Consider the following 183,103-nt stretch of genomic DNA (forward strand, 5'->3'; position numbering starts at 1 on the left):
CAGCATGGCGTCGCTAGGGTTCCCGCTTTGGGCATGCTGCCAGGCGATCCGACCCAGCCCTATTGTGAGCGGGAGGAGGACAGCCCCACCTCTACCAAAGCCGCGCATCTCGTCTATGGCGACGCGGCGCTCACCGGAATGTTTGAAGCCTATGCCCGCCTCGGCGGCAAAGAGGAGGTGCGCGATGCTCAGACTCGCCTGGAACGCCGCTAGGCTCGGCTGGCCCGTTGTCCGCGACCTGCCCCGGCGGGCCGCCGAAGCCTTGGGACAAGCGGGTCCCGATCAGCCATCCATGCCGGAACGGTTATGGAAAGCGATGGCTATAGTGTCGGCTATTGCCTTGTTCGTCTGGTGGGCGCTGCCTCAGCTGATCTGGGTCAGCAGCCCCTCGATCAACGCCTATGCTGTCCGTAAATCGCCTGGGACCATCGCCCGGCATGATCTGGTGATGTTCGAACTACGCCATCCCCTCGCCGGGCCGGTACCGGTCAATGTCACCAAATATGCGTTATGCCTGCCCGGTGACCATCTTGCGTCCTTCACCATGCGGTCCGATCGCTTTTCCGGACGCATAGAGGCTGCCTTCTTCTGCAACGGCAACCTCTTGGGTGTCAGCAAAGCCTATGGGAGGAACGGCCAGCGACTGGACTATTTTCGATGGAAAAGCGGGCCGATCCCTGAAGGCCGGGCCTATATTGGCTCATCCTACAAGGACGGGTTCGACAGCCGTTATTTCGGCCTGGTCCCGATCGCAAAACTGGTGCGGATGGAGCGGGTGCTGTGAAGCGCGCGGTTTCCCTATTCGTGGCGGCGGGCATACTTGCCCTCGTCCCGAAGGCCGCGCGAAGTGCGGATGCACCGCCGCCGTCAACGAAGGTCCGCCAGGGCTATTGGTGGTACGAGGCACCGCCGGCGCCCAAGGCGCAAGCGGACGAGATGGAGGATGCGCCGCTCGTTAAACCCGTCATCCCGCCGATGGCCGAGCTTGCCCGATGGACCCCACCGAGAATCCGCAAACTCATCGAGTCTCAGCGCGACTATGCCGCGACCGTGCTGACCGTGGACGCAATATCGGACTTCTGGCGGCTGCAGGATTTCGCCCGGCGCAAGGCCAGGGCTTTTGCCGGCCTCACCCAGATTGCGATGCTCACCCATCCCGAGCTCAATGCCAAGTCGGCCAATCCCATGGTCGGCGATGCGCGCGCCGCGCTGGGTGCCCAGAAGGAGGCAGTTCGCCGGGCCTATCTACGCGGACAGGCAAGGCAATATGCCCTCGTCATGTTCAGCCGGGAGAGTTGCGGCTACTGCCGGGTGCAATGGCCGATCGTTCAGCGGTTTCAGGAGGATTATGGCTGGCAGGTGATCCGGCAGGATCTTGACGCCCATCCCGAACTTGGATCGCGGTTCGGCGTCGACGTGACGCCGACGACGATGGTGATCCGGCGCGACAGCGCACAGCGCATGGTGATTGCAAGCGGCGTCGAGGCTTATCCGAACCTCTCGCAAATGACCTATCAGGCAGTCAGGCTGCTCAATGGCGATATCCGACCCGAACAGTTCATGACGGGCGCTGGCGAAGAAGGCGGCTTTTTCGATGCCCTGGCCAATGGGCCCGTCGCTGCATCCAGTCTGGCGCCGGATGGCCAAAGGTCGAGCATCACCATCGGGGGCGACGAGCGATGAGGGCAAGCAGTAGCCTCAGGCGATCGACTATGGCGGTCATGGCCGGGCTTTGCGCGCTTGGTCCGGGCATCGCGATGGCTGCCGAGGCAGGCAGGGACCTGGCGCGTCGGGCAGCGATACATCCTGTTGCAAGCGTGCCTGACCTGCAGGCCTGGATCGCACGCATACCGGCAACAAAGGATTTCCCGCCTGACCTCGCCCAGACACTGCGCGGTAGTTCCAGCCTGTTCCTGATCGAGATGAGCACGGCACCAGGCTGCATTCCCTGTGCCGACCTCTGGGCGCGGCTCGCCCGGTTTCGCACGCGCTATGGATGGCGGGTGCACACGATCACCACTCAGAGCGCGCTTTTGCGGTCGGGGCGACTGGGGCTTCCCTGGGTTGGTCACCCGGTGGCCTGGGTACGCCCGATTGATGATGAGGACCGTACTGTGCCCATAGCGATCGGCACCGATCTCGATGCCAATCTGGCTCGCAATGCCTATCTGGCCGCCAAAATACTGACAGGCGTCAGGCCGTCCGTGGGCGTGCGGGCGATGTCGAAATTTTCAGGCATTGTTGGAGCAAGCAGGCCAGCAGAGGCACCCCGGTGATGAACTGTGCAGGCGCTCTTCGATCATGCGCGCGCGCGCAGCATCTGGCCGGCAGTTTCAAGCGGCATCACCATGATGTCCGCAGAAAGGGGGTAGGTCTCGCTGCCAGGATAGATGACGATCTGGCGTTGGGGCCTCAGATCCTGGCACGCGTGATGAAAGCCGCGTTCGACCTTGGGCGAAAGGCTACGCTTTACCTCATAGACCCACAAATCGCCCCCTGGCAGCGTGATCAGAAGATCGATCTCTGCGCCGGCGGCGGTGCGATAGAAATTGGCGAGACTGCCTTCAGGCGCCGCTGCGATCAGACTTTCTATAACAAAGCCCTCCCAGCTACCGCCAGCTACGGGATGCCCAAGAACCGCCTCTTCGTCGCCAAGGCCAAGCAAGGCATGGACCAGGCCGCTGTCGCGTACATAGATGCGCGGCGATTTGACGAGCCGCTTGGCGGTGTTGCTGTGCCAGGGCTCCAGCCTGCGAACGAGCAGCAGATCAACCAGCAGGTCGAGATAGTTGGCAATTGTCTTGGAGTCGAGACCGAGGCCTCGTGCAAAGTCCGAAGCGTTCATCAGGCCAGATTGCTGATGGGCCAGCATCGTCCAGAAGCGCCGCAATGTTTCGGCGGCTATTCTGGGACCGAGCATGGGCACATCCCGCTCGAGATAGGTGCGGATGAAGTCCTGCCGCCAGCGCAGACTGGAGCGGTCGCTGGCCCCAAGAAAGCTGTCAGGGAAACCGCCTCGTACCCACAGCCTGTTCATCGCTTGCGCGTCTACCTCAAGGGCATCGAGCCCCCCCATTTCAAAATAGCTGACACGACCGGCCAGACTTTCTCCCGACTGCGCCAGGAGATCGATCGATGCCGATCCCAGAAGCAGGAAGCGGCCGGATGTAAGGCCTGCGCGTCTGCCACTATCGATCAATCCCCGCAGGATCTGGAAAAGCCCCGGCAGGCGATGCACTTCATCAAGGATCACCAGCTTGTCCTGATGCCCCGAGAGATAAAGCTCAGGCTCGCTCAGCTTCGCACGATCCGCGTCGGATTCCAGATCGAGATAGAGCGAAGGGGTCGTCTTGCCGATCTCGAGCGCCAGCGTGGTTTTACCCACCTGACGCGGTCCCAGCAGCGCCACTGCTGGTGTCGTAGCCAGACGTTCGATCAAATCTGTTGCGATATGCCGTTCAATCATCCTTGCATTATTGGAATATATTTCCAAATTTACAAGGTTAAAATGCACACTCTGCGGACCTGGCGGACCGATGAAACTCCCATTTTCTCTAGAAGAGGTCTACCGCCATGCAACGTCTGCGTCACCATGCCCTGTCTGCCGGGATTGCCACGCTTGCGACATGTAGCGTCAGTTCACCGGCGCAGGCGCAAGGTTGGGCGGAAAGCTGGTTCGACAATGTCACCTATACGAGTCCCGGAAGCTTTGAGGATCAGACCCGCGGCTATGTGACGGCCGGCGGCATGTCGGGCCGGGTCGATGTCCATAACGACTATCTGATGAGCCTTACAGTCCCTAAGGTAAAGGCGGGGTGCGGCGGTATCGACATGTTTCTGGGCGGCATGTCGTTTCTCGACCCGGACTATATGGTGCAAAAGCTCGAGAGCATCCTCCAGGCCGCCCCTGCCGTTGCATTCCAATATCTGCTCGAGACGCTCGACGAGAAGATGGGGAATATCATCTCGAAGATGGAGGCGGCAACCAACTTCCTCAATTCCATCCAGGTCAATGACTGCCGGCTTGCCAACCGCATGGTACAGATTGGCAAGGGCGACGACAATATGTCGGGGATCATCGAGGAGATGACGGGCTATCGCTCGGTCAAACAGGGCTTTGCCAAAAGCTACCAGCAAAGCCGGGAGAAAATCGAGGCGAACGCCAACAACCCGACCGAGGATCTCAAGGACGCATTGGCCAACTGCCCGGCGGAAGTGACGGACATCTTCCGCACCGGCTCGCTCTTGTCCCACGCGGCCGCCCGGGTCGGCGCCAGCAGCTGGGCGAGCGTCATGCGCGCGCGGGTCGGCGACGTCTATATGCGCTGGGACGCGAACGACAAGGTGCCGCTCTTCTCCGCGATCCCGGCCTGCCCGGCGCAAGACAGCGAGTCCCCTGACGATTTCCTCTCCGGTAAGGTCCAGAAGCGCGCACTTAACATGCCTTCGACTGCGGACGATTGCTCGGCCGACGGGACCAAGGGTGCACTGGCGCTGTCGCGCGAACGGCTCGAGGCCATTGCGGGAAAGATCAAGACCAAGGCTGCCTTGTCGGACGAGGAACGTCAGTTCGTCGCCAATGTGCGCACCCTCCCTGTCTACCGCATGCTCGAATGGGGCGTGCGCCAGGGCGTAGTCGGCTCGGTGATCGCCGACACCGATGAGCTCGTCGCCCTAACCCTTGCCTATCAGATGCTGAACGACCTCACCCGCACGATCGACTTCGCGCTCACCAATGCCGAGCGCGGCACAAGCGCGGCGGGCGCTGCCGATGGAGCCAGCGCCAATATCTGCCAGACCCGTATCCTCACCAAGGGAATCGAGCAGTTGCGTGACCTGCGCGAGGAGGTGCTGCGGCAGCGCGCGCAGATGCGCCAATCCTATCTGGCGGCGCTAAACCAGGCGAACCTGTCGGCCAACTATGCCGGGCTCCTGCGCCAGCGCGATCTCGATGCCCGCAATGCCGCCGGCGTAGCCGCCACCCGCAATCGCTGAATGGGGAGCCGTTAGATGCGCCCGATGCTTCAAACTGCCCTTCGCCCCGCCCTTGCCAACCCGATCGCCTGGACCGGCGCGACGTTGAGCCTCCTCCTACCCTCCCCTGCCCTGGCCCTCGAGGCGAGCTACCATAGCTATGACGGCTTTGAGGAAACGGTGGACGCCTTTCGGCTCGTGTCGATGATATTTGCCGATCCCCGGTACGAAACCTTGGTACTGATCATGGCGGTTGCAGGGATCGCGCTGGGCGCCGTGCTCGCGAGCATTCGTGGCCAGGGCATGGGGCTCGTCGCCTTCGGCTTCCAGATTCTGATGGGCGTCGGGCTGTTCGTCGGGTTCGTGGCGACCACCGGCACGGTCCATGTCTATGACCGGGTTCGCAACGCCTATCAGCCGGTCGGCGACGTCCCCAATCTCCTCGTCCTCGTCGCGGGCACCACGAACCTTATCGAACGCGCGCTTGCCGAGACGATCGACGACAATGTGCTCGATCCCAATGCCAAGCTGGAGTTCGGCGCAGGCGGCCATGCCTTCAATCTCTTCTTCAACGCCGCGGCGCCCCGTGGGCCTATGACCGACACCTTCTTCGACGCGACGGTGAAGGACTATGTGCGCCAATGTTATCCGGTCGCGCGCGTATCCCCTGCCTATGGGGTGGATGACGACATGCTGTTCCGGACGGCTACCGATCTGCCTGCGGCCTTTGCGGCGATGGCGGGTCCGGCCACTTTCTCGACCGTCTACACGCCCACCGACAAGGGCGGCGTGACCATGAGCTGCGCCGACGCCTGGGACCATATTTCAACACGCCTGGCCGAGCCGACCCTGTTCGACGGCTATGTCCACCAGGCCTGCATCCGTACCGGGTTCGACGTCGACAATGCCGGACAGCTCGCCCGCTGCCGCAGTCAGCTGGGGGAAATGGGCCAGATGATGATGGGGACGCCGCTGTCGCTCCAAGCCTTCATGACTAACGTCATGCTGGGCACGAGCGTCGGCGATGTGCTGTTCGAGGACTCCCCGGCATCGGCTGCGCGTGTCATGGCGAACCGCGCGGTGATCTCCAACGGGCTTGCGACCATGTCGGCGGCCAATGAATGGATGCCCACGATCCGCGCGACGATATTCGGGATCATGCTGTTCATGGTGCCGGTCGCGCTCTTGTTCGTGCTCACGCCAATCAATCTGCGTGTCCTCTCCTATGCGCTGGGGCTCTTCGTGTTTGTGGCGCTGTGGGGCGTGATCGATGCGGGCATCTATCAGCTGACCCTTGGCCGGGCGATGGACGTCCTGGCCGAGATGCGTGCCAACCATGTCGCGGCCAATGCCTGGATGCTTGCTCCCTCCTCGGCCATGAAAGCGCTGGCCATCTTCGGCACGTTTCGGACGGCAGCGGCTGGCCTGGCGGGCGCGTTCGTATTCACGGTATTTCGCTTCTCGGGCAACATGTTCAGTTCGCTCACCGGCGCATCGATGGGCGTCCATACCCAGGCGGCTGGTGCTGCAGCGCCGATGGCGACCAGCGACGGCTATGCCTCGGCGCTGGAAGCGCAGGGGTCGGCAATGGGTACGGCGCATCGCAAGGCCGCTGCATCCAGTTTCGGCGATTTTGGCGAGCGGACCTCGTTCGCCGCGTCGCGTTCGTTCGGCGAGTCCAGCACGATCATCGGCGAGGGCAGCCCGGTAACGCCCGGCCAGACTGCGCTTGGCCTGGGCGGTCTCGACGCGCAGCGGGAAATGGGCGCTCTCTCCCCTGCCCTCGCCAAGGGCGATCTGTCCAGCCCCGCGGCGGCGCGCGCGGTTCGCGCGAACGCCACGACGGCCGCCATTCATCAATTTGCCGAAAAGGACGCACTGCGCACCCTGGGCAATCGCTATTTCGGTGAAGGGGAGTCAGGTGAGCAGGCCTTTGCCGCCTTTGCCCAGACGATGGTCCAGTGGAAGGCGTTCGGGGACGAGCGGGCCTATGGCATGATGCATCAGGCGGCTTCCCGTCATTATGAGCGTAGTGGCTACAGCCAGGCCGACGCGCAGCTCAAGGCATCGAGCATCATCGCGGAGGCGTCGAGTGACCCTACCTTCGGCAAGATCATCGCCAACGCCTATGACCAAGAGGCCATGTTGCGCAACGACCTGACCGGGGCGCAGGTGCAGGTGGGCGCGATGGAGGGCCGACGTGATTTTGCGGGCGTTGACGTCTCCGGCATCGAACGCAGCAATGTCGCGACCGAGCAAGCCCATCGTACTGGCACCAACCAGGGCCAGCGCGACGCTTCTGCAATGCTGGGTCTGCCGTTACAGGAAACCAGCCGCCGCATCGGATTCATCAACGCGCTCTCGGGCGAAGCCCGCTCCTCCGCTGTCTCCCAACTCGCCCGCGCGACCGGCCGCAACGAAGCGCAGGTCGAAAAGGCGCTGGCCACCTATTCTGCGGCGACGCAGCTTGGGACGGCGGATGGCGCGACCGCAGAGGCGTCCCGCGAGGGGACCAGCGTCTACGGGCGGACCAGGGAAGCGGCGGGCTATGATTTTGCTGAGCGGTCTGGCAAGCTTGACGCCCAGCGCGAGGTCGGTCCCGACGGTACGCGCAGCGCAGCCCGGATCGGCGAGCAGCGGCGGCAGTCGGAGAATTTCGGGTTTGCCGAGGGCGCGGCAGCTGCCGGGTCGTCGGTGCGTCAGGCCGCGCATCTCGACAGCTTCATCAAGACCCTCAGCCAAACCGCCGGCAATCAGGTCGATATGGCCGAGGGTGGCGCGGAAGGGATTGCCGATCGGGCGCGGAACGATCGTCTTACGCATATTGTCGATGCGGAGCGCCTGACCCGCATGCAGGGCCTCTTGAAGGCTAACGGCATCGCGATGACCAAGCGGCAGATCGCGATGGACCAGAATGGCGACCTCAGCCTCAACCTGTCCCCGCGAACGGCGGCCCAGATGTGGAAGGCTGGCCTCCTGAACGAGAGCCAGTTGGGAGCCGTTGCCAATGGCGGCCGTGCGCGCTTCAGCTTCGCCAACAACGATCTCCTCGTCTCGTCCAGTGCCGGGTTCGAGAAGAGCGCCCGCAACGACACCAGCACGCGCTTTGAGGCCGGAAAGCAAGCTGGTCCCGACACGATCGAGCATTTTCTGGGCGGCGGCGCGGAAGGTCACGCGATGATGGCGAACTGGCTCAAGGGCGGGTTCGAAATGGATCGTCACGGTAATTGGCGGCTGAAACCCCAAGTCGCTGATACCCTGCAGCGCGACGTTCAGGCGGTGATGGCGCAGACCGGATGGACACGATCCCTCAGTCGCAGTGCGTCACACGAGATATCAAATAATATTTCAGTCGGCGCTGAAACTGGGGGAAGCTCAATGTCGCACGGAGACAAGCCAAGCCGATTGATTAATTCGGCAAACCGCTCTGCATCTGGGCGAGCCGGATTTGAGATTTCTGGCAGGACGTCTGACACTGGGAGTGGAACGACCGAAGCGACTTCGAGCATAGACATTCTGAATCATGACGTTCGATCATCGATTGCTAATGCAGAAGTGTCAGCATCCAGGTCGATCAAACCTGAACAAGCCTTCGTGAGTGAGCTGGGCCGTCAAATCTTTGGAAATGACGGGCTTCGAAATCGTTATCTCGGTGACGCCGACGCTGGTCGAGGCGTATTCGATGGAACTGCCCCCATGACGTCGTTCGAGCAGTCGGAGATTCTGAGTAAGGGCAGATTTTCTGGTGATTTCGAGGGCAGTCCGGTAGATGGCGATCCAACCTTTAAACAGCGCTAACGCTTACCTAAACTCCGCTCTGCACGCCGATGTCGCCTACGAGAGTTCATCGGATTGAGCGGGTGCCAGTGCCAACGTGGATTACCTGGATCGGTAGGGTCGTTCCGACGTCGGAACCCAAATGAGCAGGTCTCCAAAAAAAACCTCGTCGTCCGCCGCGACCATCCGCCCGTATTTGTATCTCCAAGCCGCTCGGAAATATCCGAAGCCAAGCCCAATGATGACCAGATAGGGATTGAGAACCGAGACCATGATAAACCACATCGCCCCCTCATGGGCCAGTAGGACGTCACGAGGTACGATCCAGCCCAGGACCAGAGCGAGAAGGATGACAGACCACCAGAGTTTGGCATACCAAGGCCGCCAGAACCAATCTCGGGCTCTGGGGCGCTTGAGCGGCTGAAGGTTAGGTGCGGTGCCTGTCTCGTTCATTGCTTCATACCTCGCGCGGACCATAGCCAAATTCGACTATTCCACACAAAGAGATGCCACCAAATTGGCGCATCCTCCTTGCAAATGATAGCACGGCCGGTAAAGTGATAGCAATCCGATCATGCGTATCAGGAGGCTTTGATGGCATCAGTGACGGTGAGAAATTTGCCTGACGAGGTGCATCGGGCCATCCGCGCGCGCGCAGCGTCCCATGGACGGAGCGCTGAAGCGGAAATTCGCGACATTCTGGAGAAGGCAGTGAAGCCGTCTGACCGCCTCCGGATGGGTGACGCTCTTGCTCAGATCGGTCGGGATGCGGGCTTGACGGACGATGACGCCGATTGGCTTGGTAAAAGGCGTGAACCTGCTGCCCCTCTGAGCTTCGATTGATGATCGTTCTGGACACAAATGTCGTTTCGGAGGCCATGAGACCGTCGGCGGATCCCTCGGTTACCGACTGGCTCAATCGGCAGCCGGCAGAAACACTGTTTCTGACAAGCGTGACCCTCGCTGAACTGCTGTTCGGGATTGCAGCGCTGCCTGAAGGCAAGCGCAAAAATGCGCTTGCCTTTACTTTGGGCGGCCTGCTGGAATTGTTCGGCGACCGCATCTTACCATTTGAGACCAAGGCAGCGCAAAGCTACGCCAACTTGGCCACCCACGCCCGTGCCGCGGGAAAAGGTTTTCCTACCCCAGACGGCTATATCGCCGCCATTGCAGCGGCCACTGGCTTTTCAGTCGCGACCCGCGATACTGCTCCATTCGATGCGGTTGGCGTTGCTGTTATCAATCCTTGGAATTCGCACTGACGGCCTGAAATCATGCGAACAGACATCTCCCACCTCCCTCCCGCCAAGCAGCGCGAACTTGAGCGGGTGGTGCAGATTATCTTCGAGGAGTTCGGGGACGCCAACAATCTTGCCACAGGAAAGCGCAAGGTAGGTCGCATCCAAAAGATCATCCTCTATGGCAGTTATGCGCGGGGCGGATGGGTGGACGAGCCGTATACCGCAAAGGGCTACAAGTCCGACTACGACCTGCTCATCATCGTCAACCAGAAGGACCTCACGGACCGCGTTCAATATTGGGAGAAGACCGACGAGCGGCTGATGCGTGAATTGGCGATCACCAAGATGTTAAAGACCCCGGTAAACTTCATCGTCCACACCTTGCAGGAGGTGAATGACGGCCTTGCCCATGGCCGTTACTTCTTCATGGACATCGCCCGCGAGGGCATCGCCCTCTATCAGGCCGATGAAAGCGAACTCCACCTGCCCAAACCAAAAACATCAGCACAAGCGCTGGAGATGGCGAAGGAATATTTTGACGAGTGGATGCCGAGCGCGTCAGACTTCTACGATGGATTTCGCGACGCGATGGCGCGAGGAAAATTAAAAAAAGCAGCGTTTGATCTCCATCAGTCGGCAGAGCGAATGTATCACACCGCTTTATTGGTCTGCACATTCTACACCCCACACGTCCATAATTTGGGTTTCCTGCGGACGCAGGCCGAGCGTCTTGATTACCGCTTATTTAACGTTTGGCCGCGCGACATGAGGGTTGAGCGAGCAATGTTCGAGAAGCTCAAGGACGCCTATGTAAAGGCGCGCTATTCGAAACATTACACCATCAGCGAGGACGAACTGACGTGGCTGGGCACGCAGGTTGAGGAACTGGGTCGCACCGTCCATATCGTCTGCAGCGAGAAGATTGCCTCACTCGGGTCTAATAGTGCTGGATGACTACCTCGAATGGCAGACGATGGGACAAGTACGAACCCGCTGGCGCGGGATGGGCGGCTGGATCAAAGTGACCTTGACGATCTGGCGTGGTGCCGTGGTTGAGGCCCAAGCGAGGTAGGCAGAACATCGAGACTCCTTTCAACCAAGGAGTCGAACGATGATCAACGCTATTTCTGAAGTTCCTGTTGGATCGCTACGCCAGCGCATGATCGACGATATGAACATGCGCCGATACGCACGCGAGACGCAGCGCAACTATGTCCGCGACGTCGCGCGCCTAGCCACTTATCTCGGCCGGCCTCCCGATACCGCGACGGCGGAAGATCTCCGTCAGTTCCAGATCGATCAGAGAGAAGCGGGACTAGGCGTACCGACGATGAACAGCATCGTCGCTGCCCTGCGCTTCTTTTTCACGCATACGCTCGATCGGCCCGATCTTTCTCGCAAGCTCTATACCGTCAAGCATCCGCGCTCTTTACCCGTCGTCCTCAGTCCCGATGAAGTCGCGCGGCTGCTGGTGTTGACAGCTGGTGTCAACGGGCACCGAAGATTCCACTGCGTGTTTCGGAAAATCCCGGACAGTGATTTCACTAAATCGCGGACAGGCATTTCAGTAAATACGGGACAGTGATTCCGCTAAATCCCGGACAGGGTTTGGGAAGGGGTCGAGGTTAGGCTTTGTGATGCGCCGCTCTGGCATTGTTGCTCCTCATCGTTGCGATGGGAGGGGTCATGCCAAGGCGGAAGCAGACGAGACGAACCGACGTGAAGGACATGCGATCGATCCTCCGGCTGACCTATGAGCAGGGTTTGTCGGTACGGGCTGTGTCAGAACGGCTGAAGCTGAGCAAGACTACGGTATCGACCTATTTGCTTCGTGCACGCGAGGCAGGTCTGACAGGGTGGCCGTTGCCGCCGGGGTGCGATAATGACGCTGCGGTTGAACGCCTAGTCTTCCGGCGAGTGGGCCGGCCTCCGCAGGATCGTAAGGAGCCCGACTGGCCGCTCGTCGCGCGTGAGATCAAGCGCAAGGGCGTGACGCTAGTATTGTTGTGGCAGGAATATCGGGCTGCTCACCCCAATGGCTATGGCTACACATGGTTTTGTGACCGGTTCCTGTCTTTCCAGCGGCGGACCCATGTCAGCTTCCGCAATCGGCATGAGGCGGGGGCTGTCATGCAAACCGATTATGCGGGGCAGACTGTGCCGCTGATCGATCCTGTGACTGGCGTCATCACCCCGGCGCAGATCTTCGTGGCGGTTCTTGGCGCTTCCTCGTTCACCTTTGCGATGGCAAGCCTGAGCCAGCAGCTGCCGGACTGGATCGACGCTCAGTGCCGTGCGCTGAGCTTTATTGACGGCGTTCCGCGCGCGATCGTGTGCGATAATCTCAAGGCAGGCGTTGCCAAGGCCCTTTGGTTCGAGCCTACGCTCAGCGCCACCTTTGCGGCAATGGCCGAACATTACGACACGACGATCCTGCCAACCCGGAGCCGGCGGCCACGCGACAAAGGAAAAGTCGAGGACGCAGTTCTGATCGTAGAGCGCTGGATCCTGGCGCGGCTGCGCAATCGGCGCTTCTTCAGTCTGGCGGATCTCAATGCCGCGATCGCGCAGTTGCTGGTCGATCTCAATGATCGGCCCATGCGGCATATCGGGAAATCCCGCCGCGCGATCTTTGAGGAGATAGAGCGATCGGCATTGTCTGCCCTGCCCACGTCCGTGTTCGAATATGCCGAGTGGAAAAGGGCCAAGGTCCATCCTGATTATCACGTCGAGGCCGACAAGACTTTCTACTCAGTGCCGCATCGGCTGATCGGCCGGCAGGTTGATGTCCGGCTGACGCATCGGGTGGTCGAAATCTTCTTCGACCATATACGGGTCGCCAGTCATATGCGGACATCCCAGCGTCGTGGGCATGTGACGGTCAATGAGCATATGCCCAAGTCCCATCAACGTTATGCGAATATATCCCCGGCAAGCCTGATCGAGCGTGCCAGGAAAACCGGCCCGAACACGGCGATGTTCGTAGAAAGGCTGATGGTCGACAAGCCGCATCCCGAACAGGGGTATCGCTCTGCCATGGGCATCCTCTCCCTGGCGCGACGCTACGAGCATGATCGGCTCGAAGCGGCCTGTGACCGGGCGCTGGTGATCGGCGCCATCACTTACTCTTCCGTCAACGCCATCCTCAAAGCCGGGCTCGACAAAATCCCGCCGGCGGCGGGGCCGCTCAAACCAACACCGGCACACGGCAACATCCGTGGCGGGTCCTATTATCAATAATGAAAGGACGATCTCTTGCTGACACATCCTACCCTTGATCAGATGCATAGCCTGGGGCTTGGCGGTATGGCGGCCGCGTGGCGCGATATTGCTGAACAAGACGCCGCTGGCGATCTTACCCGGGATGAATGGCTCGGGCTCATGCTGGACCGTGAGATCGCTACCCGTGCAGACCGGCGTCTGACCAACCGGCTTGCCACTGCAAAACTCCGCTTTGTCGACGCCTGTATCGAAAATGTCGACTTTACCGCGCACCGTGGCATGGATCGGCGTAATATCCTCTCACTCGCGCAAGGCGCCTGGCTCAATGCCCACGAGAATCTCATCATCACCGGCCAAACCGGTACCGGAAAAACCTGGCTGGGATGTGCGTTCGGGCGGCAAGCGGCCCGCCAGGATCACTCGGTTCTCTACCTGCGTATGCCGCGCCTGTTCGAAGATCTTGCCCTCGCGCGTCTCGATGGTCGCTTCCCGCGCGTGGTTGACAAGCTGGCCCGCGTCCAGCTGCTCATTCTTGATGACTGGGGAACTCACAGCCTCAATGATCAGCAACGCCTCGACCTGCTCGAAATCTTCGAGGAACGTTACCGCCGGAAATCTACATTGATCACCGCCCAGATCCCCGTGGCGGCTTGGTATGACATGATCGGCGAGCCGACCATCGCTGACGCTATCCTCGATCGCATCATCCACAATGCCCACCGCATCACGCTACAAGGCGACAGCATGCGACGACAAAAAGCCCCTTCAGGCTTGACCCAAGAGGCAAATATCGAAATCACTCAACCCTGACAGCAACCAGCATCCACTGCCTACACCAGCTGTCCCGGAATTACTGAAGCGCTTGTCCGGGATTTAGCGAAGCAGCTGTCCGACTTTTGCGAAATGCGCAGATTCCACGAGCCATACAAGCAGATCGATCGATTAAGAAGCGTCGGGGCACCGTCATCCCAATCGATTTTCGTGACTTTGCGAAATATTGTATTTGCGGTATGTCAGTTGAAGATAGTTTAAAAAAGAATGCGATTATTGCCACAGCGTGCAGTTGACCGACACAGGCCGCATCTTCTTCGAGCGCTGCGAGAGGATTGCTCAGGAACGGGACGAGGCGATCGCCCTGATAGGCGAGCAGGGTGAGCCGCAGGGCGATTTACGAGTCACCTGTTCGACGGCCATGGATGAGCGGTTCGTGGCGCCGATCATACGGCGTTTCACGATGCCCCATCCCAAACTCAATATCACCATCGATCTATCGAACCGGATCGTCGATCTCGTCGCGGAAGGCTATGATCTTGCCGTTCGCACTGGACATGTCGCCGATCCCCGTCTGGGTGCTCGGCGGGTCGCTTCGCGCACGCTGTTCACGTGCGCGGCTCCCGGTTACCTCGCGCGCATGCCAAAACCGGAAAAAGTCAGTGATCTTGCTAAACATGAGTGCATCGTTGGCACCAACACGGTCTGGCATTTCAAAAGGGGCGACAAAGCGTTTCACCACAACCCGAAAGGACGATTTCGCTGCAACAGTGGGCACGCGGTGATAGAAGCCTGCATAGCCGACTTTGGAATCTGCCAACTGCCAGACTTCTACATACTTCCCCATCTCAAGCAGGGCATGGTCGAGTTGGTCCTAGAAGATCAACAGCCTGAAGACGAGGCGATCTGGGCCGTCTACCCCCAACGGCGTCATCTTCTCCCCAAGATACGGCAGGTGGTAGAATGCCTTGCGACCGATCTGGCGGCTTCCATGTCATGAACTGCCTCAGCGCTTTGAATCGGAGGTCTCAGATCACTGCCCAGGACCAGCCTGATGCATCCTTTGAATGCTTTAAAGCATCGGTGCGGATCAAGCCGCTTGACGAACAGCCGGCCCAGATAGAACATAAAGAGATCAAGCGAGTCGATGCTGAACCAATGCCCATACCGTTTTCCGCCTCACCTCGGCCTCTGGCCGAGACGCTTGCCGCGCTTCGCGAGGAGGTCGCGGTCCTGCGCACGGCGCATGGGTCGGCGCTAGGGTTTGGGCTGCCGGAAATCGACGAGCGCTCGCCGACCATGGCCTGGATGCCAGCGGACTTCATGAGTTCGCCGCCGCCTCGGCAAGCCTCAGCGACGACGCGGCCGCTACGCTGTTCCTGGCGGGAATGGCTCTTGGCAGAAAATCATGGCTCTTCGCTGGGTCAGACCGCGGTGGTCAACGCACGGCCTTCATGTTGAGCCTCATCGGCACGGCGAAGCTCAACGACATCGATCCCTAGGCCTGGCTCGCCGATGTTCTCACGCAGATCGCAGACATCCCACAGAGCCGTCTCCACGAACTGCTTCCCTGGAACTGGCGCGCCACAGACGATCAACGCCAAGCGGCCTGATCCGCGGTTCTCACCGGATGCATACGTTGCCGGCACGCGTCCATGTCAGATACGACATGACGGTCTTGCCGCCAGACTGGATGGGCGACGCCGTGCTGAGGTGGAGAAGGTCGCCTTCCTGCCTGACGACGCGAGGCTGGGTCTGGCCCAGCCAATTGGGCAAGTACGAAACGAACATGCCGTGTGTCAGCGTCTGATCCTCTTCCTTCACTTGGTCATGAGCGCATCGTCTCCACGCATCATAGACGAACTGCGCACAGGCAACCTTGATATGGCGTTCATGCGTCAGGATGAAGATGCGGCCGATATTCATTTTGAGATTGCCGGTTATCATCACGTCATGGTCTTCCTCCGCGAGGACCATCCTCTCGCTGCAAAAGCGCAATTGGACTACGACGACCTGATTGACGAAATATATGTCTCTGTTGGCCGACGGTCGGCACCGGCTTTACGATCAGCCATTGATGGACTTGTACCGGATTTGCGCCGGTCACCTGAGCGATTAGAGCTCGCAACAGGAGACCGACGAGATGATCAAGCATACAGAAGAGTTCAAGCAGGAGGCGGTGCGGATTGCGCTGACCAGCGGATTGCCTCGCAACCGGGTCGCATCGGATTTGGGGATAGGGAAGTCGACGCTGGGTAAGTGGGTGTCGCAGTATCGGCCCAGTGATCTGGTTTCAGCGCCGCAGGCAGATCTGGCACGTGAGAATGAACGCCTTCGCCTTGAGAACCGTGTGCTGCGGGAGGAGAGGGAAGTACTAAAGAAGGCCACGCAGTTCTTCGCGAGCCAAAGGCCGTGAAGTTCGCTTTTGTGCATAGCTGGCGGCACCAGTGGCCCGTCGAACTGCTCTGCCGTGTCATGCTTGTCAGTGAGCGCGGCTATCGATCCTGGCGCTCGCGACCGATCAGCCAACGTGCGCGCACGGATATGAAAGTGCTGGCACATATCCGGGAACAGTATCGCCTCAGCCTTGGCAGCTATGGTCGTCCGAGGATGACAATGGAACTCAAGGAGGTCGGCCTCGCCGTTGGCGAGCGCCGGGTCGGGCGCCTGATGAAGATCAACGGGATCAAGCCAGTCCGCACGCGCAAGCACAAGGTTACGACGGACAGTCACCATCGCTTGGGTGTCGCGGCAAACTGGTTGGACGGTGATTTTGCCTCCGATGCTCCCAATCGGAAATGGGCGGGCGACATTACTTATATCTGGACGTCGGAGGGCTGGCTCTACCTTGCCGACATTCTCGACCTGCATAGCCGTCGCGTCGTGGGCTGGGCAGTCAGTGACAGAATGAAGAAGGACTTGGCGATCAGAGCGCTGGATATGGCCGTGCGCCTGCGCCAGCCTCCGGAAGGCTGCTTTTTTCATTCGGATCGTGGCAGCCAATATTGTTCTTACGACTATCAGAAAAAGCTGCAGGCCTATGGCCTGCGTCCATCGATGAGCGGCAAGGGAAATTGCTACGACAATGCGTCCGTCGAGACCTTCTTCAAATCCCTGAAGGCCGAACTCATCTGGCGGCAGAGCTGGCCGACGCGGCGTCAGGCAGAAGCCGCCATCTTCCAGTACATCAATGGCTTCTACAACACCCGTCGTCGCCATTCATATCTGGGCGGCATCAGCCCGCTCGCGTTCGAAGCCAAGGTGGCATAGTGAGATAGGTGACCGGCACAAAACCGTTACAAGTCCATTCGATGCGACCTTCCTGGCATGCCCCTCGTCCGAGGCTTCAAGAGACATGAGAACCGCCACTTCATCCGGTCCCGTAGAAAATGTGAGATCGAACGGCGGCACGTCTGCAACTCCGGTTCATGCCTTAAATCATCATGCGTTGATTAAGAATGAGATGCTGGCAGGTCAATGCTACAAGGTGGGAACCCGATGGCATTGCGTCGACGGCATTGACGGCGAGGTTTAGGATGGCGTCTCAAGCTGGGGCGCATCGGCGCAGCTCCGCCACGCACCTGCCGCCATTACCATTTCGATTCGCATCGTCTCGCTCACCGTTCGATAGATTTGCTCGGACATGCTACAGACGAGGCGATTGGGACCAAAAACCTTTTCGAGTGGCTGCTTGCGTGCGAAAGCGAGGAGCCGCGCGGTTAGCATCGCGGCGCGTTGGGCGCGCTCCCGCGCATCGTCGCCGTAGCGGAGTGCCTTGTCGTCGCCCGCTCCGGACCTTCGTCGCCGACGCATGTCGAGCGAACCGATAACGATCGCCAACATGTTGTTGAAGTCATGCGCGAAATCGCCGGTAAGCTGGCCCACCGTTTCCATCTTCTGGATATGGCGCAATTGCGCTTCGACCTGGTCGCGAGCCTCGGCTTCAGCGATGAGCCTGGCATTGGCATCCGCAGATTTCCAAGTCGAGCCGCAGCTTCGCGGATTGCCGCGTATGCGAGTAGGACCACAAGCACCGCGCTCAAGCAAAGAACAAGGCGGGTGATCTGCGTGAAGCGTCCTCGTCATCATTCACGGCGGGATGGGTCCCCAAGACCGGCGATGCTCGGTTGCGACACCTGAGACATGTGATCGACGTCATTCCATGCTGCCTCGGGCTATTTTTACGGACGGCCGCGTATTCGGCCCGAGGCGAGGCACTCAGAAGTGAAAGCTGATACCGCCAGTCACTATCAGCGGATTGATCTTGATCTTCGCATCGGCAGGCACACCGCCGACATTACCGCGGGCCGTCGTATCGAGCACAATCTTCTTGGCGTCGATGAACAGGCCGAAGCGATCATTTATCATGCTTTCCGCCCCTGCCTGGAAGGTAACGCCGACAGGGCTCCTGACGCGCAAGTTTTGGACTGCTCCATCCTTCTCACCGAGCACGATCGTATAGTTTACGCCGGCCCCGATATAGGGGATGAAGCGAGGGCCGAAATCCGTCACGTGATACTGAATGGCTGCCACTGCGGGCCCGTATGTGATCTTGCCAAGCTTGACACCGGCAAGCGGGCCGGCACCGACCAGAGTGGCCGTCGGGGGCGCCCCGACTGTCAGTGAAACCGAGACATTGGGATTGAAATAGTAACCAGCCTCGATCTCGCCGGTGAAGTTGTTTTTGGCGGTCACGCTTGCGCCAGGCACTATCTGGCCACCGAGCCGGATTTTCGCGCCCTCATCATAGATGACCTCGGCTGGGCCGGCCCGAACGAACCAGTGCTTGAACGTTGGCGCATCGCCATCAGCAGCCCGAACCGGGTTCGCAAGCGAGAGACTTGCGGCGACAACCCCGAAAATGGTCAGTTGCTTCTTCATACATCCTCCCTATGGCGCTCGGTTGACGGGCGCTCTTGTGATTGACTTGAAAACCGTCGGCGAGGCTCAGTGGCGCGCGTCCCGCAACGCCTGTATCCCGATTGCAAACAGTGCGATCATGACGAGAACACCGAAGAGATAGGCCGGCGCCAGAGCCAAGAAACCGAAGATGTTCGCCTCGCCAAAACGGTTCGCCGTGAAGTTGAGCCCGCGATTGGGTGCGAAGTTGCCAAAGAAATAGAAGCCGGTGTTCGACCAGCCGTCGAGTACGACGATGAGGCCCCAGATTCGCGCCCATTTAGGCGTGAACGATAGCAGGGGAAGGCAAAAGGCGACGGTGATCACCATAAGACCGTTCAGCACGGGTCCAGTATGCGCGCGCGCCCAACCTTCAGCAGTGCCGGGAAGCTGGAAATCCCAATGAAAGCCGGGGAAGATCGGAATGAAACCGCCGATGAGATACATCCAAAGGCCGAGGCCTCCGACCAGGGCTGCGAAGATCATCAATACGCCATTGCCGATCATCATCTTGCGCAGTGCCGCGCGTTCGCGCTCTACGTCGGGCGCAGCGTCCACCTCACCAGCTGCGGGCTGTGCCGCCAGAGTTGCCATAACATCTCTCCTCATTATTGTTATGCATTGTTATGCATTGTTATGCATTGTTATGCATTGTCATGCGATTAGATCAGGCCGCGTTCGCCATCGGCAGAACGTGGAACCTGCCGCCATGAAAGATGAGCGGTGGATTCTCGTCGAAATAGGCACTTTCGATGATACCGAAGAACACGATATGCGTGCCGGCTTCGACGGCCTGATCGACGCGACATTCCAGGGCTGCGAGGGCGCTTGACAGGATCGGCAAGCCCCGTTCCTCCCCTCGGATCCAGTCGCCGTGGCCGAAGCGCTCATCGCCCTGTAGCCCCCCCCTCCCGGCGAAGACTTCAGCAACAGGCTGATGGTGCTCGGCGAGGAGGTTGACAGCGAAATGACCTGCTTCCTTGATCATCTGACAGGTACCGGTGGCGGTGTTGACGCAGACCAGGATGGTCGGCGGCGCAGCGGAGACGGAACAGACGGCGGTGGCAGTGACGCCGCGACGCTCACCGTTGTGCGCGGTCGACACGATGCTCACGCCCGCAGCCAACCGGGACAGCGCCTGCTTAAACATTTGGTCGGGAACCATCGATTTATCCTCTCACTTCGGTGAGATTGCCCCCCAAAGGGGGCAACCCATCACTTATTCTGCGGCGACAAGTTCCTCGGCATCGTTGGCGGGCGTACCGAGCCGGGCCTGGATCCACGCCTGCACGCGCTCCGGGCTCGAAAAACAGTCCCACTGCTTCTCCGGGAAATTGAAGTTCTCCGTGAACTCGTCGGCCAGTTTCGGATTCTGACTGACAGCCCCAATGAACTGGAGAAGATTGGGATCGAGGGTCGCGAGCGACGAAAGCATGTAGTTGGTCCAGCGCGTGGCGCTCAGCACGCGGTCGCGACGGCGGGCGTCGACCTTTTCCATGAAGCGCTCGTCGAGCACGTCATTGGCGACAATCTCTTCGCCCAGGATGATCGCCGCGTAAGAGGCCATGTTTGCCCCCTGCCCCAGGACCGGGTCGACGACGGCCTGCACATCGCCCAGCGCCACGGCGATCTTGCCGTTCGGCAGCTTGCCATAGCTGTTGCGGACAGTCGGCGTAACGCCACCCTGCAGAATGTCGAGCGGGCCATTGGCCAGATCGAACTCCTCGAGGTCAATGCGCTCGTAGCAGGTTGGATAGTGCTTCTGTAGCTTCTCGAGGAGAAGCGCGATGAAGGCCTTGGGGTCGTCATCATATTTGGTCTTGGCGAGAATTTCGAGATCACCACCGATATGGTTCTCGATCACGAGCGCGTTGACCATGCCGTTGAAGGAGAGTGTCGGGATCTCGATCATCTCGCCGTGCCCGGGGGAGAAATACATCGTCACCGCACGGGTTTCGGGCTCGCGGATGCCTTTGAACAGGCCGACGCAGAGAGCGCGCTGCGGCCGATCGAACGGCGAGTAGGCAGGCTCGTGGGTGAACATTTGCCCAAACGGACCCTTGCCGGTGCAAACCACGAGGAGATCGAATTCGTCGGCAATCGCATCGAGGTCTTCGTGTGCGATCTGCCCATATTCGATGTCGCCGCCACGATCGATGAAGTCCTGCATGAGCTGGGGTTGATAGATGCGGTAATCGACCGCACGACTCGGTGCGACGAGGTCGCCATAGAACTGAAGCGGCTCGGGGGTGCCGATGTAATAATAATGCCCCTTGTAGCCGACATCCGGCCAGTGGTTCACGCCCAGCTTGTCTTCGCGCTCTACGGTCACATGATGGTGCGCCACCGTGTTGAGCAATCGCATGCCGGCATATTCTTCCGGGCGACGATCGGTGAACAGCTTAACCTCGACACCGTTCTTGAGAAGGTGCAAGCCTAGTTTGAGGCCCGCGGTGCCCGCGCCGATAATTCCGATCTTTTTGCTCATGCCATTCATCCTTTCCTGGAGTGAAGCTTTCCTGGGGTGAAGCTTTTCTTTTCTATTTATCGACCGAGCGGTCAGGCGTAAATGACGCAAATCCACTATGATATATGCGAAAGAGAATAAATGACTGATCGCATCGAAGCTTACGCCGCGTTCGCCCGTCTGATGGAATTGGGAAGTTTCTCCGCAGCCGGACGACAGCTCGGAATCTCCCAGTCCACGGTCAGCAAACATGTTGCAGGCCTGGAAAATAGCCTTGGTGTTCAACTGTTTACGAGAACCACACGGCGTATCAGTCCGACACCGGAGGCCTCCCGAATCTACGAACATGTGCAACATATGCTTGATGCCGTTGAGACCGCCCACGCTCTCGTCAAAGGCCAGCAACCCGAGGCCGCCGGACTTTTGCGGCTGGCGTTGCCCGAATCGCTCGGCCGCACCCTCCTCTTCCCTCTGGTGCGCTCGTTCATGGCTGCCCATCCTTTGATCAGCCTCGATGCGGTGCTGAGCGACAATGTTAAGGACATTGTCGCGGAAGGCTTGGAGCTTGCTATTACCACGGCCGCGCCGACGGAAGGATCCTTGATTACCCGAACCATTCGCGTATTTGAATGGGCGGTCGTGGCCTCTCCGGCCTATCTCGCAGCCCACGGCGCGCCTGAGAGCGCGATCGATTTGGAGGCCCATGAGATCGTGCGTTCCACCCGAAACGCAAGCGGCCGTCTGGAGTTCGATTCGGAAAATGGCCGACAGGTCGTGCAACTATCGGGTCGTCTGTGTACCAACAGTGACGAGGCCGCCTATCAGGCTGCGGTGGCGGGCGACGGGATAGCCATTGTACCATCCTGGCTGATCGACGATGACGTCCGCGACAAGAAGATCAGGCGTCTCCTGCCGGATTATTATCTGCCCCCGATAACGGTAACGGTGATCTATCCGCAGACCCGCTTCCTGTCGCGACGTGCACGCAGTTTCATCGACCACATTGCCACCGCGGTCGCGAGCCAGCCCCGCGACCGCGCTCCGGTCCGTCGATCCTTTCCGTCCGTAGCTAGGGGGACCGAGACCAACGGCGGTCAAGCCGACCGCTGATGCTTAGTGCGCGATGCACACGGACTTTACCTCGCTATAGCCGTCCAGCGAATGGATGCCGAAGTCGCGGCCGATCCCGGATTCCTTGTAGCCTCCAAACGGCATATTGGGATCGATCAAGTTGTGGCAATTGACCCAGACCGTGCCGGCCTTGATCCGGGGTACGAGGTCCATCGTTTTCTTGAGATCGTTAGTCCACAACGAGGCCGTCAGGCCCATTTCGGTATCATTGGCAAGGTTGATCGCTTCGTCCTCATCGTCGAAGGGGGTGACGGTGACCAGCGGCCCGAAGACCTCCTGCCGGGATATGGCAAGCTGCGCTCCCGCGCCGACTACAACGGTCGGCCGGACATAGTAGCCAGCGCGGTCGGGACTTTCACCTCCCGCGAGAATCTCGGCGCCATCCTGACGCGCGCGCGCTATATGGTCCAGAATCTTTGCGCGGTGCTGTAATGAAACCACGGGATTGATCTGCGCGGCCGTGTCCAGCCCTGGGCCCATGGTCATACCATCGACCGCGTGGGCAAGAGCCTTGATGAAGGGATCATAGATGGCGCGCGCGACATAGAGCCGCGAGGAGGCCGCGCAGACCTGACCGTTGTTGAAAAAGCCGCCGAGGATTGCACCCTGGACCGCCTGTTCGATGGGCGCGTCGGCAAGGAAGATGGCGGGGTTCTTGCCGCCAAGTTCGAGCGAGGTGCGCAAAAGCCGGTCCGATGCAGATCGCGCGATCGCCTTGCCGGTTGCGGTCGAACCGGTGAACGTGATCTTCGCCACGAGCGGATGATCGACCAGCGCTTTGCCTGCCTTGCCGTCACCGGTGATCACGTTGAGAACACCCGCGGGAAGCCCCGCCTCCTTCGCCAGACTCGCAAGCCGCAAGCTCGTAAGCGGCGTGACTTCCGATGGCTTAAGGACGACGGTGCAGCCAGCTGCAAGCGCCGGCATGATTTTCCACAGCCCGATCATCATCGGGAAGTTCCACGGTGCGATCGCGCCCACGACGCCGATAGGTTCGCGGCGCGTCGAGGCCGTGAAACGTGCACCTGGAATCGCGCCGATCGAGACGTCGAACGTTTCCCCGGTGATCTTCGTCGTGAGGCCAGCGACGTAACGCATGTAAGCCGGTGCGCCACCGACATCGACGAAACGCGAGATGTTGATCGACTTGCCCTGGTTGAGCGTTTCGATCTGCGCCAGTTCCTCCGCATTGGCTTCGACCAGATCGGCAAACTTGAGGAGCAGGCGTTCCCTCTCGGCGGGGGCAATGCCGCTCCAGACGCCGCTCTCGAACGCCTTGTGGGCAGCGCGCACGGCATGATCGACATCGTCGGGCGACGCATTGGCGACGCTCGCGATGGGTTCTCCGGTCGAGGGATCGAAGACGTCAAGTCGTTCGGTACCCTTCGCAGCGCGCCAGTCGCCATCGATGAAGAGCCCGTGATCATGCCCGATGAAGGTGGAGACCGCGCTGAGCGGGGTTACGTAGGATTGCGCCGTTGCCATGTCGTCTCTCCTTAAGCGGCATCTTGTGTTGATTGGCCTCGAGGGTGCATCTCGACGTTGCTGTCATGCGGATCGGCAGATGGCCACCAGCGGCCGAAGGGGCCTTGCGCATAGCCACGAAGCGCCGCGACACCGACATCGCCGGCCTGGTTCAGATGGAAGATCGGTCCTCCGCGGTGGCGAGGGAAGCCATAGCCGTTCACGAAAACCACATCGACGTCGCCTGGCCGCGCCGCGATCCCTTCTTTCACGATCTGCAGTCCTTCGGCGGCAGCCGCAAAGATGCACCGCTCCACGATTTCGTGGGTATCGATGTTTCGAGCTTCGACGCCAAAATTCTCGCGCGCCGCCGCCACGATGTCTGCCACTTCGGGGTTGTCGCCCTCGACCTTCCCGTCACAATAGAGATAAAAACCAGCGCCAGTCTTGCGACCGTGAAATCCACGCGAAACCAGCGTGTCGTGGACGCGGAAAGCAGCAGGCTCATAGGATCCCGGTTCCATGACCATCCGTCCCTTGTGACCGATGTCGATCCCGGAGAGGTCCGCCACGGCAAAGGGTCCCATGGCCATGCCGAAGTCCGTCAAAGCCTTGTCGACCCGCGAGGGTGTCGCGCCTTCGAGCAACAATAGCCCCGCCTCCCGGTTGTAGGCACGCAGCATCCGGTTGCCGATGAAACCGTGGCAAACGCCAGCGACGACCGGTATCTTGCCGGTTCGGCGGGCGAAAGCGAGCGCGGTCGCCAGCACCGCCGGATCGGTTTTGCGCCCGCGCACGATCTCCAGGAGCTTCATGACATTGGCCGGGCTGAAATAATGGAGCCCCACCACCTGGCCGGGTCGGTCGGTTACGGCCGCGATTGCGTCGATGTCGAGATAGGAGGTGTTCGTCGCCAGGATCGCCTCGGGCCGCGCGACGGCGTCAAGACGCCTGAAGATCGAATCCTTGACCTCCATGGTTTCGAAGGCGGCCTCGATAATGAGATCCGCTTGCGCCAACGCCTCATAATCGGTTGCGCCGGTGATATTGGCACGGCGCTCGGCCGCTACCTCGCTGGTCAGTCTTTTTCGCGCGACCCCATCGCCATAGGCTCGCGCGATACGATCGAGCCCGGCGGCAAGCGCCGCTTCATTTTGTTCGATGAGGGTGACCGGAAAGCCTGCGTCCGCCACGCTCATCGCGATCCCCGCGCCCATCGTGCCCGCGCCTATGACGCCGACGCGTGCAACACTGCGCGCGGCCCCGCCCTGTCCTTTCGCGGCTTCCCGTTCCGCAAAGAAGATGTGCCGCAGGGCGGCGGCTTGCGGGCTCGATCGTAATTCAAGAAAACGGGCCCGTTCCTCGGCCACACCGGCATCATAGGGACTTTGTAGCGCCAAACGGATGAGGTCTATGGCGATGCCGGGAGCGAGTGCGCCCCGCGATTTTCTGACCGTGTCCGCCTTCAGGTGGGCGAGCGCTTCAATTGTGGCGGTCGATGTCGCGACATTCCCTTCAGACAGACGTCGCCCGTCGAGCGACTGCCTGGCGACATCTCGAGCCCGCTCCACAGCTTCGATCTCGAGCGGCCTTTCGGCGATCCAGTCGATCAGCCCGATCTGCAGCGCGCTTGTCGCATTGCGCGGCTTACCGGTGGCAACCATGTCTGCGGCGACAAGGGGATCGACAAGACGGGGCAAGCGTTGCGTCCCGCCCGCCCCCGGAATGAGGCCCAGGGTCGTTTCAGGAAGCCCGAGCCTGGCGTCTGCGCTTGCCAGCCGATAGTGGCATGCTAGGGCGACTTCCAGCCCGCCTCCGAGCGCCTGGCCGGCGATCGCCGCAACGACCGGCTTTGTAGAAGCCTCGATCGCCTCGACGACTTCGGGAAGATGTGGCGGCTCGGGCGGCTGGCCGAACTCCCGGATGTCCGCGCCTGCGATGAAGCTCGCGCCGGTACCGATGATGACGACTGCATCGATATCCTCATCGGCCCCGCGCACAATCCCATCGATCAGGCCGCGGCGCTCGACCCTGGACAAGGCATTGACCGGGGGATTGTCGACTCTGAGCAGAAGGATCCTGCCGACGATTTCCTGATGGATGGGCATGGTCCGTTCAATCGCCCAGGGTGTGACCGGTCATGACCGTCAAAATGCCAGGCGCAAAGGCCACCGCGTCGGCGCCAACTGCGACATTTTCATCGCTTTTCATGGCGGTTTTGAAGCTATCCACATCAGCGAAATAAAGCTCAGCCAGGAGAAAATTGCCCTCCTCGCCCATCAATGTGCGGTCAATCCGCGTGACTTCGGTCTTCAACAGCCCCGGTATCTTCTCGACCAACGGCAGATGGACGGAATTATAGTGGGCGAAGAAAGCCGTCTCATCGGCCGGAATTTTATAGAGCGCCATCAGCTTATGCATGGTCCGGATTCTCCTGGGGAAATTACGCCTTGGGCCGCAAGTCGAGCACCCGTGTAGCCTTGCCACCGGATCGCACGAGCGAACCTGCCGGTTGGATATCGACCGCGACCGTGATGCCGATCATGGTCTTGATCCGTTCGGCGAGCCGCTTGCCATCACGCGCGCATTCGTTGTCGCCGATGCCCGCCCGCCCTTCGACAAGCAGTTTCACCTGATCCATCCGGCTCGGGCGCGTGATCTCGATCAGATAATGCGGCGCGAGCGCAGTGCAGCCGAGGATATGTTCCTCAATCTGGGTCGGAAAGACATTCACCCCACGAATGATCATCATGTCGTCCGAGCGGCCAGTGATCTTTGCCATGCGACGCATGGTCCGTGACGTACCCGGTAGTAGTCTGGTCAGATCGCGGGTACGGTAGCGAATGACAGGCATTGCTTCCTTGGTGAGCGAGGTGAACACAAGCTCGCCCTCCTCGCCCTCGGGCACGACCTCGCCGGTCACAGGATCGATGATCTCAGGGTAGAAATGATCTTCCCAGATGGTCGGCCCGTCCTTGGATTCAGCGCATTCCTGCGCCACACCGGGGCCCATGATTTCCGAGAGACCGTAGATGTCGACGGCGCTGATGTTGAATGCCTGTTCGATCTCGGCGCGCATGGCTTCTGTCCACGGTTCTGCGCCGAAGATGCCTGTCGTGAGCGAGGTGGTGGCCGGATCGATGCCCTGTCGCCGGAATTCGTCGAGTATCGACAGCATATAGCTGGGCGTGACCATGATCAGTTCGGGCCGGAAGTCGCCGATCAGTTGGACCTGCTTTTCGGTTTGCCCTCCAGACATCGGAATGACCGCGCATCCGAGCGCCTCTGCACCATAATGGGCACCGAGGCCGCCGGTGAAGAGGCCATAGCCATAGGCGATATGGACCTTCATTCCCGGGCGCCCGCCCGCCGCGTGGATGGATCGTGCGACCACACCTGACCAGGTTTCGATATCCTTCCTGGTATAGCCGACGACGGTGGGCCTTCCGGTAGTTCCCGACGATGCGTGGATGCGCGAAAGTTTCTCTTGCGGGACGGCGAAGAAGCCGAACGGATAGGCGTCTCGCAGATCGGCCTTCGTCGTAAACGGAAAGCGGGCCAGGTCCGCAAGCGTTCGAAGGTCATCCGGGTGTACGCCCGCCGCATCGAACTTCGCACGATAGCGGGGATTGCCTTCATAGGCGTGACGTATGGACCAACGAAGCCGCTCGAGCTGAAGCGCGCGAAGTTCGTCGACCGAAGCTGTCTCAATGGGTTCAAGTGCAAGCGCGGTAGCCATTTTCCTCTCCTCTTTCCCGGCTCTCAGACCGCGTTCATCGTCAGCAGATCATAGGTGGCAACAAGCTCATCGTCCTGGTTGCTGACATCGACATGCCAGCGAACTTCGCCCATTTCCGGTGTCTTGAGGGACTTCGATTTAGCGGTCAGGACCGCCTTCATGCTGTCTCCTGGCTTCAAAGGCTTGACGAAGCGCAGTCCTTCAAGACCGTAATTGGCGAGCACTGGTCCGGGCGCGGGATCGACGAACAGGCCGGCAGCGAACGACAGGATCAGATAGCCATGGGCTACGCGGCCGCCGAAGATCGGACTCTTTGACGCCGCTTCTTCGTCCATATGCGCATAGAATGTGTCGCCGGTGAAGTGTGCGAAATGCTCAATGTCTTCGAGTGTAACGGTCCTTGCCGCGGTACGGATGCCGTAGCCGGGTTCAATTTCCCCGAATGTCAGCCGGAAGGGATGGCGGTCGCCTTCGGCAGTCGGGGCGCCCGGCAACTGCTGATGCACGGCCTTTGACAGTAATGCTGGGCCACCCTGCAGCGCGGTGCGCTGCATATAATGTTTCACGCCGCGGATACCTCCCATTTCCTCGCCGCCGCCAGCGCGGCCCGGCCCGCCATGAATGAGGACCGGCAGTGGCGAGCCATGACCCGTCGACTCCTTGGCGCAGTCGCGGTCGAGGAAGAGGATGCGACCATGCCAGGCGCCGCCTGTGAGGATCACGTCACGCGCAACGTCCGGGTCGTGTGTCACGACCGATAGCGCGAGTGACCCCATGCCGCGGTTCGCGAGCGCAATTGCATCATCGATGCCGTCATAGGGCATTAGCGTCGATACCGGACCGAAGGCCTCGACCTCATGGATTGCCGTCGCCTTCCATGGCGTGTCGGTCCGCAGCAAGATGGGCGACATGAAAGCGCCTCCGCTTAGGCCTTCGCCCGTAAGAGGAACATCGTCCGGGCTTCCGAAGACGATCGGCGCTACCTTTGCGAGCTCGGTGATCCTTGAACGGACGTCCAACAACTGGCTGCGACTGGCAAGTGCTCCCATGCGCACGCTTTCGTCGCGCGGGTCACCGACCTTGATCTTGGCGAGACGGGCCGACAGCGCCTCCTGCGCGGCGTCGATCAGGTTGGCAGGCACGAGCGCGCGGCGAATGGCAGTGCATTTCTGCCCGGCTTTCACCGTCATCTCCTTCGCCACTTCCTTGACGAATAGATCGAACTCGGGCGTGTCGGGCGTCGCATCCGGCCCGAGAATTGACGCATTGAGCGAGTCGCGTTCCGCCGTGAACCGAACCGATTCGCGCGCAATGACCGGATGGTTTTGCAACAGCATGGCTGTGCGAGCAGAGCCGGTGAAGGCCACGACATCCTGGGCAGTCAGATGATCGAAAAGATCTCCCGTCTTGCCCGACACAAGTTGCAGCGCACCTGCCGGCAGCACGCCGGATTCGATCATGATCCGGAAAGCGGCCTCGGCGATGTAGCCGGTTGACTGTGCGGGTTTGACGACGGCCGGCACGCCCGCGAGCAGGGTGGGCCCGAGTTTTTCGAGCATTCCCCAGATCGGAAAATTGAAAGCGTTGATGTGAACGGCGACGCCCTGCAACGACGTGTAGACATGCTGCCCGACAAAGGTGCCGGCACGGCCCAGCAATTCGGTGTCGCCGTCGATCAATAGCCGCTCGTTGGGCAGTTCGCGCCGCCCCTTCGATGCATAGGCGAAGAGCGTCCCCGCTCCGCCCTCAATGTCGATCCAACTGTCCGAACGCGTCGCACCGCTGGGGTAGGAAAGCTCGTAAAGTTCCTCCTTTCGCGCCATCACGGCCTGCGCCAGCGCCTTGAGCATCAACGCGCGCTCGTGAAAGGTCATCGCTCGCAGCGCGGGTCCGCCGGTCGCCCGTGCGAAGCGCAACATCGCGCCGAAATCAATCCCATCACTGCCAATCTCGGCGATGATCTCACCGGTGACCGCCGACGCAACGGCCTCACGGCCGCCCGAACTCGTGTACCAATGTCCTTCGGTGTAACTTTGAACGGCACGAACGGCCATGAGATGAACTCCTTCTTGGCCGTCAACGGCCCGTAAATGCTGGCTTGCGTTTCGCCGAGAAGGCGGCAACGCCCTCTGCATAGTCGGCACTTCGACCGAGCCTGCGCATGAGATCGCGTTCGTTGTCGAGCGCAGCGTCGAGTGACTTCAATGAGGATTCCCGCAAGGCCTGCTTGGTCGCGGCGAGCCCGGAAGTGGGCCCGTTCGCAAAACGCGACGCCAGAGCGGCAGCTTCACCGGCAAGGACGTCATCATCGACACAGCGCCAGATGAGGCCCCAGGCTTCCGCCTGTTCCGCAGGCAAGGGATCACCTGTCAGCGCTAAGCCGAGCGCTCGCGCTTGTCCGATCAAACGTGGCAACACCCATGTCCCGCCGGAATCCGGGATGAGGCCGATATTGGCGAAAGACTGGATAAATTTCGCACTGCGAGCGGCAAGAACGATGTCACAGGCAAGTGCGATATTGGCTCCTGCCCCCGCCGCGACGCCGTTCACAGCACAGATGACCGGCATCGGCAGCGACGTAAGACTGCGGATCAAGGGCGCATAATAGCGCTCCACCGAGTCTCCGAGGTCAACCGGCTCGGCGCCCGGTGCAACCGCACGGTCGCCCAGATCCTGCCCGGCGCAAAACCCCCTACCCGCACCCGTGAGCAAAAGCGCACGGATTGATGAGTCGCCCGCCACGCGACCGAGCGCTTCGGCAACCTCCTCGTGCATCTGTAACGTGAAGCTGTTGAGGCGGTCGGGCCGGTTCAGCGTGAGTCGCGCAACGCCGTCCTGCGCTTCGAAAACTATCGTTTGATATGCCATGCATCCTCCGGCGGACATGCTGCCCTTAATTCGCAGAATGACCGGTCGAACTATTATTGGCAAGTCCTAATCGTGCGGCTAAGGTGGAATGATGTTGAACCACAGAAATCTCTCCCGGTCTCCCAGCGAGCATCTCGCCTGGCGGGTCGCCATTGACCTGCTGTCGAAAGAGGGAACCGGGACCGCGTGGGCCCTGACCCTGGAAGCGGCGGATGCAGGAATGAGCCGCGTGTCGATGCGACTGACGTCGGCAATGACGAACGGCCATGGCACTGCTCATGGCGGGATGATCTTCGCGCTTGCCGACTCGGCATTTGCCTACGCCTGCAACTCCCGCAACGTCGCTGCCGTCGCTCAGAGCTGTGCGATTGCGTTCATAGACGCCGGCCACCCAGGGGAACGGCTGGTGGCGGAAGCACGCGAGTTGGCCGTGCGTGGAAGGACAGGCAGCTACGCAATCACTGTATTTGGCGAGGACGGCCGTGTCGTCGCTACCATGCAAGGCCTGAGCCGATCGCTCGGCAGGCCTGTAATCGAAGGACTTCAATCAGATGCCTGAAGCATTTATCTGTGACGCCGCCCGGACGCCAATCGGACGCTATGGCGGAGCATTGGCGCAAGTGCGCGCGGACGACTTGGCCGCCATTCCAATTCGCGCGCTCAAGGAACGCCATCCCCAGATCGACTGGAACGGCATCGACGATGTCGTGCTCGGCTGTGCCAACCAGGCGGGCGAGGACAATCGCGACGTTGCCAGAATGGCCGCCCTACTTGCCGGCCTTGGCGAGGGCGCCCCCGGCACCACGCTCAATCGACTGTGCGGGTCGGGCCTGGATGCGGTGGCTTACGCCGCCCGCGCGATCCGGTCGGGTGATGCGGATCTGATCGTTGCGGGTGGCGTCGAGAGCATGACGCGCGCTCCGTTCGTGACCGGAAAGGCGCAAAGCGCCTTTGCGCGCGAAGCACAGATATTCGACACGACCATCGGCTGGCGCTTCGTCAACCCACTGATGAAGGCGCAATATGGCGTCGATTCGATGCCGGAGACCGCCCAGAACGTCGCGGACGACTTCCAGATCTCGCGCGAGGATCAGGATCGCTTCGCCGTAGAAAGTCAGGCGCGCGCGGCGCGGGCTCAGGAGAACGGCCGCCTCGCGCGCGAGATCGTGCCCGTCACCATCCCGCAGAAGAAGGGCGATCCGATCGTCGTCGACCGCGACGAGCATCCACGCGCAACCAGCATGGAAGCGCTCGCGAAACTCAGGCCGATCGTTCGCCCTGACGGTAGTGTCACCGCGGGCAATGCCAGCGGCGTTAATGACGGCGCTGCAGCCCTGCTGATCGCATCGCAGGCCAGTGTCGAGAAATATAACCTTAATCCGATCGCGCGGATCGTTGGCATGGCCGTCGCCGGCGTCCCGCCCCGGATCATGGGGATCGGGCCTGCACCGGCTACACAGCGACTTCTCGAGCGGATCGGTGTCGCACTCAAGGACATCGACGTCATCGAGCTCAACGAGGCATTCGCTTCGCAAGGCCTCGCTGTCCTGCGCCAACTCGGCCTTCCCGACAACGCGGACCATGTGAATGCAAATGGCGGTGCGATTGCTCTTGGGCATCCACTGGGCATGTCGGGCGCGCGTCTTGCGCAGTCGGCGGCCATCGAAATGGCGGATAGGGGCGCGCGTTACGCACTATGCACGATGTGCATCGGGGTCGGACAGGGCATCGCCATGCTGCTCGCGCAACCTTGATCGCAGTTATTAGTTGACCGAGCGGTCGATTAATAATATCACCATGTTCGAGGAGATTTTGAGCCATGTACACGACCGAATTGCAAAAGGCCGACCCTGGGGTCCGCAGCGTCGAGCCGGCTGATCTTGTCGCGGCGTTCGAGGCGCGCGTCGCCGCGGACGAATTCATCGAGCCCAAGGACTGGATGCCCGAAGCTTACCGCCGGACGCTGATCCGGCAGATCTCGCAACACGCCCACAGCGAAATCGTCGGCATGCTTCCTGAAGGTAACTGGATCACCCGCGCACCTTCCCTCCGCCGCAAAGCCATCCTCCTCGCCAAGGTGCAGGACGAAGGTGGCCACGGTCTCTATCTCTATTCGGCCGCCGAGACACTCGGGGCGAGCCGCGCCGAGATGATCGATGCACTACATGCGGGCAAAGCCAAGTACAGCACGATCTTCAACTATCCGACCCCGACCTGGGCTGACATCGGCGCGATCGGCTGGCTGGTGGACGGTGCGGCCATCATGAACCAGGTGCCCCTCCAGCGGACCTCCTACGGCCCCTATGCACGGGCCATGGTACGGGTGTGCAAGGAGGAGAGCTTCCACCAGCGCCAGGGATATGAAATCATGATGACGTTGGCGGCCGGCACGTCGGCGCAGCGCCGCATGGCACAGGATGCGCTGGACCGCTGGTGGTGGCCTGCCCTGATGATGTTCGGTCCGCCTGACGACCAGTCGCCCAATTCCGAACAATCGATGCGCTGGCGTATCAAGCGCGACACCAATGATGAGTTGCGCCAGAAATTCGTCGACGCAACCGTGCCGCAGGCGGAATTGCTTGGTCTTACGATCCCGGATCCCGACCTACGCTGGAACGAGGCGCGCGGCGGTTATGATTTCGGCGCCATCGAATGGGAGGAGTTCTTTGCCGTCGTTCGTGGTGAAGGTCCCTGCGCCAGGGAGCGGATCGAGGCACGACGCAAGGCATGGGAAGATGGCGCCTGGGTGCGTGAAGCTGCCGATGCCTATGAAATGAAGCGGCGCCAGCGCCTCGCAGCCTGATTGGAACACGACGATGAGTAATGATTGGCCTCTCTGGGAGGTTTTCGTCCGCGCGCGCGGCGGACTGTCCCACAAGCATGTCGGCTCTGTCCACGCGCCCGACGCCGAACTGGCGCTTCGCCATGCTCGGGACACCTATACCCGCCGCATGGAGGGGGTGAGCATCTGGACAGTACGCTCGGCCGACATCGTTGCGTCCGATCCTGCACAAGCCGGCCCTCTTTTCGCGCCGGCCGAGGACAAGGTCTATCGGCATCCGACCTTCTATGACCTGCCCGACGCCGTGAGGCATATGTGATGGACAATGCTGTGATGGTCCGCGAGGCGCATGTGGCCTATCTGATCGGATTGGGCGACGACGCTCTGATCCTGGGTCAGCGCCTGTCCGAATGGTGCGGACACGCGCCCTCGGTCGAAGTCGATTTGTCGCTTGCCAATCTTGGGCTCGACCTGATTGGCCAGGGGACGCTGCTGCTGGCGCATGCCGCTGAGATCGAAAATGGCGGCCGGGATGCTGACGCCCTCGCCTTTCACCGGGACGAACTCGACTTTCGCAATTGCCTGCTGGTCGAGCAACCCAATGGCGATTTCGCCCGCACAATGGCGCGGCAATTTTTTTTCTCGACGTTCCAGAACCTGCTCTATGGGGCGCTGACGGCATCGTCGGATTCCGAACTTGCAGCAATCGCCGCGAAAGCCGTCAAGGAAACCGAATATCATGCAGGCCTCGCGCGCGAGTGGGTAGTCCGCTTGGGCGATGGCACCGAGGAAAGCCGTCTGCGCATGATCGATGGCCTGGAATGGAATTGGCGGTTCATCGACGAACTGTTCGTCAATGATGCGGTGGACGAAGCGATGATCGAGACTCGCATCGGCATCGACCGCGCCAAACTTCGCGAGCCTTTCGACCTCATCGTCGCGCAATCACTTGCTGAAGCGACGCTGGACCTGCCTGCACAGCACCGGCCTGTCACCGGCGGCCGCCAGGGCAAGCACAGCGAACATCTCGGTCACCTGCTTGCAGTGATGCAGCATATCCCACGCAGTTTTCCCGATGCACGCTGGTGACATCTCTTCGCCCAGCTTCGAGGACCGGGTGCGCGATGTCCTGTGCGATGTGCCCGACCCTGAGATCCCCGCAATCTCTGTGGTCGAGTTGGGAATCGTCAGGGCTATAGAATGCTCACCCCCAACTGTCCTGCTCACCCCGACCTATAGCGGCTGTCCCGCCACTCTTGTGATCGAGCAGGCCGTGCGGCACGCTCTGGATCACGCCGGATTCGGTGAAGTCGGCATCCGGACGGTACTCTCGCCGCCATGGACGACCGATTGGATCAGCGACGCGGGCCGTGAAAAACTCAAGGCTTATGGCATTGCGCCGCCGCCACGCGGCGCTTCGATGTCCTCGCTGCGCAATAGGGAGGCAGCAGCGTGTCCCCGATGCGGATCCGCCGCGACCCATGAAGTCAGCCGTTTCGGATCGACGCCATGCAAGGCGCTCTGGCAGTGCGAAGACTGCCTGGAGCCGTTCGACCGCTTCAAATGTCATTAAGGAGAGACCCTTGTCCGTCGCATTTCACGAACTGACCGTCGCCGAGGTTCGGCGCGAGACCGACGACGCCGTCGCGGTTCGCCTCGCTTTGCCGGAAGACTGCGGCGATGCGTTCGCTTTCAGTCCTGGACAACACCTGACCCTTCGACGCTTGTTCGAAAACGACGATGTACGGCGAAATTATTCGATTTGTGCATCGCCAGACGAAGGCGCGCTATGGGTCGCGATCAAGCAGGTTCCCGGCGGGCAGTTCTCATCCTGGGCGAACAGCGAACTCAAGCAGGGTGACCGCCTGGAGGCAATGTCTCCCCATGGCAGCTTTACCTGGAAATTCACGCCTGCGCGCCGCGCACATTATCTTGGTATTGCGGCGGGCTCGGGCATCACGCCGATCCTGTCACTCATCAAGACGATGCTGGCGCAAGAGCCTGAGAGCCGTTTCACCTTGCTTTATGGCAATCGGCACAGCGGCTCAGTGATGTTTCTGGAGACGCTTTCTGCCCTCAAGAACCGCAATATGGGGCGACTTCAGGTCCATCATTTCCTGAGCGGCGAGGAAGAGGATATCGAACTCTTCAACGGTCGTCTTGAAGCTGAGAAACTAGGTGATATTTTCGAGCGGTTGGTTGATCCCTCGACGATCGAGGCAGCATTTCTGTGCGGACCTGGCGCTATGATGGATGCAGCCCAGGCCGCGCTCCTCGCCAAGGATGTGCCCTCATCCTCCATTTTGGCCGAGCGTTTTACGGCCGACAGGCCCGCTGGCAACGCGGAACAGCGGGCAGCGTTGGAGCGCCAGTCACAGGGTCGCAAGGTCAGCGTCACGCTTGATGGACGCAGGCGCTCGATCAGCTTCGACAGCGCGCGCGGCAGCATCCTGGAAAATGCCCGCGCGGCCGGCATGTCCGCCCCCTATGCCTGTAAAGCAGGTGTCTGCGCGACATGCCGGGCCAAGCTTGTGACCGGAGATGTGCATATGGAGGCGAACTACGGCCTCTCGGCTGACGAAATCGCTCAGGGCTACATCCTTACCTGTCAGGCCATGCCGTTGACCGATGACGTCTCGGTGGACTTCGACGCCTGAGCATCTGCTTGGCCTCGCGCGCGCCCTCTGGCATAGCCGATGAAGAATCTGGCTTTGGAGATATATGCGTGGCGAGGACACAGGCGGCAGACTATGACGACCGGCGCGAAGCGATCGTCGAAATAGCCGCGCGGCTGTACGGTGAAACTGGATTTCTGGGAAGTTCTATCGCAGATCTTGCTAAAGCATCAGGTATCTCGAAGTCGTTATTGTATCATTATTTTTCCTCCAAGGAGGATATACTGTTCGAGATCATGATCGGGCATGTCGAAGCGCTGCGCGCCTCCGCCGATGAGGTTTCTGACCTGCCGGACTCTGCCGATCGTTTAAAGGCCCTGACCCATGGCTTCATGAAGCTCTACGCCAACGCATCCTATCGGCACAAGGTTCTCATCAATGATCTCGACAAGCTACCCGTCGAGCGGAGATCGGCCATCATAGAGGCCGAGCGAAGGCTTCTCGATATTGTTGACGGTATTATTGTCGATCGCGCCACCACACTGGGCAAGAACAAGGGAAAGCGACGAGCTTTGACCATGCTGTATTTTGGCATGATCAATTGGACTCATACCTGGTTTGACCCTGCGGGAGAAATCAATGGAGACCAGCTTGCCGACATGGTCGTCGATCTTTTTCTGAAGGGCCTGCCCAGCTAGGCGGTGTGGGCAGCGACATAGCAGTTAACGCAGCACGAGCGAGCCGCAGCCCTTCCTGGGGTAGGCTTGTCCGACCCGTCGGCGTCTCGATGATATCTCTCGGGGAAAGCAGCAACCTGTTCGGCAAGCTTTCGTGCCGGAGTGGGCCTTGCGCAAACGGATCGTTATCGGCACCGTGCGCTTGCCGCCTCCACCCCAGAGGGCCGGCACCTGTGCAGACGCAGTGGAATCTGACGGAGTGACACCGCAGATGTTTCGACCGCACATAAATATCATACCGATCGACGACATCGGTTGTCCAGTCCCGAGAGGCATCGGGTATTTTGCATCTCGTCTCCGGCAGGCCAATTCAGCCTGTCGATCGTCGAACCACCTTCATCGTGCGAATATTGAGGCCCAGACTCTTTCCCGTGACAGGATCGAGCCATTCCTCCTCGTGGCCCAATCAGCACGGCGGAGGTCAGTTGCATTACAATCTGATCTTCGACCCTTTTGCTTCGGGACAATCCCCAACTCGTGTCACTCCTTCCTCGCATCCGGAAACGGCAGGATCATTTCGGTCTCCCAACTGGAAAGAAGAGCACGCATCCGCAATTGTCTGCACGCAGGCGCAAACGCGCCATCAATAGAAGCGCTAAGCTGAGGGGCGCTCTTTAGCTGATGGACAGGGGACCGAGCGCGCCGTCACCATGATGTTCAGGTCAACGACATGAAGCAGTTTGAGAGGATGCTGGCAATGTCAGCTCAACCAATATTTCTGTTGCTGACGACAGCATGGCCTGTCGGGATCGGGCGCGCAATCTATCCGCAATCGCGTGTTTCACGACAAGGGTCGGTACATCGAGGGTCCTGGCCCGATCAGCAATTGGACTTTGGTGACGTAATTCAGGCACCGCGACAAGCGCCGCCGCATGCCGTGATCGGACTTCGCTCGATAGCGTCATGGAGCCGATATTAGACAAAAATTGATCAAATGGGAGAAGATAGAGTGACCGATATCGTTGCAGCATTGACGCCGTGCCATGGTGGCGCATGGGAAATGGCCTCTGCTGAACTGGACGCGCCTCGGGGCGACGAAGTGCTCATCCGGATTGTGGCGACGGGTGTTTGCCATACGGACATGAGCGTGCGCGCCCAGGATCTCCCCACACCTCTCCCAGCCGTGCTGGGCCATGAGGGCGCTGGCGTGATTGAACAGATCGGGCCGGATGTGACGACGCTGGCGGTTGGCGATCATGTCGTTCTCACCATGACCCATTGCGGCAAATGCTCCAACTGCGTGACTGGACACACCGTCTATTGTGACAATGTCATGCCCCTGAATTTCAGTGGCCGTCGGCTCGATGGCAGCCCAACCATCACCTGTCACGGAGAAGCGATCAGCGGAAGCTTCTTCGGCCAATCGTCCTTTGCAACATATGCCCTCGCCAGTGAACGCAATGCGGTGAAGGTGGTCAAGGACGTCGATCTCACGCTGCTCGGCCCTCTGGGTTGCGGTATCCAGACGGGCGCCGGGACAGTCATCAACGTGCTCCGGCCGGAGGTGGGCAGCTCGATCGCGGTCTTCGGCGCCGGAGCGGTCGGGCTTGCCGCTATCATGGCAGCGTCCGCGGTGGGCTGCACGACGATCATCGCTGTCGACCTGCATGACAATCGGCTTGATCTCGCGAGGCAGGTCGGGGCGAACCATGTGGTGAAAGCCGGAGCTGATACGGTGGAGACCATCCGCGAACTATCGGCGGGGGGCGTCGACTATGCGCTGGATACGACCGCTGTGCCTGCGGTGATCCGTCAGAGCGTCGATGTCCTCAAGATGCGGGGGCGCGCGATGCTGGTTGGGGTGCCAAAACCTGGTGCCGAATTCACTCTTTCGGCCATGGACATGCTCTTCGGCAAGTCGATCGGCGGCGCGCTTGAGGGTGAGGCCACGCCAAAGACCTTCATCCCGCACATGATCGCGCTGTGGAAGCAAGGGAAATTCCCCTTCGACAAGCTGATCCGCTTTTATGAGTTCAACCAGATCAATGAAGCCGTTGCCGATAGCGAAAGCGGCAAGACGCTGAAACCCGTGCTCCGCATCGGCGCGCTGTGATCTCTCCACATCTGCCGAGAACCACCGGCGTGACCGAAAAGGCCCCGAACATGGACTTCAAGAGCCGGCTCGAAACCATCATCAACCGCCAGCGACACTCCTATATCGCCGATGGATTTCCCTCCGCCGCCATCAGGATCGATCGCCTGAGCCGCGCCATAGCGCTCCTTGTGGAAAACAGGGATGCGATTGCCGCCGCCCTGTCAGAGGATTTCGGCCACAGAAGCACGATCCAGACGATCATCGCTGACGTCTTTGCCGCTGTTGGCTCGCTACGGCTCGCAAGTGCTCAAGTCGAACGATGGATGCAACCGGAGTTCTACGAGAGTCTCGCTCACGATGCCGAAGCCCGGGTTGAATATCATCCGCTCGGTGTGGTCGGCATTATCGGCCCCTGGAACTTTCCATATAATCTGGTTTTCTCGCCCCTCGCCGGCATTCTTGCCGCGGGCAACCGCGCTGTCGTAAAGCCCTCGGAATTCACGCCGAAATCGTCCGCGCTGATGGGCGATCTGATCGCCCGCTACTTCGCCCCGGAGGAAGTCGCCGTGATTGAAGGCGGGCCGGAGGAGGGAGAGACATTCTCCGGCGCCAAATGGGATCACCTGATTTTCACCGGGTCAACCACGGTCGGCCGGCACGTCATGCGCGCGGCGGCGGCCAATCTCACGCCTGTGACGCTGGAACTTGGCGGAAAATCCCCAGTGATCCTGACGGACCAGTTCGACATGGCCGAGTCGGCTGCGCGCGTGATGACAGTCAAGACCTACAATGCAGGGCAGATCTGTCTCGCACCGGACCATGTCTATGTCCCGCGCGGTACGGAGCGGGCGTTTGTTGATGCATGCGTAGCTGCCACGCGGACAATGTACCCTGACGGCACGCTCTCGGACGATTATACCGCGATCATCAGCGAACGGCACTTTGCCCGCCTTCAACACATCGTGGAAGATGCCCGACAGAAGGGTGCCGAGGTGGTCGAAGTGCTCGCAACGGCACCCGAGGCCAATGATCGCCGGATGACGCCAACGATATTGGTCGGCGTGAACGATGACATGATGGTGATGCAGGAGGAGATCTTCGGCCCGGTCTTGCCGGTGATAGGCTATGATTCACTCGACGCGGTCATCGCGAAGATCCGCTCCGGCCCCTCCCCCCTCGCGCTCTATTATTTCGGCGAGGACGACGCGACCGCGCGTGAAGTCATCGATGGCACCGCCTCGGGTGGTGTGACGATCAACGACGTTATGGCCCATGTGTTTGCCGAAGGTCTGCCATTTGGCGGGGTCGGCCCTTCCGGTATGGGCGCTTATCACGGCAATGTCGGTTTCCGAACCTTCAGCCACGCACGTTCCATCTATCGACAAAGCAAAGCCACCGAAGCCGTGATGCTGATGCGCGCGCCTTATGGTGAGCAGACCCGCCAGTTTCTGGAGGAGGCACTGCTCAAGGGGCACTGACAACAAGAAAAATCATAGAAGGAGATGAATATTGAAAAGACTATCAATGATCGCGTCTGCACTTGTCCTCAGCTTGGGCTACACTGCAGCCGGCGCGCAAAATGCTGATCCCCATGGTGCCAAGGGGCGTGCCTATGTCCGTGTCAGCGTCGCCCATTTCTTCTTTAACGAAAATGCAAAGATCAAGCTGGGCGGCGCGCCTGTCGCGGGAGGCAACGCGACGGTCGAAGACAACACGCCACCCTCGCTGGAGGTGGGCTATTTCATATTGCCGAACATATCCGTTGCGGCGACCATCGGCTTGCCCCCCAAGACCACGCTCAGGGGCGCGGGCACGTTGAGTTCGGCCGGCGACCTGGGAACGGTGACATACGGCCCTGGGGTCTACACGGTGCGCTATCACCTCAATCCCAATGGTCCGATCAGACCGTATGTCGGCGCCGGAGTAAACTGGACGATCATTTTCGATACGGACGATCGTGCGCTGCAAAACTTCAAAACATCCAATACCGTCGGACCCGCCCTCGTCGCTGGCGTCGAGGTGCCATTCAATCAGCGTTTTAGCCTATTCGGTTCAGTGTCTAAGGCATGGGTATCTACAAATTCGCGTTACAATCTGCCAACACCGGGCGGTTTGGTCCCTGGCACTGCCCGTGTCGCGCTCGACCCGCTCGTCGTGAACGCGGGGCTGCAGGTGAATTTTTAGCAAACCGGTTCTCATGAGACAAAGATCAGCGTCGAACGCAGAGCTGTTCGACGCAAATCTTGCCGCCGCCTCCAAGATACGCTACCGTATGGAAAAGGTGAATCCAGTGGCGTCCGACCTATTTCTGCGTGAGTGCGACAGAATTTTTCCCAACCTCGAGATCGGCATCGCCGATGATGTCGATCTCGCAGGGAACGTCGTTCAGCGCCGCGTCGCCGGAATGGATGCCATTCGTATCGAGAGCCCGGCTCTGCTCGGTCGTGCAAGCCGGAAGCGCTCTACCCGGCTGGAGGCCCGCTGCAAGATCGTCTGGCAGATGGAGGGGAGTTCGGTTTTTACGAACGACCAGCAGCAGGTATGCCTTTCGGCGGGTGACGTACTCCATGTACCGCTGGGCGAAGCTTATTCCCTGGATGTTCTGACGGGCTATCGGGCTGTCATGCTCGTGATACCTGAGCGCCATACGATACTCGCCTCGCTTCCTTCCGGCCGTGACATACGCTTAATAACCGGCAACAGCGCGATGAAAGCCGCCGGCGCCGTTGTGAGCTGCCTTTTCGACGATGATGACCAGGAGAGCTGTGGTCCGCATCTCCTTCAAGCGGCTTTCGATCTGATCCGTGGTTCCCTGTCGAACAGATTGGGGACGATTGCCGAAAGACGTTATGCCCGGCGGGCGCGACATCATATCGAGGCACATCTCGCCGATCGCTACACTCCAAACGATCTTGCCCGCGATATGGGAATGTCTCGCCGTGCACTATATGCCGCCTTGGCAGCGGAAGGAGAAAGTCCCGCCAAGCTCATCCGCCTGGTGCGCCTGGAATCTGCCCGTCGATGTCTGATGGACGACAGTCAACGCGATCTCAGCCTCGGCGAGATCGCGTTGCGCGCAGGCCTCAATGATGGGGCAGCGCTCAGCCGGGCCTTTCGCGCGGAATTCGGGACGACGCCAAGCGCTGTCCGGGACACTGCGGTTTCATTTGCATGAGCATTCGCAGCGAAGCGGAAGGCGTGAGAAAGCGGCAGACTTCGCCAGTCCTCGATCTCACCCTTTGTTCGCAGGCGCTCCGCGCTCAAGCGGAATAACTGCAAGCGTCACGCGGGATATGCAGACCAGACGGCCGGCATCGTCAGTGATGCGAACCGTCCAGACCTGGGTTATCCGCTGACGAGCCTCTGGCCTCGCCGTCGCCGTCACCCAGCCATCGGCAACCGGCCGCATGTGATTGGCGTTTATCTCCATGCCCACCGCGGTTTCACGCGCGGGATCCAGCGTCAGCAGGCCGGCCACAGAGGCTGTCGTTTCAGCCAACACCACGGATGCGCCTCCATGCAGGCGCCCCAAAGGCTGCACCGTGCGTCGATCAACCGGCATGCGGGCTGTGAGCCAGTCTGGCCCAGCCTCGACGAATTCGATTCCAACATGGGAATTTAAGGACCCTTCACCGAAACGGTTGAGCCCGGCAAGATCGACATGCCCCCCATGCCAAATGGAATCGCTCGTCACCCCGCAACCAAATCCGCTCGGGCCGCCTCGATGTCGTGCGGCCAATCGGTGAACCGCGTGAGGTCTGAGCTGGTCAGACGATATTCTTCCACGAGTTCGTCGACCAATTCGGCAACACTCTGAACTGCGCGCGTGCGACCGACCGAATGCCCCGCTCCCCAAATGTTCTTCCAGGCTTTGGAATCACCATGAAGATTAGAGAAGTCGATCTTCTTTTTGATTTCCAGCATATCCGGGGTGAAGCCGGCAGCATTAAGGCTCTCGCGCATCCAGTTCGATGGGATGCCCGTTACCGCTGTGGTCGTAACAATATCACGCATGGTGGCGCGCACCAGCATCTCACGATTGTCGTCCGAAACGAGACTCTCGCGCGTCGCGATGAAGCGCGTACCCATATAGGCAAAATCAGCCCCGATGGTGAGCGCAGCGCGAATTGCGCGAGCCCCGCCGATCGCACCGCCCAGAATCAGAGGACCATCCCAGAAGCTGCGCACCTCCTCTACGAAGGCAAACGGGCTATAGTGGCCGGTATGGCCGCCGGCACCACTCGCCACCAAGATCAATCCGTCGGCCCCCGCATCCACCGCCTTGCGCGCCTGATCAGGCGTAATGACGTCCGAGAACACCGCCCCACCATAGGCATGAACCCGTTCCAGGGGGCGTCCAGGGCTACCCAGGGCGGTGACGACTATGCGCGGCTTATATTCGCAGATCAGGTCCAGTTCGGCATCGAACCGCTCGTAGGTCGGATGCACGATCATATTGATGGCCCACATCCCCTCGCGACCGGCTGCCTTGAGCTCCGACGTGATACGCGGGAGCCAGGCGGCGAGATCCTCGATCGTCCGTGCATTGGGCGCCGGCAAGGCGCCTATGATGCCTGCTTTGCCTGCCGCGATGACAAGATCGGGGCCGGAGATGAGGAACATCGGCGCAGCGAACACAGGAAGGCGAAGTTCGCCATAGAGCGTATCGACGAGAGAGCGGTCAGCCATCGGCCTGAACCATATCCAGCGCCACGTCGACGATCATATCCTCCTGGCCACCGACCATCCGTCGACGACCAAGCTCGACGAGGATGGCGCGCGTATCGACACCATAGTCAGCGCTCGCCTTCTCCGCATGACGCAGGAAGGAGGAATAGACGCCGGCATAGCCAAGGGACAATGTCTCACGATCCACGCGGACAGGCCGATCCTGCAGAGGGCGGACCAGTTCGTCTGCCGCATCCATCAGCTTGTAAAGATCACAGCCGTGCAGCCACCCCTTGCGCTCAGCCGCGGCGATGAACACCTCGAGCGGCGCATTGCCCGCGCCTGCGCCCATGCCGGCCAGGCTCGCATCAATCCTGATCGCGCCCGACTGAACGCCGACAATCGAATTCGCGACACCAAGGCTGAGATTGTGATGCGCATGAATGCCACGCTGAGTTTCGGGCTTGAGCACCCTGTCATACGCTTCGCACCGCGCGCGATAATCGTCCATGTCCATCGCGCCGCCGCTGTCGGTCACATAAACGCAGTGGGCGCCATAATCTTCCATCAGCTTGGCCTGCCGGGCCAGCGCGTCCGGCTCGCTCATATGGCTCATCATGAGGAAGCCCGAAACGTCCATGCCGAGATTGCGGGCTGCCTCGATATGCTGCCTGGAAATGTCGGCCTCGGTGCAGTGCGTCGCGACGCGCACTGAACGCACCCCGAGCTTGTAGGCGTGCTTCAGCTCCTCGATGGTCCCGATCCCAGGGATCAGCAAAGTGGTGAGGACGCTATGCTCGAGCACATCGGCAACTGCCTCGAGCCATTCCCAGTCAGTATGCGCGCCAAAACCATAGTTGAAAGACGAACCATTGAGACCGTCGCCATGGGCGACCTCGATCGCGTCGACTTTCGCCTCGTCAAGGGCCTTGGCGATCTTTTGGACATGGTCGATGCCATATTGATGGCGAATGGCGTGCATGCCGTCGCGCAGCGTGACGTCCTGAATGTAGAGCTTTGTGGTGCACGGATCGAAGCCCATCATGCGGCCTCCTTTTGCAAGCGTCGGGTTGCGATCTTCTCGGCTGTCTTGAGGCCCGCCGACGTCATGATATCAAGATTGCCCGCATAGGCAGGCAGGTAGTGTGCAGCGCCTTCCACCTCTAGATAGACGCTCGTCTTGATCCCCTCGAAACTACCGAGACCGGGAATCTTGACGGGATTGTTGGACCCGAAGCGCTCGAATTGCACTTTCTGTTTGAGGCGATAACCCGGCACATAGGATTGGACCTTCGCAACCATTGCGAGGATCGCAGCTTCGATTTCCGTCTCGTCCGCGCCGGAGGACAGAGTGAAAACGGTATCGCGCATGAGCAGTGGTGGCTCGGCGGGATTGAGGATGATGATCGCTTTGCCCTTGGCAGCACCGCCGACTTCCTCGATACCGCGACTGGTGGTCTCGGTGAACTCGTCGATATTGGCACGCGTCCCGGGGCCCGCGCTCTTCGACGAAATCGATGCGACGATCTCGCCATAATGAACCGTGGCGACCGATGATACCGCAGCAACGATCGGAATCGTCGCTTGCCCCCCACAAGTGACCATATTGACGTTCGAAGCATCGAGATGGGCGTCACCATTGACCACCGGTATGACATAAGGACCAATGGCCGCCGGGGTCAGGTCGATCATGACCTTGCCGGCACCGGTGACGATGTCGCTATGGCGCTTATGGGCTCCCGCCGAAGTTGCGTCAAAAACGACGCCAATTTCAGGCCACACTGGAAGCGCGACCAGGCCGTCGATTCCTTCCGCTGTCGTTGCGACGCCCATCCGAGCGGCTCGCTTGAGACCGTCGGACTCCGGGTCGATTCCGACGAACGCGCCCATTTCAAGGACGTCGGAATTGCGCATGATCTTGATCATCAGGTCGGTACCGATATTGCCCGATCCAATGATTGCTGCCTTCACCTTGGCCATCGTTAATTCCCATACCTGAATGCAACCCTGCCAAGGCCGCCGATTTTCGCTTCCACCCGGTCGCCGGGCTTGAGAGCCACCATGGGGCCAAGTGCCCCGGTCAAGACAATGTCGCCGGCACGAAGCGGATCACCGGCCGCCGCCAATGTGCGGGCGAGCCACGCGGCCGCCTCAAGCGGATGGCCAAGGCAGGCTGCTCCCGCGCCGAGCGAAGCAAGCTGCCCGTTCACTTCGAGCGCCATCCCGCAGGTGTAAAGGTCGAGCCCATCGAGCGGCTTCCTGGTCTCGCCCAGCACGAAAAAGGCGGAAGACCCATTGTCGGCGACCGTATCGGCAAAGCTGATCTTCCAGTCGGCTATGCGGCTGTCGACGATCTCGATGGCCGCAATCGCATGGGCGGTTGCGGCCGCCACGTCAGCGGCCGTCGCATCGGGATGGTCGAAATCCGTGGCGAGCACGATGGCGACTTCGGCTTCGGCCTTTGGCTGCAGGACCTGTTCGGGCGAAAGCAGGCCATCATTGTCGATTGCCATGTCATCGAACAGCACGCCGAAATCCGGCTGATCGACACCCAGTTGCGCTTGCACTGCCTTGGCGGTCAGCCCGACCTTGCGGCCGACGATGCGGCGCCCCTGGTTCGCCCAGAAGCCCGTGTTGATCGCCTGAACGGCGTAAGCGCCGTCCGCATCGGTTGGATCGAGCACATCCCGGAGCGGGTCCAGGGCAGGTCCCGCATAAGCGGCGCGCAACCGCGCCGCCACATCCTCATAATTGCTCACGCGACGGACTCCAGCTTGGCGGGTTTCGGGGGGCGCTGATAGATGTGGCCCCAGGCCGAGTTGGTGTCATGCGTCAGGACATGCCAACTCTCGTCGTCCACCTCGAGACCGCCCCAGCCATATTCGACGTCGAACCCGGACGGGGTCAGCGGATAAAAGCTCAGCATCTCATCGTTCGAATGGCGCCCCAGCGTGAAGGTCAAATGCCTGCCGCCTTTCATGCAACGATCGAGCGCGCGCCCCACATCGTCGATCGTCGTCACCTCGACCATGAGATGCACGATCTTTTTGGGGATGGGGACAGGCGCGAGGGCGAGCGAGTGATGGCGACCGTTGCAGCGCAGGAAACTGATCTCGATCGGGCGCCCGGGCACGACTTCGGTGTTGATATGATCGGACAAACGGAACCCCAGGGTTTCTGTAAAAAATTCCATCATCGTGGCTTTTTGGCGGCATGCGAGCACAAGATGCCCCAGGCCCTGTCGCCCTGTCTTAAAACGCGTTCCGGTCGGGCTGACGAATGGATCATTGGTCTTCTGCAAGGGGCCGAAAAAGGCCTCATGCGCATTGCCCTCAGGATCCGTGAAACGAATCAGCGAATGTACGCGCCGGTCCGCCGCAACCGCGGCGTCTGCACGATCGACCGTAACGCCGACCCCCTCCAGTCGCGCAGCAAGCGCTGCCAAGGCCGCGCCATCCTTCACTTCCCATCCGGCATAGGCCAGATCATCCCGCGGCCCGACATGAAGGCGAATTCGCGTGGCATATTGATCGGTCCGCAGATCGATGGTGCCATCATCGCGCGGCACCCATTGAAGCCCAAGCTCCTCCTTCGCAAAGACGCGCCAGGCCGCCAGATCCGAAACCTCGAGCCCGATATAACCGAGCGCCTCGACTTCGCTGCTCATGCACCGGCCCCCAGGTGACGACGCGAGAGTGCTACGAAGGCGTCGAAGCGCTCGGCCTGGACCCAGTGTCCACAGCGACCGAACATATGGAATTCCGCGTTCGGCATCGCACGTCCCAGGCGCAGCCCCATCTCGACGGGAATGACCTTGTCCTCCCGGCCATGCAGAACGAGCGTTTGATGCTCGATGCCCGAAACCACGCCCTCGGGCATACCCGAAAGGGGGGTATCCCCCTCATCGTTCGGCTTGACGAGGAGCTTGCGCAATCCCTCCTGAGCGCCAGGAATGAGGCTTGCCTGAAAGCGATCCTCGACCAGTTCGTCGGTGATGAACGAGGGATCATAGGGGAAATGCGTCATCGCCGCGCGCATTGCCTCGCGGCTGGGCGTATAATCCCAGCCAGCGCGCAAGCCGGGCGTCATCGTAAACTTGTCGCAAGGTGTGCCCATCAGCACGAGCCGGTCGAACCGGGCGGGATGACGCGCGGCGGCCGCAAGCGCGAGGGAGCCACCGAAGCTATTCCCTACAAGGCTGGCTTTCTCGATCTCGAGCACATCGAGGATCGCGACGAGATGCTTCACCCAAAGCTTGATGTCGTAGGAGAGATCGGGATTGCGCTCGGTGTAACCAAAACCGGCCATATCGGGAGCGACCACACGAAAGTCGGACGCGAGCACGGGCATGACCCGCTTCCAATTGGTCCATGCCGAAACGCCCGGCCCGGAGCCATGAAGAAGCACCACCGGCCGCCCCTCACCCATGTCATGGACATTCGTTTCGAGGCCAAGCGCGGCAACCGATTTTCCGCGTCCAATTTCGGCGATTTCAGACATCACAATCCTCTCATTGCTGCGAACCGTGGTGAACGGGTTGCGCGCGAATGTCAATACGGTAGCGTATGGTTGATGCCTGTTTGTGGCGGCATTTCATAGTTCGATTGACAAATGACGTCTCTCGGCAAGAAGTGCTCTCATGAAGACCACAACAAAAACGCGCAGCACGGAAGCGATACGACTGGACGCTGCGGCCTGGACGGACGCCGCATTGGAACTTCTGGCATCGAACGGCATCGACGGCGTTCGGATCGAACTCCTGGCCAAGCGGCTGGAGGTAACGAAGGGCAGCTTCTACTGGCATTTCAAGGATCGCGATGCCTTGCACCAGGCGATGCTTGAACAATGGCGCAAGAGCGCAACGCTGGCGCTGATCGAGCGCCTGGACCGCGGTGAGGCCTCGCCCGAAGCGAGGCTGCGACGACTTTTGCGCTTGCCCATCATGGGGCAACGCTCGGCGCGGGCAGCCGATGTCGAGCTTGCGGTACGTCTCTGGGGGCGGCGCGAGCCGCGTGCGCAGGCGGCACTTGAAGAGATTGATCAGCTGCGCCTTCGCTATATTTCCGGCCTGATGATGCAGTGCGGCGCCGATGCGCCGGAAGCTGAAGCACGCGCCATTCTCGCTTATTCCTATATGCGGGTCGCAGCGACTCTCGTCGCAACCGAAGCGCGCGAAACGATGGACAGATGCGAGGCACTTCTGATCGGCATCAGGCCGTCTCTTGAACAAGCGTCTTGAGCGGGACATCGGTACAAGCCAGCCGCACGGGGTCGGGACAGATGCGGGCAGTCACCAGGGCCTTGCCCTGCACATAGTCGCGCATGGCATTGACGCAGTCGAGTGCGATGACCCGACCCTTCTTGAGATAGATGGCCGAAAAGCTCCGGTTGGCCGGATCACCCCGGATGATGACATCGTCATATCCGATCGAAAGGCCCACGGTTTGCAATTTAAGGTCGTACTGATTGGACCAGAACCAGGGTACGGCATCGTATGGAATCGGATCGCCCATGATCGAACAAACCGCAACCATCGCCTGATCATGCGCGTTCTGAACCGATTCCAGCCGGATCAAAGCGCCATCGGCATAGGGGTTAGCATGCAGGGCGCAATCGCCGATGGCATAGATGTCCGGCAGGCTCGTCCGGCAATAGGCATCAACTGCCACCCCATTTCCGCCTTCCGCGCCGGCCGCCAAAAGGGCTTCGACCGCCGGAAGGATACCAATGCCTGCAATCACCATATCGGCTGGAATGCGCGTTCCGTCAGACAGCCGCACACCGGTCACGCGGGTCCGCCCTTCCAGGCAGGCGACCACCACGCCCATGCGCAGGTCAACGCCATGACCTCGATGGACTGCCTCGTAGAAGCGGGAAATATCCTCGCCGGCCACACGCGCAAGAACGCGCGGAAGGGCTTCGAGCAAGGTCACCGCCAGCCCCCGCTTGGTCAGCACGGCTGCTGCTTCCAGGCCTATAAATCCGCCACCAATGACCACTATTTGAGGATCGTCAGCCAGCTCGAGCAACATCTTGTCTACATCGGCGCGGGTCCGCACCGAATGGACGCCGCCGAGCGCATTCCCTGGGCAACTGAGACGGCGCGGATTGCCGCCGGCCGCCCAAATCAGCGTGCCATAGCCATGCACCCTGCCGTCAGCCAACATCACGCAGTGCGCGGCTGCATCCACCGCGGTCACCACATGTCCAGGCATCACATCGATCTGCTTTTCGGCCCAGAATGTGGCAGGACGGATGAGGATGCGATCGAACGATTTCTCGCCTGAAAGATATTCCTTCGACAGAGGTGGTCGCTCGTAGGGCAGTTCAGGCTCTCCGTTAAGGAGGCCGATCGTACCGGAAAATCCGCGCTGTCGCAGCGTCACAGCGGCTTGCGCGCCCGCATGGCCCCCGCCGACGATGAGGATATCATGCCTGGAAGGCGCCCCGCAGGATATCATAGCGCGTACGCATCTTCATAAAGACGTTCGACAAGGTCCGCTCGGCGCTCGAGGATACGGCGCTGATTGACATTCCCCTTCTCGGTAATTTCGTCATGATGGGCACTTGGCGGTTCAGCAAGCACCATGAAACGCGCGATTCGGGTGCTCGACCCCATCTGCCGATCATTGTGCCTGCGAAGAATCGCACTTAGCCGTTCACGTATGAGGGGATGTTCGGCAATGGCTTCCGTACCGAACATCGCGCTCATGTCCTCGCCCAGCAGCGCGCGACAGGCTTCCTGGTTCGGAAACAACAGAATTCCGACCTCGCCGCGACCATGCCCTGTAATAACCACATCGGAGATAAGTTTCTCCCCGGCGTTGACGATGGCTAGGCGCAGAGCCCCGACATTGACCCAGGTCCCAGAGGTAAGCTTGAAATTCTCCGCGACGCGACCATCGAACAATATTCCAGCCGATGGGTCATTGGGGTCCGCGAACTTGGCCGCGTCGCCGATCTTGTAGAACCCCTCTTCGTCAAACGCATTGGCCGTGGTCGTGGGATCCCGCCAATAGCCCGGCATGACATTGGGTCCACGCACGCGCAGCTCGTAGCGATCTTCATTCGGCATCATCTTGATCGTCGTGCCGGGCATTGGCGCGCCCAGATTATTGGCATAGGGCTGATCGAAATACAGGATGCTCGAGAAGGGGGCTGTTTCAGTGGAACCCCAGCCAGCGACGATCATCGGCACCCGCCCGACGCTGGCAAGGGCGGCGGCTTCCACCCTCTTCCTCAGGGCCGTAGGCAGCGGTGCACCGCCATTGAAGATGAAGTCCAGATCGCCGAAGAAATGACGGGCGAAGACGGGATCACTTTCCAGAAACGGCAGGAGCGCCTCGAAACCAACCGGCACGTTGTAGAAAAGTGTCGGTCTCCAACGACGCAAAGCGTCTACCGTTTTCGCGATCGATTTGAGCGTCGGTCGACCGTCGTCGATATGCGAATGGCCGCCGAACCAGAGGGTCGTATTGAAGCAGCAATTGCCGCCAAATGTATGGTTCCAGGGCAGCCAATCGACGGAAACGGGCGGACGGTCATTGAGGAATGGCCAGATCGCCGACAACCCCAGCATGTTCGACACCATCATGCGCTGAGTGTTTGCAACCGCCTTGGGATGACCCGTCGATCCGGACGTGAACAAAAGCTTTGCCACCGTGTCGAGACCGACGTCGGCCTCCATGGCATCGACTATTGTATCGCTTATGGGCTGCACGGCATCGATCCAGCCAAGATCCTTGAGCGAGCGCACTTCAAGCCCGGGACGCCCGCTTTCCGCAAGCATGGACACGGCAAGATCGGTGTGGTCCGCGATGACAAGACCAGGATCGATCTCGCCAATGACGCGCAGCAGCTTTGCCCAGGGACGCGCTTCAGGCGCGGCGTAGGTCGGCGAAACGATTGCCACAGGAATGCCGACGCTGGTGGCTGCCAAAACGACCAGCGCATGTTCGATACTGTTCTGCCCAAGGAGCATCAGCGGGCGTTCCAGCGAAAGCGGCATCGCTAGCAATCGCGCGGCAATCCGACGGCGCTCGGCCTCGGCCTGGGCGTAAGTAAGTTCCCGGTCACCCTGGGTCAGAAACAAGGCTTGGGGCTGAATATTTGCCCAATGCGCAAGCCTCTGCGGGATCGTGCCGTTCACGGGCGGCAGGGCGATTCCGTTGCTGAGCAGGATAGAGCCATCGCTACGGCGCTCTGCTTGCACATCGACCGCTGCAACTTTCAAATCACTCGCTATCATAAACTCCCCTCCAACTTTTTTTCAGTCTTCCGGCGCGATCCGTATCGTCAGTCCCGCAAGATCGTCAGCGAACCTTATTTGGCACGCCAGGCGAGATCGTTCGGTACGGTGATCGGAACTATCGAGAAGGTCATTTTCATCGTTGCCGGGCACGCCCGGATCGACATCGCCTTCGACGTAAACGTGGCAGGTCGCGCAACTGCAGCATCCGCCGCAAAGCGCAAGCAGCTCATCATATCCGGCGTCACGGATGACCTCCATGACAGAGAGCCCTGATCCCGCCTCAAGTTGTTGCGCGTTTCCCGCACGATTAATGACTGTAAGTGTCGGCATTTCGGACCTCAAACGGAAATAGTGAGCCCGCCGTCCGACAGAAGCATCGCCCCGGTGACGTACGCGCTCTCCTCGCGGCTTGCGAGCAGGACATAAAGCGATGCATGATCCTCCGGGGTCGATACGCGCCCAAGCAGCATATGGCGTTGCATTTCGGCCATGCGGTCAGCATCCGCATTCATCGCCCGCTCCCCCTGTCCCAGTGCAGCGGGGCCGGAGATGCCGGTGTCCGTCGCGCCGGGAGCAACCCCGTTCACACGAACCTCCGGCGCAAACTCCTTGGCGAGCTGCATGACAAGACCGCGCAAAGCGAACTTCGAGGCAGTGTAGAGCACCCCGCCCCCGCCAGCGAGAAAGCAGGCGTTCGATCCGGTCGCGATGATGCTGCCCCGGCTCATGCGCAAGGCCGCCAGGCTGGCGCGCGCGCCGTGGAGAGCCCCCTTGACGTTGACGCCGAAGATCTCCTCGAACCCCCTGTCGATTTCCGCCGGTTCCTGCTTTTCCAGACGCTTGTGGAAGTCCCACAGGCCAGCGTTGGCGACATAGACGTCAAGCCCCCCCCAGCGCTCCACCACCGCGGCGACTGCACGCTCCGCGGTGGTGAAGTGGGCAACGTCGCCAACGACGACGACCGCGCCCTCGCTTTCGAGCGCGGCAACATCAGAATCGCGGCGAACGACCGCAACGACATGCGCGCCCTCGGCCAGGTAGCGGCGCACGACGGCACGCCCGATACCGGAACCGGCGCCGGTCACGACCGCGCGATATCCTGCAAGGCGCGCCATCAGAAGAAGACAGAGAGATTTTTGGTCAGCAACACCGACTGGGGCAACAAGATCATCCGCCGCACAATCTCGAAACCGCCATTGGGACTGACGCGCAGCAAATCACGACGACGTCCGAACAAAGTGGCTTCGTCATGTTCCGACCGATTGCGGTACTGGACGAAGGCAGAATGAACTTCATACTCACCCGAGACGTCCGTCTCGAACGCCTCGACATTCGTGATGAGATAAACATGGCGAGTTGGGGGATCTTCCGTCCACACCAGATTAGAATGGATTCGCCCGATGCGTACCGCGATGTCCGCCTTCGATTCATCGAACAGTGCCATATTGCCGGGATCCAATTCCGGCCTTGCGTCACGACGGAAGCGATTCTGCCGCAGCGGCATCCAGTAAAACAGATCGTCCGCCAGAAGGGCGTACCAGTCATCATATCGCTCTTCGTCGAGGAGGCGCGCCTCGAGCTTGGCAAATCGCTCGATTTTTGCCAGCAGCGCATCGTCAACGGGAGCGCCCTCCCCCCGCATGGCAAGAAGTTGAGCCGCAGCGGCGCGCGCCTCGCCTTGAGTCAACGTCGGATAGGTCGAATAGTCAGGCTTGCGGTCGAGCACACTGGTCATTCCGCTGCCTCCGACTCCGCTACGGGAACCTCTACCGGAATATCGGCCCAGGTCTCGGCATCCATCATTTGCGCCCAGCGCTTGTAGAACAGCCGCTGGTTGGCATCGGAAAGCTGGCCCGCGCTGACAGAACCGGGGAGACCTTCCTGCTCGACCTCACCGATTGGCGCCATGGCGTAGCACAGCCGCTGGTTTCGCGTCACCCAGCCTGCATTGGCCGTGGTGGAGTGCTCCCAATTCTCGCCGTCGTCCATCTCGAGCAGGCCGGAGGGCGAGAAGGTACGCATCGAGCCGCGCCGGAATCTGTCCTTGATCTCCTCGGGCATGTTCTTCGGGACGAGGGTCCAGGCATGGATTTCCGTCTGCGTCGGCCCCTTGGGCTGGAAGGTGCGGAAGGTGAAATAGCCGGGAAGGAACGAGAAGTTCGGGAAGATGGTTGCAGAAGCGACCGATCCCCACATGTTGGCGCGGAACCGCCCCAAGCGAGCGGTAATAGCATCCTGTCGCGAGCGCATGTACCGCAGCAGTTCGCGATCGCCCATCGTCGCGGCATTGCCGAGGAAGCTGTCGTTGAACTCCCAGCCATGGCCGTTGACGGACACTTGATAGCTGCCGGCATTGTCGACCTTGACGCCGCCATGGCGCCCCAATGTCGGCTCCGAGCCACCAAGATGGGTCCACAGGGCGTGGTAGATATCCCCGACGAAATTGTCGGCCGGAAACTTCCAGTTGCACTTCATCACGGAGCGGGTCGCGCCGCCGGGAAGGAATTCGGTGCCCCCATCTTCCGCGTCCAGCACGGCATCGAGATACCAGCGGAAGTCGCCCAGCCACTCGTCGAGTGAAGGCGCTTCCTCGCAGAAGGTCGCGAAGACGAGACCCTTATAGCTTGCCACACGGGCGCGCTTCAGCCCCCAATCCTCCATCCGGAAGCCGGGGGTGGATTTGTAGAGGCCCATTTTGGGCATCTTCTTGAGCGCACCATCGAGACCGAACGCCCAGCCATGATAGTTGCACGTAAACTGGCGACCTTCTCCGCTATCGGCAAAGCAGACGCGGTTGCCACGGTGCGGGCAGGAATTGAGGAACACGTTGATCGTACCCGCGCCTGCCCTGGCGACGATCACCGAGTCCTCGCCCATATACGTGGTGATGAAGCTGCCGGGCAGCTCGACCTGACTTTCGTGCGCGACGAACAACCATGAGCGCGCAAAAACTCTCTCGAGTTCACGCTCATATATAGCAGGGTCCCAGAAAATACGGCGATCGACGGTTCCGAACGTCCAGTCGACCAAATCGGCGGCTTTGTGCGTCATGATAGGCTCTCCATACCTTACCGTATGGATTCGTATCTAATTTTGCAAGCGCGTTTTTCCAGGCCAACGAACCCCATCGAGCGAATCGTCGCACTCATTCGACCATGCGTATTCGAATGGTTTTCGTACCAATCGAAGGACCGTCGCGGAAAATTTTCGTCATTTTCTCACCAATTACTTTTATTTTCAGGATGTTAGACAAATCTGCAAAATTTGGTCCCCATATTGTAAATTACATACCCTTGAGTATGTTCAGGCAAACAAGCTCGAACAGGGCGATCCAAGGGGAGAGGAATATGAAGACGATCACGTATGCGCTATCGGCAACTTCGCTGATGGCCTTAGCAGCGCCTTGCGTTGCCCAGACGAATGAGAACGCTCCGGATGCGGCCAATCCCCCGTCACAAGCTGACTCTGTGCCGGAACCCGTTGCATCGCTCGGCGACATCATCGTCACCGCGCAAAAGCGATCCGAAAACGTCAACAAGGTCGGTGTTTCGATTACAGCGGTCCAGGGCGACGCGCTCCAACAGCGCGGCGTGGTCGATACCGCAGACCTCATCAAGATCACGCCCGGTTTCAATTTTGTTCAGAGCGCCTATGGCGTACCCGTGCTGACCCTGCGGGGTGTCGGATTCTATGACACGGCGATCGGCGCAGCCTCGGCCGTCAGCGTTTATGTCGATGAAGTCCCGCTACCGCTTTCGATCATGGCGCTAGGCGCCACCCTCGATCTCAATCGCGTCGAGATATTGAAAGGCCCTCAGGGCACGCTTTATGGGCAGAATGCAACGGGTGGCGCGATCAACTACATCTCGGCACGGCCTACAGATAGCTTTCACAGCGGGGCAGATCTCACCTATGGCAGATTCAACCGGGTCGAGTTGAAAGGGTTCGTCAGCGGTCCCATCACCGACACCTTGACCGCCCGTATCGCCGCGCGGTTTGATCGAAATGACGACTGGCAGCGCAGCTACACACGCGATGCAACCAACGGCGAAGGCAACATCTTCTCCGGCCGCGCAATCGTTGACTGGAAGCCGAGTGACCGGCTCCGCTTCAGTTTCATGGTTCACGGATGGCGCGATCGTTCCGAAAGCCAGGCGCCTCAGCTTGCGGCAATTACGGGAGCCGCGTCTCCCGCCGTGTTGCGCACATACCCCCTGCCCCCGCGCGACAATCGCGCCGCCGATTTTGACCCTGACCTTTCATTCAAGCGTAACTCCTGGTTCGCCCAGGTTTCCGGTCGCGCCGACTATGATCTGTCAGACACTGTTACGATCACATCGATTACGGCCTATTCAAAGCTCAAGCGTTTAAGCGCTGTCGATGCAGACGGCACGGCGATCCAGGCCTATGCGCTGATTAACCCGGGCCGCTCGCGAGACTTCTCGCAGGAGTTGCGCCTATCAGGCGATTCCGGGCAACTCCATTATGTCGTTGGCCTAAATTACGCTTGGGAAAGTGTCTTCGACCAGTCGGACCCCCTCGCACGGACCTCGAGCTTTCCCTTTCAAAGGGCGAGTGCGCATTCCGATCAACATATCAATACCTATGCCGCATTTGCGAGCCTCGACTACAAGCTGACCGATACACTGACGCTCCAGGGCGGCGTGAGATATACCGACCAGCATCGGCGTTTCATCGGCTGCACCTATGATTCGGGTGCCGGCGATTTTTCGGCGGTGGTATCCCGTATCGCTACAGCGCGCGCCGGACACCCCATCACGATAGCGCCCGGAGCATGCCTCACGCTCAATGCGAATTTTGAGCCTGCACAGGTCCGCAGCCAGCTGAACGAGGATAATATATCGTGGCGGGGCGGCGTGAACTGGCAAGTGAACCCAACCACCCTGCTGTATGCGAACATCAGCAAGGGCTATAAAAACGGTGCCTTTCCGACGGCTGGAGCAACGTTTGCGCTCCAGCTCACACCCGCCACGCAGGAATCGCTCACCGCCTATGAGGCCGGATTCAAGCTTGGCCTCTTTGACAGGAAGCTGCAACTCAATGGAGCGGTCTTCTACTATGATTACCGCGACAAGCAGTTTCGCGGAAGGATTGTAGATCCCGTGATCGGGCCGCAGAGCGCCCTGATCAATGTCCCCAAGTCACGTGTCGCCGGCGGCGAAATCCAGGCAACGCTGCGACCAATTTCGGGGCTGACGATCAATACCGGCGTCACCTATGTCGGAACCAGGATTCTTGGTGATTTCGTCAATTTCGACGCTCTTGCACAGCAGGTCCGCCTGAGCGGCGAAGCCTTCCCTCTGACGCCCGACTGGCAGGTCACATCGGACATCGACTATCAGTTTTCGGTAAGCGACAGCATGAATGGGTTTGTCGGCGGCGGCGCAACCTACCAGGCTGCCACGAATGGAGGGCTCGGAGAATTGCCCCAGTTTGCGATCGATTCCTACACGCTGATCGACGTGCGGGCAGGCGTCGCGCTGAAAGACGACCGTTGGCGTCTGACCGCCTATGTAAAGAATCTCACCGACAAATTCTATGCCACTCTGGTCAGTCAGCCAGGGCCCGATGCGGCGATCCGGTTCACCGGTCAACCACGAACCTATGGATTGACCCTTTCCTATCGCTATTGATCAACCATATCTGCCTGGAAACAGATGCCAATGCCGCGGCCGCCCGGGACCAAGTCCTAGCTGCGTTCGTCCAATGATGGCAGCGGCAAGGCGCGCGGCGAGGCAATGTAGCTCACCGGTCATGATGAGGATCACGGACCATCGAAATGCAAGAGATCAAGGAGTGATATGGGTTATCTGACAGACATCGGCGCTCTTGGGATCCAAGCGATCGCGCCGCTCCTGACCAGGCCAGCGGGCGAGGTGCGCAAAGAGTTCAGCCTTCCCTGCAACGTCAGCGCGCATCGGGCGAGGACCGATGCCGGTCTCATATCGTTCAAGCTGTATCGCCCGGCCACTCCTCCAGGTCCATTGCCCGTATTCTTGAATATTCATGGCGGCGGCTATGTAATGGGCTGTCCCGATCAGGATGACCATATTTGTCGGTATCTTGCCAATCGGGCCTGCTGTGCCGTGGTCAACATCAACTATGATACCGCACCGCAGGCTCGCTATCCCACCGCGCCCGAACAGTGCTTTAGCCTGGCGCGCTGGCTCTCGCTCAATGGCGATCAGCTCGAGCTCGATGCGGCAAGGCTGGCAGTGGGTGGCCATAGCGCAGGTGGCGCGTTGGCGGCAGGCCTCGCTTTGCGAGCCGCGCAGGATGAAGCTTTTCAGATATTCGGATTGATCGTGGATTATGCGATCCTTGATCTTTCTGCCGATCCTCGGACGAAGCACAGGCGGTTGCCAAGACCGCTGATCACTCCGCTTCTTTCCCGGATTTTCACCGATAGCTACATACCTGACCGTTCACAGCGCCTCGCCCCCTTCGCTTCGCCGCTGCTCGCTACAGATATGACCCTGCTACCGCCAACGCTCGTCATCACGGCGGAATTCGATACATTGCGCGATGAGGGAGACGCATTTGCCGACCGGCTTCGGGATGCGGGAGTATTGTTCGAGCATATGATCGCTCCGGGCGTCGATCATTTCTTCACGCACACCGGACCGGTAGCGCAAGCAAGGCTCGCTCTCGATACGATGGTTCGACTCCTCGATCATGCCTTCCGGGCCTGAAGCTCTTCTCCCCCTCTTCCTGCCGTTCAGTCGTACGCATCCGGTGAGGACCGCGGCTACTGACGGTTTGCTGGGGGATTTGGCATCTTACTTGCCGAGGAAGGCCTCGACGCCTTCTTGAGCGAGCACATCGCGGAATGCAGCATCGGCATCGCGGTCGGTAGGGAATAGATTGTCCCAGACCGTCGAGGTGCCGTGCTCGTTGACGACCTCGAGGGACCAGCCACGTTCGGTGGCGAGCCGCACGATGTTGATGGTCAGCCGTACGCCCGCCTGTTCGATGGACCGGCAGAGAGAGGATTCAATCAGTTCGGGTTGCGGGTCAAATTCCATGCCGTGATGCTATGAGATCACGGCTCCAGCTTCAACGCTGTTGGTTTCCAATTCCATGGGAGCAGATCGCCAAGCCGATTAGCCGGATGACCGGCGATGCGGGCAAGGACGTCGGCGAGCCAAGCCTGGGGATCGAGGTCGTTGAGGCGACAGCTTTGAATGAGTGAAAACATGATGGCGGCGCGCTGACCGCCGCGATCGGAGCCGCAAAATAGCCATGCGTTCCGCCCGAGTGCCACACAGCGAAGCGCCCGTTCCGCTGCGTTGTTCGTGAGGCATACCCTGCCATCGACGAGGAAGCGGGTGAAGGAGTCCCAGCGCCGGAGCATATAGTTGATAGCCTTGGCGAGATCATGGTTACGCGACAGCTTGGCGAGTTGGGCGTTCAACCAGTCGTGCAGTTCGGCGATCAGTGGCGCGCTCAACTCCTGACGGGCGGCAAGCCGCTCCGCTGGTGTCTTGCCGTTGATACCGCGCTCAACGTCGAACAGGGCGTCCAGCTTCTGCACCGCCTCCAGCGCAATCGGATAGATCGGGCCAGTCCGCTCGCCGCGGCTCTTCTTGCGCGCAGCGCCCTCGACGTCAGCAAGTTCGAAGAACTTCCTGCGCGCGTGAGCAAAGCATCCTGCCTCCAGGATGTGGACTTGTAACGGTTTTGTGCCGGTCACCTATCTCATTAATCCACCTTGGCTTCGAACGCGAGTGGGCTGATGCCGCCCAGATATGAATGTCGGCGGCGGGTGTTGTAGAAGCCATTTATGTACTGGAAGATTGCAGCTTTCGCCTGACGCCGGGTTGGCCAGCTTTGCCGCCAGATGAGTTCTGCCTTCAGGGATTTGAAGAATGTCACCGAACATAGCCACTGTGGGGGTGTGACTGCTAGCCAATTCGGCACCATCCCGGTGGACTTCCTTCAATATAAGAAAGGCTGACTCTGTTATCGCTTGCCAACGGGAATGAAGCTGGCTGGTAACACGCGCTCCGAAATCCACGATATCGATAGCTATTTAGCTGTCGTATCGGTTGGTGCTGCGCAAACTAGCCGTGCATAATGTTCGCAAGAAAATTGGCTTCTAACGAGCCACGGCATTCTCAGGGGAGGACTAGACTTGCGCAAGATTCTATTTTGTACGACCACGCTGGCATCAGCGTTGATATTGTCGCCGGGTGCGAATGCGCAGGCGCCGTCTGCGGACAAGATGGCTGATCCTTCGGCAAACGCGCAAGCGGATGGGCAACTCGCTGACGACCAGTCTGCGGTGTCAGGCGGACTAGCGGACATCGTCGTTACGGCGCAGCGCCGGGCTGAAAACCTCCAACGTGCGGCAGTGGCTGTTTCGGCAGTCTCAGGCGACGCCATCGTCAATGCGGGCGTGACCGATACAGCAGCGCTCGGCCGCCTCGTCCCGTCGCTGGTAGTCACACCGACCGGCGGCTCCAGCACCGCATTTTACTTGCGCGGCGTAGGCACGCTACAGGCGAACGCATTCGGCGAGAATCCGATCGCGCTCAATTACGGGGGTGTCTATATCGCTCGTCCGAATGCGACCTCAGGCACTTTTTACGATCTCGAGCGGGTCGAGGTGGTCAAGGGGCCCCAAGGAACGCTCTACGGCCGCAACGCCACTGGCGGTGCAATCAACGTGCTCCCGCAACGTCCCAAACTCGGTGAGTTCGGCGGTAACGTGACCGCAGAGTACGGCAACTATGATTCCAAGCGCTTGTTGGCCGCGATAAACGTGCCGGTGGGTGACATGGGGGCTGTCCGGCTTGCAGGACAGGTCGTGGATCGTGACGGCTATCTGTCGGACGGCTACCAGGACGAGGTCGGCCAGGCTTTGCGCATGTCCGTGCTCGTTGAGCCAAGCAGCCGCTTTTCGGCATTGTTGGTCGCCGATTACTTCCACCTCGGCGGGAAGGGTGTTGGCGGTGTGCTTGCGCCGGGCTCAGCCTTCGGCAATTCCTCCGGCTTTGCCTATCCGGGCTACGCGGCTCCTCGATTGAAAGACCGCATTGGTGGCGCCGATCCGCGTAGTATCGCGGCGCTTTCGCTTTCGCCAGCACCGGCTGGCACTTTCCTTGCAAACGGCTTCGTCGTGCCCCCGCAGGATGACGGTTTCAACGATTCGAGCTTTTATGGCGTCGCGCTCACCGTACAGGCCGATCTTGGCTTTGCCGACTTGACCGTTCTACCCGCCTATCGTCGGACAGAGGTCAACAGCCGTTTTTATACATTTGGCTTCCGCGGCATCGCCGACGAGGATACAGATCAAACATCCCTAGAAGTCCGGCTATCATCCAAGCAGGACCAGCGCTTGCGTTACGTAGTTGGCGCTTATGCCTTTAAGGAGGAGCAGGACGCCGCGAACGCCTTCTACCAAGGGCGGATCTCAAATACCTTGGTCCAGCCACAGCTGGAAACCACGAGCAAGGCCCTGTTCGGCCAGTTTACTTTCGATGTCAGCGATGCGCTTCGTATCGTGGCTGGCGGCCGATACACTGACGAGAAGAAGACGCAGGTGACCCCGGTCCAACTCTATGGTCCTGCTGGGCTGACAGCCTCCGCAATATCGCGTGGTGAACAGAACGAATCCAGGTTTACGTGGAAGGCCGGTATTGAAGTGGATCTAGGCCCCCAGTCGCTTGCCTATGCGAACGTAGCGACCGGGTTCAAGGCTGGCGGCTTCTATGTCGGCAGCGTGGCCAACACCTTCAATCCCGAAAAGCTCACCGCCTATACTATCGGAACCAAAAACCGCTTCCTAGACAACCGCCTGCAGATGAACATTGAAGCCTTTTACTGGGACTACAAAGACCAGCAGATCAGTTTTGTCGGTCCCGTGCAGATCGTGCCGGGCACATATGCCTCGGGCGGCGTCACCGTCAACGCAGGCGATGCGCGTTTCTATGGTGTCGAAGCCGAAATGCAGTACGCGATTGTGCCAGGCGGCATCCTGTCAATAAACGGGTTGTACAACAATACGAAGTACACCTCGTTGAGTTATGTTGCGATTTCGGCCGGCGGCACCCCTCTGCGCAGCGGATGCAGCGTCACGCCAAACACGTCGCTGCCTGTCGCGGCGCCGGCCCGCCTCTTCGGCGTCGATTGCGCCGGAAAATCCGGTCTCAATGCACCGAAATGGAGCGGTACTGTTGCATACGAACATACAATTGAACTGGGGAACGACTACCAATTGATCTTAAATGGCCGCAGCCGCCTCTCGAGCGCTTACTACGTTTCACTCGAATATCTGCCAGAGCAGCGGCAGGGCAGCTACATGCAGAGTGATGCGTCGGTGACTATTCGCGCGCCACTTGGACGCTGGTCATTGACAGGCTTCGTCAACAATATCGAGGGCAATGCTCTCATTGCGGCGTCCGTCTCTCGACCGGTACTGCAGACCGCCTACAATGTGGTTTCGCCCCCGCGGGTTTATGGAGTGCGGGCAAACTTCGAGTTCTGATCGGTTCCCCTGATTCCTACCATCACGGGTTTCCCGAGGCGATGGCGGACAGAACTCATTAACACTGGACTTAGCGGATTGCGGGTTGCCGATTTCGAAAGTTTCGAGCAACCCGCCGTGCCGATCAAGCCGCTGGAGAACGTCATGACTTGGTTGCGTCAGAGCTGGTATCAGATAGGTTGGTCGACGGATCTTGAAGGTGGTCAACGGCTAGCTCGGACCATTTTGGAAGAACCCATAGTTGTATTTCGGTCGGGTGACGGGCAACTGCACGCACTCTTTGATCGCTGCCCGCATCGTTTCGCTCCGCTGTCCCGGGGCACGATCAGCGAACGTGGCATAACCTGCGGCTATCATGGCCTTTCTTTCGGAAAGGACGGCCATTGTCTTGACAACCCGCACGGTCCGATCACGTCGAGAATGCGGGTGCGAGCATATCCGGTGATGGAACGCCATACGGCCATCTGGGTGTGGATGGGTGACGCGGAAAAAGCTGATCCTTCCGCGCTGCCGGATCTCTCATTTATCGATGAAACGCCCGCGGCTGCGCAGATCCACATGTATATGCCGACCAAAGCGAACTACGAGCTGGCGGCAGACAACATTCTCGACCTTAGCCACACGGACTATCTCCACCCGACAAGCTTGGGCGGGATAATGACCGGGAGCAAAGCGAGCATTTGGGAAGAAGGCGATGCCCTCGTCAGCGAATGGCAGGCAACCGCCTGTGATCCGCCGCCTGCTTACAAGCCGATCGTACCGACCGGGAAGGCGGACATCTGGACCCAGGTCAGATGGCATGCCCCCGCGCTCATGGTATTGGGTACGTCAGCCAAACCGACCGGTGTGCCGCGTGAAAGGGCTGACGAAGCCTATACGCTGCACAACATGGTCCCGGAAACGTCCACGACCACACACTATTTCGTGTGCAACACGCGTCGCTTCATGCTGGATAGTGCCGAATTTTCAGAACTGCTGCGAGGTGCCATCACCGGCGCATTTCAGGACGAAGACAAGCCTATGCTGGAGGACCAGCAGCTGCGCATGGGCACGCCGGATCTGTGGGAGCTTGATCCCCTCTTGCTCAAGGTTGACGCCGGGGCTGTCCGGGTCAGACGCAAACTGGCAGCTATGATAGTTGCGGAACAAGGAGAGGGCGGCGCTGGGCCCGTTCTGGAAGAAAAGACCATCCCGGTCTAGCATCGCTGACCAACCGAACAACACGCCCTACTGCTACTTTTCACTACAAAGGAACTGGCCACCCCTGTGATGCTGATGCGATTTCGCCAACCCGCGTTCATTGCTTTCCATCTGCTCTCACGACGCTGCATTGACCGCCCTCCTCATCGACTTTGATGCGGCTATTATAGGGGCAGGTTGCGCTACAAAGAGCTGAGCGACTTATTGCGGCCTTGCGTCACATCCGCGACGCAAAAGGCGGTGCAGGGCTAGGTAAGCCTCACTACTGCTTGGAGAAAGAAGCGAATAATGTCCAACGTGCGGAGCTGTTGACCATAATAGGCCTATGACTGATATGTCTGTCGCACCCGCCCCCGGACGCCGTGAACAACGCAAGCAAGACCGCCGATGCGCTATCCTAGCTGCTGCCCGCAGGTCTTTTCTCGAGGAAGGTTACGCCGCTACATCTATGTCGGGCCTTCTCAAAACACTTGGGGGATCAAAAACGACGATTTGGAGCTATTTCCGTTCCAAGGAGGAACTTTTTGCAGCAGTTGTGGAAGACGCCACCAGAACGTTTCGCGAGGAGGTGAAGGCGGAATTGTCATTGACGGGCGACCTGGAAGACGCGCTGAGCGGTTTTTGTCGAAGCCTAATGACAAAGGTCGTGGCGCCGGAAGCACTCGCCACTTGGCGATTGGTTGTCGCAGAAAGCGCCCGCTTTCCTGAAGTCGGAAAGATTTTTTATGCGTTAGCGGCTCATCCTACCCAAGCCACCCTCAGTAAATTCATAGCCTATCATATTCGAGCCGCCCGATTGCGGGATGAAGACGCTGAGAGAATGGCCAATATGTTGATTAACATGTGCAGCGGGCTACAGAACCGTTGTTTATGGGGTGTGTCAGTGCCCCAGCCTGAAGAAATAAAAGCGGATGCATCAGCCTTTGCCAAATATTTTCTCCTTACATTCTCGACATAGAAAATGGTGAAAGCGCGAACAGCGTTTGATAGCAGGCCCGTTCAGGCCGAATGATCAGATACGCACAGCTACTGTTTCCGTCAGTATATTGTGTCGAAACTGAAAATCGTTTGTGCGGCTCAGTCTTCATCGGCTGCGGCACTAGCAATGATTGCTTTTTGTATTAGTCCCAATATCGCCTGAGCGGGTATCGCGCGTGAAATAACGGTTTGTCCGGAACCTATGATCGGGCGGAGATCATTGCCTCGGCGGAATGCCCCCAGCGCGGCACGGAGGAGAGGAGTCGCATAGTCGAGCGCACCTATTCGCCATACAGGTCGGTGCCGAGGGTCGCGCCCACCGCCGCGGCATCTGGGGCAGCTAGCTCTTCGCTTGGCGACGGCTGATGATCCGGGGCGCGCTCACGGTCGCCGCGGTCAGCGAAGATCTTGTTATCGCAACAGCCTTCCGCGCGACTGAGATGCAAGTTTGCCAGCTGTAGCGCCTACTGGGCAAGAAACATTCGAGCTACGGGGGCAAGACCGTGTCCCGGGTCGCAGGCAAAAAAGGCATTCACCTCGCTCGATGCCGCGTCCCCATGGTTGACAGTGACAGAAGGACTGATTGCGCGCGCAGTGCCTGATCTAAAGCGCGTCTATCGCATACGAAGCGGCATGGCCTGCAACTTCAGCATTGAGGTTCAATCGCCTGCCAAGCTTCGTTCGACCACAGGGATAGTAAGCACGGAGCCATCAGACCCACCGTCCAGACCGCAACCCTCAAACACCTATGTCAACAAATTCATGAGACTAGTGGGTTAGCCGGTAGCTATTTGCAGGGCAGGTAGCAATCTATCAACACTATCAATTTGGGTGACATCTACTCGCATCATATGAGGTGCGTGGGAGAACAGTGCCTTGCAAAACCAAAATATACTCATCGTCGGGGGCGGAATCGGCGGCCTGACTTCGGGGATTGCTCTTTGTCGCTCGGGCCACAAAGTAACGATTATCGAAAAGGATCCAGATTGGTCCGTCTACGGCGTGGGAATCATCCAGCAGGGCAATGCCATTCGTGCGGTAAAGCAATTGGGCATAATCGACGAATATCTTGACGCAGGGTTCGGCTTTGATTTTGTCGAAATATTTACACCGACAGGACGGAAGGTTGCACGCATTCCATCACCCAAGCTAGTCGAGGGCTATCCGGCAAGCGTCGGAATCGGACGGCGAGCATTACATAAAGTTCTTGGTCAGCAGGCACAGGCGGCAGGAGCCAATGTTCGATTGGGTGTTACGGCCGAAGGTCTTGCAGACGACGGAACCCAGGTCACAGTACGCCTCTCGCACGGAGGTTCAGAGCGGTTCGATATAGTGATCGGGGCCGACGGACTATACTCCCGCACCAGGCAACAGACATTTCCCGACGGACCCAAACCGGCGTTCACAGGGCAAGCGGTGTGGCGCTATAACTTTTCGAAACCCCATGAACTTGACTGTCTTCAGGCATATGAAGGCGCGGTAGGTGCTGGGCTTGTTCCTCTATCCTCAGATCTGATGTACATGTTTGTCACCACTCCCGAGCCGGAAAATCCACGGTATCCCGTGGAGGGCCTTGCTGCAACTATGCGAGGCAAGTTGGTCGGCATGCCTGCTGCGATCTCGAAACTGGCGACACAGATAACCGATGATTCTGCTGTGGTTTACAAGCCTCTCGAGACGCTCTTTCTAAGCGGCGACTGGCACAAGGGTCGCACTGTCCTGCTTGGCGATGCTGTTCACGCAACGACGCCGCACTTAGGGCAAGGCGCAGGAATGGCCATTGAGGACAGTCTTGTGCTGGCGGATGAGATCGATCGGGCCAACACGCCCGACGAGGCTTTTGTCGCCTATCGCGCGCGAAGACACGCGCGATGCAAATTTATCGTAGAGACCTCACTTTCGCTCTGCCTCGGACAGATTGGGACTGGTCCGGTCGTCGAGCAGGCAGCAGCCACCAAAGCGATGTTCGAAGTCATCGCACAATCTATTTGATCGAAGGACAGCCGTCATGAGCCGTGTCACCGAAATTCGCTATGTTGGGTACGCCACGCCCGACTTCGACCCCGAGGTCGATTTCTATGCCTCCAAATGGGGCCTCGATCTTGTACCCTCACATGATGGCATGGCCTATTTCAAGGCCAAGGGCGCATTCGAGCACCACGTCGTGCGTTTACGCCGGGCCGACATGAAACGGATTGATGTGATCTCTTTGGCAGCTGACAGTCGGGAGGATGTCGACGCACTGCACACAAAGGTTTCTGTTTCGGGGGCAACAATCATTTCTAAGCCGCAAGACCTTGCATCGCCGGGCGGTGGCTATGGCTTTCGTTTTTTTTCGCCCGACGGCCTACCATTTGAAATTTCGAGCGATGTCACCCCCGGTGCGGCCGTGGCGGTTGCGCGCTGGGACGGCGTCCCCTTGAAAATCAGTCACATTGTTCTGCACTCTCCCGACCACAAGGCCCTCACGCAGTGGTTCATCGACATACTGGGCTTCCGCCTATCAGACTGGATTGGCGATTTCATGAGCTTCCTGCGCTGCAACTCGGCTCACCACCGTATCGCGATCCTCCCTGGACCGGCTTGCCTCAATCATGTTGCCTATGACATGGAGGGCGTTGATGGAATGATGCGCGGCATTCATCGGTTACGGGAAAAAGCTGTCGACATCCGATGGGGTCCTGGACGCCACACCGCAGGCAACAATACTTTCAGCTATTTTGTAACGCCGTCCGGCTTTGCCGTCGAGTATACCTCCGAGCTCGAAGTTGTTGACGAGGCAACCTGGGAACCAAAGGTGCATGCCCCCTCCCCGCTGCTGATGGACCAATGGGGCATCGGTGTGGGGGGCCCGCAAACCATGCCTCATCCTGAAGCCGATAGTGGCCTATTCCAGTCGGCGGAGGCCTGATCCATGGCCCTTTTTGAGCCTTTCCCCAACTATATCTGGAACCTGTCTGTCGCTATTGCGATGGAGTCTGGCGCGCGGGTTGGCGAGATCGTCGACATCATCGCAGCGGCCAAGGATGCAGCAGGGTCAAGCGCCGACAATGGTACTGAAGCGTTCATGAAGGCATGGATGGCCAAGGCCGACACGCTGATTGAACTGGCCATTGAGGACGAAGCTCACGGCCGCATCCTGTCGGCAGGCGTCAAACTTGAGCGGGCTGCACTTTATTTGCTGAACGGTGAGCGTATGCAGGCGCATGGCACTCCGGGACGTACCGAAACCTTCAAGCGCGCTCGAGATTGTTTTGATCGCGGCATGGCACTTTCCAAAGCCAACTGCGCTCGGGTCGAGATCCCTTTGCAAACCGGCACGATGCCAGCTTTATGGACCAGAGCGCCTGGTGACGGCCAAAAGCCAGCAGTCGTCTATTGTAATGGATTAGATAGTTGCAAAGAGCTGCTGTATTGGTCTGGGCTGCCGCAAGCGCTTGCGCAGCGTGGTATCTCTACTCTTTGCGTTGACCAGCCCGGCACAGGGGAGGCCCTGAGACTCCAAAACCTGCTTGCAACGCCCCACAGTGAGCAATGGGCGTCACGGGCGGTCGACTGGCTCGAAACACAAAAGGATATTGATCCTAGCCGCATAGGGATGACAGGAATCTCGCTGGGCGGCCACTATGCGCCGCGCGCCGTTGCTTATGAACCGCGCTTTGCGTCGGGGGCCTGCTGGGGCGCCAATCACAACTGGGCCGAAGTCCAGCAGAAACGCTTGCGCCAGGAAGGTGAAAATCCGGTGCCTCACTACTGGGCGCATGTCATGTGGGTGTTCGGCGCCAGCGATATGGAAGATTTCCATGCAAAGACGGCCGATATGAATCTCAATGGGCATATGGAAAGGATCAAAGTTCCATTCCTGGTCACGCACGGTGCAAATGACCGCCAGATCAGCGTCGAATATGCACATCAAGCTTATGCACAACTTACAAACAGCTCAAAAGCCAAGCTCAAGATTTTCACGCCCCGCGAAGGTGGCATCGAGCATGTAGGCGCAGACAACATGTCCTTCGGTCGCGACCTGATCGCCGACTGGTTTGCCGAGACCTTGGACGGAGCAACCTCATGACGCGACGCTTCATAGACATCTCGATCACGCTTGAGAATGATGTCATCACAGACCCGCCTTTCATGCGTCCACACATTCAATACAGTTCACACCGAGAAACGATGCCGGAAATGGGCCATTTCTTTCCCGGAGTAACTGCGGAGGAAGTCCCTGGGGGCGAAGGATTTGCGGCCGCCGAAACGATTACGCTTTCTACGCACAACGGTACGCATCTTGATGCGCCATGGCATTTCCACCCGACGCAGGATGGTGGCAATCCAGCTATGACGATCGACGAAATCCCGCTGGACTGGTGCTTCCGGCCGGGGGTCAAACTGGACTTCCGACACTTCGCCGATGGCTACGTGGCGACCGCGAACGATGTTGAAGCCGAGTTGGCGCGTATCGGATATAGCCTGCAGCCGTTTGACATCGTTCTTGTAAACACGGCTGCCGGCGGTGCGTTGGGGGACCCCGATTTCGTGAACCGTGGCTGTGGCATGGGCTATGAGGCAACGATGTACCTTACGTCCCGCGGCGTACGGGTGACCGGCACGGATGCTTGGAGCTGGGACGCGCCGTTTCGCTACACGGCGCAGAAAGTTATGGAAACCGGCGATACATCGCTCATCTGGGAGGGCCACAAGGCCGGACGCGAGATCGGCTACTGTCACCTTGAAAAGCTGCACAATCTCGAGGCATTACCCCCGCATGGCTTCATGGTCAGCTGTTTCCCTCACAAGATCAAGGGCGCGTCGGCTGGATGGACCCGCGCAGTCGCAATCATCGAAGATTAATGGCTCGCAAACCTACACCCTCCTGCGTCTCAACCCTCTCTTTCCGGCGCGCTTTTTTTCGACACCTCTTCATTAACCTGCGCTGCGAGATGCCGATCCCTTGATTTGGCTTGGGCCAGTCCAATGCTATGCCATGGGCCGCCAAGCTGAGGTCTGCTCCGGTTTGAACGATTGCGGAACTTTCAAGTCACGCCGCTGGATCAGGATGACAGACTTTATGAAGGATTATCGATCGCAGCCGCTTGTCTGCTATGTGAAGCCAAACCCCTGACTTATCGTATCAAAGCCTTCCGACGGTAGCACTGCTTCCCTCCGGTGCCTTGATGGTCTTGATCGCGCGATCTAAGGCCCGCCCGTTCATAAACAGCCACGTGACCGTTGTCAGAAGCCGCCGTCATTGCTCATCGAGCTACCCTCGATGACGAGTTTGTCTCCGGTGACGAGGGCATGCATTGTAGCGGCAGACAAACGCGGCCGCACCAGCAATGTCCACGACTGTCCCAGGGCGCCCGGAGCGGTATCCTTACCATCCGGGTTTTCTGAAGTGCTGGTCCTCAAGCAGCTGCCGGCAAGGTAGTGCAACGTAATGGGGCGAGATGGCTTTGGTTCGGATCCCAGAAGGCTCCCCTTCCAAAGCGGAGTTCTGCGCGAACTGAGCACCTCCGGGTTTGACCAACGCCCAGGCCTTGTTCGGCCATTCCCGCAGAGTCTTGAGCATGATCGTGTCGTCCACGCATGTCGCAATATGCGGCGCTGCATAGTTAAAACGGACTATCTGACCGCGCAAATTTATAGGAACTTCTCGATTATAGCCATTCAATCAATATCCGCAACGGTGCCCACCTTGCCAGCAATGGCTGCAATTCAGTACAGAACATCCAGCGCCTCAGTCCCCACACGAACCAAAGCGGCGAGAGCGTCGAGCTGTACTTCATCTCTTTTTCCACAGCCAATCCTGGTGTACCAGAATCTTCCGAAATAGTGATGATGTCGTCCTGATTGTCGTTCGAATCACAACGCGGGCACCTGTAGCAGTTAACGTTTCCGCCGCGGCCAATGCCACGTGTTAGACCGGTGACAATGGCTGATTTGCTGGACAAAGAAATAAGCGGTTTATGGCCGATGGCTCATCGATAATCTGGTGTTGCTTCAGGCTTGTCCTCCGGCAGCGGCGCACCATTATGGATGTACGCTGGCGCCTCAATCAGGATGAAGGCGATACGACACACTCGTTCGGTCTTGTTCCGCCACAGATGATTGGTGCCGCGCTGGATAATGATGCCGCCCTGCTCAATTGTTTTCCGCGCTCCATCCTCCAGCTCCAATTCAATTTCACCCTCAAGAACAATGCCATAATCAATCGAGTTTGTGCGATGCATTGGGCTTTCTTTTCCCGGTAGCATGTCCACGATACGGATTACAGATCCACCTTCGAGCGTCAGCCCCGCGTCGCGGTGACGACCATCAGTTTCATCATTATTGTCCGCAGGCACGGTTTTCGTGGTCCAGATCAGCAAAAACGACGCATCACCCGACGGGATGAATTTGGTAGGTGAAATATCTTCGGACTTGAACACCGCGCGGCCATCTCCATTATGACCGGTAACAACCCGCTGTACGGGCGGAAGTCCTGAATCAGACAATTCCATAAAAGCTCCAACTTAGATAAAACGGACAGGTTCGGTGAGCAGAATTTTTGTATCTGCCGCTCCGAAATGTGCGAGTGCGGCTGCACCGATGACGGCTACTAGCTCGGGAATATCACACCCTTTTGACAACCCGATTTCGTCAAACTGCGCATAGGGGAAATGACCTTCAATGACTTTCGCGTCGTTGACGACCGCGCCATGCAGGTTCTTGTCAGCGACTATTTTACTCAACTCCTCAGCCCACCCCGATCCAAGATCGAGTGCAGCATCACGAAAGAAGAATAATTTAGCCGGCGCTTCATCCGCATACGGCGCAACTTCAATCTCGTGGGCAAGCAAGGCAACTGAGCCTTCAATTTTACGAAAATTGTCTTCATCTGGTCCAATACGGTCACGATAGGCGGCGTTGGATTTTGACATGGCGAGGTCAGCCATGGTCGGCGTACGGATGATCGTAACAGCATCGCGATCCTCAAGGATCGAGTCGTCTCGCGATGGCAGATCGCGCACGTAGTGATGCACGTAAGTGGTAAAGCGCCTGGAAACATCTGGTTCATCCACAACCATCGGGCCGTGGATTGACTCAAGATGGTAACGAAGCCCTGCCCTGCTCAGACCAGGACAGGTGCATGGCAAGATGACAAGCTTGACCGGCGCGGGGTCAGAAAGCCCTTCAGCCACGGACAACACGCTGTGCGATGGTCCCAAAGGGTGCGCGGCCCTGAGCATCGACGCCCTCCATCCGCACACTGTCACCGAATTTCATGAAACTCGTTTTCGCCTCGCCCAAATCGATCACTTCAATTCCCCGTCGTTCAGCGATGCAGGATGAGCCTACTTCGCGGAAATTGGCGTTGGAAACTGTCCCAGAGCCTATGACCGTACCAGGCACAAGATCGCGAGTACGGGCAGCGTGGGCCACCAGTTCGTGAAAGCCGTGCCCCATCGGTTCGCCATTGGCGCTGCCGAAATGTGCACCGTTCCATGCTACGTTCAGATCCAGGCAGACCCGCCCATTCCGCCAGTTTGCGCCAAGTTCGTCTGGTGTGATTGCAAATGGTGCCATTGTACATGGCGGCTTCGCCTGCACCCAACCAAACCCCGTCTTCATTTCAGGGCCGGCAAGCGCTCGCAGCGACCAATCGTTGATCTGCACGATCAACTTGATATGATGCATTGCTTGAGCGGCGGTGGCGCCCATCGGAACCGCATCGACGATCACGCCGAACTCACCCTCAAAATCTATGCCGAGCGATTCATCAGGAAACTTTACGTCATCGAGGGGGCCATAAAAAGTATCAGATACGCCTTGATACATGAGGGGAACTGTTGTCTCGATAGGATCCATGCCAAGCACTTGGCACATCAGATCACCATGGCTCTGAAAAGCTGACCCGTCGAGCCATTGCCATGCGCGCGGCAAGGGCGCAGAAAGCGCGCTAACATCGAGCGGCTCTTCAAATTTGGTATCAGCCCAGAGATCGGGCGCAATGGATTGCCATTGCTCAAGGGCTAACTGCATGGTTCTCGCCGGAGCGGGGGAATAATGTAGCCCATCGGGTGAGACTATAACAAGTCTCCCATCTTTCGAACCATCGCGCAGGGTGGCCAGCCGCATCTTTGCTCTCTCCCGTCTAGCTGTCGTCGCTGTCGTTATGGAAGCTGCGCGGCGAAGACAAAGGCATTTGGTCGATAGCGTTGCATCGATACTATCTGATGGTCCGCACAGGTTTCCTCATGCAAAGGCATCCGCACGATTAATTAACATTCCGGGAGAGCACCATGGCCCAATGGTTGAAGCGTGGCGAGGCTGCGGACGTCAAAGCGCAAGCCGATCGCAAGGTACGCGACATCGTAGAAGCCGCGCTGAGCGACATTGAACAACGCGGCGATACCGCCCTTCGTGAAATGAGCATCAAGTTCGACGGATGGGATCGCGAGGATTATCGCTTGTCAGACGCGGAGATCAGTGCCGCTGTTGACAGTCTGTCGCCGCAGGAACGCAAGGACATCGAATTCGCGCAGGCGCAGGTACGCAACTTCGCGCAGGTGCAGCGCAACTCTATGCTGGATGTCGAAGTTGAAACCATGCCAGGAGTGGTGCTGGGTCATAAAAATGTGCCGATAAATGCGGCAGGCTGCTATGTTCCAGGCGGCAAATATCCCCTGCTCGCGAGCGCGCACATGAGCGTAATTACCGCCAAGGTGGCAGGCGTTAAGCGCGTCGTTACCTGCGCGCCGCCCTTTCAGGGCAAGCCTGCCCGCGCAATCGTTGCCGCGCAAGCTATGGCAGGCGCAGATGCGATCTACGCACTCGGGGGTATACAGGCGATCGGCGCAATGGCCATTGGTACCCAAAGCATTGATCCGGTCGATATACTGGTTGGCCCTGGCAACGCCTTTGTTGCAGAAGCAAAGCGGCAACTGTTTGGCCGTGTCGGGATTGATCTGTTTGCAGGTCCCACCGAAACGCTCATCATCGCAGATGAAATAGGCTGCGATCCTGAACTGGCTGCAACCGATATTCTGGGGCAGGTCGAACATGGTCCCGACAGTCCCGGCGTCTTGCTAACGAACAGCGAGAAGTTCGCGCGCGCAACTATGGCTGAGATTGAGCGCCTGCTCCAGATCCTGCCGACGGCCGATTATGCCCGCAAAGCCTGGGAGACGTTTGGTGAGGTGATCGTTGCCGAGAGTTACGAGGAAATGGTCCGCATCGCTGATGACATTGCCAGCGAGCACGTGCAGGTCATGACCGCCGATCCCGATTATTTCCTGCACACCATGACCAATTATGGCGCATTGTTTCTGGGAGCGCGCACTAACGTCAGTTTCGGCGACAAGGTAATCGGCACCAATCACACCTTGCCTACCAAAAAAGCTGCGCGCTACACTGGCGGTCTGTGGGTTGGGAAGTTCCTTAAGACCTGCACTTATCAGAAAGTGACGACGGACGAGGCGTCGGCACTTGTTGGCGAATATTGCAGCCGCCTGTGCGGGCTAGAAGGCTTTGCCGGTCACGGGGAACAGGCAAATATTCGCGTGAGACGCTATGGTGGCCGCAATGTGCCCTATGCAGGGCAAGCAGAACCCAGCGAACTGACGCGCGTATGACCCCCCAATCGCTCCTTGATCCGCAGCTCGCGCCGCTGTTTATAGATGTGCCGACGCCTGCCTTTTCGGACGAAACTATTCCCATCCTGCGTCAGGCGATGGCAGGCTCGCCAATCGCCAAAGCTGGTGTGGACGTTAAGGCGCATTACCTTGACAGGGCGGACGGAACGACACTCAGAATCGTGGTGGTCAGGCCGCTTGACGCAACCGAACTGACGCCGGTTGTAGTCCACGCTCACCCTGGCGGGTGGATATTCGGCACGCCGGAGACTAGTGGCTCGACGCTGGTGGATATGGCACGCAACTCATCTTGCGCCGTGGTTTCGGTCGATTATCGGCTTGCGCCGGAATACCCGTTTCCCGCAGCGCATCAGGACGTGATGGCTGCGTTGCGCTGGGTGCGATCTGCTGCCCAAGATCAGGGCTTTGACGCGGATCGGATTGTGCTGGCCGGTGAAAGTGCGGGCGCGAACATCGCCGCTGGTGTTGCTCTTCGATGCAGGGACGATGGGGATGACCACGGCATTGTCGGGCTGTCGATGGTCTATTCGCCGCTTGACGACCGGGCAATCTCAAGGCCTGCGCATCCTTACGCGGGTTCAATTGGCCTTAGTGCCAGTCATATCCGGTTCGCATGGACAAGCTACCTTCGTGGTGTTGAAACAGATCACGTTACCCTCTACGCGGCACCCGGCCGAGCTGAAAACCTTACTGGGCTGCCTCCCATATTCCTGGCAGTTGGGGCACTTGATCCAGTGGTCGACGAGAATCTAGGGTTTGCGCAACGCCTGATCAGGGATGGCGTGCCGACGACATTACATATCTTTGCTGGGGCACCGCATGGCTTTGACCGAATGGAAACGGCCAAGGTCACAATACAATTGCGTGAGTTGCGCAACGAACACCTCAACCGCTGTATCGCGCTATGACGTCCGGCACAGTAATCCCCAAGACACCTTCCTTCCGTCTCGACGGAATGCGTGCGATCGTAACGGGCGCGGGTCGTGGCATTGGCGTCGCTGCAGCAGCAGCACTGGCCGAAGCGGGGGCGGATGTGACGGTCGTAGCACGCTCTGCGGAAGAGATTGACGCTGCTGCCCGCGCTATTGGTCACGGAACACGCGCAGAGCCTCTCGACGTGTCGGACCTTGACGCAGTCAACGCGTTTTTCGACGCGCACGAACCGTTTCACATTCTTGTCAACAATGCGGGGACCAATCGACCCAAACCGATGTGGGACGTGACAGACGCTGACTATGATGCGGTACTGGGTTTGAACCTGAAAGCTGCATTCTTCGTTACCCAGGCATGCGTCAAACGCATGATTGCAACTGGCACGGCAGGGTCATTGATCCACATGGGTAGCCAGATGGGCCATGTCGGCGGACCCAACCGCTCGCTATATTGCGCCAGCAAATGGGCTCTTGAGGGTATGAACAAGAGCTTCGCGCTCGACCTTGCGCCCTACAAGATACGTTCGAACACAATTGCCCCGACATTTATCGAAACGCCGATGACCAAGCCGATGTTCGATGACCCGGTGTTTCGAGCCAGTGTTCTCTCGAAGATCAAGCTCGGTCGCATTGGCCAGCCTGAAGATCTGATGGGGGCCGTTTTGTTTCTTGCCTCACACGCGTCCGCACTGATGACTGGAACCAGTCTCGTGGTCGATGGCGGCTGGACCGCTGAATAGGATTTACTGTATGTTTGAACCATTCCCCGGTAATTATGTCTGGAACCTGGGTATCAATCTCGCGCTGATTTGCGGAGGCAACCATGGCGAGTTGGACGAAGTGTGCCGCCCGGTGCGGGAGGCCGCACAATCGGGCGCCGATGCGGGTTCCGCACAATTGTTCGAAAGCTGGATTGCGGTAGCGGATCAGGTCACCAGGAATGCGGCGCGCGACGAGGCGGAAGGGTTCAGCCTTTCTGCCGGTGCAAAGTATCTCCGTGCCTCGGGCTACTATCTTGGTGCCGAACGCCTGCAAAGTCGGGACTATGCGCCGCGGTGGGCCGCTTACGATCGAGGGCTCAATCTCTATCACAAGGGATGCGCACTGCGCGGTCTGCATGTTGATCGGGTAGAAATTCCCTATGACGGCAGCGCCTATACCGCAATTTTCGTTCACGACGGCTCGGGCACCCCGCGACCCACCTTGGTTTCTGTAAACGGCCTCGATTCCATGAAGGAGCAGGTCGATATGGCCGGGCATGGCGCAGTGAATCTGGAACGCGGCATGAATACGCTGTTCCTCGACCAACCGGGCACCGGCGAAGCAATCCGCAAGCGCAATCTTCCCGCCGTGTACGACGCGGAACGCTGGGGCAGTCCTGCGTTCGATTATTTATTGACACGCACGGATGTGATTCATTCTCAAATCGGTATTTTCGGCCTGTCGTTCGGCGGCTACCATGCTCCGCGTATCGCCGCTAACGATCCACGCTATGCCCTCTGCGCAGTCATGGGAGCGAACCATCTGTGGGGTCAGCGCCAGCGTGAGCGTGTGTTGAATGAAGGCGAGAATCCGGTACCGCACTATTGGGACCATGTCATGTGGGTATTTGGCTTCGAGAAACGTGAAGAATTTCTGGAATATGCCGACCAAATCACACTCGACGGACAGATTGAGAATATCCGCGTGCCGTTCCTAATTACCCATGGCGAGAATGATCGCCAGATACCCGTTTACAACGCACAGCTATCTTACGATCAGGCAGTCAACAGTCCGAAGCGCACGTTGCGTATTTTTACCAAAGCGGATTTCGAGGTCGAACATTGTGGGGCTGACAATGGCACGGGAATGCGAAACTACATCGCAGATTGGTGTGCGCAGACATTCGATGCCATGCTTTAGCAGTTTGAAGCATGGCTGAGTTCACGTTCCACCACGGAGGCGTGTCCGTTCCTTCGCTTGATGACGCGATCGAATGGTATCATCGTGTGCTTAGTTTCCAACTGGAACGGCGCTTTTATATAGAGGCTGCGCGATCGCACACGGCCATGGTGCGTAACGGCCACCTGCGGTTCGAGATATTCGAAGTCGAAGGCGCTTCCCCCCTGCCCCGCGATCGCCGGGATCCGAAGGACGACTTGGCCACACATGGCAACAAGCATCTTGCGTTTCAGATCGCTGACCTCACGGAATTTTTGCTGGAAATGAAACATAAGCAGGTGGACATCGCTCTCATCGTACAGGAGAAATTTGGATCTGGCTGTTTCATTCGCGATTGCGCGGGCAATCTAATCGAATTTGTTGAGAGGATTTGAGATGATACACGAAGTTGCCACTATCATTATTGACCCAGCTCGGGCTACTGATTTTGAAGCGGCAGTAAAAATGGCCCGACCCTATTTTGAAGAAGCGCCGGGCTTTGTATCTTTTGCGTTGCAAAAGTCGATCGAGAACGTTGGTCGCTATCTGTTGATAGTTGGTTGGGAAACTGTCGAAGCGCATATGGTCGACTTTAGGAACGCAGAAGGGTTTCAGGCATGGCGGAACCTGGTCGGCGACTTCTTTACTTCACCGCCTATGGTAGAGCACACAAATACCGTTATCTGAACCGACAACCGTCATCAAGAAAGGGCCGTTCTGCATCGCTGAACGGCCCTTTTCTTTCGCCTCGAAGATGGGCATCGCGTGGCGAACCTCGTGGCCTTACGTCAGGGAGTAGGGCGGGCCCAGATAAAGCCCGTGATTAAAATGGCGCGTTAAGCCGATGCAAAGCAGCACCCAGAAGTTCTGCGTGGATTTTGGGATCGCCATGTTGAAGTTGGAGCTGACCGACGGCGACGCTGGTCTCGATCACGTCACGACAGCGATCGAACCGTCGCTCTTGATAGGCAAACAGCGCCTCCCCGAGATCGTCTGTCCGGGCAAGCTCTTCTGCCAGAACGATGCCGCTTTCAACTGCCATGCCCGCTCCCGATGCAAGATGCGGCGTGGTGGCGTGCACGGCATCACCTACCAGAACGACGCGCTTGTTGAACCAGTTTTTCGGCTGAAGTGCTGCTGCCAGCGGGCGGTAGTTTATCCAGTCCTCGGGACTCATATTGTCGCGAATCCAGCCGGCGCTCCCTCCGAAATCGGCCAACAGTCCCTTCAACGTGACAAACAATTCGTCATCATTCATATGTGATTCACGTTCGACATGGGGCGTAAGCATCCACATGTAAACCTTGTCTGGGGCGCATGCTGTGATGCCGCAGGGATTTGCGTGTCCGAGGAAAAATTCCCCTGTCTCCAAGCCAGGAGGCTTGCGAATTGAAATGCGCCAGCATCCTTGCCCGGTGGGCATGGCAGGGCCCATGTGCGGAAATGCAAGGGACCTGATGCTGGAAAACACACTATCGGCACCTATCACAAGGTCATAGCTGCCAGTTGACCCATCCGAGAACGTTACACCCGTTCCATTTTCAAGCACATCCAGTGCACTGACGCTCAACCCCAGGCGAATGGCAATATCGAGTTCACGGACCCGTGCCTGCATGATCCGGTGCAGGACCGGTCTCATTATTCCACCCGTAGCCGGGAGCCCCTCTTCTATTGCTGGCTCATCAAGATCCAGCATGTGGGTGCCGTCATAATGAAACAACCGCGTTGTGCTGGTAATGGCACCTTCGGCTTTGATCGCATCGATCATACCGAGCTGTTTGTAAGCCCTAAGCGTTGGACCGGTTATGGTTATTCCCGCTCCATACACCCGCCAATCAGGATCGATGTCGATGAGTTCGACATCTACCCCTCTTTCAGCAAGACTGATGGCTGTCGCCATGCCGCCGATCCCTCCACCAACGACAAGTGCCGTGGCGATGCTCCCAATTCGTTTCTTTATCATGAGAGCAGATCTACAGAATGTCGGTCACCAGACAAATTGGTCCTGTCAATAGGCGGCAATCGACAGAATCGTTACGACGTGTCTCCAAAGCCCTGATATCGCGCAGCCAAAGAATTGGAGGGAAGATGCGAGTAATTATCACAGGTGCCGGCGGCTTTGTTGGACGCGAAATCAGCAAACAGTTAATCCTGCGTGGCGATGACGTGGTGGGTCTTGACGTCAACGGCGGCGGCATGTTTGCCGGCATACGGCAGGTCGTTGGTGAAATGTCAGACCCCGCTGTTCGACAAGACCTTCTACGCGAGACATATGATGCGCTGATCCACTTGGCGACCGTGCCAGGGGGTGCTGCAGAGGCCGATCCCGCTGCGTCGCGGCGCGTGAATGTCGATGCGATGTACGACTTACTAGTCGAAGCCTCTGAAAAGCGGCCTGGTGTGCGCGTTGTTTATGCCAGTTCGATCGCGGTGTTTGGTGACGCATTGCCAGATTTGGTCGACGATCAAACCCCGCTTTCCCCTAGAATGATCTATGCAGGTCACAAGGCGATGATGGAAGACGTCATCGCCATGTTCTCCAATCGTAACGAGATCGATGGAGTGACGCTGCGTCTGCCAGGTATTTTGGCCCGGCCGAAAGGGCCGTCCGGAATGAAGTCTGCGTTCATGTCTGATCTTTTTCATGCCTTGAAGAAGGGCGAGCCGTTTGAATGTCCTGTATCTGCAGAGGGAACCATCTGGGCCCAATCAGTGAAAAAATGCGCCGAAAATTTTGTTGAGGCAATAACTCTGGATAGTAGACTGTTACCCCCGACACGAGCCGTTACACTTCCTGCCATTCACATTTCGATGGAAGCGCTAACAGCGGAAATTGCATCACAATGCGACGTTCCATCGGACCTCGTTTCGTATAAGCCGGATCAGCAGCTTGAAGATGCATTTGCGAGGCAACCAAGGCTTGAGACGCGGGCCGCTGAGCAGGCCGGATTGGCCCATGATGGAAACCCTGCTACGCTCGTCCGTAACGCCCTGTCATTGATATAAGGGGCGATGGAGATGGCGATGCGATTCGGACGGCTTGATCTCAACCTGCTTGTTGCACTGGACGCTTTGCTGACCGAGCGAAGCGTTAGTATGGCAGCTGATCGCCTTTGTCTGTCGCAGTCGGCAACCTCCAGCGCTCTTGGCCGCCTTCGTGAATATTTTGAGGACGACCTACTCGTCCTCAAAGGCCGCCACATGATTCTGACGGCTCGTGCTGAGGAACTGATCGATCCCGTCCGCACCGTCCTAGAGCAGATCCGGACAACGGTGGCTGTCGCACCGCCGTTTGATCCTGCCACTGCAGAAAGGGTTATCCGGATCATGGCCTCGGACTATTCCACCGAGGTACTCCTAGCGGGTGTAATCGCCGATCTCGAAAGGGATGCGCCTAATATCCGGTTTGAAATACACCCGATGCATGACTCGCCTATTGAGGCGATCGAACGAGGATATATCGACCTTTTACTGACCATAGACTATGCAATTTCTGCAGACCATCCAAGTCAGCTTCTGTTTGAAGATGATTACGTTGTCGTCGGCTCTCGTGATAATCCTGCGATGTCGGTTCCAATGACAAGGGAGCTTTACTTTGAACTCGGGCATATTACTGCCCGATTTGGCAAGGCGCGAGTGCCAGCTTTCGATGACTGGTTCGTCCGCCGGCAAAAGCAGCAACGGCGCATTGAAGTTGTCGCACCAACATTCCTGTCCCTTCCGGGACTTATTGCTGGCACCAACCGGGTGGCTACCATGCATCGACGTATGGCTGAGGTTTTCGTCCGGTCACTGCCTTTGGTGATGCGCGAAATTCCCTTTGCCATCCCTCCAATTCGAGAGACGATACAGTGGAATATTGCGAACAACAATGACCGGGCACTGCGTTGGATGGTTGATCAGCTGCTTGCAGCCGCCAGCGCATGTACCCCTCCAGAGCGGAATGTAATTCCGTTGCATACAGGTTCGGCTATCGATCGCTCGATGATCGAGGCGGAGTATCGAATGAACCATCCGCAGCGGTGAAACGCTATCGTAACGGAGACGAGCAAAGCTTCCAGTCATCTAGCGCGTCAATAGCAATGATCCGAAAACATCGGCTTTAGCGGATGCTTACTATTTGCCAGAACAATGGACTGATAATAATCCGGAGTTTCTATGGCCCCCGCAACATCGCAAGCAGTCCTTGGCGTGGAAAGTGTCCTGTTTGGCGTCATGGACGTGGCCGAACATACTCGGTTTTGGGTCGATTTCGGCCTCCCGCTCGAATCCGCCAGCAATGATGAAAGCGTCTTCCGACTCCAGTCGGGCAGCCGAGTGATTGTCCTCAAACATGGCGATCCGCGACTTCCAACACCTGATCCCTTCCCCGGGGACGGCGTTAAAGAGACCGTATGGGGGGTTGATACCGCCCAAAATCTCGAAAAGATCGCGACAAGCCTAGCGGGAGAAGTAGTGGTGTCGCGTGATGCTGATGGCACGCTGCACTGTGTATGCCCAGACGGCCAACCCATCGCTGCGCGGGTGTGGGAGAAGCATCCCGTGGTGTCCGAAACCAGCCCAGTCAATACACCGTCAAGCTGGCCGCGTTTCAATCAACATCGCATATGGCGTGGTCGCGCCATACCCAAGACGATCAACCATGTGGTCTTCTTTTCCCCGGACTATGTCGGTAGCTTCGAATTTTATGAGCGGCACTTAGGGTTTCGCTATGTCGATCACTCGAAGGGCACCGGCATTTTTTCGCGGGCAGGCGGGACGTTCGAGCATCATTCAATCTTCTGGGTGAACTGCGACTTGCCGATCGCCCCCGACCATTTCAAGTTCATGCATATCGCCTTTGGTATGGACGATATAGACGAAGTGATGCTCGGCGCGAACATCATGGACAATAAGGGTTGGAAGAACAGCACGATGAACACAAGCGGCGGTATATCGCGCCACCGCATTTCCAGCGCAATTTATTATTATTGCGAAATTCCGGGTCATGCAGGCGAGGCCGAGTATCACGCCGATACCGACTATCTTGACGATGGCTGGGTTCCGCGCGCCTGGGACTTCAAGTTTGGGTCGCTACTATGGTCCCACAATGCCCCAGCAATTTTCCGGGGAGATGATATCCCCTGGGATATGTCCTTTGATGCGGACCGCAGGAGCTTTGATCCGTTCCGTCGCACAAAGCCTGGGAAACAGCTGATCGAGGGTGACCTTGCAAGACTGACACAAGACGACGAGCACGCAATCTGAATTGCAGCGTAGCGTAGGCCGCTACGCTGCTCTGATTAGCAGCCAACCTCCAGATGATCTGTCCGGCTCCAATACTATCTTGGTCGATACCGAGCGATCCTGGAGGCGGGATGCTTTGCCCATCCCCGCACGAAGTTCTTCGAACTTACCGACGTTGAGGGCGCTGTGCGCAAGAAGAGGCGCGGCGAGCGGACTGGCCACATCTATCCCGTCGCGCTGGAGGCGGTGCAGAAGCTGGACGCCCTGTTCGACGTTGAGCGTGGTATCAACGGCAAGACACGGGCGGAGCGGCTTGCCGCGCGTAAGGAGTTGAGCACGCCCCTGATCCCCGAACTGCACGACTGATTGAACGCCCAACTCGCCAAGCAGTCGCGTAACCATGATCTTGCCAAGGCCATCAACTATATGCTTAGGCGCAGGGACGCCATCACCCACCTCCCCACCGATGGCAGGATATGCCTCACGAACAACGCAGCGGAACGGGTGTTGCGCTGTGTGACCGCGATGCCGATGCAGCATTCCGCGATGTGCTCGCTCAGGAAGGCGTCGAGGCCATCCTCGGCAAGTAAGATGCTAAATCGCGCAGCGAACTATCAGTTGCTGCGGTCCGCACCGGGTCCATACCATCAAACAGGACATGATAGCCGACCCAGGCTTCGGTCCGAAGAATGCCCCTCCAACTGCGCCGATGCCTCGCAGCAATCCGGGCCGACGACCTGATTCCAGCATACATGGGATCGCTATATGATCAACTCCCGTGCAATCGTTACGTTGGTTGCTGCTTTAAATGCGCGCACGACGTTGCTTGGGCGCGGAGTATCTTGAGCCCTGCAAAACATCAATTCCCGCGTTGTAGTAGGCCGATCCTTCGGCAGATTACAGCATGTTTCGATAGAACAAGCCATCCTTCATAACGACAGGCATGCGGTTCTTGTCTTCGAGGATCGTTACGTCTACGGTGGGATCGCCATCGATGAGCAGTATGTCCGCCAGCTTGCCGGCCCTTATCTCGCCCACATCCATAGCCATCAATTCTCCTCCGTGACGTGTGGCGGCGACCAAAACGTCGACCGCGCTAAAGCCAAGCAGGTCTACGAAAATTTTGAGATCTCGCGCATTACGCCCTACCGGATTGTACGGAAAACCATAGTCGCCGCCAGGCAGGACGCGAATCCCGCGTTTGCGCATTTTTGGATAGACTTCCGCCATCAGTTCGAGCCCGGACACCGCCCCCATGCGCGTAGCCTCCGCCAGTCCGATCCCGAACGCCCCGGCTTCGTGGACACGAGCATAAAGCAGGCCAGGCGCAGGCGCCGTGAACACCTCATTCTTGCGCGCTTCGAGCATGTCTAATGCTTCTTCGTCGGCATAGGTACAGTGATAGATAGCACGAAAGCCTGCACGGCATGCCTGCTTCACAGCCTCCGCCGCCTGGGCATGGCAGGCGAGCCAGACCCCCTGTTCGCGCGCTTCCTCACCGATAGCACGGGTTTCCTCTTCGGAGTACATGAGAACCTGTGAACCACCTGGCGCAAAGCCTTCGTCGCTCGATAAGAGAAACTTGATAGTGTCGCAGCCGAGTGTTTTCATCTCCGCAACGTACTTACGTAGGCCATTGAGGTCCCGGTCATGCGTTGGATCATGACCTTCGGGAACGCCCATTACGCCTTCAGCACCTTTTTCGAGCGCCGAGGCGCGCAGTCGTGGCCCTGGCAGCGCACCACGGTCGATTGCATCGCGCAGGGCCACCTCGAAGCGCTCGCCCAGCGACCCGGCGGAATAGGCGCTTGTAAAGCCGTGATCGAGGGTGATGCGAGCATTCTGCGCCGTCACCAGCAGATGCTCTTCAAGCGGAAGCTTCATTGTATTTACGACGCGCTCCACAGAAGACGGCCAGGTAAGGTGCGCATGGGCTTCAACAAGCCCTGGCATTAGCGTCCGCCCTTTCCCATCGACAAGTTCGACATTTTCCCGATCGATTTGATTATTGCCCTTGGCGACCGCAGCGATACGGTTGCCCTTGACGCACACTTCTCCGGGGTAAAGACCGCTACCAGAACCGTCGAAGATAGACACGTTTGTGAACAAGATCGGTTTCATGCTCCCGTGTCCGCGATAAGGTGGGCTGCGGTAATCCCGGCTATTGCGCACAACTCATCATTGTCAGAGGTATCGCCACTGACCCCAACGGCACCAATCAGTCGCCTATCTGCATCGCGGATTAGTACACCACCTGGAACAGGCAGGATGCCCTTGGGAAAAATCCCATTGAGTGCTGCTATAAAGGACGGAACTGCAGCTGCGCGCTTGGCAATCTCGCGACCTCCAAAGCCCATCCCCAAACAGCCGGCTGCCTTTGCAGTTGCAATTTCAGGGCGGAATATGGAGGCTCGTTCATCGCGCTTGAGAGCCAGCACATGGCCTCCGGCGTCGAGAACTACGATACAAAGCGGCTGCAGCCCTAGCGCATCGCTCTCCCTAAGAGCTGCGTCGCAGATTGTTGTAGCATTGGATAATGTAAGCATCATGCTTTCTCCCTGTCCATCCAGCGCTGGACAATGCGCCGTGCCTGCACGGCCGCCGTATCCATCTTCACACTGATCTCACGGGTCCGATTGCTGCGCGGATCGCGTGTCATGACCCGCTGGACAGCTTCGATGATAGCCTCATCCTCGGCAAATCCGGTCTTTGTAATGGCCTCGATGTGCGCCATCTGCTCGGGATCGGTGCCAAAATCGCGCGCGACAATCCAAAAGTACAGCATGTGCGTAGTATCGATCGGGGTCGTCGCATGAGTGACCCGAAACCGCCCGGTGATGGTGCCATTGTCCGGGTCTATCAAGTCCACAGCGGCGATCTGCAAGGCTGGAGATATGAAGGACCCGTAATTTTCACGATCATAGGGCGTGCCCGTTGCAACGCCGAGTGGCTCGGCAAAAACGGGTGGCAGGGCACTACGGCTGAAGCTTTGATGATAAGAGACTGTATCGCCTTCGGTAGTGAACCGCGGCGGATCGACCCAATCAGTTATCTTGAAGCTCGATGCATGAACATAACCGAAATGCGTAAGATCAAGAACATTTTCCTTTAAGAGCATGTAATTGGCGGCAATCTCCATAATGCCCTCAACTTTTGCAAAGCTCGGATCTTCGGTCCACTCCAGCACGTGCGGCAAAGGGGCGTCATCGATACGGTCCGGATCGCCCATATAGATCCATATGAAGGGCCCTTGCTCGATCACGGGGAATGAGCGCACTCGCGCGGCAGCTGGCGGTGATTTCATTGAGGGCACGCGTAGGCATCTACCTTCCGACGAGAAGGTGAAGCCATGATAGCCGCACTGCACGTCGTCACCCTGCAATGTGCCGAGCGACAAAGGCGCTGCTCGATGTGGACAGCGGTCCTCAATCGCCACTGGGCTTCCATCTTCTTTACGGTAGAGAAGCACTGGGATATCCAGAAGCCAGCGGCCAAGAAGTTTCCTTCCGATTTGCGATGAGAGGCCAGCCACCCACCAGCAGTTGTAAGGATAGTTTCGCTGGTCTGTAGCTATAGGGGGATACCAGGATGCAGCAGGATCCGGTGCAGATGCACTCATGGCAGGCTTCCTTCTTCCTGTACTGAAAGGATGTCGCCATCTTTCGGCCGTTCGCTAAGTTGGTAGCGCGGCATGAGCACAAACAATATGGCCGCGATGCCAAGGAGCCCGGAGGTGACAATAAGCGCGGCAGCATAGCTCCCGGTGCGATCGAACAACAACCCGATCCAAGCGGGGCTGGCACCTGCGGCGAGCATGAACCCTGCATATTGCAAGGCATAAGCCCGACCAAACACTGCCGTGCCAAAATATCTTGAGGTAAGAAATCCCACTAGGTCGGCCTCTGCGCCCATCGCACACCCAAAAGCGGCCGCCGCAACTGGTGCGAGCGGGGCGCCGCCGAACAGCAGCGCTAGGCACCCGCCTGCCGCGAGCAGGCAGACTGCCCCAGCAACCCACGGCGCATGAACGTGATCGGCGAGCCACCCGATCGCAATTCTGCTTAGGATGACAAAGATCCCGATTAGGGCAGCGAATGCCGCTGCTTGTGACGAAGACAGTCCTGCATCACGTAGCATTGGTACGAAATGGGGCAGGAAGCCCGCGAAAGCCAAGGCCATCACGACAAAGGCAGCGAGCTGGTGACGGAATAGTGGCAAGGACAGAAGCGGTGGACCTTCTGGTCCCGAGGGCACAGGCATGGCGCTCCTGCCACGAAGGCCTATCAGAGCAGGCACGAGTCCCAGCGCAGCAAACCCTGCCAAGGCATAATAACCCCACCGCCAGCCGGAACCGGCGATGACCGCTGCAATGACCGGCGGCACCAGAGCGGCCGACACACCAATACCCATTTGCGTGAGGCCGAGAGCCAGGCCCCTGGCTTGGTCGAAGGTTACGCTCACCGCGCGCATGTAGCTGATTGGGGCAGAGCCGACGGCAAACAGTCCAAGCGCCGCAGTTAGAACGAAATAGCTAAGGACCGATTGAGTTACACTACCCAGAAATAGGAAGCCGACCACCAGCATTGTCGATCCTATCACTGTCGGGCGCCGGGCCCCGTGGCGATCAACGATTTTGCCTACAACCGGCAGCGCGACAGCCATTGCGATGGTAGCTGCAAAGAATGCCATTCCGAACTGGCCCCGCGTGAGCCCAATTTCCTGGGACAAATCGGGGACAAACAATCCAATATTGTAGGTAAACAGACTTGAGATACCAAGTCCCGACCCCAATGCAGCCATCGCGACGACTGGCCATCCCCGCCGGAACTCTGCTCGGCCGGACCGCTCGCCGCGCATCAGAAACGGATCGCAGTGCGCACGCCGTAACGGCGCGGATCGTTTAGCGTGCCAAACGGAAAGGCGTTCAAAGCGGTGACTTGGGTAAAGTGTCGATCGTCGAGTATATTATCGCCGAACAGGGTCACGCTCCAGCGGTCGTCCACCGGCGCCAGCGTGAGGCGGGCGCCCAATTCGCTCCAACCGCCCGACCGGAAAGCAGCGCTGTCCTGGCTGGTCTCGAGGAAAAACGAATTACTTTGATAGCGGTAACTGACGCCTGCAGCCAGTTTGAGGTCCGAGCCAATCTCGGTTTCGTAATCCGCTGTAGCAGCAACCTGCCACTCCGGTGCGCGACTGAGCCGGTTCCCATCGATGCTCACGACTTCGAGTGGGACCGTGGCACCCAAGCGGAAGCGCGCAGCCCGTGGAACCTGCGTTAGCGTGCCTTGGCTGAACTTCGCGTCCAGATAGGCCGCAGTCAAGCCAAAGCGCAGCCCTCGTGCAGGTGCCAGCGCCGCTTCAAGTTCGATTCCCTTAACCTTGGCCGACGCTGCGTTCTGGATGTTCACTCCGCCGGTAGGCACTGGCACGCGTACCTGCAGGTTGTCGTAACCATATGTAAAACCATTTAGATTAAGACGCAGGATGCGGTCGATCAATTCAGCTTTGATGCCTACTTCATAGGCGTCAATCGTCTCCGGCTCAAAAGCTGGACTCAGCCCAAAGGCATTGAAACCGCCTGACTTGAAGCCCTGGCTATAGCTTCCGTATAACAGGATGTCGGCGCTAATCTTATAGTCAATAACCGCCCGAACCGAGAAGTTGTCAAATTTGACCTTGGCGCGAAAAGTCGGTGGAGCGGCAATGACGAAGCCGCTCGGCACGATGCGACCTGCCGCTGGGGAAAAGCCGCCCTGGATGGTTGTGACCTGTTGGGTGACATCAAAACGCTTCTTTTCGTAGCTGTAACGTGCACCCCCACGAAGGGTAAGCCCTTCTAGAATCTCGACGCTCGCATCGCCAAATGCTGCATAAGAGTCCAGCTTCTGATGGGCACGGAAGACAGCGCTTGTACCAAGGCCGAAATAGGCGCTAGCGTTGTAGATCCTGAATGGATCGACGTCGTTGTTTTCATGAATGTAAAATGCGCCCAGCGTCCAGTTGAACGGAGCGTTGCCGCCCGGTGACCCGATCCGCACTTCTTGAGTGATCTGATTGTTACGCAGGCGCGCAGCATTGAAGGCGCGAAGCGGGCCTCCGGTCTGATCAGCAGGCGCTGTGTTATCTGCATCTGCCTGTCCATCAACAGCGAACCGACGAAATCCTGTCGCTGAATTCAAAGTAACGGCATCGCCTTCATATTCAACTAAAAGCGTGGCGGAATCGGTCTTGATTCGGTTGTAGGTCCTTTCATCGAATGCATAGATATTATTTTTCATAACCTGCTTAAGGTCCGGTCGCAGAATGAACGGGCTATCGGTCGTGCCGCCAGTGATCTGTGCGAGGCGGATCAAGGCCGGCTGTGAGCGCTGATCGAAATGCTCGACAATTAGGTCTAGGGTAAGATCTTCGGTAGGAAGATATCGGATAGATCCGCGCAGCGTCACGTCGCGCCCACTTCCTACCTGTCGGCCGGTGACGATGTTTTCACCATAGCCGTCACGCTTGTTGAAAGCCGCAGCCACCCGTGCAAGCAGCTTTTCATCCACGAGCGGTCCGGAAACTGCCCCTTCAACGCGCCAGTTGCCCAAGCTGTTTGCCATGGCTTCACTTCGACCGGTCCATTCCTCTGTCGGCCTGGCGGTATTGATCAGCACCGCTCCTGCTGTCGAATTGCGGCCATAAAGAGTGCCTTGCGGCCCGCGCAGGACCTGGATCGTATCCAAATCGACCACATCGCTTGTTGAGACGCTTAGGCGTCCGACGTAAATGCCATCTACATATGTGGCTACCGGCTCATCAGCAAAGAAGTTTCCACCGCCGTTCGCGCCGCCGACACCTCGAATACTGAGCGGCGCCCCACCGTAGCCCGCGCTGCTTGTCGCGACGAAGCCGGGTATAGTCGCACTCAGATCCTGAAGCGAACGGACATTAGCTGTAGCAAGCGTGTCCGCAGTGATCGCCGTTACGGAGATCGGGACATCTTGAAGACGCTCCGCGCGGCGCTGGGCCGTTACAACGATTTCTCCCAACCCCTCCGGTTGCGGACCGCTCTGTGGCGCGGCTGCTCGATCCTGTGAACCGACAGCAGTCACGGTAGTGGTGGGCATCAGCTGTGCAACTGCACTCGTACTGGTGAAAAGGGCCGCTACCAGACACAGGCGAGAGGTAACCACCATTTTTATATCCTCCTCCGATCGCACCTCTGCGGGTACTAAGGAGGACAATCAGACCAAACGGATGAAAGATCAATAGTTTTATCGACAAAATCACATTCTATCGACAAATTATATTTCTGTTCCCGTTAAGTCTTTGAAATTGTTAGCCTGCACATAATTTGCAGTCAGCATCACATGTTCCGCGACGGCTGCCCCCGCAGCTGGTGCATTGCGTGCAAGTGCCAGATCGAACAGTCTACGATGCTCCAGCAATCGGGCGGGACCAGTGACAATGCCGAACGGCAATCGACGATAGTACCGGCTGTGCTGAAGCTCGAGCCGCGCCTGCAGCGCCATCAGGCGAGGGACGCGGCAGCCCGAGAGCAGCGCGGCGTGGAACGCGTGATGAGCGTCATGATATGCGAGACGCTCGGTGTCGCCCGAAAATGTCTGCTGCGCTCGGCGTTCAAGAATCGAAAAGGCAGAATGCATAGCATCTTCCCAACGCCCGTCACCGAATTCCACCGCATGCTGTACGGCGGCCATTTCGATCGCCGCGCGGGTTCGGGAGATGTCCAGCAAGTCCTCTAGGCTCATCAAAGGCACGCGAAATCCGCGATTATGCACCATCGCGACAAGACCTTCGGCGTAAAGGCGCGACAAAGCTTCCCGAATAGGCGTCGCTCCGGTTGCATAGCGCTGCCTGAGATCCTCCACAGCAAGCCGCGCGCCGGGTTCCCAAACCCCATTGATGACATCCTCGCGCAATCGCCCTTCGACAACATCAACGAGGGTTTCAGACGAGACGGGCTGATGCACGATCGAATCCATATTGCCGCATCTATCATCGCCGACCCTGCTAGCCAACATCGACTACAAGCAGGTTGGATTTCAAAAAGAGCAATGAAAGCGGCTTGGTCGCTGGCGTTTTTTTCGAAGCTTCTGTCACGCCTATAAAAATGGAAGCATCGACAGTCTTTTATCGTTGCCATTAGACCGGTTCGACCAGCAGCGCCGGGACTTGGCTCATACCGAGGCGAATGAAAGTCAGCGCTTGGCTCCCGCCTCGTCGTGATAGCGTGAACCCGTGCACTGACGCCTTGATTCCAACCGGGCGCTCGTTCCGTTTTTTCGCCCGGGCCTCCACATAGTCAGACCGTGATATTACTCATTCATCTGATCGACGTTACGCTTCGACGAGTTCTTTGAGCGCAGTGCCTAAATCGGCCAGCTTTGCAACGTCAGGTCTGACGCCCTGCTCAACCAGTTTGCGACCTTGGACATAGTCTTTCACGCTGTTGACGCAATCAATCGCGACGATCTTGCCATCCTTGAGATAAATGACCGAGAATGCCCTGTTGGCGGGCGTTCCGCGCACTACAGTCTCGTCGAAGCCGACGTTGATGCCGGCAGTCTGAAGCTTGAGATCATATTGGTTAGACCAGAACCATGGGAAGGCCTTGTAGGGTCGGGCATCCCCGCAAATCGCCTTGGCCACGCAGCTTGCCATATCAATGGCGTTCTGCACTGACTCCACGCGCATCACCTGACCACCGGCAAAGTCGCAGGCAAAGGCAGCGCAATCCCCGATTGCATATATGTCGGGCAGCGATGTGCGGCAGAAGGCATCGACGTCCACGCCGTTGCTCCCTGTCGCGCCCGCCAGGATCAATGGTTCGACCGCAGGAATGATGCCGATGCCAACAAGGACCGCCTCTGCGGGAATGCGTTCGCCACCCTCCAGTCGCACCGCCGTTACCTGACCCTTCTCGCCCTCCAGGCATTCGACGCGGGCGTTCAATCGAAGGTCAACGCCATGATCGCTATGCACCTGCTGATAGAAGCCAGACAGTTCTTCCCCCGCGACGCGCGCCAGAACCCTGGGCAGCGCTTCCAGCAACGTCACGTTGAGGCCTAATTTGCCAAGGACAGCTGCGGCTTCAAGCCCGATATAGCCGCCACCAATGACAACGATATCGTGCTTGCCCGCATCGATCTCTGCCATCAGGGCATCACAATCGGCGCGCGTGCGCACCGCATGCACTCCCGCCAGGTCGGCACCCGCGCAGGTGAGCCTGCGCGGGTCACCTCCCGTTGCCCAGACCAAATTGCCATAGCCAAGGCTGCGTCCGTCGGAGAGCGCCAACTGCTTCGTTGCGGGATCGACCGCATCGACTTGGGTGCCAAGCAGAAAGTCGATATCTTTCTCGGCCCAGAAAGCGGGCGGACGGATATGAAGCCGCTCGAATGCTTTCTCGCGCGCAAAATAATCCTTGGACAGCGGCGGTCGCTCATAGGGAAATTCAGGTTCGCGACCAACGACCGTGACGGTGCCGGCAAAGCCATTCTGGCGCAGGGCTATGGCGCATTGTGCGCCGCCATGGCCTGCGCCTACGATGACTACATCGGCCCTGCTTGAAACGCTGCTGTCCATATTTGCCTTGGCCATGACCGTCACACCCGTTCCAGTAGCAAGGCAAGGCCCTGTCCAACGCCTATGCACATGAAGGCCAGACCATAACGGCCACTCGTTCGGTGCAGTTCCTCAACCGCCGAAAGCGCGATCCGCGCACCCGACATGCCAAGCGGATGGCCGAGCGCGATCGCCCCGCCATTGGGATTGACGCGGGGATCGAACGGATCGACGCCCAGATCCCGCAGCGTGGCTATTGCCTGGCTGGCAAAGGCCTCGTTGAGTTCGATCACGTCGAGTTGATCGACGGTCATGCTGTTGCGGGCCAGCAGCTTGCGCGCCGCCTCGATTGGCCCTGCCCCCATGATCCGGGGCGCGATGCCCGCTGCCGCCATGCCGATAACACGCGCCCGGGCCGTCAGCCCCTGTGCCGCAGCAGCAGCCTCGGACGCAACCAGCATCGCCGCCGCGCCGTCGTTAAGCCCTGATGCATTGCCCGCCGTCACGGTGCCTTCTGCCTTCACCACGGGCTTGAGCTTCGCCAGTGCCTCCAGGCTGGTGGCGCGCAGATGCTCGTCGGCCTCAAACAGGACGGGATCGCCCTTGCGCTGCGGTATGGACACCGGTACGATCTCGGCAGCAAAACGACCGCTCGCCTGCGCTCGCGCCGCCTTTTCCTGACTAGCCAGCGCAAAGCGATCCTGCTCCTCGCGGCTGACGCCCCATAGTTCGGCGACATTTTCACCGGTCTGGGGCATGGTATCGACACCATAGGCGGCCTTCATCGCCGGGTTGATGAAACGCCAGCCCAGCGTCGTATCCTCTATTCTTTGGTCGCGACCGAAGGCGCTGCCGGCCTTGCCCATCACATAGGGCGCGCGGGTCATGCACTCGACGCCGCCTGCGATCAGGAAATCGCTATCGCCACTGCGGATCGCCTGCGCCGCGATACCCAGCGCATTAAGGCCCGAACTGCAAAGGCGATTGACGGTGACGCCCGGCACGCCGTCCGGCATCCCGGCGAGCAACACCGCCATGCGCGCGACGTTGCGATTATCTTCGCCTGCCTGGTTGGCGCAGCCCAGGATCACATCGTCGAGCGCCGACCAATCGGCCTTCGCATTGCGCGCCATCAGCGCCGTGAGCGGCAGCGCGGCAAGATCGTCGGCACGGATGCTCGCCAGTGATCCATTGAGCTTGCCGATTGGGGTGCGGACGGCGTCGCAGATAAAGGCTTGCGCCATAAGTCTCAGCTTTCCAGAAAAGAGGTGATGGCGCCCGCTAGCGCCTCGGGCGCTTCGAGCGGCGCGAGATGCGCTGCATGGAGCGCCACATGCATCGCACCGGGAATGCGCGCGAGCAGATGCTCGCCATGCCCCTCAAGCGGCGTTGATGTGTCGCGGGTGCCTGTGACGACCAGCGTCGGGCAGGCGAGCCCCGCGATCCGATCGGCAAGGTTCATATCGCGGATTGCCGCCCCGCAACCGGCATAGCCTTCGGCATCCATCGTCAGCAGTTGGCGGCGCACCGCCTCATAAATGGCCGGTGCGGCAGCATCGGAGAGGAAACGTCCCATGGCGAGATCGGCAATGGCAGCCATTCCCTCCCCCCGGACCTTGGTGATGCGATCATTCCACGACGCGCTGTCCATCGTAGCCGATGTGCAGATGGGCAGGAGCTTCTCGATCCGGCCGGGCGCACGCAGCGCCAGTTCCATGCCGATCATGCCACCCAGCGAAACGCCGGCAATCGAAAAGCTGTCGAACCCGGCTGCATTGGCCACCGCCAGCACATCGTCCGCCAGCATGGCAAGCGCGAAGTCCCCCGGTTCTGCGACCGAGGCACCATGGCCGCGCGCGTCGATCCGCAGCAGGGCGAAGCGATCACGCAGATGCGGTAGCAGGCCATCCCAAAGGTCCATGTCGGTACCGATGCTGTTGAGCAGCACCAGCGCCTGTGCCTCATCGCGGCCGTCCCGCTTCCAGTAGATATTGGCACCGGGGCGCTGGTAAAAAGCCACGCTCAATCCTGCGGCGCGATAGCGACACGCAGCCCGTCAAGGTCGGCCGTCATCATGATCTGGCAGGACAGGCGCGAACGCTCGCCCCGATGGTCCGAGGAATCGAGCAGATCATTCTCGTCTTCACCGGCAGCGCCAACGACACCGGTCCACTCTTCGTCCACATACACATGACAGGTGGCGCAGGAACAGCAGCCGCCGCACAGGGCGAGCAACTCGTCAAAGCCATTGTCGCGAATGACTTCCATCACAGAGACACCCGCACGGGCATCAACGCTCTTTTCGTCACCTGCACGGTTGACGATGGTCAGCTTGGGCACAGTAAATTCCAGTCTTATGCAGCTTCGAGAATGGCCAACGGCGCGCCGGTCTTTTCGATGACTTCTGCTTCGCTCACGCCCGGCGCCAGTTCCACGAGGGTCAGGCCACCCCGGACACGATCGACAGCAATCACGGCAAGATCGGTGATAATGAGATCGACAACCGCCTTGCCGGTGAGCGGCAGGGTGCAGGCATCGAGTATCTTGGGGCTGCCATTTTTCGCCACATGATCCATCACTACGACCACGCGTTTGACCCCCGCAACCAGATCCATGGCGCCGCCCATGCCTTTGACCATCTTTCCAGGGATGGTCCAGTTGGCGAGGTCGCCATTGGCGGCCACCTCCATCGCGCCCAGCACCGCCATGTCGATATGGCCGCCCCGGATCATCGCAAAGCTGTCGGCCGAGGAGAAGAAGCTGCTGGTCGGCAGCGCGGTGATCGTCTGCTTTCCTGCATTGATAAGGTCAGGATCGGCCTCCCCCTCGAATGGAAAAGGACCGATGCCCAGCATCCCATTCTCGCTCTGGAGCGTCACATTGACGCCATTGGGCACATGGTTTGCCACCAGCGTCGGTATACCAATGCCAAGGTTCACATAATAGCCGTCACGCAATTCCTTTCCGGCGCGCGCCGCCATCTCGTCGCGGGTCCAGCTCATTATGCGATCTCCCTTTCCCGAACTGTCAGCTTCTCGATCCGCTTCTCGTTAATTGTCGAAAGAACGATGCGGTCGACATAGATGCCCGGCGTATGGATGTTGTCGGGATCGAAGCTGCCTTCGGGCACGATTTCCTCAACCTCGACCACCGTCACCTTGCCAGCCGTCGCCATGTTCGGGTTGAAGTTGCGCGCGGTCTTGCGGAACATGAGATTGCCCGCCGGATCAGCGCGCCAGGCCTTGATGATCGAGACGTCGGCGCGCAGCCAGGTTTCCCGGACATAGTCCTCGCCCTCGAACGTCTCGACCGGCTTGCCATCGGCCACTACGGTGCCGACGCCGGTTTTGGTGTAGAAGGCTGGAATACCCGCGCCGCCGGCACGGATACGCTCTGCAAGTGTGCCCTGCGGATTGAGTTCCAGTTCCAGTTCGCCGGAGAGATACTGGCTCTCGAACAGCTTGTTCTCACCCACATAGGAGGAGATCATCTTCTTGATCTGCCGGCTTTCCAGCAACATCCACAGGCCAAAACCGTCGGCGCCGGCATTGTTGGAGACGACGGTCAGATCCTTGACCCCGCTCGCACGGATCTGCAGGATCAGGCTTTCTGGGTTGCCTGACAGGCCAAAACCGCCCGACATGATCGTCATCCCATGGAACAACAGGCCTTCCAGTGCCTTTGCCGGGCTGTCGTAGATTTTCTGCATATCTTCGTTCCTTCAGCCGATATCGCCGCCCGCAACGGGCAAGACCGATCCGGTCACATAGCTGGCCTCGTCCGAGGCGAGGAAAAGGATTGGCGCGATCTGCTCGTCGAGCGTGCCGTAGCGCTTCATGAAGGCAGACGATGTCACCTGCTCCACCGCCTCGGCCATCCAGGTCTGTTCCTGGACGTTGTCGCCTTCGGCGTTGCGCGGCACGCGCCGCGGCGGCGCACTCGTGCCGCCGGGCGCGGTGGCGACGACCCGGATGCCGCTCTCTGCATATTCCATCGCCAGGGCTTGTGTCAGCCCGTTGATCCCGCCCTTCGCCGCCGAATAGGGCACGCGGCGAATGCCGCGCGTGGCGTTGGACGAGAGGTTGACGATCGTCCCTGCCCCCTGATCCAGCATGGCGGGCAGGACAGCATGGCAGCAATAAAGCGTCGGCATCAGCGAGCGGCGGATTTCCGCGTCGATTTGGGCTGGCTCGAACTGCGCATAGGGGCGCATACGGATCGCGCCGCCGACATTGTTGATTAAAATGTCTATACGCCCGAACGCTTCTAGCGCCGCCGCCATGGCCAGCGCCGCGCCTTCGTAGGATTCAAGGTCGCAGGTCACCGAGATGGCCTTGCCGCCCGCTGCAACGATCTCTTGCTCCACCTCGGTTACGAATTCGGCCCGATCGACGAGGACGAGACTGGCACCCTCCTCGCCCGCGCGCATGGCAACGCCGGCTCCAATGCCCTGCGCCGCGCCGGTAACAACCATTACCTTGCCGGCAAAGCGTCCCTGGAAGATCATCAGCCGGTCCTTCAAATATGATAGACGTCAATGACCTGGTGAATATAGTCGTCCTTGAGGACGATTTTCTTCTTCAGGATCTTCGGCGCCGCGCCGCTGACGTCCAACGTCACGAAATTCGTACCGAAAAACTGCTGCGTTTTTTGATAGCGATGGCTGAGCGTATGCCAATTATAGCGTAGCTCGATTGCGTCGGCGCCGGTTTCCAGCACCTCGATGTTCGACAGGAAATGCGAGGTCCGCGCTTCGGGCGTGCTCGCGGACGATCGCTCGGTTTTCAGCCGGTAGACACGATCCTCCAACCCCCTGCGGTTGCCATAATAGATGAGCGAGATTTCGGTATGGGGATCGGTGGTCAGCACATCATCATCGGTCCAGGCCGGCATCCAATATTCGCATTGCTCCGAATAACATTCCAGCCATTGGTCCAGCTCACGATCGTCGAGCAGCCGCGCCTCGCGATAGAGAAAGGCGCAGATGTCCTGGTAGGAGAGCGCCGCGCGCGCTGTGTCGAGCACCAGTGTCATTCCGCCGCCTCCATCATCTGTGCCGCGCTCTCATCCTTGGCCATTCCATCGAGCATGATCTGCGCCCAAAATTCGTGCTGACGCACGAACAGCCCTTCATCCTCGCTACGTTCGCTCGACAGCAGCGGGTTCATACCCATCGCCGTCGCATTGCGATCGGGCCCTGCGATCCAGCGGGTCGCACCACGGCTAAGGTCGTTCCATAGTTCGCCAGCGCCCTCATAAGCCGACTGGCAACTGCGGAATTCCTCCAGATCGTCGGGCGTTCCCATGCCGGTGACGTTGAAGAAATCCTCATATTGGCGGATGCGATGGGCACGGTCCTCCACGCTTTCGCCCTTGGGGGCATAGCAATAGATCGTCACCTCGGTCGTATGCACGTCGATCGGCCGCACGACACGGATCTGGGTCGAAAACTGATCCATCAGGAACACATTGGGATAGAGCGCCAAATTACGGGTCTGTTCGAGAATGAACTTCGCTTTGTCTTCGCCCAGTCGCTCGGCCAGCTGGTCCTTATAGTTCCAGACGGGCCGAACTTCGGGGTTCAGCACCTGCGTCCAGAGCAGGATATGGCCATGCTCAAAACCATAAACGCCGCTCGCCGGCGCCTTCGACCAGCCATTAGCGTCCACCGCCTTGGTCCCGCCTTCGGCACGGCGGCCCATGGTCGACTGGTAATTTTCATGGACAGAACTGACATGATAGCCGTCGCAGCCATTTTCCATCTGCATCTTCCAATTGCCATGGAAGGTGTAGGTGGAATTGCCGGTCAGCACTTCGAGCCCCTCGGGCGCTTGGTCGACCATCTGGTCGATAATGACCTTGGCCTCGCCCAGATGCTCTTCCAGCGGCAGGACATCATGGTTCAGGGAACCGAATATGAAGCCGCGATAGCTTTCGACCCGAACCTTGGTCAGATCGTGCGACCCTTCATGGTCGAAACTGTCGGGATAGGCGCCCGTACTGGCATCCTTGGCGCGCAGCAACTTGCCGTCGGTCTTGAAACTCCAGCCATGAAAGGGGCACACGAACAAGGGCTGGTTCCCCCGCTTGCGGCGACACAGCTTGGCACCGCGATGGGCGCAGGCATTGACCACGCAGTTGAGGCCGCCATCCTTGGCCCGTGTCAGGATCACCGGCGTATGGCCGATCCATGCGGTAAGATAATCATTCTTTTGCTCGACCTGGCTTTCATGGGCCAGATAGACCCAATTGCTCTCGAAGATATATTTGATCTCCAGATCGAACAGGTCGGGATCGGTAAAGACGTCGCGGCGGCATCGGAAGATGCCGGTTTCCGGATCGTCAACGACCGCCGTTTCGACGCGTTTGCGCAGTAGCGCCATGGGACTAGTCATGATCCTATATCCTCTCAGGTCGGCTCTTTGACCGGCTCAACAGCATCCACCACCAAGCGCTTGCGGGTCGAGAAGACTTCGTCGGTTGCATCGTCGGCACGCTGCAAGTGGAAGTCGAAGGCGATGTGAGCGCTGTCGCCCTGACGATTGGGCACCGGCAGCAGCCCCTCGCGGGTCCCGAATGCAAAATCGTCGGCTGCGAACGGATCATCGCCGAAGTTGATCTGCGTGGTCAGTCGACGATAGCCCGGCGCCTCGATGAAGAAATGTACATGGGCGGGTCGGTTGCCATGGCGGCCAAGCGCCTTCATCAGCGTGTCGGACGCGCCGCCGGGCGGCACGGAATAGCCGTTCGGCATCTTCGAGTAGAAGGCATAGGTACCGTCCGCTGCGATCCTCAACCGGCGACGATTGTTGAAGGGCGTCTGTTCGCGGGTCGGATCGAAATGCGAGTAGAAGCCTTGGGAGTCGGCGTGCCACACATGAACGAGGCCTTCGGTTACCGCTTCGCCATCGGGGCCCATGATGCGGCCGGTCATGTACAGCGTGTCAGTCTCGTCGACATCGTCGGTCAGGCATGCGCCGCTCTCTACGATCGGTGCGTCTTCCACGTAAAGCGGACCTTCGATCGTACGCGGCGTGCCACCCAACTTGCCCGCTTGCGCATCCTTGGCATCAAGATAGAGATCGATGAAATGTTCAAGGCCGACGCCCGGCATCAACAGGCCAAGCTCCCCTGCGCCTGCGGCGCCCTGTAGGAAATTGACCGCGTTCCACACCTCATCCTCGCTGATGTCATAACGGGCAATGACGGTCATGCACGCCTCGATCAGGTCGCGTATGATCGCCTTGAGGCGAGGATCGCCCCCTTGCGTATCCAGCCCTGCGACACGGTCGAGCAGGTTCTGGATTTCCGGTGTTTCTACAAAGCTGATACCCATATTTTTCTCTCCTAGACTTGCAATCTGTTGGTCAGCGATCATCCTCGTGCATCGAGGAGGGATGGCGGCAGAGAGGCGTCACTTTCATGGTCATGAAAGGATAAAGCGGCAGCGCCATCAGCATGTCGTGCAGGGCGGTATTGCTTTCGACATCGAAGATCGAAATGTTGGAATATAGGCCCACCTTGCGCCAGATATGACGCCATGTTCCAGCGGCCTGCAATTCCTGGAAATATGCCTTTTCCGCAGCCTTGATCCGGGAAGCCTCCTCCACGTTGAAATCAAGCGGAATACTGACGTCCATTTCTACCATGAACAGCATCGGTTTCAGGCTCCTGCGCTAACGGCGTGAAGAACCGGCAACGTGCGATCGCGCCGGAAGAAGGCGATTTTGTCTTCGTCAAAGGTGATGCCCAGGCCCGGTCCGGTCGGCACGGCGAGCGAAAAATCAGCATAGCCAAGTGGTTCGCTCAATATGTCCTCGGTCTGGAGCAGCGGACCGAATAATTCGGTGCCCCAGGCTAGCTCTGGCAAGGTGGCAAAGACATGTGCCGATGCCACCGTCCCCACTCCGCCCTCAAGCATTGTGCCGCCATAGAGGCCGATCCCGGCGGCAGCGCCGATGGCGGCCACCTGAGCCGTCGCGAACAGGCCGCCCGACTGGGCGATCTTGAGCGCGAAGACGCCCGCGGCATGGGCAGAGGCGATCCGCATCGCGCTGCGCGGACCAGTGAGCGCCTCGTCCGCCATCAGCGGCACTGGCTGGTTCATCGAAAGGCGTGCCATCGCGATGATCGCGTCGCCCGCAATCGGCTGTTCGACCAGGTTGCAACCGACATGGTGGAGCATCGCCATCCCGATCTTGGCTTGCGCCTCGGACCAGTTCTGGTTGACGTCCACTCGCACGCTGGCGCGGTCCCCGAGCGCCTTGCAGATGGCGCCGACATGGGCGACGTCATCACGCACCTCGCGCTTGCCGATCTTCAACTTGAAGATGCGGTGGCGCCGGCGATCGAGCATTTCCTCGCCTTCGGCAATGTCGCGCGCGGTGTCACCACTCGCCAGCGTCCAGGCCACCGGCAGACTGTCGCGCACCCGGCCACCGCCGATCAGTTCGGACACCGCAATGCCGAGCCGCTTGCCCGCCATGTCGAGCAGCGCCGTTTCGACCGCGCATTTGGCAAAATGGTTGCCACGCACGCAGCGGGCAACCTTGCCCATGGTGGCGCCCACCTGCGTCAAATCGCAGGTTTCCAGAACGGGAATGATGTAGGTGTCGATCGCCGACTTGATGCTTTCGGGGCTTTCCTCGCCGTAGCTGAGGCCGCCAATCGTGGTCCCCTCCCCGATCCCTTCCACACCGTCTGCATCAGTGAGGCGGACGATCACCATCGATTGGGCGTGCATGGTCGCCATGGCCAACACATGTGGCCGGATCGTCGGCACATCGACGATGAAGGTATCGGCGTGGCTCAATCCAGCCATTGCGGCGACTCTCCTAATTGCTTACGTTTCAGGGCATAGCTACTCCGCCGCCGAAATCAGTTCAAAGATCAATGCGGTCAACAGTCGATACTTTTGAGGTATAGTTGGTGATGGACCTGCGTCTCTTGCGCTATTTCGTGGCAGTGGCGGACGAAGGCAGTTTCAATCGCGCCGCCAATAGACTGCACATGGCCCAACCACCCTTGTCGCGTGCGATCCAGCAACTTGAGGCCCATGTCGGCGCGCCCCTGCTCGACCGGACCAGCCGTCCGCTCAGGCTGACGGATATCGGTCGCCTCCTCTACGCCCAGGCGCTCCAGTTGCTGGCTCGCATGGAAGATGTCGAGACGATGGTAAAGACCGCCGCCTCCAGCCAAAGCCGTCGGTTGGTGATCGGTTTTGTCGCGTCGACCATCTATGCCCGACTGCCTGAGCTAATCCGGGAGTTCCGCAAGGCGGCCAGGAATGTCGAACTCGTGATGGTCGAGAGCACAACGCTTGAGCAGATCGCAGCGCTCAAGGACGGTCGCATCGACGTCGGCTTCGGGCGCATTCGTTTCGAGGATCCGGCTGTTCGGCGGGTAATCCTGCGCCACGAAAGGCTGATCGCCGCCTTCCCCGTCGATCATCCTTTGGCGCTTGGCGATGGCCCGATCTCGCTGCGCGATCTCGTCGACGAGCCCCAGATCATCTACCCCCGCGCGCCCCGCCCCAGCTATGCCGACCAGGTCATATCCCTGTTCCGCGACCATGCAATCGAGCCACGCATCGTCCATGAGGCTCGTGAACTTCAGATTGCGATCGGACTGGTTGCGGCCGAAGAAGGAATGGCGATTGTTCCAGAATCTGTCCGGCGCGCGAGGAGTCACGATGTGGCCTTTCGCGAACTGGCCGAGCAAGCAACATCGCCCATCATCATGAGCCACCGACCTGGCGATCAATCTCTAGAACTTAAGCTGATGACATCGATCATCGCTCGTCAATATGCAAGTTGGGGTTATGAAGTGCCGGCGGTTATAATTGGAACCCATTAGTGCCTGATCCGAAACTAAGTTGAGTGGTATCAGTGGGTTAGCTTGACGCCAGCCCAAGTCGTTGATTTAGGTGGTTTTGCGAAGACTACCGGAGATCAAGGATGTGGACCGACACCACTCGGACGCAGTATGCCCGCGCGGACTTGGCTTTGCCAAGTGATTTGACCGACGCTGAATGGGCGCTGCTTGAGCCGTTTTTGCCGCCGCCGTCGCATGTGGGCCGTCCGCGCAAGTGGCCGCTGCGACGGATTATCGAGGCGATCCTGTATCTGTTGCGCGGCGGTCTGCCGTGGCGGATGCTGCCACCGTGCTTTCCGCCGGTCTCGACAGTGCGGCGCTGGTTTTACCTTTGGCGGGACAACCGGCTCTGGTTGTCGCTCAATCATGCCCTATTGCTGATCGGACGCGAGGAGACCGGGCGCGATGCCTCGCCCAGTGCCGGGGTCATCGACAGCCAGAGCGTCAAAACCACCGAATCCGGCGGTCCTCACGGCTATGATGCGGGCAAGAAGATCAAGGGCCGCAAGCGCCACATCCTCACCGACACCGAGGGCAATCTGGTCCACGCCGTGATCCACACCGCCGACATTCAGGACAGAGACGGTGCACCGCTGGTGCTGACCGAGATCATCAAGCGCTTCCCGTGGCTGCGCCATGTGTTTGCCGATGGCGGCTATGCTGGAGACAAACTCCGGCAGGCGCTGAGCCGGATCGGCAAATGGAACCTCGAGATCGTCAAACGGTCCGATACCGCCAGGGGTTTCGTGGTCCTTCCACGCCGTTGGGTCGTAGAGCGGACGCTGGCATCGCTGAATCGAAACCGCCGACTGGCCAAGGATTTCGAGCAAACCATCGCGTCAGCAACCGCATGGCTGTTCATAGCCTCGATCCAGCTCTTCGCCCGCCGCATCGCAAGGTTATGAATTTACGAAGGATAATTTTGAATCAGGCTCTTAGATATTGATCTTCGCGATGGGCACGAAGGGTTTCACAGTCTCACACCTTCTGAGTTTGGACGATTGCATGACGCCTCCAAACATGCCCTGTCTCGGGTCACATGCAGGGCGAAAAGCCATAATGCGCAAGGCATAGATCGGGCGCGGGTGTAGCCCGTAGCTATACTGAGATAGCAACGCTCACTCCTGCGCGGCACAACCTGGCTTGGACGCGTCGTATTGTGCTGATGGCTCCCGGCTGACACTGCTCATATCCCGATACGATCAGGGCTAAGCGCACCACGGCGGCGCTTTCATCAGCGATTTCATAAAACAGAACTGGCTCAATCCGAAATTTGATATTATAAAATGTCTATTATTTTATAATATCGCATTCTCTGCACCTTGGGGAGATTTGAAAGACATGTCGAAGAACATTGCACTCGCCAGCATAGCCTTGGCAAAGGTCAGTTCGCTCGCGTTCGGCGTCATGGCAGGGCCAGTTGCATACGCAGCGCCCGCTTCGACCGAACGCTCCACGCCGACTGTTTCGCCCAATTGTGACGATCGATTGAAGGTCCTTTTCAAGCCGGATGACGAAACACGCGTTGTGCAAGTCGCTTATATCAAAAAGGGCAGCCCCCTTACGCTTGAAGCACCCACGAAGCCTGACATGGCGGTTGCGACGGCAAATATCTGCATGGTCAAGCTGATGGTAGGCCCCGGCAATCCTGGTCCTGCCAATGCACCTTCGACATCGGACGGGATCGGTATCGAGATCTGGCTCCCGGATTCAGCCGATTGGAACGAACGGCTTCATGCTATTGGCGGAGGCGGCTGGCAGGGTGGACCGGCCGGACAACCAGGCACTATCGCTAGCCTGCAAGCGGTCGAGGTGGCGATGCGCGAAGGCGCGGTGTCTTCTACGACGGACACTGGTCACAAAGTGATGAGCGGAAGCTTCGCGATGCTCCCTGATGGCGCCATCAATTCTCGATTGTGGATTGATTTCGCATCTCGTGCGATCCACCAGCAAGCGGTCAAATCAAAAGCCTTGGCGGCGCTCTATTACGGCAAGAACCCACGCTACGCATATTGGGACGGCGGCTCGACGGGAGGAAGGCAAGGCCTCAATCTTGCGCAGAACCATCCTGAGGATTTTGACGGGATCATTGCCATGTATCCCGCCATAAACTGGACGCGCTTCATCACCTCTGAACTCTACCCGCAGATTGTCATCCAGCGGGACCTTGGTGGACGCGCGCTCGACAAGCAGAAGCTCGACCTGGTTTCCAACGCCGCAATCGCGGCCTGCGATACCGTTGGAGGCGAGCATCTCGGTTACATCATTGACCCTGCTCGCTGCCGATATGATCCCGTTCGCGACGCTTCTGTTATTTGCGTTGGACAAGGCGGGAAAGCGCCTCTGCCAGCATGTTTGTCCAATGCCGAGGCTCGTGCTGTTAACAAATTCTGGTATGGCATGACTTCAGATGGCAGCGTTCGGGACCCTTTGACTGACAATGGCTGGCACACTGATCCGCAAAAGCTGGCGATATTGGCGCAACCGCGCCGTTGGTTCGGCCCCACGCGCGGCACCAAGCTTTACCTGGACTTTCCCGGCTTTGAAGGTCTTGCCAACCCAGACCATCCATTCTCCATCGCTACGCATGTTGTCGCGCTTGAGATGCAGGATCCAACGATCGCAGAACCAAACTTCCAGAATTTGACGGCAAATGGGAAGTCAAATTGGAAGAAGCTGACATTTGCCCGACTATCTTTCGCCTTCGATCGCGGGATTGCGCTGCAGTCGTCATTTGGAAACATCAACACCGACAATCCCGACCTTAGCGCTTTCCGCAAGCGCGGCGGAAAGCTTCTGACATGGCATGGGATGGCCGACGAGGTCATACCGGTCCAGGGCACGGTACATTATTATCAAAGCGTCGCGAAAGAACTTGGCGGCATCGACGAAGTGCGTACTTTCTGGCGGCTCTTTCTTGTGCCCGGCCTTGGCCATGGCACACCGAACGGGACAGCTAACTCAAAGGCCGTCGTTCCGAACTTCGCGCCCGGCCAATTCTATTCGGCTCTCACCGAATGGACCGAAAATGCTGGCAAGCCTCCGGCCCAGATGGTTCTGGAAGCTGGCGAGGCCACTTCTACCAGGCAGATGCCGATCTGCCCCTTCCCGCAGGCGATCAGCTATGTGAAGGGCGATCCGAAACTGGCTTCCAGCTATCGATGCTCCGGCTTCGGTGGGGCGTCGGCAAACAGCCGCTGAACAATTTGCAGTTCGCAACAACAGGTCCGGGGACAGTTCCGCGGGCCTGTTGCGCCTGTCATGTGATGAAGCCTAAGACCTCCGGTCGTGAGAGTTAGCCCCATGCGAGCTAGCCTTCACTGCTCCATGCGCTTCCATATGATCGACAGGGCGACACGCAGGCCTTGCCGATTGCACAATGCACCTCCTCTTCGACGAAGAGATAGGCTCTAACGCTTGCCAAGGGGCGGTCGTGTGACCGCCTTGCACCGATACGTGCGAGTTCAGTGCTATGGTCATGCCAAGGGGAAGCGCGTTGCCATGTTTCCCGTCTTCCGATCTGCAATTCTGACTGATCTTGCCGGTACCCGCCTTTTCTGTATGCATCCGGTGAGAACCGCGGATCAGGCTGCTTGGCGTTGATCGTCTGTGGCGCGCCAATTCCAGGGAAGCAGTTCGTGGAGACGGCTTTGTGGGATGTCTGCGATCTGCGTGAGAACATCGGCGAGCCAGGCCTGGGTATCACCGGAGCGATACCTTTTCTGACCGGTGGCCGGAAAGCTCACGGGGTCTGCGTCTTCGGCATTCCAAAAATGTCGTAAACGATCACCAAACACGCACCACTCCTTCTTCATTATGCAAACCATTTGACATTAAGGAATATCTTTAGCAGGATGAACGTGGCCGGCGGGAGACCGGAAATGGACGGAGAGGAGCTGCAGAGCGCGGTGCCCATCCGACCAGCTCCCTTCGGCCGGCCCTTCTGGGCCGAAATTCTTGCCGAACGTGGTCGCAAGCGCTTTGGCAATCAATCGGAGGCAAGATGAACAAGCCGCTGCCCAACGACCAGCTCTCGCAGCTTGAGGCTCTTTATGCCGAAATGGCTCCGCAAAGCCTTACACCCCTATGGGAAGTTCTCAGCGCGCTGGTGCTGAGCCAACCGCACAGTCCTGCACTGGTGCATCGCTGGAGTTATGACCTGGCACGCGACTATCTCATGCGCGCTGGCGATCTTATCTCGGCCGACCAGGCGGAACGTCGCGTTCTCATTCTCGAAAATCCAGGGCTTTCGGGCCTTTCGGCGATTACGCCGAGCCTCTATGCTGGACTTCAGTTGATTTTGCCTGGCGAGGTGGCGCCATGCCATCGCCACAGCCAGTGTGCCCTGCGTTTCGTCATCGAAGGCGAAGGCGCCTACACGGCGGTCGACGGCGAAAAGGCGATCATGCGCCCATTTGACCTCGTGCTGACGCCGGGCGGTCAGTGGCATGACCATGGCAATTTCACCGATAAGCCAATGATCTGGCTCGACGGGCTCGATATACCCACAGTCCGCCACTTCGATGCCAGCTTTGCGGAAAAACTGCCTGAGGCGATGCACCCGCAGACCGTGAAATCAGGCGATACGCTGGTGCGATATGGCCACAATATGCGGCCGATGCGCGGCGGTGTGGCAGATCGCCGGCCACAGCACCAGCCACTCTTCCATTATCCCTATGCTTCCTGGCGCCCCGCGCTCGACGCAATGGCCGCGCAAGCGGAAATCGACCCTCATCTGGGTCATGCGCTCGAATTTCTGAACCCGGCCGATGGTGGTCCGATCATGCCAACTATCTCCGCGCATGTGCGGCTGATCCCACAGGGCTTTACCACCCTTTCGCGACGCGCGACCGACGGCACGACATTTGTCGTGGTCGAGGGAGAGGGCGAGGCCGTTATTGACGGTGAAAGCATGGCATTATCGCCGCGCGACATCTTCGTCGTGCCGTCCTGGAAGGCTCTTGAACTCTCAGCCCGAAGCCAGCTCGTGCTGTTTGGCTTCTCAGACAAGGCTTCGCAGCAAAAACTCAATCTCTACAAGGAGCAACTTGCGTGACCCTTTTTGACGTTCTTCCGCCTACGCTCGCCAAGACAACCAGCGGCGACGATTTCCCGGTACGCCGCGTTTTTTGTGTCGGCAGAAACTATGCAGCACATGCGCGGGAAATGGGACGTGACCCCGATCGTGAACCGCCCTTCTTCTTCACCAAGTGGGCCGAGACGGTCGTTCCGAGCGGATCGACTATTGCTTACCCGAGTGAAACGTCGGACTTCCATTACGAAGCCGAACTGGTCGTCGCCGTTGGTAAAGGCGGACGGAACATCGCGGTCGAGAGCGCTCTGGACCATGTTTACGGCTATGCGACAGGTCTCGATATGACCCGCCGCGATCTGCAGTTGACCGCACGCGCTCAAGGGCGGCCGTGGGATACCGGCAAGAATGTCGAACAGTCTTCGCCCTTGGGACCCATCCACCCGGTTGCTGATGTGGGCCATATTGAAAAGGGCGCGATCCGCCTCACAGTCAATGGCGAGGTCAAGCAAGATGCCGATTTGACCGAGCTTATCTGGCCCGTCGCCGACGTCATCGCCTTTCTGAGCACGCTCTATCGGATCGAACCAGGCGATCTGATCTACACAGGCACGCCCGCCGGCGTGGGCGCGGTGGTGGAGGGTGATATCGTGCTGGTCACGGTCGAAGGTCTCGAACCGACGCAAGTTACGATCGGGCCTAAAGCTACCGACTGATTTTCACCGTTTCCAAGGCGGCGCTAAGACCGCCGCCAAAGGAGGGTAGTTATGGCAGGGATGGCGACGGAGGCCCGATCGGTTTCCGGGATCGATGCCGCTCGCTTTGGTCCTTATCAGTTCAGGATCGCTGCATTGTGCGCTCTTGTCGCGGGCCTTGACGGCTTCGACACACAGGCGATCGCCTATGTGGCCCCAACCATCGCTGAAACTTGGAAATTGGATAAGGCGGCTTTTGGTCCCATATTCGGCGCCGGACTACTTGGCCTCACAGCCGGTGCGTTCATTCTGGGGCCTCTCGCCGACCATATTGGTCGCAAGCTGGTCATCATTCTTTGTACGGTAATCTTCGGCCTCTTCGCGCTCCTGACGGCTAGAGCGACGAACATCGACCAATTGCTTTTCTACCGGCTGCTGACGGGCATCGGGCTTGGTGGCGCGATGCCCAACCTCATCGCCATCACCAACGAATATGCGCCGGCCCGTCTAAAGGCGACCCTCGTGACGATCATGTTCTGCGGCTTTCCTCTTGGATCGACGATCGGGGGCCTCGTGAGTGCGCCTCTTATCACGCGATTTGGCTGGGAGTCGGTATTTGTTTGTGGTGGCATCCTGCCGTTGATCCTCATTCCAATACTGTGGATCGCAATGCCGGAATCGGCCCGTTTTCTCGCGATGAAAGCAGATGGAGAGAAGAAGCTTGCGCTGATCCTGCGGCGGATCGATCCTAAGTTAAACCCGGCGGATTGCATTGCGCAAATTCGAAGCGAGGCCGAAACGGGCGCAGCCAGGAAATTTCCGATATTCGAACTCTTCCGCGGCGGACGAGCGCCGATAACCTTCCTGTTATGGCTGGCCTTTTTCATGAACCTGTTGGTCATGTATTTTCTGGTAAACTGGCTGCCTTCGCTCCTGAGCGGTCTTGGCCTATCCCTTGAAATCGCGATCGCTTCGACCGCCATCCTCAATCTGGGTGGGGTCGTCGGCGCGATAATGTTAGGAAGACTAATCGACAAACGCGATCCAGCGATCGTACTTGGCCTTGCCTATCTGGCGTCTGCCGCCTTCATCCTCGTCATCGCCTATTCCGGTGCAAATGTCACCCTGCTGCTGGCAGGAGCCGCAGCGGCGGGCTTTGGCATAGTTGGCGGGCAAATCGGCCTGAACGCTGTCGCCGCTTCCGCATATCCTGGGGCAATACGGTCCACAGGTGTCGGCTGGGCCCTGGGTGTGGGCCGAATTGGCTCGATCCTCGGTCCAATGGCTGGCGGCGCGTTGCTAAGCCTTGGCTGGTCGAGCCAACAGCTGCTCCTCACGGCGATCGTTCCGGCCGTGGTCGCGGCTATCGCTGTTTTCCTCCTTCGTGCAGTCAGATAGAAAGGCTTCAACTTGCTTCTACATGGATATTTTAGATCGACTGCGTCCTACAGGGTCCGCATCGCGCTCAATCTCAAGGGAGTCGCCTACAGCGACGCCTTTCACCATCTGCGTCGCGGCGAACAGAATGCACCAGATTATCTTGCCCTCAATCCACAGGGTCTTCTCCCGACGCTGGAAATCGGCGACGCTGTCCTCACGCAGTCGCTGGCAATCTGCGACTATCTCGATGAGGTCTACCCGGACCCGCCACTTCTTCCGTCCGATGCACTCGAAAGAGCATATGTTCGCGCATTTTCTCAGGTTATCGCCTGCGACATACACCCAGTGCAGAATCTCAAGATCCTCGACCGACTGCGGGCCTTGGGGCTAGCTGAAGACGACATAAACTGCTGGGCAAGGACAGCGATCGAGGACGGGCTTTCTGCCTGTGACATGCTAATCAGGGAAAAGGATACGCCCTTTTGTTTCGGTAACGCACCAACGCTCGCGGACATCTGCCTGGTTCCACAGCTCGTGAATGCCCGCCGCTTTGGTGTCGATCTCAAATGGGATCGGCTTCTTGCAATCGAAGCGCGATGCCTCGCACTCGACGCATTCGCAAAGGCTTCTCCAGAGCAGCAGCCAGACGCCGAATAGATGCGTTTTGTGGGGGCCTACATTCCAACTGGATGCAGCCCCCCATCCCCGCGCCGATCCGGGATATGCAGACGTCCCCATCCATTCCGGTCGAGCCGCCACAATGCGGCTCGACCGTCTGCTCCGAGGTAAGGCTTCGTGACCTTGTCTCCAAAATGCACTGGATGAACGTCACGCTGGCAGTGGGTGTCGGGTGCTTGTCAGTCTTTCCAGGTCCGGGCAGACATCCGCACGCTAACCGCGCTGCCCAGCGCTTCTGCATTGTCGCCAAGCGCGAAGGTGAATGTGCCCCCTGGCATCGACCATTGCCCGTCTTTCCAGTCAGCGAGCAGGCGCGGGTCGATCGAGACCGAAATTGTGCGAGCCGTCCCTGCCGCCAACTCGACCCGGCTGAAACCAACCAGCCGCAACTTGGCTTCGCCATTGCGACTGACCAGATAGACCTGGCCCACGGTCGCGCCTGCGCGGTCGCCTGTGTTGCGAACCAGAAAAGTGGCTGTCGTTCCGTCCGACTTCAGGCCCGACGTCTGGAAGTTGGTATAGGATAAGCCATAGCCGAAGGGAAACAGGGCCTTGTGCCCCTCGCGCGCATTCCAGCGGTAGCCAAGGTCCGATCCCTCGATATCATAATCTGCAACGAGTTTCTCATCGGGATGTGTTGGATTGCCGGCAAAGCTTGGCTCGACTGTGTCAAAGCCATCAAGTTTGACCCGGGGCAGTTGCGCTTCGCTGGCAGGAAAAGTCACCGGGAGACGGCCAGAGGGATTGGTTTCCCCGAACAATACCGAAGCGATCGCCTCCCCGCCCCGCGCGCCGGGATACCAGGCCTGGATCACCGCGGCCGTGTCATTCAACCATGGCATCAAGATGGGATTGCCCGTTTGTAACACCACAATGCTGTTGGGGTTGGCAGCAGCGACGGCGGCGATCACCGCGTCTTGGCCATCGGGGAGGCTCAGGTCAGGCTGGTCCATACCTTCACCTGACCATTTGTTGGCAAAGACTATGGCAATGTCAGCCTGCGCCGCGAGGCTGGCGGCCTCGCTGGCGGACCGTCCATTACGAAATTTTACAACGGCCTGGGGTGCCATGGCCTTGATCGCCTTGAGCGGCACGGACGCATGATATTGCTGTGACATGAAAACGGAAAATGGCCCGGCATCGCCGAGCGTCAGATTTGCCGCAGGACCTTCAGGGCCGTGAACCTGGCTCGACCCTGCACCCGAGAGCACCCCAATGTCGGCAAAGCCGCCGATTACGGCAATCGACTTGGCGGTTCTCGCCAAGGGAAGGACGCCGCGCGCGTTACGGAGCAGGACGATGCCCTGTTTACCGGTTTCCAGCGCGACGGCATTGTTTGCGGCGAAGTCGATCGAGCCTCCCGCTTGGGCCGGATGTTTGTCCAACCCATTGGCATAGATTGCCCATATAATACGGCGGTTCATATCGTCGAGACGCGCTGCATAGCGCGGATCCGACTGCGCTGCAGTTGCCAGTTTATCCCCCAGGAATATGGCTGTGTCGAGTTGCTCGCCAGATTGCTGGTCCAGGCCCTTGAGTACCGCGTCTACACCGGGCACCGCCCCCCAATCGGACATGACGAAGCCTTTGTAGCGCCAGTCCTGCTTGAGAACCTTGTTCAGCAGATAATCGCTAGCGCAGGCATGCTCTGCATTTACACGATTATAGGCGCACATAACCGCTCCAGGATCGCCAATCTCGATGCCGATCTTGAATGCCAGCAGATCACTCTCGCGTGCCGCGGCATCCGAGATCTTCACATCGACAAACTTGCGGCCGGTTTCCTGGCCGTTGAGCGCCAAATGCTTGATCGTCGATATAATATGGTTGGACTGAATGCCCTTTATAGCGTTGCCGGCCAATATACCCGACAGCAAGGGATCTTCGGAGAAATACTCAAAGCTGCGGCCATTGCGCGGATCGCGCATCAAGTTGACGCCCCCGGCTAGCAAGACGTTGAACCCTTTCGCCCGCGCTTCTGAGCCGATCATTTGTCCGCCGCGACGGATAAGGCCGGGATTCCAGGTCGACGCCATCGCCAGGGCCGAGGGCAGTGCTGTCGCACCATCCTTGCGCATGCCAAATACGTAGGACACGCCAAGGCTGGCATCGCTTTCGCGCAGCGACGGGACGCCCAGCCGATCTATCCCCGGAATATAGCCGGCACCCAATACCCCATCGGACGGCAGGCTTAACGGTCCAATGATAGGAACCGCCATTACGCCATGCGTGAGAATGACCTTCTCCTCGGGACGCATCGCGCGCACGGTCGCATCCGCGCGCGCATCTGGTGACGCATCGGCGGTTTTCGCCTGTGCGAAGGCTGAATATAAAGCTGCCGCAAAGATCGGGGCCGCACCGATCGCTCTGCAAATTCTCATGCATTCTCTCCCAACACTCGAAACCTTCTCAAGCGCGCGATTGCGCGCAGTGGGCAGCGCTCTTCGCCATCACCATTTCACTGTCGCTGCGTGCCAAAATATGCAATGGATATCCTATAAGTGAATCTCACTTGCGTAGATTTCGATCCCTGTCAACTTGGGACACGCAGTCAGTCTTGCTCTGAGGTGCACAATATTTCACTGGCACATGCTATAAATCATATATAAACATATAAAATGGCGGTGTCGTGAGCATCGGCCAATATGGTCTAGGATCGACACGGGCGTGTCGCATCCGGGCTACGATATAATCACGGTCATAGAGAGAGGGCGCGAATGTCAGGGAGAGACGCGGGCATCGGCTCGGCCATAGGATTGGTCGATCAGAGCGAAAAATCGCAACAATCCGGTAAAGCTATTTTCAGCAGCGCACTGGGATCTGCCTTGGAATGGGTCGATTTCACAGCCTATGGCGCGGTTTCTGCGACCATCTTTCCCAAGCTCTTTTTCCCCACGCTGGACCCGGCGACTGCGATTCTGGCGTCCTTTGCGACCTTTGGCGTCGGTTTTTTCGCACGGCCGGCAGGCGGCATTATCTTTGGATTGCTTGGCGATCGTGTCGGGCGAAAGAAAGTTCTGCTGGCCACATTCATTCTGATGGGCGTCTCATCGCTTCTGATCGGTCTTATGCCACCCTACGCAGTCATAGGTTTCTGGGCGCCGCTACTGATCGTAGTTTTGCGTTTTCTTCAGGGGTTCGCTTTGGGTGGAGAAGCGACCGGGGCGCAACTTTTTACGATGGAACATGCCCCGTCGCACCGCAGGGGATTGTTTGGATCGTTCATCAATGTCGCCGCTCCTGTCAGTCTGGTGTTCGCCAACGGTATGCTGTTCTGCCTTGCCGCCCTTATGGATGAAGCCAAGTTTGAGGCTTATGGCTGGCGTATTCCGTTTTTGCTCAGCATCCTGCTCGTCGCCGTAGGCGTATATCTGCGTTATCATGTCAGTGAGACACCAGCATTCGAGGCACTCGAAAGAGAAAGAGAGGTAGAGAGGCTCAAACCTTGCTATCCCTCACAAGATCGATCCCTTTCTCCTCACTACGGCACTATTGTACGACTTTTGCTGTTCTGGGCGGCGCCAGCATCCTGTTTCTGGATCGTGAACATCTATTCCATCGCCTATCTGGCCGATCATACTGCGCTCACGCGCGGCACTATCTTCGCCTGCGTCATGACGGCCAATGTCATTGCGATCGCTGCAACCGTTCTGGGCGGCGCTTCGACAGATCGTTTCGGGCGCAAACCACCCTTGATCGTTGCAGGGATAGTGATGCTTGCGATCAGTTGCTTTTATTTCCAGCTGCTCAGCAGCGGGAACATCCTGGTAGTCGTGATCGCCATGGCGCTATTTGGCGGTAGCATTCAGGCACAAAGCGGTATCCTGCCGGCATATTTCGCAGAGCAATTTCCTACCTCGGTACGCTACGCCGGATCGGCCCTCGCCTATACAGGCGCCAATCTCATCTTCGCCGGGCCAACACCCTTTGTCGCAGCCTGGATCGCTGGACGATCGAACGGGAGCTCCGTCGGGCTTACCATCTTGTGCGTCGGACTGGTTGTCATCTCGCTGATTGCTTTGTGGCGCAGTCCCGAAACCCGTCATGTCGATCTTCAGCAAGTTGGCCTGTGAGAACAGCAACATAAAACGCCGGCCCCTTTATTGCCTCGTGCCCGAAAGGACCATCTTGTGAGTGTGAAATCGTTAAGCCTTGCCGCATTGCTGGGAACCACCCTTCTTGCCTCGGCGGCGCCTGTAGCGGCAGCCAGACAAGCCGGCACCAGGGATGCTGAGGGTCAGCGTTGCAGGGCGATAGCCGCTATGGCATTGCCTGGCGCAAAGGTGATGGCGAGCGCCTCCGTTCCAGCAGGTGCATTCACCCTCTCCCGCCCCGCAATGCTGCCCGATTTTGCAGACCGACTGCGCGATATGCCGGCCTTCTGCCAGGTGAAGATTGTTGCTACCCCCTCCACCCAGAGCCATATCGGCATAGAGGTATGGTTGCCGCTGAAGGATTGGAACGGGCGTTTTCTGGGAACCGGCAATGGTGGCGGCGCCGGCATGATCGCCTATGAAATGGGCATGGTAGAGGGCCTGAAGCGTGGCTTTGCTGTGGCCAATACCGATATGGGTACGGCACCCGATATAAATCAGAGCCTGAACAAACCCGAGCATTGGACGGACTTTGGCTACCGAGCGACTCACGAAATGACGCGGATCGCAAAGCTCGTCATCTCCGCCTATTACAAGACCTCTGCTTTTCGGGCCTATTTTGCGGGCTGCTCGACCGGTGGCCAGCAAGCGCTCAGCGCAGCGCAGCGATATCCTGCCGATTATGACGGTATATTGGCTGGCGATCCGGGCAATAACAGAACGCATGTGGCCGCATCGTTCGTCTGGAACCATGCTGCCCTAACAGCATACCCCGCCGCTCAGATGTCTTCGGCTCAATGGGAGACCATTTCCCAAACCGTGATCAAGACATGCGCCGGCAAGGATGGCGGCGCGCCAGGTGATCGCTTCCTTACCGATCCCAGGCAATGCCGGTTCGACGTCAGCCATTTACGGCTATGTCAGGCAGGTGAAACGTCTGACGCTTGTTTCTCCGAGGAACAGATCGGCACGTTGCGCCGCCTTTATGCCGGGCCGACTAACCCTGAAACGGGGGAGCGCATCTATCCTGGCTTGACCGTTGGCAGCGAAGACCAGCCACTTGGTCCTGCCATGCAAGGATCTGCGCAATGGCCCAAACAGCAATTCTACCTCTTCGACTGGGCGCTAGGCGCCTCGTTCAAGCCATCCAGCTTCGATTTCAACCATGATCTTGATCGGGTCGATGCACGCCTTTCCAGCACACTCAACGCCAATGTCGCTGACCTGTCGGACTTCGCACGCCGCGGCGGCAAGCTTTTCCTCTACACCGGTGTCGCTGATCCGGCAGTGCCAGTGGCGGAGGTCGTGAACTATTATGATCGGCTGACCGCCGCAGTCGGCGGGACGTCGGAGGCTGCAAGATTTGCGCGCCTGTTTCTGGTTCCGGGCATGGGCCATTGCTTCGGAGGACCAGGCGTGACGAACATAGGGCAGTGGGGCGAGGCAATGCCGGTGTCGCCTGAGAATGACATATTGATGCAGTTGGTCGCATGGACTGAAGGTGCCAAGATCCCCCAGCAGATCATTGCCCGCAAGCCGGCAGGAACCACATCTCCAGCGCAGGAACGGCCGATTTGCGCCTATCCCGCTTTCCCCGATTATCGCAGCGGCGATCCGGCAAAGGCTACCAGCTTTGCCTGTACCCCCCACGCCAAAGGCGTGGATCAGGCGCCCGCCTCGCGATACCTCAACTGAGCGCTGCTGGCGCGACGTCACTTGCGCATCCAAGATGTTCAGGTGACGTCGCGCGGGGCATCGATCAGAATTTGTAGCCTAGCCGGGCATACCACTCAACCGGACGGCTGTAGGATCCGATGATCGCGCCGAAAGCAGGAATCGCAGTTCCCGACGACAGATAGCGCTCATTTGTAAGGTTCAGCCCACCGATCGTGACCGTATAATGCTCGGCAGGATCGCTATAGCTGATGCTGGCGTTGATCACCGATACACCCGGCCGATTGAGCACATAGGTTCTCTCGACATTGTTTGTCTGGGCAGAAATATAGGTATAATCGCCGAGTAGCGTGACTTTACCACCATTCCCTAAGGCCATTTCATAACGGGGACTGAAATTCACTTTCCACTTTGGCGTCTTGGGCAGAACGCTGCCAACAAGGGCGCCGGCCTGCAATGCGTTGGCACCGCTGGTGACCGCCACCGCTGGATCGAGCCGTGTATAATAAGCATCAGTATAGCCGACGGCCAGATTGAGTGTCAGACCTCGTGCGGGCTGGGCAACCACTTCAAGTTCGGCACCCTTGATCCGACCGTCGCCGACATTTGCGATCGTGGGCGATCCTCCCACCTGATAGTTGAGCTGGATCGCCTTATAATCGGTCAGAAACATGGCCATGTTAATTTGCAGCCGACGAGCGAGCAGAGTGGATTTGAGCCCGACTTCGTAGGTCGTCGCCTTTTCCGGGTTGAAGCTGCTGACGAAAGTCTGCGGAGTCGAGTAACGGGTGGTCCATCCTCCTGTCTTATATCCCTTGGACCATGACCCATAGACCATCATGTCCGTTGCAGGATGTAACTGGACGCCAACCTTCGGCGAAAAATTGTTGAAGCTCAGATGATTGATACCGCCGGGGTAAATCCGCAGAGGGTTGGATGGGTCGGGATAATTACCCGCTACCTGACAGGATACACCGCCCACCATCGCATCAGGGTAGACATTGCCCGCAAGGTCCGAACATGGCGCGCCGATCAGTTTGTAGAACAGCCCGCTCAGTTCCTGCTGCCCCCCTTCAAAGCTCTTTTTCTCGTGCGTGTAGCGCCCCCCGACAGTGAACCCGATCAGGTCGCTAAATCTGTAGTCGATCTGGCCGAAGGCGGCATAGGCGTTGGTCTTGAGCCAATTGGGTCCATCGATGACATATATGCCTTCGCCGGAAATCACATAGTCGGCAAGATAGCCGCTTTCCCTGAAATAATAACCGCCCAGGACATAGTGAAGCTTGTCATCCAGCGAACTGCCAATGAGTTGTAGCTCCTGACTGAACTGCTGCTGACGCTGCTCGAAGCTATAGGTCGACATGTTGATCGGTGATCCATCACCGTCGAGGCCACTCTTCCATTTGCTCTTGCGATAGGCAGTGGTGGACTTGAGGAGGATGTCGTCGGTCAGATCGACTTCGGCGATGCCGGTGAATCCCCAGTTACGAAGATGCGAGAAGTTGTTCCCGGTCGCATAGCTGGTGTCGCGACTGTTGGTGATGAACCGGCTGTCCCATGGCAGCAGATCATTGTTGGGATTGCCATCTGCATTGACGCCGGCCAGCGTGTAGAGGCGGTTCACCGGGAACGTCGCACCGCGGTGGACCGAAGGCAACTGCGAGCCCGACGAGTTACACATGTTGATGAGATTGATGGCAGTAAGCGTCTCGACCGGCGTGCTGATGCACAGATTGTAGAGGTTGGCAAACAACCCGCCTGGATCGCCGTTGGTCGTCTGCAATAATTTGGTCGGGGCGGTCCCCTTGGTAAAGGCATAGTCGCCCGACAGCGTTAGCCGGAACGAGCCGCCATCATATTTGATCTTGCTGCGGATTGTCCGATTGTCTTCATCGCCTTCGCGCGATGGCGATTCATAGGCTGATGCAGGATAGACGGTGTAGGGCGGAGAATTGGCGCCGAGCGATCCGGGAAAGGCCAGACGCTTCATATAGCCATTGCGCGTCTTAACATCGACCGTCACCGACGAGTAGAGATTTTCGGCAAGCGGAAGATCGATCGATGCCCGTGCCTGAAACAGGTCGAAGCGGCCCACCGTCAGATCGCCCCGCACGCCAAATGTCTTTGCAGGGTCGCGGGTCACGATCGAAACCGCGCCGCCGATGGTATTGCGGCCGAACAATGTTCCTTGCGGACCTTTGAGAATTTCGATCCGTTCGACGTCGAGCAGATCTTGATTGGCGCCGACGGACCGGGCCAGGTACACGCCATCGACATAGACACCCACGGCCGGGTCGATGTTGAAGGCAAAATCACTAGCGCCGATACCGCGGATCGACGCCGCCAAAACGGCTGTCGAGGCAGAGAAAGATACGCCAGAGTCGAGGTTGACGTTGGGAGAAAGGGAGGCAAGCTGGCTGACATTGCCGACAGCCCGCTCGCTTAGCGCTTCGCCTCCGAAAGCTGAAATGGCAATGGGAACATTCTGCACATTTTCCGCACGCTTCTGGGCGGTCACCACAATATCGCTGATCATCGTTTCGGGATCGCTTGCCCGGCTTACCTGCGCCCTGGCCGACGTTGATGTAGAAAGCACGCAAGCCATCAGGGCCGGAACCGCAGTCCCGACCAAAAACTCCTTCTTCATGACATTCTCCCCTGTTTTATTTATTCCTAGATCGGATAGATCAAAGAATTCGGTATTATATCATTATCGAATACACAGAATTTCTGTTCGAATTTTAGAACGTCCTCTATCTCTACGATCCGGTCGATATAGCGGCCCACGCTGTATATCTCAGCGGCGACGTCCCGCTTGGTTCGGATGACGGTGTAGTTGACCTCGACGTCGAACCTGCCGTCCGAGGCAGCCGAAATCATGGGCAGTCCAATCAAATGCCGCTGATAATAGGGCGCGTGGAAGATCGTGCTTTCGATCCCGTAGATGCGATCCTTCATCATCGGCCGCCCTTTGAGCGACAGGGTGCTAAGCGGCAAATCCCGATCGTAATTTTCCCGCGCGACGACCCGATACCACGCCGTTTCGGTGAAAAAATCGGGCCAGTCGCCATAGCGGCCGTCATTGACGCAGGACGCGTAAGCCGCATAAAATTGCATGATGCGCAACTGGATTAGCGGGTCGGCGGTCATAGTTCCATCACTTCCCGCCAGTAGCGATACATGCCCCGAATGAGCGTTTCGGTGACCATATGGTCAGCCGGACCGACGCTTGTTCCATCCAGTTCACACAGCGTCGAGAAATTCTTGTCCTGCTCGAAACCTTCTTGGCTGAATTCGATGACTTCGCCGTCATCGGCAGACACAAAACCCGCCGGACCGAACAGATTGGCCTGGCGCAAGCGACGTTCGGTCATTTCCGCGTCATCGTCTTCGAAGCCGAAATGCGTCCAGACGAAGTCGAACTTATCAGGGCCAAGTGGCAATATCTGACGCGTGGATAGAGAATTCACCTGCTGCTGAAAGATGACGTTGGGGAACATGGTCGTCATGCAAACAGTGTCGCGCCCCCACCAAGATTCATGGACGATGTCCAGCAGAAGTGGTTCGTTCAGTTCCATATTCTTTCGAAAGCTGGTGACGCCTTCTTCGACGTTGCTGACCACTTTTTCACTGCGCCGCGATATCATTGCCGCGTGTCGCCCATGCCGATCAAGCTCGAGCCGGGACTCATTGTCAGCACGCCAAAGGCCGAATGTGACGAACCAGGTGTGCAGCAAGCCGGGATGATAGGGATCCTTGATATTCTCCATCATAAGCTTCCAGTTACCTGGAATACGCTGGCGGGAATAACCATGCAGGACAAGCTTGCGTCCATCAAAGGTCCGATCGAAGGCGGCCAATATGTCCGGGCCGAGATAATCCTCGATGCTCTCTACATCGTGGTCAAAGCAGGCAAATACCACGCCGTTGCGCACAGCAACCTTCAGCCGATTAAGGCCATGGTCCTCCAGCTCGAAGTCGGCGGGCATGCCGCCATTGCCCTTCACCCCGTTGCGGAATGGTACGCCCAGAAGCTTACCGTCATGATTATAGTTCCACTGGTGGTAGGGACAGACCAGCGTTTTCACCTTACCTGTGCGCTCCTGGCAGAAGCGCATCGCACGATGTGCGCAGCGATTTTCCAGCACATTGATCTCGCCCTTGCGATTGCGGATCATGATGACCGATCGCTCGCCCACAGCAGTACGCTTGAAGCATCCGGGCTCTGAAATCTCTATTTCCAGCCCCACATAGCTCCAATGTGGCCCATAGAATATGCGGTCGAGTTCACGCTCGTAAATCGCCCGGTCCGTGTAGACCGCCGATGGCACGCGGCTGGAGCCAACGTCGTGCCAGGGAGACTCGATCGTTGCATCCAGGCTTGTGGGCCTGTTCCTAGTCATGATTGGCTGTTCCGTCCCGTCGTTGGTCAAACCGCGCCGATGCGCAGGACAGGTTTGATAGTCCTGCCACTTTCACTGTCAGCTATCGCCTGGTTTATGTCCGCGAAGTCATAATGTTTAATCAAACGATCGAACGGGAAGCGTCCCTGCTTGTAGAATTCGATAAGTGTGGGAATGAAGCTGCTGGCGATGACATCGCCCTGGACGATACCCATTATCTTCTTAGCCGGGATCATAACCCCATTGATGTCGAGTGTTACCTCTGATCCAAGCGGCGAGGCTCCGACAATTCCGCAAGTACCAAAAAAGCCCAAACAGTCGACTGCCTGGCGAAGCACGGAAGGCAGACCGCTTGCTTCGAGCGAAAAATCGGCGCCCTTACCCGTGATTTCCATGATGCGGGCGACCGGGTCACAGTCCTTCGCGTTAACCGTATGGGTGGCGCCAAGCTCGATCGCGAGGGCAAGTCGCTCGCCATTGACATCTACAGCGATGACCTGCGTCGCCCCAGCGATCTTGGCTGCCATGACTGCAGCAAGACCGACGGCTCCCGAGCCGAATACCACAAAGGAAGATCCCGGGCGCACCTTGAGCGCATTGAGAACCGCACCAGAGCCGGTCTGCAATCCGCAACCCAGTGGCGCCAAGATTTCAAGTGGCAGATCCTTATCAACTTTTACGACATTGTTCGAGCTGGCCAACGCATATTCGGCGAATGACGACTGACCAAAGAAATGATCGTGGATCGCGTGACCATCCGCATCAGTGGTACCGGTGGTTCCATCCAGTCGGCTCCCGCCGAAATTGGTCGGCAGGATATTTGCGCAGTGGGCTGGATGTCCAGCATCGCAAAGATAACAATCACCGCAATACATATAGCTCATCACGACATGATCGCCGGGTGCGACGTTGGTCACATTGCGGCCCACTGCCTCGACCACGCCGGCGCCTTCATGGCCGAGAATCGCAGGAAGCGGCATGGGAAGAAGTTGGTCGCGCACCACCATGTCAGTGTGGCAAACACCACAAGCCACGATGCGAACGAGAACCTCGTCATCGGCGGGCTGCCCGATCGTGACATTCTCCAGGCGCATTTCGCCGCCCTTCTCCCGCACGATTGCAGCCTTCATGCCGCGGCTATCCTGAATTCCCAAGACCATATCTCCTAAGATTTGTTCTGAAGCCGCCCAAACTGTCGCGCCGGGAAAAGCGTGCAGGAGGGATCAACTCGTAGGATATGAACCTGACATAAAATTTTATTTGGGGCAATCCGTTTTATATCATACAATGTTCATGTGCCAGGCGAGCGCTCCACGGGTCGTTGTGAGGGGAAATCTGGCGTAGTAAGTAGATGATAAATGGCTTGGGAGACGAAGATGGAAGTGCATTTGCTGATCGACAATCGGCAGGTATCTGCCGACAGCGGCAAGACGTTCGAGCGGCGTAACCCAGTAAGCGGCGCTGTGGTTACAACGTCCGCTGCGGCCGGAGTCGAGGATGCGAGACGTGCAGCCGACTCCGCAGGCACGGCTTTCAAGACATGGTCAAAGACCGGACCGACCGAGCGCCGACGAGTTTTGCTCGTAGCGGCCGATAAGCTGGAAGCCAAGATCGGGGACATTTCCCAGGCAATGGCTGCCGAGGTGGGCGCTTCGGGCCTGTGGGGCGGCTTCAATGTCGTGGCGGCAGCCAATCTCATTCGCGAAGCCGCATCGCTCACGACCCAAATCCAGGGTGAAACTATCCCGACCGACAAGCCCGACACCTTGTCCATGACGCTTCGTCAGCCGGTTGGCGTCATCTTGAGTATCGTCCCTTGGAATGGGCCTGTCATACTGGCGGCACGCGCAATCGCTTATCCGATCGCCTGCGGCAACACAGTGATATTTCGCGCTTCGGAAATGAGTCCAAAGACCCATGCCCTGATAGCCGATGCCTTTATCGAGGCCGGTCTGCCCGAAGGTGTGCTGAACTTCGTGGTCAACGCGCCCAATGATGCCGCAGATATCATCGACTGCCTGATCGCCCATCCCGCTGTCCGCCGCATCAATTTCACCGGATCGACCCGTATCGGGCGGATCATTGCGGAAAAATCGGGCCGCAATCTAAAACCCTGCCTGCTCGAACTTGGTGGGAAAGCGCCATTTGTGGTGCTGGACGACGCAGATATCGACGGCGCCGTGAACGCCGCGATTTTCGGTACATTTCTCTACCAGGGGCAAATTTGCATGTCGACCGAGCGCTTCGTGGTCGATGAAGCTGTGGCCGACCAGTTCGTCGATGCCTTTGCAAAGCGCGCTGCCCAACTGATATCTGGCGACCCGATGGTCAATCCAGCATGTGTCATAGGCCCGATGATCGATGCCGCGTCGGGTAGGCGTATCAACGCCATGATCGACGACGCACTGGGCAAGGGCGCTCAGGTCGTTGTGGGTGGCCATGCCGATGGCGTAGTTATGCCTGCCACGATCTTGGATCATGTCAAACCAGGCATGACCATCTATGACGAGGAGACATTTGGTCCAGTAACTACGATCGTGCGCGTTAAAGGCATAGACGAAGCGATCAGGGTCGCCAATGATACCGAATATGGCCTAGCGGCCGCAGTGTTCGGGCGGGATGCACACCGCGCCCTCACCGTCGCGCGCCGCATTGATGCCGGGCATGTTCATGTCAACGGCGCGACTGTTCAGAATGAGCCGCAAGCCCCTTATGGCGGCATGAAGAATAGCGGCTATGGCCGGTTCGACGGTCGTGCCGTAGTTGACGAATTTACCGAATTAAAATGGATCACGATCGAACCGGCGGGCCAGCCCTACCCTGTCTGACCCCTCTCTCAAAAAGGCCGGCCATCACTGATGGCCGGCTTTAAGCTCGTTGATCCGCGTCCGCAGCCCGGACAAACTGGCTGATCGCTCGCCTACCTTGTCTCGGGCAAGCTCCAGCAGGTGCCCGAACCACTACATAATCCGATAATCTATTGAAGCATATGTGGCGCTCCAAGCGCCTGGCTGATTTCCTTACACGCCGCCTGTAGTTGCAAGGCTGACTTGCTGTTCCCGCCTTCCCGAGGGTTAGGCAATGACAAAAGGGTCGCAGCTAACACCGCGTTACCTTGCAGGTCGAAAATGGGGAACGCCTTGGCATCAAGACCAGGAATAAGGGTGCCATCGACATGCGCCATACCGCGCTCGCGCACGCCAGCCTTTATCTTTTCTACATGGGTTTCATCGATTGTGGCGTTGCGCGCAATTTCGGCCTGCACGAAGCCTGCGGTTTCAGGCTCGGGCCGAAAGGCAAGAAAGACCTGTCCCGTCGCCGAGTTTACCAAGGACAATAAGGAGCCAAGCGCGAGCGAGGTTACGACCGGTGGATGGCCCATGTGCCAGCGCACGATCGTTGGACCTTCCGGACCGAGCGCTGCGAGCAGAACCGTGCTCTGGGTTTGATTTCGAAAATCAGCCAGCTTTTCGTCGGCTATGCGGAAAGCATCGATCCGTGCGAGCGCGCTGAGCCCAAGTTTGAGCGCGGCGGGGCCAAGATCATAGTTGCCGTGGATGTCCTGCTGCACCATCCCCGCCTCTGACAAGCTGGCGAGATAACGGTGTGTCTGAGATGGTGAAAGGCCACATCCGCGCACGATGGCGGCCAGCGGCCGCGCGCCGCCCAGCCCTGCCAGCGCCTCAAGCACGCGCATCCCGATCTCGACGGACTGAATTCCCGCGCGCTTCTTGGGCGTTTGTGTTGACATGCATCATTCCTTCTCGGGCAACCTGTCCTATATCCAACGATCTGGCGCAAACCAGTCGGTGTCGTCAACCAACGTGCTTACCATCTTGGTCGTTGCCGCTGCGGCAACCGCTGACCCGCGTGGCACGCTTCCCGGCCGATCGCAACAACGGCGAAGAATTCACGGACCGTGCTTCCCCCTTTCAGGTCGACCCGCTCAGCATGAGGGACAGTCAGTGGGGGAAGCGTAAAACTGCGCAAATCCAAGTTCGAATCGCTGATCGCAAGAAGCCCTTTCTCTTGGCAGCTGGCTATTGAGTCAGATCCGCGTCGAACGATCTTCGCGAACTTCGCTGACAGGTAAGTGCGACATCGGTGCTGGACGAGGCTCGTTATGATCCAACAAGAAATTCGATGATGTCGCGCTGCCATTCCAGTGTTGGCGCTTCGTAGCCACGGGTTCCTTGGAAGCGCCCAAGCTCGTGCCTCCCTTCTCAATCATCCTTGTAAAATGATCGAAATAAGCCGGCTGCGCGGACGACGCGCCCGCTCCAGACACACCTGCGCCATCCTTCAGCCAGCTATCGCGGCTTTCGAACTGTTTGGGTCAAAGGGTGGGAATATGAAATATTTCGATCGTTAAAAAGCCCGGCGCTTCCGGGACATCGCGATCCACCCACAAAGAATCCACACTTTAAATGAACATGATAGGCGTCATTCACATATGAATGACCATATCCGCCTACAAATTTTCTTGCTATGCAATACATTCCATATTATGAAATAAACCAGCAATGAAAATGGCGGCCAACCGCCTGAAAAGAGGGGATCCATGTCTAAATCGAAACTATATCTGCTCGCGGGCATCAGCTTTGCCGCGATGTGCCAACCTGCCACAGCCCAGCAGACGGCTACGACAGAAGCAGACGCGTCCGCGCCTAACCCAGATATCGTCGTCACCGGCACGCGCATTACCTCCAATGGAAACGCACTGCCCACTCCGGTTACGGTCGTATCGCGGGACACGCTATTGCGTACCAGCCCATCAAGCGTGTCAGACGCTCTTAAGAAACTGCCGGCATTTGCCCTCTCTCGCGGCAGCGCTATCCAGGGCGATGCGACCGACAATGCGACGGGCAATTATCTCAACCTGCGCGGCTTTGGCATCCAGCGCAACCTGATCCTGCTCGACGGACATCGTGTCGCGCCGACCAGCTATACAGGCGCAGTCGATGCAAACATCCTGCCGCAAATGTTGATGCAGCGGGTTGATGTCGTCACCGGCGGCGCTTCGGCGGTCTACGGGTCGGACGCAGTTTCAGGTGTCGTCAATTTCGTCCTCGACCGAAAGTTCGAAGGCCTCAAAGTGGAAGGCAACTCAGGTATTTCTAGCCGCGGTGACGCCTATTCGTGGCGCGCCGCTGCCGCTTTCGGTACCGACTTTGCAAATGATCGCGGGCACTTCATGGCCAGCTATGAGCATTTCCAGCAGGACGGTTTCGTGAAGGAAGCGCGTAAGTCTGGCAGGACCGTCTACGCGATCGCTGGCAGCGGGACGCAGGGAGACCCGTTCCGGTTGATCTCGGACGCTCGCAACGCACAAATCAGTTTCCGGGGCTCGATTTTCTCCAGTCCGCTAGCTGGACAAGTGTTCACGGGACCGGGTGTAACCGGCCCCTTCGTTCATGGTACGCCGCAGGGTGGATCGCTGGAAAGTGGTGGCGAAGGCTTCTATGGAAAGGGATCGTCGGGGACCGCAGACGTCAAGACCGACCAAGCCTATGCAAGGCTGGATTATGAACTGACCGATGGGATCAACGCCTTCGTTCAAGGTGTCTTTGCCAAGTCCAGAAACTTCAACTATTTCTATCCGAACCTAGTCTTGCCTTTGGCGGTCGGCACCGACAACGCGTTCCTGGCCCCTGCTACCCAGGCCGCGATTGGCGATCCGCTGTTCATTTTCGGGCGCGTCTTTGACGATCCGGACCATCGCATCGCCGTTCAATCAGATAGCAAGACGTGGATCGCCGCTGGCGGCCTCGATGGCAAAATCGGCGGCCTGAATTGGAATGTCTATTATCAGCATGGCGTAAGTTCCACAGTCAATTCGTTCATCAACAACACGATCAATGGCAATCTTTATGCCGCGCTGGACGCCGTTGACGAAGGCTCGTTCAGGACCGGCACTGCCAATGGCAATATCGTGTGCCGCGCGACCCTCACCAACCCCGGATCGCAGGCGGGCTGCGTGCCGCTTAATGCGTTCGGCGCGCCTCTTTCCACGCAGCAGGCGGCTTTCGATTATGTGTTCGGGACGTCGCGGACCCGCCCTGAGTTCACGCTGGACAATATCGAAGCCAGCTTAAGCGGAACAGCGTTCGACAATTGGGCAGGGCCTGTGCGGTTCGCTATCAGCGGTGAATATCGCTGGACCAGCCTTGACGTTACGACCAATGCCCCCGCGACGCTGACGGCCGACTGCACCGGCATCCGATTCAATTGCACGCCGGGTGCCACGCCCTATTTCAGTAACGCGCAGGTCACGCCCATTTTGGTGAGCCAGAACGTAAAGGAAGCGGCGCTCGAGGTGGAATTTCCATTGCTGAAAGATTCCGGTCTTGGCAATGCAAGTCTCAATGGTGCGGTTCGCTACACTGATTATTCGACCAGCGGCGGCGTCACCACCTGGAAAATTGGCGGTGAGTGGGTTCCGATCGATGGGCTTCGCTTCCGGGGCACCTATTCGCGCGATATCCGGGCGCCCAGTCTTTATGACTTATTCCAGCCTGCGACAGTGGCGACAAGCGGCTATTCTGACGCCCATACCGGCTTTAACGGGATCATTCCTACTGAAACCGCAGGCAACAGCAGCCTGACACCCGAGGTCGCCAGAACCCTGACCGCAGGTGTCGTATTTGCGCCCTCATCACTCCGGGGCCTGAGCCTCTCGATCGACTATTATCGCATCAATATGTCCAATGCCATTTCTGAGGTGGATGGCAGGCTCGCCACCGTCCAGAATCTGTGTGAAGAAGCCGGCGGTACCGGGCCTTTTTGCAGCCTCTATGAACGCCCCTTAGACTTCAGCGATCGCTCGGTCGCCAATGCGCCAACGCTGGTCCGGTCGACCAAACTCAACGCTGCCTCGCTTAAGACCTGGGGCATCGATGCAGAGCTAAACTATAGCTTCCAGTTGGGGTCTGACGGCCAGATGTCGCTTCGCGGCCTTGCGGGATACCAACCTGAATTCACCTCCGTCTTGCTGCCGGGTACGGATCCGCAAATCCTGGCTGGCGCGGCTGCGATCCAACAGTCGGGTGGTGTTCCCAAACTGCGTCTGACGGCATTTATCAACTATACGAACTCGAACTTTTCGATCGACGTCATGGAACGTTGGCGTTCGTCGCTGCGGCAAAGCACCAACGAACAAGAGAATTCCAGTCCGGGCACCTATTATGCAATTCCCCGCGTGCCATCGGTTGCTTACACTGACCTGACCTTCACAGCCTTCATTGGAAAAGACAAGGACAAGCAATTGTTTCTGTCAGTGCAGAACCTATTCGACAAGCAGCCACCCGCTTATGTCATCGCCGGATTTTCAGGAACGCCAGGCTTTCAATATCCCTCCGTGGTAGGCGACGATGTGATCGGACGTTACTTCACAATAGGCGGGCGCTTCAAATTTTGAGGCCCTAAGCTTTGAAACACTGGAATGAGCTTTCCTGCGCGGAAGGCTCATTCCATTTTCAATTCCTCCCCTCCCAAGCAGTGCCGACACCTGTGCGGCCCGGGCCATGAAGCCGAGGCGTGACATGAAGACTTTGAGCAGAATTATTTTTGCGGGCGTCGCCCTCGTCGCTAGCTTTCCTCTTGGCGCACAGCCACAAGGCGTAGATCCGCAAATCAAGGCAATCAGCCCTCCCCTCGAGCCCGACGCCATCCCGCTATATGGCGCCGAAACGCCAGGGCGTGCCAATTCGGAAAACTGGGCAAACTATTACGGCCAATGGGCCGTCGTACGCAACGTCACGCGGCCGACGCTGACCCCTGTTCTGCCAGATCCGGCAAAGGCGACCGGTGCAGCCGTGGTCGTAGCGCCCGGCGGCGCCTTCATGCTGCTTGCGATCGATCCAGAGGGCTGGCGCGTGGCCCGCGCCTTGGCTGATCGTGGCATCGCTGCCTTCGTGCTCAAATATCGGATCATGCCCACGCCCATCGATAATGCCGAGGCCACACGCTTCATGGATAATCATGTGCGTGAAGGCCTGCCCGACCCTACGAAACAGCCCGCGCTCCAATATCCGCCTTCCACACAGGATGCGATTGCAGCGCTTGCACTGGTCCGCCAGCGATCGGCGGACTGGCATATCGACCCCCGGCGGGTCGGGATGATAGGCTTCTCAGCCGGCGCCATGACGACCCTAAACGCCGTTCTGGCGACAAAGCCAGGGACAGGGCCTGACTTCATCGGCTATATCTACGGGCCCCAGGCAAGCGTGCAAGTGCCTACCGACGCGCCACCAATGTTTACCGCCATCGCGTTTGACGATCCGCTTTTCCCGACGATGGGCTTTCCGATCGTCGAGGCATGGCATAAGGCGAAGCGACCCGTGGAACTCCATGCCTATGCCCGTGGAGGCCACGGCTTCAACCTGGGTGTGCCAGGGACCACCACCACGGGCATGATAGACCAGTTCGTCAGCTGGATCGAGATGGAGGGATTTCTGCAGGCCAACAAGCCGAACGGAGCGAAATAGAAAGACGCTTGGGAGTGCTCAGGCTCTATAAAACGAACGGGTATGTGAACCCTGCCGAGTTCTCCCAAGGCTCCAACTTCTGAGCGCGTGGAGCCGATAGAAGCCAGGGCGTCGAACAAATTGGCACCCACGGTCCCGTCATGAGCGACGCGGATGAAGCCAGATCACCATATCCCTCCCATCGCCTGGGCGGCCATTAGCTGGGCATCAAAGACGATAGACCGCGCTCGTAACGGGCAATCCGGGGACGCCTCCGGACACAATCCCGCGACCGCCTTATGTCACGCCTACTTGATCATGTTAATCAGCGGCCCCATGCACCCGCGATGCTATGCTTTGGATGTCGGACGTTTCCAATGTCGCGACAAGGGCAGCCCTCGCCAGATAAGCCTGTGGAAACCTACGCGCCTTTGCCTGCCTTGCGCCCGCCCAATAGCGACGTAAGGCGTGCCGATGCAGCTCCTAACGCTTCTTCAACCTGGGGAATTGACTTTCGCCCTTCCTGGTCAATGCGTTCTGCATAAGGAACGGTCAATGCCGCGACAGCATGTCCCTGAGTGTCGAGAATTGGATAGCTTACTGCGTAGAGCCCCCGCACCTGGCCACTGCGTTTTGTTTCGAACCCACGCTTGCGGATTTTCTCCAACTTGCGGTCGATCTCCGGATCGGCGTGGTCTGGCCTGCGGTCCAACGCTTCGGACACCCGTGTCGCGCGGACTTCGTCCGTTTGGAACGCTAAGAGGACACGCCCTGAGACTGACACAATGACGTCAAGTTCGGACCCGACACGCACGCTAAACCCCATGCCTGTCGGAACATCTACTTTCGCAATTACAGTCTGACGCCCCATGCCCCATACGGTGAGATGGCAGGATTGCTCGAGTTCGCTTGACAGCGTCTCCATGATCGGACGGGCTTCAATCAGCAACCGATGCATTGGTGGATTAAGGTGCGCCAGCTCAAACAACTTTGTAGACAGTTGATACGCATCGTCTGCGAGCGCAACATAATCGCGCTTCACCAGGCAATCCAGCATACGATAAATCTCGCCAACGCTGCGGTCCAGGCGCTGCGCGATGTCCTTCTGCGTCAACCGCAATCCGGTACGACAGAGTAACTCCAATATATCCAATCCCTTATCCAGCGCAGGCGCGGAATAGGTGTTGGTTGCAAGCTTATCCTCGTTATCGTTTTTCATCTGGACCATATGACGGGTTTCAGTAGCTAAAATATGTCTATGACCCGCCCTTAACCAGCGCGCAAGCCATTGCGTTGCCGCAGAGCATCTCACCTTCGCGGCCATGCAGTCTCACTACGTCCACCCAGCCGCGCGCACGCACGCCATGGGCGCAATGCGCGGCCGGTTGAGCTTCGTGCGTGCGCTCAAGCAGTAGGCTCAAGGGTTTGCTTACCGTGTCGACCATGTCCAAAGCGATATAAGCAACAGCCTACAAGCCCCGATCATGACCGCAATGGCTAGACGCTGCTGGCGAGCCAAGAAGATTGGTCTCACCATAGAGCGGGCATCATGCATCATTTCAACCAAGGCGACGCGCGGCGCGCCTAAAGGGCGATAGGCAGACAGGCGGGGACAGACCGGGCAGACCTGTCCCCGACAAGCTAGTCAGAAAAACGGTTAGAGGCCGTTGAATATACCCGGCTGATGCACTTCAATAACATGGCCATCAGGATCCTGAAGGAAGACCTGGTACCAACCTGGAATAGCCCAGCAGCCATAGTCGGAATAGCGAATACCCATTTCGTCGCAGCGCTTCATGAAACCTTTGATATCATCGGTCCTGAAACAGAAATGGCCGTGTCCCATGGGGTTCACCGACGCATTCATTTTGAAGCCGGTGTCGAGATCTCGTTCAGCCCAGTGAAACTCGATGTCGCCATCTGTCAGAAAATCTACTGCACCTGTATAGGCGCGATCAGCGCGGTCCCGGCTGATAACGGTATGTTCCTCGTCCGTGATCGCCCCCAAGCTGAACAATTGGCTGTAGAATTTTGTGAGCCGCGGCAGATTATCGGTGCACAAATTCATGTGATGGAACTTAAATTTCATTTCCGTCTCCTTTGCAAATTCGTTGTCCATCGCTCCAGCATTGGCATGCAGCCGTAAAAGAGCCGAAGGACCATCAGGCCGGGAAAACGGAAGATGGAGCGTCGGCGCGCCAGACTCGAAGGTCACCAAAGATTTATATATGCATTTTAGCTTCTACATATGCATTTTATTGAGGCATGTACAAAAATTTGCACCCGGGGCCGTAGCTATTGGGCACGTTCGCATGGCTGAGTGCGATCCTTCCCGCGCGAAACGAGGTGTAAGCTACGCAAAATAGCTCGTGAAGCCACCGCCACGGCACCCATCAGTTCAACGCCTAAATCTTAAGTGGCGAGTTTGCTGACCTACCAAACCGCAGCGTTCAAGCGATGAACACATCTCTTAATCGCTGTCTGCCGAAGCAGAGCTCACACCCAGCTCCGCCAAAATGCTCTCCGTCGCCCACCCAATCGGTTGGGCAAAACCACCTACTGGCGCATATTTCTCGTCGAAACCTATGGTAGGACGGATGGTGACCGTTCGCCCTTCAACCGGATGATCCTCCTCTCCAAGCAGGCCCACCGCCGTCAGATGCGGATCACGGACAAGTTGCTCGAGCGTATTGCAAGGCTGCGATGCAATGTCGGCGCGCTGAAACAGCGCCAGCCATTCGTCGGTGGTGCGCTCAGTCAGCGGCGCTCCGCGTACCTCAAACCAGGCATCATTATTCTTGGCCCGAGCACCCACTGTCGCAAACCGCGGATCCTGGACAAGCGCTTCTCGGCCGGTCGCTTCCAAGAATGCGCGAACCTGCTTATCGGTATTGACTGTGAAGGAAATCCAGCCGTCCTTTGTCTGCGTCGGGCGATTGTTGGGCGTCAGCAAGCGGCGGTCTCCTGCCCGACCTACCGGCGGATCGAAACTATGTTGCGCAAGATGTTCCTGCAACACAAAAGCCGCCATGGTTTCGAACATGGGAACCTCGATGCTACGCCCCAACCCGGTGGCACGCCATTCTACGATCGCAGCAAGAATGGCACCCGCGGCGATTTCCCCCACGATGTGATCGCAGATCAGCATCGGAACATAAGCAGGCGCACCGTCCCGCTCCAGCGTCAGACCGGTAACGCCCGAAGCGGCCTGGATGACGCTGTCATAGGTCGGCCGCCCCGAATAAGGACCGTCGGTCCCGTACCCTGTAATAAGGCAGTAAATCTTGCCTGGATTGGCATCGCGTATCGTCTGGGCATCCAATCCCAATTTCTCAAGCGCACGCGGCCGCATGTTGGCAACGATCACATCCGCCCACTCCACCAGCTTGCCGACAATCTCACGACCAGCAGCAGATTTAAGGTCACAACTGATGTTCCGCTTGCCGCGATTAAGATGCAGATATGTCCCTGAATGCTCGCCCGAAGGCGACACGCCACCAAGGCCTCGCATCAAATCCCCTTCGGGGCTCTCCAGCTTGATGACATCGGCGCCATATTGCGCCAGCCGCAACGTACAGACCGGTCCGACCACAACACTGGTCAGATCCAGAATCCGTACATCCTTGAGCGCCGAAAAGCTCATATCGACATCTCCGCTTCGACCGCAGGTCTTTGCTGGTCGTCAAATATTGTGAACATCCAGGCCCCTTCGCCCTTCTCTGCACCAAAAGTCATAGTTCGATTTGCAAATAGCGGCGCCAGAAACTTTAATTTCAGGCTGCGAGGACGCACTCCCAAATCATTCCGCGCAAACTCGGTAAGAAGCAGCGTGCTTAGTCCACCATTCACCACCAGATCGGGATAGCCCTCGACATCTGTCGCATAGGCACGATCAATATGTATCTTGTGAGAATTGAAGCCAAGCGCCGAAAACTGAAAGAGCAGCGTATCGTCAGGCACAAATGCCTTGGTCAAGGCGAACCGCTCTAGTGAGAGAGGACCGCCCCCCGGTTTTACTGTACGCGGCGTCTCGGATCCCAGCAGAAAATATTTGGTTTCCTCCGTGATCGAGGGCAGGCCCTGTCCAGCGACACCAAGCTGAAGGGCAATGGTTACAATAGCATAGGCTCCGCTTGCGCCGGTACGATGGTCAACCGCCTCAATCCCCACCCTTCGCCAACAAGTGGCACCGATCGGGAGATCTGCGTCATAGGTGACGGTACGACCGGCAAGCACAAGCCGCGGCAGCCCCAGATCGGGCATGGGAACACCTAAGCCAGGGAAACCGTCATGGCGCAGGTCCGAACGACGCGTATGTGACCCGAAGAGCGGAAAATGCCACCCCCTTGGAAGTATCTGCTCTCTGGTCAAATCAAAGGGAGAAAGATCCAGCATGGCCGCAATGCGGCGTACATTCTCGGCACCGCACGTTACCGTGCCTTCGCCTGCTTCACCGGGATTGCCTCGCATCTTCCTCACCTATTTTGAATTGCTAGTTTCATATACAAAATATAAAAAGCTTCAAGGCCCGTCGTAGGCGATTTGTTGTCGCCCTGAACAGACAGCGGCAAGTGGCGCCAATTTCTCAAGGAAGGATAATCCCGTGAAGCTCGATCGTCGTGTGTTCATGACAGGCATTTCCGCAGGCATCGCGACACTGTACGGGCAAGCATATGCGGCATCAGGGGCGATGAAAAAGCCGTTCTTCCAACGCCACAACCTATCGCTCGGCATGCAGATATATTCGTTGATCAACGAGGTCACCGCCGACCTCGACGGTACGTTAAAGGAGGTTCGCAAGATCGGCTTCAAGACGATCGAACTGGCAGGATTTCTGGACAAACCCGCTCTGGAACTCCGAAAAAGCCTCGATCGCGCCGAACTAAAATGCACAAGCATCCACATCCCTGCCCTACCCTCTAGGCCCGGCGCCATCAGCCTGACCGGGCAATTGGGACCGCTCGTCAAAGCTGCGCAGATAGTTGGAGCCAGGACGATCGTCATGCCCCGCTACCTATTCGCACCAGGCGCCGATCTGCGCAGGTCTGATGAAAGTCAGTTAGACTGGGTCAAGCGGGTTGGACTGGCCATGACCCGTCAGGATTGGGAGCGCAATGCCGACTTCATGAATGATGTCGGCCGTCGGCTGGCGAATGAAGGCCTGCGGTTTTCCTATCACAATCAAAACCCGGAATTTGCACCGCTGCCAGGTGGGGAAACCGGGCTGGAGGTGATGCTGCGCCATACAAATCCAGCGTTCGTGCAATTCGAACTGGATGTCGGTTGGGCCGTTGCCGCAGGACTCGATCCTTTATCTCTGCTCAAGGCACATAAAGGGAGATTCGCCCAGATGCACGTCAAGGACATGCTACCGGGAACTAGCAACTATGCTTTCGTTCAAAATCCAACCTCTGCTGGTGATGGGCAGATAGATTGGATTACCGTGCTGCCAGCCGCTTACGCCGCTGGGGTCCGCGACTTTTTCGTTGAACAGGATCCGCCGCACCGGTCCGAACCAATGGGCTCGCTCGCTCGCAGCTTCCGATATTTAACCTCGCTCGTGGCGTGACAGACGGCCCGGATGCGTCTTCAAATTTTTTGCGCCACATCACGCTGGTCGATTGTGAGAAGCGATAACGGACCCTTCATCATCCGGGACAATATCACCATATAAGCACGATTTTTCAGTGATTTTACAACACCGTTCACTCACAAAGCGGCAACGGATTAAGTTTCATATACGAATATGATATTTCAACTTCTTGACGCACTCACCACATTCTGACATGACCGGACGACGCAGCCGGTCGGTCCGCAATGTACTGGCACTGGGCAAATAAGCATTCGGCTCAAGCCGAGATTTCATGGGGAGGTTTTATGAAAGACACGCATCTTCTTTTCTCGGTCGCGGCGATCGCCTTGTGCCTGATATCGGCTCCGGCGCAGGCTGAGCAGTCGGGCGAGACAATTGCTCCGCAACAAGATGGCACTTTGCAAGCCGGTGAAGTTATTCCCGGCGACATCGTTGTGACCGCACAGCGAACGTCCAGCCTTGCCTCAAAGACGCCCGTTGCGCTCACGGCAGTCACAGGGGACTCGCTGATCACTGCTGGCGTCACAAACCCCACCCAGATCGCCGACACTGTGCCCAACGTTTCGATCGACCGCGCCAACGGAAACGGACTGCAAATAACGGTTCGCGGAATTACGTCCGCTGACGGCTCCGAAAAGGGCGACCCCTCCGCTGCATTCATGCAGGATGGCATCTACATCGCCCGTCCGCAAGCGCAGGAGGCCAGCTTCTTCGATATAGCCCGCGTTGAAGTACTGCGCGGCCCTCAAGGAACATTGTTTGGCCGCAACACCACAGCCGGCCTCGTCAACATCATTACCAATCTGCCGACCTTTGATTTTGGCGGCCGGGTCGATGCGACCTATGGTAATTATAATCAGGTTCAGACCACTGCTGTCCTTAACGTTCCGGTTTCAGAGACAATTGCGTTGCGCGGCGCTGTCAATTACGATCGGCGCGACAGCTTTCTGAAGCCTAGTTCACGCGTCACGACCGACCTCGATCCCTTCAAGGAGAACATATCCGCACGTCTAACCAGTCTGATGAAGCTTGATCAAGGCGAACTCATCATTCGTGGCGACTATTCTCATCTGGGTGGACAGTTGCAGAACGGCGTGCGTCTCTCCAACTTCTACACCAACACCGGTTCGGGCCAGACGCCAATCTACATCGGCGACAACCAGAGCGCGAGCACGTTGGCACGCCTCGATGATGCGATCAACACCAGCCTGACCCGCAAGAACACAACCTGGGGCATCCATGGGGAGTTCAACTATGATTTCGGCGGAATCGGGATATCGTATCTGGGCTCCTATCGCAAATTGAAGCGCGACGAAGATACGGCCTATCTGCGGAACAACAACACGGTCATTCCCAGTACGTTTAACGGAAACTACTGGCAGAATAGTCAGGAAATTCGCGCTTACACCACGGGCGATGGTCCGATAAAGGCGCAGGCAGGCCTCTATTATTTCAAGGAAAAGAGCGGTCTCAATCAGGTTTTGTACGGCCTGATCTCGGCCACCCCCAACACGGTAGGCTATATCTACAGCTTCCTGCGGGATCCCACGATCAGCGAATCCTATGCCGCGTTCAGCCAGGTGACCTGGTCGATGACGGACACGCTGCGTCTGACCGGTGGCGTCCGCTATTCGCATGATGACAAGTCCCGTAAGGGCGGGACGCGCCGCTGCGCCACTTACGCTTGCGACGGCGCTGGCGATCTTTCCACGATCGACGATGCGCATCGCAAATTCTCGAAGGTAACCTGGCGTGCCGGGGTAGACTTCGACCTCAACACCGCAACGCTTCTCTACGGCACCGTTTCCACCGGCTATAAGGCTGGCGGGTTCAACGACGGCTGTTCGACCGGATCGCCCAACTGCGTATCGCCCACGACTGAAGCGGCGCTCTATTATGATCCCGAAACGCTCACCTCCTATGAAATCGGCCTAAAAACCCGCTTTCTCGACAATGCCGTCCGCCTGAACGCGGCCGCTTTCTATTATAATTACAACGACATTCAGCTGACGCAGATTTCGACCCGTTGCGGCGGCCCCTGCTCGGTTACGACCAACGCCGCCAAGGCCAAAGTCAAAGGCATCGAGCTTGAAGGTACGATCCGTCCGATCGCACCTATGTTGTTCGACTTTTCCTTCGCCTATCTCAACGCGAAATATGATGAATTCCAGCTCTCGCCCACGGTCGATTTCAGCGGCCGGCATCTCGATCGCGCGCCTGGCTTTACCGTTTCGGCTGGATACACGCACACGTTCACCCTGCCCAATGGCGGCAACATCGCAGCGAACGTCCATACCCGTATCGTTGATTCCTCGAAGCTCGCCGCGCTGGCGACCTTCAACCAGTATCGCGTGCCGGGGAACATGCGGTCAGATGCAAGCATCGCCTATAATGCACCGAACGACAGCTACTATGTGCAGGCCTTCATCAAGAATATCGAGAATAAGGTCGTTGTGACCACCGTCATTCCTGGCACCTTTCCGACGGCCAACTTCTCCGACCCTCGCCTCTATGGCGTTCGCGCCGGCGTAAAGTTCTGATCGCAAGCGTGCTTTTGGCGCTGCTCGACTTCGGGCAGGTAGTATCGTGGGACAGTGGCTGTCGCTACTGTCCCACTTCCTGGTTTGATCTGATGGAGACAGCGCCATGGTAAATCTGGACTTGGGCGGGCGGATGAGCGTCGCTGCGCAAAGGGAAATTCCAGGAGGGCCTTTCCGCAGCATAGAAGGACGTGTATCGCAACTGCGGATCATCGACCACGCGACCGGGGTGGATCGAATTCTGCTAGAGACACCAGATCTGATTGAGGCGCCCAACTGGATGCCGGACGGCAAGGCTATCCTCCTCAACGGTCGCGGCGGCATGTTTAGATTGGGACTGGAGCCGGCTGCGGCATTGGAACCGATCGACATCGGTAGCGTCGAGGATGCCAATAACGACCATGTCATTTCGCCGGATGGGCGCACCCTCTATATTTCCGCAGGGGGCGCAGTCTACGCAGTCCCAATCGAAGGCGGCGAGCCGCGGCAACTGACACCCGAGGGCCACACCCGTTACTTCCTGCACGGCGTGTCGTCCGATGGCCTGTGGCTCGCATGCACGACCATCGACATGAGCAGCGAGGCCGAGCGCTGGGGCATCCAGCGCCTTCCCGCGCGCGGTGGCGAAGCACAGCCGCTGCTTCTTGGGGCAAGGCCGGTGGACGGCCCCGAATGGTCGCCCGACGGTCGGTGGATATGGTTTAGTGGTGAACTTGAAGCGGATGTCCCAGGGCATGCGCAGATATTCCGCATGCGAAGCGACGGGTCGGATATTGTGCGCATGGTGCACGGCTCGGCGGTAGACTGGTTCCCCCATCCGAGCCCCAACGGCCAGGAGATAGCGTTTATACGATACCCCGTGGGCACAACCGGCCATCCACCCCACAGGCAGGTGGAGATATGGCATATGGTCATAGCCGACGGCGCGATGACCCGTCTGGCCGCATTTTGCGGCGGCCAAGGATCGCTCAACGTCAACAGCTGGTCACCTGACGGTCGGCTGCTGGCCTATATTGCCTATCCCGCGGTCGGTGTGGCCGAATAGGCGCCTGCACCGAAGAGATATGCGACTGTTTTCAAAGTGCCTGCGGGCATGGCATGTAGGACATGGATGATGAAAATCGACAACGAGCCCTCAGGTGCGCCGATCCGCGTTGGAATCATTGGCTTTGGCAACGCCGGCCGGTTGATCCATGTACCGCTCATCAGCTCGACGCCCGAGTTCGCGGTGACGGCGATATCCAGCTCGCGAGCTGACGTGGTGCGCGCCGCGCTGCCCGATGTCGCGGTCTATGGCGAAACAAGCGACATGCTGGAGGCGTCTGACATTGATCTGATCGTCGTAGCGACGCCGCCGGAAAGCCATGTCAAATGGGCCAGCGCCGCATTGGTCGCTGGCAAGCATGTGCTGGTGGAAAAGCCCTTCACGATCACATTATCCGAAGCGGCAGCACTCATCGATCTTTCCCGGTTAACCGGGAAACTGTTGTCCGTCTTTCAGAACCGGCGCTTTGACAGCTGCTTTCAATCGGTTCGCGCCGTGATCGAAAGCGGTGCGCTTGGCCGCATCAATCATTATGAAAGCCAGTATAATCGCTTCAACCAGACGATCAACGACGCCTGGAGGGCACCAGAAGAGCTTGGCAGCGGACTGTGGTACGATACCGGACCGCATGTGATCGATCAGATGATCCAGCTATTTGGCCTGCCCACCAGCATCCACGCATCGTTAGCCCATAACCGGCCAGGCAGCGCAGCAGATGATTGGTGCCACGCCGTCCTGCAATATCCCGAGATGCGGGCCGTGCTGCATTGTTCGATGCTGGTTTCCGGCGGGGTTCCTCGCTTCACGGTCCATGGTGACAAAGCCACTGTAATCAAGCAAGTTGCAGATGGCCAAGGGCGACAGCTCTGGAGCGGCGTGTCGCCCGATGCAGAGAATTATGGCCTGGACGATGATGCGCCGATCCTTTTCACAACCGACGGGTTGCGCACGGCGCAGCCGACATGGCGAGGTAACTATCGTCTGTTCTTCGAGGCGCTTGGGGCGGCAATTCGTGGCGAAGCGCCTAATCCGACCTCTGCACGCGATGTGCTGGGGGTGATGGCAGTGCTGGAAGCTGGCATCATATCGGCGCGGGAAGAGCGTGTGATGACCATCGCTTTACCGGAGGGCATCGCATGACCGAAATCGCCGCTCAAATTGCAGAAATTGACGCGAACGATCTGGCTCTTCTCCTCATACGCTTCACAATGGACGACGCGTGGGCGCTGGGATCACATCTTCGCGACATTGCAGCGGCACGAAATGCGCCCGTGTCCATCGAGATACGGCGGGGAGAATCTATAGTCTTCGCTACTTCATTGGCGGGGGCCACTTCGGACAATGCGGGCTGGGCGTCACGCAAGAATGCGGTTGTGCAACGTTTCGAACGATGCAGCTTCGCGGTTGCACTTGACCTGAAATTACGAGGTCTCAGCCTTGAGGATTTCGGACTGTCGCGCGATCGCTACGCAGCAGCAGCCGGCGCAGTCCCGATACGTGTTGCCGGCGCCGGATGCATTGCTGCCATTGCCGTAAGCGGACTGAGCGGGGCGGACGATCATGCGCTCGCCATCAACGCGATCGGCTGGCTGAAGGAGCGTCAGGCATCAGGGCAGTAACAATTGCATTGTGACCGTCGAGCAGATTTCGACGGTCACAGTCCGCGTCCTAATGGATATGATTGCCGCCATTTACGTCGATCGTCGCGCCCGTGACGAAGCCGCCAAGATCGGAGGCGAGGAAAAGGCAGGCTCCCGCAACCTCATCAGCCGTGCCCAGACGCCTTAGCGGAATCTGGTCTATAATCGCTTTTTGCCGCTCGCCAGAAAGCCCGTCGAGCATTTCTGTCTCGATCATTGCTGGACAAATCGCATTCGCGCGAACGCCAAAAGCACCATATTCCCTGGCAATCGATTTGGTCAGGCTCAGCACACCGCCCTTTGAAGCCGCATAATGAGCTCCGCCGACAAGCCCACCACCGCGCTGGGCGGCAAGCGAGGACATATTGATGATCGACCCCCTGCCCTGCGTCTTCATCACAGGCAACACCGCTTTGCACAAATTAAACGTGCCCTTGAGGTTCACCCCCATCATTCGGTCGAAGGCACGGTCATCGATAGCAGAGAATGGAATGGACTCCACGATGCCCGCGCTATTGATCAGGCAGTCGACCCGGCCGAAACGGTCAAGTGCTTGCGCCACGAGCGCTTCGCAGTGGGCCATGATTGTAATGTCGCATGCGATGCCAGTGACCGCCTTGCGACCGCCCGCTGACGCATCGATCGCCTCGGCGAGGTCATCTGTCATCTGTATGTCGGATGCGACGACTTTTGCGCCATGTGATGCTAGCATGCGCGCGGCCGCATAGCCGATGCCACGAGGCGATCCGCTGCCTACGACGATGCAAACATGATTATCTAAAAGCATATAGAATACTCCCCCCGTCGTGCGGGCGCGTGGCGATGAGATTGGCAGGCGGGGATCATCGACAAGGGCGCCCACACTGAGTCCCTTCGTCGTGAATGACGAGCCGGTAGACATCGCTTCCAGCGCGGGTGTGCCGGAAATTTGAGCCTATGCAGCTTTGCCGTTGCAAAATCCTGTCCCACCTACCTGTTTTTCTAGCCTCGACCGGACGCCGATGGTTGTCGCCTTCACATCATAATTTTATATATGATGTCAAGATTCCATGAATAAATTTAACCGGATCGTCGAAGGATTGATGCACTGGTGTAATTATAATCTCATATATGGATTGACCTATGTGTGGCCGACGGTCAGGTTGGAGCCTGTGCAAGCCCATTGGGGCGGCGGCAGACGGAGCCAGGGGATAAAACCCGAATGTGGCTATTACACGATAGTCGCCGATGCGGACCCAGCCGGATCGGAAAGACGGAAAGGATGGAGGATGTCACGGCGAGAGAGGATGATACGGCCTATGGGAAGGTCTCGTAGCCGCGCTGTACGCAATAGCGTGCGCGGGAGGCACTGCGCCGCGCTGATAATGGTGGAACATAAGCGATGATCGCTGCCGCAATCGATCCGTCGAACGATGTCGACGAAGCGGATTCTGTGCCTGCCAAGCACATGCGTCTGACGGGCCAGATCATCGGAACTGGGTTCATGGTGCGCTATGTACTGGCGCTGGTCGGGGTGTATATCGCCGTCCTGACACCCGCCTCAGTTACGCTTGCCATCCGCGTGGGTCAGATAAACCCCGATGGCAAGGCAGCATCTCTGGCCTTCGTTGCCAGTTTCGGAGCAGCCGCCGCGCTGGTGGCCAATCCTTTGCTCGGGTCACTTAGTGATCATTCAACGCTTCGCTGGGGCCAGAGGCGCCCTTTCATCATTGGCGGCGTTTTACTTGGCGTTCTTGCCGTCATAGGCATAGGCTTTGCCCGGTCGATTGGAGAAATCGCATTCGGCTGGGTCTTTGCGCAACTCGCCTTCAATGCTGCAAGCACGGCGTTGGTAGCGATCCTGCCCGAACGTATACCCATGCAAATGCGAGGCCGAGTAGCCGGCTTCATGGGCATGACGGCGCAGGTGGCCATGCTGAGCGGAACCGCAATCACGCAATTTGTCGGAACATCGGGCTATGGCATGTTCTTCTGGCCTTCTATCGTCGGCGTGATGCTGACATTGCCTTTCGCCACGACATTGCGCGAACATCCGCGTTCGCGAGCACAGGTCGGGACAATCAACTTGCGCACGCTGGCCGGTTCCTTCTGGATCAATCCGATCAAGCATCGCGATTTCGCATTGGCCTGGCTAGGGCGTTTCTTCGTGTGGTTCGCCAACATGAGTTTGCTCAACTTCAAGACTTACTTTTTGATAGATCGGTTAGGCTATTCGACCGCAACCGTTGCACCGGTGCTGACGACAGCGATGCTGATCATGGCGGTGTCGATCACATGCAGCAGCATTTTCGGCGGCTGGATCTCCGACAGAACGGGGAGAAGGAAGATTTACGTCGTCAGCGCATCCTTGTTGTTCGCCTGCACGATGGCGATCGTGGCGCATGCGACAACCTTGCCGGGCTTTTTCGTAGCGATTGCGCTAGCCGGTGTCGCGACAGGGCTCTACATGGGCGTCGATTATGCCTTGGTCGCCCAGGTACTGCCGGACAATAAAGACCAGGCTGCAAAGGGCATGGGCTTCTTCAATCTCACATCTACAATTCCGCAAACATTGGCGCCGGTTCTTGGTCCCGTCCTGCTATCGATAGGGGCCAGCGGCCGGACGGATAATTATACCGCCCTGTTCCTGGCCGGTGCGATATTCGCTGTCATCGGCGCTTCCCTAACACAATTGATAAGGACAAACTGATGTCATCGCATGACACGGCGACACCGGAAAATGAGACTGCGCTTGAAGAACTTGCGCGGCTGACCCTGGGCGCTGACTATTGGACTACGGTCGAGAGCGCGCGATATGGCGTCCCCCGTATCCGTTTGGCGGATGGGCCGCATGGCCTTCGAGTGCAAGACGATAACAATCCCGATCTGCTGGGTCTAGGCCGCAGTCTCCCATCGACCTGCTTTCCTACAGGTGCGACGCTGGCGGCATCCTGGGACGATGCGCTGATAGAAGAAGTCGGACGCGCGCTTGGTCGTGAGGCCCGCGCGCTTGGCGTTCATGTCGTTCTTGGGCCCGGTCTCAATATTAAGCGAAGCCCGCTTTGTGGCCGCAACTTTGAATATTTCAGCGAAGATCCGCTGCTGGCAGGGCGGCTTGCTGCCGCGAATGTTCGCGGCATTCAGTCCAATGGGGTTGCTGCCTGTCTCAAGCATTTCGCAGTGAACAATCAGGAAACTGATCGGATGCGCGTGAGCGCCGACGTTGATGAACGGACGTTGCGGGAGATTTATCTGCGCGCTTTCGAAATCGCCGTACGGGACGGACAGCCATGGGCTGTGATGAGCGCCTACAACCGAATCAACGAGGTTTCGGCCAGCGAAAATGCCTGGCTTCTGACACAGGTGCTACGCAACGAGTGGGGATTTGACGGAATTGTCGTGTCGGATTGGGGTGCCGTGCGCGATCCGGTCGAAGCGGTGCGCTCCGGCCTGGATCTGCGCATGCCGGGAATGGACGGAGACCAGCGCGTTTTCGAAGCCTTGCGCTCCGGCCTGCTTGGCGAGAAGCACGCCATGCTTGCGGCCCAACGACTACGTCTTCTGGCCGAACGGACCGGTGCCGGGACGGAGGTGTCATCTGACGCACCGCCCTCTTACGAAGATCATCATAGTGTCGCTCGCCGCGCTGCTGCCCAGTCCGCCGTCCTGCTGCATAATGACGCTGGTCTCTTGCCACTTGATGCGAATGCAACCCAGACGATCGCCGTTATCGGCGAATTGGCGCGCACGCCCCGGTTTCAAGGCGCGGGCAGTTCCACGGTCAATCCTTTCCGCGTCGTATCGCCGCTCGAGGCTCTGCAGCATAGACTGGCAGGCACGCAATTTGAACCGGGCTATCGCCTTGATGGCCAGCCAGATCAATCAATGGTGGAGCAGGCAGTCGCGCTCGCAAGAGCGAACGATTTGGTGTTGTTGTTCCTTGGCCTGCCGCCGATCGCCGAATCCGAAGGTTTTGACCGCCAGTCGATCGACCTTCCGGCGGCGCAAATAGCTTTGCTGCACGCTGTAACTGCCGTTAATCCACGCGTCGTCGTCGCATTGAGCAACGGGTCGATCGTGACGACTGCGCCATGGCGCGAAGAGGTAGCTGCCATTGTCGAGTTTTGGCTCGCAGGCCAAGCTATGGGCGATGCAGTGGCGGATGTGCTGACAGGCGCGGTCAATCCGTCAGGAAAGATGCCCGAGACCGTACCTGTCAAACTTGCCGACACGCCCGCCTATCTCGATTTTCCCGGCGGCCTTGGCCACGTCCGCTACTCCGAAGGGATGTTCGTGGGCTACCGTTGGTATGATGCGCGTGCCATCGAGGTCGATTATCCTTTCGGTCATGGACTATCCTACACGCAATTTGCCTATAGCGACCTGTCGGTCGAAACATATGTTGAGGACGTTCCACAGGCACTTCGCATCACCTTCACGCTGGCGAACATCGGGGCTCGTGCAGGGGCGGAAGTCGTGCAGCTCTACACCGGAAGACCGCAAGCGGAGGTCGCTCATCCGGTGCGCGAATTGCGCACATTTCAAAAAATATGGCTTGAAGCAGGCGAGAGCCGCGAAATCGAACTGACAGTATCCCATGATGATCTTGCCTATTTTCACGTGGATTGCGGCTGGGTGTTCGAAGGCGGGCTTTACGAACTGGCGGTAGGCTCCAGCAGCCGCGATCTGAGGCTTTGCGCAGAGGCTGATATTGCCGGACCCACTATCAAGAGCCCACTGACGCTTTGGTCGCTATTTGGCGACTGGATGGATCACCCCAAGGCCGCTCCTTTACTATGGAAAATGATCGATGAACGCGGCGGATTACGCGGCCGCATCGGAGATCTATACCAAGACGAGGCGGGCCAGAACACTGTGCGAGGCATACCCCTGCTGACCATTTTGCAATTGCCGGGCATCCCTTTTAGCGAAAAGGAAGCTGCTGCCATTCTCGACCTAATCTAATCCTCGCCCGGCCGATGGAGACAAGCGCATCTGCTCTTCCACCGGCCGGGCCATTGGTTCGTTATCAAACAGGCACGAAGAGTGCTTCAGACTTATGTACGTCATAGAGTAGCCAAGAAAGCGCTGCGACATCGCTCCTGCAGTCAGCAGCAGCGATGTCGGACGAAGCCTTCATGAACCAGTCCAAGAGCGTAGTCAGATTGCGCTCTTCAGCTTAAAATAGAGCGAACCAAAGGCTCAGATCATACGCGCTCGACCGCTAATGCCAGCCCCATCCCTACGCCGATGCACAAGGTCGCCAGACCTTTTTTGCCGCCGGCCACTTCCAACTGATGCACCAAGGTCATGGCCAGACGCGCGCCAGACATGCCCAGAGGATGCCCCAGCGCGATCGCGCCGCCATTTGCATTAACATGAGGCGCATCGTCAGAAAGGCCGAGCCCACGCATGACTGCCAGTCCCTGGCTGGCGAACGCCTCGTTCAATTCGATTGCATCGAAATCTTCAATGCTCAGTCCAAGCTGCGCCATCAGCTTTATCGATGCAGGAAGCGGCCCTATCCCCATGACCCGCGGCTCCACCCCAGCAGACGCCATACCCAGGATGCGGGCGCGTGGGGTTAGCCCATGTGCCTGCACTGCTGCTTCACTTGCAACGATCATCGCCGCTGCGCCATCATTGATACCCGAAGCATTGCCGGCCGTGACCGTGCCGTCAGGCTCGAACAGTGGTTTCAGCTTTTCCAGGACTTCTGCTGTCGTGCCCGCGCGCGGGTGCTCATCAGTGGCAACCTGAAGAGTTTCGCCCTTCTTGCTCCCTGGCACGTTCACGGCCACAATTTCCTCACCCAGAAAACCGCTCGCTTGGGCCGCTGCCGCACGTTGTTGGCTTCTTAGCGCGAAGGCATCCTGGTCGGCGCGACTGATTCCATATTGCTTAGCCACATTTTCGCCTGTTTGCGGCATGGTCTCGGTGCCATACAGGCCATCAAGCGCCGGGTTGACGAAACGCCAGCCCATTGTCGTGTCCTCGACTTTCTGCGAGCGGCCAAAGGCCGCATCCGACTTACCCATGACAAAAGGCGCTCGGGTCATGCTTTCGACACCACCTGCAAGTGCAAGCTCCATCTCGCCAGAACGGATAGCGCGAGCCGCCGAGCCCACCGCTTCGAGACCCGAAGCACACAGGCGATTGAGCGTCACGCCCGGAACGGTGTGCGGCAGGCCCGCAAGCAACAGGCTCATGCGCGCGACATTGCGATTATCTTCGCCCGACTGATTGGCACAACCGTAGAATACTTCTTCGATTGCTGCAGGATCTAGGCCGATGTTGCGCGCCAACAAGGCCTTGATCGGTAATGCCCCCAGATCGTCAGCCCGCACCTTGGCAAGAATGCCGCCGTAGCGCCCGATGGGAGTGCGAACAGCATCGCAGATGAATGCTTCTGTCATGACTTTCCTTGTGCGAAATTTAGGAATGAAGGGACACCATAATCAACGCGGCGTCAGACGTTGGCGATCACGACGGATCGCACATTGAGGTAAGCATCGAGCGCTTCGGGACCACCTTCAGTACCGTAGCCGGAATCCTTCAAACCACCGAACGGCAGCTCAGCCGATGTCGCGGCCGGCGTGTTGATCCACAACATGCCGACCTCCACCCGGCGAGCCAGAAGGTCTGCATTCGCGAGCGACCGGGTGAATGCATAACCGGCAAGCCCGAATGAAAGGCGATTGGCTTCAGCAACTGCCTCGTCCAAGGTGTCGAAACCGCGAACGCCGGCAACGGGACCGAAAGGCTCGTCGTTGAACAGCCGCGCATCCAGCGGGACGTCTGAGAGAATTGTTGGCTCCCAGAAGTTGCCGGTTTCGCCTATCCGGCTTCCACCCGCGAGAAGGCTGGCACCGCGTGTGATCGCATCGTCCTGAAACTCTGCCATAGCGTTCAGGCGGCGCGCATTTGCAAGCGGACCCATCTGAATCCCCTCAGCTGTGCCGTCTCCCACCTTTATCTCCTGTGCGACGCTGACTAGCGCCGTCTCAAACTGAGGCTTTACGCTATTTTGCACCAGGAACCGGGTCGGTGAGATACAGACCTGCCCGGCATTGCGGAATTTTGCACTGCCGATGCTCTTGGCGGCCAGCTCGACGTCGGCATCGTCACAAACGATGACCGGGGCATGGCCACCCAGTTCCATCGAGGCGCGCTTCATATGCTGCCCCGCCAGACCGGCCAGAAGTTTGCCGACCGGCGTAGAGCCGGTGAAGGTGATCTTGCGGATGATCGGGCTGGAGATCAGATATTCCGAGATTTCTGCCGGATCGCCAAACACGAGGCCCAGAACGCCTTCTGGCAAGCCGGCATCCTGAAACGCGCGAATAAGTGCGGCAGGGCTGGCCGGCGTTTCTTCCGGCGCCTTGACGATGATCGAGCAGCCGGCGGCCAGAGCTGCCGCTATCTTTCGCACGACCTGATTGATCGGGAAATTCCAGGGCGTGAATGCGGCGACGGGTCCGACGGGATCCTTGACTACCATCTGCCGTATGGACAGGTTACTGCGGTGCGGGACGAGGCGTCCGTAGACGCGGAACCCTTCTTCGGCGAACCATTCGATGATGTCCGCCGATGCCAGCGCTTCGCCGCGTGCTTCGGGCAGGGGCTTGCCCTGCTCCAGCGTCATGATCATTGCAATATCGTCAGCGCGCGCGCGCATCAACGCTGCGGCCTTGCGCATGATGACGCTACGGGCTGCGGGCGTGAAGTCGCGCCATGTCGCAAAGCCGCGATCCGCCGCATCGAGCGCCCGGTCGAGATCAGCACGGCTGGCGTGGGCGACTCTGCCGATTTCCGTGCCAGTTGCCGGATTTTCTACGGCCAGGGTTCGGCCATCGGCGGCATCCTGCCAGACATTGTCGATGAACAATTGGGTGTCGGGATATGTCATTCAAAAATCCTCCAATGGGACAGACGTCCGCTCAAAGCGAAAAGCCGCCGTCTACGGCCATGGCCTGCCCAGTGACATGGGGCGCGCTGGCCAGGAATACGGCAAGCTGACCCATATCTTCCGGCGTCTGCGCCTCGCCCTGCGGCAGTAGCGCCGACTGGTGGCGTTCCCACGACTGTTCCTCGCTTTCGCCGTCCTGCGCCCAGCGGCCCGACAGTCCCGTGTCACCGCGCCACATGCCGGTGCCGACGATGCCGGGGCATAGGGCGTTGACCGTAATCCCTTCGCGCGCGACTTCCTTGGCAAGAGCGTTGGTGAAGCCGATGACGCCGAATTTGGATGCGGTATAATGGGCCAGGTCGGGGAAACCGATCTTGCCGGCGATCGATGAGGTATTGATGATACGCCCCGAACCACCCTTTCGCATCAGCGCCAGTTCCGCCTGGCAGCACAGGAATACGCCGCGCAGATTGATCGTCATCAGGTCGTCCCACTGCTGAACCGTCAGTTCGGCCACCGACCCCAAGCTGACAATGCCAGCATTGTTGACGGCGATATCCAGTTTGCCGAAGTCACGTTCGACAGTCGCGATCATGGCCTGCACACTGGCAGGATCACGCACATCGACCATGATGGCCGCGCTGCGCCGACCCAGCTTCTCTATCTCGGCAGCGGTGCCGCCAGCGAGGTCGGCGTCGAAATCCGCGATCAGCACATCAGCGCCTGCTTTCGCCAGGCTCATGGCGATGCCTGCGCCGATGCCACGGCCGCCGCCAACGATCAGGGCGATTTTGCCATCAAGGCTGAACTGGCTGTTCGTCATGTCAGGATATCCTCATTTTCTTGTTGGAAATCTGGGTGTTGTGTCACCGTTCCGCTGGCGACGAGAGCGGCGATCCGATCATCGTCAAGGCCGAGCAGGTCGCGCAGCACCATATGGCTATGCTGGCCCAACATGGGCGGCGGCGCGCGATATTGGACGGGGGTGTCCGATAGCTTGAGCGGACTGGCCACCATTTCGAAGGCCGCATTTTGCGGATGCGGCACCTGCACCTTCATGTTCCGGGCGACGACCTGTGGTTCTTCGAGCGCTTGTGCGATAGAGTTGATCGCCCCCACCGGCACGCGCGCCGCATGGATGCGCGCGACCCATTCGTCAGCCGTTGCGCCGACTAGATGTTCGCTCAGCAGGCCATCGAGTTGCTCGCGATGGGCGATGCGATCCGCATTGGTGATGAAGCGCGGGTCCGCCGACAGGTCCGGCAGCCCGATCGCGCGACATAATGCCACAAATTGCTGATCGTTGCCGCAGGCGATGATGAAGTCGCGATCGCTGGCACGGAACACTTGATAAGGTACGATGTTCGCATGGGCATTGCCATAACGCCCCGGCACCTTGCCCGATGAAAGATAGTTCATCGTCTGGTTGGCGAGCGTCGCGACCTGCACGTCCAGCAATGCCATGTCGCAATGCTGGCCACGTCCGGTCGTCTGCCGCGCAATCAGTGCCGCCTGGATCGCGATGGTCGCATAAAGCCCGGTCATCAGGTCCGCTACGGCCACGCCGACTTTTTGCGGCCCGCCGCCCGGTCGGTCGTCCCGCTCGCCGGTTATGCTCATCAGCCCGGCAAGCCCCTGAATGATGAAATCATAGCCGGGTTCGGCCGCGCGCGGACCATCCTGCCCAAACCCGGTGATGGAACAATAGACCAGCCGGGGATTGATCGCGGCGAGGCTTCGATAATCGAGGCCATAACGGTCGAGCGAGCCGACCTTGTAATTTTCGATCAGGACGTCGGATTTGCGCGCCAGCTCGCGCACGATATCCTGACCTTCAGACGTCGAAATATCGATCGCGACGGACATTTTGCCGCGATTGGCAGCCAGATAATAGGCTGCCTCGGTCGTCGAGTTGCCTGCATCATCCTTCATCCAGGGTGGCCCCCAGGATCGGGTATCATCGCCATTGCCCGGCCGTTCGACCTTGATGACCTCCGCACCCAGATCGGCCAGGATCTGGCCGCACCATGGACCTGCCAGGACACGGCTCAGGTCCAGCACGCGTATGCCGTCTAAAGAACTCATGTTCATTCCTTCACCCGATCGGGCTGTTTTTGGTCGGCCTTGCGCATCAAAGGCGGGAGGCGGGCTGTTCTTTATGAAGCAAGGAAAGCCCCAGCGTGGCGCGACGGCGCAGCCAGGGACCGGGACGATAGCGAGGGTCGCCTGTCAGGGCATGGATGCGCGTCAATATCGACAATATCTTGTCTGCCCCAAGGCTGTCGCCCCAACTGAGCGGACCCTTCGGATAGCCAAGGCCTATCCGCACGGCATCATCGATGTCCTGCGGGCTGGCGATGCGCTGCTGCGCAATCTCACCGGCCAGGTTCACCACCATGGCCAGCACACGCTGCGCCACGAAGCCGGTGCTGTCGCCGATGAACGTCACCGTGCCGCCGTCCTGCGTAAACAAGGCCCGCGCAGCGTCCGCGAAACGCGCGTCAAGCGCTGGCGTACCCATTAGGGTTCGATGCGTCCCCACCCCTGTGAAAAGATCGATCCCGACGCTGCGGGTCGGATCGCAGCCCAGGCGCAGTGCCGCCGATGTGGCATCTTCACCGAGTGGCGCGATGAGGATGAGCGAGCCGGTTTGCGGGGACTCGCCATGATCCAACGCGCCTCCACAGGCCCCGACCAACGCCGCCAAATCGGCCGTGTCGAAATCCGCACTCGGCGCGATCCAGACCGGTGGCGCCTCGGTGGGATCGATGACGGTAGCCGCCTGAGCAGGGGCAGCAGACGCGGCGGCGGCGCCATAATCGTAAAATCCCCGGCCGGTCTTGCGCCCTAATTCCCGTGCGACAACCCGCTGTTCGGCAATGTATGATGGCTTGTAGCGCGGATCGCCGTAAAATTGTTCGAAGATCGCACGTGTCGCGGGATGCGAGACATCCAGGCCGGTGAGATCGAACAGCTCGAACGGCCCCATGCGGAAGCCCGCTGCATTGCGCAGGATCGCATCGACCTGCGCGAAGGACGCCACCCCTTCCTCTACGATGCGCAACGCTTCCGTACCATAGGCACGGCCAGCATGATTGATGATGAAACCCGGCGTATCCTTTACCACGACACCGCGATGGCCCAGCCTTTCGGCCAGGTCCGACAGCACTTGTGTCGTCGCTTCGCTGGTGGCGAAACCAGGTATGATTTCCACGACGCGCATCAACGGAACGGGGTTGAAGAAGTGGAAGCCCGCAACGCGCTTGGGGTGGCGACACTCGACCGCAATCGCCGTGACGGACAGCGACGATGTGTTGGTCGCCAATATGGCGTCCGCCGAAACCAAGTCTTCCAGCTGCGCGATCAACTGCTGCTTTGCATCCAGCCTTTCGACGATCGCTTCGATGACGAGGCCGCAATCCTTGAGCGCGGCAATATCCGCCTCGGGCGACAGACAGGCCGTCGCGGCTTGCGCTGCATCAGGTTCCATCTTTCCCTTGGCCACGAGCTTGTCGAAGGTCGCACGCAATCCATCACAGGCGGCCTGCGCCGCTCCTTTACGCGCATCGAACAACCGCACCTTGATGCCCGCTGCTGCGGCAATTTGGGCGATACCTGCGCCCATAATGCCTGTACCAACGATGCCGATCGTATCTATCCGACTGTTCATTTCATAACCCCGTAAATTGCGGCCTGCGCTTTTCCATGAAGGCGGCCGCGCCCTCTTTCTGGTCCTGCGTGTCGAAAAGGAGTTGGAACGCCTTGCGCTCCAGCATCAATGCGCTTTCCAGGGGGAGGTCCGCGCCTGCCAGCATCACTTCCTTGATCTGTCGCACCGCCATGGATGGCATGCGGGCAATGTCGATCGCGATCTCCGTTGCGCGATCGATCGTCTGCGCATCATCGACCACTTCGCTTACGAGGCCGATCCGCAAGCCCTCCTCCGCCCCGACCATGCAGCCGGTCAGCGCCATGCGCATGGCCTGAAACTTTCCTACAGCCCGGATCAGCCGCTGCGTCCCGCCTGCTCCGGGCATCACGCCCAGCTTGACTTCGGGCTGCGCGAAACGGGCCGAACGTCCCGCCACGATGATGTCGCAATGCATCGCCAATTCGCATCCACCGCCAAGGGCAAATCCGTTGACCGCCGCCACGATCGGCACAGGACAGGACGCGATCGCCCCCCATAGCTGCTCGACTTTGCGCTGGATCATTTCGATCGGGGTGGCGTTGGCCATTTCGCCGATATCGGCGCCCGCCACGAATATGTCCGGCCCGCCCGTCAGGACGATGGCGCGAATATCGGATATGCCGGATAGATTAAGGAAGATCTCCGCCATTTCGCGCCTGATCTTCAGGTTCAACGCATTTTTTGCGTGGGGTCGATCGATGCATATCACTGCAACGCCGTCATCGCGTATTTCAAGATGGATTTCGGGTTTCGCCGTGATTGTCATGATCCTCTACCATCTTGCAAATTCCGCACAGCGGAACTATATTTCGTTGGTAGAATGAATAAGGCTTTGCGAAGGGATTGTAAAGTTTCGGCGTTTTCCGATTAAATATGACTTAATAACAACGCATTGAGCATGATCTGGCATTTTCAATGATGAACAATAGGCATTTTAGTTCCGCACAGCGGAATCTAATACCGCATTATTGACAAAATAAATCGGAGGGTTACGATGAAGACCATAAAGCTGGCCACGACGCATTTGGATGAGGCGAAAAAGCCAGGAAACGCGCCCGACGAATCAGGCGATAGCAGCGTTGGCGGCATGGAAGAGGAGAACGAAAATGAAGGCGAAAAAGATCGAAACTTCGTTACGGCTTTAGCACGGGGGGTGGAATTGCTCCGTTGCTTCACGCCCTCGCAAAGCCTGCTGGGCAACCAGGAACTGGCTGCCAAGACGGGCCTGGCCAAGGCGACGGTTTCGCGTCTCACCTATACGCTCGCGCAGTTGGGCTGCCTCAAGCGCCAACCATCGTCAGGCAAATATCATCTGGACGTCGGCGTACTCGCCTTTGGCTATCAGATGTTGTCGAACCTTTCGATCAGGGCGGTAGCGCATCCTTTCATGGAGGATCTGGCGAAACATGCCCAGACCACCGTGGCGATGGCGGCGCGGGACCGGTTGCAGATGGTGTATCTCGACGTGGTTCATGGTCAGGCGAACATGACCATGCGCCGGCAGGTCGGATCCTATCTGCCGCTGCATCTTAGTTCGATGGGCCGCGCATGCCTGGCAGCGATGCCGGAGAAGGAACGTGAGTTCCTGCTCAACCATATTCGTGAGCGTCACGACACCGATTGGCGTGAAATCCGTCGTGGCCTTGATCGCGCTTTCCGCGACTATGAAGATTTTGGCTACTGCCTGTCTATCGGCGAATGGACGCGCGATGTGAATTCCGTGGCGGTTCCCCTGATCCACCCGGAGCATGGGATTTTGGCCTTCAATTGCGGTGGTCCGAGCTTTCAGCTGCCTAGAGAGAAGCTGGAAGAGGACATCGGCCCCCGGCTCAAGCTGATGGTGGCACAGATACAATCCGTGGGACGGTAAGGCCCGTCCCGACCGAGTTTTAAGAGCGCCCCAATGGACGGTGCCAGGAGAGAAGATGATACGCGATCAGGATACGCTGGACTTCCTCGTCACGACAGTCGGTCGATTTGTGGACGAAGTTCTGATCCCGCATGAAAATGAAGTCGCCGAGACGGACGAGATCCCAAAGACCGTCATTGCGGCCATGCGGGAACTGGGCCTGTTCGGCCTGACGATTCCTGAGGAATTCGGCGGCCTGGGCGTGACGATGGAGGAGGAAGTCCGCATCGTATTCGAGCTGGGTCGTGCCTCCCCCGCCTTCCGCTCCTATATTGGGACCAACAATGGCATCGGGTCGCTCGGCATCCTGATCGACGGCACACAGGCGCAGAAGGAGCAATATCTGCCACGGCTGGCCAGCGGCGAATATCTTAGCGCCTTTTGCCTGACGGAACCCGATGCCGGATCGGACGCTGCATCGCTCAAGACCAGCGCGGTTCTGGACGGTGACCATTATGTCCTCAACGGGACCAAGCGGTACATAACCAACGCCCCCCATGCCGGGATTTTCAGCGTGATGGCCCGGACGGACCCCGCCAACAAACGAGCAAGCGGTATCAGCGCTTTCATCGTCGAGCGAGGCACTCCCGGCCTTTCACTCGGCAAGCCCGACCATAAAATGGGCCAAAAGGGTGCGCATACCTGCGACGTCGTTTTCGAAGATGTGCGCGTCCCCCGGTCACAGTTGATCGGCGGCGTCGAAGGCGTCGGTTTCAAGACTGCGATGAAAGTCCTCGACAAGGGTCGCCTGCATATCGCTGCCCTGGCCGTGGGCGCTGCCGAACGCATGCTGGCCGACACGTTGCGCTATGCGATGGACCGCCGCCAGTTTGGAACGCCCATCGCTGAACATCAGTTGATCCAGGCGATGCTGGCGGACAGCAAGGCCGAAATTTACGCCGCGCGATGCATGGTTCTGGACGCGGCGCAGCGGCGCGATGCTGGCCAGCCGATCAGCACCGAGGCATCCTGCGCCAAGATGTTTTCCACCGAAATGTGCGGCCGGGTCGCCGATCGTTGCGTCCAGATCCATGGCGGTGCCGGCTATGTCAGCGAATATGCGATCGAACGCTTCTATCGCGATGTGCGCCTGTTCCGCATCTACGAAGGAACGACGCAGATCCAGCAGATCATCATCGCCAAGAATATGATGGCGGAGGCCGGCTGACGCGGCGCCCCACCCGGATGCCGCGCACGGTGGCAAAGACATTCGAAGATTAAAGTAACTGGAGGATCGAAATGGCTACTTCTCCCAACGCCACAGCTACGTCCGAAATCGAACTGGATGCGGTGGTCGTAGGCGCCGGATTTGGCGGCATCTACGCGCTTAAAAAATTGCGCGACGAACATGGTTTGCATGTCCTGGCATTCGACAAGGCCGGTGGCGTTGGCGGAACCTGGTACTGGAACCGCTATCCCGGTGCGTTGTCGGATTCGGAATCGCACGTCTATTGTTATTCCTGGGACAAGGCATTGTACCAGGAGTGGGAATTCAAGACCAAATATGTGCCGCAGGCCGAAGTCCTCTCCTACCTTCAAAGCGTGGTCGAACGCCATGACCTGATGAAGGACATCCGGCTCGAAACCGGCATCACATCGGCCGTGTTCGATGGTGCCCGGCGCAAATGGGTCGTGACGACGGACGCTGGCGAAACCTATCTCGCAAAATATTTTATTACCGCCCTGGGATTGCTGGCCGCCACCAACATTCCCGACATTCCAGGCCTCGCAAGCTTTGAAGGTGAAGTCTATCACACGTCGCGCTGGCAACCGGAAACCAGCTTCGAAGGCAAGCGGGTCGGCGTGATCGGCACGGGATCGACCGGCGTGCAATTCATCACTGCGGTGGCGCCCCAGGTCAGGCACCTGACCGTGTTCCAGCGGTCGCCGCAATATTCGGTGCCGATCGGCAATGGCCCGATCAGCAAGGAAGAACTGGCCGACATCCATCGTGATTTCGATGCGATCTGGGATCAGGTGCGCGGTTCGGCCCTGGCGTTCGGCTTCGAGGAAAGCGACATCGGGACGTTCAGCGTTTCGGACGAGGAGCGCAAGGCGATCTTCGACCGGGCATGGAAGAAGGGCGGCGGCTTCCGCTTCATGTTCGAGACGTTCAACGACATCGCCACGAACGAAGCGGCAAACAAGGCGGCGCAGGATTATATCCGCGGCAAAATCGACGAGATCGTCAACGATCCCGAAACAGCCCGCAAGCTGAAACCTAAGGATCTCCACGCCAAGCGCCCCCTGTGCGACAGCGGCTATTATGAGATATTCAATCGAGACAATGTGACCCTGGTCCATGTGGGATCGGAAGAAACACCGATCGAAAGGATCACATCGACAGGCGTGGTCACGTCTGATGGTGTCGAACATGAACTCGACATGCTTGTCTTTGCAACTGGGTTCGATGCGGTCGATGGTAATTACAAGCGCATGGAATTGCGCGGTCGCGACGGCGTCCTGATTCAGGATCACTGGAAGGCCGGCCCCACCAGCTACATGGCCGTGGCGACCGCGAATTTCCCCAACATGTTCATGGTCCTTGGCCCCAACGGTCCCTTCACCAACCTGCCCCCATCGATCGAGGCCGAAGTGGAGTGGATCGCCGACACGATCGGTTACATGGAAGATAACGCCATCGCCACGCTGGAGCCGCAGCCGCAATCCGAAGAAGCCTGGGTCCAGACATGCGAGGATATCGCCAACCAGACCTTGTTCCCCAAGGCTGAATCCTGGATCTTTGGCGCGAACATTCCGGGGAAGAAGAACAGCATCTATTTCTACATGGGCGGCCTTGCGGCCTATCGCGAGGCGCTGAAACAAGTCACGCAGGATGGATTTCGCGGCTTTATCCTCGAAAAAACGAGCGAAAATCAGCCTGCATAGACATAAGCCGGATAGGACGGGGCAGATGATGTACGCATGATAGGCATCATCCGCCCCCGCGCCGGATCGACACGCCGGACGAAAGACGATCGTCGCAAGATCGCTTGAGCCACAATGCTTCTCGCCCCGCGTGGCCTCTTTAGGAGAGTGACCATGAAATCGATCGCGTTTCTCGCGAGCATGACGGCTGCCATCACTTTGGCTGGCGGCACATATGCGCAGACCCCACGATCGTTGGGCGATCCAGCCGATATGCAAGTCCCCGCCACGGCCTTGCCGCAACCGGAAACCGAAGATGGGAAGGCCGTAGGCCCTCAGATGACCACAGGCATATTGGGGGACTGGGGCGGCTTGCGGTCGCAACTATATGAGGATGGCCTCGATTTTCAGGTCGCCTATGGCAATGAACTGGCCTGGAACCCGCGCGGCGGATCGCGCCGTGACGTGACCGTGATCGGCCAAGCCATCGTAGAAATGGCGGCTGACATGGACAAGATTGCGGGGGTGGAAGGCGGCCTTGCCAAGGTCGCCCTCTTTTACCGCCATGGTCCCAGCCTGACGGTCAACGCTGACCTCGGCATGCTCCAGCAGGTGCAGGAGGCTTATGGGCGGGGTGAGATCGTCCGGTTGGTCGAGGCCTGGTATCAACAGTCCTTCGACGCCGACCGTTTCCGATTAAAGGTCGGACGCATGCCCGCCAACTCTGAATTTGCGGCTTTTTCCTGCGATTTCCAGAATTTGTCATTCTGCGCGTCGCCACAGGGCAATTTCAACAGCGGCATCAACTACTGGTTTTCCGCGCCTGGCAGCAATTGGGCTGCGGTAGGCCGCTACAATCTGGGCGCTGACCGGAAGCAGGGCTATGTGCAGATCGGCGGCTATCTGGTCGATCCCGACAATGTAAATCCGACTAAGGGCTTCAACCTCGGCTTTTCCGGCACGAGGGGCATTTTGCTGCCATTCGAGGCCGCGTGGACCCCGACTTTCGGTGGAACCAAGCCGGGCTATTATAAAGTGGGCGGTTGGGTCGAAACATCGCGCACAAACGATCTGGTCCGCGACAGCAACGGCCAACTCATCGCGATTTCGGGCAATGAGGGCAAAGCATATCGTGGCCGCCACGGCGTCTATTTCGAAATGGCGCAACAACTTACCGCTTCGCCTGGCGGGCTGGACAAGCAAGGGCTATCGATGTTTTTCAACATCACGCAACTCGATCGCAAGACCAGCCTGATCGACAATCAGATCGCCTTGGGCATGACCCAGACCGGCACCTTCGCCGGGCGTCCAAACGACCAGATCGCCTTCGCCATCGCGCGCACCCATATCAACAGCCGCATGCGCGCGACTGACCAGATCGCCTTCGATGACGGCTTGCTCCCCGGCATCAGGCAATCGGAATATCTCGCCGAATTGGATTATCGCTTCGTTCCGACAGCAGGCGTGCGCATCACGCCCAACATCCAATGGGGCATCAATCCGGGCGGTATTTCGCAGAATCGCAATGTCGTCGCCCTGGGTCTCAAGACATCGGTGTCGTTCTGACCGAGGCGGCCTTTCACGCAGTTTCTTTCAACCAAGCAGAAGGATTAGGATCATGACCAAGGTTTCCGGAAAAGTGGCCTTCATAACCGGTGCAGGACAAGGCATCGGCGAGGCGATCGCAATGCGCCTGTCTCAGGACGGTTTTGCCATTGCCTGCGCCGACATCATCCTCGCCTCTGCAACGGAGGTGGCGGAAAAGCTCATCGCAGCCGGCGGCACGGCCTGCGCCGTAGGCGTAAATGTCGCGGATCGGGATTCGGTTTTTGCGGCCGTCGAAGAAGCGATCGAAAAACTTGGTGGCCTCGACGTCATGATCAACAATGCAGGCGTGGCTCCGATCACGCCGATCCAGGATATCACTCCCGAAATTTATCGGACATGTTTTGACGTCAACGTGGGAGGCGTAATCTGGGGCACCCAGGCGGCGGTCAAAGCTTTCAAGTCATTGGGTCATGGTGGCAAGATCATCAACGCCTGTTCACAGGCGGGCCAAGTCGGCAATCCGGATCTTGCGGTCTATAGCGGGACAAAGTTCGCCGTTCGCGGTATCACACAGACCACAGCGCGCGATCTGGCGCCGCTGGGCATCACCGTCAACGCTTATTGCCCCGGCATCGTCAATACTCCGATGATGCAGAAAGTAGCGCAGGATCTGGCCGACAATAACGGCGAAACCTTCGAATGGGGCATGGAGCAGTTCGCCAAGAATATCACATTGAAGCGGGTATCGGAGCCGAGCGACGTTTCTGCCTGTGTATCTTTCCTGGCTGGGCCTGACTCTGACTATATGACGGGGCAGGCAGTCATGATCGATGGCGGTATGGTTTTCCACTAAACCGGAATATCGCTGATCCGGGCCGTGCCGCACATATCGGCGGCGCGGCCAACGCCTTGCATTCTGCGCCGGACGTGAGCTCCGGTGGCCCTCGGGTGTCTCCTCCTGTCGCGCGGCAGCGCGTCGATAAGCAGTCGGACATAGAGTTCAATGATCGTTGAATCTTTGTTTGCGGAAGCCCAAAACGGAGTGGTAACGGCCGGCGATCCTGGCATGCGTCGAAACGGGTCGAGAGGTCGCTGCGCCCTTCGGCCGGATCGGATCAGATGTGTCTGCTGATCCAATTCAAGAAGGCGCGGACGTTCGGCGCCTTGATGCGGCTTGAACCGCCCCGGGCGGTTCAACTAAGTGGCCAAAGCATCGTCACCCGGCCCTCCTGCATCTACCCTGATCTGCCCGCGCGTCTGCCCAACAGCTGGCCGCTTACCAAGCTGGACAAAGCGACCTTCTACGCCGACGATGCCCACGGGTTCATCAACCAACCGCCATACGCGGCGGCGAAAGCCGGCACCGCGTGAGACGATCTTCTCTGGATGATGCGTCTCAGGCGGGTTCCATGCAGGCCCTGCAATGCTATCAATGGCGGCCCGCGAACGATACCCGGGCCGCCACTGGTCAGAAACCAGCCTTGAGATTGAGGCCGATGGTGCGCGGGCGGTTGATAGCCAGGGCGCGGGTGGTCGGAAGGTTCACGCCTGTCGAGGAGAATGCGTTGCCGGTCGTCGCATGCTCATTGAACAGATTGTCCGCAAATAACGCCAGGCTCCAATTGCCAGGCGCGTGACGCACACCGATCCTCATATCCACGATCTCATAGGCCTTGCGCTTTTCCCAGGCGCTGTTGTCGTCATATTCGGCCAGGACGTTCGACACGTGGCTTGCATCGGCGATGAAGAAGCCGGTGAGGACATCGCTGACAGGATGACTGTAATCGACCGACGCCGAAACGGTGAACTTGGGGACGTTGAGAAGCCTGTCGCCCTTCTCTCCTGGCGTGCCGGGGACGCTGTCCTTGAGATAAGCGTCGGTGTAACCGGCGTTAACCCCTAGGGTCAGGTCGTCGATGGGTCGGAAGCGGGTCTCCAGTTCGAGGCCACGACTGACGGCGCTGCCGAAATTGCCCGTGAAGCTGAAGCCGCATTGCAGGGAGACCTGCTGCTGAATACGTGACCAGTCGATATGGTAGGCCGAGGCGTTCACGGTGATGCGGCGATCGGCGAACTGGGATTTCACGCCAGCCTCATAACTCCAGAGAGAATCTGGATCATATTGTGTGGGAGATGAGGAAAGGCCAAGATCGGCGAGATAGGCACCACATACCGACTGGGGCACCGGATTGACCGATCCACCGGAGCGAAAGCCCTTGGTGGCGCTGGCGTAGAGCATTACGTCCTTGCTCACGTCGAAATCGACACCGAATTTTGGCGTTACGCCGCTTGCGGATGATTTGCCACTCGTACGCGTCTGGCCACCATTGTAGACACCGTCGGCAATCGAGTTGAAACTCTCCTTGATGTTGAACTGGCGCAGACCGCCAGTCAGGCGCAACCTGTCGTTGACGTGCCAGATCAGCTGCCCGAAAGCCGAAATCTCCTCGGTGCGATTGCGCCTGTTGCCACTGAAGAGGACGTCGAAACCAGGGAACGGGGTGTCGAAAGCCTCATTGTAAGCGTCGGTCAGAGGCATCTGATTGCGCCGGTGCCTCTTGGTCTCCTGATAGAAGCCGCCCACAACGAAGTCGAATGCGCCGATGGTTCCCCCCAGACGCAATTCCTGGGTGAACACCTTCGTCCTGATCCGTTGCGTTTCCCAGCTCGGAAATGCGGTAGGCTGCACGCCCGACGACTGGTTGAGAATGTAGACGACCCGCGACGTGTCCTCGGTGTCGAGGAAATTACGGATGAAATAGGAGGACGAAGAGGTCAGCTCCAGATCGCTACCGAACTTGTTGGTGGCAGTGAGATTGTAGATCTGGACTTCGTCGCGCGAAGTATCCGGGACGAAGCGCGCCTGGATGGGGTTGGCGTAGGAGCCAGGCGGATCGTCAAAGGAGAAGGCGCCATCCTGGGTCAGCTTCTGATAATAGACGGACGGAGTGATCCGCAAACTTTCGGTCGGCGTAATACCAAGCGCTGCGCGGAGGCCCCAGAGCTGGTAGGAATTGACGTTCTTCTCAGGCTCTTTTGTTGGGTCGACGGCCAGATAATTATTCGGATCGATTGCATAGCGGTCGATGTAACCGTCTTCCGACTTGTAGAAGCCCACTACCCTCAGGGCAGCTAGGTCCTCCAAGAGCGGCAGGTTGACGACGGCATTGCCGGCGTAGTTGGTGCCACCACCCTTGGTATCCGACAGGGTCAGGTCCGCTCGCCCTTCCGTCTTCGTGGCATCGGGCTGATTGGATATGTATTTGACGGCCCCGCCCATCGAGGCCGATCCGTACAGCGTGCCCTGGGGGCCGCGCAGCACTTCGACGCGATTGAGATCGAACAGCGATCCCTCGATATTGTCCGACACGGCCGAAATCGGCACCTCATCGAGATAGTAACCGGTCGTGGGCTGCGAGCCGGTGACCGAGGAGATGCCGCGGATGATGATCTGGGTGCGGCCTGGTCCGGTCGAGGAGACCGCGACGCCGGGCGTCAGCCGGGCGATGTCGCTGGTGCTCTCGATCCCGTGGTTCTCCAGGGTATCGCCAGCGATAGCGGCAACGCTCAGCGGCACATCCTGAATGCTGGCGGCTCGCTTCTGGGCCGTGACGATGATTTCGTCGCCTTGTCCCGGCTGATCGGACGATGCCATGATTCCATCGTTCTGGGCCGCAACCGGCGTGGCTGCGGAAAAGGCAGCACAAAGCGCAAACGTCATCGCGCGCCGGCTGAGCTGAACTTGGAAGCGATCGGTCCCCATTAACTTACCCCCTGGTCTGGATTTGTGCAGGCGCGCGCATCCCGCGCGCTTACGCACGCCCGAGACGTCGGCTCTATTTTGATCGATATCCGCCGAGCGAACTCAGCAGTTCTTGGGATTCTTGTCGCTGATCGGACAGCGCGACACGTCGACCCAGGATACCTTCTTGAGCGGCCGCTCAACCGTGATTTCCGCCGGCGTGGCAGCAGGTGTGGTGATGATCACGCCCGGCTCGAGCACATGCTCTCCGTACCCCTCGATCCAGACGGTGCCCTTGCCTTCGAGCACGACGAACACCTCCGGGCGAGCGCCTTCGCTACGATAGACACCTGGACCTGCTTTCCAGATGCCGTAATACATCCCGGTCACGCCCGGAGGGGCCTTGAGCGGGCGGCCGAAAGACTGAGACGCGCCATCCTTCGATTTCATCCGCGGTATGAACCCCTCCTCCCCCTTGGCGGACACATAGGGTTCGAAGTCCGGCGCCTTGTCCTGAGCGAACGCGACCGCTCCCAGAAAACCCGCGACAGCAACAGCTGTCGCAATAGGCATCATACGCATGTTCATTCCCCTTTTTGTATAAAATCTTGAAGCGTATGCCTGCTTCCAGGCTACATGATGCGATCCTTCATATCGTAATAGGCAACCGCGCCAGGTACGAACCAGTCGCTGCCATTGACATATCCCGGGAAATTGGGTGGAGGTCCTTCAAGCGCGAAGACCGTTTCAGACCCTGGTAGCCCCATCATCTTGAGCGCCACTTTATTACCGCACCAATGCATCTTGCCGATGCCCGAGCCATTGTCGCCAGATAGATAGTAGACGCCTTCGTCATCCCGGAAGATGTGCTTGCGGCCGTCATAGGTCATTCCGAACGTGCCCTCCCAAACGTGGGTGGCTCGAATTTCGCCTAGTTGTGGAAGCAGTTCCATCGCGACGCGGCATAGGTCCACCGCCATCGCTGCATGCGAAGCATAACGCACACCGGTGCGGCCGTTCACGAGCAGTTGAGTTTCGTCGGGCGTTGGAATGACGATATTGAAATTGGTCTTGGAATTGTGAAGAGACAGCGGTCGTTCCCACACGGACTGCATCTGCGCCTTGGTCAGCTTGTGGGTCGCGATGAGATATGATTTGACCGGGAGCACGTCGCCCAGGGCGGAAAAGCCTGGTGCGCCATAGCCGCCGACTGCGACCAGCACCTGCTTTGCATGGAGTTTGCCGCGACTGGTGGAGACGAGATAACGGCCGTCTGCCTGTCTCTCTATGTCGACGACCCGCGTCTTGCCGACGAAATGCGCGCCTTTGCGCACAGCTGCCAGATAGTTGCCATGGGCAAGCCTTGCAGGCTGTAGATAGGGCGAGTCAGGAAGGAATATCCCGCCATGCGCCGCTGTCGGGGAATTGAAATACTGTGTCTCCTCGCCCGGCGCCACCACTTCGTAACGGTAGTCGAATGAGGCCTTAGTCGCCTTGGCATCGGCCACCATCTTGTCGAAATGCGCCTTGTGCGAAGCGGCGCGGAAGCGGCCATGACGAATGACGGCGTTGATCCCGTCCTCCTCGATAAGCTGTTCGAGGAAATGATTGCTGGCCAGATATTCGTCGAAATAGGCCGCATGTTCGGGAGTAGAGCGGTCGCCCCCATTTTCAAAGGCCTGTCCAAAGAAGCCGCAATTGCGAGAGCTCGCGCCAAAGAACGGCTGTTCCGCGTCGAGGATCATCACCTTTCCGCCGTGCTGCGCAAGCGTCCGCGCTGCCGTCAGCCCCGAAAAACCGGCACCCACGACGAGAAAGTCGACATTGTCGATGAGTTCGGCCTGCGGTGGTGGTGCCACGCCGAGTTCGTCCCACCAGAAGGGCACGTCCCGGAATCCATCCGCCAACGAAGCCTCTATCTCGGCCCGTGAGGCAGACTTGGGAATACTGAGCGCGCCATAGCCAGCCGCAGCGGTCGCAACGAGCGCAGCGCCCCCGCCTAGAAGCAGCTTGCGACGGCTCATGCGGGTCGCGCTACGCCCACCGATCGTTTCGCTTTCCCTTGCCACTCTATCTCACCCCCTTCTGCGTCGTGGACGCACGAGAGGCTTCGGGGACAATTCTCCCGTTCACGCGTGGTCACAGATCGATTAATGTGGCGGGAGCCTTGGCAAAGCTGAAAAACGGCTTCACAAGCCGATCTTCAGCTCTCTTTGACTTCCCCTTGTTCGTGTCGAAAGCTATCCGGCACAAGGTCCGACTGGACAAGTGACAGATTTTCTCATTTTCTATAGGTACAGTTGAGGGCACAGGACGCGGGGAACAGCACATCGAGATTCTGGGATCATCTCTTGAACGTTGCAGGTCCATGACATGACCCCGGAAGGAGCGTTGCCCAAATATCTCGCCGTGGCGGAGACGCTTCAGAAACTGATTCTCGAAGGCGACATCGAACCGGGTGCGCGGCTTCCCAGCGTCCGGTCCGCCATGCGCCGCTTCGGTGTCAGCAAGAACACGTTGATTGCCGCCTATGCCCATCTTGAGATGGGCGGCGCCATTAGCGTAAAGGACCGGTCAGGCTATTATGTCGCTCGCGAGCGGGACAACGAGAGCGCTCGCGCACCCTACATCATCGATCACCCTCTCTCCCTAGTAGAGCAGAAGGGGCAGGACATTCTCAACGATCTCGCGACTCTACGTAGCCGACAGGGGTATGACCTCCTCTCTCCGATGTTGGATCCCAAACTTCTGCCGCAGGGGATGGTCAGCCGGACCGCGCGCAAGATTCTTGCGGAGGATCTGCGCGCCTGTCTCACCCCGGATTTCGGGCCGGGCTATCGCCCGCTACGCCGCGCGCTGGCAGGATATTATCGAGCGCGGGAGATATCGGCGGACGATCGCGACTTCGTGACCACGCTGGGCTGCACGCACGCGCTGGTCAGCGCCGTAGAAGCGTCGACGGCACCGGGCGACACGATAGCCATCCGGACGCCCACATTCTATCCGCTTCTCCGGATCATCCACAGCCTCAACCGCAAGATCATCGAGATCCCAAGCACAGCCAACAGAGCTCGTGATCTCGAACGACTGGAGGAGGCGATTGAACGATTCAACGTCCGCGCCTGCTTTGTCTCGGTATCCCTACCCGACCCTTACGGTGCAAGCCTTTCGGACGTTGACAAGCGACATCTGCTCGACCTGGCTGAACGGTTCGATCTGGCGATGATAGAGGATGACGTGTTCGGCCATGTGTCAGTCAGGAACAAGATGATGCGTCCGCTCAAGGCCTTCGATCAGACCGGTCGGGTGCTGCACTGCTCCTCCTTCTCCAAGACCCTCGGCAGCGGGCTGCGGGTCGGTTGGTGCATGCCGGGCCGCTATGCAAAGGCAATGCAGAATGTCCGAAGCATCGTCGCGCCCGCCATGCCGGTTTTCGAACAGGCGCTCATCGCCAGGCTGCTGGAGAGCGCCTCGTTCGGCACACATGTCGGGGAACTCAAGCTCAACGTCCGTCAGAACATCCAGACACTGCAGAATGCTCTGGGTGACGGATTACTGGCCGGATCCCACCTGACGTCGAAGGATGGCGGCCTGCTGGCGTGGGTGCGGTTACCGGCAGGCACCTCCGCGACCGCTATTTACAAAGCTGCGCTTGAGAGAAACGTCGCGGTAGCCCCTGGAGGCATGTATTCGCTCGCGGACCGGTTTGACGATCACATCAGGCTGTTTCTCGGGATCGAAACGCACAACTTCCGCCGTGCGCTATCGATCCTCGCGCGACCTACAGGCCGCCTGCCGTCGCAGCTGCCGTGACAAGCGCGCGGCCTCTCCGGAGGGCGTTCATGAGAATGTTGCCCCAAGCGCGTGCGTGCCGGGCTGAACATCTGGTCCGCAAAATGGTACTATCGGAAGATCGGTTCCCCACCACCCGTTCGGCCACATCCCGTGTCGATACCGCGCAGAAGGTGATTGAAGCTTCCGTCGAGCCCGAACGTGGGCGGACAGGCAAGTCAGCCTTCCGCCCTCCAGGTGGACGACCAGAGGCTGATGAGGCCGCTACGGCAAGCGGATATGGCAGGCCTCCTCAGCAAGGGGCACCGGGTTCGCAATCGCGAGGTGGCCAAGTAGCCATGGTCAGATCGACGATCCGTAAGAGCGTGCTCCTATCGACATTGCATGCCGCCTGCACGATTAATCCCTGCATGACCGCGAAGAGCCAGCTGGAGATTGACTGGGCATCGCACGCAGCCGGCAGGTCCCCTTCCTGCTTTGCCTTTTCAAGCCGTGCTGCCAGCGCCCTGCGCGCAGCGGCATTACGATCGATAACATTGGCGCGGACGGAAATGTCCTGTGGTCCGCCGGCAACGCAGCCTATGAGCTCCAGACAGCCGCGAGCGATACCATCCGGCACTCCGATGGCACCGCGAAGCATATGGGCAGCGACGTCGCGCGCGCAGATCTGCTCCAGTGCGAGACGCATGAAGGCAAAATTCTCGTCAGCGATCTCATCGACCACCTTGTCGAACAGCCCCTCCTTGCTGCCGAATGCAGCGTAGAGGCTAGGGCGGCTGATCCCCATTGCGGCGGATAGCTCCTCTATGGACGCGCCCTCATATCCCTTGATCCAGAATATCCTGCGAGCGGCTGAGACGACTGCCTCCGGATCGAACTGCCTGGGACGGCCACGCCGACGCCGCGGCACCGCATCGTCGTCTTCGATTTCAACAGGTAGCATATGGTTAAGGCCTCTACTTCAAGCCCTCCGGCCGGAGTATCCAACGCTGAACCTCCCCGGGCGCCGGAGGATCTCGATAGCCACGGCCGTGCGCGAAGGACGGTCGCGACCGCTGCGGCCGCAGCTGGCAGCACAGTGATGGAGACGCCCGGAATGCGTTAATATCGGAGCTGCGCTTGCGTGCATCAGCCCTCGCCCAGGGCCGGTTGGTGGCGTTCTTCGAGCCAGCCCAATTCCGCGCTTATCTGAGTGCACAGCACACCGAGGTGTTCGACGTCCCGCGCGATCTGCTCATTCCAGCTGTCGGCGAGACCCAGCACCGTGGCCACCAGAATCGCCCGGCCTTGCAGATCGAAGATCGGGAAGGCCGTGGCGCGCAGACCCGGTATCACCGAACCAGTCTCCACCGATCGGCCGTCACGACGAATACTGGCTCGCAAGTCATCGAGCGTTGCCCGGTCCATGCCATTACCGCCTTCATTCGCTATAGCTGCGGCAGTCTCAGCAGGCGGTGCGAAGGCGAGGAAAACCCGCCCAGTGGCTGAAGCTGTGAGGGGTAACACAACACCGACCTGCAAGGTCGTCAACAGCGCAGGACGCCCTTGATAGATGCGCACGATGGTTGGTCCGGTCGGACCGAGTGCGGCAATCTGCACAGTCTGGCCGGAAGTCTCCACATATGATTCGACCACCCGGTCAACGATCCTGAATGCGTCGGTGCGGGCGAGCGCCGCAAGGCCAATACGCAGGACCCCAGGCCCCAGGTCATAGTAGCCCGTAGCAGGATCCTGCCTTGCGGTTCCAGCGGCGATGAGACTATGCAAATAGCGATGCACCTGCGGAGCCGCCATATCGGTGATCTGCGCAATGGTACTGAGCGGCAACGGCCCCTCACTGGCCGCAAGGGCATCGACGATGCGCATCCCGATTTCGATCGACTGGATACCCCGCCGACGTCCCGAGCTTTCAGCTTCATCCTTATCCGTCAAAACGCTTCTCCTTGCGCACCGCCTTATTAGGGACGAGGCAGTTTGACGAGCGGGTGTGAGGGCGTCCGCCGCAGAAACATCGCGAGCAGCATCGCGAGCGCTGCTACCCAAAAGCAGAAGGTCCACGCATCCGCATAGGAAAGGACGGTAGCCTCCCGTCGAACGACAGATCCCATTCCACCAATATGGAAGTCGAGCGCGCTCCCCCGCACCCGCTCGACATTGCTGCTCACAAGGACCGAGGCAACAGCCTCACGCTTGCGCAGCAAAGTGGTGAGTATCGCGAGTCCCAGCTCTGGTCCAAGGACGCGGGGTATCTGAATGTAGGCAACGATGGAGATAAGCTCTTCGCGCGCTGCATTCGCGACGGTCATCGCGATCATCGTCAACAGAACGGCGGCATTGCCTATTCCGATCAGCACGCTCATCGTGACGAAGTCGCCCGCCCGCCAGTCATGTGTGATACCGCTTCCAAGCCAGCACCCCAACATCACGAGGAGTAGCCCCCCGGCGAGGGTGAGACGCGGATCTGCCCGCCGGATCGACCAGATCGCCACAGGCAATGCAACGAGCTGTACAAGATCAACGCCCCAAAGCGCTGCTCCGGACTGCTCGGGCTTGAGATGACCGACGACCGCCAGGAAGTTCGGGATCAGCACCGAGGTCGCACCACTGGTGACGCCGAACAGCGTCACGATTATCAGTGGCATGTGGATGTTGCGACGAAGGAGCGCTGCGGGATGGGCGAATGGAACGGGTGAGAGGAATTGCCACGCTATCGCAGCCAGGACGAGAAGCATTCCGCCAGTCAGGCACGCAACGACCGTTCCGGACGCGAGCCAGTCGAGGCGGTTGCCTTGGTCCAGTCCTACATAAACGAGCGTGAGCCCGACACAGAACATCGCCACCTCGCCCTTGTTCGTCCGTGAAAACAAGCTCCATGCGATCTCGCGCTGGGGGAAGCTTACAAGCGCCAGGAGGAGGAAGGCGATGCCGAATAATGTCGCCTGCCAATATATCGCCTGCCAACCCAGATCCTCTACGAACCAGCCGCTGAGCGAGACGCCTGTATGCAATGCCAGCGTCAACCGCAGACTATAGAGAGCAAGCGCGAAGAGCCAGTAACGGGGGGATAGGTTGGCAAAGACGATCGCCAGCGTCGCCGGTACGAAGCAGCCCAGAAGGAACCCGATCGTGGCATGCAGGACGAATATGGCGATCATTCCCGACGCCATCGGTGCCAGCGCCGTTACCAGGATGAACGCAGATGCCGACCAGCCAAGGATTCGTCGTGGTCCGAACATGACTACGCACAAGGGCACAGCGGGCGCAGAGAGGAGTTGGGCAGCGTTGGTGACGGTGCTGAGCCATGCGCCTTCGTCGACGCTCAGTCCATATGCCCCACGGATATCAGCCAGCGAAACGCCGAAATCACGGGTGAACAGGCTGGTGGTCAATGTCCCAAGCAACACGGCAACCACAGAGCCGATACGACGTGTGAGCATTCCGTCCGGCAGCCAATGACGGCTGCACAGAGCAGTCGCGACATCACCCACGCGTTTCGATCCTCGTCGTTACGGACATGCCGGCGCGCAGCCGCTTGATGATCGCCTGTCCCGGCGCAAGATCGATCCTGAGCGGAATCCGCTGCGTCACCTTCGTAAAATTGCCGGTCGCATTGTCCGCTGGAAGCGCCGAAAAGGTCGCACCGCTTGCGGGGGCAAGCTTAGAGACATGCCCGACGAGCCGTTCGCCGGGAAAGCTGTCGACGAGGATGTCGACGCGTTGCCCCGGGGCGATACGCGCCAGCTGCGTCTCCTTGTAGTTGGCGACCACATAGGGCGGCGTGCTGGCAACGAAGTTTACGACGGCTGACCCCGGACTGAGCAGGCTGCCAAGCTGGACAAGCCGCTGGCCCACGATGCCATCTGTGGGAGCCACGATCCGGGTATAGGAAAGCGTGATCCGCGCACTCTCGAGTGCAGCCTGCGCCGCCAGCACATCGGCCTCGCGCTGAGCCCTCTGCCCCCGCAGCACGTCCAGCTGCCGGTTTTGAAGATCGAGCGCAGCAACGCTGCCAGCCTGAGCGGCTTCAAGCACGGTCGCGTTCGCGCCGGCGCTGTCATTCTCCTGACCGGTTACTGCGCCGGATTCCGCCAGCGCGGAGAAGCGACGCTGATCTGCCCGAGCGAGACGCAGCTTGCTCGCATTTCCAGTCACAGCCGCTCTCGCCTGGGCAATGATCGCCTGCTGCGCATCAAGCTCGTGATCGAGATTGGCCAGAACAGCCCTTGACTTGGCCAACGCAGACTCGGCATGCAGCACAGCAGCCCGCGCCTCACGATCGTCGAGTTGGACCAGGACGTCGCCAGCCTTCACCCGTTGGAAGTCGGTGAAGTTCACGGTCCGAACGTACCCCGAGACCTTGGCATCGACCACGGCTGAATCCGCTTGAATAGTTGCATTGTCGGTCGTTTGGACCGATCGGTTCGCCTCGAACCGGTTCCAGTTGGCCGTCGCCAGGATCACTCCCACAACTACAAGGACCAATATTATCCATGGCACGAAACGGACCCATTGACGTTCGCTCTCCTCTGATTCAACGGTGGGGGGCGGATTTGTGGAGGATGCAGCGGCGTCGGTCATAATAGGCTCCAGACGGATCAGGCGCCTCCGCCGAGCGCGCGCACAAGCGCGACGTCGAGCGTGAACCGGCGGGTCTCGAGTTGAGACACCGCACGTTTCGAGGCGATAAGCGTGTTTTCGGCGGACAACACAGCGATGTAGTTGAGCAGCCCGCCACGGTAGCGTTCGGTCGCAGCGCGATATGCCACCTGCGCTGCGTCGCGCGCCTTCTGTGCGTGATCAAGCTGCTCAGCCAGCGCTCGCTCGCTCGTCGCGACCTGTGCCACATCCTGCAAGGCGCGCAGAAGCGTATCGTTGTAGCTCCCTACGGCCTCGTCATAGTCGGCACGCGCGCCGCGCAGGTTGGCCGACAGCGCACCACCTCGGAAGATCGGCAGGCTGATGGCCGGACCGATATTTCCCGCGATGGAACCCGCATCGAAGAACCTGCCAAGTCCGAGCACCTGGGGACCGATGAATGCGGAGAGGTTGACGCTCGGATAGAAGCCAGCCTTTGCGACGCCCACCTGCGAGGCACGGACCTCCACCCGGAAACGTGCCGCCCGAACATCGGGTCGGCGGCCGATCAGATCTGCGGGTAGATTTGACGGGAGGCCGAATGTCGGCACTTGCGGGTCGGTCGGTCGGGAAATGGCCAATGCACGGTCCGGACCGTCGCCGACCAGCGCTGCGATCCGCAGCCGAGTGAGATCCGCCGCCTCTACGGTGGCACGCGACATCTGGCGGGCCGTCTCGAGCGCGCTTTCGGCCTGCCCTTCAGACGCGAGCGTCTCCAGTCCCTGCACCCGCCTGCGACGGACCAGATCAGCGGTTCTTTCACGCACTTCGACCGTGTCTTCCGCGAGATCTGCCTCGCGCATCTGACCAAGCAGGTCGGCATAGGCGGCGGCGACGGAAGTCGTGAGCAACAGCCGTGCTTGGGCGACCTCTGCCCGTGCGGCCTCGGCCGACGAGAGCGCTGCACCGATGGCTGCCCGGTTGCGCCCGAAGAAGTCGAGGTTCCAATCCAGGCTGGCGCGAACGGACGCAGCGTCGTTCACACCCTTTGGTACGCCTGCGTAGGGCGCGCCATTCCAGTAGCTTGCCTTCGCCTCGGCGAAACTGCCGTTGACGCTGAGTTGCGGAAGATCGCTTGCCCGACTCTGGTCGACAAGCGCTTCGGCGCGACGCACCCGCGCGGTGGCGATCTCAAGGGTCGGCGATGACGTCAGTGCCGCGTCAATGAGGGCTTCGAGTTGCGGATCGCTATAGCGACGCCACCACTCGTCCTGCGGCCAGTCGATCGCAGGCGCCTCCAAAGATCGCGCACTTCGCGGCGCGTCGGCCGCGAGCATCTGGGGACCATCAACGATATGCGGCATGGAGGCGCACCCAGCGAGGGCGAAGCCATTCAGGAGGATGAGTGAGGAGGTGCGCATCATCTTTTTGCTCTGGAAGAGGCGCAGCCCGGTGCCAGGCTGCGCCTGTCCCATCAGAACGGGTAAGCCTGGCCGGATGGTTCGATGGTGACCCACTTGAGTTCGGTGAACTCGTCGATGACGGCCCGCCCGTCAAAGCGACCGTAGCCGCTCTGCTTCATGCCCCCATAAGGCGCCTGCGCCTCGTTCTGCACCGTCGCACCATTGATGTGAACACAGCCAGCTTCGATCTGCTCGGCAACCACCAGCGCGCGGCTGACATCTCGACCAAACACCGCTGAAGACAGGCCGTAGGCCGTGTCGTTCGCGATCCGGACGGCTTCGTCGACACCCGACACGCGTACCACGGTGGTGATCGGACCGAAGGTCTCCTCATCATATATCGCCATGCCAGGCTTTACATGATCGACGATCGTCGCGGGCATCACCGCGCCTTCGGCCTTTCCGCCAGTCGCTATCACCGCCCCCTTCTCGAGGGCATCCTCGATCAGACCGTTGATGCGCGCGCCCGAACGTGCATCAACCACTGGTCCAACCACGATCGAAGGATTCGCGACGGGATCACCTGCCGCGAGCGTCGCCACCTTCGCTACGAACTTCTCGACGAATGCGTCAGCGACCGACTCGTCCACGACGAACCGCTCCGTCGACATGCATATCTGCCCCTGGTAGAGAAATGCGCCAAACGCCGCTGCGTTTACCGCACCATCCAGATCGGCATCATCCAGCACCACGAAGGGCGCCTTTCCGCCCAGCTCCAGCAGACAGCGCTTCAGCTGCGTGGCGCACTTCTCCGCGATGATCCGACCAACGCGGGTCGATCCCGTGAAGTTAACGCGCCGCACCGCCGGATGGGCGATCAGCGCGTCGATGACCTCGGGGGCGTCATCGGGCGCATTCACGACAAAGTTGAGCACTCCTGCCGGCAGACCAGCCTCATAGAAAGCTTCAGCGATCAGGGCGTGGGTCCGCGGACTGGTCTCGGACCCGCGGAATATGACGGTGTTGCCGAAGGCGATTGGATAGGCAATCGCACGGGCGGCCAGCAGGATCGGTCCGTTCCATGGCACGATGCTGAGCACCACGCCAACGGGCTGGCGCAATGTCATCGAAAGCGTTCCGGGTTTGTCCGTCGGAATCGTCTCGCCCTGAACTTGCGTCACCAGCCCCGCCGCCTCGCGAAGAAGCGCTGCTGAACCCATCACGTTGAACGCGGACCAAAGCGCTGACGCACCTATCTCGGCCGCCATTGCGGCGATGAAATCGTCCTTTTTGGCTTCGAGACGATCCGCGGCAGCGAGAAGCAGCCCGCGTCGTTCGCTAGGGCCGGTTTTTGACCAGCTCTTGAACGCTTTGTTGGCAGACTCGGCAGCCCGAACCGAGTCGTTCTTGTCGCCTGCTACAGCGCGGGTGACCACCTCGCCCGAGATGGGATTGCGGCGCTCGAACCAGCGGCCAGAACCAGCCTCCACCTCAGCGTTATCGATCACCAGACGTACGTCCATCTTCATTCTCCACAACATGAGCGGCGGCACCGCCGACCTAATGACTGGCGCGTCGGCTTCGGGAGTCGGCAGCGTCATTCGATGCCCAACCAGATAGGACATAATTACGCTTTGTCAAATTGATTACGCATTGAATAATTTCGATCAAGCGCTTAGGTGGCGGTTGTGAGGACGCCGCGGCGTGCGGTCGTCGATATCCAGGAGACATGACATGGCGGAGTTGGACCACGCCCATCCGGTGAACGCAGCGGTGGTGCGCGAGAAGGGCGGTCAGTTCTTGCTCGAGAAGGTCAGGCTCGAAGCGCCGCGACCGACCGAGGTGCTCGTACGTGTCGTTGCTAGCGGCGTCTGTCACACCGACATGGTGGTGCGGAACCAGGACTTCACCGCTCCGCTTCCCATAATCCTGGGTCATGAAGGCTCCGGGGTCGTCGAGGCGGTCGGTTCTGATGTCACCACAATCTCGCCGGGTGACCATGTCGTTATGACCTATATGTCGTGCGGCCTCTGCGACACTTGTGAGTCGGGCCATCCGGCGCATTGCGAGCATATGGGACCGCTCAACTTCGGCGGTGGACGACTCGATGGAACAAGCTCCGCCACAGATGAACACGACCATCCCGTTCACGATCACTTTTTCGGGCAATCCGCCTTTGCACAATACGCCCTCGCCAACGAACGCAACGTCGTACGCGTGCCGAAGGACGTGCCGCTGGAACTCCTTGGTCCACTAGGCTGCGGCATTCAGACCGGCGCCGGCTCAGTACTCAACGCCCTCAAGGTACGTGCCGGGTCGAGCTTCGTCGCTTTCGGCACAGGCGCTGTGGGACTTGCGGCGATCATGGCTGCCAAGGTTGCCGGTGCAACGACGGTCATCGCGGTTGACGTGAACCCGGCTCGTCTCGAACTCGCCAGCGAGCTTGGGGCCACACACATGGTCAACAGTCGCGAGGTTGACGCCACCCAGACGGTGCGCGAAATCACAGGCGGGGGTGCCGACTTTGCGCTGGAGGCGAGCGGTCGACCAGAAGTCCTGCGCCAGGCGATCGACTCCCTTGGTATCTTCGGTACCTGCGGCATCGTCGGCGCCACAAAGGAAGGCACGGAGGTGGCCTTCAACGTCAACGAGGTTATGATCCCAGGCCGCCGCATCATGGGCATTGTCCAGGGAGACGTGGTTGCCAAGACATTCATTCCGGTCATAATCGACCTATTCAAGCAGGGGCGCTTCCCGTTCGACCGTCTGGTGCGATTCTACGATTTCGCGGACATCAACCAAGCGATCGAGGATTCCGAGCGCGGCGTTACCATCAAGCCGATCCTGCGGATCCAGCCAGTCGCCTGACAGGCGGTATACGCATCGGTTAACCTTGGCCGTTGCGCCGGCTCGACGAGAGATCGCGCTCGATACCGCCCGTGAGGGCATTTTTGACACGGAGACTGATATGGCAGAACTACTTAACATCGGCATTTTGGTCGGCAGCTTGCAACGTGACGGCCTCAGCAGAAGGCTTGCAAACGCCGTGATTGCACTTGGCGATGATCGCGTGAAGATGCAGATCGTCGAAATCGGCGACCTGCCGTTGTACAATCCCGAACTCGAAGATGCAGGTGTGGCGGCGTGGCAGAGATTCCGCAGCGAAATCGCACCTTTAGACGGCATCCTGTTCGTGACACCGGAGTACAACCGCTCGGTCCCTGCCCCGCTCAAGAACGCCATTGATGTTGGATCCCGCCCCTATGGGCAAAGCGCATGGGCGGGCAAGCCAGCGGGCATCCTCTCGCAGTCGCCAGGCGCGCTCGGGGCGTTTGGTGCGAACCACCATCTGCGTCAGAGCCTCGTGTTCCTCGACATGCCAGCGATGCAGCAGCCGGAGGCCTATCTCGGCCATTCGGCCGACCTCTTCGCGGCAGACGGAAGCCTGGTCGACGGTTCCGGAAAGGACTTCATATCTTCGTTCATCAGCGCCTTCGCCAGCTGGGTGAAGCGTCACACCGCCGGGACAGCCTAAGCCATGAGGCGACCCCTCCTGCTCGCGGCGATGACCGCATCCCTGTCCAGTGGCGTCTCGGCAAAGCCCGCGCCGGAGGCCATCCGCTGGGGCGCCGCGTCGGCGGCCTACCAGGTGGAGGGAGCGGTCGCTGCTGATGGCAAGGGGCGATCGGTCTGGGACCATTATCTCGACGATCTGGACCTCGCCGGCCCCGGCATGTCGGGCGCCGTTGCCATCAATTTCTACGACCGGACGCAGTATCTGAAGGATATCGCGCTCATGAAGCAGATAGGCCTGACGAGCTATCGGTTCTCGATTTCCTGGCCTCGCATCATCCCCGATGGGGTTGGCCCTGCGAACCCGGCAGCGATAGCACACTACCGGCAATTCATCGCTGATCTGAAGGCCGCCGGCATCCAGCCAATGCTGACGCTATACCACTGGGACATGCCGCTATCATTGGCACGGGCCGGCGGATGGGAAAATCGCGCTTCTATCGAGTGGTTCCGTCACTATGCGGACGTGATCTTCGACAACTTTCACGACCAGGTCGATCTATATGTTCTGGTCAACGAGCCGCTGGTGGAGCGGGCGATGAAGCTGCTAGCCGAGCAGCGGATGGCCGGCGGCAAAGCCACGTTCGCGATCGTGCCGCCGGCAAGCGAGCTGCCGGGCGCTTTGCGGACCTTCAATCACCTCCTGCTCGCATCTGCGGCTGCCAAGAAGAGTTTCGATGCGAAGGGATATCCAGGCCGGCTGGGTGTCGCCCTCCCCCTCTTCCCCACGCTAACTGCCCAGGGAGCATCCCCCGCGGACCGGAAAGCTGCGCAACTTGCAGACGGTGTAATGAACCGCTGGTTCCTGGATGCCATGTACAAGGGTAGCTATCCAGCCGACGTACTCGACGCCGTTGCATCCTTGGGAGGCGACATCGACGTGCAGCCCGGCGACGCCGCCGCCATCCATGCTGCGGATTTCGACTATCTCGGCATCAACTTCTATTCGCCTCTCTTCATTCGTCGCCCTGCGGGTGCGGCAGCGGAAGGATATGCTGCGGAGATGTTCATTCCCGAGGGAGTCTATGCGGCCTATAACGGCGCGGTGCGCCCGGACCAGTTTACCGCCCTTTTGGACCGCATTCGCGTCGAATATGGAAATCCACCGATTTTCATCACCGAGAACGGCGCAGGTTTCCCGGGTGACGACGAAATGATCGATGGCGCGGTGAACGACCGGAAACGCTGCAGATATCTTGTCGACCATATCGCCGCCATGAAGAGCGCCATGGCGAAGGGTGCTGACGTTCGCGGTTATCATGTCTGGTCCAGCCACGACAATCTCGAATGGCTGTTTGGATATGGTAGTCGCTTCGGCATGATCCATGTCGACTTCAATACGCAGAAGCGTACGCCGAAACTAAGCGCTGGGATATATTCACAGATCATCAGAGGCAAATCCGTCTCGGCTGCCTCCTGCGACAGGCCCTCCTGAACGCGCGCTGCACTCTTGCCCAGTTTCTAGCCTTGAAGCTCGCGCCAGTTTGCCGGTCTCGCCCATGGGCCTACCCGATCGAGTTCGCGGACGATGCGTTCCTCTCCCGCATCTACCCCAAGCGATCCGACAAGATCATCGTCCATGGGAAGCGGTCGCAGCGCGTATCAAGCCAGTGATGACGCGAAAAACCGACGCCTAATCGGTAGCCCTGCTCCACGAGCAGAATTGCGTTGCCGACATAGAATCCGGACGATTGTCGCGGGTGCTGCCGAATTTGCATATGCTAGATGGCCTCCGGCATATGATCTTCGCCATGCGTCAGGGTATGCCTGCCGCACAGCGTGCCTTCATCGATCATTATGCTAGCCAGAGCTTCTTCCCAGAAGCCGTCGGTTGATCACCAAAGAGCGCCGCTCCAGGGGACCAGAAATTTCTATATGCATAAACGGATATCGAATAACCATAAATAGTGGATTTCTCAGCGATTTCGGATGCGCCATAAGCATGGACAGTAAATCGCGAGGTAGTCATGCTTCCTTCTCTTTTCGTATCCCATGGGGCACCAACATTCCCCCTCACCGATGCCCCGGCGCGCACCTTCCTCGAAGGCTATGCCGCGCGACTTCCTGAACAGCCCAGAGCGATTCTGGTTGTATCTGCTCATTGGGAAGCAGCGAAGCCGACGATCAACGCGCCGGCGATCAATTCTACGATACACGACTTCCACGGGTTTCCAGCCCAGCTATATAGCATCCGCTACCCTGCTGCCGGTTCGGTCTGGCTTGCAGACCGGGTCACTGAACTTCTCGCGACCGATGGAAGCTTTGTTGAGCGGGATGCGCAGCGTGGGCTCGATCACGGCGCCTGGGTGCCGCTCAGCCTCATGTTCCCCGATGCGGACATCCCTGTGGCCCAGCTTTCGGTCGAGACATCAAAAGGTGCGGCTTATCACTACCGACTTGGCCAGAGTCTTGCTCCATTACGCGAGGAAGGCGTGCTAATCATCGGATCCGGCAGCTTCACGCACGACCTGTCAAGCTTCCGCGAATATTACCATGCTCTCCATGCGACTGCCCCCCAATGGGTCGATGACTTCGCCGACTGGATGACGATCGCCCTGGAGCAGGAGAGGGTCGAAGATGTCCTCGATTATCGCGAGCGCGCTCCCTTCGCCCGTCGCAACCACCCTACCGAAGAGCATCTGCTCCCTCTGTTCGTCGCGATGGGCGCGGCGAACGGTCAATTTCCAGAACATCTCCATGCCAGCACCACTCATGGCGTGTTGCGCATGGATGCCTTCGCCTTTGGAGAAACCGCATGACCAAGAAGCTCATCGTCGCTCTGCACGGTGTCGGATCCAACGCCCGTGACATGATGTCCGCCCTACAGCCGCTGACCTCGCAAGCGGATGTCGTCGCGCTCGACGGCCCCGAACCGTTCCATGCCAATGCCCTGGGCCGACAGTGGTTCTCCGTGGCTGGGATCACAGAAGCGAACCGTCCCGGTCGTGTAAAGGCCGCAGTCCCGCAACTACTCGAGATGCTGGATCGGGTCGCACAGGACCGTGGCGTGCGTCGCGACGACTTTGTGCTCATAGGCTTCAGCCAAGGCGCCATCATGACGCTCGCCGCAATCGCTGGCGGACACTTCCATGGCCATGCAGTCGCCATCGCGGGGCGGCTCGCCGCCGAGGTCGCCTCACAAGGCCAGCCCGCTAATTTGCTGCTGGTCCACGACCGGGACGATCCTGTCATGCCGCCGACCCTTTCGGTCGAGGCCGGTGCCGCGCTCAGTCGCGCGGGACATCAGGTCCATGGCGCCAGGACCGCGGGCGTCGGGCACGGCATCGGCGAAACGACCACTAGCATCATCAATCGCTGGCTCGCAGGAGCCAAACTCGAAAACGCAGTCTGAAATTCACGAAAGGACACCACAATGACCACCACCTCCTCCATCACGACCTGGACGCCACGGATCCTCTCGATTTTCCGAGTGGTTACTGCTCTTTTGTTCCTGAGCCATGGCATCGTGAAGCTGTTTGGCTTCCCTGCCGGCGCAGCCCCGGGCCAGGTTCCCCTGTTCACTCTGTTCGGCCTTGCCGGCGTTCTGGAATTGGTGGGCGGCCTCGCGGTGATGCTGGGCATCTTCACACGCCCGATTGCCTTTGTCCTTTCGGGCCAGATGGCGGTCGCCTATTTCATGGTGCACGCACCGATGGGCTTCTATCCTGTTCTCAACATGGGTGAACTCGCCATCCTCTTCTGCTTCAACTTCCTGTATCTCGCTTTCGCGGGAGCCGGTGCATGGAGCATCGATGCAAAGCGGGGTGCATGAGGCAAGATGCTCGACTGGGATGACATCCACACCTTCCTCGCCATAGCGCGACACGGATCTCTATCCGCTGCCGCCCGGGCGCTTAAAGTCAGCCAGTCCACGATGAGCCGCCGGCTCGACCATCTCCATGGTCGGGTCGGCGCTACTCTTTTGGAGCGCACGCCGACCGGCTTCCGCCTCACCGCAGGAGGCTCGGCCATACTCGACCAAGCCACGCAGATGGAAGATGCTGCGCTGGCGTTGGAACGCACCATCGCCGGAGACGATCAAAGGCTCGAAGGGATCGTCCGTGTGACCGCTGTTGAAACCTTTGCGGCTCATATCCTCACGGTCGGAATCGCGTTACTCCACGCGACGCATCCTGGAATCTCCATCGAACTCATCACCGACAATCGGTCCCTTAGCCTGGCCCGACGCGAGGCGGACATTGCAGTGCGGCTCGGACGTTTCGACGCGCATGAGACCATCGTGCGCAAGATCGGCGACATGGCCTTCGGCGTTTATGCATCCAGTGGGTATCTCGATCGGTTCGGCGCGCCGGATCGCTCGACGGCCGGCGAAGGTCATCGGATCGTGAGGGTTCAGGATGATCTCGTCGATACGCCAGACGCGCGATGGTTCTCGGCTCGATTTCCGAAGGCCGAGGTCGCCCTGTTCGCCAACAGCCGAGAGGTTCAAATGCGGGCCGTAGCCCAAGGCGTCGGGTTAGGCTTCCTTCCATGTTACGCAGCCGACACGGTCGATGGTCTCGTGCGCGTTCCAACCTCCGAACCCGTAATGCGGGAGATATGGATGGGGGTTCATCGAGACACTCGGCACGCCCCACGGATCCAGGCTGTCCAAATGGCGATCCTTGAAGCCGTGACGCAGGAAACAGGCCGTCTACGACCACGGTAGCCCGATCGAAGGCACGTGACGGAGGTGGTTCGTAGGCCATCGACGCAAAGGCCGTGCACGCTCGAGTGGAACGATATGCGTCAGCGATCCACAGCAGATAAATTAACGATAGAGGGTTTCGCGCGGTCCGAGATATGCCATTTGGCGAACATGGACGCTGCGGGGAAACGTAATGATCGAACTAAAGCAGTTGCGTAAGTTCCTAGTAGTTGCCGAACAGGGCAATTTTACTCGAGCTGCCGAACATCTGAACATTGCTCAGCCGGCTCTCAGTCGACAGATCGCACGGCTGGAAGAGCAGTTAGGTATCGATCTCATCGACCGGCAATCTCGTCCGTTTCAACTGACCAGGGCGGGTCGTCATCTCCAGAAGGAATCGGCGGCGCTACTAGAACAGGCAGGACGAATGGAGAGGACCGTTCGCCAGATCGGATCGCGCACGATGCGGGTCCTGAACGTCGCGTTCTCACCAACGATCGTGTACGGCGGGCTGCCCGATGTCATGTCGCGTGTAGAAGAACGGCTCAGACATATCGATGTTCGCTGGTCTGAGCTGAGATCGAGTGAACTGGCCGAAAGCCTTCGCATGGGATCAATAGACATCGCCTTCAGCAGACACCATGATGACGATGAGAAAATCGTTCATGTCCGGCTTCGCGATGAAAAGCTGTTCGCAGCATTTTCCCGTCGGCATCCGTTTGCTTCGCACGACGGAGCCGTCAGCATAAGCGACCTCGATGGCTTCGATCTAATCATCTATCCCGGAAATTCCAAGATGAAAGGGGGATTTGCCGATCAGACGTCGGCATGGTTCGCCGAGTTCGGCCGTCGCAATGCTGAGATACGCGAAGTCAACGAGATAGACACTGCCCTTGCACTCGCTGCCGCCGGCATGGGGGTATGCCTGGTTCCGGCCACCGCGCGACATCTGAGATCCGACATCGAATATCGGCTCATCGACCAGGACGAGGTGCATTTGCCAGTCTATTTATGCCATCGGGTGCAGGAGGACGAAGAGCTTGTCTCTTCGATCAAGAGCGTCATCCGCGATTTCATGGCTACCGATTCTGCAACGTCGCTCGATCCGCAATATCAGCACTTTTACGATTTTTAACGGACATCGAACCGGAGCGGCTGGGGCGGCGCCGTCGCTGGCGACAGCGCCGCCCGCCCCCAAATCCGCCTTAACGCTTCAGCGCATAGGCGACGAGATAGTCCGCCGTCGGTGTGCCCATCACATGATGGCCGCCGGCCATCATCAGCACATATTGGCGCCCCTTATGCTCGTAGGTCATAGGGGTTGCCTGTCCGCCAGCGGGCAGCACGGTCGACCAGACGACCTTGCCGGTCCGTATGTCGATCGCACGCAGCAGATTGTCCATGGCTGCCGCGATGAACACCAGGCCGCTTCCCGTCACGATCGGGCCGCCATTGTTGGGCGTTCCGATTTCGATCGGCAGACCTGTCGGGATGTTGAAGGGACCGTTCGCACGGGCGGTGCCGAGCGGACGTTCCCACAACGTCTTGCGGGTGTGCATGTCGATTGCCATCACCTTGCCGTAGGGTGGCTCGTTGCAGAGCATGTTGGTCAGCTTCACCATCAGGATCGACGTTTCGATCGCATAGGGCGTGTCTGCCTGCGGCCCGTTACCTTCGACCGGTGTGCCACCCGGCTTGTAGGCCGGGTCATCCATCGAACGCAGGCCCATCTTGTCCGCTTCGGCACGCGGGATCAGGCGTTCGCGCACAGGCAAGTTGCTGTAGTTGGCGACCAGGATACCGCGATGTGGATCGTAGGACGTGCTGCCCCAATCGTTCCCACCGTTGAAGCCTGGATAAACGATCCAGTGATCGCCCACGCCCGGAGGAGTAAACTCACCAAGGTAGCGGCTGTCGCGGAACTTGATGCGGCAGTATAGCTGGTCGAGCGGGGTCATGCCCCACATCTTCGCTTCGGTAAGCTTGGGTCCGCTCATTTCGGGCATGCCGATGGACCAGGGCTGCGTAGGCGCACGGGGATCGCCCGGGACGTTGCCGGCCGGTGCAGGACGTTCCACCACGGGGGTCAGCGGCTTGCCATTGCGTCGGTCAAGGATGAACGTCTGTCCGCGCTTGGTGGGGACGATCATCGCCGGAGTGGCCCGGCCCTTCGCATCGGGATAGTCCAACAGGGTGACCTGCGAACCCATGTCATAGTCCCAGGCGTCCTTGTGGACGGTCTGGAAAATCCAGCGCTTTTCGCCGGTCTTGACATCGAGCGCGACAACGGCCGTGCTGATGGCATTTTCCTGCGGAGTGCGCATTGCGCTGTAATAATCGACCGTCGAGTTGCCCGTCGGCACATAGACGAGGCCAAGCTTTGGATCCCCGGTCATGGTGGTCCAGGAATTCGGCGTTCCCTTGCTATAAGTTTCGCCCGGTCCGGGCAGACCGCGCTTCCCTGGACGGTTGACGTCCCAGGCCCAGAGGAAGGCGCCGGTTTCGGCATCATAACCGCGGATCACGCCAGAGGGCGACCAACGGCGCTGACCGTCCATGACCTGCTGGTTGACGACGATAACGCCATTGACCACGGGCGGCGGAGCGGTGACGGCGGCCATGCCGGGGATGACCTTGCCCATACCCATCCAAAGATCGACCTTGCCCTCTTCGCCGAAGCTTGAGCATGGCTTGCCGGTTTCGGCATCGACCACGATCAGCTTCATGTTGAGCGTGCCTTCGAGAATGCGCGAATGGCAGGCCTGGCCGACAGGGATTTTCGCCGACTCATAATAGGTTACGCCGCGGCAGGCCGCCGTGTAGGGAATATCCTTGTCCGTGACGTTGGACTTGTAATGCCACGCTTCCTTGCCGGTGGCCGGGTCGACACGCATCATGTCATTGGTGGCCGAGCACAGATAGATGCCGTCACCGACCTTGATCGGCGTGGTTTCCGGCGCCCAGCGGTTGTTCTTGAGATCCGCCGGCATCGAACCGGTTCGATAGGTCCATGCCGTTTCAAGGTTGCTGATATTGGCCGGCGTGATCTGCGCGAGCGGGCTGTAACGGTTGGCATTGCCGTCGCCGCCATAGTTTTTCCAGTCCGCAGCGATGGAATCAGATGCCGTCGACATGCCGGGGATCGGCTGATCGGGGATCGGACCGGTGGGCGCCACATAGCCGTGTGGCTGGAACGCCAGCACGACGCCCACCAACAGTACCACGGCGATAAGGCTGGAAAAACCCATCGCGACCTTGCGGGTCGGCCCGCGATCGAGCGTGGGAAGAATGAGCGTCACAAGGAACGCCAATAGCGTCAGCAGCCCCATGCGAGGCACCCAGCCCCAATAGTTCGCGCCAGTCTCCCACATGGTCCACAGGATCGTGGCCACCAGAACTGCGGCAAAGCCAAAGGCTCCCGAGATTTTGCGGCGCCACAGCTGGATGGCGGAGAACAGCAGGGCGATGCCTGCAAGAAGATAGTAGCTGGAGCCCGACACGGTCAGCAATATGATGCCGCCGATCACAAACCAGAGTGACAGCAGACCAATGAGCGCCGCTAACGGACGCAAGAGCCATCCAGGCCCAGGCCTGGGGATCGATGAAGATGCCATGACGATGATTTTCCGATTTATCGTTACAAAGCGCTGATGATCTGCCGAAGATTGGGCGTTGACCGTTAAATCCGATCGGGCGCCAATGGAGAAGTTTGTGCGCTCTTCAAGTCACCCAAACCGCTGGAAGGTCATCAATCTTTCCAGTTTCACTGCTGGGACACTTTGTCCAAGACCAAAGCCTGCATGACATTATGCCTATTATGTTATGGTCGATCGAAGTGTAGGCGGTTCGCGGTCAAACCCGGATGCTCTACGAGGTAAGCGGAGTCATTCCACGCGGTCGCTCAAGGCGTAACGTTGGGCTTCCTGCCCTGCTATGCGGCGGACACGGTCGATGATCTCGTGCGCGTTCCAACGCCGGAACCCGATACGGGAGATACGAATTAGGGTTCATCGAGACACTTGGCGCGCGCCTTGGACCCTGAATATGCAGATAGTCACACTTGAAGCTGTGACGCAGGAAGCAGGTCGCATACGACGATTACAACCCTTGAGTGAGACATGAGACCCCTGTGGCGCCAACCGCCCGACGAGTGCCAAGGCGCAACCCATATGCTGCGCTTGCTACATTCAGTGCAATTTCAGTCGCGGCCGTACGATGCGGTTTACGTGGCCGATCGCAATGAGCGCCACGCCCTTAAACCATCCATGGATGGCGATGAGGTGCATTCTGTACAGGGATAGGTAGATGACGCGGGCGAGGCGCCCCTCCACGGCCATCCGCCCCCCTACCAGGTTGCCCATGAGCGTGCCGACGGTGGAGAACCGACTAAGTGACACCAGCGACCCGTGATCCTTGTAAACGAAAGCCTTGGGCTCCTGCCCCGACATGAGCCGCTTGAGGTTCTCCAAGCAGGTGTCGGCCATCTGATGCGCCGCCTGTGCGCGGGGAGGTACGGGTCGCTCCTGTCCCGGCAGCACACAGGATGCGCAGTCACCGATCGCGAAAATGCGTTGATCCGTTTTGGTCTGCAATGTCGCCTGAACTACGATCTGATCTGAGCGCGTCATCTCGAGGCCGTCGAGGCCATCGGTATTGCTCCGGTGAGGGCCGCCTTGCGGTGATCGGCTGATATTTTGACATGGCACTGGTGCAAGCGCCGGTGTTTGCACCGATACTAAGGACGG

158 protein-coding genes and 6 pseudogenes (1 of these 164 only partly in view) are annotated in these 183,103 nt (G+C 58.9%); 84 read left to right on the top strand and 80 right to left on the bottom strand.

Annotation, left to right across the window (positions count from 1 at the left end):
* The 4 genes in view from BMY84_RS13335 to BMY84_RS13350 are tightly spaced (at most 29 nt apart) and all read left to right on the top strand, a layout consistent with a single transcriptional unit that may run on beyond the window.
* Positions 1-213 carry the 3' portion of a type-F conjugative transfer system pilin assembly protein TrbC gene (locus BMY84_RS13335; protein WP_177204013.1) on the top strand. The gene continues 681 nt to the left of window position 1, outside the view, so the window shows 213 of its 894 coding nt (coding positions 682-894); its start codon lies off the left edge, out of view; the stop codon is at positions 211-213.
* Complete coding sequence (locus BMY84_RS13340) at positions 185-784, top strand: S26 family signal peptidase (protein WP_093084480.1); 600 nt, start codon at positions 185-187, stop codon at positions 782-784. Before BMY84_RS13335 ends, BMY84_RS13340 begins: the two co-directional genes overlap by 29 nt.
* Positions 781-1,683 (top strand): conjugal transfer protein TraF, encoded by a 903-nt coding sequence (locus BMY84_RS13345; protein ID WP_093084481.1) that lies wholly within the window; start codon positions 781-783, stop codon positions 1,681-1,683. Before BMY84_RS13340 ends, BMY84_RS13345 begins: the two co-directional genes overlap by 4 nt.
* 29 nt (positions 1,684-1,712) lie before the next feature.
* Positions 1,713-2,276, top strand: coding sequence for a hypothetical protein (locus BMY84_RS13350; RefSeq protein ID WP_371262417.1), 564 nt, complete (start codon positions 1,713-1,715; stop codon positions 2,274-2,276).
* 23 nt (positions 2,277-2,299) lie between these two features.
* Here the strand turns inward: BMY84_RS13350 and BMY84_RS13355 are convergent, their stop codons facing one another.
* Positions 2,300-3,439: an ATP-binding protein gene (locus BMY84_RS13355; RefSeq protein ID WP_256215242.1), complete on the bottom strand. Its 1,140-nt coding sequence runs from the start codon at positions 3,437-3,439 to the stop codon at positions 2,300-2,302.
* Positions 3,440-3,573: 134 nt separating this feature from the next.
* Between BMY84_RS13355 and BMY84_RS13360 the strand changes: the two genes are divergently transcribed.
* From BMY84_RS13360 to BMY84_RS13410, 11 genes and pseudogenes are all read left to right on the top strand, one after another.
* On the top strand, positions 3,574-4,995 hold the full coding sequence (locus tag BMY84_RS13360; protein WP_093084484.1) for a conjugal transfer protein TraH: 1,422 nt from the start codon (positions 3,574-3,576) through the stop codon (positions 4,993-4,995).
* Positions 4,996-5,019: 24 nt separating this feature from the next.
* On the top strand, positions 5,020-8,772 hold the full coding sequence (locus BMY84_RS13365; RefSeq protein WP_093084660.1) for a conjugal transfer protein TraG N-terminal domain-containing protein: 3,753 nt from the start codon (positions 5,020-5,022) through the stop codon (positions 8,770-8,772).
* Between the two features lie 573 nt (positions 8,773-9,345).
* The gene (locus tag BMY84_RS13375; protein WP_093084487.1) at positions 9,346-9,594 is read left to right on the top strand and encodes a FitA-like ribbon-helix-helix domain-containing protein; all 249 of its coding nucleotides are present in this window, start codon (positions 9,346-9,348) and stop codon (positions 9,592-9,594) included.
* Positions 9,594-10,013: a type II toxin-antitoxin system VapC family toxin gene (locus BMY84_RS13380; protein ID WP_093084488.1), complete on the top strand. Its 420-nt coding sequence runs from the start codon at positions 9,594-9,596 to the stop codon at positions 10,011-10,013. The genes BMY84_RS13375 and BMY84_RS13380 overlap by 1 nt, the downstream gene beginning before the upstream one ends.
* A 12-nt stretch (positions 10,014-10,025) precedes the next feature.
* Positions 10,026-10,946, top strand: a complete 921-nt coding sequence (locus tag BMY84_RS13385) for a HEPN domain-containing protein (RefSeq protein WP_093084490.1) — start codon at positions 10,026-10,028, stop codon at positions 10,944-10,946.
* Positions 10,947-11,103: 157 nt separating this feature from the next.
* Positions 11,104-11,481 (top strand): annotated as a pseudogene (locus BMY84_RS13390) (phage integrase N-terminal SAM-like domain-containing protein); the annotation flags it as partial.
* A 197-nt stretch (positions 11,482-11,678) separates the two neighbouring features.
* On the top strand, positions 11,679-13,232 hold the full coding sequence (gene istA, locus BMY84_RS13395) for an IS21 family transposase (protein ID WP_093084493.1): 1,554 nt from the start codon (positions 11,679-11,681) through the stop codon (positions 13,230-13,232).
* A gap of 15 nt (positions 13,233-13,247) precedes the next feature.
* Entirely contained in the window at positions 13,248-14,024 is a 777-nt protein-coding gene (gene istB, locus BMY84_RS13400) for an IS21-like element helper ATPase IstB (protein WP_093084494.1), read from the top strand.
* A 247-nt stretch (positions 14,025-14,271) separates the two neighbouring features.
* Positions 14,272-14,985 (top strand): LysR substrate-binding domain-containing protein, encoded by a 714-nt coding sequence (locus tag BMY84_RS13405; RefSeq protein ID WP_093084495.1) that lies wholly within the window; start codon positions 14,272-14,274, stop codon positions 14,983-14,985.
* The gene (locus BMY84_RS29085; RefSeq protein ID WP_143075041.1) at positions 14,982-15,446 is read left to right on the top strand and encodes a hypothetical protein; all 465 of its coding nucleotides are present in this window, start codon (positions 14,982-14,984) and stop codon (positions 15,444-15,446) included. Before BMY84_RS13405 ends, BMY84_RS29085 begins: the two co-directional genes overlap by 4 nt.
* Positions 15,350-15,598, top strand: a pseudogene (locus BMY84_RS13410) (transposase domain-containing protein); the annotation flags it as partial. The gene BMY84_RS29085 and the pseudogene BMY84_RS13410, both read left to right, overlap by 97 nt.
* A gap of 10 nt (positions 15,599-15,608) precedes the next feature.
* On the opposite strand, the gene BMY84_RS30425 reads toward BMY84_RS13410, so the two are convergent.
* Positions 15,609-15,962, bottom strand: coding sequence for a lipocalin-like domain-containing protein (locus tag BMY84_RS30425; RefSeq protein WP_256215243.1), 354 nt, complete (start codon positions 15,960-15,962; stop codon positions 15,609-15,611).
* Between BMY84_RS30425 and BMY84_RS30820 the strand changes: the two genes are divergently transcribed.
* Positions 15,870-16,244, top strand: coding sequence for a hypothetical protein (locus BMY84_RS30820; RefSeq protein ID WP_371262418.1), 375 nt, complete (start codon positions 15,870-15,872; stop codon positions 16,242-16,244). The two genes, BMY84_RS30425 and BMY84_RS30820, sit on opposite strands and share 93 nt — an antisense overlap.
* Positions 16,129-17,255, top strand: a protein-coding gene (locus BMY84_RS13425; RefSeq protein WP_218146953.1) for an IS3 family transposase whose coding sequence is annotated in 2 segments (ribosomal slippage) — positions 16,129-16,366 and positions 16,366-17,255 — 1,128 coding nt in all. Because the reading frame shifts where the segments join, the coding sequence is not laid out codon by codon here. The genes BMY84_RS30820 and BMY84_RS13425 overlap by 116 nt, the downstream gene beginning before the upstream one ends.
* Before the next feature lie 261 nt (positions 17,256-17,516).
* On the opposite strand, the gene BMY84_RS13430 is transcribed toward BMY84_RS13425, so the two are convergent.
* The 5 genes from BMY84_RS13430 to styA form a co-directional block, all read right to left on the bottom strand.
* A complete protein-coding gene (locus BMY84_RS13430; RefSeq protein ID WP_143075043.1) occupies positions 17,517-17,897 on the bottom strand; it encodes a hypothetical protein in 381 nt (126 codons plus the stop codon).
* Positions 17,898-18,203: 306 nt separating this feature from the next.
* Positions 18,204-18,866, bottom strand: coding sequence for an OmpW/AlkL family protein (locus tag BMY84_RS13435; RefSeq protein WP_093084498.1), 663 nt, complete (start codon positions 18,864-18,866; stop codon positions 18,204-18,206).
* Positions 18,867-18,932: 66 nt separating this feature from the next.
* Positions 18,933-19,478, bottom strand: coding sequence for a styrene-oxide isomerase StyC (styC, locus tag BMY84_RS13440; RefSeq protein ID WP_256215244.1), 546 nt, complete (start codon positions 19,476-19,478; stop codon positions 18,933-18,935).
* Between the two features lie 73 nt (positions 19,479-19,551).
* On the bottom strand, positions 19,552-20,049 hold the full coding sequence (locus BMY84_RS13445; protein ID WP_039570716.1) for a flavin reductase family protein: 498 nt from the start codon (positions 20,047-20,049) through the stop codon (positions 19,552-19,554).
* 54 nt (positions 20,050-20,103) lie between these two features.
* On the bottom strand, positions 20,104-21,372 hold the full coding sequence (gene styA, locus BMY84_RS13450; protein WP_093084500.1) for a styrene monooxygenase subunit StyA: 1,269 nt from the start codon (positions 21,370-21,372) through the stop codon (positions 20,104-20,106).
* Between the two features lie 120 nt (positions 21,373-21,492).
* Between styA and BMY84_RS13455 the strand changes: the two genes are divergently transcribed.
* Positions 21,493-22,461, top strand: coding sequence for a LysR family transcriptional regulator (locus BMY84_RS13455; RefSeq protein ID WP_093084501.1), 969 nt, complete (start codon positions 21,493-21,495; stop codon positions 22,459-22,461).
* 3 nt (positions 22,462-22,464) lie between these two features.
* Here the strand turns inward: BMY84_RS13455 and BMY84_RS13460 are convergent, their stop codons facing one another.
* The 6 genes from BMY84_RS13460 to paaG are packed head-to-tail and all read right to left on the bottom strand — an operon-like array spanning position 22,465 to position 30,553.
* Positions 22,465-23,967: an aldehyde dehydrogenase family protein gene (locus tag BMY84_RS13460; protein ID WP_093084503.1), complete on the bottom strand. Its 1,503-nt coding sequence runs from the start codon at positions 23,965-23,967 to the stop codon at positions 22,465-22,467.
* 11 nt (positions 23,968-23,978) lie between these two features.
* Positions 23,979-26,054: a 3-hydroxyacyl-CoA dehydrogenase NAD-binding domain-containing protein gene (locus BMY84_RS13465; RefSeq protein WP_052207693.1), complete on the bottom strand. Its 2,076-nt coding sequence runs from the start codon at positions 26,052-26,054 to the stop codon at positions 23,979-23,981.
* A 7-nt stretch (positions 26,055-26,061) separates the two neighbouring features.
* Positions 26,062-26,367 carry an EthD family reductase gene (locus BMY84_RS13470; protein WP_066043554.1) on the bottom strand — a complete coding sequence of 102 codons (306 nt, stop codon included), beginning with the start codon at positions 26,365-26,367 and terminating at the stop codon, positions 26,062-26,064.
* A 22-nt stretch (positions 26,368-26,389) separates the two neighbouring features.
* Positions 26,390-27,685, bottom strand: a complete 1,296-nt coding sequence (gene paaK, locus BMY84_RS13475) for a phenylacetate--CoA ligase PaaK (protein WP_066043557.1) — start codon at positions 27,683-27,685, stop codon at positions 26,390-26,392.
* 23 nt (positions 27,686-27,708) lie between these two features.
* Positions 27,709-29,820 (bottom strand): phenylacetic acid degradation bifunctional protein PaaZ, encoded by a 2,112-nt coding sequence (paaZ, locus tag BMY84_RS13480; protein ID WP_256215245.1) that lies wholly within the window; start codon positions 29,818-29,820, stop codon positions 27,709-27,711.
* Complete coding sequence (gene paaG / locus BMY84_RS13485) at positions 29,762-30,553, bottom strand: 2-(1,2-epoxy-1,2-dihydrophenyl)acetyl-CoA isomerase PaaG (RefSeq protein ID WP_093084506.1); 792 nt, start codon at positions 30,551-30,553, stop codon at positions 29,762-29,764. The genes paaZ and paaG overlap by 59 nt, the downstream gene beginning before the upstream one ends.
* 88 nt (positions 30,554-30,641) lie before the next feature.
* Between paaG and paaI the strand changes: the two genes are divergently transcribed.
* The 12 genes from paaI to BMY84_RS13545 all read left to right on the top strand — a co-directional run bounded on the left by paaI (position 30,642) and on the right by BMY84_RS13545 (position 41,897).
* Positions 30,642-31,112 carry a hydroxyphenylacetyl-CoA thioesterase PaaI gene (gene paaI / locus BMY84_RS13490; protein WP_228383772.1) on the top strand — a complete coding sequence of 157 codons (471 nt, stop codon included), beginning with the start codon at positions 30,642-30,644 and terminating at the stop codon, positions 31,110-31,112.
* Positions 31,105-32,307 (top strand): 3-oxoadipyl-CoA thiolase, encoded by a 1,203-nt coding sequence (pcaF, locus tag BMY84_RS13495; protein WP_039570700.1) that lies wholly within the window; start codon positions 31,105-31,107, stop codon positions 32,305-32,307. The genes paaI and pcaF (BMY84_RS13495) overlap by 8 nt, the downstream gene beginning before the upstream one ends.
* Positions 32,308-32,372: 65 nt before the next feature.
* The gene (paaA, locus tag BMY84_RS13500; protein WP_039570697.1) at positions 32,373-33,356 is read left to right on the top strand and encodes a 1,2-phenylacetyl-CoA epoxidase subunit PaaA; all 984 of its coding nucleotides are present in this window, start codon (positions 32,373-32,375) and stop codon (positions 33,354-33,356) included.
* Positions 33,357-33,369: 13 nt separating this feature from the next.
* A complete protein-coding gene (gene paaB, locus BMY84_RS13505; protein ID WP_066043567.1) occupies positions 33,370-33,654 on the top strand; it encodes a 1,2-phenylacetyl-CoA epoxidase subunit PaaB in 285 nt (94 codons plus the stop codon).
* The gene (gene paaC / locus BMY84_RS13510) at positions 33,654-34,424 is read left to right on the top strand and encodes a 1,2-phenylacetyl-CoA epoxidase subunit PaaC (RefSeq protein ID WP_256215252.1); all 771 of its coding nucleotides are present in this window, start codon (positions 33,654-33,656) and stop codon (positions 34,422-34,424) included. Before paaB ends, paaC begins: the two co-directional genes overlap by 1 nt.
* Positions 34,411-34,908, top strand: coding sequence for a 1,2-phenylacetyl-CoA epoxidase subunit PaaD (gene paaD / locus BMY84_RS13515; protein ID WP_093084507.1), 498 nt, complete (start codon positions 34,411-34,413; stop codon positions 34,906-34,908). Before paaC ends, paaD begins: the two co-directional genes overlap by 14 nt.
* Complete coding sequence (gene paaE / locus BMY84_RS13520; RefSeq protein ID WP_167702723.1) at positions 34,817-35,992, top strand: 1,2-phenylacetyl-CoA epoxidase subunit PaaE; 1,176 nt, start codon at positions 34,817-34,819, stop codon at positions 35,990-35,992. Before paaD ends, paaE begins: the two co-directional genes overlap by 92 nt.
* Positions 35,993-36,060: 68 nt before the next feature.
* Entirely contained in the window at positions 36,061-36,648 is a 588-nt protein-coding gene (locus BMY84_RS13525) for a TetR/AcrR family transcriptional regulator (protein ID WP_039570686.1), read from the top strand.
* 988 nt (positions 36,649-37,636) lie between these two features.
* A complete protein-coding gene (locus BMY84_RS13530; protein ID WP_256215246.1) occupies positions 37,637-38,740 on the top strand; it encodes an NAD(P)-dependent alcohol dehydrogenase in 1,104 nt (367 codons plus the stop codon).
* Between the two features lie 50 nt (positions 38,741-38,790).
* Complete coding sequence (locus tag BMY84_RS13535; protein WP_177204028.1) at positions 38,791-40,200, top strand: coniferyl aldehyde dehydrogenase; 1,410 nt, start codon at positions 38,791-38,793, stop codon at positions 40,198-40,200.
* A gap of 31 nt (positions 40,201-40,231) precedes the next feature.
* Entirely contained in the window at positions 40,232-40,906 is a 675-nt protein-coding gene (locus BMY84_RS13540) for an OmpW/AlkL family protein (RefSeq protein WP_143075044.1), read from the top strand.
* 88 nt (positions 40,907-40,994) lie between these two features.
* Positions 40,995-41,897, top strand: a complete 903-nt coding sequence (locus tag BMY84_RS13545) for an AraC family transcriptional regulator (RefSeq protein ID WP_177204015.1) — start codon at positions 40,995-40,997, stop codon at positions 41,895-41,897.
* Positions 41,898-41,954: 57 nt separating this feature from the next.
* Here the strand turns inward: BMY84_RS13545 and BMY84_RS13550 are convergent, their stop codons facing one another.
* From BMY84_RS13550 to BMY84_RS13580, 7 genes are read right to left on the bottom strand one after another with little or no spacing between them, the layout of a single operon-like run.
* Positions 41,955-42,416: a hotdog fold thioesterase gene (locus BMY84_RS13550; RefSeq protein ID WP_218146954.1), complete on the bottom strand. Its 462-nt coding sequence runs from the start codon at positions 42,414-42,416 to the stop codon at positions 41,955-41,957.
* Complete coding sequence (locus tag BMY84_RS13555; protein ID WP_093084513.1) at positions 42,413-43,411, bottom strand: NAD(P)H-dependent flavin oxidoreductase; 999 nt, start codon at positions 43,409-43,411, stop codon at positions 42,413-42,415. Before BMY84_RS13555 ends, BMY84_RS13550 begins: the two co-directional genes overlap by 4 nt.
* The gene (dmpG, locus tag BMY84_RS13560; protein WP_093084515.1) at positions 43,404-44,432 is read right to left on the bottom strand and encodes a 4-hydroxy-2-oxovalerate aldolase; all 1,029 of its coding nucleotides are present in this window, start codon (positions 44,430-44,432) and stop codon (positions 43,404-43,406) included. Before dmpG ends, BMY84_RS13555 begins: the two co-directional genes overlap by 8 nt.
* On the bottom strand, positions 44,432-45,370 hold the full coding sequence (locus BMY84_RS13565) for an acetaldehyde dehydrogenase (acetylating) (RefSeq protein ID WP_039570673.1): 939 nt from the start codon (positions 45,368-45,370) through the stop codon (positions 44,432-44,434). The genes dmpG and BMY84_RS13565 overlap by 1 nt, the downstream gene beginning before the upstream one ends.
* 2 nt (positions 45,371-45,372) lie before the next feature.
* Positions 45,373-46,149, bottom strand: a complete 777-nt coding sequence (locus BMY84_RS13570) for a 2-keto-4-pentenoate hydratase (protein ID WP_039570670.1) — start codon at positions 46,147-46,149, stop codon at positions 45,373-45,375.
* Positions 46,146-47,057 (bottom strand): VOC family protein, encoded by a 912-nt coding sequence (locus BMY84_RS13575; RefSeq protein ID WP_039570667.1) that lies wholly within the window; start codon positions 47,055-47,057, stop codon positions 46,146-46,148. Before BMY84_RS13575 ends, BMY84_RS13570 begins: the two co-directional genes overlap by 4 nt.
* Entirely contained in the window at positions 47,054-47,890 is an 837-nt protein-coding gene (locus BMY84_RS13580; RefSeq protein ID WP_039570664.1) for an alpha/beta fold hydrolase, read from the bottom strand. Before BMY84_RS13580 ends, BMY84_RS13575 begins: the two co-directional genes overlap by 4 nt.
* A gap of 139 nt (positions 47,891-48,029) precedes the next feature.
* Here BMY84_RS13580 and BMY84_RS13585 point away from each other — a divergent pair, with 139 nt between their 5' ends.
* Positions 48,030-48,629, top strand: a complete 600-nt coding sequence (locus BMY84_RS13585; RefSeq protein WP_093084516.1) for a TetR/AcrR family transcriptional regulator — start codon at positions 48,030-48,032, stop codon at positions 48,627-48,629.
* Here BMY84_RS13585 and BMY84_RS13590 read toward each other — a convergent pair.
* Genes BMY84_RS13590 through BMY84_RS13615 form a run of 6 tightly spaced genes read right to left on the bottom strand, consistent with a single transcriptional unit; the run spans position 48,601 to position 54,692 of the window.
* A complete protein-coding gene (locus tag BMY84_RS13590) occupies positions 48,601-49,851 on the bottom strand; it encodes an NAD(P)/FAD-dependent oxidoreductase (RefSeq protein WP_093084518.1) in 1,251 nt (416 codons plus the stop codon). The two genes, BMY84_RS13585 and BMY84_RS13590, sit on opposite strands and share 29 nt — an antisense overlap.
* Complete coding sequence (locus tag BMY84_RS13595; protein ID WP_256215253.1) at positions 49,848-51,623, bottom strand: AMP-binding protein; 1,776 nt, start codon at positions 51,621-51,623, stop codon at positions 49,848-49,850. The genes BMY84_RS13590 and BMY84_RS13595 overlap by 4 nt, the downstream gene beginning before the upstream one ends.
* Positions 51,624-51,659: 36 nt before the next feature.
* Positions 51,660-51,971, bottom strand: a complete 312-nt coding sequence (locus BMY84_RS13600) for a 2Fe-2S iron-sulfur cluster-binding protein (RefSeq protein ID WP_081997139.1) — start codon at positions 51,969-51,971, stop codon at positions 51,660-51,662.
* An 8-nt stretch (positions 51,972-51,979) separates the two neighbouring features.
* Positions 51,980-52,726: an SDR family NAD(P)-dependent oxidoreductase gene (locus BMY84_RS13605; protein WP_231726380.1), complete on the bottom strand. Its 747-nt coding sequence runs from the start codon at positions 52,724-52,726 to the stop codon at positions 51,980-51,982.
* Between the two features lie 29 nt (positions 52,727-52,755).
* Complete coding sequence (locus BMY84_RS13610) at positions 52,756-53,376, bottom strand: 3-phenylpropionate/cinnamic acid dioxygenase subunit beta (RefSeq protein ID WP_066043601.1); 621 nt, start codon at positions 53,374-53,376, stop codon at positions 52,756-52,758.
* Positions 53,373-54,692 (bottom strand): aromatic ring-hydroxylating oxygenase subunit alpha, encoded by a 1,320-nt coding sequence (locus BMY84_RS13615; protein WP_066043604.1) that lies wholly within the window; start codon positions 54,690-54,692, stop codon positions 53,373-53,375. Before BMY84_RS13615 ends, BMY84_RS13610 begins: the two co-directional genes overlap by 4 nt.
* Before the next feature lie 296 nt (positions 54,693-54,988).
* Between BMY84_RS13615 and BMY84_RS13620 the strand changes: the two genes are divergently transcribed.
* Together BMY84_RS13620 and BMY84_RS13625 are read left to right on the top strand one after the other, a co-directional pair.
* Positions 54,989-57,295, top strand: coding sequence for a TonB-dependent receptor (locus BMY84_RS13620; RefSeq protein ID WP_177204016.1), 2,307 nt, complete (start codon positions 54,989-54,991; stop codon positions 57,293-57,295).
* A 168-nt stretch (positions 57,296-57,463) separates the two neighbouring features.
* Entirely contained in the window at positions 57,464-58,354 is an 891-nt protein-coding gene (locus BMY84_RS13625) for an alpha/beta hydrolase (RefSeq protein WP_093084524.1), read from the top strand.
* Positions 58,355-58,441: 87 nt separating this feature from the next.
* On the opposite strand, the gene BMY84_RS13630 is transcribed toward BMY84_RS13625, so the two are convergent.
* The 3 genes and pseudogenes from BMY84_RS13630 to BMY84_RS13640 all read right to left on the bottom strand — a co-directional run.
* Positions 58,442-58,687, bottom strand: coding sequence for a hypothetical protein (locus BMY84_RS13630; RefSeq protein ID WP_019052496.1), 246 nt, complete (start codon positions 58,685-58,687; stop codon positions 58,442-58,444).
* Between the two features lie 17 nt (positions 58,688-58,704).
* Positions 58,705-59,325: pseudogene (locus BMY84_RS13635) on the bottom strand (IS66 family transposase); the annotation flags it as partial.
* 38 nt (positions 59,326-59,363) lie between these two features.
* A pseudogene (locus tag BMY84_RS13640) lies at positions 59,364-59,534 on the bottom strand (IS3 family transposase); the annotation flags it as partial.
* A 262-nt stretch (positions 59,535-59,796) separates the two neighbouring features.
* Between BMY84_RS13640 and BMY84_RS13645 the strand changes: the two are divergent.
* The 7 genes from BMY84_RS13645 (at position 59,797) to BMY84_RS13675 (ending at position 69,177) form a co-directional block, all read left to right on the top strand.
* Entirely contained in the window at positions 59,797-62,151 is a 2,355-nt protein-coding gene (locus BMY84_RS13645) for a TonB-dependent receptor (protein WP_143075045.1), read from the top strand.
* A 78-nt stretch (positions 62,152-62,229) separates the two neighbouring features.
* Complete coding sequence (locus tag BMY84_RS13650; RefSeq protein ID WP_256215247.1) at positions 62,230-63,351, top strand: aromatic ring-hydroxylating dioxygenase subunit alpha; 1,122 nt, start codon at positions 62,230-62,232, stop codon at positions 63,349-63,351.
* A 334-nt stretch (positions 63,352-63,685) separates the two neighbouring features.
* Positions 63,686-64,309 carry a TetR/AcrR family transcriptional regulator gene (locus BMY84_RS13655; RefSeq protein WP_256215254.1) on the top strand — a complete coding sequence of 208 codons (624 nt, stop codon included), beginning with the start codon at positions 63,686-63,688 and terminating at the stop codon, positions 64,307-64,309.
* Between the two features lie 896 nt (positions 64,310-65,205).
* Positions 65,206-66,321 carry an FAD-dependent oxidoreductase gene (locus BMY84_RS13660; RefSeq protein ID WP_093084527.1) on the top strand — a complete coding sequence of 372 codons (1,116 nt, stop codon included), beginning with the start codon at positions 65,206-65,208 and terminating at the stop codon, positions 66,319-66,321.
* A gap of 16 nt (positions 66,322-66,337) precedes the next feature.
* Positions 66,338-67,240 (top strand): VOC family protein, encoded by a 903-nt coding sequence (locus BMY84_RS13665; RefSeq protein WP_093084529.1) that lies wholly within the window; start codon positions 66,338-66,340, stop codon positions 67,238-67,240.
* Between the two features lie 3 nt (positions 67,241-67,243).
* Entirely contained in the window at positions 67,244-68,401 is a 1,158-nt protein-coding gene (locus BMY84_RS13670; protein ID WP_093084530.1) for an alpha/beta hydrolase family protein, read from the top strand.
* Positions 68,398-69,177, top strand: coding sequence for a cyclase family protein (locus tag BMY84_RS13675; protein ID WP_093084532.1), 780 nt, complete (start codon positions 68,398-68,400; stop codon positions 69,175-69,177). The genes BMY84_RS13670 and BMY84_RS13675 overlap by 4 nt, the downstream gene beginning before the upstream one ends.
* Before the next feature lie 1,127 nt (positions 69,178-70,304).
* On the opposite strand, the gene BMY84_RS13685 is transcribed toward BMY84_RS13675, so the two are convergent.
* The 3 genes from BMY84_RS13685 to BMY84_RS13695 are packed head-to-tail and all read right to left on the bottom strand — an operon-like array spanning position 70,305 to position 72,444.
* Positions 70,305-70,826, bottom strand: coding sequence for a cupin domain-containing protein (locus BMY84_RS13685; protein WP_069064665.1), 522 nt, complete (start codon positions 70,824-70,826; stop codon positions 70,305-70,307).
* 12 nt (positions 70,827-70,838) lie between these two features.
* Entirely contained in the window at positions 70,839-71,507 is a 669-nt protein-coding gene (locus tag BMY84_RS13690; protein WP_143075046.1) for an EthD domain-containing protein, read from the bottom strand.
* Positions 71,500-72,444, bottom strand: a complete 945-nt coding sequence (locus tag BMY84_RS13695) for a fumarylacetoacetate hydrolase family protein (protein WP_093084537.1) — start codon at positions 72,442-72,444, stop codon at positions 71,500-71,502. The genes BMY84_RS13690 and BMY84_RS13695 overlap by 8 nt, the downstream gene beginning before the upstream one ends.
* 164 nt (positions 72,445-72,608) lie before the next feature.
* On the opposite strand from BMY84_RS13695, the gene hisD reads away from it, so the two are divergent.
* From hisD to BMY84_RS13725, 6 genes are read left to right on the top strand one after another with little or no spacing between them, the layout of a single operon-like run.
* Complete coding sequence (gene hisD / locus BMY84_RS13700) at positions 72,609-73,940, top strand: histidinol dehydrogenase (RefSeq protein ID WP_069064668.1); 1,332 nt, start codon at positions 72,609-72,611, stop codon at positions 73,938-73,940.
* On the top strand, positions 73,937-74,869 hold the full coding sequence (locus tag BMY84_RS13705; RefSeq protein WP_093084539.1) for an alpha/beta hydrolase: 933 nt from the start codon (positions 73,937-73,939) through the stop codon (positions 74,867-74,869). Before hisD ends, BMY84_RS13705 begins: the two co-directional genes overlap by 4 nt.
* Positions 74,866-75,633 (top strand): SDR family NAD(P)-dependent oxidoreductase, encoded by a 768-nt coding sequence (locus tag BMY84_RS13710; protein WP_069064670.1) that lies wholly within the window; start codon positions 74,866-74,868, stop codon positions 75,631-75,633. The genes BMY84_RS13705 and BMY84_RS13710 overlap by 4 nt, the downstream gene beginning before the upstream one ends.
* 10 nt (positions 75,634-75,643) lie before the next feature.
* Positions 75,644-76,795 carry an alpha/beta hydrolase family protein gene (locus BMY84_RS13715; protein WP_069064671.1) on the top strand — a complete coding sequence of 384 codons (1,152 nt, stop codon included), beginning with the start codon at positions 75,644-75,646 and terminating at the stop codon, positions 76,793-76,795.
* An 11-nt stretch (positions 76,796-76,806) separates the two neighbouring features.
* Positions 76,807-77,208 carry a VOC family protein gene (locus tag BMY84_RS13720; RefSeq protein WP_093084540.1) on the top strand — a complete coding sequence of 134 codons (402 nt, stop codon included), beginning with the start codon at positions 76,807-76,809 and terminating at the stop codon, positions 77,206-77,208.
* Position 77,209: 1 nt separating this feature from the next.
* Positions 77,210-77,500, top strand: coding sequence for an antibiotic biosynthesis monooxygenase family protein (locus BMY84_RS13725; RefSeq protein WP_093084542.1), 291 nt, complete (start codon positions 77,210-77,212; stop codon positions 77,498-77,500).
* Between the two features lie 136 nt (positions 77,501-77,636).
* On the opposite strand, the gene BMY84_RS13730 is transcribed toward BMY84_RS13725, so the two are convergent.
* Positions 77,637-78,776, bottom strand: coding sequence for an FAD-dependent monooxygenase (locus tag BMY84_RS13730; RefSeq protein WP_069064674.1), 1,140 nt, complete (start codon positions 78,774-78,776; stop codon positions 77,637-77,639).
* Between the two features lie 125 nt (positions 78,777-78,901).
* Here BMY84_RS13730 and BMY84_RS13735 point away from each other — a divergent pair, with 125 nt between their 5' ends.
* From BMY84_RS13735 to BMY84_RS13750, 4 genes and pseudogenes are all read left to right on the top strand, one after another.
* A complete protein-coding gene (locus BMY84_RS13735; protein WP_093084543.1) occupies positions 78,902-79,819 on the top strand; it encodes an NAD-dependent epimerase/dehydratase family protein in 918 nt (305 codons plus the stop codon).
* A 12-nt stretch (positions 79,820-79,831) separates the two neighbouring features.
* On the top strand, positions 79,832-80,839 hold the full coding sequence (locus BMY84_RS13740) for a LysR family transcriptional regulator (protein ID WP_237236425.1): 1,008 nt from the start codon (positions 79,832-79,834) through the stop codon (positions 80,837-80,839).
* A 132-nt stretch (positions 80,840-80,971) separates the two neighbouring features.
* Positions 80,972-82,060 (top strand): VOC family protein, encoded by a 1,089-nt coding sequence (locus BMY84_RS13745; protein ID WP_093084545.1) that lies wholly within the window; start codon positions 80,972-80,974, stop codon positions 82,058-82,060.
* A 96-nt stretch (positions 82,061-82,156) separates the two neighbouring features.
* Positions 82,157-82,558: pseudogene (locus BMY84_RS13750) on the top strand (transposase); the annotation flags it as partial.
* Between the two features lie 378 nt (positions 82,559-82,936).
* On the opposite strand, the gene BMY84_RS13755 reads toward BMY84_RS13750, so the two are convergent.
* The 18 genes from BMY84_RS13755 to BMY84_RS13840 all read right to left on the bottom strand — a co-directional run bounded on the left by BMY84_RS13755 (position 82,937) and on the right by BMY84_RS13840 (position 100,430).
* Complete coding sequence (locus tag BMY84_RS13755) at positions 82,937-84,160, bottom strand: amidohydrolase family protein (protein ID WP_069064678.1); 1,224 nt, start codon at positions 84,158-84,160, stop codon at positions 82,937-82,939.
* Positions 84,157-84,588, bottom strand: coding sequence for a GlcG/HbpS family heme-binding protein (locus BMY84_RS13760; RefSeq protein ID WP_216095594.1), 432 nt, complete (start codon positions 84,586-84,588; stop codon positions 84,157-84,159). Before BMY84_RS13760 ends, BMY84_RS13755 begins: the two co-directional genes overlap by 4 nt.
* A complete protein-coding gene (locus BMY84_RS13765; RefSeq protein ID WP_093084546.1) occupies positions 84,585-85,658 on the bottom strand; it encodes an aromatic ring-hydroxylating dioxygenase subunit alpha in 1,074 nt (357 codons plus the stop codon). Before BMY84_RS13765 ends, BMY84_RS13760 begins: the two co-directional genes overlap by 4 nt.
* Positions 85,655-86,839 (bottom strand): MFS transporter, encoded by a 1,185-nt coding sequence (locus BMY84_RS13770; protein WP_177204017.1) that lies wholly within the window; start codon positions 86,837-86,839, stop codon positions 85,655-85,657. The genes BMY84_RS13765 and BMY84_RS13770 overlap by 4 nt, the downstream gene beginning before the upstream one ends.
* Positions 86,840-86,895: 56 nt before the next feature.
* Complete coding sequence (locus tag BMY84_RS13775) at positions 86,896-89,217, bottom strand: TonB-dependent receptor (protein ID WP_093084549.1); 2,322 nt, start codon at positions 89,215-89,217, stop codon at positions 86,896-86,898.
* Positions 89,218-89,325: 108 nt separating this feature from the next.
* A complete protein-coding gene (locus BMY84_RS13780; RefSeq protein WP_177204018.1) occupies positions 89,326-90,027 on the bottom strand; it encodes a GntR family transcriptional regulator in 702 nt (233 codons plus the stop codon).
* A 355-nt stretch (positions 90,028-90,382) separates the two neighbouring features.
* Positions 90,383-91,645, bottom strand: a complete 1,263-nt coding sequence (locus BMY84_RS13785) for an NAD(P)/FAD-dependent oxidoreductase (protein ID WP_256215249.1) — start codon at positions 91,643-91,645, stop codon at positions 90,383-90,385.
* 5 nt (positions 91,646-91,650) lie between these two features.
* The gene (pcaF, locus tag BMY84_RS13790) at positions 91,651-92,853 is read right to left on the bottom strand and encodes a 3-oxoadipyl-CoA thiolase (protein WP_093084553.1); all 1,203 of its coding nucleotides are present in this window, start codon (positions 92,851-92,853) and stop codon (positions 91,651-91,653) included.
* 5 nt (positions 92,854-92,858) lie between these two features.
* On the bottom strand, positions 92,859-93,629 hold the full coding sequence (locus tag BMY84_RS13795; RefSeq protein ID WP_093084555.1) for an alpha/beta fold hydrolase: 771 nt from the start codon (positions 93,627-93,629) through the stop codon (positions 92,859-92,861).
* A gap of 2 nt (positions 93,630-93,631) precedes the next feature.
* Positions 93,632-93,949 carry a 2Fe-2S iron-sulfur cluster-binding protein gene (locus BMY84_RS13800; protein WP_093084557.1) on the bottom strand — a complete coding sequence of 106 codons (318 nt, stop codon included), beginning with the start codon at positions 93,947-93,949 and terminating at the stop codon, positions 93,632-93,634.
* A gap of 14 nt (positions 93,950-93,963) precedes the next feature.
* The gene (locus BMY84_RS13805; RefSeq protein ID WP_093084559.1) at positions 93,964-94,611 is read right to left on the bottom strand and encodes a 3-oxoacid CoA-transferase subunit B; all 648 of its coding nucleotides are present in this window, start codon (positions 94,609-94,611) and stop codon (positions 93,964-93,966) included.
* On the bottom strand, positions 94,611-95,318 hold the full coding sequence (locus BMY84_RS13810; protein WP_093084560.1) for a CoA transferase subunit A: 708 nt from the start codon (positions 95,316-95,318) through the stop codon (positions 94,611-94,613). Before BMY84_RS13810 ends, BMY84_RS13805 begins: the two co-directional genes overlap by 1 nt.
* 12 nt (positions 95,319-95,330) lie before the next feature.
* On the bottom strand, positions 95,331-96,116 hold the full coding sequence (gene benD, locus BMY84_RS13815) for a benzoate diol dehydrogenase BenD (RefSeq protein ID WP_093084562.1): 786 nt from the start codon (positions 96,114-96,116) through the stop codon (positions 95,331-95,333).
* 11 nt (positions 96,117-96,127) lie between these two features.
* A complete protein-coding gene (gene benB, locus BMY84_RS13820) occupies positions 96,128-96,643 on the bottom strand; it encodes a benzoate 1,2-dioxygenase small subunit (RefSeq protein WP_093084563.1) in 516 nt (171 codons plus the stop codon).
* Entirely contained in the window at positions 96,640-98,004 is a 1,365-nt protein-coding gene (locus BMY84_RS13825) for a Rieske 2Fe-2S domain-containing protein (protein ID WP_371262419.1), read from the bottom strand. The genes benB and BMY84_RS13825 overlap by 4 nt, the downstream gene beginning before the upstream one ends.
* Positions 98,005-98,018: 14 nt before the next feature.
* Positions 98,019-98,945: a dioxygenase family protein gene (locus BMY84_RS13830; protein ID WP_093084566.1), complete on the bottom strand. Its 927-nt coding sequence runs from the start codon at positions 98,943-98,945 to the stop codon at positions 98,019-98,021.
* A gap of 31 nt (positions 98,946-98,976) precedes the next feature.
* Positions 98,977-99,267: a muconolactone Delta-isomerase gene (gene catC, locus BMY84_RS13835; RefSeq protein WP_093084568.1), complete on the bottom strand. Its 291-nt coding sequence runs from the start codon at positions 99,265-99,267 to the stop codon at positions 98,977-98,979.
* 5 nt (positions 99,268-99,272) lie between these two features.
* Positions 99,273-100,430: a muconate/chloromuconate family cycloisomerase gene (locus tag BMY84_RS13840; protein ID WP_093084569.1), complete on the bottom strand. Its 1,158-nt coding sequence runs from the start codon at positions 100,428-100,430 to the stop codon at positions 99,273-99,275.
* 110 nt (positions 100,431-100,540) lie between these two features.
* On the opposite strand from BMY84_RS13840, the gene BMY84_RS13845 reads away from it, so the two are divergent.
* From BMY84_RS13845 to BMY84_RS13855, 3 genes are all read left to right on the top strand, one after another.
* The gene (locus tag BMY84_RS13845; protein WP_093084571.1) at positions 100,541-101,464 is read left to right on the top strand and encodes a LysR family transcriptional regulator; all 924 of its coding nucleotides are present in this window, start codon (positions 100,541-100,543) and stop codon (positions 101,462-101,464) included.
* A 101-nt stretch (positions 101,465-101,565) separates the two neighbouring features.
* The gene (locus BMY84_RS13850) at positions 101,566-102,387 is read left to right on the top strand and encodes an IS5 family transposase (RefSeq protein WP_093084572.1); all 822 of its coding nucleotides are present in this window, start codon (positions 101,566-101,568) and stop codon (positions 102,385-102,387) included.
* 436 nt (positions 102,388-102,823) lie between these two features.
* Entirely contained in the window at positions 102,824-104,683 is a 1,860-nt protein-coding gene (locus tag BMY84_RS13855) for a tannase/feruloyl esterase family alpha/beta hydrolase (RefSeq protein ID WP_093084574.1), read from the top strand.
* A gap of 383 nt (positions 104,684-105,066) precedes the next feature.
* Here the strand turns inward: BMY84_RS13855 and BMY84_RS13860 are convergent.
* A pseudogene (locus tag BMY84_RS13860) lies at positions 105,067-105,186 on the bottom strand (transposase domain-containing protein); the annotation flags it as partial.
* 299 nt (positions 105,187-105,485) lie between these two features.
* On the opposite strand from BMY84_RS13860, the gene gtdA reads away from it, so the two are divergent.
* From gtdA to maiA, 4 genes are read left to right on the top strand one after another with little or no spacing between them, the layout of a single operon-like run.
* A complete protein-coding gene (gtdA, locus tag BMY84_RS13865) occupies positions 105,486-106,538 on the top strand; it encodes a gentisate 1,2-dioxygenase (protein ID WP_093084575.1) in 1,053 nt (350 codons plus the stop codon).
* A complete protein-coding gene (locus tag BMY84_RS13870) occupies positions 106,535-107,230 on the top strand; it encodes a fumarylacetoacetate hydrolase family protein (RefSeq protein WP_093084577.1) in 696 nt (231 codons plus the stop codon). Before gtdA ends, BMY84_RS13870 begins: the two co-directional genes overlap by 4 nt.
* A gap of 51 nt (positions 107,231-107,281) precedes the next feature.
* A complete protein-coding gene (locus tag BMY84_RS13875) occupies positions 107,282-108,607 on the top strand; it encodes an MFS transporter (protein ID WP_218146955.1) in 1,326 nt (441 codons plus the stop codon).
* 12 nt (positions 108,608-108,619) lie between these two features.
* Complete coding sequence (maiA, locus tag BMY84_RS13880) at positions 108,620-109,246, top strand: maleylacetoacetate isomerase (protein WP_093084578.1); 627 nt, start codon at positions 108,620-108,622, stop codon at positions 109,244-109,246.
* Positions 109,247-109,446: 200 nt separating this feature from the next.
* Here the strand turns inward: maiA and BMY84_RS13885 are convergent, their stop codons facing one another.
* Entirely contained in the window at positions 109,447-111,648 is a 2,202-nt protein-coding gene (locus BMY84_RS13885) for a beta-glucosidase family protein (protein WP_093084579.1), read from the bottom strand.
* Positions 111,649-111,984: 336 nt separating this feature from the next.
* Here BMY84_RS13885 and BMY84_RS13890 point away from each other — a divergent pair, with 336 nt between their 5' ends.
* Together BMY84_RS13890 and BMY84_RS13895 are read left to right on the top strand one after the other, a co-directional pair.
* The gene (locus tag BMY84_RS13890) at positions 111,985-113,340 is read left to right on the top strand and encodes an MFS transporter (RefSeq protein ID WP_093084581.1); all 1,356 of its coding nucleotides are present in this window, start codon (positions 111,985-111,987) and stop codon (positions 113,338-113,340) included.
* Between the two features lie 189 nt (positions 113,341-113,529).
* Positions 113,530-115,056, top strand: coding sequence for a tannase/feruloyl esterase family alpha/beta hydrolase (locus BMY84_RS13895; protein ID WP_218146956.1), 1,527 nt, complete (start codon positions 113,530-113,532; stop codon positions 115,054-115,056).
* Positions 115,057-115,120: 64 nt separating this feature from the next.
* Here the strand turns inward: BMY84_RS13895 and BMY84_RS13900 are convergent, their stop codons facing one another.
* From BMY84_RS13900 to BMY84_RS13915, 4 genes are read right to left on the bottom strand one after another with little or no spacing between them, the layout of a single operon-like run.
* Positions 115,121-117,682: a TonB-dependent receptor gene (locus tag BMY84_RS13900; protein ID WP_093084582.1), complete on the bottom strand. Its 2,562-nt coding sequence runs from the start codon at positions 117,680-117,682 to the stop codon at positions 115,121-115,123.
* Between the two features lie 26 nt (positions 117,683-117,708).
* Positions 117,709-118,185, bottom strand: coding sequence for an aromatic-ring-hydroxylating dioxygenase subunit beta (locus tag BMY84_RS13905; protein ID WP_093084584.1), 477 nt, complete (start codon positions 118,183-118,185; stop codon positions 117,709-117,711).
* Positions 118,182-119,438 (bottom strand): aromatic ring-hydroxylating dioxygenase subunit alpha, encoded by a 1,257-nt coding sequence (locus tag BMY84_RS13910; protein ID WP_093084676.1) that lies wholly within the window; start codon positions 119,436-119,438, stop codon positions 118,182-118,184. Before BMY84_RS13910 ends, BMY84_RS13905 begins: the two co-directional genes overlap by 4 nt.
* Positions 119,439-119,464: 26 nt before the next feature.
* Positions 119,465-120,568, bottom strand: a complete 1,104-nt coding sequence (locus tag BMY84_RS13915; RefSeq protein WP_218146957.1) for an NAD(P)-dependent alcohol dehydrogenase — start codon at positions 120,566-120,568, stop codon at positions 119,465-119,467.
* A 246-nt stretch (positions 120,569-120,814) separates the two neighbouring features.
* Here BMY84_RS13915 and BMY84_RS13920 point away from each other — a divergent pair, with 246 nt between their 5' ends.
* Positions 120,815-122,266 carry an aldehyde dehydrogenase gene (locus BMY84_RS13920; RefSeq protein ID WP_093084678.1) on the top strand — a complete coding sequence of 484 codons (1,452 nt, stop codon included), beginning with the start codon at positions 120,815-120,817 and terminating at the stop codon, positions 122,264-122,266.
* A gap of 149 nt (positions 122,267-122,415) precedes the next feature.
* Here the strand turns inward: BMY84_RS13920 and BMY84_RS13925 are convergent, their stop codons facing one another.
* On the bottom strand, positions 122,416-123,189 hold the full coding sequence (locus BMY84_RS13925; protein WP_093084587.1) for an IclR family transcriptional regulator: 774 nt from the start codon (positions 123,187-123,189) through the stop codon (positions 122,416-122,418).
* A gap of 858 nt (positions 123,190-124,047) precedes the next feature.
* Between BMY84_RS13925 and BMY84_RS13930 the strand changes: the two genes are divergently transcribed.
* Together BMY84_RS13930 and BMY84_RS13935 are read left to right on the top strand one after the other, a co-directional pair.
* On the top strand, positions 124,048-126,855 hold the full coding sequence (locus BMY84_RS13930; protein ID WP_177204019.1) for a TonB-dependent receptor domain-containing protein: 2,808 nt from the start codon (positions 124,048-124,050) through the stop codon (positions 126,853-126,855).
* 124 nt (positions 126,856-126,979) lie between these two features.
* Complete coding sequence (locus tag BMY84_RS13935; RefSeq protein WP_143075047.1) at positions 126,980-127,924, top strand: alpha/beta hydrolase; 945 nt, start codon at positions 126,980-126,982, stop codon at positions 127,922-127,924.
* Between the two features lie 400 nt (positions 127,925-128,324).
* Here the strand turns inward: BMY84_RS13935 and BMY84_RS13940 are convergent, their stop codons facing one another.
* The 4 genes from BMY84_RS13940 to BMY84_RS13955 form a co-directional block, all read right to left on the bottom strand.
* Positions 128,325-129,227: an IclR family transcriptional regulator gene (locus BMY84_RS13940; protein WP_218146958.1), complete on the bottom strand. Its 903-nt coding sequence runs from the start codon at positions 129,225-129,227 to the stop codon at positions 128,325-128,327.
* 333 nt (positions 129,228-129,560) lie between these two features.
* On the bottom strand, positions 129,561-130,118 hold the full coding sequence (locus BMY84_RS13945) for a VOC family protein (RefSeq protein ID WP_256215255.1): 558 nt from the start codon (positions 130,116-130,118) through the stop codon (positions 129,561-129,563).
* Between the two features lie 255 nt (positions 130,119-130,373).
* Entirely contained in the window at positions 130,374-131,546 is a 1,173-nt protein-coding gene (locus tag BMY84_RS13950) for a CaiB/BaiF CoA transferase family protein (RefSeq protein ID WP_093084591.1), read from the bottom strand.
* Positions 131,543-132,373, bottom strand: coding sequence for a hypothetical protein (locus BMY84_RS13955; RefSeq protein ID WP_143075048.1), 831 nt, complete (start codon positions 132,371-132,373; stop codon positions 131,543-131,545). Before BMY84_RS13955 ends, BMY84_RS13950 begins: the two co-directional genes overlap by 4 nt.
* A 133-nt stretch (positions 132,374-132,506) precedes the next feature.
* Here BMY84_RS13955 and BMY84_RS13960 point away from each other — a divergent pair, with 133 nt between their 5' ends.
* The 5 genes from BMY84_RS13960 (at position 132,507) to BMY84_RS13980 (ending at position 138,700) form a co-directional block, all read left to right on the top strand.
* Entirely contained in the window at positions 132,507-133,472 is a 966-nt protein-coding gene (locus tag BMY84_RS13960; protein ID WP_093084594.1) for a sugar phosphate isomerase/epimerase family protein, read from the top strand.
* A 308-nt stretch (positions 133,473-133,780) separates the two neighbouring features.
* Positions 133,781-136,036, top strand: a complete 2,256-nt coding sequence (locus BMY84_RS13965) for a TonB-dependent receptor (RefSeq protein ID WP_177204020.1) — start codon at positions 133,781-133,783, stop codon at positions 136,034-136,036.
* Positions 136,037-136,169: 133 nt separating this feature from the next.
* A complete protein-coding gene (locus tag BMY84_RS13970) occupies positions 136,170-137,081 on the top strand; it encodes a TolB family protein (RefSeq protein WP_177204021.1) in 912 nt (303 codons plus the stop codon).
* A gap of 66 nt (positions 137,082-137,147) precedes the next feature.
* Positions 137,148-138,221: a Gfo/Idh/MocA family oxidoreductase gene (locus BMY84_RS13975; protein WP_177204022.1), complete on the top strand. Its 1,074-nt coding sequence runs from the start codon at positions 137,148-137,150 to the stop codon at positions 138,219-138,221.
* Positions 138,218-138,700, top strand: coding sequence for a heme-degrading domain-containing protein (locus tag BMY84_RS13980; RefSeq protein ID WP_093084600.1), 483 nt, complete (start codon positions 138,218-138,220; stop codon positions 138,698-138,700). Before BMY84_RS13975 ends, BMY84_RS13980 begins: the two co-directional genes overlap by 4 nt.
* Positions 138,701-138,749: 49 nt before the next feature.
* On the opposite strand, the gene BMY84_RS13985 is transcribed toward BMY84_RS13980, so the two are convergent.
* Positions 138,750-139,508, bottom strand: a complete 759-nt coding sequence (locus BMY84_RS13985) for an SDR family NAD(P)-dependent oxidoreductase (RefSeq protein WP_093084681.1) — start codon at positions 139,506-139,508, stop codon at positions 138,750-138,752.
* Between the two features lie 594 nt (positions 139,509-140,102).
* Between BMY84_RS13985 and BMY84_RS13990 the strand changes: the two genes are divergently transcribed.
* Together BMY84_RS13990 and BMY84_RS13995 are read left to right on the top strand one after the other, a co-directional pair.
* Positions 140,103-141,410: an MFS transporter gene (locus BMY84_RS13990; RefSeq protein ID WP_093084602.1), complete on the top strand. Its 1,308-nt coding sequence runs from the start codon at positions 140,103-140,105 to the stop codon at positions 141,408-141,410.
* Positions 141,410-143,665 carry a glycoside hydrolase family 3 C-terminal domain-containing protein gene (locus BMY84_RS13995; RefSeq protein WP_093084603.1) on the top strand — a complete coding sequence of 752 codons (2,256 nt, stop codon included), beginning with the start codon at positions 141,410-141,412 and terminating at the stop codon, positions 143,663-143,665. Before BMY84_RS13990 ends, BMY84_RS13995 begins: the two co-directional genes overlap by 1 nt.
* A 242-nt stretch (positions 143,666-143,907) precedes the next feature.
* Here BMY84_RS13995 and pcaF (BMY84_RS14000) read toward each other — a convergent pair whose 3' ends face one another.
* From pcaF (BMY84_RS14000) to BMY84_RS14025, 6 genes are read right to left on the bottom strand one after another with little or no spacing between them, the layout of a single operon-like run.
* Complete coding sequence (gene pcaF / locus BMY84_RS14000; protein WP_093084605.1) at positions 143,908-145,116, bottom strand: 3-oxoadipyl-CoA thiolase; 1,209 nt, start codon at positions 145,114-145,116, stop codon at positions 143,908-143,910.
* A 53-nt stretch (positions 145,117-145,169) separates the two neighbouring features.
* The gene (locus BMY84_RS14005) at positions 145,170-146,609 is read right to left on the bottom strand and encodes an NAD-dependent succinate-semialdehyde dehydrogenase (protein ID WP_093084606.1); all 1,440 of its coding nucleotides are present in this window, start codon (positions 146,607-146,609) and stop codon (positions 145,170-145,172) included.
* Between the two features lie 31 nt (positions 146,610-146,640).
* Positions 146,641-147,432, bottom strand: coding sequence for an SDR family NAD(P)-dependent oxidoreductase (locus BMY84_RS14010; RefSeq protein ID WP_093084608.1), 792 nt, complete (start codon positions 147,430-147,432; stop codon positions 146,641-146,643).
* On the bottom strand, positions 147,429-148,700 hold the full coding sequence (locus BMY84_RS14015) for a CaiB/BaiF CoA transferase family protein (RefSeq protein WP_218146960.1): 1,272 nt from the start codon (positions 148,698-148,700) through the stop codon (positions 147,429-147,431). The genes BMY84_RS14010 and BMY84_RS14015 overlap by 4 nt, the downstream gene beginning before the upstream one ends.
* A gap of 40 nt (positions 148,701-148,740) precedes the next feature.
* The gene (locus tag BMY84_RS14020) at positions 148,741-150,279 is read right to left on the bottom strand and encodes a 3-hydroxyacyl-CoA dehydrogenase (RefSeq protein ID WP_093084610.1); all 1,539 of its coding nucleotides are present in this window, start codon (positions 150,277-150,279) and stop codon (positions 148,741-148,743) included.
* A 1-nt stretch (position 150,280) separates the two neighbouring features.
* Positions 150,281-151,066 (bottom strand): enoyl-CoA hydratase-related protein, encoded by a 786-nt coding sequence (locus BMY84_RS14025; RefSeq protein ID WP_093084612.1) that lies wholly within the window; start codon positions 151,064-151,066, stop codon positions 150,281-150,283.
* A gap of 228 nt (positions 151,067-151,294) precedes the next feature.
* Here BMY84_RS14025 and BMY84_RS14030 point away from each other — a divergent pair, with 228 nt between their 5' ends.
* The 6 genes from BMY84_RS14030 (at position 151,295) to BMY84_RS14055 (ending at position 157,996) form a co-directional block, all read left to right on the top strand.
* Positions 151,295-152,170: an IclR family transcriptional regulator gene (locus BMY84_RS14030; RefSeq protein WP_218146961.1), complete on the top strand. Its 876-nt coding sequence runs from the start codon at positions 151,295-151,297 to the stop codon at positions 152,168-152,170.
* A gap of 55 nt (positions 152,171-152,225) precedes the next feature.
* Positions 152,226-153,377 carry an acyl-CoA dehydrogenase family protein gene (locus BMY84_RS14035; RefSeq protein ID WP_093084613.1) on the top strand — a complete coding sequence of 384 codons (1,152 nt, stop codon included), beginning with the start codon at positions 152,226-152,228 and terminating at the stop codon, positions 153,375-153,377.
* 71 nt (positions 153,378-153,448) lie between these two features.
* Complete coding sequence (locus BMY84_RS14040) at positions 153,449-155,098, top strand: flavin-containing monooxygenase (protein WP_093084615.1); 1,650 nt, start codon at positions 153,449-153,451, stop codon at positions 155,096-155,098.
* A gap of 153 nt (positions 155,099-155,251) precedes the next feature.
* Complete coding sequence (locus BMY84_RS14045; protein ID WP_177204023.1) at positions 155,252-156,643, top strand: carbohydrate porin; 1,392 nt, start codon at positions 155,252-155,254, stop codon at positions 156,641-156,643.
* Complete coding sequence (locus tag BMY84_RS14050; RefSeq protein ID WP_218146962.1) at positions 156,603-157,478, top strand: (S)-acetoin forming diacetyl reductase; 876 nt, start codon at positions 156,603-156,605, stop codon at positions 157,476-157,478. The genes BMY84_RS14045 and BMY84_RS14050 overlap by 41 nt, the downstream gene beginning before the upstream one ends.
* A gap of 266 nt (positions 157,479-157,744) precedes the next feature.
* Positions 157,745-157,996, top strand: coding sequence for a hypothetical protein (locus BMY84_RS14055; RefSeq protein WP_093084618.1), 252 nt, complete (start codon positions 157,745-157,747; stop codon positions 157,994-157,996).
* 97 nt (positions 157,997-158,093) lie between these two features.
* Here the strand turns inward: BMY84_RS14055 and BMY84_RS14060 are convergent, their stop codons facing one another.
* The 3 genes from BMY84_RS14060 to BMY84_RS14070 all read right to left on the bottom strand — a co-directional run bounded on the left by BMY84_RS14060 (position 158,094) and on the right by BMY84_RS14070 (position 162,391).
* Complete coding sequence (locus tag BMY84_RS14060; RefSeq protein WP_093084620.1) at positions 158,094-160,388, bottom strand: TonB-dependent receptor; 2,295 nt, start codon at positions 160,386-160,388, stop codon at positions 158,094-158,096.
* Between the two features lie 102 nt (positions 160,389-160,490).
* A complete protein-coding gene (locus tag BMY84_RS14065) occupies positions 160,491-160,949 on the bottom strand; it encodes a cupin domain-containing protein (RefSeq protein ID WP_177204024.1) in 459 nt (152 codons plus the stop codon).
* 50 nt (positions 160,950-160,999) lie between these two features.
* The gene (locus tag BMY84_RS14070) at positions 161,000-162,391 is read right to left on the bottom strand and encodes an NAD(P)/FAD-dependent oxidoreductase (protein ID WP_093084623.1); all 1,392 of its coding nucleotides are present in this window, start codon (positions 162,389-162,391) and stop codon (positions 161,000-161,002) included.
* 367 nt (positions 162,392-162,758) lie between these two features.
* Here BMY84_RS14070 and BMY84_RS14075 point away from each other — a divergent pair, with 367 nt between their 5' ends.
* The gene (locus tag BMY84_RS14075; RefSeq protein ID WP_218146963.1) at positions 162,759-164,180 is read left to right on the top strand and encodes an aminotransferase-like domain-containing protein; all 1,422 of its coding nucleotides are present in this window, start codon (positions 162,759-162,761) and stop codon (positions 164,178-164,180) included.
* Between the two features lie 271 nt (positions 164,181-164,451).
* Here the strand turns inward: BMY84_RS14075 and BMY84_RS14080 are convergent, their stop codons facing one another.
* The 6 genes from BMY84_RS14080 to BMY84_RS14105 form a co-directional block, all read right to left on the bottom strand.
* On the bottom strand, positions 164,452-165,102 hold the full coding sequence (locus tag BMY84_RS14080) for a TetR/AcrR family transcriptional regulator (RefSeq protein ID WP_093084625.1): 651 nt from the start codon (positions 165,100-165,102) through the stop codon (positions 164,452-164,454).
* 185 nt (positions 165,103-165,287) lie between these two features.
* On the bottom strand, positions 165,288-166,091 hold the full coding sequence (locus BMY84_RS14085; RefSeq protein WP_093084627.1) for an IclR family transcriptional regulator: 804 nt from the start codon (positions 166,089-166,091) through the stop codon (positions 165,288-165,290).
* Positions 166,092-166,117: 26 nt separating this feature from the next.
* Entirely contained in the window at positions 166,118-167,647 is a 1,530-nt protein-coding gene (locus BMY84_RS14090) for an MFS transporter (RefSeq protein ID WP_093084628.1), read from the bottom strand.
* The gene (locus tag BMY84_RS14095; RefSeq protein ID WP_093084629.1) at positions 167,640-168,737 is read right to left on the bottom strand and encodes an HlyD family secretion protein; all 1,098 of its coding nucleotides are present in this window, start codon (positions 168,735-168,737) and stop codon (positions 167,640-167,642) included. The genes BMY84_RS14090 and BMY84_RS14095 overlap by 8 nt, the downstream gene beginning before the upstream one ends.
* A gap of 17 nt (positions 168,738-168,754) precedes the next feature.
* A complete protein-coding gene (locus BMY84_RS14100; RefSeq protein ID WP_218146964.1) occupies positions 168,755-170,209 on the bottom strand; it encodes an efflux transporter outer membrane subunit in 1,455 nt (484 codons plus the stop codon).
* Positions 170,209-171,762, bottom strand: coding sequence for an aldehyde dehydrogenase (locus BMY84_RS14105; protein WP_371262420.1), 1,554 nt, complete (start codon positions 171,760-171,762; stop codon positions 170,209-170,211). Before BMY84_RS14105 ends, BMY84_RS14100 begins: the two co-directional genes overlap by 1 nt.
* A 109-nt stretch (positions 171,763-171,871) precedes the next feature.
* Between BMY84_RS14105 and BMY84_RS14110 the strand changes: the two genes are divergently transcribed.
* The 8 genes from BMY84_RS14110 to BMY84_RS14145 all read left to right on the top strand — a co-directional run bounded on the left by BMY84_RS14110 (position 171,872) and on the right by BMY84_RS14145 (position 179,493).
* Positions 171,872-173,005: an NAD(P)-dependent alcohol dehydrogenase gene (locus tag BMY84_RS14110; RefSeq protein ID WP_093084632.1), complete on the top strand. Its 1,134-nt coding sequence runs from the start codon at positions 171,872-171,874 to the stop codon at positions 173,003-173,005.
* 100 nt (positions 173,006-173,105) lie between these two features.
* Positions 173,106-173,672: an NADPH-dependent FMN reductase gene (locus tag BMY84_RS14115; protein WP_093084685.1), complete on the top strand. Its 567-nt coding sequence runs from the start codon at positions 173,106-173,108 to the stop codon at positions 173,670-173,672.
* A gap of 30 nt (positions 173,673-173,702) precedes the next feature.
* Entirely contained in the window at positions 173,703-175,145 is a 1,443-nt protein-coding gene (locus BMY84_RS14120) for a glycoside hydrolase family 1 protein (RefSeq protein WP_093084634.1), read from the top strand.
* Positions 175,146-175,677: 532 nt separating this feature from the next.
* Positions 175,678-176,469 (top strand): DODA-type extradiol aromatic ring-opening family dioxygenase, encoded by a 792-nt coding sequence (locus BMY84_RS14125; RefSeq protein ID WP_093084635.1) that lies wholly within the window; start codon positions 175,678-175,680, stop codon positions 176,467-176,469.
* The gene (locus tag BMY84_RS14130; protein ID WP_093084637.1) at positions 176,466-177,062 is read left to right on the top strand and encodes a hypothetical protein; all 597 of its coding nucleotides are present in this window, start codon (positions 176,466-176,468) and stop codon (positions 177,060-177,062) included. Before BMY84_RS14125 ends, BMY84_RS14130 begins: the two co-directional genes overlap by 4 nt.
* 21 nt (positions 177,063-177,083) lie before the next feature.
* Positions 177,084-177,482 (top strand): DoxX family protein, encoded by a 399-nt coding sequence (locus BMY84_RS14135; protein ID WP_093084638.1) that lies wholly within the window; start codon positions 177,084-177,086, stop codon positions 177,480-177,482.
* A gap of 6 nt (positions 177,483-177,488) precedes the next feature.
* The gene (locus BMY84_RS14140) at positions 177,489-178,379 is read left to right on the top strand and encodes a LysR family transcriptional regulator (protein WP_093084640.1); all 891 of its coding nucleotides are present in this window, start codon (positions 177,489-177,491) and stop codon (positions 178,377-178,379) included.
* A gap of 172 nt (positions 178,380-178,551) precedes the next feature.
* Positions 178,552-179,493, top strand: coding sequence for a LysR family transcriptional regulator (locus tag BMY84_RS14145; protein ID WP_093084641.1), 942 nt, complete (start codon positions 178,552-178,554; stop codon positions 179,491-179,493).
* Positions 179,494-179,563: 70 nt separating this feature from the next.
* Here BMY84_RS14145 and BMY84_RS14150 read toward each other — a convergent pair whose 3' ends face one another.
* Both BMY84_RS14150 and BMY84_RS14155 read right to left on the bottom strand, forming a co-directional pair.
* Complete coding sequence (locus BMY84_RS14150; RefSeq protein ID WP_218146966.1) at positions 179,564-181,930, bottom strand: membrane-bound PQQ-dependent dehydrogenase, glucose/quinate/shikimate family; 2,367 nt, start codon at positions 181,928-181,930, stop codon at positions 179,564-179,566.
* Positions 181,931-182,545: 615 nt separating this feature from the next.
* On the bottom strand, positions 182,546-183,103 hold a 558-nt coding region (locus BMY84_RS14155; RefSeq protein WP_177204026.1), incomplete at its 5' end, for an NAD(P)/FAD-dependent oxidoreductase.

This window comes from Sphingobium sp. AP50, assembly GCF_900109095.1.
Taxonomy (GTDB): domain Bacteria; phylum Pseudomonadota; class Alphaproteobacteria; order Sphingomonadales; family Sphingomonadaceae; genus Sphingobium.

Coding starts and splice junctions, on each gene's coding strand:
- BMY84_RS13665 (WP_093084529.1), top strand. CDS start 66,338: ATGAGCCGTGTCACCGAAATTCGCTATGTTGGGTACGCCACGCCCGAC.
- BMY84_RS13735 (WP_093084543.1), top strand. CDS start 78,902: ATGCGAGTAATTATCACAGGTGCCGGCGGCTTTGTTGGACGCGAAATC.
- BMY84_RS13580 (WP_039570664.1), bottom strand. CDS start 47,890: ATGTCTGAAATCGCCGAAATTGGACGCGGAAAATCGGTTGCCGCGCTT.
- BMY84_RS14130 (WP_093084637.1), top strand. CDS start 176,466: ATGACCAAGAAGCTCATCGTCGCTCTGCACGGTGTCGGATCCAACGCC.
- BMY84_RS13895 (WP_218146956.1), top strand. CDS start 113,530: ATGGCATTGCCTGGCGCAAAGGTGATGGCGAGCGCCTCCGTTCCAGCA.
- BMY84_RS13855 (WP_093084574.1), top strand. CDS start 102,824: ATGTCGAAGAACATTGCACTCGCCAGCATAGCCTTGGCAAAGGTCAGT.
- BMY84_RS13890 (WP_093084581.1), top strand. CDS start 111,985: ATGTCAGGGAGAGACGCGGGCATCGGCTCGGCCATAGGATTGGTCGAT.
- BMY84_RS13725 (WP_093084542.1), top strand. CDS start 77,210: ATGATACACGAAGTTGCCACTATCATTATTGACCCAGCTCGGGCTACT.
- styC (WP_256215244.1), bottom strand. CDS start 19,478: ATGGCAACTCTGGCGGCACAGCCCGCAGCTGGTGAGGTGGACGCTGCG.
- BMY84_RS13785 (WP_256215249.1), bottom strand. CDS start 91,645: ATGGCCAAGGCAAATATGGACAGCAGCGTTTCAAGCAGGGCCGATGTA.
- benD (WP_093084562.1), bottom strand. CDS start 96,116: ATGATCTTCCAGGGACGCTTTGCCGGCAAGGTAATGGTTGTTACCGGC.
- BMY84_RS13565 (WP_039570673.1), bottom strand. CDS start 45,370: ATGGCCAAGGTGAAGGCAGCAATCATTGGATCGGGCAATATCGGTACC.
- BMY84_RS13920 (WP_093084678.1), top strand. CDS start 120,815: ATGGAAGTGCATTTGCTGATCGACAATCGGCAGGTATCTGCCGACAGC.
- BMY84_RS13840 (WP_093084569.1), bottom strand. CDS start 100,430: ATGGCTGGATTGAGCCACGCCGATACCTTCATCGTCGATGTGCCGACG.
- BMY84_RS14040 (WP_093084615.1), top strand. CDS start 153,449: ATGGCTACTTCTCCCAACGCCACAGCTACGTCCGAAATCGAACTGGAT.
- BMY84_RS13695 (WP_093084537.1), bottom strand. CDS start 72,444: ATGCGGCTGGCCACCCTGCGCGATGGTTCGAAAGATGGGAGACTTGTT.
- BMY84_RS13615 (WP_066043604.1), bottom strand. CDS start 54,692: ATGACGCACAAAGCCGCCGATTTGGTCGACTGGACGTTCGGAACCGTC.
- BMY84_RS14110 (WP_093084632.1), top strand. CDS start 171,872: ATGGCGGAGTTGGACCACGCCCATCCGGTGAACGCAGCGGTGGTGCGC.
- BMY84_RS13850 (WP_093084572.1), top strand. CDS start 101,566: ATGTGGACCGACACCACTCGGACGCAGTATGCCCGCGCGGACTTGGCT.
- BMY84_RS14135 (WP_093084638.1), top strand. CDS start 177,084: ATGACCACCACCTCCTCCATCACGACCTGGACGCCACGGATCCTCTCG.
- BMY84_RS13745 (WP_093084545.1), top strand. CDS start 80,972: ATGGCCCCCGCAACATCGCAAGCAGTCCTTGGCGTGGAAAGTGTCCTG.
- BMY84_RS14100 (WP_218146964.1), bottom strand. CDS start 170,209: ATGGGACAGGCGCAGCCTGGCACCGGGCTGCGCCTCTTCCAGAGCAAA.
- paaA (WP_039570697.1), top strand. CDS start 32,373: ATGTACACGACCGAATTGCAAAAGGCCGACCCTGGGGTCCGCAGCGTC.
- BMY84_RS13375 (WP_093084487.1), top strand. CDS start 9,346: ATGGCATCAGTGACGGTGAGAAATTTGCCTGACGAGGTGCATCGGGCC.
- BMY84_RS13630 (WP_019052496.1), bottom strand. CDS start 58,687: ATGGAATTTGACCCGCAACCCGAACTGATTGAATCCTCTCTCTGCCGG.
- BMY84_RS13715 (WP_069064671.1), top strand. CDS start 75,644: ATGTTTGAACCATTCCCCGGTAATTATGTCTGGAACCTGGGTATCAAT.
- BMY84_RS13825 (WP_371262419.1), bottom strand. CDS start 98,004: ATGACTAGTCCCATGGCGCTACTGCGCAAACGCGTCGAAACGGCGGTC.
- BMY84_RS14055 (WP_093084618.1), top strand. CDS start 157,745: ATGTGTCTGCTGATCCAATTCAAGAAGGCGCGGACGTTCGGCGCCTTG.
- BMY84_RS13445 (WP_039570716.1), bottom strand. CDS start 20,049: ATGGTTCCCGACCAAATGTTTAAGCAGGCGCTGTCCCGGTTGGCTGCG.
- istA (WP_093084493.1), top strand. CDS start 11,679: ATGCCAAGGCGGAAGCAGACGAGACGAACCGACGTGAAGGACATGCGA.
- BMY84_RS14005 (WP_093084606.1), bottom strand. CDS start 146,609: ATGACATATCCCGACACCCAATTGTTCATCGACAATGTCTGGCAGGAT.
- BMY84_RS14030 (WP_218146961.1), top strand. CDS start 151,295: ATGAAGACCATAAAGCTGGCCACGACGCATTTGGATGAGGCGAAAAAG.
- BMY84_RS13760 (WP_216095594.1), bottom strand. CDS start 84,588: ATGATGCTTACATTATCCAATGCTACAACAATCTGCGACGCAGCTCTT.
- BMY84_RS14025 (WP_093084612.1), bottom strand. CDS start 151,066: ATGACAATCACGGCGAAACCCGAAATCCATCTTGAAATACGCGATGAC.
- BMY84_RS13555 (WP_093084513.1), bottom strand. CDS start 43,411: ATGGCTGACCGCTCTCTCGTCGATACGCTCTATGGCGAACTTCGCCTT.
- BMY84_RS13930 (WP_177204019.1), top strand. CDS start 124,048: ATGTGCCAACCTGCCACAGCCCAGCAGACGGCTACGACAGAAGCAGAC.
- BMY84_RS13685 (WP_069064665.1), bottom strand. CDS start 70,826: ATGGAATTGTCTGATTCAGGACTTCCGCCCGTACAGCGGGTTGTTACC.
- BMY84_RS14105 (WP_371262420.1), bottom strand. CDS start 171,762: ATGTCCTATCTGGTTGGGCATCGAATGACGCTGCCGACTCCCGAAGCC.
- BMY84_RS13625 (WP_093084524.1), top strand. CDS start 57,464: ATGGGTTATCTGACAGACATCGGCGCTCTTGGGATCCAAGCGATCGCG.
- BMY84_RS13975 (WP_177204022.1), top strand. CDS start 137,148: ATGATGAAAATCGACAACGAGCCCTCAGGTGCGCCGATCCGCGTTGGA.
- BMY84_RS13740 (WP_237236425.1), top strand. CDS start 79,832: ATGGCGATGCGATTCGGACGGCTTGATCTCAACCTGCTTGTTGCACTG.
- BMY84_RS29085 (WP_143075041.1), top strand. CDS start 14,982: ATGAACTGCCTCAGCGCTTTGAATCGGAGGTCTCAGATCACTGCCCAG.
- BMY84_RS13955 (WP_143075048.1), bottom strand. CDS start 132,373: ATGCGAGGCAATCCCGGTGAAGCAGGCGAAGGCACGGTAACGTGCGGT.
- BMY84_RS13810 (WP_093084560.1), bottom strand. CDS start 95,318: ATGCAGAAAATCTACGACAGCCCGGCAAAGGCACTGGAAGGCCTGTTG.
- paaC (WP_256215252.1), top strand. CDS start 33,654: ATGGACAATGCTGTGATGGTCCGCGAGGCGCATGTGGCCTATCTGATC.
- BMY84_RS13435 (WP_093084498.1), bottom strand. CDS start 18,866: ATGAAGAAGCAACTGACCATTTTCGGGGTTGTCGCCGCAAGTCTCTCG.
- BMY84_RS14010 (WP_093084608.1), bottom strand. CDS start 147,432: ATGACGAACAGCCAGTTCAGCCTTGATGGCAAAATCGCCCTGATCGTT.
- paaG (WP_093084506.1), bottom strand. CDS start 30,553: ATGGCATATCAAACGATAGTTTTCGAAGCGCAGGACGGCGTTGCGCGA.
- BMY84_RS13455 (WP_093084501.1), top strand. CDS start 21,493: ATGACTGATCGCATCGAAGCTTACGCCGCGTTCGCCCGTCTGATGGAA.
- BMY84_RS14125 (WP_093084635.1), top strand. CDS start 175,678: ATGCTTCCTTCTCTTTTCGTATCCCATGGGGCACCAACATTCCCCCTC.
- BMY84_RS13385 (WP_093084490.1), top strand. CDS start 10,026: ATGCGAACAGACATCTCCCACCTCCCTCCCGCCAAGCAGCGCGAACTT.
- BMY84_RS13970 (WP_177204021.1), top strand. CDS start 136,170: ATGAGCGTCGCTGCGCAAAGGGAAATTCCAGGAGGGCCTTTCCGCAGC.
- BMY84_RS14060 (WP_093084620.1), bottom strand. CDS start 160,388: ATGGGGACCGATCGCTTCCAAGTTCAGCTCAGCCGGCGCGCGATGACG.
- BMY84_RS13940 (WP_218146958.1), bottom strand. CDS start 129,227: ATGGCCGCGAAGGTGAGATGCTCTGCGGCAACGCAATGGCTTGCGCGC.
- paaK (WP_066043557.1), bottom strand. CDS start 27,685: ATGGCTACCGCGCTTGCACTTGAACCCATTGAGACAGCTTCGGTCGAC.
- BMY84_RS14080 (WP_093084625.1), bottom strand. CDS start 165,102: ATGCTACCTGTTGAAATCGAAGACGACGATGCGGTGCCGCGGCGTCGG.
- BMY84_RS14015 (WP_218146960.1), bottom strand. CDS start 148,700: ATGAACATGAGTTCTTTAGACGGCATACGCGTGCTGGACCTGAGCCGT.
- BMY84_RS14145 (WP_093084641.1), top strand. CDS start 178,552: ATGATCGAACTAAAGCAGTTGCGTAAGTTCCTAGTAGTTGCCGAACAG.
- paaZ (WP_256215245.1), bottom strand. CDS start 29,820: ATGCAGAGGGCGTTGCCGCCTTCTCGGCGAAACGCAAGCCAGCATTTA.
- BMY84_RS13845 (WP_093084571.1), top strand. CDS start 100,541: ATGGACCTGCGTCTCTTGCGCTATTTCGTGGCAGTGGCGGACGAAGGC.
- BMY84_RS14070 (WP_093084623.1), bottom strand. CDS start 162,391: ATGAGCCGTCGCAAGCTGCTTCTAGGCGGGGGCGCTGCGCTCGTTGCG.
- gtdA (WP_093084575.1), top strand. CDS start 105,486: ATGAACAAGCCGCTGCCCAACGACCAGCTCTCGCAGCTTGAGGCTCTT.
- BMY84_RS13805 (WP_093084559.1), bottom strand. CDS start 94,611: ATGAGCTGGACCCGCGACGAGATGGCGGCGCGCGCCGGAAAGGAATTG.
- BMY84_RS13620 (WP_177204016.1), top strand. CDS start 54,989: ATGAAGACGATCACGTATGCGCTATCGGCAACTTCGCTGATGGCCTTA.
- BMY84_RS13905 (WP_093084584.1), bottom strand. CDS start 118,185: ATGACCGCCGACCCGCTAATCCAGTTGCGCATCATGCAATTTTATGCG.
- paaI (WP_228383772.1), top strand. CDS start 30,642: ATGATGTTGAACCACAGAAATCTCTCCCGGTCTCCCAGCGAGCATCTC.
- BMY84_RS13340 (WP_093084480.1), top strand. CDS start 185: ATGCTCAGACTCGCCTGGAACGCCGCTAGGCTCGGCTGGCCCGTTGTC.
- BMY84_RS14115 (WP_093084685.1), top strand. CDS start 173,106: ATGGCAGAACTACTTAACATCGGCATTTTGGTCGGCAGCTTGCAACGT.
- BMY84_RS13985 (WP_093084681.1), bottom strand. CDS start 139,508: ATGCTTTTAGATAATCATGTTTGCATCGTCGTAGGCAGCGGATCGCCT.
- BMY84_RS13980 (WP_093084600.1), top strand. CDS start 138,218: ATGACCGAAATCGCCGCTCAAATTGCAGAAATTGACGCGAACGATCTG.
- BMY84_RS14140 (WP_093084640.1), top strand. CDS start 177,489: ATGCTCGACTGGGATGACATCCACACCTTCCTCGCCATAGCGCGACAC.
- BMY84_RS13585 (WP_093084516.1), top strand. CDS start 48,030: ATGAAGACCACAACAAAAACGCGCAGCACGGAAGCGATACGACTGGAC.
- BMY84_RS13755 (WP_069064678.1), bottom strand. CDS start 84,160: ATGAAACCGATCTTGTTCACAAACGTGTCTATCTTCGACGGTTCTGGT.
- styA (WP_093084500.1), bottom strand. CDS start 21,372: ATGAGCAAAAAGATCGGAATTATCGGCGCGGGCACCGCGGGCCTCAAA.
- BMY84_RS14120 (WP_093084634.1), top strand. CDS start 173,703: ATGACCGCATCCCTGTCCAGTGGCGTCTCGGCAAAGCCCGCGCCGGAG.
- BMY84_RS13990 (WP_093084602.1), top strand. CDS start 140,103: ATGATCGCTGCCGCAATCGATCCGTCGAACGATGTCGACGAAGCGGAT.
- BMY84_RS13575 (WP_039570667.1), bottom strand. CDS start 47,057: ATGAGCAGCGAAGTCGAGGCGCTCGGTTATATCGGGCTCGAGGTTTCG.
- BMY84_RS13875 (WP_218146955.1), top strand. CDS start 107,282: ATGGCAGGGATGGCGACGGAGGCCCGATCGGTTTCCGGGATCGATGCC.
- pcaF (WP_039570700.1), top strand. CDS start 31,105: ATGCCTGAAGCATTTATCTGTGACGCCGCCCGGACGCCAATCGGACGC.
- BMY84_RS13465 (WP_052207693.1), bottom strand. CDS start 26,054: ATGCCCATCCATCAGGAAATCGTCGGCAGGATCCTTCTGCTCAGAGTC.
- hisD (WP_069064668.1), top strand. CDS start 72,609: ATGGCCCAATGGTTGAAGCGTGGCGAGGCTGCGGACGTCAAAGCGCAA.
- BMY84_RS13765 (WP_093084546.1), bottom strand. CDS start 85,658: ATGAGTGCATCTGCACCGGATCCTGCTGCATCCTGGTATCCCCCTATA.
- BMY84_RS13885 (WP_093084579.1), bottom strand. CDS start 111,648: ATGAGAATTTGCAGAGCGATCGGTGCGGCCCCGATCTTTGCGGCAGCT.
- BMY84_RS13545 (WP_177204015.1), top strand. CDS start 40,995: ATGGAAAAGGTGAATCCAGTGGCGTCCGACCTATTTCTGCGTGAGTGC.
- pcaF (WP_093084605.1), bottom strand. CDS start 145,116: ATGACAGAAGCATTCATCTGCGATGCTGTTCGCACTCCCATCGGGCGC.
- BMY84_RS13770 (WP_177204017.1), bottom strand. CDS start 86,839: ATGGCTGCATTGGGGTCGGGACTTGGTATCTCAAGTCTGTTTACCTAC.
- BMY84_RS13460 (WP_093084503.1), bottom strand. CDS start 23,967: ATGGCAACGGCGCAATCCTACGTAACCCCGCTCAGCGCGGTCTCCACC.
- BMY84_RS13915 (WP_218146957.1), bottom strand. CDS start 120,568: ATGAAGGCTGCAATCGTGCGGGAGAAGGGCGGCGAAATGCGCCTGGAG.
- BMY84_RS14050 (WP_218146962.1), top strand. CDS start 156,603: ATGTCGTCGCCCTGGGTCTCAAGACATCGGTGTCGTTCTGACCGAGGC.
- BMY84_RS13470 (WP_066043554.1), bottom strand. CDS start 26,367: ATGCATAAGCTGATGGCGCTCTATAAAATTCCGGCCGATGAGACGGCT.
- BMY84_RS14045 (WP_177204023.1), top strand. CDS start 155,252: ATGAAATCGATCGCGTTTCTCGCGAGCATGACGGCTGCCATCACTTTG.
- BMY84_RS13365 (WP_093084660.1), top strand. CDS start 5,020: ATGCTTCAAACTGCCCTTCGCCCCGCCCTTGCCAACCCGATCGCCTGG.
- benB (WP_093084563.1), bottom strand. CDS start 96,643: ATGACACTGGTGCTCGACACAGCGCGCGCGGCGCTCTCCTACCAGGAC.
- catC (WP_093084568.1), bottom strand. CDS start 99,267: ATGCTGTTCATGGTAGAAATGGACGTCAGTATTCCGCTTGATTTCAAC.
- BMY84_RS30820 (WP_371262418.1), top strand. CDS start 15,870: ATGGCGTTCATGCGTCAGGATGAAGATGCGGCCGATATTCATTTTGAG.
- BMY84_RS14020 (WP_093084610.1), bottom strand. CDS start 150,279: ATGAACAGTCGGATAGATACGATCGGCATCGTTGGTACAGGCATTATG.
- paaE (WP_167702723.1), top strand. CDS start 34,817: ATGAAGTCAGCCGTTTCGGATCGACGCCATGCAAGGCGCTCTGGCAGT.
- BMY84_RS13535 (WP_177204028.1), top strand. CDS start 38,791: ATGGACTTCAAGAGCCGGCTCGAAACCATCATCAACCGCCAGCGACAC.
- BMY84_RS13705 (WP_093084539.1), top strand. CDS start 73,937: ATGACCCCCCAATCGCTCCTTGATCCGCAGCTCGCGCCGCTGTTTATA.
- paaB (WP_066043567.1), top strand. CDS start 33,370: ATGAGTAATGATTGGCCTCTCTGGGAGGTTTTCGTCCGCGCGCGCGGC.
- BMY84_RS13995 (WP_093084603.1), top strand. CDS start 141,410: ATGTCATCGCATGACACGGCGACACCGGAAAATGAGACTGCGCTTGAA.
- BMY84_RS13380 (WP_093084488.1), top strand. CDS start 9,594: ATGATCGTTCTGGACACAAATGTCGTTTCGGAGGCCATGAGACCGTCG.
- BMY84_RS13675 (WP_093084532.1), top strand. CDS start 68,398: ATGACGCGACGCTTCATAGACATCTCGATCACGCTTGAGAATGATGTC.
- BMY84_RS13360 (WP_093084484.1), top strand. CDS start 3,574: ATGCAACGTCTGCGTCACCATGCCCTGTCTGCCGGGATTGCCACGCTT.
- BMY84_RS13600 (WP_081997139.1), bottom strand. CDS start 51,971: ATGCCGACACTTACAGTCATTAATCGTGCGGGAAACGCGCAACAACTT.
- BMY84_RS13710 (WP_069064670.1), top strand. CDS start 74,866: ATGACGTCCGGCACAGTAATCCCCAAGACACCTTCCTTCCGTCTCGAC.
- BMY84_RS13670 (WP_093084530.1), top strand. CDS start 67,244: ATGGCCCTTTTTGAGCCTTTCCCCAACTATATCTGGAACCTGTCTGTC.
- pcaF (WP_093084553.1), bottom strand. CDS start 92,853: ATGGCGCAAGCCTTTATCTGCGACGCCGTCCGCACCCCAATCGGCAAG.
- BMY84_RS13910 (WP_093084676.1), bottom strand. CDS start 119,438: ATGACTAGGAACAGGCCCACAAGCCTGGATGCAACGATCGAGTCTCCC.
- BMY84_RS13720 (WP_093084540.1), top strand. CDS start 76,807: ATGGCTGAGTTCACGTTCCACCACGGAGGCGTGTCCGTTCCTTCGCTT.
- BMY84_RS13950 (WP_093084591.1), bottom strand. CDS start 131,546: ATGAGCTTTTCGGCGCTCAAGGATGTACGGATTCTGGATCTGACCAGT.
- BMY84_RS30425 (WP_256215243.1), bottom strand. CDS start 15,962: ATGGTCCTCGCGGAGGAAGACCATGACGTGATGATAACCGGCAATCTC.
- BMY84_RS13610 (WP_066043601.1), bottom strand. CDS start 53,376: ATGACCAGTGTGCTCGACCGCAAGCCTGACTATTCGACCTATCCGACG.
- BMY84_RS13900 (WP_093084582.1), bottom strand. CDS start 117,682: ATGAAGAAGGAGTTTTTGGTCGGGACTGCGGTTCCGGCCCTGATGGCT.
- BMY84_RS14095 (WP_093084629.1), bottom strand. CDS start 168,737: ATGACCGACGCCGCTGCATCCTCCACAAATCCGCCCCCCACCGTTGAA.
- BMY84_RS13655 (WP_256215254.1), top strand. CDS start 63,686: ATGTCTGTCGCACCCGCCCCCGGACGCCGTGAACAACGCAAGCAAGAC.
- BMY84_RS14065 (WP_177204024.1), bottom strand. CDS start 160,949: ATGCGTATGATGCCTATTGCGACAGCTGTTGCTGTCGCGGGTTTTCTG.
- BMY84_RS13780 (WP_177204018.1), bottom strand. CDS start 90,027: ATGGATTCGATCGTGCATCAGCCCGTCTCGTCTGAAACCCTCGTTGAT.
- BMY84_RS13925 (WP_093084587.1), bottom strand. CDS start 123,189: ATGTCAACACAAACGCCCAAGAAGCGCGCGGGAATTCAGTCCGTCGAG.
- BMY84_RS13350 (WP_371262417.1), top strand. CDS start 1,713: ATGGCGGTCATGGCCGGGCTTTGCGCGCTTGGTCCGGGCATCGCGATG.
- paaD (WP_093084507.1), top strand. CDS start 34,411: ATGCACGCTGGTGACATCTCTTCGCCCAGCTTCGAGGACCGGGTGCGC.
- BMY84_RS13935 (WP_143075047.1), top strand. CDS start 126,980: ATGAAGACTTTGAGCAGAATTATTTTTGCGGGCGTCGCCCTCGTCGCT.
- BMY84_RS13830 (WP_093084566.1), bottom strand. CDS start 98,945: ATGGGTATCAGCTTTGTAGAAACACCGGAAATCCAGAACCTGCTCGAC.
- BMY84_RS13730 (WP_069064674.1), bottom strand. CDS start 78,776: ATGATAAAGAAACGAATTGGGAGCATCGCCACGGCACTTGTCGTTGGT.
- BMY84_RS14035 (WP_093084613.1), top strand. CDS start 152,226: ATGATACGCGATCAGGATACGCTGGACTTCCTCGTCACGACAGTCGGT.
- BMY84_RS13965 (WP_177204020.1), top strand. CDS start 133,781: ATGAAAGACACGCATCTTCTTTTCTCGGTCGCGGCGATCGCCTTGTGC.
- BMY84_RS13775 (WP_093084549.1), bottom strand. CDS start 89,217: ATGGTGGTTACCTCTCGCCTGTGTCTGGTAGCGGCCCTTTTCACCAGT.
- BMY84_RS13590 (WP_093084518.1), bottom strand. CDS start 49,851: ATGATATCCTGCGGGGCGCCTTCCAGGCATGATATCCTCATCGTCGGC.
- dmpG (WP_093084515.1), bottom strand. CDS start 44,432: ATGGGCTTCGATCCGTGCACCACAAAGCTCTACATTCAGGACGTCACG.